This window comes from Alphaproteobacteria bacterium, from assembly GCA_040216735.1.
In the GTDB taxonomy this organism is placed as follows: Bacteria; Pseudomonadota; Alphaproteobacteria; order SHVP01; family SHVP01; genus CALJDF01.
Genome location: JAVJOO010000001.1, coordinates 1 through 230,686 on the forward strand (window position 1 = coordinate 1; position 230,686 = coordinate 230,686).

At 63.7% G+C, this 230,686-nt stretch carries 218 protein-coding genes, 2 tRNA genes and 1 pseudogene (1 of these 221 cut by a window edge); 90 read left to right on the plus strand and 131 right to left on the minus strand.

Annotated features, from left to right (window positions below; genetic code table 11):
* The 5 genes from RID42_00005 to RID42_00025 form a co-directional block, all read right to left on the minus strand.
* Window positions 1-1,595 (minus strand): PHP domain-containing protein (locus RID42_00005; protein ID MEQ8246039.1); only part of this gene is annotated, 1,595 nt, incomplete at its 3' end.
* On the minus strand, window positions 1,592-2,014 hold the full coding sequence (locus RID42_00010) for a type II toxin-antitoxin system VapC family toxin (protein MEQ8246040.1): 423 nt from the start codon (window positions 2,012-2,014) through the stop codon (window positions 1,592-1,594). The genes RID42_00010 and RID42_00005, both read right to left, overlap by 4 nt.
* Window positions 2,011-2,232, minus strand: a complete 222-nt coding sequence (locus RID42_00015; protein ID MEQ8246041.1) for a DNA-binding protein — start codon at window positions 2,230-2,232, stop codon at window positions 2,011-2,013. Before RID42_00015 ends, RID42_00010 begins: the two co-directional genes overlap by 4 nt.
* Before the next feature lie 9 nt (window positions 2,233-2,241).
* Window positions 2,242-3,876, minus strand: coding sequence for a DNA polymerase Y family protein (locus RID42_00020; protein MEQ8246042.1), 1,635 nt, complete (start codon window positions 3,874-3,876; stop codon window positions 2,242-2,244).
* Complete coding sequence (locus RID42_00025) at window positions 3,767-4,603, minus strand: hypothetical protein (protein ID MEQ8246043.1); 837 nt, start codon at window positions 4,601-4,603, stop codon at window positions 3,767-3,769. The genes RID42_00020 and RID42_00025 overlap by 110 nt, the downstream gene beginning before the upstream one ends.
* Window positions 4,604-4,745: 142 nt before the next feature.
* Between RID42_00025 and cysQ the strand changes: the two genes are divergently transcribed.
* The gene (gene cysQ, locus RID42_00030) at window positions 4,746-5,525 is read left to right on the plus strand and encodes a 3'(2'),5'-bisphosphate nucleotidase CysQ (GenBank protein ID MEQ8246044.1); all 780 of its coding nucleotides are present in this window, start codon (window positions 4,746-4,748) and stop codon (window positions 5,523-5,525) included.
* On the opposite strand, the gene RID42_00035 is transcribed toward cysQ, so the two are convergent.
* From RID42_00035 to RID42_00065, 7 genes are all read right to left on the minus strand, one after another.
* Window positions 5,515-6,510 carry an MDR family oxidoreductase gene (locus RID42_00035; protein MEQ8246045.1) on the minus strand — a complete coding sequence of 332 codons (996 nt, stop codon included), beginning with the start codon at window positions 6,508-6,510 and terminating at the stop codon, window positions 5,515-5,517. The genes cysQ and RID42_00035 overlap by 11 nt on opposite strands.
* 135 nt (window positions 6,511-6,645) lie before the next feature.
* Window positions 6,646-7,356, minus strand: coding sequence for an alpha/beta fold hydrolase (locus RID42_00040; protein ID MEQ8246046.1), 711 nt, complete (start codon window positions 7,354-7,356; stop codon window positions 6,646-6,648).
* Between the two features lie 27 nt (window positions 7,357-7,383).
* Window positions 7,384-9,141, minus strand: coding sequence for an asparagine synthase (glutamine-hydrolyzing) (asnB, locus tag RID42_00045; GenBank protein MEQ8246047.1), 1,758 nt, complete (start codon window positions 9,139-9,141; stop codon window positions 7,384-7,386).
* Complete coding sequence (locus tag RID42_00050) at window positions 9,141-10,178, minus strand: glycosyltransferase (protein ID MEQ8246048.1); 1,038 nt, start codon at window positions 10,176-10,178, stop codon at window positions 9,141-9,143. The genes asnB and RID42_00050 overlap by 1 nt, the downstream gene beginning before the upstream one ends.
* Before the next feature lie 3 nt (window positions 10,179-10,181).
* Window positions 10,182-10,934 (minus strand): glycosyltransferase family 2 protein, encoded by a 753-nt coding sequence (locus tag RID42_00055; protein MEQ8246049.1) that lies wholly within the window; start codon window positions 10,932-10,934, stop codon window positions 10,182-10,184.
* Window positions 10,931-11,875, minus strand: coding sequence for a glycosyltransferase family 9 protein (locus RID42_00060; GenBank protein MEQ8246050.1), 945 nt, complete (start codon window positions 11,873-11,875; stop codon window positions 10,931-10,933). The genes RID42_00055 and RID42_00060 overlap by 4 nt, the downstream gene beginning before the upstream one ends.
* A gap of 11 nt (window positions 11,876-11,886) precedes the next feature.
* Window positions 11,887-12,390 carry a DUF1499 domain-containing protein gene (locus RID42_00065; GenBank protein ID MEQ8246051.1) on the minus strand — a complete coding sequence of 168 codons (504 nt, stop codon included), beginning with the start codon at window positions 12,388-12,390 and terminating at the stop codon, window positions 11,887-11,889.
* Between the two features lie 77 nt (window positions 12,391-12,467).
* Between RID42_00065 and RID42_00070 the strand changes: the two genes are divergently transcribed.
* The 3 genes from RID42_00070 (at window position 12,468) to RID42_00080 (ending at window position 15,839) form a co-directional block, all read left to right on the plus strand.
* Window positions 12,468-13,337 (plus strand): folate-binding protein, encoded by an 870-nt coding sequence (locus RID42_00070; GenBank protein ID MEQ8246052.1) that lies wholly within the window; start codon window positions 12,468-12,470, stop codon window positions 13,335-13,337.
* 47 nt (window positions 13,338-13,384) lie between these two features.
* Complete coding sequence (locus RID42_00075) at window positions 13,385-13,915, plus strand: DNA-3-methyladenine glycosylase I (GenBank protein ID MEQ8246053.1); 531 nt, start codon at window positions 13,385-13,387, stop codon at window positions 13,913-13,915.
* 304 nt (window positions 13,916-14,219) lie between these two features.
* Window positions 14,220-15,839 (plus strand): DUF5939 domain-containing protein, encoded by a 1,620-nt coding sequence (locus RID42_00080; protein MEQ8246054.1) that lies wholly within the window; start codon window positions 14,220-14,222, stop codon window positions 15,837-15,839.
* Here the strand turns inward: RID42_00080 and ppdK are convergent.
* From ppdK to RID42_00115, 7 genes are all read right to left on the minus strand, one after another.
* Entirely contained in the window at window positions 15,818-18,478 is a 2,661-nt protein-coding gene (gene ppdK, locus RID42_00085) for a pyruvate, phosphate dikinase (GenBank protein MEQ8246055.1), read from the minus strand. The two genes, RID42_00080 and ppdK, sit on opposite strands and share 22 nt — an antisense overlap.
* Window positions 18,479-18,487: 9 nt before the next feature.
* Window positions 18,488-20,551 carry a glycine--tRNA ligase subunit beta gene (gene glyS / locus RID42_00090; GenBank protein MEQ8246056.1) on the minus strand — a complete coding sequence of 688 codons (2,064 nt, stop codon included), beginning with the start codon at window positions 20,549-20,551 and terminating at the stop codon, window positions 18,488-18,490.
* On the minus strand, window positions 20,544-21,413 hold the full coding sequence (locus RID42_00095; GenBank protein ID MEQ8246057.1) for a glycine--tRNA ligase subunit alpha: 870 nt from the start codon (window positions 21,411-21,413) through the stop codon (window positions 20,544-20,546). The genes glyS and RID42_00095 overlap by 8 nt, the downstream gene beginning before the upstream one ends.
* An 81-nt stretch (window positions 21,414-21,494) precedes the next feature.
* The gene (locus tag RID42_00100; GenBank protein ID MEQ8246058.1) at window positions 21,495-21,704 is read right to left on the minus strand and encodes a hypothetical protein; all 210 of its coding nucleotides are present in this window, start codon (window positions 21,702-21,704) and stop codon (window positions 21,495-21,497) included.
* Window positions 21,704-22,534, minus strand: coding sequence for a S49 family peptidase (locus RID42_00105; GenBank protein ID MEQ8246059.1), 831 nt, complete (start codon window positions 22,532-22,534; stop codon window positions 21,704-21,706). Before RID42_00105 ends, RID42_00100 begins: the two co-directional genes overlap by 1 nt.
* 25 nt (window positions 22,535-22,559) lie before the next feature.
* Window positions 22,560-23,258 (minus strand): methyltransferase, encoded by a 699-nt coding sequence (locus RID42_00110; protein MEQ8246060.1) that lies wholly within the window; start codon window positions 23,256-23,258, stop codon window positions 22,560-22,562.
* 38 nt (window positions 23,259-23,296) lie between these two features.
* Entirely contained in the window at window positions 23,297-23,521 is a 225-nt protein-coding gene (locus RID42_00115) for a DUF2007 domain-containing protein (protein ID MEQ8246061.1), read from the minus strand.
* A gap of 105 nt (window positions 23,522-23,626) precedes the next feature.
* Between RID42_00115 and RID42_00120 the strand changes: the two genes are divergently transcribed.
* Window positions 23,627-24,646 carry a polyprenyl synthetase family protein gene (locus RID42_00120; GenBank protein ID MEQ8246062.1) on the plus strand — a complete coding sequence of 340 codons (1,020 nt, stop codon included), beginning with the start codon at window positions 23,627-23,629 and terminating at the stop codon, window positions 24,644-24,646.
* A gap of 146 nt (window positions 24,647-24,792) precedes the next feature.
* Window positions 24,793-24,869: transfer RNA gene (locus RID42_00125), tRNA-Pro, on the plus strand.
* A gap of 81 nt (window positions 24,870-24,950) precedes the next feature.
* On the opposite strand, the gene RID42_00130 is transcribed toward RID42_00125, so the two are convergent.
* The gene (locus RID42_00130) at window positions 24,951-26,015 is read right to left on the minus strand and encodes a tartrate dehydrogenase (GenBank protein ID MEQ8246063.1); all 1,065 of its coding nucleotides are present in this window, start codon (window positions 26,013-26,015) and stop codon (window positions 24,951-24,953) included.
* Window positions 26,016-26,130: 115 nt separating this feature from the next.
* Here RID42_00130 and RID42_00135 point away from each other — a divergent pair, with 115 nt between their 5' ends.
* Window positions 26,131-26,646 (plus strand): thermonuclease family protein, encoded by a 516-nt coding sequence (locus tag RID42_00135; protein ID MEQ8246064.1) that lies wholly within the window; start codon window positions 26,131-26,133, stop codon window positions 26,644-26,646.
* 29 nt (window positions 26,647-26,675) lie between these two features.
* Complete coding sequence (locus RID42_00140; GenBank protein MEQ8246065.1) at window positions 26,676-27,866, plus strand: MFS transporter; 1,191 nt, start codon at window positions 26,676-26,678, stop codon at window positions 27,864-27,866.
* Here the strand turns inward: RID42_00140 and RID42_00145 are convergent.
* Window positions 27,858-28,703, minus strand: coding sequence for a mechanosensitive ion channel (locus RID42_00145; protein ID MEQ8246066.1), 846 nt, complete (start codon window positions 28,701-28,703; stop codon window positions 27,858-27,860). The genes RID42_00140 and RID42_00145 overlap by 9 nt on opposite strands.
* A gap of 75 nt (window positions 28,704-28,778) precedes the next feature.
* Here RID42_00145 and RID42_00150 point away from each other — a divergent pair, with 75 nt between their 5' ends.
* The gene (locus tag RID42_00150; protein MEQ8246067.1) at window positions 28,779-29,693 is read left to right on the plus strand and encodes a DNA-formamidopyrimidine glycosylase family protein; all 915 of its coding nucleotides are present in this window, start codon (window positions 28,779-28,781) and stop codon (window positions 29,691-29,693) included.
* Window positions 29,694-29,959: 266 nt separating this feature from the next.
* On the plus strand, window positions 29,960-30,799 hold the full coding sequence (locus tag RID42_00155; GenBank protein MEQ8246068.1) for a flagellin: 840 nt from the start codon (window positions 29,960-29,962) through the stop codon (window positions 30,797-30,799).
* Window positions 30,800-30,804: 5 nt separating this feature from the next.
* Here the strand turns inward: RID42_00155 and RID42_00160 are convergent, their stop codons facing one another.
* From RID42_00160 to RID42_00185, 6 genes are all read right to left on the minus strand, one after another.
* The gene (locus RID42_00160) at window positions 30,805-30,942 is read right to left on the minus strand and encodes a hypothetical protein (protein MEQ8246069.1); all 138 of its coding nucleotides are present in this window, start codon (window positions 30,940-30,942) and stop codon (window positions 30,805-30,807) included.
* An 82-nt stretch (window positions 30,943-31,024) separates the two neighbouring features.
* Entirely contained in the window at window positions 31,025-31,618 is a 594-nt protein-coding gene (locus RID42_00165; protein MEQ8246070.1) for a D-Ala-D-Ala carboxypeptidase family metallohydrolase, read from the minus strand.
* The gene (locus RID42_00170) at window positions 31,615-31,953 is read right to left on the minus strand and encodes a hypothetical protein (protein ID MEQ8246071.1); all 339 of its coding nucleotides are present in this window, start codon (window positions 31,951-31,953) and stop codon (window positions 31,615-31,617) included. The genes RID42_00165 and RID42_00170 overlap by 4 nt, the downstream gene beginning before the upstream one ends.
* A gap of 13 nt (window positions 31,954-31,966) precedes the next feature.
* The gene (locus RID42_00175; GenBank protein ID MEQ8246072.1) at window positions 31,967-32,290 is read right to left on the minus strand and encodes a hypothetical protein; all 324 of its coding nucleotides are present in this window, start codon (window positions 32,288-32,290) and stop codon (window positions 31,967-31,969) included.
* A gap of 95 nt (window positions 32,291-32,385) precedes the next feature.
* Window positions 32,386-34,017 (minus strand): hypothetical protein, encoded by a 1,632-nt coding sequence (locus RID42_00180; protein ID MEQ8246073.1) that lies wholly within the window; start codon window positions 34,015-34,017, stop codon window positions 32,386-32,388.
* A gap of 33 nt (window positions 34,018-34,050) precedes the next feature.
* Window positions 34,051-35,340, minus strand: a complete 1,290-nt coding sequence (locus RID42_00185) for a hypothetical protein (GenBank protein MEQ8246074.1) — start codon at window positions 35,338-35,340, stop codon at window positions 34,051-34,053.
* A 216-nt stretch (window positions 35,341-35,556) separates the two neighbouring features.
* On the opposite strand from RID42_00185, the gene RID42_00190 reads away from it, so the two are divergent.
* Entirely contained in the window at window positions 35,557-37,911 is a 2,355-nt protein-coding gene (locus RID42_00190; protein ID MEQ8246075.1) for a P-loop NTPase fold protein, read from the plus strand.
* Here the strand turns inward: RID42_00190 and RID42_00195 are convergent.
* The 6 genes from RID42_00195 to RID42_00220 form a co-directional block, all read right to left on the minus strand.
* The gene (locus tag RID42_00195; protein ID MEQ8246076.1) at window positions 37,908-38,618 is read right to left on the minus strand and encodes a hypothetical protein; all 711 of its coding nucleotides are present in this window, start codon (window positions 38,616-38,618) and stop codon (window positions 37,908-37,910) included. The two genes, RID42_00190 and RID42_00195, sit on opposite strands and share 4 nt — an antisense overlap.
* Window positions 38,619-38,705: 87 nt before the next feature.
* Window positions 38,706-40,802 carry a hypothetical protein gene (locus RID42_00200; protein MEQ8246077.1) on the minus strand — a complete coding sequence of 699 codons (2,097 nt, stop codon included), beginning with the start codon at window positions 40,800-40,802 and terminating at the stop codon, window positions 38,706-38,708.
* A gap of 1 nt (window position 40,803) precedes the next feature.
* A complete protein-coding gene (locus tag RID42_00205; GenBank protein MEQ8246078.1) occupies window positions 40,804-41,391 on the minus strand; it encodes a hypothetical protein in 588 nt (195 codons plus the stop codon).
* Between the two features lie 39 nt (window positions 41,392-41,430).
* Window positions 41,431-41,679, minus strand: coding sequence for a hypothetical protein (locus RID42_00210; protein ID MEQ8246079.1), 249 nt, complete (start codon window positions 41,677-41,679; stop codon window positions 41,431-41,433).
* 705 nt (window positions 41,680-42,384) lie between these two features.
* On the minus strand, window positions 42,385-45,414 hold the full coding sequence (locus RID42_00215; GenBank protein ID MEQ8246080.1) for a hypothetical protein: 3,030 nt from the start codon (window positions 45,412-45,414) through the stop codon (window positions 42,385-42,387).
* 352 nt (window positions 45,415-45,766) lie between these two features.
* Entirely contained in the window at window positions 45,767-46,276 is a 510-nt protein-coding gene (locus tag RID42_00220; GenBank protein ID MEQ8246081.1) for a hypothetical protein, read from the minus strand.
* A gap of 45 nt (window positions 46,277-46,321) precedes the next feature.
* On the opposite strand from RID42_00220, the gene RID42_00225 reads away from it, so the two are divergent.
* A complete protein-coding gene (locus tag RID42_00225; GenBank protein MEQ8246082.1) occupies window positions 46,322-46,978 on the plus strand; it encodes a DUF2927 domain-containing protein in 657 nt (218 codons plus the stop codon).
* 369 nt (window positions 46,979-47,347) lie between these two features.
* Here the strand turns inward: RID42_00225 and RID42_00230 are convergent, their stop codons facing one another.
* From RID42_00230 to RID42_00250, 5 genes are all read right to left on the minus strand, one after another.
* Entirely contained in the window at window positions 47,348-48,715 is a 1,368-nt protein-coding gene (locus RID42_00230) for a hypothetical protein (GenBank protein MEQ8246083.1), read from the minus strand.
* Window positions 48,712-49,200, minus strand: a complete 489-nt coding sequence (locus RID42_00235; protein ID MEQ8246084.1) for a hypothetical protein — start codon at window positions 49,198-49,200, stop codon at window positions 48,712-48,714. The genes RID42_00230 and RID42_00235 overlap by 4 nt, the downstream gene beginning before the upstream one ends.
* Window positions 49,197-50,078, minus strand: coding sequence for a M23 family metallopeptidase (locus tag RID42_00240; protein MEQ8246085.1), 882 nt, complete (start codon window positions 50,076-50,078; stop codon window positions 49,197-49,199). Before RID42_00240 ends, RID42_00235 begins: the two co-directional genes overlap by 4 nt.
* A gap of 193 nt (window positions 50,079-50,271) precedes the next feature.
* Window positions 50,272-50,751, minus strand: coding sequence for a hypothetical protein (locus RID42_00245; protein MEQ8246086.1), 480 nt, complete (start codon window positions 50,749-50,751; stop codon window positions 50,272-50,274).
* A gap of 93 nt (window positions 50,752-50,844) precedes the next feature.
* Window positions 50,845-51,702, minus strand: a complete 858-nt coding sequence (locus tag RID42_00250; GenBank protein ID MEQ8246087.1) for a phage capsid protein — start codon at window positions 51,700-51,702, stop codon at window positions 50,845-50,847.
* Window positions 51,703-51,992: 290 nt separating this feature from the next.
* Here RID42_00250 and RID42_00255 point away from each other — a divergent pair, with 290 nt between their 5' ends.
* Window positions 51,993-52,787 carry a DUF2927 domain-containing protein gene (locus RID42_00255; GenBank protein MEQ8246088.1) on the plus strand — a complete coding sequence of 265 codons (795 nt, stop codon included), beginning with the start codon at window positions 51,993-51,995 and terminating at the stop codon, window positions 52,785-52,787.
* On the opposite strand, the gene RID42_00260 is transcribed toward RID42_00255, so the two are convergent.
* Window positions 52,784-53,491, minus strand: coding sequence for a hypothetical protein (locus RID42_00260; GenBank protein MEQ8246089.1), 708 nt, complete (start codon window positions 53,489-53,491; stop codon window positions 52,784-52,786). The genes RID42_00255 and RID42_00260 overlap by 4 nt on opposite strands.
* Before the next feature lie 107 nt (window positions 53,492-53,598).
* Between RID42_00260 and RID42_00265 the strand changes: the two genes are divergently transcribed.
* Window positions 53,599-53,763, plus strand: coding sequence for a hypothetical protein (locus tag RID42_00265; protein ID MEQ8246090.1), 165 nt, complete (start codon window positions 53,599-53,601; stop codon window positions 53,761-53,763).
* Between the two features lie 139 nt (window positions 53,764-53,902).
* On the opposite strand, the gene RID42_00270 is transcribed toward RID42_00265, so the two are convergent.
* Both RID42_00270 and RID42_00275 read right to left on the minus strand, forming a co-directional pair.
* Window positions 53,903-54,460, minus strand: a complete 558-nt coding sequence (locus RID42_00270) for a hypothetical protein (GenBank protein MEQ8246091.1) — start codon at window positions 54,458-54,460, stop codon at window positions 53,903-53,905.
* Between the two features lie 289 nt (window positions 54,461-54,749).
* Window positions 54,750-55,262: a hypothetical protein gene (locus RID42_00275; protein MEQ8246092.1), complete on the minus strand. Its 513-nt coding sequence runs from the start codon at window positions 55,260-55,262 to the stop codon at window positions 54,750-54,752.
* A gap of 46 nt (window positions 55,263-55,308) precedes the next feature.
* Here RID42_00275 and RID42_00280 point away from each other — a divergent pair, with 46 nt between their 5' ends.
* Entirely contained in the window at window positions 55,309-55,971 is a 663-nt protein-coding gene (locus tag RID42_00280) for a DUF2927 domain-containing protein (protein ID MEQ8246093.1), read from the plus strand.
* On the plus strand, window positions 55,952-56,650 hold the full coding sequence (locus RID42_00285) for a DUF2927 domain-containing protein (GenBank protein MEQ8246094.1): 699 nt from the start codon (window positions 55,952-55,954) through the stop codon (window positions 56,648-56,650). The genes RID42_00280 and RID42_00285 overlap by 20 nt, the downstream gene beginning before the upstream one ends.
* Window positions 56,651-56,673: 23 nt before the next feature.
* Here the strand turns inward: RID42_00285 and RID42_00290 are convergent, their stop codons facing one another.
* Window positions 56,674-56,967: a hypothetical protein gene (locus tag RID42_00290; GenBank protein MEQ8246095.1), complete on the minus strand. Its 294-nt coding sequence runs from the start codon at window positions 56,965-56,967 to the stop codon at window positions 56,674-56,676.
* Complete coding sequence (locus RID42_00295) at window positions 56,964-58,643, minus strand: portal protein (GenBank protein ID MEQ8246096.1); 1,680 nt, start codon at window positions 58,641-58,643, stop codon at window positions 56,964-56,966. Before RID42_00295 ends, RID42_00290 begins: the two co-directional genes overlap by 4 nt.
* A gap of 417 nt (window positions 58,644-59,060) precedes the next feature.
* Here RID42_00295 and RID42_00300 point away from each other — a divergent pair, with 417 nt between their 5' ends.
* From RID42_00300 to RID42_00310, 3 genes are all read left to right on the plus strand, one after another.
* A complete protein-coding gene (locus RID42_00300; protein MEQ8246097.1) occupies window positions 59,061-59,219 on the plus strand; it encodes a hypothetical protein in 159 nt (52 codons plus the stop codon).
* Between the two features lie 63 nt (window positions 59,220-59,282).
* Window positions 59,283-59,453 (plus strand): hypothetical protein, encoded by a 171-nt coding sequence (locus tag RID42_00305; protein ID MEQ8246098.1) that lies wholly within the window; start codon window positions 59,283-59,285, stop codon window positions 59,451-59,453.
* Between the two features lie 157 nt (window positions 59,454-59,610).
* The gene (locus RID42_00310; protein MEQ8246099.1) at window positions 59,611-59,772 is read left to right on the plus strand and encodes a hypothetical protein; all 162 of its coding nucleotides are present in this window, start codon (window positions 59,611-59,613) and stop codon (window positions 59,770-59,772) included.
* A 189-nt stretch (window positions 59,773-59,961) separates the two neighbouring features.
* Here the strand turns inward: RID42_00310 and RID42_00315 are convergent, their stop codons facing one another.
* From RID42_00315 to RID42_00335, 5 genes and pseudogenes are all read right to left on the minus strand, one after another.
* Window positions 59,962-60,897, minus strand: coding sequence for a hypothetical protein (locus RID42_00315; GenBank protein ID MEQ8246100.1), 936 nt, complete (start codon window positions 60,895-60,897; stop codon window positions 59,962-59,964).
* Entirely contained in the window at window positions 60,894-61,091 is a 198-nt protein-coding gene (locus RID42_00320) for a hypothetical protein (protein ID MEQ8246101.1), read from the minus strand. The genes RID42_00315 and RID42_00320 overlap by 4 nt, the downstream gene beginning before the upstream one ends.
* An 83-nt stretch (window positions 61,092-61,174) precedes the next feature.
* Window positions 61,175-61,939 (minus strand): annotated as a pseudogene (locus RID42_00325) (terminase family protein).
* A 172-nt stretch (window positions 61,940-62,111) separates the two neighbouring features.
* Complete coding sequence (locus RID42_00330; GenBank protein MEQ8246102.1) at window positions 62,112-62,810, minus strand: terminase family protein; 699 nt, start codon at window positions 62,808-62,810, stop codon at window positions 62,112-62,114.
* On the minus strand, window positions 62,722-63,363 hold the full coding sequence (locus RID42_00335; protein MEQ8246103.1) for a hypothetical protein: 642 nt from the start codon (window positions 63,361-63,363) through the stop codon (window positions 62,722-62,724). The genes RID42_00330 and RID42_00335 overlap by 89 nt, the downstream gene beginning before the upstream one ends.
* Window positions 63,364-63,379: 16 nt before the next feature.
* Between RID42_00335 and RID42_00340 the strand changes: the two genes are divergently transcribed.
* Both RID42_00340 and RID42_00345 read left to right on the plus strand, forming a co-directional pair.
* Entirely contained in the window at window positions 63,380-65,035 is a 1,656-nt protein-coding gene (locus RID42_00340; GenBank protein MEQ8246104.1) for a DUF2927 domain-containing protein, read from the plus strand.
* Between the two features lie 144 nt (window positions 65,036-65,179).
* Window positions 65,180-66,826 carry a DUF2927 domain-containing protein gene (locus RID42_00345; GenBank protein ID MEQ8246105.1) on the plus strand — a complete coding sequence of 549 codons (1,647 nt, stop codon included), beginning with the start codon at window positions 65,180-65,182 and terminating at the stop codon, window positions 66,824-66,826.
* Between the two features lie 6 nt (window positions 66,827-66,832).
* On the opposite strand, the gene RID42_00350 is transcribed toward RID42_00345, so the two are convergent.
* From RID42_00350 to RID42_00365, 4 genes are all read right to left on the minus strand, one after another.
* Window positions 66,833-67,246, minus strand: coding sequence for a GNAT family N-acetyltransferase (locus RID42_00350; protein MEQ8246106.1), 414 nt, complete (start codon window positions 67,244-67,246; stop codon window positions 66,833-66,835).
* Between the two features lie 60 nt (window positions 67,247-67,306).
* On the minus strand, window positions 67,307-68,008 hold the full coding sequence (locus RID42_00355; protein MEQ8246107.1) for a hypothetical protein: 702 nt from the start codon (window positions 68,006-68,008) through the stop codon (window positions 67,307-67,309).
* Between the two features lie 9 nt (window positions 68,009-68,017).
* Entirely contained in the window at window positions 68,018-68,830 is an 813-nt protein-coding gene (locus RID42_00360) for a hypothetical protein (GenBank protein MEQ8246108.1), read from the minus strand.
* A 122-nt stretch (window positions 68,831-68,952) separates the two neighbouring features.
* On the minus strand, window positions 68,953-69,603 hold the full coding sequence (locus RID42_00365; protein MEQ8246109.1) for a hypothetical protein: 651 nt from the start codon (window positions 69,601-69,603) through the stop codon (window positions 68,953-68,955).
* A 360-nt stretch (window positions 69,604-69,963) separates the two neighbouring features.
* Between RID42_00365 and RID42_00370 the strand changes: the two genes are divergently transcribed.
* Window positions 69,964-70,629, plus strand: a complete 666-nt coding sequence (locus RID42_00370; GenBank protein MEQ8246110.1) for a S24 family peptidase — start codon at window positions 69,964-69,966, stop codon at window positions 70,627-70,629.
* Between the two features lie 24 nt (window positions 70,630-70,653).
* The gene (locus RID42_00375; GenBank protein MEQ8246111.1) at window positions 70,654-70,956 is read left to right on the plus strand and encodes a cupin domain-containing protein; all 303 of its coding nucleotides are present in this window, start codon (window positions 70,654-70,656) and stop codon (window positions 70,954-70,956) included.
* Between the two features lie 16 nt (window positions 70,957-70,972).
* Here the strand turns inward: RID42_00375 and RID42_00380 are convergent, their stop codons facing one another.
* The gene (locus RID42_00380; protein MEQ8246112.1) at window positions 70,973-71,881 is read right to left on the minus strand and encodes a DMT family transporter; all 909 of its coding nucleotides are present in this window, start codon (window positions 71,879-71,881) and stop codon (window positions 70,973-70,975) included.
* A gap of 120 nt (window positions 71,882-72,001) precedes the next feature.
* Here RID42_00380 and RID42_00385 point away from each other — a divergent pair, with 120 nt between their 5' ends.
* Together RID42_00385 and RID42_00390 are read left to right on the plus strand one after the other, a co-directional pair.
* Window positions 72,002-73,363, plus strand: a complete 1,362-nt coding sequence (locus tag RID42_00385; protein ID MEQ8246113.1) for an adenylate/guanylate cyclase domain-containing protein — start codon at window positions 72,002-72,004, stop codon at window positions 73,361-73,363.
* A 101-nt stretch (window positions 73,364-73,464) separates the two neighbouring features.
* The gene (locus RID42_00390) at window positions 73,465-73,794 is read left to right on the plus strand and encodes an HPF/RaiA family ribosome-associated protein (protein ID MEQ8246114.1); all 330 of its coding nucleotides are present in this window, start codon (window positions 73,465-73,467) and stop codon (window positions 73,792-73,794) included.
* Window positions 73,795-73,863: 69 nt separating this feature from the next.
* On the opposite strand, the gene RID42_00395 is transcribed toward RID42_00390, so the two are convergent.
* Both RID42_00395 and RID42_00400 read right to left on the minus strand, forming a co-directional pair.
* On the minus strand, window positions 73,864-75,570 hold the full coding sequence (locus tag RID42_00395) for an alpha/beta hydrolase (GenBank protein MEQ8246115.1): 1,707 nt from the start codon (window positions 75,568-75,570) through the stop codon (window positions 73,864-73,866).
* Between the two features lie 195 nt (window positions 75,571-75,765).
* On the minus strand, window positions 75,766-77,499 hold the full coding sequence (locus RID42_00400) for an alpha/beta hydrolase (protein MEQ8246116.1): 1,734 nt from the start codon (window positions 77,497-77,499) through the stop codon (window positions 75,766-75,768).
* A gap of 104 nt (window positions 77,500-77,603) precedes the next feature.
* Here RID42_00400 and RID42_00405 point away from each other — a divergent pair, with 104 nt between their 5' ends.
* Genes RID42_00405 through RID42_00420 form a run of 4 tightly spaced genes read left to right on the plus strand, consistent with a single transcriptional unit; the run spans window position 77,604 to window position 80,975 of the window.
* On the plus strand, window positions 77,604-78,527 hold the full coding sequence (locus RID42_00405; GenBank protein MEQ8246117.1) for a PfkB family carbohydrate kinase: 924 nt from the start codon (window positions 77,604-77,606) through the stop codon (window positions 78,525-78,527).
* 1 nt (window position 78,528) lies between these two features.
* Complete coding sequence (locus RID42_00410) at window positions 78,529-79,440, plus strand: pseudouridine-5'-phosphate glycosidase (protein MEQ8246118.1); 912 nt, start codon at window positions 78,529-78,531, stop codon at window positions 79,438-79,440.
* On the plus strand, window positions 79,440-80,210 hold the full coding sequence (locus RID42_00415) for a TIM barrel protein (GenBank protein MEQ8246119.1): 771 nt from the start codon (window positions 79,440-79,442) through the stop codon (window positions 80,208-80,210). Before RID42_00410 ends, RID42_00415 begins: the two co-directional genes overlap by 1 nt.
* Window positions 80,211-80,219: 9 nt before the next feature.
* Entirely contained in the window at window positions 80,220-80,975 is a 756-nt protein-coding gene (locus tag RID42_00420; GenBank protein MEQ8246120.1) for a 3-oxoacyl-ACP reductase family protein, read from the plus strand.
* A gap of 18 nt (window positions 80,976-80,993) precedes the next feature.
* On the opposite strand, the gene RID42_00425 is transcribed toward RID42_00420, so the two are convergent.
* The 3 genes from RID42_00425 to RID42_00435 all read right to left on the minus strand — a co-directional run bounded on the left by RID42_00425 (window position 80,994) and on the right by RID42_00435 (window position 84,363).
* Complete coding sequence (locus RID42_00425; GenBank protein MEQ8246121.1) at window positions 80,994-83,006, minus strand: tetratricopeptide repeat protein; 2,013 nt, start codon at window positions 83,004-83,006, stop codon at window positions 80,994-80,996.
* A 234-nt stretch (window positions 83,007-83,240) separates the two neighbouring features.
* Window positions 83,241-83,888 (minus strand): protocatechuate 3,4-dioxygenase, encoded by a 648-nt coding sequence (locus tag RID42_00430; GenBank protein MEQ8246122.1) that lies wholly within the window; start codon window positions 83,886-83,888, stop codon window positions 83,241-83,243.
* A gap of 37 nt (window positions 83,889-83,925) precedes the next feature.
* A complete protein-coding gene (locus RID42_00435; GenBank protein MEQ8246123.1) occupies window positions 83,926-84,363 on the minus strand; it encodes a heme-binding protein in 438 nt (145 codons plus the stop codon).
* 65 nt (window positions 84,364-84,428) lie between these two features.
* Between RID42_00435 and RID42_00440 the strand changes: the two genes are divergently transcribed.
* A complete protein-coding gene (locus RID42_00440; GenBank protein ID MEQ8246124.1) occupies window positions 84,429-85,328 on the plus strand; it encodes an MBL fold metallo-hydrolase in 900 nt (299 codons plus the stop codon).
* A 48-nt stretch (window positions 85,329-85,376) separates the two neighbouring features.
* Here RID42_00440 and RID42_00445 read toward each other — a convergent pair whose 3' ends face one another.
* The 3 genes from RID42_00445 to pdxH form a co-directional block, all read right to left on the minus strand.
* A complete protein-coding gene (locus RID42_00445) occupies window positions 85,377-86,243 on the minus strand; it encodes a universal stress protein (protein ID MEQ8246125.1) in 867 nt (288 codons plus the stop codon).
* 66 nt (window positions 86,244-86,309) lie between these two features.
* On the minus strand, window positions 86,310-87,236 hold the full coding sequence (locus RID42_00450) for a cation diffusion facilitator family transporter (GenBank protein MEQ8246126.1): 927 nt from the start codon (window positions 87,234-87,236) through the stop codon (window positions 86,310-86,312).
* A gap of 3 nt (window positions 87,237-87,239) precedes the next feature.
* On the minus strand, window positions 87,240-87,833 hold the full coding sequence (gene pdxH, locus RID42_00455) for a pyridoxamine 5'-phosphate oxidase (GenBank protein ID MEQ8246127.1): 594 nt from the start codon (window positions 87,831-87,833) through the stop codon (window positions 87,240-87,242).
* 220 nt (window positions 87,834-88,053) lie between these two features.
* Here pdxH and RID42_00460 point away from each other — a divergent pair, with 220 nt between their 5' ends.
* From RID42_00460 to RID42_00490, 7 genes are all read left to right on the plus strand, one after another.
* Window positions 88,054-88,527, plus strand: a complete 474-nt coding sequence (locus tag RID42_00460) for an RT0821/Lpp0805 family surface protein (GenBank protein ID MEQ8246128.1) — start codon at window positions 88,054-88,056, stop codon at window positions 88,525-88,527.
* A gap of 17 nt (window positions 88,528-88,544) precedes the next feature.
* Window positions 88,545-90,068 carry a hypothetical protein gene (locus RID42_00465; GenBank protein ID MEQ8246129.1) on the plus strand — a complete coding sequence of 508 codons (1,524 nt, stop codon included), beginning with the start codon at window positions 88,545-88,547 and terminating at the stop codon, window positions 90,066-90,068.
* Window positions 90,069-90,136: 68 nt separating this feature from the next.
* Complete coding sequence (locus RID42_00470; GenBank protein MEQ8246130.1) at window positions 90,137-91,225, plus strand: DnaJ C-terminal domain-containing protein; 1,089 nt, start codon at window positions 90,137-90,139, stop codon at window positions 91,223-91,225.
* A 96-nt stretch (window positions 91,226-91,321) separates the two neighbouring features.
* Window positions 91,322-92,149, plus strand: coding sequence for an enoyl-ACP reductase FabI (fabI, locus tag RID42_00475; GenBank protein ID MEQ8246131.1), 828 nt, complete (start codon window positions 91,322-91,324; stop codon window positions 92,147-92,149).
* A 24-nt stretch (window positions 92,150-92,173) separates the two neighbouring features.
* A complete protein-coding gene (aroC, locus tag RID42_00480; GenBank protein MEQ8246132.1) occupies window positions 92,174-93,250 on the plus strand; it encodes a chorismate synthase in 1,077 nt (358 codons plus the stop codon).
* A gap of 14 nt (window positions 93,251-93,264) precedes the next feature.
* Window positions 93,265-94,146, plus strand: coding sequence for a serine protease (locus RID42_00485; GenBank protein MEQ8246133.1), 882 nt, complete (start codon window positions 93,265-93,267; stop codon window positions 94,144-94,146).
* 78 nt (window positions 94,147-94,224) lie between these two features.
* Complete coding sequence (locus RID42_00490) at window positions 94,225-94,803, plus strand: peroxidase-related enzyme (protein MEQ8246134.1); 579 nt, start codon at window positions 94,225-94,227, stop codon at window positions 94,801-94,803.
* Between the two features lie 71 nt (window positions 94,804-94,874).
* Here the strand turns inward: RID42_00490 and RID42_00495 are convergent, their stop codons facing one another.
* Together RID42_00495 and RID42_00500 are read right to left on the minus strand one after the other, a co-directional pair.
* A complete protein-coding gene (locus tag RID42_00495; protein ID MEQ8246135.1) occupies window positions 94,875-96,131 on the minus strand; it encodes a methyltransferase in 1,257 nt (418 codons plus the stop codon).
* On the minus strand, window positions 96,124-96,867 hold the full coding sequence (locus RID42_00500) for a TlyA family RNA methyltransferase (protein ID MEQ8246136.1): 744 nt from the start codon (window positions 96,865-96,867) through the stop codon (window positions 96,124-96,126). Before RID42_00500 ends, RID42_00495 begins: the two co-directional genes overlap by 8 nt.
* A 182-nt stretch (window positions 96,868-97,049) precedes the next feature.
* On the opposite strand from RID42_00500, the gene RID42_00505 reads away from it, so the two are divergent.
* Entirely contained in the window at window positions 97,050-97,949 is a 900-nt protein-coding gene (locus RID42_00505) for a class I SAM-dependent methyltransferase (protein MEQ8246137.1), read from the plus strand.
* A 46-nt stretch (window positions 97,950-97,995) separates the two neighbouring features.
* The gene (locus RID42_00510; GenBank protein MEQ8246138.1) at window positions 97,996-98,604 is read left to right on the plus strand and encodes a hypothetical protein; all 609 of its coding nucleotides are present in this window, start codon (window positions 97,996-97,998) and stop codon (window positions 98,602-98,604) included.
* A gap of 13 nt (window positions 98,605-98,617) precedes the next feature.
* On the opposite strand, the gene RID42_00515 is transcribed toward RID42_00510, so the two are convergent.
* The 8 genes from RID42_00515 to RID42_00550 all read right to left on the minus strand — a co-directional run bounded on the left by RID42_00515 (window position 98,618) and on the right by RID42_00550 (window position 106,491).
* Entirely contained in the window at window positions 98,618-99,502 is an 885-nt protein-coding gene (locus RID42_00515; protein MEQ8246139.1) for a polyprenyl synthetase family protein, read from the minus strand.
* 9 nt (window positions 99,503-99,511) lie between these two features.
* A complete protein-coding gene (locus tag RID42_00520) occupies window positions 99,512-99,775 on the minus strand; it encodes an exodeoxyribonuclease VII small subunit (GenBank protein MEQ8246140.1) in 264 nt (87 codons plus the stop codon).
* Between the two features lie 58 nt (window positions 99,776-99,833).
* On the minus strand, window positions 99,834-100,757 hold the full coding sequence (locus tag RID42_00525) for a histone deacetylase family protein (GenBank protein MEQ8246141.1): 924 nt from the start codon (window positions 100,755-100,757) through the stop codon (window positions 99,834-99,836).
* On the minus strand, window positions 100,754-101,791 hold the full coding sequence (locus tag RID42_00530; protein ID MEQ8246142.1) for an alkane 1-monooxygenase: 1,038 nt from the start codon (window positions 101,789-101,791) through the stop codon (window positions 100,754-100,756). Before RID42_00530 ends, RID42_00525 begins: the two co-directional genes overlap by 4 nt.
* A 16-nt stretch (window positions 101,792-101,807) precedes the next feature.
* On the minus strand, window positions 101,808-102,104 hold the full coding sequence (locus tag RID42_00535) for a hypothetical protein (GenBank protein ID MEQ8246143.1): 297 nt from the start codon (window positions 102,102-102,104) through the stop codon (window positions 101,808-101,810).
* A gap of 2 nt (window positions 102,105-102,106) precedes the next feature.
* On the minus strand, window positions 102,107-103,789 hold the full coding sequence (locus RID42_00540; GenBank protein ID MEQ8246144.1) for a long-chain fatty acid--CoA ligase: 1,683 nt from the start codon (window positions 103,787-103,789) through the stop codon (window positions 102,107-102,109).
* A gap of 93 nt (window positions 103,790-103,882) precedes the next feature.
* Window positions 103,883-104,680 carry an enoyl-CoA hydratase-related protein gene (locus tag RID42_00545; GenBank protein MEQ8246145.1) on the minus strand — a complete coding sequence of 266 codons (798 nt, stop codon included), beginning with the start codon at window positions 104,678-104,680 and terminating at the stop codon, window positions 103,883-103,885.
* 2 nt (window positions 104,681-104,682) lie between these two features.
* Window positions 104,683-106,491 (minus strand): acyl-CoA dehydrogenase C-terminal domain-containing protein, encoded by a 1,809-nt coding sequence (locus RID42_00550; protein ID MEQ8246146.1) that lies wholly within the window; start codon window positions 106,489-106,491, stop codon window positions 104,683-104,685.
* Between the two features lie 187 nt (window positions 106,492-106,678).
* Here RID42_00550 and RID42_00555 point away from each other — a divergent pair, with 187 nt between their 5' ends.
* Genes RID42_00555 through RID42_00565 form a run of 3 tightly spaced genes read left to right on the plus strand, consistent with a single transcriptional unit; the run spans window position 106,679 to window position 109,362 of the window.
* Window positions 106,679-107,626, plus strand: coding sequence for an L-threonylcarbamoyladenylate synthase (locus tag RID42_00555; GenBank protein MEQ8246147.1), 948 nt, complete (start codon window positions 106,679-106,681; stop codon window positions 107,624-107,626).
* A gap of 37 nt (window positions 107,627-107,663) precedes the next feature.
* Window positions 107,664-109,190: an FAD-binding oxidoreductase gene (locus tag RID42_00560; protein MEQ8246148.1), complete on the plus strand. Its 1,527-nt coding sequence runs from the start codon at window positions 107,664-107,666 to the stop codon at window positions 109,188-109,190.
* Window positions 109,191-109,209: 19 nt separating this feature from the next.
* Complete coding sequence (locus RID42_00565) at window positions 109,210-109,362, plus strand: hypothetical protein (protein ID MEQ8246149.1); 153 nt, start codon at window positions 109,210-109,212, stop codon at window positions 109,360-109,362.
* 31 nt (window positions 109,363-109,393) lie between these two features.
* Here RID42_00565 and ald read toward each other — a convergent pair whose 3' ends face one another.
* From ald to RID42_00615, 10 genes are all read right to left on the minus strand, one after another.
* The gene (gene ald / locus RID42_00570) at window positions 109,394-110,512 is read right to left on the minus strand and encodes an alanine dehydrogenase (GenBank protein ID MEQ8246150.1); all 1,119 of its coding nucleotides are present in this window, start codon (window positions 110,510-110,512) and stop codon (window positions 109,394-109,396) included.
* Window positions 110,513-110,517: 5 nt separating this feature from the next.
* Window positions 110,518-111,852 (minus strand): aspartate aminotransferase family protein, encoded by a 1,335-nt coding sequence (locus RID42_00575; protein ID MEQ8246151.1) that lies wholly within the window; start codon window positions 111,850-111,852, stop codon window positions 110,518-110,520.
* Window positions 111,853-111,938: 86 nt separating this feature from the next.
* Entirely contained in the window at window positions 111,939-113,105 is a 1,167-nt protein-coding gene (locus RID42_00580; protein MEQ8246152.1) for an adenylate/guanylate cyclase domain-containing protein, read from the minus strand.
* Window positions 113,106-113,142: 37 nt separating this feature from the next.
* Window positions 113,143-113,691, minus strand: a complete 549-nt coding sequence (locus tag RID42_00585; GenBank protein ID MEQ8246153.1) for a hypothetical protein — start codon at window positions 113,689-113,691, stop codon at window positions 113,143-113,145.
* Between the two features lie 77 nt (window positions 113,692-113,768).
* Window positions 113,769-115,463 carry an alpha/beta hydrolase gene (locus tag RID42_00590; protein MEQ8246154.1) on the minus strand — a complete coding sequence of 565 codons (1,695 nt, stop codon included), beginning with the start codon at window positions 115,461-115,463 and terminating at the stop codon, window positions 113,769-113,771.
* Window positions 115,463-116,695, minus strand: coding sequence for an acyl-CoA dehydrogenase family protein (locus RID42_00595; protein MEQ8246155.1), 1,233 nt, complete (start codon window positions 116,693-116,695; stop codon window positions 115,463-115,465). Before RID42_00595 ends, RID42_00590 begins: the two co-directional genes overlap by 1 nt.
* Before the next feature lie 11 nt (window positions 116,696-116,706).
* On the minus strand, window positions 116,707-117,927 hold the full coding sequence (locus RID42_00600; GenBank protein ID MEQ8246156.1) for an acyl-CoA dehydrogenase family protein: 1,221 nt from the start codon (window positions 117,925-117,927) through the stop codon (window positions 116,707-116,709).
* 86 nt (window positions 117,928-118,013) lie between these two features.
* Window positions 118,014-118,895 (minus strand): haloalkane dehalogenase, encoded by an 882-nt coding sequence (locus RID42_00605; GenBank protein ID MEQ8246157.1) that lies wholly within the window; start codon window positions 118,893-118,895, stop codon window positions 118,014-118,016.
* Window positions 118,896-118,932: 37 nt separating this feature from the next.
* Window positions 118,933-120,129, minus strand: a complete 1,197-nt coding sequence (locus RID42_00610) for a CaiB/BaiF CoA-transferase family protein (GenBank protein MEQ8246158.1) — start codon at window positions 120,127-120,129, stop codon at window positions 118,933-118,935.
* On the minus strand, window positions 120,126-120,950 hold the full coding sequence (locus tag RID42_00615) for an amidohydrolase family protein (protein ID MEQ8246159.1): 825 nt from the start codon (window positions 120,948-120,950) through the stop codon (window positions 120,126-120,128). The genes RID42_00610 and RID42_00615 overlap by 4 nt, the downstream gene beginning before the upstream one ends.
* A 286-nt stretch (window positions 120,951-121,236) precedes the next feature.
* Between RID42_00615 and RID42_00620 the strand changes: the two genes are divergently transcribed.
* Entirely contained in the window at window positions 121,237-122,172 is a 936-nt protein-coding gene (locus tag RID42_00620; GenBank protein MEQ8246160.1) for a rhodanese-like domain-containing protein, read from the plus strand.
* A gap of 24 nt (window positions 122,173-122,196) precedes the next feature.
* Here the strand turns inward: RID42_00620 and RID42_00625 are convergent, their stop codons facing one another.
* From RID42_00625 to RID42_00635, 3 genes are all read right to left on the minus strand, one after another.
* Complete coding sequence (locus tag RID42_00625; protein ID MEQ8246161.1) at window positions 122,197-123,501, minus strand: TRAP transporter large permease subunit; 1,305 nt, start codon at window positions 123,499-123,501, stop codon at window positions 122,197-122,199.
* A complete protein-coding gene (locus RID42_00630) occupies window positions 123,498-124,031 on the minus strand; it encodes a TRAP transporter small permease (protein MEQ8246162.1) in 534 nt (177 codons plus the stop codon). Before RID42_00630 ends, RID42_00625 begins: the two co-directional genes overlap by 4 nt.
* Window positions 124,032-124,097: 66 nt before the next feature.
* Window positions 124,098-125,108 carry a TRAP transporter substrate-binding protein gene (locus RID42_00635; GenBank protein ID MEQ8246163.1) on the minus strand — a complete coding sequence of 337 codons (1,011 nt, stop codon included), beginning with the start codon at window positions 125,106-125,108 and terminating at the stop codon, window positions 124,098-124,100.
* A 154-nt stretch (window positions 125,109-125,262) separates the two neighbouring features.
* Between RID42_00635 and RID42_00640 the strand changes: the two genes are divergently transcribed.
* The gene (locus RID42_00640; protein MEQ8246164.1) at window positions 125,263-126,078 is read left to right on the plus strand and encodes a DUF1445 domain-containing protein; all 816 of its coding nucleotides are present in this window, start codon (window positions 125,263-125,265) and stop codon (window positions 126,076-126,078) included.
* 25 nt (window positions 126,079-126,103) lie between these two features.
* Here RID42_00640 and RID42_00645 read toward each other — a convergent pair whose 3' ends face one another.
* The 6 genes from RID42_00645 to RID42_00670 are packed head-to-tail and all read right to left on the minus strand — an operon-like array spanning window position 126,104 to window position 133,475.
* Window positions 126,104-126,907 carry an alpha/beta fold hydrolase gene (locus RID42_00645; GenBank protein ID MEQ8246165.1) on the minus strand — a complete coding sequence of 268 codons (804 nt, stop codon included), beginning with the start codon at window positions 126,905-126,907 and terminating at the stop codon, window positions 126,104-126,106.
* Complete coding sequence (locus RID42_00650; protein ID MEQ8246166.1) at window positions 126,908-128,437, minus strand: hypothetical protein; 1,530 nt, start codon at window positions 128,435-128,437, stop codon at window positions 126,908-126,910.
* On the minus strand, window positions 128,434-129,429 hold the full coding sequence (locus tag RID42_00655) for a VOC family protein (protein MEQ8246167.1): 996 nt from the start codon (window positions 129,427-129,429) through the stop codon (window positions 128,434-128,436). The genes RID42_00650 and RID42_00655 overlap by 4 nt, the downstream gene beginning before the upstream one ends.
* Before the next feature lie 46 nt (window positions 129,430-129,475).
* Window positions 129,476-130,915, minus strand: coding sequence for an NADH:flavin oxidoreductase (locus RID42_00660; protein ID MEQ8246168.1), 1,440 nt, complete (start codon window positions 130,913-130,915; stop codon window positions 129,476-129,478).
* Window positions 130,916-130,974: 59 nt separating this feature from the next.
* Window positions 130,975-132,201: a multidrug effflux MFS transporter gene (locus RID42_00665; protein MEQ8246169.1), complete on the minus strand. Its 1,227-nt coding sequence runs from the start codon at window positions 132,199-132,201 to the stop codon at window positions 130,975-130,977.
* Window positions 132,202-132,257: 56 nt separating this feature from the next.
* A complete protein-coding gene (locus RID42_00670) occupies window positions 132,258-133,475 on the minus strand; it encodes a CaiB/BaiF CoA-transferase family protein (protein ID MEQ8246170.1) in 1,218 nt (405 codons plus the stop codon).
* Window positions 133,476-133,573: 98 nt separating this feature from the next.
* On the opposite strand from RID42_00670, the gene RID42_00675 reads away from it, so the two are divergent.
* Together RID42_00675 and RID42_00680 are read left to right on the plus strand one after the other, a co-directional pair.
* On the plus strand, window positions 133,574-134,002 hold the full coding sequence (locus RID42_00675; GenBank protein ID MEQ8246171.1) for a VOC family protein: 429 nt from the start codon (window positions 133,574-133,576) through the stop codon (window positions 134,000-134,002).
* A gap of 70 nt (window positions 134,003-134,072) precedes the next feature.
* On the plus strand, window positions 134,073-135,365 hold the full coding sequence (locus RID42_00680; protein MEQ8246172.1) for a PAS domain-containing sensor histidine kinase: 1,293 nt from the start codon (window positions 134,073-134,075) through the stop codon (window positions 135,363-135,365).
* Here the strand turns inward: RID42_00680 and RID42_00685 are convergent.
* Genes RID42_00685 through RID42_00700 form a run of 4 tightly spaced genes read right to left on the minus strand, consistent with a single transcriptional unit; the run spans window position 135,362 to window position 137,457 of the window.
* Window positions 135,362-135,691, minus strand: a complete 330-nt coding sequence (locus tag RID42_00685) for an AzlD domain-containing protein (protein MEQ8246173.1) — start codon at window positions 135,689-135,691, stop codon at window positions 135,362-135,364. The two genes, RID42_00680 and RID42_00685, sit on opposite strands and share 4 nt — an antisense overlap.
* Window positions 135,679-136,389: an AzlC family ABC transporter permease gene (locus RID42_00690; GenBank protein MEQ8246174.1), complete on the minus strand. Its 711-nt coding sequence runs from the start codon at window positions 136,387-136,389 to the stop codon at window positions 135,679-135,681. The genes RID42_00685 and RID42_00690 overlap by 13 nt, the downstream gene beginning before the upstream one ends.
* Window positions 136,390-136,432: 43 nt before the next feature.
* On the minus strand, window positions 136,433-136,759 hold the full coding sequence (locus RID42_00695) for an AzlD domain-containing protein (protein ID MEQ8246175.1): 327 nt from the start codon (window positions 136,757-136,759) through the stop codon (window positions 136,433-136,435).
* On the minus strand, window positions 136,735-137,457 hold the full coding sequence (locus RID42_00700; protein ID MEQ8246176.1) for an AzlC family ABC transporter permease: 723 nt from the start codon (window positions 137,455-137,457) through the stop codon (window positions 136,735-136,737). Before RID42_00700 ends, RID42_00695 begins: the two co-directional genes overlap by 25 nt.
* Before the next feature lie 88 nt (window positions 137,458-137,545).
* On the opposite strand from RID42_00700, the gene RID42_00705 reads away from it, so the two are divergent.
* Window positions 137,546-138,577, plus strand: coding sequence for an adenylate/guanylate cyclase domain-containing protein (locus tag RID42_00705; protein ID MEQ8246177.1), 1,032 nt, complete (start codon window positions 137,546-137,548; stop codon window positions 138,575-138,577).
* A 58-nt stretch (window positions 138,578-138,635) separates the two neighbouring features.
* On the opposite strand, the gene RID42_00710 is transcribed toward RID42_00705, so the two are convergent.
* From RID42_00710 to RID42_00720, 3 genes are all read right to left on the minus strand, one after another.
* The gene (locus RID42_00710) at window positions 138,636-138,851 is read right to left on the minus strand and encodes a hypothetical protein (protein ID MEQ8246178.1); all 216 of its coding nucleotides are present in this window, start codon (window positions 138,849-138,851) and stop codon (window positions 138,636-138,638) included.
* A gap of 125 nt (window positions 138,852-138,976) precedes the next feature.
* The gene (locus tag RID42_00715; protein ID MEQ8246179.1) at window positions 138,977-139,438 is read right to left on the minus strand and encodes an SRPBCC domain-containing protein; all 462 of its coding nucleotides are present in this window, start codon (window positions 139,436-139,438) and stop codon (window positions 138,977-138,979) included.
* A complete protein-coding gene (locus tag RID42_00720) occupies window positions 139,435-139,851 on the minus strand; it encodes a metalloregulator ArsR/SmtB family transcription factor (protein MEQ8246180.1) in 417 nt (138 codons plus the stop codon). Before RID42_00720 ends, RID42_00715 begins: the two co-directional genes overlap by 4 nt.
* 68 nt (window positions 139,852-139,919) lie before the next feature.
* Here RID42_00720 and RID42_00725 point away from each other — a divergent pair, with 68 nt between their 5' ends.
* The 5 genes from RID42_00725 to RID42_00745 all read left to right on the plus strand — a co-directional run bounded on the left by RID42_00725 (window position 139,920) and on the right by RID42_00745 (window position 143,313).
* Window positions 139,920-140,306: an SRPBCC family protein gene (locus RID42_00725; GenBank protein MEQ8246181.1), complete on the plus strand. Its 387-nt coding sequence runs from the start codon at window positions 139,920-139,922 to the stop codon at window positions 140,304-140,306.
* Between the two features lie 130 nt (window positions 140,307-140,436).
* Window positions 140,437-141,690, plus strand: coding sequence for a Xaa-Pro peptidase family protein (locus tag RID42_00730; protein ID MEQ8246182.1), 1,254 nt, complete (start codon window positions 140,437-140,439; stop codon window positions 141,688-141,690).
* 4 nt (window positions 141,691-141,694) lie between these two features.
* Complete coding sequence (locus tag RID42_00735) at window positions 141,695-142,444, plus strand: methyltransferase domain-containing protein (protein MEQ8246183.1); 750 nt, start codon at window positions 141,695-141,697, stop codon at window positions 142,442-142,444.
* 4 nt (window positions 142,445-142,448) lie between these two features.
* Window positions 142,449-142,814, plus strand: coding sequence for a VOC family protein (locus RID42_00740; GenBank protein ID MEQ8246184.1), 366 nt, complete (start codon window positions 142,449-142,451; stop codon window positions 142,812-142,814).
* A 37-nt stretch (window positions 142,815-142,851) separates the two neighbouring features.
* Window positions 142,852-143,313, plus strand: coding sequence for a RidA family protein (locus RID42_00745; protein ID MEQ8246185.1), 462 nt, complete (start codon window positions 142,852-142,854; stop codon window positions 143,311-143,313).
* 13 nt (window positions 143,314-143,326) lie between these two features.
* On the opposite strand, the gene RID42_00750 is transcribed toward RID42_00745, so the two are convergent.
* Window positions 143,327-144,517 carry an MFS transporter gene (locus RID42_00750; protein ID MEQ8246186.1) on the minus strand — a complete coding sequence of 397 codons (1,191 nt, stop codon included), beginning with the start codon at window positions 144,515-144,517 and terminating at the stop codon, window positions 143,327-143,329.
* Window positions 144,518-144,600: 83 nt separating this feature from the next.
* Between RID42_00750 and RID42_00755 the strand changes: the two genes are divergently transcribed.
* Window positions 144,601-145,482, plus strand: a complete 882-nt coding sequence (locus tag RID42_00755) for a hypothetical protein (protein MEQ8246187.1) — start codon at window positions 144,601-144,603, stop codon at window positions 145,480-145,482.
* 100 nt (window positions 145,483-145,582) lie between these two features.
* Here RID42_00755 and RID42_00760 read toward each other — a convergent pair whose 3' ends face one another.
* The 6 genes from RID42_00760 to RID42_00785 all read right to left on the minus strand — a co-directional run bounded on the left by RID42_00760 (window position 145,583) and on the right by RID42_00785 (window position 152,389).
* Window positions 145,583-146,668, minus strand: a complete 1,086-nt coding sequence (locus RID42_00760) for an LLM class flavin-dependent oxidoreductase (protein MEQ8246188.1) — start codon at window positions 146,666-146,668, stop codon at window positions 145,583-145,585.
* A 64-nt stretch (window positions 146,669-146,732) separates the two neighbouring features.
* Window positions 146,733-148,229, minus strand: coding sequence for a polyphosphate:AMP phosphotransferase (pap, locus tag RID42_00765; GenBank protein ID MEQ8246189.1), 1,497 nt, complete (start codon window positions 148,227-148,229; stop codon window positions 146,733-146,735).
* A gap of 47 nt (window positions 148,230-148,276) precedes the next feature.
* Window positions 148,277-148,540: a hypothetical protein gene (locus RID42_00770; GenBank protein MEQ8246190.1), complete on the minus strand. Its 264-nt coding sequence runs from the start codon at window positions 148,538-148,540 to the stop codon at window positions 148,277-148,279.
* Window positions 148,541-148,752: 212 nt separating this feature from the next.
* A complete protein-coding gene (locus RID42_00775; GenBank protein MEQ8246191.1) occupies window positions 148,753-149,847 on the minus strand; it encodes a TauD/TfdA family dioxygenase in 1,095 nt (364 codons plus the stop codon).
* Window positions 149,848-149,944: 97 nt separating this feature from the next.
* Window positions 149,945-151,480, minus strand: coding sequence for an ABC transporter substrate-binding protein (locus tag RID42_00780; GenBank protein ID MEQ8246192.1), 1,536 nt, complete (start codon window positions 151,478-151,480; stop codon window positions 149,945-149,947).
* A gap of 93 nt (window positions 151,481-151,573) precedes the next feature.
* On the minus strand, window positions 151,574-152,389 hold the full coding sequence (locus RID42_00785) for a GntR family transcriptional regulator (GenBank protein MEQ8246193.1): 816 nt from the start codon (window positions 152,387-152,389) through the stop codon (window positions 151,574-151,576).
* 423 nt (window positions 152,390-152,812) lie between these two features.
* On the opposite strand from RID42_00785, the gene RID42_00790 reads away from it, so the two are divergent.
* The 4 genes from RID42_00790 (at window position 152,813) to RID42_00805 (ending at window position 156,367) form a co-directional block, all read left to right on the plus strand.
* Window positions 152,813-153,985, plus strand: a complete 1,173-nt coding sequence (locus RID42_00790) for a site-specific integrase (GenBank protein ID MEQ8246194.1) — start codon at window positions 152,813-152,815, stop codon at window positions 153,983-153,985.
* A gap of 862 nt (window positions 153,986-154,847) precedes the next feature.
* Window positions 154,848-155,051: a helix-turn-helix domain-containing protein gene (locus RID42_00795; GenBank protein ID MEQ8246195.1), complete on the plus strand. Its 204-nt coding sequence runs from the start codon at window positions 154,848-154,850 to the stop codon at window positions 155,049-155,051.
* 919 nt (window positions 155,052-155,970) lie between these two features.
* Entirely contained in the window at window positions 155,971-156,177 is a 207-nt protein-coding gene (locus tag RID42_00800) for a hypothetical protein (GenBank protein MEQ8246196.1), read from the plus strand.
* 31 nt (window positions 156,178-156,208) lie between these two features.
* Window positions 156,209-156,367: a hypothetical protein gene (locus RID42_00805; GenBank protein MEQ8246197.1), complete on the plus strand. Its 159-nt coding sequence runs from the start codon at window positions 156,209-156,211 to the stop codon at window positions 156,365-156,367.
* A gap of 12 nt (window positions 156,368-156,379) precedes the next feature.
* On the opposite strand, the gene RID42_00810 is transcribed toward RID42_00805, so the two are convergent.
* The 5 genes from RID42_00810 to RID42_00830 all read right to left on the minus strand — a co-directional run bounded on the left by RID42_00810 (window position 156,380) and on the right by RID42_00830 (window position 163,446).
* On the minus strand, window positions 156,380-156,589 hold the full coding sequence (locus RID42_00810) for an HGGxSTG domain-containing protein (protein ID MEQ8246198.1): 210 nt from the start codon (window positions 156,587-156,589) through the stop codon (window positions 156,380-156,382).
* A gap of 583 nt (window positions 156,590-157,172) precedes the next feature.
* Complete coding sequence (locus RID42_00815) at window positions 157,173-157,364, minus strand: hypothetical protein (protein ID MEQ8246199.1); 192 nt, start codon at window positions 157,362-157,364, stop codon at window positions 157,173-157,175.
* A gap of 191 nt (window positions 157,365-157,555) precedes the next feature.
* Window positions 157,556-159,415, minus strand: coding sequence for a response regulator receiver domain (locus tag RID42_00820; GenBank protein ID MEQ8246200.1), 1,860 nt, complete (start codon window positions 159,413-159,415; stop codon window positions 157,556-157,558).
* Window positions 159,381-162,362, minus strand: coding sequence for an ATP-binding protein (locus tag RID42_00825; GenBank protein ID MEQ8246201.1), 2,982 nt, complete (start codon window positions 162,360-162,362; stop codon window positions 159,381-159,383). Before RID42_00825 ends, RID42_00820 begins: the two co-directional genes overlap by 35 nt.
* Window positions 162,363-162,369: 7 nt before the next feature.
* Complete coding sequence (locus RID42_00830) at window positions 162,370-163,446, minus strand: DNA cytosine methyltransferase (protein MEQ8246202.1); 1,077 nt, start codon at window positions 163,444-163,446, stop codon at window positions 162,370-162,372.
* 308 nt (window positions 163,447-163,754) lie between these two features.
* Between RID42_00830 and RID42_00835 the strand changes: the two genes are divergently transcribed.
* The 5 genes from RID42_00835 to RID42_00855 are packed head-to-tail and all read left to right on the plus strand — an operon-like array spanning window position 163,755 to window position 174,654.
* Complete coding sequence (locus RID42_00835; GenBank protein MEQ8246203.1) at window positions 163,755-167,084, plus strand: DUF1232 domain-containing protein; 3,330 nt, start codon at window positions 163,755-163,757, stop codon at window positions 167,082-167,084.
* Complete coding sequence (locus RID42_00840) at window positions 167,081-168,805, plus strand: NERD domain-containing protein (GenBank protein MEQ8246204.1); 1,725 nt, start codon at window positions 167,081-167,083, stop codon at window positions 168,803-168,805. The genes RID42_00835 and RID42_00840 overlap by 4 nt, the downstream gene beginning before the upstream one ends.
* 9 nt (window positions 168,806-168,814) lie before the next feature.
* Entirely contained in the window at window positions 168,815-172,189 is a 3,375-nt protein-coding gene (locus RID42_00845; protein ID MEQ8246205.1) for a helicase-related protein, read from the plus strand.
* Window positions 172,190-174,103 carry a DUF1998 domain-containing protein gene (locus RID42_00850; GenBank protein MEQ8246206.1) on the plus strand — a complete coding sequence of 638 codons (1,914 nt, stop codon included), beginning with the start codon at window positions 172,190-172,192 and terminating at the stop codon, window positions 174,101-174,103.
* An 8-nt stretch (window positions 174,104-174,111) separates the two neighbouring features.
* On the plus strand, window positions 174,112-174,654 hold the full coding sequence (locus RID42_00855; protein ID MEQ8246207.1) for a GIY-YIG nuclease family protein: 543 nt from the start codon (window positions 174,112-174,114) through the stop codon (window positions 174,652-174,654).
* 132 nt (window positions 174,655-174,786) lie between these two features.
* On the opposite strand, the gene RID42_00860 is transcribed toward RID42_00855, so the two are convergent.
* The 8 genes from RID42_00860 to RID42_00895 all read right to left on the minus strand — a co-directional run bounded on the left by RID42_00860 (window position 174,787) and on the right by RID42_00895 (window position 180,341).
* Window positions 174,787-174,862: transfer RNA gene (locus tag RID42_00860), tRNA-Phe, on the minus strand.
* Window positions 174,863-175,016: 154 nt separating this feature from the next.
* A complete protein-coding gene (gene yacG, locus RID42_00865; protein ID MEQ8246208.1) occupies window positions 175,017-175,217 on the minus strand; it encodes a DNA gyrase inhibitor YacG in 201 nt (66 codons plus the stop codon).
* Window positions 175,218-175,298: 81 nt separating this feature from the next.
* A complete protein-coding gene (locus RID42_00870) occupies window positions 175,299-175,688 on the minus strand; it encodes a DUF983 domain-containing protein (GenBank protein MEQ8246209.1) in 390 nt (129 codons plus the stop codon).
* A 122-nt stretch (window positions 175,689-175,810) separates the two neighbouring features.
* A complete protein-coding gene (rsgA, locus tag RID42_00875) occupies window positions 175,811-176,857 on the minus strand; it encodes a ribosome small subunit-dependent GTPase A (GenBank protein ID MEQ8246210.1) in 1,047 nt (348 codons plus the stop codon).
* 113 nt (window positions 176,858-176,970) lie between these two features.
* Window positions 176,971-178,452: an Rne/Rng family ribonuclease gene (locus RID42_00880; protein MEQ8246211.1), complete on the minus strand. Its 1,482-nt coding sequence runs from the start codon at window positions 178,450-178,452 to the stop codon at window positions 176,971-176,973.
* Complete coding sequence (locus RID42_00885) at window positions 178,445-179,062, minus strand: Maf family nucleotide pyrophosphatase (GenBank protein MEQ8246212.1); 618 nt, start codon at window positions 179,060-179,062, stop codon at window positions 178,445-178,447. The genes RID42_00880 and RID42_00885 overlap by 8 nt, the downstream gene beginning before the upstream one ends.
* Before the next feature lie 12 nt (window positions 179,063-179,074).
* Complete coding sequence (infA, locus tag RID42_00890; protein MEQ8246213.1) at window positions 179,075-179,293, minus strand: translation initiation factor IF-1; 219 nt, start codon at window positions 179,291-179,293, stop codon at window positions 179,075-179,077.
* Between the two features lie 166 nt (window positions 179,294-179,459).
* On the minus strand, window positions 179,460-180,341 hold the full coding sequence (locus RID42_00895; protein MEQ8246214.1) for a LysR family transcriptional regulator: 882 nt from the start codon (window positions 180,339-180,341) through the stop codon (window positions 179,460-179,462).
* Between the two features lie 101 nt (window positions 180,342-180,442).
* Here RID42_00895 and RID42_00900 point away from each other — a divergent pair, with 101 nt between their 5' ends.
* Both RID42_00900 and RID42_00905 read left to right on the plus strand, forming a co-directional pair.
* Complete coding sequence (locus RID42_00900) at window positions 180,443-181,435, plus strand: NAD(P)H-binding protein (GenBank protein ID MEQ8246215.1); 993 nt, start codon at window positions 180,443-180,445, stop codon at window positions 181,433-181,435.
* Window positions 181,436-181,630: 195 nt separating this feature from the next.
* A complete protein-coding gene (locus RID42_00905; protein ID MEQ8246216.1) occupies window positions 181,631-182,302 on the plus strand; it encodes a hypothetical protein in 672 nt (223 codons plus the stop codon).
* 59 nt (window positions 182,303-182,361) lie between these two features.
* On the opposite strand, the gene RID42_00910 is transcribed toward RID42_00905, so the two are convergent.
* The 4 genes from RID42_00910 to RID42_00925 are packed head-to-tail and all read right to left on the minus strand — an operon-like array spanning window position 182,362 to window position 184,942.
* Complete coding sequence (locus tag RID42_00910; protein ID MEQ8246217.1) at window positions 182,362-182,808, minus strand: arsenate reductase ArsC; 447 nt, start codon at window positions 182,806-182,808, stop codon at window positions 182,362-182,364.
* Between the two features lie 5 nt (window positions 182,809-182,813).
* Window positions 182,814-183,287, minus strand: a complete 474-nt coding sequence (locus RID42_00915; GenBank protein MEQ8246218.1) for a UPF0262 family protein — start codon at window positions 183,285-183,287, stop codon at window positions 182,814-182,816.
* Between the two features lie 10 nt (window positions 183,288-183,297).
* Window positions 183,298-183,504: a hypothetical protein gene (locus RID42_00920; protein ID MEQ8246219.1), complete on the minus strand. Its 207-nt coding sequence runs from the start codon at window positions 183,502-183,504 to the stop codon at window positions 183,298-183,300.
* A gap of 22 nt (window positions 183,505-183,526) precedes the next feature.
* Window positions 183,527-184,942 carry a UbiD family decarboxylase gene (locus RID42_00925; GenBank protein MEQ8246220.1) on the minus strand — a complete coding sequence of 472 codons (1,416 nt, stop codon included), beginning with the start codon at window positions 184,940-184,942 and terminating at the stop codon, window positions 183,527-183,529.
* A gap of 169 nt (window positions 184,943-185,111) precedes the next feature.
* Here RID42_00925 and RID42_00930 point away from each other — a divergent pair, with 169 nt between their 5' ends.
* The 12 genes from RID42_00930 to RID42_00985 all read left to right on the plus strand — a co-directional run bounded on the left by RID42_00930 (window position 185,112) and on the right by RID42_00985 (window position 198,951).
* Window positions 185,112-186,101 carry an amidohydrolase family protein gene (locus RID42_00930; protein ID MEQ8246221.1) on the plus strand — a complete coding sequence of 330 codons (990 nt, stop codon included), beginning with the start codon at window positions 185,112-185,114 and terminating at the stop codon, window positions 186,099-186,101.
* 25 nt (window positions 186,102-186,126) lie between these two features.
* Window positions 186,127-186,756 (plus strand): isochorismatase family cysteine hydrolase, encoded by a 630-nt coding sequence (locus RID42_00935; protein ID MEQ8246222.1) that lies wholly within the window; start codon window positions 186,127-186,129, stop codon window positions 186,754-186,756.
* Between the two features lie 12 nt (window positions 186,757-186,768).
* Complete coding sequence (locus tag RID42_00940; GenBank protein MEQ8246223.1) at window positions 186,769-187,398, plus strand: isochorismatase family cysteine hydrolase; 630 nt, start codon at window positions 186,769-186,771, stop codon at window positions 187,396-187,398.
* Window positions 187,388-188,941, plus strand: coding sequence for a class I adenylate-forming enzyme family protein (locus RID42_00945; GenBank protein MEQ8246224.1), 1,554 nt, complete (start codon window positions 187,388-187,390; stop codon window positions 188,939-188,941). Before RID42_00940 ends, RID42_00945 begins: the two co-directional genes overlap by 11 nt.
* A 33-nt stretch (window positions 188,942-188,974) precedes the next feature.
* Complete coding sequence (locus RID42_00950; GenBank protein MEQ8246225.1) at window positions 188,975-190,714, plus strand: alpha/beta fold hydrolase; 1,740 nt, start codon at window positions 188,975-188,977, stop codon at window positions 190,712-190,714.
* A gap of 57 nt (window positions 190,715-190,771) precedes the next feature.
* Window positions 190,772-192,370 carry an FAD-binding oxidoreductase gene (locus tag RID42_00955; GenBank protein ID MEQ8246226.1) on the plus strand — a complete coding sequence of 533 codons (1,599 nt, stop codon included), beginning with the start codon at window positions 190,772-190,774 and terminating at the stop codon, window positions 192,368-192,370.
* 50 nt (window positions 192,371-192,420) lie between these two features.
* Window positions 192,421-193,695 carry an MFS transporter gene (locus RID42_00960; GenBank protein MEQ8246227.1) on the plus strand — a complete coding sequence of 425 codons (1,275 nt, stop codon included), beginning with the start codon at window positions 192,421-192,423 and terminating at the stop codon, window positions 193,693-193,695.
* 122 nt (window positions 193,696-193,817) lie between these two features.
* A complete protein-coding gene (locus RID42_00965) occupies window positions 193,818-194,063 on the plus strand; it encodes a hypothetical protein (protein ID MEQ8246228.1) in 246 nt (81 codons plus the stop codon).
* Between the two features lie 140 nt (window positions 194,064-194,203).
* Entirely contained in the window at window positions 194,204-195,838 is a 1,635-nt protein-coding gene (locus RID42_00970; GenBank protein ID MEQ8246229.1) for an HD domain-containing phosphohydrolase, read from the plus strand.
* Window positions 195,839-195,921: 83 nt separating this feature from the next.
* Complete coding sequence (locus RID42_00975) at window positions 195,922-198,099, plus strand: protein-disulfide reductase DsbD family protein (GenBank protein MEQ8246230.1); 2,178 nt, start codon at window positions 195,922-195,924, stop codon at window positions 198,097-198,099.
* A gap of 11 nt (window positions 198,100-198,110) precedes the next feature.
* A complete protein-coding gene (locus RID42_00980; protein MEQ8246231.1) occupies window positions 198,111-198,686 on the plus strand; it encodes a TlpA disulfide reductase family protein in 576 nt (191 codons plus the stop codon).
* Window positions 198,687-198,726: 40 nt separating this feature from the next.
* Window positions 198,727-198,951: a sulfurtransferase TusA family protein gene (locus RID42_00985; GenBank protein MEQ8246232.1), complete on the plus strand. Its 225-nt coding sequence runs from the start codon at window positions 198,727-198,729 to the stop codon at window positions 198,949-198,951.
* 1 nt (window position 198,952) lies between these two features.
* On the opposite strand, the gene RID42_00990 is transcribed toward RID42_00985, so the two are convergent.
* Window positions 198,953-199,705: a TIGR02186 family protein gene (locus RID42_00990; GenBank protein ID MEQ8246233.1), complete on the minus strand. Its 753-nt coding sequence runs from the start codon at window positions 199,703-199,705 to the stop codon at window positions 198,953-198,955.
* Window positions 199,702-200,619, minus strand: coding sequence for a sulfite exporter TauE/SafE family protein (locus RID42_00995; GenBank protein ID MEQ8246234.1), 918 nt, complete (start codon window positions 200,617-200,619; stop codon window positions 199,702-199,704). The genes RID42_00990 and RID42_00995 overlap by 4 nt, the downstream gene beginning before the upstream one ends.
* Before the next feature lie 167 nt (window positions 200,620-200,786).
* On the opposite strand from RID42_00995, the gene RID42_01000 reads away from it, so the two are divergent.
* Genes RID42_01000 through RID42_01010 form a run of 3 tightly spaced genes read left to right on the plus strand, consistent with a single transcriptional unit; the run spans window position 200,787 to window position 205,326 of the window.
* A complete protein-coding gene (locus RID42_01000; protein ID MEQ8246235.1) occupies window positions 200,787-203,627 on the plus strand; it encodes a molybdopterin oxidoreductase family protein in 2,841 nt (946 codons plus the stop codon).
* Entirely contained in the window at window positions 203,624-204,349 is a 726-nt protein-coding gene (locus RID42_01005; GenBank protein ID MEQ8246236.1) for a 4Fe-4S dicluster domain-containing protein, read from the plus strand. Before RID42_01000 ends, RID42_01005 begins: the two co-directional genes overlap by 4 nt.
* A gap of 17 nt (window positions 204,350-204,366) precedes the next feature.
* Entirely contained in the window at window positions 204,367-205,326 is a 960-nt protein-coding gene (locus tag RID42_01010; GenBank protein MEQ8246237.1) for a DmsC/YnfH family molybdoenzyme membrane anchor subunit, read from the plus strand.
* A 24-nt stretch (window positions 205,327-205,350) separates the two neighbouring features.
* Here the strand turns inward: RID42_01010 and RID42_01015 are convergent, their stop codons facing one another.
* Both RID42_01015 and RID42_01020 read right to left on the minus strand, forming a co-directional pair.
* On the minus strand, window positions 205,351-206,715 hold the full coding sequence (locus RID42_01015; GenBank protein ID MEQ8246238.1) for a tetratricopeptide repeat protein: 1,365 nt from the start codon (window positions 206,713-206,715) through the stop codon (window positions 205,351-205,353).
* Window positions 206,716-206,792: 77 nt separating this feature from the next.
* The gene (locus RID42_01020; GenBank protein MEQ8246239.1) at window positions 206,793-207,143 is read right to left on the minus strand and encodes a DUF962 domain-containing protein; all 351 of its coding nucleotides are present in this window, start codon (window positions 207,141-207,143) and stop codon (window positions 206,793-206,795) included.
* A 50-nt stretch (window positions 207,144-207,193) separates the two neighbouring features.
* Here RID42_01020 and RID42_01025 point away from each other — a divergent pair, with 50 nt between their 5' ends.
* The 5 genes from RID42_01025 (at window position 207,194) to RID42_01045 (ending at window position 214,739) form a co-directional block, all read left to right on the plus strand.
* Window positions 207,194-207,598, plus strand: coding sequence for a MerR family DNA-binding transcriptional regulator (locus tag RID42_01025; protein ID MEQ8246240.1), 405 nt, complete (start codon window positions 207,194-207,196; stop codon window positions 207,596-207,598).
* The gene (locus RID42_01030) at window positions 207,595-209,313 is read left to right on the plus strand and encodes an acyl-CoA dehydrogenase family protein (GenBank protein ID MEQ8246241.1); all 1,719 of its coding nucleotides are present in this window, start codon (window positions 207,595-207,597) and stop codon (window positions 209,311-209,313) included. Before RID42_01025 ends, RID42_01030 begins: the two co-directional genes overlap by 4 nt.
* 28 nt (window positions 209,314-209,341) lie before the next feature.
* The gene (locus tag RID42_01035; GenBank protein ID MEQ8246242.1) at window positions 209,342-210,478 is read left to right on the plus strand and encodes a thiolase family protein; all 1,137 of its coding nucleotides are present in this window, start codon (window positions 209,342-209,344) and stop codon (window positions 210,476-210,478) included.
* Window positions 210,479-210,584: 106 nt separating this feature from the next.
* A complete protein-coding gene (locus tag RID42_01040) occupies window positions 210,585-212,924 on the plus strand; it encodes a 3-hydroxyacyl-CoA dehydrogenase/enoyl-CoA hydratase family protein (GenBank protein MEQ8246243.1) in 2,340 nt (779 codons plus the stop codon).
* Between the two features lie 24 nt (window positions 212,925-212,948).
* Entirely contained in the window at window positions 212,949-214,739 is a 1,791-nt protein-coding gene (locus tag RID42_01045) for an acyl-CoA dehydrogenase C-terminal domain-containing protein (GenBank protein MEQ8246244.1), read from the plus strand.
* An 87-nt stretch (window positions 214,740-214,826) separates the two neighbouring features.
* Here the strand turns inward: RID42_01045 and RID42_01050 are convergent, their stop codons facing one another.
* Entirely contained in the window at window positions 214,827-215,648 is an 822-nt protein-coding gene (locus RID42_01050) for an enoyl-CoA hydratase/isomerase family protein (GenBank protein ID MEQ8246245.1), read from the minus strand.
* An 85-nt stretch (window positions 215,649-215,733) separates the two neighbouring features.
* On the opposite strand from RID42_01050, the gene RID42_01055 reads away from it, so the two are divergent.
* Window positions 215,734-216,033 carry an SCP2 sterol-binding domain-containing protein gene (locus tag RID42_01055; protein MEQ8246246.1) on the plus strand — a complete coding sequence of 100 codons (300 nt, stop codon included), beginning with the start codon at window positions 215,734-215,736 and terminating at the stop codon, window positions 216,031-216,033.
* On the opposite strand, the gene RID42_01060 is transcribed toward RID42_01055, so the two are convergent.
* Window positions 216,030-216,461 (minus strand): PaaI family thioesterase, encoded by a 432-nt coding sequence (locus tag RID42_01060; protein MEQ8246247.1) that lies wholly within the window; start codon window positions 216,459-216,461, stop codon window positions 216,030-216,032. The genes RID42_01055 and RID42_01060 overlap by 4 nt on opposite strands.
* Window positions 216,462-216,495: 34 nt before the next feature.
* The gene (locus RID42_01065; protein ID MEQ8246248.1) at window positions 216,496-217,398 is read right to left on the minus strand and encodes a haloalkane dehalogenase; all 903 of its coding nucleotides are present in this window, start codon (window positions 217,396-217,398) and stop codon (window positions 216,496-216,498) included.
* 166 nt (window positions 217,399-217,564) lie between these two features.
* Here RID42_01065 and RID42_01070 point away from each other — a divergent pair, with 166 nt between their 5' ends.
* Window positions 217,565-219,904, plus strand: a complete 2,340-nt coding sequence (locus tag RID42_01070; protein MEQ8246249.1) for an ATP-binding cassette domain-containing protein — start codon at window positions 217,565-217,567, stop codon at window positions 219,902-219,904.
* Complete coding sequence (locus RID42_01075) at window positions 219,901-221,190, plus strand: HlyD family type I secretion periplasmic adaptor subunit (GenBank protein MEQ8246250.1); 1,290 nt, start codon at window positions 219,901-219,903, stop codon at window positions 221,188-221,190. The genes RID42_01070 and RID42_01075 overlap by 4 nt, the downstream gene beginning before the upstream one ends.
* Window positions 221,191-221,193: 3 nt before the next feature.
* Here RID42_01075 and RID42_01080 read toward each other — a convergent pair whose 3' ends face one another.
* Entirely contained in the window at window positions 221,194-223,629 is a 2,436-nt protein-coding gene (locus RID42_01080) for an adenylate/guanylate cyclase domain-containing protein (protein ID MEQ8246251.1), read from the minus strand.
* 181 nt (window positions 223,630-223,810) lie between these two features.
* On the opposite strand from RID42_01080, the gene RID42_01085 reads away from it, so the two are divergent.
* Complete coding sequence (locus tag RID42_01085; protein MEQ8246252.1) at window positions 223,811-225,691, plus strand: TolC family protein; 1,881 nt, start codon at window positions 223,811-223,813, stop codon at window positions 225,689-225,691.
* The gene (locus RID42_01090) at window positions 225,657-226,553 is read left to right on the plus strand and encodes a formylglycine-generating enzyme family protein (GenBank protein MEQ8246253.1); all 897 of its coding nucleotides are present in this window, start codon (window positions 225,657-225,659) and stop codon (window positions 226,551-226,553) included. The genes RID42_01085 and RID42_01090 overlap by 35 nt, the downstream gene beginning before the upstream one ends.
* 30 nt (window positions 226,554-226,583) lie before the next feature.
* Here the strand turns inward: RID42_01090 and RID42_01095 are convergent, their stop codons facing one another.
* Window positions 226,584-228,758, minus strand: coding sequence for an HD domain-containing phosphohydrolase (locus RID42_01095; protein ID MEQ8246254.1), 2,175 nt, complete (start codon window positions 228,756-228,758; stop codon window positions 226,584-226,586).
* Window positions 228,759-228,945: 187 nt separating this feature from the next.
* Here RID42_01095 and RID42_01100 point away from each other — a divergent pair, with 187 nt between their 5' ends.
* Window positions 228,946-229,620, plus strand: coding sequence for a transglutaminase-like cysteine peptidase (locus RID42_01100; GenBank protein MEQ8246255.1), 675 nt, complete (start codon window positions 228,946-228,948; stop codon window positions 229,618-229,620).
* Window positions 229,621-229,769: 149 nt separating this feature from the next.
* Here RID42_01100 and RID42_01105 read toward each other — a convergent pair.
* Window positions 229,770-230,686 carry part of the coding region annotated (locus RID42_01105; GenBank protein MEQ8246256.1) for a VCBS domain-containing protein on the minus strand (this coding region is incomplete at its 5' end). 5,291 nt of the annotated region lie beyond the right edge of the window, so 917 of the 6,208 annotated nt are shown.

The window sequence follows — 230,686 nt, forward strand, 5'->3', positions numbered from 1 at the left end:
AGCGCGTCGATGTCGTCCTTGTCCCACTCGATCATCGTGCGATCTTCCATCGCGGCGTTGGCGATCGGCACGACCTCCGACAACGACCCGCGGGTGATGACAAATCCGCCGGGGTGTTGCGACAGATGGCGCGGGAACCCCAGGAGCGCCCGAGCCAGGATCAACGCCTGGTGGAGGCGGCGATCGGTCGGATCGAGGCCGAGCTCGCGCACCTGGTCGTCGTTGACCCCGGTGTGGCCCGACCCCCAGGTATAACCCGCCAGGGCGGCGCCCACGTCTTCGGATAGCCCGAGGGCTTTGGTTACTTCACGGATCGCGCTGCGCCACCGGTAACTGATGTAGGTCGCGGTCATCCCAGCCCGATGGCGGCCATATTTCTGGTAGATGTATTGAATGACCTCTTCACGACGTTCGTGTTCGAAATCGACGTCGATGTCAGGCGGCTCGTTACGCTCGGCCGAAATAAAGCGCTCGAACAACAGTGATACTTTTTCGGGGTCGACAGCCGTGATCCCCAGGCAATAGCACACGATGGAATTGGCCGCCGACCCGCGTCCCTGGCAGAGGATTTTTCGGCTATTGGCGAACCGGACGATGTCGTGGACCGTCAAAAAATACGGCGCAAACCCTAATCGACCGATGAGGTCGAGCTCATGCTCCAGCGCCGCGCGGACCGACGGCGGCACTCCGTTCGGGTAACTCCGCTTGGCACCGAGCCATGTCAGCCGCGCGAGTTCGGCTTGGGCCGTCCCACCGCCCGGCACCGTCTCGGTGGGATACTCGTAACGCAACGCATCCAGGCTGAACGTGCACCGCGCGGCAATTTCCTGGGTACGATGTACGGCCTCCGGATAATCGCCAAACAACCGCAGCATCTCTTCGGGAGACTTCACGTGCCGTTCAGCGTTGCCGAATACGCGGTAGCCGGCATCGTCGATGGTGCAATGCTCTCGAATGCACGTCAGCACGTCTTGGAGCGGGCGACGCGACGGTTCGTGATAGTGGACGTCGTTCGTCGCGACAAGCGGCGTCCCACACGATTGGGCTAGGGACGCGAGCAAGCGCAGGCGCACCTTGTCGTCGCCGCGGTAAAGAAAACTCGCCGCCAGATAGGTTCGCCCCGGCAGGTTTTTTTTGATTCGGCGTACGTTCTCGGCAAACGGCGAATCGAGCGCCAACGACGCCTCAGCCATCGGCTTTCCGGGATCATCGAGGGGGGCAAACGGCAAGACGACCGCGATCATCCCTTCGGCATAGGCAAAGAAATCCTCTTGGGTAATCCAGCATTCGCCCTTCGGCGCCCGCCGCTTGCCCAGCGTCAAAAGCCGCGTGAGGCGGCCATAGGCGGCCCGGTTCGTCGGGTAACACAGCACGCTCGTCTCATCTTGAAAGTCGAGCCGCACCCCGACCACGAACTGGATACCGACCTCCTTTGCCGCGCGGTGGGCGCGCACAATTCCAGCGACGGTATTTCGATCCGTGATCGCGATCGCGCAAACTCCGAGTTCCGCCGCCCGGGCGACAAGTTCTTCCGCCCGCGATGCGCCGCGCAAAAAACTGAAATTGCTGGTTACCTGGAGTTCGGCATAACTCACGACGACAACCCGGACAGCAGCGTGACTCGCTCCGCGCCGAGCTTCTCGCGGGCCATCAGCGCCGCGTCTGCGTCGGCCGTTACAAAACCGCCTTCGAGCCTCTCTACGCAGGCAAAATACATCGCCAAATGGGCTAGCCGGTCCATCCCCATAGCGGTTTGCAAGGCTTCTTCGGCAAAGTCGGACACCGACACCAAGGTCGGCACTCCCGACGTCACCGCCGCCACAATCGCGCTACCTTGGTCGTTGCCGATTTGACCGGCAATGATCCTGGCCCACACGCCGTCGATCACATCCGAAACGATCACATCGGGCGCAAACAGTTCGTCCTGTCGGTCGAGCAAAGCGAGCGCCTGGTCGTGCCCGTGTTCGCGCACGAACCATTTGATCGCCACGCTTGAATCGACAACTGCGATCATGGCGCGATCCGAGCAGGTCCTTGTCTGAGCGAGGCAGGGGCGCGTTCCGGCGTCATCGATGCAATCCGTTCGGCCAAGAACTTCATCTGGGGTTTGCGCGACATCACCGTCAGCATGTCGCGCAGCTCGGCCTCCAACGACCTGTGATTCCGTTGTGCGCGTTTCTTAAGCGCGAACACCACATCGTCGTCGATGTTCCTGATCGTCAAATTCGCCATATCATTCTCCTAGGAAAAAAGTCCGTGCAGATACCATTTCGGTGTCGGGGCAGAAGGATCCGCCGCTTGGTAGAGCCCACTGCGGTAAAGCCAAAAGCAGTCGCCCTCTTCGTCTTCGACTTGGTAGTAATCGCGCGGCAATGGATCTTCCTTCCCTGCCGCGCTTGCGGTCTCCCACCACTCGGGGCCGATTCTCTCCGGACCGCCCGACACAACGACCCGGTGCAGCACACGGCGCCAACGGAACAAAACCGGAGGGTCGTCTGGAATAGGCGCTACTACTTCGATCAACTGCGGCCTCTCGAAGAGCGACACCGGCCGAGACCGGTTCTTGAACCATTGCGCCGGGACCTCGCCCGCCCGTGGCCTAGCCTGTACGGCACAGGGCATACGGCGAACCGACCGTTCCGGCACATAGCTGTCGCGGGGCACGAGGCGATGAACGTTTCTGTGCCCAACCCGATTGGCCACACGGTCAACCAACGACGCCATGCTTTCCGCCGCTGTGCGCGACCGGTGCGGACTCCGAGGCACGTCGGCAAGACTCAGTTGGTCGGCAACCAACCGCTCCGTCTGCAGCGCGCCCACAACGATCGTCTCGATGCCAAATCCGGCATCGACCGTGTCGAAATGTTCTCTCAGAAGACGAAGGAGGTGCGGCGCATTGCGGGTCTCTTTGCTGGTGCCGATTGCAATGCGCGCCAGCGAACCGTCGACCCGGTAGCAGACGGTTTCGAGCCGTCGCGCCCCACGACCGGCGCGCTCCAACTGATCGCATAGGGTCTTGAGCAATTGCCGACAAGCCTCCTCGATGTCCTCGCGCTTGCCGATAGGTTCGGCAAAGGCCATCCGCGCGCGGTACCGCAACGGCGCGTTTCTGGGGGAAATCGGTTCCGACTGTCGGCCTAACGCTTGGTCGACCCGGCGGATCAGAATATCGCCGAAACGAGAGACCAACGGACCGCGCGGCAAATCGAATAGGTCGCCGACCTGCCGTAATCCGAGGCGATTAAGACCCGAACAAATTTCGGGTGAGAACCGCAGTGCCGCCACCGGCAACCGCCTGAGAATATCGCGCACCCTGCCAGGCTTGGTTACGAGAACCCGCTCGCCCTGCAGCAAACCGTAATGTACGGCGGCCCAAGCGGCCCCCGGCGTATCGGCAACGGCCGCGCGGGCGGCAAAACCCAAGCCATTGATTCGGGCGACGATGATGTTCAACAACGCCTCTTCGCCCCCGAACAGATGGTCGCATCCGGTGACGTCGAGCCAGAGGCCGTAGCCGTTTTCACCTGCTTCGCCGGTGACATCGGGCGCCGTCCACGGGCTGTACTGGCCGCACCATTCAGCCAGACGGGCGAGATACGCCAGGTCGGCCGCATGATCGGCTTCATAAATTTGAAGCGCGGGCTCTAGAGCGCGGGCATCGGTTAACGGCATCCCGGGGAAAATTCCCGCTCCTTGGGCGCGCGGGTCGGCCGAAGCGATGCGGAGCGCGCTTTGCTCCTTAAGGACCGTGACCTGGGGAACGTTTTCAAGACGCTTGGCGGAGCCCTGTCCGAGACGCGCTCTGTCGATCGAAAAGTTCGGCAACCACAGAGAAACGACCCTGCGTTGTTTCTTTGCCTGCGCTTGATCCTTCATCACTCCACTCCACCAACCAGGAACGCCGGACGCCCGCCCGGCAATGCGCAAGGTCCAGCCGCCACTGCCGCCGGACCGGCGCGTTTTTTTGAGATCGATCCGTTCTTCGTGCCGAGGAAACAACCCAGCGGGTCAACGCCACGCTCGAGGCTGAGGTCGCCGCGGCGCTATCGCAAAGACGTTTGCTCACCGCCGTATTGAGCAAGAAGGCCGTGACCCCGCCTGCTTCCGCAGCCAACTGCAGCCGCCTGCTGGCAACCAGACCGACGGTATCGATCTCGCCGATCACCAGCGCCGGCTGCCCGCTGCGCAGGCCCTCTTCCATGGCCCAAAGCAAGTCTTGTTTTTTTCGCGTTTCGACAAAGACGACCTGACCAGGATCCACGCCAAAGGAGATAAGACCGGGCCCATAGACGCCGCCTGTTTCATGACTCGCGCCGCGGCACCACAGAATCGGCTTCGCACCCGCAAGACGGCCGGCCAGCGCCGTCGCAAATCCCACCGCCGCAGCCGTCCCGTTTATTTCGTGCAAGGCAGCCTGCGGCAGACCGCCCCAGGGCAAGGCCGAATCCAGCAGGGCGTCGCCAAAGCGAAGCGGCGTCCTGCCGTGGTGCGTACCGTGGCGCGCCTCGATTGCGCCAATCTCAGTCCGCAAACTCCCCAGCATGGCCGCGCGATCCGGGAGGTATGCCGGATTGCTGGATGGAAAAACGAGACACTGACCCATGGGATCCTCCCAACTCGGACCCTTATAGTTCCTAGTATGTTCTTCTTTTGTTCTATATTACCTCTGTCCTCGAGTGAGTCAAGCGATCTAAAAACAGGGCATTTTCCTTTGCAAACCAACGGCTTGTGCTAGTTTCCCCACCGTGACGCGCGACCTCCCCCCAAGACCGGCGGAAAAACTGTGCGCCATCGCCCGGCAAGCCGGCGAGGCGATCATGGCGATCGCCCAATCCCCTTTGAAAGTGGACCACAAGACCGATCAGTCCCCGGTGACCGCGGCGGACCAAGCTGCCAACGACCTCATCGTCGCAGCGCTGGCCCAACTGACCCCAAAAATCCCCATCGTTTCGGAAGAGGGCGACACCAACCTGGACCAGCCCGATCGACCCTTCTGGCTGGTCGATCCACTCGACGGCACAAAAGAGTTCATCGCGGGCAACGGCGAATTCACCGTCAACATCGCGCTCATCGAGAACCGCGCGCCGGTCCTGGGCGTGGTCTACGCCCCGGCCCTCGACAGGCTCTTTTTCTCTGTCGGGCCGGATCAGGCTTTTCAGTACCGCGACGGCCGACCGGTACGCCTTCGCACCCGCGACGCCGACCCCACCGCGCTGGTCGCCCTCGCCAGCCGCTCACACCTTGACGATCGCACGCAGGCCTACCTCAAAGAGCACGCCATCGCGGAAATTAAGCAAATTGGCAGTTCGCTGAAATTCTGTTTGATCGCCGCCGGTGAAGCGGACATTTATCCGCGCTTCGGACCGACCATGGAATGGGATACCGCGGCGGGGCACGCCATTCTGGCGGCCGCCGGCGGATCGGTGACGACGGTCGACGGCGGGCCATTTCTTTACGCCAAACGAAGCCTTAGAAACCCCGACTTCGTGGCCCGAGGCGGGCGCTCCGTCGAGCCTAGGCTCTGAGGTCGACCACCGTCCGGCCCCGAACCTGTCCCTTGAGGATCAACTTCGAGCGCTCCATCAGCGCTCCAAACGGGATCACCTCGGTCAGGGCATCGAGTTTGTCCGCCGGCAATTCCGCTGCCAAGCGCTGCCAGGCGCGCAGACGCGGTTCAGCGGGACAAAACACCGAATCGATCCCCAGCAAATTCACCCCGCGCAGGATGAACGGCAGAACCGTCGTCGGCAGGTCGCTGCCGCCGGCAAGCCCACACGCCGCGACCGACCCATGGCGCGCAACCTGGGCAATCGCCGTCGCCAAGGTCTGACTGCCCACGGTATCGACCACGCCGGCCCAGCGCTCTTTATCGAGCGGTCGGCCCGCCTCCGCGAGTTCGGCCCGGTCGAGAATCTCTCCAGCGCCGAGGGACTTGAGATAATCGTGCGTTTCCTTGCGACCGGTGGACGCCGCAACGTTGTAGCCGTTGGCCGCCAGAACCGCGACGGCAACGCTGCCGACACCGCCCGCAGCGCCGGTCACCAAGACCGGCAATCCGTCTTTGGCAATGTGGTGATCGTCCAACGCCATGACACACAACATCGCGGTGAAGCCCGCGGTGCCGATGGCCATCGCGCGCTTCGCATCCAGGCCCGCCGGCAATTTGACGAGGAAATCCGCTTTGACGCGGGCGCGCTGGGTGAACCCGCCCCAGGCAGTCTCACTAAGCCCCCAACCGGTAACCAGAACTTCATCGCCCACTTGAAACCGGGGATCGGGCGACTCGAGCACGGTGCCCGCCAAGTCGATCCCAGGAATCATGGGCAATGCGCGCATGACCTTGCCCTTGTTGCCATTCAGCGCAAGACCGTCCTTGTAGTTCAACGCCGAATACGCGACATCGATGAGAACCCCTTCGCCTGGCAAGTCACCGACGGTTAGGTCGGTCATCCGGGCAACGGCCTTCCCATCCTCTTCCGTCGCGAGAATGGCTTTGAATGTATCGGACATGGCGCTCTCCCCTTTATCTGGTCGGCGGTTTAGCAGGGTACGCCCGCGGCGTCACCTCATCGCTGGGCTCGGACCCACATTTGCCGCGCGCGCCAAGCGCGACGTCGCCCGCTCCAACCCAATGATCGGGCGGCGTTAGGCGACCTCGAGCAGCAAATCGGTAAGTTCTTCCGGTGCGGTGACCATAGCATCGTGCCCGGTCGCAAGTTCGCGGTAACGCCATGACGGATCTTCGCGCGCGGCGATCGCATACTGCGAAAACGACTTGCCCTGGCGCTCGGTGCAATAAATGAACGTCCGCGGTAAATCGGCTGCGCGATCCGCAGGGAGGTTCGAAGGCGCCAACAGCGTGCCCATCGGGTGCGGCACTAAATGCGTGCGCAGCCACGCGACCTTCTCGGGATCGGTCACCCCGAGAAACTCCATCGACCCAACCGGCAGCGCGCTAACTTCGACGCCGGCCTTATTGATCTGTTCGAACGACCCACCCGGACGCGCCGGCACCAGGTCTATGTGACGCTTGCCGTGAACCGGGACGATGGCGTCGAGATAAACCAAATGCCCAATTCGCTCGGCTACCTGCTCGGCGACGCCGGAAATGACGATGCCGCCATACGAATGGCCGATCAGGCGAACCTCCGATAGATCCTCAAACAGCAGGACGTTTTCGATATCGGTGACGTGTGTCGATAGATCGATGGGTCCTCCCGCGAGGTGCACGCGCTCGCCAAGACCGGTTAACGTCGGCGTGAAGACATCGTGCCCAGCGGCACGGAGCCGGCCCGCGACCGCGCGCCAGCACCAACCGCCGTGCCAGGCCCCGTGGACGAGAACGAAAGCGGTCATCGCCGCGGTCCCGTTTTTGTGTTGCGATCAATCGGCATCGAGTACCTCGAACAAGTTGCCTTCCGCGGCAATCCCCCGGAAATGAATCTGGTGCCACAAAGCATAGAACAGCAAGACCCACGCCGCCTGCCCGTTGCGTTTTCCCTCGGCCTCGAAAAGGGCCGCGACCCGGTCGGGTTTGCAGGCGTCCAACACCCCGGGCTGTCGCGCCACCAACGCACCGATACGACTGCCCTGGTCGTGAATCCAGCGCGCAACCGGGACGGTGAACCCGCGTTTCTTGGAGAACGGTTGCGCTTCGGGGAGGCGCTTTTCGAGCCAACGCCGAAAGATGTACTTGCCGAATCCGCGCCGCACCTTGAGCCGGTCGTCGAAACGGAACACCGCACCCGCAACAACCGGGTCGAGGAACGGCGTTCGCCCTTCAAGGCTGTGTGCCATCAGGCAGCGGTCTACCTTGGCCAGCAAATCGTTCGGCAACCAATCGGCGCAGTCGACCGCCTGGGCGACTTGAAGGCGGCTGCGCCCGCCGGTCGCGGCCAAACTTTGGGCCGCGACAAGTCCGTCCCGCCACCCCGGAATGTCGTTCCGGAGAATGTCCAAACCACTAAAGACCCCCCGCGTACGCATCTCTCGGCCACCCAGCCAGAACGGTCGCAGGGCGCTTCGGTAACGGCCATAACCCGCCAGCAACTCGTCGCCGCCCTCGCCGGTCAAGACAACTTTGACGTCCTTCGCTGCGGCAGCCGCTAGAAGGTATGTCGGCAGGATGGCGTAGTCGGCGGCTGGATCGTCCATCGCAGCCGCGACCCGCGGCAGCGTCTCCACGAAATCGTGCGCGGTAACCTCGATCGGCACGTGATGGGCCCCGACACGCCGCGCTAACGACGCGGCAAGGAGCCGCTCGTCGGCCACATCTTCTTGGAAACCGACGGTATACGCCACGACGGGTTGCTCGTTGAGTTCCGCCATCAACGAGAGTAGTGCCGCGCTGTCGACGCCGCCGGAGAGGAACATCCCGTAGGGCACGTCGGCACGCTGGTGAACCCGCACCGAGTCGGTCAGGGTCGCATCCAGGACACCCAGCGCTCTTTGTTCGTTGACGACGATCGGCGCACCGTGGGGGAGGGCTTCGGTACGGTGACGGGCGATGATACGTCCCTGACGCACGACAACGGTCTCGCCCGGGAGGACACGATCGATGCCACCGAAGGGGGTGTTGCGCCCGGTGGTGAATTGCAATTGGAGCAATTCGTCGCGGCGTTCCTCGCTCTGTCTCGTCTCGACCAATCCCGACGCCCGAATGGCCGTTGGCTCTGAGGCAAAAATAAATCCGGCCTCCACTTCGGCATAGTACAGCGGCTTGATCCCGAACGGATCGCGGGCGAGCACCAGTTCGCCACTGGCGGGATTGTAGAGCGCCACAGCGTACATGCCGCGCAAGCGTTCGACGAAGCCGACGCCGTGACGGCGGTAGAGCGGCAGGATCGGTTCGCAATCGGAGCCGGTCCTGAAGACGACATCGGGCAGCGCCGCACGGAGTTCGACATGATTGTAGATCTCGGCATTGGCGACCAAGACCACGCCGTCGCCGTCTTCAAGGGGCTGTGCACCAGTCGCAAGATCGATGATCGCGAGGCGTCGGTGCACCAACCCGACACCCGCCGATTGATACCGCCCCTCCCCATCGGGGCCGCGGTGAACGAGCGCACGACTCATGGCCTCTAGCGCTACAGCCGGCGGCGGCGATCCATCGGCGCTCATGATTCCCGCGATACCGCACATTAGCGCACAATCTCCCCGAAGAACGCCAAGTAACGTTCAACCACCGCCTCCCGGGTGAACGCGTCGAGGTAACGACGACGACCCGCTTCGCTCAGGGTTTGAGCGAGATCGTCCTGCGTAATAACCGTTGCGATCGCGCCGGCAAGGCCTTCGTGATCTTCAAGCGGCGCCAGCACCCCGCTAACGCCGTCCTCGATCAATTCGGATGGTCCCTGGGCGGCGACGGCCACAACCGGGCACCCGGCCGCCCACGCTTCGACGACGACATTGCCGAGCGGCTCGTGCCGGGAGGAACAGACGAAAACGTCGGCGGTCCGATAGTACGCCGCCAACCCGTCGACCCAGCCAAGCCAAGTAATCCGCGCGCCGACGCCAACCTCGTCGGCAAGCCGACGCAAGTCGCGGTCGAGCGGGCCCGACCCGGCAATACATAGATGCGCGCTCGGGACCAGGGCCAGCGCCCGGATCAGGATGTCGAATCCCTTATTCCGGTGCAGACGACCGGCGGCGAAAATCAACGGGCGGTCTGACGGGAGGCCGAGATCGCTACGCGATCGAACCGGCGCGTCGCTTTCGTCGACGAAATTTGGCAAATAATGCACGCGCGCTGGATCCCATCCCGCCGCGATCACGTAATCCCGGATGCCGTTGGTATTGGCGACCAGATGATCGCAGTGGCGATAGTATTTCAAATTGTAAAAGCCACCGAGGCGCGCGGCAAAAACGAAGCGCTGCCCACCGTTGCGGCGGGGAACCGCCGCAGTCGCACGGTTCATCCACGAGAGAACGATCTGCGGGCGACGGGCGGCGATCAACCGCCGCAGTTTGAACCGGGTAACGACGTCCATCCGCCCGCCGAACCGCAGGGTTACCGGATCGATCCCGGCGCGCCGGAGGCGCGCCACTCGGTCTGGATGGTTGCGAAGAACTACTGTCTGATCGACCGAACGGGCGCCCATCGCCACAACCAAGCGCTCGAAAAACGCCTCCGCGCCGCCGACCGCGGCACCAGCCATAACCTGCATGACAGCCACCACCGGCTAGTCCGTCTCCAAACGCGCTTTTAGGTGGGAGAGGAGAGGATAAAGACCGGCAAAAAGGGCTATTAGAAAACCGTACCCGCCCTCCCGGTAACCCTTTCGCCCGACATAGCATTTGAAGAACCGCGAGAAGAACCGGCGAATATTGTTGGCCAGTGAACCGACATTGCCGCTCTCTCGCAAATCCGCCGCGCGGGCTGTCGTGTAGCTGTCGAGCCGGCGAATCATATCCGAGATGTTGCGATCGACCCGGTGCTCGATCGGATGGATGAGGGCGCGTTTTGGGCCGTGCAATTCCAGGGCCGGATGGATGCGCTGGCGCCCCCACCGCTTGGTACCCTTGCGCGACAACCGCGGCGCGGCCGAAACGCCCCAGGACGCCCCCCAACCGTAACGCACGCACCGATCCCCGACATAGTTGAGGAACGGGATTAGGAAATAACCCGTATCGACCAACGCTATCTGCGCCCGGATTTCCGCTGCCAGTTCGGGCGTCACGCGTTCGTCGGCATCGACCTCCAGGATCCAGTCACCGGTGCAGGCATCCAGACCGGCGTTGCGGCGATCCCCTTCGATCGGCCACGCCCCTTCGACAACGACATCCGCGATACGCTTTGCAATATCGGTGGAGCCGTCGGTGCAACGATCTAGGACGACAACGCGTTCGTCCGCAAATGCCAGCGGTTCGAGACAGGCGGCAAGCCGCTCTTCCTCATTGCGCGCGACGACAAGGGCCGACAAACGTGGGCTCACGTCGATGCGCTTTCGACGCGCGTCAGCAGCTCGTCAACAGCGCCCACCACTCGGTCGACGGTGAGCGATGTCATGCGGCTCTTTTGGCTGCGATAGTCATAATCTGGCGCGTTGACGATTTCTTTAAAGGACTCCGGCGTACGGACCCACGCAGAATGCCGACCCCATGGCGCATAGTGGACCTCCGGGCTCGGGCCAAACAGGCCCAATGTCGGAACGCCGGCAGCGGCAGCGAGATGCATCAAACCTGAATCGTTCCCGATATACAGCACACTGCGCTCCAGGCAAGCAGCCGCCAAGGGCAGGTCCGTACGGCCGATCAAATCGATCAATCGTTCGGCCGGAAGCCCCTGCAGCAATGGGGTGACGCTGTCGCGCTCTCCGTCCGCGCCAAATACGGCTATCTGCGCGCCGGGCAGTCGGCCGGTCGGACCGGTCAACCGCAACGCCAGGTCAAGGAATTGCGCCGCTGGCCATTGTTTGCCGCCCCAGTTGGCGGTGGGACCGAGCGCCAGGACGGGGCCCGCCGGAATCAACGCCGCAGCGGCGGTTCGGTGGTGTTCGTTGAGCCAGACGCGCGGCGCAGGCGGCGTGTCCAGGCCTAGCACACGGCCGAGCAACGCGACGCGGTGTATCGGTTCGTCTGTCGAACGAAGAACGAAGTGGCGGCGGTGAGGCAACAACCAAGCCAAGACCGACGCCCGAAGGTCCACAACGACGCCCCAGAACCCACCGACCGTCGCCGCCCACAGCGACAACCAATGGGTGGAATACCGGCGCTTGCGCAGCGCGATGACGCGCTCCACACGCGGGCACGATTCGAACAGCGAGACGGCGGCCGGCCCGCACGCAACAGTGAACGTCGCAGTGGGGTACCGTGCCTGGAGCCAATCCAATAGTCCCGTAGACAAAATCGCATCGCCCACACGATTCGACGTCACAAACAAGATTCTCAACGGGCCGCTCGCCGATCGACCTCGCCGGCGAGCGCTGCGAGCCACGCGGCGACGCGCCTTTCGTTCACGCCGAAATCCGAGCTGCCGTAAACCGACCGACTGTAGATCGCGAGGGTAGACCGGCCCGCGTCTACACCAATGAATTGCACCGAAACGATGTCGGGGAATTTTAGAACGGCCGTTCGCTGAACATAGGCCACTTGCGTACCGCCGCCGAACAGCCGCACCCGCTCGGTCCTGGGCGACGCCGCCACGACCGTGTCCCAGGCCATGCGCAAGCCGTCGATGCCGATCGCATAGGTGTCGCTTTCGCGGCTGGGCGCAGCCGCGCAATAGCCCGCCGGGCAAACTAGGTATTGGTTCGGTGAGTCGGCCAAGCCGAAGGTTGGGAAGTCGATGGCGTCGATATTGCCCACCGGGAAAACGGCGCTGCAACCGGCAATCGCCAGAATGGCGACGAAAAAAAGGAGGCGGCGGGCAACGCGCAGGCTGTGCGTCATAGGCAGTGCTTATACGTCGCGCCTTGAGGTCTTGCAAAGAACAGTTACGCTGGCCATCTCAGTCCAGGATGCCTCCAATGACCCCAACACCGCTTCAAGCCACCCACCTCAACGCGCGCGGCCTTATCCAAATTGACGGTACTGAGTCCCGACCCTTTTTACAGGGCCTCATCACCAACGACGTCGATTTGGTCAGGCCCGAACGTCCGCTCTACGCGGGCCTCCTGACCCCCCAAGGCAAATTTCTGCACGACTTCATTCTCGTCCAGATCGGCGACACGCTGCTACTCGATACCGAGCGGGCCGGTCTCGCGGACCTGCTGCGGCGCCTGACGATGTACCGCCTGCGGGCGAAGGTCGACCTTGCCGACGTCACCGAGACCTACCGAATCTATGCCGTGTTCGGCCCAGGATCGGACGGGATAGCCGGTAAAGAACTAGGGACGTTCGTTGCCGACCCGAGGATGCCTGCGTTGGGATTCCGTCTTTACTGTAAGGACAGCCCGGTTGCGCAGCTCGAAGCCATGGGCGTTTCCATAACGTCGCTCGCCACCTACGACACGCACCGCATCGCACTCGGGGTCCCGGACGGCAGTCGGGACATCCCCGCTGAAAAGGCCTTTCCACTGGAGTACGGCTTCGATTCCCTTGGCGCGGTTAGTTACGACAAGGGCTGCTATGTCGGCCAGGAACTCACCGCGCGCACGCACAATCGCGGCAAGGTCAAGAAGGCGCTATACCGGATCGCGTTCAACGACGGCTTGCCCGCCCCCGGCACCGAGATCCACCAGGGCGAAACCGTGGTGGGCGAAGTCCTCAGCGCCGGCGGCAGCTACGCGCTAGCTCACCTCCGAATCGATGCGGCGGCATCGACGGCGCGGATGCGCGCCGGCACCCACGAGATCGCCGGGTGGGACCCTGCTCCTGTAGTCCCGGGGCAATCGTGACGGCGGCGGACCGATCGGACCGCTGCACATGGTGCGGAACCGACCCGATGTATATCGCCTATCACGACGAAGAATGGGGCGTTCCCGAGCACGACGACCGGGCCCTCTTCGAGAAGCTTATTTTGGATGGTTTCCAGGCTGGGCTCAGTTGGATCACGATCCTCCGCAAAAGAGAGAACTTTCGCCGCGCGTTCGACGGGTTCTCGCCGGAAAAGATCGTCACGTACAAACCCCGGAAGGTCGAAGCGCTGATGGCCGACGCAGGCATCGTGCGGAACCGCGCAAAGATTGAGGGGACGATCGCCGGTGCGCGCCTGTGGCTCGATATCATGGAAGCCGGACCGGGAAGTTTCGATCGCGTGATTTGGCAGTTCACCGATGGCCGAACGGTGACCAATCGGTGGCGCACGATGGCCGACGTCCCGGCGACGACCCCCGAATCCGAGGCCATGAGCAAGGAATTGAAGTCGTTGGGCTTTCGGTTTTGCGGCCCCACGATCTGTTATGCCTTCATGCAGGCCGTCGGCATCGTTAACGACCACACGGTCGATTGCTTTCGCCACGCCGAAGTAAATTGAGGGGCAAATGGCGCATCCAAAGGAAGGACGACCGGGTAAATAATATGCCCGGTGCGAGACCGTCTGGGGGGACGGGGCATATCATGGTTCTCGTGGAGCTAAGATCCTGTCACACCCTATCCGACGACACTTCGAATGGACGATCGCCGCCCCGCCGGAACGAGTCTGGTCTGCGCTAAACAGCGTCGGTCGCCTCGCCGAAGCGATTGGCCTGCCCGAGGCCCGTTACAGCGAGACCAAGCAGAGCGACGGCACGACCTGTTTCACCGGGACGGCGCTAGGCGGCGTCTTCGCGCCACGGGTCATGCGCCATTGGTACGAAGAACCCGTCGAATGGATTGAGGGACGCTGGCTGCACTTTCGCCGCGTCGCCGACCAGGGGCTGCTGGAGAGCCTCGACTGGACGATCTCAATTGATCGGCAGGATCGATCCTGCATCGTCCGCCATGATTTGATTTTTCGGCCACGCGGTGCGATTGCGGCTGTGCTCTTGGCCCTCTTCGGTCGCCCCAAACTCGATAGAGCGATGAACGAGGCGGGCCGGACCGTCGGGCTATGGGCCGCTGGACAATCGGACAGTCCATTTCCGATGCAGCGGCGCCTGCCGCAAGCCACGCGCGGCTTTCTCACCGACGGAGCGATGCGGGCAGACGGTTCGGACTACGGCCAAGGCCAGGTGTCGCGCCTCGTGCGCTGGATCGCCGGCGCGCAGACCCATGACATCGCACCGATTCGCCCCCTTGCCCTTGCGCGGATGTGGAATACCTCCGCCGCTGACATCGTCGAGATTCTTCTGGCGGCAAGTGCCGCCGGCATTGTCATCAAACAGTGGCTCTTGAGTTGTCCGCAGTGCACCCACGACGTCTCGCTGCATGGCCATCTCAAGAATGTACCCGCGTCCGGCCAGTGCGCCCATTGCGGGGCAACGGTCGCGGCCGATCTCGCCCGGAACGTCGAAATCGTGTTCACGATGGCGCCCGATCTCAAGGGCTTCCCCGCTGGGCGCTTTGCCGGCGACGAACCGGCAAACCAGTCCGGGGTTCATGCGCGCGTCACCGTCGGGGCAAGAAAGCGCCTCATCACCAAGTGGCAGGGCGTGATGGGCACTGTGCGGGTTCGCGTCGCCGGTTCGGGATTCGAAACCGTCGCGGTCACGTTAGATGGCAGCGCCCCGAATCTTGTGATCAAGGACGGCTGTGTTGCCACCGCAAAGGCACGGCAGGAAAGCGGCGCCCTGGAAATCGTCAACCAGGACGCCCAGCCGCGTCGCGTCGATCTCGGCGCAATGGAGCAGAAAGCAACTGGGTACCCCGCCCGGCAGACCCTGATGCTCCAAGCCCACCGAGACATCGGCGGCGCGGAGCTACCGCCGCACGGCGATGCCTTCGTTCTCGAGGACGTTGCAGTCCTCGCCACAGATCTCGCCGGTCTCGCCACGCGCTACAGGAAGAGCGGCGATGCCCAGACTTTCAAAGAGGCCAGCGACCTCCTCAAAGAGACGACGGAAATCGTTCGCGGTTGTGGCGGGTCGATCGCGAGCCGGCTCGGCGAAGCGATCGTCGCCCTCTTCGCAAACCCTGGGCAGGCCTTGGACGCGGCGCGACAACTCGCGGCGCACGATCGCATCGCGGGTCGCTCCGCCTTCAGAGCATCGCTCGATGTGGGCACCGTGGAGATGGCGACCCACCGCGACCGTCAGGTGCTTCGCGGCGCGGTCGTCGAGCGGGCGATCAGCATCATGCGTGGGTTGACGGCCGGCGAACTCGGTCTCGGTGCCGCGGCGGCGGATTCAACTGCCGTGATTAAATCGCTGCAACGGCTTGCGCTTGAACCGGTTTCGGACGGCACCGCCGGGCAAACGGTTCGCCTGAGCGACAGAGCGCCTGAAGACGGGACCGCCGGTCAGTCCGCCAGCGCGGCCTGAGCGGCTGCCAGCCGCGCAATCGGCACACGGTAGGGCGACGCCGACACGTAATCCAGACCCACGGTATGAAAAAAGTGAACGGACGCGGGGTCGCCGCCGTGTTCCCCGCAAATCCCCAGCTTCAAGTCGGCGCGCGCTGCTCGTCCGCGTTCGGTCGCGATCTGCACCAGTTCCCCGACGCCCTCCTGGTCGATGGAGACAAAGGGATCGATCTCGAAAATACCGTTGGTCCGATAGTCTTCCAGGAAATTGCCGGAATCGTCGCGGCTGATACCCAAGGCGGTCTGGGTAAGATCGTTGGTGCCGAAGCTAAAGAACTCCGCACTCTCCGCGATGTCACCAGCGCGAAGCGCTGCCCGCGGCAATTCGATCATCGTTCCGACCAAGTAGTCGAGCGTCTTGCCGCGCTCTTCCCGGACCGCCTGTGCGACCCCATCGATGCGATCTTTTATGAGATCGAGTTCGCGTTTGGTCGCGACGAGGGGCACCATGACTTCGGGAATCACAGCCTCGCCCGTCTCAGCACCGGCATCCAACGCCGCCTCAAAAATGGCGCGCGCCTGCATCTCGTAGATTTCCGGATAGGAGATCCCAAGCCGGCACCCGCGGTGGCCCAACATCGGGTTGACCTCGTGCAAACTCGCCGCGCGCCGGCGGAGTTTTTCCGGATCCGCGCCTGCAGCAGCCGCGACTTCTTCGATCTCCTCCTCCGAATGCGGCAGGAACTCGTGGAGCGGCGGATCGAGGAGCCGAACGGTGACCGGCAGGCCATGCATGATCTGAAACAGCTCGGTGAAGTCCCGCCGCTGCATCGGCAGAAGCTTGGCCAACGCGGCGCGCCGACCGGCTTCGTCGTCGGCAAGAATCATCTCTCGCACGGCGACGATCCGATCCGCGTCGAAGAACATATGTTCGGTGCGGCAAAGACCGATTCCCTCGGCCCCGAACTCCCGAGCCGTCTGTGCGTCGGTCGGCGTCTCGGCGTTCGCCCTAACCTTCAACCTGCGCGCGGCATCCGCCCAAACCATAAGACGGGAAAAATCGCCCGATAGCTCAGGCTGGATCATCGACACCTCGCCCATCATGACCTCGCCCTTGGCGCCGTCGATGGTAATGATGTCGCCCTTCTTCACGACCCGGTCCATGACCGTGAACTGCTGCTTCTTATAGTCGATGCGCACCGAACTCGCGCCGGACACGCAAGGCGTTCCCATGCCGCGCGCGACGACCGCGGCATGGCTGGTCATCCCGCCGCGGCTCGTCAGAATACCCTGCGCGGCGTGCATCCCGTGGATGTCCTCCGGACTGGTTTCTTCGCGAACGAGCACGACCTTTTCACCGGCATTTGCCATCGACTCGGCTTCGTCCGAATTGAAAACCACACGTCCGCATGCCGCGCCGGGCGATGCCGGCAAACCGCGCGCGAGAATGTCTTTGTGGGCGTCGGGGTCCAGTGTCGGATGGAGCAGTTGATCGAGCGACGCCGGATCGATCCGCTTTATCGCCTCGACTTCGCTGATCAGACCTTCCTCGACCATCCCGACGGCGATTTTCAGTGCCGCCCGGGCGGTCCGTTTCCCACTTCGGGTTTGCAGCATCCAAAGCTTGCCCTCTTGAACGGTAAACTCGATGTCCTGCATGTCCCGGTAGTGCGCCTCGAGCGACTTATAGATGCCCACCAACTGGCCGAAGACATCCGGCATCAGCTCTTCCATCGACAACAGTGTAGAGCCGTCCTGGGCCCGCGCTTCTTTCGTCAGGTGCTGCGGCGTGCGGATTCCGGCCACGACGTCCTCGCCCTGGGCGTTGACGAGGAACTCACCGAAAAACTCGCGCGCGCCGGTCGAGGGGTTCCGCGTGAAGGCAACGCCGGTCGCCGAGGTGTCGCCCATGTTGCCGAACACCATCGCTTGCACGTTGACCGCCGTTCCCCACGCCGCCGGGATGTTGTTAAGCCGCCGGTAAGTCACCGCCCGCTGATTCATCCACGAGCCGAAGACCGCGCCCATCGCGCCCCAAAGCTGGTCGTGCACGTCCTGCGGAAAGGGTTTGCCAAGCTCGCGCTCGACCAGCGCCGCATACATTCCAACGAGCCTTCGCAAATCGTCCGCATCGAGGTCGGTATCGCCGGCCACGCCCTTTTCGGACTTCATTTGGTCGAGAAGTTCTTCAAAATTGTGGTGCTCGACACCCAGCACCACGTCGGAATACATCTGGATGAACCGGCGGTAACTGTCCCAGGCAAACCGGTCGTTGCCGCTGTTGCGCGCGATCCCTTTGACCGTCTCGTTGTTGAGGCCAAGGTTCAAGACCGTGTCCATCATACCCGGCATCGAGGCGCGCCCGCCGGATCGTACGGAGACCAGCAACGGTCGGTCGGCGTCGCCGAATTTGGCACCGACCGTCTCCTCTACACGAGCCAGCGCCTCGTCGACTTGGCCCTTCAGTTCGGCGGGGTACTGACGGTCGTTGTCGTAATACGCGGTACACACTTCGGTCGTGACCGTGAATCCTGGCGGGACGGGCAGAGCCAGATTGCTCATTTCGGCCAGGTTGGCGCCCTTGCCGCCCAGCAATGGGCGCATTTCGGCACGCCCTTCCGCACTGCCGTCGCCAAAACTATAGACCCACTTCGTCATACGTCCTCGCTATCCCTCGATCTGTGAGAAATCCGCAACCTGATTGAGCGTGCCACAGATCTGCGACAGCAACCGAAGCCGGTTCTCCCGAAGCTCGGCGTTCTCAACGTTCACTTTGACCCGTTCAAAAAAGATGTCGATCGGGTCGCGCAATGCCGCAAGGTGCGCCATGGCGTCAACGAAATCCTGTTGCGCCACAGCTTCCCCGCTCGCCCGGGCTGTTTCCGAAAGGCGTTGCGCCAGCACGCGCTCCGCATCGTCGGTCAAGCCAGCGGGATCGGCCGGCCCGGGATAGGCACGGCCATCGTTCTTTACCTCGATACGCACAATGTTACTGGCGCGCTTGTGCGCGATTAGCAAGTTGGCGCCGTCGTCCGTCGCGAGGAAGGCGGTCAAGGCCGACAGCCGCGCTTGGGCGCGCAGCAGATTGTCTTCGCCGTCCAGCGCAAAGACCGCGGAAATCAGGTCGTGGCGGACGCCGCGATCACGCAGGTACACCTTCAAGCGATCGGCAAAGAACGCCATCAACGCGTCGGCATCGAACCCTTTGGCGATCACCGGATCGTAGGATCGCGCGGCCACCGCAAAGACCTCGCGCAGGCCGATCGACAGCCGGTTTTCGAGAATGAGGCGGATCGCGCCCAATGCGGCGCGGCGCAACGCAAAGGGATCCTTCGATCCGGTTGGGGTCTCTCCGATGGAGAAAAATCCGACAAGTGTATCGATCTTATCGGCAAGGGCGACCGCGACCGAAATCGGTCGTTGCGGGCAGGCGTCGGCCGGACCCTTCGGGCTGTAGTGTTCGGCAATCGCGAGCGCCACGTCTTCGGGCTCGCCGTCGTTCAGGGCGTAGTAGCGCCCCATCACGCCCTGAAGTTCCGGAAACTCGCCGACCGCTTGGGTCACCAGGTCGGCCTTAGCCAGTCGCGCCGCCGCGCGTACCTTGTCGCGGTCGGCACCGGGCACACGATCGGCAAGTTGCAAAGCGAGCGCTTCGATGCGATCGGTTTTTTCGTCCAATCCACCCAGCTTGGCGTGAAAAAAGATATCGCCGAGTTGCGGCACCCGGCTCGCGAGACTGTGGCGCCGGTCCTGATCCCAGAAAAATTTGGCGTCCGAGAGCCGTGCCCGCAAGACCCGCTCGTTGCCGGTAATGATCGACTTACCCGAATCCGCGGCATCCACATTGGCAACGCAGATAAACCGGGGCGCCAGGCTGCCGTCGCGGCGGCGAAGCGCAAAATACTTCTGATGTCCCCGCATCGTCGCCAGCAACATTTCCTCGGGAACCGACAGGAACGACTCATCGAACCGTCCCGTCAGTACCACCGGCCACTCGACCAAACCGGCGACTTCTTCTAGCAGCGCCTCGTCCTCGACAACCGTCAGCGCCTCGCGAGCGGCATCGAGGCCGTCGCCCGCCGCGATAAAGGATTCCCGCTCGCCTGCGTTGAGCATCACGCGCGCGTCGCGCAGCTTTACCCGGTAGTCGGCGTAGCTCGCGACGGAAAAAACTTCCGGGTAATGAAACCGGTGGCCCGACGTCACATTTCCGGATTCCACCGGGCCAAACGAGAAGCGCACCGGCGCGCCGTCAAATAGGCAGAGGATCGACTGGATCGGCCGTACCCAACGGACCGTGTGCGCGCCCCAGCGCATCGATTTCGGCCACGCCACCTTGGACATCACCTCCGGCAAACAGCCCGCAAGGTATTCCGCCGTGGGAAGGCCCTTGTTCGCCAAGACCGCGAACAAGAAATCGCCCTTCTTGGTTTGCCGGACTTCCAGTTGATCGCGGCGGAGATTCACCGATGCGAGAAAGCCTTCGATCGCCTTTTCCGGCGCATCGGCACGGGGCCCGCGCCGTTCTTCGTTGGTGTCGGGCTGTCTCTCCGGCAAACCGTCGACCAGCAGGGTCAGTCGCCGCGGTGTCCAGAACACGTCTGCGCGGCTCCAGGTAAAGCCCCCCGCTTTGAGGTGGTCGAGTGCCGCCGCGCGCAAGCTTCCCGCGCCGGGTGCCTGCATGCGCGAGGGAATCTCCTCGCTGAGGATTTCAAGGAGGAACTCAGCCATTGCCGGGCGACCCGCTCAACCAGGTTTCGCAACAGCTCCGCGCGAGTGCCCGCACACGCCCGATAAACGCGGCGCGTTCGGTCACGCTGATCACGCCCCGCGCATCCAGCAGATTAAAAAGGTGGCTTGCCTTCAAGCATTGATCGTAGGCGGGCAGCGCAAGACCTTGGGCGATGATCGCGGCGCATTCCTTCTCGGCGTCCGCGAAATGGGCGCGCAGGACCGCGGTATCGGCGTGTTCGAAGTTGTAGGCCGAGAATTCGCGTTCGGAGCGCAGGAAAACGTCGCCGTAGGTCACGCCGGCGCCGTTCCAGTCGAGATCGTAAACGTTCTCCACACCCTGCACGTACATCGCCAGGCGTTCCAATCCGTAGGTCAGTTCACCCGACACGGGATTGCATTCGATCCCGCCGACTTGTTGGAAGTAGGTGAACTGGCTGACTTCCATGCCGTCGCACCAAACCTCCCAGCCCAAGCCCCAGGCGCCCAGCGTGGGGCTCTCCCAATCGTCCTCGACAAAGCGGACGTCGTGATTGGCAAAATCGATCCCGATCGCAGCAAGGCTGTCGAGATAGAGCTGTTGGAAATTCGGCGGTGAGGGCTTCAGGATGACCTGAAACTGGTAGTAGTGCTGGAGCCGATTGGGGTTCTCGCCATAGCGCCCGTCCGTGGGCCGTCGCGAGGGCTGGACGTAGGCGGCCTTCCACGGATCGGGCCCGAGCGCGCGCAGCGCCGTTGCCGGGTGAAAGGTACCCGCGCCGACCTCTAGATCGTAAGGTTGAAGTATCACGCACCCCTGCCGGGCCCAATATCCTTGCAAGGTAAGGATGAGGTCCTGAAAGGAGGGCGCTGGCCCGTCCATCATGGCAAATTGCGGTTCCGGAGGCTGAAATGCGCGGGCAAAGTAGCGACGCGTTCGGGATCGGTCAACCCAGACAACCGCTCAACCTCGGCCATAGGGACAGCCTGCTTTGCCGCAGTTTTCCGGGGCTTCAGTTGCGACATAGTCGCCACACTCGGCGCAGCGCTCGGTGTCGCCAATCGCTTGGCGCGGGCGCGGGCTCTGGCGACCGCTGAGCAGCTTGAACCCGTACCAGGCCGCTGCAATCAGGACCGCGGTTAGAATTAGCTTGGGCAGGCTAAAGCCGAGCATCAGAGTCCGTAGCGCGACCAGAGGGCCCGGGCATCCAACGCGGTAATTACCTCTTCGGCCCAGTCGGACGCGACGCGATCGGTCGCCGCCGCGCCGAGCCTGCGCCGCAGCCAGCCGGCCTGGACCCCAAAGGTCCGCATTTTGACTTTCTCGCCAAAGCGTTGCCGCAATACTGAGCGCAGGTCGCCAAGGCCGTCGATGAGGCCAAGATCCAGCGCTTTGCGACCCGTCCAAAACTCGCCGGAGAACAGCTGGTCGTCCGCCCCCTTGAGCCTAGCACCCCGTCGTTCGCGTACGAGCTCCCGGAACGATTGGTGGATCTCGCCCTGAAGAGCTTCCAGTCGACGAACATCTTCCGGGTCTTCGGGCAGGAACGGATCGAGAAACCCCTTACGAGCGCCCGACGTATGGACCCTACGCTCGACCCCGACCCGTTCAAGCAGCCCCTGAAGGCCAAATCCGCTGGAGATCACACCAATGCTGCCCAGGATCGAACTCTCGTCGGCGAAGATCTCATCGGCGGCGCAGGCAAGCCAATAGCCGCCGGATGCCGCGACATCCTGGGTAAAGGCGAGTACCGGGAGCTCTTTTTCTTCGGCAAGTGCCCGAATCCGTTTGTAGACCAGCGCCGATTGCACCGGCGACCCGCCGGGAGAGTTCACATCAAGGGCAACCGCGCACGCGCCACGCACGCTGAACGCACGGTCCAAGATGCCGGCCATGTTCTCGACATTGATTGTGCCGCGCCCACGGCCGCCGGCGGCAATGATCCCGGTCAGACGGATGACAGGCACAACGGGAGTGCGGGAGTGGAAGAAGGGAATGCGCATCGGCGCCAACTTATGGACGGCCCGTTCATCCGGCAAGGCTAAGCGGCGCGCCCGCGCGCAGAATGCGATCGGCGGCCGGACTGAAGCGCCCGTCTGGCGTATGAATAATGAAAGGCTGAAGCCGCGTAACGCCGCGGGCGTCGCGATCGCTCCAGGATTGGACGATCACGCGGTTGGGCGGTTTTCCGGCGTGCGCAGCCAACGGACAAACCGTTGTGGCGGAAAATTCTGTTGGTAGCGCCCCCAGGGCCTCGGCCTCGCGGTCGGCTGGGAGCACGAAGGTCACGCTCCTAGATGCCCTAGCGGCGCAAAGTTCGACCCACGTCGCTAACGGCACAAGTCCTTCGTGACGCGCCCGCGTGCGGGCCGCCCCGGACGGCAATCGGCCTGAGCCGGCCGAATAGTAAGGGGGATTGCTGAAAACATGGTGGCTGTCGCTGACCGGGACGGTCGCGAGATCGCCGATGTCCGCGTGGCGAAGCGCGATTCGCTCCGCCCATCCGTTCGCCGTGACGTTATGGCGCGCGTAGCCGAGTGCCTCGGCATCGGTGTCGACCCCAAGAAACCGGCAGGCGGGCAGTCGTGCTGCGGCGGCAAGAAGGGCCGCCCCTGCACCGACGCCGACATCGAGCAGTTTTTCTCCGGTTTGGGCCGTCAAGGCCGCCGCGAGAAAGACAGCGTCGCCGGTCGCGCGGAATCCGTCTTTGGGCTGGCGCAGTTTCACGCGCCCGCCCAGCAACGTGTCCTCGGTAAAGGAGTCGGTCAGTTGTTGCGCGGGTCGTACTCCATACCCGCCGCGTGCAAGATCGCAACGGCGCGCGGTCCCTGCTCGTTGACCACCATCAGACGGCGCGGGATCGCCCCGATGCTGCCCTCAAGCACGCTGGTATGGGTATCCATCACGAAGGATTCGATCCCCTCGCCGAGAAGCAGCGCTTCGAGCCACGAGATTAGAACCGGATCGTTGGTGCGAAAGACTTCGAGCATGGACCCTCATAGACCCAAAAGGCCCCCGTCGGTTGCTTGACCGCTCCGCAACGGGACTCATATGCTCGCGCGAGCCTTGTAAGGCGTCAAGATAGGGGTCGCAATTTGACGAATGTCGTCCAACTCGACGAAGAACGCGCGCATTCGGCGGAAGCGCTGACCCGCCTGAAGTCGCTCGTTGCCGGCGACCTTGAGCGGGTCAATCAGGTCATCCTGCATCACATGCAGAGCCGAGTGCCGCTCATCCCGCAGCTCGCGGGGCACCTCGTGGCCTCCGGCGGCAAGCGAATCCGGCCCATGTTGACGCTCGCCGCGGCAAAGCTCTGCGCCTATGAGGGCCAACGTCACATCAATTTGGCGGCTTGCGTGGAATTCATCCATACCGCGACTCTATTGCACGACGACGTGGTCGACGACAGCGCGCTGCGCCGCGGCGTCGAAACGGCGAACGCCCTGTGGGGTAATGAAGCCAGCGTCCTGGTCGGCGATTTCCTCTTCAGCCGCGCGTTCCAGGTCATGGTCGCCGATGGGTCGCTGCGGGTGCTGGAGATCTTGTCAGGCGCGTCCGCGGTAATTGCCGAAGGCGAGGTGCATCAACTGCTCACCACCAACGACACCACAACCAGCGAAGATACCTACCTCGACGTCATCGCCGCCAAGACCGCGGCCCTCTTCGCCGCAGCCTGCCGGATCGGCGCCGTGGTCGCGGACCGATCGCGCCAGGAGGAAGAGGCGCTCGACGGATACGGCCGCAATCTCGGGATCGCGTTTCAGTTGGTCGACGACGCGCTCGACTACTCGTCGCACTCGATCACGCTGGGCAAGACCGTCGGCGACGATTTCCGCGAGGGCAAGATCACGCTCCCCGTCATCCTGGCCTATCGCCGCGGCAACGACGAGGAACGGCGGTTCTGGCGCCGCACGATGGAAGACACCGACCAAAGCGAGTCCGATATCCAGCGCGCCATCGGTCTGATGGAAAAATACCACGCCCTGCGCGACACCGTGGAGCGTGCCCGCCATTACGGTGCCAAGGCCAAGGACGCCCTCGGCATATTCCCCAACACGAGCGAGAAACAAACCCTGCTGGACCTGGTCGACTTCTGCATCGACCGCAGCCATTAAGCGCGCCTTGCCCCGCGCGCACTGGCACGCACACCAAAACCAGGGTCGGCGGAGTGGCACAGGGTCGCAGGTGTTGCCCCGTCCCTGACCAGCCCGAACCGCGACGCCTTGCGGCCCCCCGACGCCAGCGCTATAAGCGCCCTCATCGGAGTGTAGCTCAGCCTGGTAGAGCACTACGTTCGGGACGTAGGGGCCGGAGGTTCAAATCCTCTCACTCCGACCACATCTCGCCATCTCCCACGATAGTCGTGCCCTAGCATGGAATCATGTTGATTCCGGCCGCTTCCTATCCTTCGAACCGAAGCTATAGCGCCCCCAATATCGCATCGCCCAAGTCGTGCGTCGTTGCCGTGCCGCCCATGTCAGGCGTGCGCACGCCGCCGTCGGCCAGCACGGCCTCAATCGCCCGCACGACCGCGGCGCCGGCCTCCGGGCAGCCCAGGTGATCCAGCATCATCGCACCGGACCAAATTTGTCCGATCGGATTGGCGATCCCTTTGCCCGCAATATCCGGCGCCGACCCGTGTACCGGCTCGAACATCGACGGCGCGGTGCGTTCGGGATTGATGTTACCCGACGGGGCGATCCCGATCGTTCCGGTGGTCGCCGGGCCTAGGTCGGACAGGATGTCGCCAAATAGATTGCTGCCGACCACGACGTCGAACCAATCGGGATTGCGCACGAAATGCGCCGTCAGGATATCGATGTGGAACCGGTCGGTCGTGATCGCCGGATACGCGCCCGCCATCGCCGCGAACCGCTCATCCCAAAAGGGCATGGTGTGGATAATGCCGTTGGATTTGGTCGCGGAGGTCACATGCTTGCGCGGGCGCGTCGCGGCGAGCTCGAAGGCGTAGCGCAAGATTCGATCGACGCCGCGCCGGGTGAAGACGCTTTCCTGCACCGCCATCTCGGCCTCGGTGCCGCCGTAAAGTCTGCCGCCGATCTCGGAATATTCGCCTTCTACGTTCTCGCGCACGATCCAATAATCGATCGACCCCGGCAGACGTCCGGCCAGCGGCGAGGGCACCCCCTCGAACAGGCGCACCGGGCGGAGGTTCACATACTGGTCGAAATGCCGGCGGATCGGGATCAGCAATCCCCACAACGACACATGGTCGGGCACGCCGGGAAACCCCACCGCACCCAAAAAGATCGCATCGAACGGGCGTAATTGATCGATCCCGTCGGCGGGCATCATCGATCCGGTCTTGTGAAAGCGCGCGCAACTCCAGTCGAAGGTCTGCCACTGGAAGTCGATCCCGTGGGCCCGCGCTAAGCCCTCAAGCACTTTGACACCCTCGGGCACGACCTCGGTACCGATGCCGTCACCGGGTATCAGTGCAATGCGAAATGTCTTGGATGCCATGCGCCCCCCAACCAGCGATTTCGTGACGGCCCGACCGATTCAGTGGCCGGGCGCCGCAACCTTGGGCTACTCTCGCATGGAGCCAAGGAGCGCGAAAGCGCGGAGGGAGTTGGCAATGCGGTTGCGGGTTATAGCAGCGGCCTGCGCAGTCTGGTTGATACACAGCAACGCCGCCCGCGCCCAAGAATGGTTCTTCGGCAGCCCCCGCGTGATCGACGGCGACACGCTGGCATTCCCGTCGACCGACACCGGCCCGATCACGGCGCATCTCGATGGCATCGATGCAGTCGAAGACAAGCAGCGTTGTGGTGCAGGCGATCGCGAAAGCGCCCCATGGAGTTGTGGCTTGACCGCGCGCCTGTATCTGATCCGCACGCTCGAACAGCGCGGGTTCTTGCGCTGCCGGATCGCCGGCGAACGTGACACCGGCGTGCCGACGGTCTATTGCCTGATGCGCGGCGGCGGCAGCTTGAGTTATGAAATGGTGAAGGAGGGGTTGGCCCTCGCCCTGCCCGACGCGGACCGCGCCCTCCAGCAAGTGGAATCGGAAGCCCGCGCCGCCCGGCGGGGGATTTGGCAGGGGCCGTTCGACGCGCCATGGGACTGGCGCCGCGACAACCCGGGATCGTGATATCCGGCGGCAATGACCGAGGAACCGACATGTTGAGAAGCGTTGCCATCGTCGTCATCGCGGGGTGTTTGATCTCCGCCATTTCGTTCGGCGTTCGCGCGGGGTTCGGCCTCTTCTTGGAGCCGATGTCGGCGGACCTCGGTTGGGGCCGCGAGGTTTTCGCCCTGTCGATCGCCGTTCAGAATCTTCTGTGGGGATTGGGCCAACCCTTCGCGGGCGCCATAGCCGATCGCTATGGCTCGGGTCGCGTTCTCGCAGGCGGCGCGGTTCTCTATGCCGCCGGCGTCATGCTGATGTCGGTCTCGGCCTCGCCGGCCCACATGCATCTCACAGCGGGGGTCATGGTCGGATTGGGGATTTCGGGCGCGTCGTTCGCGGTGGTCCTCGCGGCGATCACCCGTTTGGTCCCGCCGGACAAAATCGGTTGGGCGATGGGCATCGGCACCGCCGCGGGGTCGCTCGGGCAGTTTCTTTTTGTCCCGCTAGGCCAGGCTTTTCTCGCCGCCTATGGCTGGTCGACCGCGCTGCTGCTGCTCGGTGTCGTTGCGGCCTTTATGATCCCCTTGGCGGGTGCCCTCACCGGCAAGCCGGGCCAAATTGGCCGCGAGCAAACGCTCGGCCAAGCCCTGCGCGAAGCCGGCGGGCATCGCGGCTACTGGTTACTGCTGTCGGGGTTCTTCGTTTGCGGCTTTCACGTCGCGTTCATTCAGGTCCACTTGCCGGCCTACATCACCGGCAGCGGTCTCGCCGCCTCCACGGCAGGCTATGGGCTTGCCGTGATCGGCTTGTTCAACATCGCCGGCGCCTATGCCGCCGGCACCTTCGCCGGACGCTTTCGCGACAAGAAGATCCTCAGCGGTATTTACCTCGCCCGCGCACTCACCATCGCCGCGTACATCCTCCTGCCGATATCGGCAGGGAGCACCTTCGTCTTCTGCGCAGTCATGGGACTTCTGTGGCTATCGACGGTCCCGCTGACCTCGTCGATCGTCGTCCACGTCTTTGGCCGCCGCTATGTAGGCACGCTGTTCGGAATCGTTTTCTTCAGCCACCAGATCGGGGCCTTCATCGGGGTTTGGCTTGGCGGACGCGTGTTCGACGCGACCGGCAGCTACATGCCGGTATGGTGGGCGGCGGTCGCGCTCGGGGCATTCGCCGCCCTGGTCAACCTCCCGATCGACGATCGCAAGCTCGGCGCCGAGGAGCCCGCCTCAGTTTAGGTCTGCCTCCGCCGTCAAGGCATCGCCGGCCAACGCCAACCCGCTCGCCGGCAGGAGCGCCACGCCGGCGGTGCGGAGCGCGCGCTGGGCCGCCTGGTTCGCGGCGTAACGCACCTCGAAGTAGCGCATGCTGGGAACCCAGAACCGCAAGCCAATCACGAATCCACCGTAGGTGAAATCGTGCAGACCGACCCGAGGCGCCGGATCGGCAGCGACACCATCGACGGCGGCGATTGCCGTAACCAACGCCTCGATCGCACGGTCGAGATCGGCACCGTCCGAGACGGCAATGCGCGTTTCGACAACGCGAACCGCTTGCGAATTGACAAGAACCTGGCCGATTACATCCTTGTTGGGAATCGTGATCCGCTCGCCGTCTTCGCCGTCTAGTAGCGTTGCGGTCAGCGAAATTTCGCGCACCACTCCGCTCACGCCTTGGACACGGATCGTGTTCCCAACCACGAAGGGCCGCGTCAGGATCAGCGCCAAACCGGCGGCATAGTTGGAGAGGACCCCTTGCAGGGCAAAGGTCGCCCCCAATGCACCTGCACCGACAAAGGCAACGATCGGCGCGAGCTCGACGCCAAGGTTCCCCATCGCAATGATGAGAACGAAAACGACGACGATAAATCGGACGATATTGCCGATGAACCGCGACAGCGTCGGATCGATTCCACGGCCCTCGGCCAATCGGGTCACGCGTCCGCCGCCCCACCGGGCGAGACGGAGGCCGAGAACGAGGATGAGGAGCGCTCCCGCGATCTGGAAACCGTACGAAACGGCAAAATCGATGATGGTGTCGACGAAGCTGGCGACCGCCTGGACCTGTTCTTCCACCCTGACCCTCCTAAAGCTAATCCCGGACAGGTATCATACCGTTGCCTGGGTTGGCTAAGCGAAAGCGATGCGTAAATGCCGGAATGCCCGGATATCGCCGTCTACGTCGAGTGCATCGCGCAAAAGGCAGCGCGTCAAAAACTGGCACGCGCCAGGATTGCGAACCCGTTTCTCCTACGCAGCGTCGACCCGCCGCTGAGTTCGATCGAGGGACAACGGCTAGAGATGGTAACGCACGTCGGAAAAAGACTCGTCCTCGTCTTCGCGAACGGCTCCTGCCTGATCGTTCATTTAATGATCGCCGGTCGGCTCCATTGGAAGGAACCGAACGCCCCGTTGAAGGGGAAACACAACCTTGCCGCACTCGATTTCGAAACCGGCAGCTTGGTGATGACCGAAGCAGGCTCGAAACGGCGCGCGTCGTTCAATCTGGTCGCGGAACGGGCCGACGTCGCCGCCTTCGATCCGGGTGGCCTCGACGTAATGACCTGCACCGCCGACGCCTTTAGGGCTCGGCTTACGGCGGAAAACCATACCGTCAAACGCGCGCTAACCGACCCGCGGATCTGCAGCGGCATCGGCAACGCCTACTCGGATGAAATCCTGCACCGCGCCCAACTATCACCGTTGTACTGGACATCGCGCCTCGACGATGCGGCGGTCCAGCGCCTGCACCGGGCGGTCCAGTCGGTCCTGAACGAATGGACGGAACGGTTGAGGGCCGAAGCGGCGAACAACAACGGTTGGCCGCGAAAGGTGACGGCATTCCACGAGGAAATGGCGGTCCACGGACGCCACGGTGCGCCCTGCCCGGTATGCGCCGCGCCGGTTCAACGCATTGCCTATGCCGACAACGAAACCAACTACTGCCCGACCTGCCAAACCGGCGGAAAGCTCCTCGCCGACCGTTCACTGTCCAGGCTTCTCAAGGACGATTGGCCCCGAACCCTCGAGGAATTCGAGGAACTCAAGCGCGCAGCCCGGGGTTAATCTCGCAATTGCATAAAATTTGAAGAAAATCAGGCCGTTCAGCGCCGTTGCTCTCGCGCCGAAGTTCTGCTTTCATGGTCCCACGGTCCGTCACAGCCGTGACACACAGGGTTAGCAGAAGCCGCTGACCGACCGTCCATCAGCGAAGAATTTGTCTGACTGTAGCAACGCGCGGTTTGCCGTGACGTTGGCGAGCGTCAGTTTGGATCAGAAGGATCCCCCGCTTCCCGTGGGGAGACCGGGCGCTTCGAACAAAAGGCTACGCTATGGTTGACGGTCTGTCGGTCAATACCAATTCCAGCGCCAACATCGCGCTGCAACAGTTGACGATCCTGAACACGAAGATTCAGTCGACTCAACTGCGCATCACCACGGGCTTGAAAGTCAGCGGCCCCAAGGACGACGCGGCGACGTTTCAGATCGCCACGCGCTTGCGCGGCGACGTGGCTGGCCTCGGTGCGGTGAAAACCGCCCTCGCCAACGGGGATTCGATCGTCTCGGTGGCGATCTCTGCGGGCAACGCCATCGCCGACCTTCTTACCGAAATTAAAGCGAAGGCCGTGCAAGCGAATCAGTCCGGCCTCGACACCGCCTCGCGCAGCGCGCTCGACAACGATTTCCAGCAACTGCGCACCCAGATCGAGACCATTGTGTCGACGGCGGACTTCAACAACGTCAACCTGATCGACCAGAGCGCCAGTAATTTGGATGTGTTGAGCAGTGTCGACGGCAGTGTGATCAACGTTAGCGCCCAGAAACTCGACACCACGACTCTCGGGATCAACACCGCCAGTCTATCGACCAGTTCGGCGGCATCGAGCGCACTGACGGCCATTGAAACCGCGATCGACCTCGCGGCAGACAAACTAGCAGCGTTGGGAAGCTCCGCCACAGGCCTGGAAATTCAAAGCCAATTCACGACGTCTTTGATCAACCTCGTCGAAGAAGGGATCGGCAATCTCGTCGATGCCGATCTCGCCGAGGAGAGCGCCAAGCTGCAGGCACTTCAGGTGCAACAGCAGCTCAGCGTCCAGGCCCTGGCCATCGCCAACTCGGCACCGTCCCTCGTTCTGGGCCTATTTCCCATCCCCGGCGGTAGCAGCTAGCGCCCTTAGCCGATTCTTTTCTCGGCCTTGAACCGCCCATAGACCGTGGTCACCGTTCCGAGCACGGCACCAACGGTGGCAACCGACTCGACCACCACATTCCTCTCAGCTTCGCTGACGTCGACGCCGAAAATGGCCAGCATCGCCGACCCAGTCCGGTCAGCATCGCGCCCCAAAAGGTCTTCGACAAAAATAGCGTCTTGCGTTCGTCCATATCAATTCTCCTTAGTTGTACAGAAAACTGGTCTGGGGAAGACCCAAGACCAGGGTCCGTGCATCGAGATGCACGAAGGTTCGCGCCACGCCGACCGAAAAACCGTGGCGCCATGCCGCGGCGATTAGCGCACCGCGGAACGGACCGTCCGGAACGGCGATATCGATTGCACAGGTCGCAACCGGTAGGCCGGCCTGGGCATGTCCGGATGGATAGGTCCAATGCGGGTTGTGCAGGAGATGGAGCGAGCGCGGATGCCCGCCAATCGCCCGGTTGTGCGCGGGTGAGCGGCAACAGGAGTTGACCCGCATGGGACGGCCGAAATCGCGGCGGACCTTCTCTAGGGCAGGACCGAATCCCGGCGCGAGAACGACGTCCAGAGTTTTGGGACACTGAAGCTCCGATGGATCGAAAAACCTCATGTCCCGAACGCCAAGCTTTGCGAGCAGGGCGATTGTTGCTGCCTGGCCCGTCAGGAACGCGCCGAGCAGCCAGAAAATCAGCTTGCCATTCCGCTCAATCCCGTCGGTGAGGGCACGATATCGCGCTGCGCAAGCAACGACGTGCGTCGGCAGATTATCCATTTCGCGTTCGTTGATCGTCATCTGACGTCGACCTCCTTGCTATGGAACAATGGTCTCTGCGGCGCTTTGGGGACGTCGACGTTCTGCCAGTCGACACCCTCGAAGACGACGCATGCAGCGCCCCCTCCCCTAACGACGACTATCGTCCACGTGGCGCCGTTGCCGGTGGCGTAGAGAATCAGTCGCCTCCCCTTCCCGTCGACACCGGCTGCGACCGCACGCTCGCCGTAGCGTGCGTCCAGGGTCTCCGCGATGGCGGCAAGCGGCGCGCACACCGCAGGTCCTGCGGTGGCTCCACTAGGCAAAAAAAATGCCGCCGAAACGGCGGCAACAAAGACCAACTTGCGCGGCCTCATTGGTTTGCCCCAGTCATAGCGGCGCCTGGCCGCGAAGAGCACGACGCCGATTGATCTTCGCAACGCCTTCGCCGCCGACAATTGCCTTGGCTTCGCCGGGGAACTTTTTCTCTATGAGTTCGAAAAGCCCTTCCACAATCCGGGCCATTTCGCTGTCGGAAGTGGCCAGCTTGACCGCCCGGTCAGTCGCGCGATCAGTCCGCGATTTTTGGAACAGCCACTCCCGCACCCCGTCGATCCCACCGATGGCGTACTTGCGCTGGGCGGTCGGGCTGGGGTTGAAGGCCGTCGCGTTGTTGCGCCGCGCAATTTCGGTCTGTTCGGCGGTCAGCGTCACGACACCGTCCTCGACGGTCACTGACTTGAGCCACGTCGGTGCGCCATTTGAGTCCAAGCTGTCAATGTCAGGGTGTGCTTCTAGGTGTTCCATGATTATCCTACCAAGTGCGCCGCTAGAGATGTTTGCCGGTTTGCGCCTGATCCCCCAGTGGTAACGTCTGCTACCTTTGCTCCACCAGATGCGTAAGCTTTGAGCAGGATCATATCGCCAGCGTCGAGCCAGCGACGCTCGGCTGCGCCCCCCATGATCCGCTCGCCTCCGGCAAAGTTCGACGTGTGGTCCCATGCGGGTAACAGCAGCGTCGTGCTGTTGACGTAGACCCATCCGGCGACGCGGGTCGTCGAGGCGTCCCACCCTTCCATGTCGAGGGACCCGCTAACGATGTACCAACCGGAAACCAGGGCGGTGATGACGCCGGTCGCAGTGTTGAGAATCAAACCGTTCTGCAAAACCACGTTGTCGAAGGGGATGGTGTAGTTCGTACTGTCGCCCGTGACATTGGCCTTCGACGCCGCCATGTAACAGTCGACACCAACCGTACCGACACCGTCTAGCCATCGCGGCCCACCCGCCCGGGCCGGAGGCCCGCGCCCAACGTCCTGGGCGGCAGTGTTCTGATAGACCTCGCCAATCGACGACAGAAGGCCGTACACACCCCGGCTGATGTAGCCGCCAACCGTGCTGGCGTTGATGCCTGCCGCGCCGTCGAGCGCAGTTTGGTCGATGTTGGTCACGGCCATGCCGTCACCGATCTTGAAGACCTTCGTAGCGCCGCCGACGATGCCCCGAATGCCGGTGCCGACGTAGGAACGATCAAGCGCACCCCACACCGGGGTTTCACTTGCTGGCATGACGCACGATACGTCTGCGTAACCGGCGATGCGATTGTGCGCCCACCACTGAATTGCATCTGGGTTGAGGTTCTTGGAGCTCGTGAAACGGCTGACTTCACCAATTGCCCCGCCAAACGGAAGTGAGCCGCTAAAGCCGTATGAGGCGTTCACGACGCTCTCGCCGATACGGAAGGTGTTTGTCCCCGACGCCGGGTTCATCGAGCCTGTGAACGCCGCCGGGCCGTCAAAGTACCACTTGCCGCCGTCGAACGAACCGAAGATGCCAAGATCAGGGACGATCAGCATGGTGACGTTATGCCAACCATCAGGGTCGTCGTTGAGCATCGCGACGGTGACGGGAATTGTGATTGTAGCCGTCGCCGTGCTGCCACCCGTTGCCGTAGCCGACACAACAATCCCTGACGTATGACACGAAATGTAAATGCGACTGGTATTCGAGGTCGTGTGGTGCCAGTTCAGGATGACATTGTGCGTCGCGTTGAGCGCCCCGAGCGAACAGAAGTCCACGGAAAAGCCCATGGGGTTGACGCCATTGGCAAAGTTCACCGCTACGTCTGCGTAGTTAGAAGCATCAAAGCCCGAAACCTTTTGTCTGGTTCCAGACCCTGCGGCTGATGCAATGGCCAGCCCGCCCCCGGTATGCGTGAGTGTTACGCCCGACCCACCACGGTCTGCTGTGATGCTGTCGACGAAATGAGACGAATTACCAGCTCCGATGCGAGAAATAATTCGGTCACTGTCGATGTCGAAGCCAACGAGTTCCTGAACCTTCTGGCGGGCAGGCGTGTACCAAACACCAACACCCTCCGCCGCCCCCTCGAGAAAGAGCCCGCGCCCGTCTGTTTCTAAGACGGTTTCGGCCCCAAACATAAGCGGCCACGAATTGTTGACTGGGCCGGAGTTCTAACTCCAACCGTCGCCGGTAAGTTCCTCGATGAAGGAAGTCTGCGGCGTGGTGCGAACTTCATTGGTCGTAGCATGCCGGCTATAGAAGCCTCGACCGTTGCTGATCGCTACAACTCCAGCCCCAGCCGATCCGGTAGTTGCGTCATACCACGTCTGCCAATCGTTCATCAGGAACGATGCGGCGCTCGCGCCGCTGGGATAATGGATGCCCAAGATAGGCCGGACGCCGTTGCCTATGACGGGGGCTTTCGGACCGGACAATCCGATATCGACATCATCAACGGAGAGTTGCGTCAGCGCCGTTGCATCCCAATCCCGATAGACCAGCGATCCATTGCGTAGGTCGACTGCCCCCACGCCAGCATCGCTGGTGATGATTGCGACCACGCCAAACTTAAACTTGATCCCCGTCGCCGTTGCGCTTCCCAGCCAGGGCCAATCGGCGCTCGTGAGTGTTTTAACCGTCGTTCCGCTGCGCCGGTCGATAAACAGCACGTCGATGTTGACGCCGTTCTGACTCGCGATGACGGCCACGTTCGCGTCGGTCGGGAACCACGACAGGCCCGCGTTGACGATCTTGGGATCGTAGGCGGGCTTGTCGAAGAACGCGGCCCCGACCGCGTCGCCCGCATAGTCGCTGTCGGCGCGGAAGGCGTAGCTCGTGCTTTCGGCCAGCACCGACTCCACCCCCGCCACCGACAGATCCTTGACGTGAAGCGCCGCCGAACCGTCCTTGAGCGCCAGCGTCGTCTGGGCCGTGGCCGCATCGCCGTAGTCGAGCAGCGTCGCCATGAAGGCCGAGGGCACGATCGCCGCCAACGCCCCTTGGGCGTAGTTCTGCAAGTTCGTTGCGCCGGAATCCCAGCCCAGCAGATTGCCCGCTGTGGGCGTCGGCAGCGCCAACCCACTCACGTCCGAGGACACCGGCAGCACCACCGAGCGCCCGATCCTCTCGTCGAGCTGCTGCACCTGCATCACCGTCTGATCGAGTTGTTGCTCCAGCGCCGCGGAGTTGAGCGGCCCCTGCGTCGGGATATCGGTCGGCTGGGTCAGCGGCAGCGCGCGCAGCAGGGTCACGACGGCGCCGCTCGCCGGCGCGCTCGAAAACGTGACGTTGCCGCCATTGTCGTTACCCACGTTGGAAACGACATAGCCCGATCCCTGCAGCGCGCCACCGAGATAAACCTGAAGATGCGCGTCATCGTCGACGCGAAACTGATAGGCAAACGCCACCTGCGCGCCGTCGCCGACATAGTTGTTGCGGTTGAGAGAAGACGAAAGCGTCATTCGGACCTCCTTGTGGCTACAGCAAAATCGAAAAAGCCCCTCGCCCCCTGGAAAGGTTGCCGCCGCCCGTGGCGGCGGTTAGGGACCCGGTTCGGACAAAGAACCGCCGGTTGTTACAGGGTTCACGCTCCCGCAATGCGCGACTAAGATGACGGCCGGGGAGACACCGAGCATGGGTCGATACGCAACGGCGCCGGCGACGCGGGGCACACAGGGATGAACGACCAAACGGACGGCCCGTGGCTCACGCCGCCCCAGCTTGCCGCCTACGGCGATGCGCCAATCGAGGCCATCGGCAAGGACGCCTTCGACCTCGCCCGCAAGATCGGGCCGCTCTACGACATGATCCGCCACCCCGCCACACAAATGCCGCTGACGATCGCGATCTACGGCGACTGGGGCAGCGGAAAAACGTCGGCGATGAAGGTGCTGCAAGAGCGACTCGCGCACTGGACAACGCAAGGCAAAGACGCCAAAACGCAAGGCAAAGACGCCAAAAAAGTTTCTCTACTCCCGGTCTGGTTCGATCCGTGGAAGTACCATGACCGCGATGACGTCCGCCGCGGCCTGATCGCCGAGGTCATTCGGGCCTGCCTTTCGAAACAAGAGCCGGACGACGTCAAAGGGAAAATCCTCGAAGCGGCATCGTTTGTCGGGCGGCCCATCATGCGCTTGGTCCGTGGACTCAAGATTAAAGCGGCCTACAAAGACGTGGAGCTTGAGCTTCCAACGTTAGATGAAGTTTTCGCCAAAACGCCGCCCCCCGATACCGAGTACCTCAACGACTTCGAAGAAAGCCTCAAGACCTGGGTGAAAGAGACGCTGGGGCAAAACGAGCGCCTCGTCGTCTTCATCGACGACCTCGACCGCTGCCTCCCCGACGTCGCCTTGCAGGTCCTCGAAGCCTTGAAGCTTTACCTCGGCTTGCCGCAATTGATTTTCGTCGTCGGCTTAGACCGCGGCGTCGTCTCGGACGTCGTGCGCAAATACTACGAAGACCAAGGCGTTACCGAGGAAAAAGCGTCGAAATACCTCGACAAGATGTTCCAGGTCGAAGCGAGCCTTGCCCCCTCCGACCGGCAGGTAAACGACTACCTCGCGACCCGGCTGAAATCGCCGATCTGGGACGGTTTGCCGGAACAGGATCGCGGCATCTTCCTGCCGGTCTTCGAACACCTGGGGCGTGGCTCGCCGCGCGAAATCGGCCGCCTGGTCGACAGCGCAATGATCGAAGCGCGGGGCGCCACCTTCATGCTCCAGGAGGAACAAGACCCACCGTGGACGGCCGGCGATGCCATTCATCTTTACTTGGTTCAACGCCTGATCCGCCCGAGCGAAAGCGATGCCGTGCGCGACGACGGGATTTCCTTTTTCTCGGCGTGGTCCGAAGCCCGCCGCGCCCATCCTGACGCCCCGAACACCTACGCCATAAACGAAGAAGACATCGCCGCCATCCGGGCTTTCTTGGAGAAGACGGCGCAGTCCGATCCAGGTCGGACTGGCCTATTGAAAGGTGGGCCGGAAAACGACGACCGCCTCCCCGAACGCATCAGCGCCATGCCCGAAACCTATCGCCGGGTGGTGATGAACCCGAGACACCTCCGTTTGCTGCGCTATTTGGGGAATACTCACCTCGGGGGCCTGATGGCCCGGGCGTTCCCCACAACCCTTGCCCGTGCCGTCGCACCCTTAAAGGGCGGCGCCCCGACCATCATCCTCGAAGCAATCGCCCGCGCGATGAACCTCGAATCAACCGATGACGTGACCTCCGATCACTGGCGGACCGTGACCGACCTCGACCTCTCCGATAACGACCTATCGGAAATTACATTGCTGCAAGAGTGTGTCGCCCTGCAAACGCTGGAGCTCAACAACACCCAGGTCGCAGACCTCGCCCCGCTCAAGGGCCTCACCGCACTGCAATCGCTCTGGCTCGACAACACCCAGGTCGCGGACCTCGCCCCGCTCAAGGGCCTCACCGCGCTGGAAACGCTGTGGCTCAACTACACCCAGGTCGCGGACCTCGCCCCGCTCAAGGGCCTCACCGCACTGGAAACACTGTGGCTCAACAACACCCCGGTCGCGGACCTCGCCCCGCTCAAGGGCCTCACCGCGCTGCAAACGCTGGAGCTCGACAACACCCCGGTCGCGGATCTCGCCCCGCTCAAGGGCCTCACCGCACTGCAATCGCTGCAGCTCTACAACACCCCGGTCGCGGACCTCGCCCCGCTCAATGGCCTCACCGCGCTGCAAATGCTGTGGCTCAATGATACCCAGGTCGCGGACCTCGCCCCGCTCAAGGGCCTCACCGCGCTGCAAATGCTGTACCTCAACAACACCCAGGTCGCGGACCTCGCCCCGCTCAACGGCCTCACCGCGCTGCAAACGCTGACCCTCAACAACACCCAGGTCGCGGACCTCACCCCGCTCAAGGGCCTTATCCGGTTGAAAAGGCTTTCCCTCAACAGCACCCCGGTAAATCGACAACAGATCGAAGCCCTACAGGCCGTCTTGCCGGACCTGACAATAGAAATCGACAACGCGTCCAAGCCGGCATCTCGAAAGCCCTAACGCCCAAATAGCGTCCCCATCACATCCGCATCGTTCGTCACCTGTGACAGAACGCGCGTCCCGGCGCCGATCAACGTCGTCGTCGCGCCCTTGTTCGACGCGTTGGCGGCGATTGTCGATGCCCGGGCCGAAGCCTCGCCGGTCAGGCGTGTCGTCTCCGCATCGATCTCGCCGCCGCGGCGGATCGCCGCGACCTGGCGCGCCGCCACATCGAGGGCCCGCGTGCCTTCGCGGCCGAACAGCGCCGCCTGGGCCTGTTGACGGGCGACTTGGTTCTCGGTCGTCCGGCGAAGGTTGAGGTAATCCTTTTGCGCCTCGGCCGCTTGCTCGGCCAGCACGGCGCTCGCGGTTTCGTCCACCCGAAAACCGGACGTCGCCAGCGCGTTGGTGACCGTGCCGAGCTGCGCCGTCCACTTCTTGCGCGCTTGGCTCAGCGCCACCGCGCCGGCCTCGGCCTCCCACGCCGCGTTGTCGCGCGCCACCGCCTGGTTGAACAGCGCCGCCTGATAGGCGTCCTCCCCCTCTTCCTGGGTCAACCGCGCTTCGATCTCCGCCATCTCCAGCGCGAACGCCGCTTGCTTCTCGGCGTTCTCCCGGGCGATTGCCGCCTGTTGTTCCTGCGCCTGGGCCTGCTTCTTTTGATCCTTAGACGACAAAAGACCGCCCACCACCGTCGAGGCAATAGAGCCGATAATTCCAAGTCCCATAAATGCTCTCCTAGATGCGTTGGGCCGACAGCGACGTCGTGGCCGCCAAGCCCTCACCGATTGGCGGCAAACGAAACGCCCGCGCCGCTAGCTCTCGATGTCCTGCTGCGCGACGAACGCGAGGATCGTGCACGGCATCGGCACGTCCTGGGTAATCGTAAACCGCCCGGTACGCGACCAACCTTCGGTCATGGCCAGCTTGTAGCCCGAGAAATTCGGGATCGGCGTGTCGGTCGGATCGATCACTTCGCGGAAGGTCACCTCGCGGCCGTCGATTTTGATTCCCACCGTGTTGTCGAGCAGCAACGCGATTTGCCAGGTCGACTTGTCGCGCGACAGCGCCGCGCTCTCGCCAAACCCGTCGACCGAATCGTTGGGCTCCAACTTCGATTGGTAGAACAATCCCGCCTCAACGGCGCGGGCGGCATTGGCCAGCGTGAACTGTCCCGCGGTCACCGGGAATGTCCCTACCGGCGCGCCGTCCGCCACCACCGCCACAGTCTTACCTTCGAGATGCGCAAGGCCCGACCACGTGAGCGTGGGCGAACCGGCGGTCCCGGTTAGTCCCGCGTCGGTGTTCAAGACGGGGTCCAGCAACTCGATATAGCGCGCCGTCACCCCGTCGATGGTGCGCCGCACGGCAAGCCACACTTCGTCGCGGTCGCCGCCGGGCACCACCGTCAGCGACTCGATCGCCCCATCGGTCGGATGCCGCGCCCACCCTGCCACCGACTCTTGCGCGTCATAGGTGAACGACAGCAACGTGCCGTCGGCACGGGCCAGCCACAGCACCCGGTCCGGCTCCTGCTGCCAGCCCATCGCGGCAATCCCTGCCGGACCCAGCGCACTCGACGGCCCGGTGATATGCCGCGACAGAATCGTCAGTTCCAGCGGCACCAACCCGTCGGATTCGAATTCGTACTGAAGCGCGCCCAGCACGCGCCCCCGGTTCACCGGATCGCCGAAGCGCCGGGGATAAAAGATCCGCCCGCTCGCCGCGACCGGCTGCAACCGCGCCACGCCGTTTTGCGCCCGTTGACGAATGGTACGCCCCGACGGTGTGAACGCAGCCCCGCGCCGCGTCGCCCATTCCGCGCCCGCGGTCCCGACGATCAAGTCCTCCGCGCCGATCACCCACCGAATGATGTTGTTTTGCGGTCCCGCCAGCGTCGCTTGAAAGCCGTCATCATCGTTGGTGCCGACCGTCATGTCGGCCAGGTCGCCCTGCCTGGAGACATAGATCCGGTTGGGGTTGTTGTTGGTGCCGGCCCAAACGATCCGCTCTTCGAACAGCGTCACCGCCGCCGGGTAATCGTCGGCACCGGTGAACGGATCGGCCGTCGGCGCGTAACTCGCCAAGGTCCAATTGGCGTGTCCGCTGCGGGTAATCTTGCGCGGCTTGTGCCCGGTATGGGCCAGGTACAGCACGTCCTCCTGCTGGGCGAACTGCACATCGGCCAAGTCGCCCGGGGCAAAGGGATGATCGATCTCGTAGACCGGTTCGTCCAACGCAACGTTGTCGACCTGGTGGGTTGCCGCGGCGGCGTTCTCAAAGGAAATGAAAACCGTCCCGTTCGCCGCGGGGGTAAAGCTGAGGCTTTGCCCGGCGCCCACGCCCAGCACGCTGCTGGCGATGTCCGATGCCCCCGAACTCGTCCCCACCTTGGCGCTCACCGCGCCGCCGAACACGTCGAGCGACAGCACGTAGGTCGCGGTCCCGAGGTTGGCGATCGATTGCTCGGCCCGCGCCGCATTGCCGGCCCCGCCGCCGGCGAGGTTAAGACGTCCATTTGCTGCATCATGGGTAATCGTGCCGGTCCCCGAAGATGTATTGCTCCACCCTGCGATATCGCTGGCGAAGCCGCCGTTGACGATCTCGCGGTCGAACACGACCTGCCCCTGATCGGCAAAGAATCGAATGCGCCCGCCGCCGGAGAATTCCAGAACGTAAGCCTGCTCCACACTGAACTGGAACGGGATCAGCCGGGGCGGGTTGCCCTGGTTGGCGGCTTCCGCAATGAAGCGCATCCCCGGCCGCCGCCGCGCCGGACCGGCGCGCAGCGGCACGAAATTCTCCATCGTGCGCACCGATTCCCGGTATTGACCAAGGTCGGTGCGGCCATACATCTCAGGCGACAGCTCGCCCGAATTGAACTGCGTCTGAATACGAACCGTGCGCGGCATCTCAATACCGCTCCGTCACGAACGGGCTCACGCGCACGTCGTCGGCGAAATCCTCGGCGCCGTCGATCGACCGCGCTTTGCGCATCAATTCGTTGAACACTTGGCGCGAGGTTTCTTCGACCGAGCGCGACGCCGTCAGCGCATAGGCCATTTGCCAGCGCAAATAGGCGGCGAAGGATTGGACGAACCCCGGGTTCCACGTCACCACGTCGCTCACGCGGGCGATGTACAGCAGGTTGGCGCCGCCCACGTCGCTGAGCAATTTGCGCCCTTCGATCTTGAATCGGTCGCCGTCGGCGCGGAACGCATCGGCGGTACCGTTCAGCTTCCACGCGCGCAGGCAATAGGGGTCGGTCGGAAGCGCATAGGCTGCCGAGAACCCGAACGCCGGCGCGGTCGCCTCGCGGTTGAGCGCCGCACGCGCGAGCGCGAAGTTCCACGGATGCGCGCTCATCACCCAGTCGCGTGCGTCTGCGAACAGTTCCTTGCACAACTGCCCCTCGCGCGAGGGATCGTCGAGCGATGAAATCCGCTCCGCCCGCAACTGGCGCAGCGCAATATTGCAAACCTTGGCTTCCGATGTCGCCATGCGAATCTCCGTTGCACATTCGTTGAATTGAAAATTGCGTCATCCCGCATCGCGGGCGTCGCGCCACCGGTGCGAGGGCCGCGCGTGCTGACGCACGCGACCGCGAATTCCCGCCCTAGCCCCGCCATAGAACGACCCGTCGGCATCACCGACCGTTCCGGTTCGAACGCGCCAGCCATCACGTACGCCGCGCAACGCGCGCGCCGACCGCACAACCGAGTCGACCAACACCGGGAACGCCGCACCGCCAACCGCGCCTTCCAGCGCGCCCGCCAGTGAGGAACTCACGCGTCGTCTTTCGCGCGCACGAGGTCGACCAGTTTGACAATTGAGTCTTGAACGAACTGATGAATCGTCCTATGTGCCGAATCCGGTGATTCGACCCCCGAATGGGTGAGATCGAAGCCCTTTGGGCGGTATCCCCATCAAGGGCCAAAACTTTGGTGGGGGACTCGGGTCACCGGGCTTTGTTCCGCAACGGAGAGAAGGGTACACCTTCGGCGGGCTTGCCTCTTACATGTATTGTCACGGCGTGATTTCGCCGGTCACTCAACGAAAACGCCTTCACGACATACAGAACGAACTTTCCGTCGCCACCTTCCTATTCAATCGGTAGCCAACCGGGGCAGGCTGCGAGCTCCCTGCCGACGTTTCCGTCTCCCTTATTAGGCGCTAGGACCGGATGGTTCTCTGGTTCAGTTTCGGGGGTCTGCGCTTCGACCTAGGCAAACGACAAGTCGATGCCATTGTGACCTGAATCTCTGCGCCGTTCTGAACAAGCCTCGGAACAGGGCGCGCTCACTCTGTTGGCTTCCCTTTTTGAGCGCTAGGACCGCAGATAAGATCTGCTCGCTCATCCCGCTGGCGTAGTCAACCTCCTCGGGACCACAGGGAACGTCGCTGCCTTGAAATCGTCGCCGACGCACCCTATTCTATTTCTAATCGAGGCTCCGAGCCTAATTCACCCTTCTCCGGTCTTGTACGAAGGAATGATTAAAAGGAGTCCAAGTCACCGGTTCTTGGGTCGGGGGTGGGCGTCCTGACTTCGATTATTTCCAAAGAATCGAACTCGTCTCGGCGGCGCAGCCCCGACGTAGTGATATCGTAGTACTCTGCGTTGGCAGCTTTTCTCACCTCCACGACAATGATTTTGTCGTCACCATTGCGCTTTGCGAGAAGATAGGTCGCTGCCCCACGCGGGGACTTCGCTCGGTGCGTCCAGTTTTTCGCGACATCTACGGTCAAATGCAAACCATCTCTGTAGTTGGCCGACGCCGCATGCTGGCGATGTGGAGGATCGTCCACGTGCTTCAATGTGGCCCGTCGCAAACGAATTGGCGCCTCCACCCCTGATGAATCCAGCGTCGCTCTTCCGAGGTCCGAAGATCCTTGGAGACGCACAAATCGATAGCCGCCAATTTCGTCAAAGAACTTCGAGGTGCGAAAATCTTCCGACAACAAACCGTCAGTAGTGATCGACGGCGGAGGTTCGGTTAGCCCCTTGCTTCCCGTTCGAACGCGCCAGCCATCACGTACGCCGCGCAACGCGCGCGCCGACCGCACAACCGAGTCGACCAACACCGGGAACGCCGCACCGCCAACCGCGCCTTCCAGCGCGCCCGCCAGTGCGTTCTTCATCCGGTCTTCAACTTCGCTACCGCCTTTAGCGGTCAGATAGTCCGACAACACATTCCGCGGCAGGCCGAGGTCGTGCCACAGGTCGAACAGATTTTCTTCTTGCCCGTCGAATACCGTGAGGTTGGTGACGATGTCCGCCGCCGCGCCCTCGGCGACGAGCCCTGCGCTGCCCAGCTTTGCGCCGCCCGAGACGGCCCGCACCGCCTTCAATGCCGGCAAGAACCCGGCCAGAAATTGCGAGGTCTTGCGAACCGCCGCTTCGCCGGCGTTGCGCGGCTCGCCCGCGAAATCGGGGACGACCAGATCGTCGGCACCGCCGCGCGCGCGTAGTTCCTCGGCGCTCAGAACGCGGACGCCGTTCTCGTCGATAACAATGCCGCCAAGCGGCAACGTCTCTTCCAGGAACGTGGCCAGTTCGTTGATCGGCGTAACGATGCCGTTCTGCACCGCATCGCGCACGCCGCCTGCGATACCACGGACAACCGATGCCCCCGCATCGGCCTGCGCCTCCATACCCTTGGCGTAGCTGTCGAGCGCGCCCTTACCCGCGGCTAACACGTCACCGACGAGTCCGCCGGTCACCGTCGCGTCTTCGTCCCCACCGGCAACCATCCCGCCGTCGCGCAACGCCTCCAGCGCCTCGTCGGCGGCGAGGTTGGCCGCCAGCGTGCGGGCCGCACCGGCATCGCCGGTCATCATGAAGGCGCGCGCGAAGTGCGTTTTGAAGCTGTCCTGCAGCGCCGCGGCCTCCAGCGGTGCCGTCGCGCCGTCGCGCCCCGCGCGCGCGGCATTGCGCCGGGCGATGACACCGTCGCCGGCCCCCTGTTGGGCGAACCAGCGCCGGTTGGCCTTGTCATAGTCGCCCGCGTCCAGCGCCGCCTGCCGGGCCGCCTTGGTCGCGGCATCCGGCGCCAGCGCCTGGGCGGTGTGGGCGACCGCGTCGGCCGAGCTCATCCCGGCCTTGGCCGCGTTCGCCATCACATAGGCCCGCGCTGCATCCGGTGGCGCTAGGCGCGACGTCACACCCTCGCCGACAACCCCCAGCTCGATCATCGCCTTGGCCGCCAGGACCTGAAATTCCGGTTGGCCGCTGGCGAAGGTCTCGACGATCTGGTCGGTAACGAAATCGGGCACGTTCCCGTCGAAGCGCCGCGCGGTATCGGCGATAATCTGCGGCGTCGCGTCCGTCGGCTTCTCAAAGGCCTCCCGGGTATAAAGCGCAAACCATGCCTCCAGCGCCCGCTGACCGTTCTCGCTATCCCGCGCGGGGCCCTTGCCGTCGCGCATCAAGTCCATGTCGGCCAACAGTTCCTGCTGGCGCCGCGCCTCGGCGTCCTTCTCCTCGATCCGTTTGGTCAGCCAGTCGATGTCGCTCTTGCGCAGCCAGTCCATTTCCTCGAGCCCTGCAAGCGACAGCGCCCCGCTGTCGACTTGCGCGCGCACCTGCCCATAGTCCGCGGCGTAGCCGCTCAGGTCTTCGAGCTTGGCCGCACTTTCCTGGCGGTCGAGGACGCGCGCGCCCTCGTCGCGCCAGCGCGCCCGCGCACCTTCTTCCTTCCCCAGCAGCGCATCGAAGCGGCCCTCGTCGAGGCCCGCCAGGAAGGCTTGCGGATCGCGCGCCATCGCCGCGCGGCCGAACTGGTTGGCGTAGGTCGTGCGCGCGGCGGCCTGGCGCCGTCCCGCCTCGGGCGCGCCGAACACGCCGGCGCGCCGCCCGTCGTCGATCAACCCGTAGATTTCCTGAATGTTGTTGAAGTGTTCCGAAACCTCGCCCGGCGCGCTCGCCTTCGCGCCGAGCGCATTGATGGCTTTGTCGATGACGGCGCCTGTATCGCGCATCGTGCGCTGGTGCGAGACCTTCGTCGCCTCGCCCACCGCCGCCGCCAGCTTGCGGTCGAGCCGCGGCGCCAACTGCGCGCGGTCGTCCTCGTCGCGGATCCGGCCCAACGCGTGGTCTCGGGCTTGGCGCAGCGCGGTTACCTGCGCGTTTTCACCGCTGACGCCGGTTGCGGCCATCAACCCAGGAATGTCGCGGACGTTGGCGTCGAAACCGGTTTCCGCCTCGACTAAATCGATCTTGCGGCGCGCCGACGCCTCGTTCTCGCGCAAGGCGCGCGTCACCTCCCGGCCCGCCTCGATGAACTTCGTCCCGACGCCGATCACCCCGAGGATCGACTGATCGAAAGCGCTATCCGCTACGGCCGCCCGCGACCGTGCGTCCGCGACCATGTCCTCGCCCGCCGCCATCGCGCGAAACCGCGCATCGCCCTTTTGCCGCAAACGCCGCGCCATTTCCGGCAATCCCGTCGCCGAGGAATGGGTGTCGTAGACCCCAGGCCCCGTCCCACCCAACGATGTCGAAGAAAACATCCGGTCGACGCGCATGGCGGCCCCTCCGTCCTAAGCAAGCGGTTAGTGATTGATCGAAGTGAAAGCGGAAGCAAAAAGTTCCCCACGCCCGCGATACCCAACGGACGCCGGAGAAGGGGGGAAGAGAGAGAGAGAGAGAGAGAGAGAGAGGGAGCAGTGTATGTGTGTGCGAGTGTAGGTCTGCACGCGTGTGTGTGAGGCCGGGAAAACCCAAGACAAAACCAGCTCATCCTGAGGAGGGCCGCGCAAAGCGCGGCCCGTCCCGAAGGACGCGCCCGAGAGCCATCGCCCTTTAAGAAGACCCCGCCCGGCAAGACCGCGAGGCAGACCTCACACCCGCGAACGGGCGAGGCTCACCCGCGCCGCGTTACTGCCCCAACAGCCGCGGCCGCTGCACCAAGGGCCGGGTCAACAACCCACGCGGCCCGGTCGGATTCTGCCGGTCGCGAATGACCGCCGCCCGCCGCCGCCGGTCATTCGCCGCATCGCCCTCGGCCTGCGCATCCTGCGCCGCACGGTCGGCGACCGCTGTGTCGACAACCGGCGCCGGCATCCGCTCCTCGGGTGGCAACGGCACCACCGGCAGGGGCGCTAAGACCGGCTGATTCACCCGCGGCGGCCGCTCCTCCGGCGGCAACGGCACCACCCGAAGCGGCGGCGGGGTTTCGCCGATCTCGTTGAAACCTGGGTCGGGCGAGGCATCAATATCAGTATTTGAGAATTGTGCCCCCGGGGATGCCGATGAATCTAGCCCAAAATCCGCAGCACCCCCATGGTACCCAAGACTAGCGAGTGACGGTTGGCCGAAACCAAAATCCACTCCGAAGTCCGTAGCGCTATCGCTGAAACCAAAACCTTCAAAGCTCGGCAATGCCATGTCGAATCCTTTCTAATCGTTGCTTGAGTCAGCTAAGTTGGCGTGATGAGGCGTCGGTTCATCTTTGTCTTGGTCGCACTTCTTTGGCCAACCGTCGGCCATACCGCCTCGTACGACGAAATTGTTCGTCAGTTCGATGCAATTGCGTTTTCCGACGAAGGCGGCAACTACGCCGACAGTTTCAGACGGTGGCCCAGCGGGCGACACATCCGAATCCGGATTGACGGGGGCGGGGAACCCTCAGCGTTGTTACTAGGGGTGCTCGATGAACTCACCGCGCTCTCGGGCATCAGAATGACCGTTGCCGAACCTGCGAATGTTGTCGTCTCATACGTACCGCGCGGATGTTCGGGTCAAACCAACAACTTCAGGGGCACCGTACGCATCAGCACAAATAGCCTGCGGGCCACCCGCCGTTGCACCCACGAGGAACTCGCCCAACTGATCGGCCCCGCCAACGACGCGTGCCACTACCGCCCGTCGATTTATTGCGGTCGCGACGTCATCGAAAGATTCACGGACGCCGACAAGATCATCCTCCGCACGACATTCGACCCGCGCCTACGGAGCGGCATGACCCGCGCGGAAGGCATGCCCATCGCCCGGCAACTCATCCGCGAACTCTATGAAGAGGCCTACGGTCCGATCGACAAAACCCGACGACCGGACGACGAAGCCCAAGAGCCCCTGTCGCTGCCTTGAACCTCAGGGCAGCGCCCCGGCGCACCCCAGAAACGACAACGCCGCCCGGTAGGGGGCGGCGGCAAGCACTTCAATCGCGATGTTACCGGGAGTCTAACCCGGCGTGTCCCCGATGGCCAATCACGATCCCTGTCCCGGCCATCACGATTGCCGTCCCCACCGTCGGGGCGGCAACGGCTAGCCGGCCGTCTATCGCGAATAGTTGAAAGACAGGCACCGTGAGGAACGCCAGGGCGAATGGCGCAAGGGCCCAATCGCTCAAGTATCGAAGAATGCAACGCTCGCCCCTCCCCAGGCGAACGCGAGTAGAGTGGATCGCGCTTTTAGAGCCGGGCTCACCGGCGCATCTCGGTCGGCTGCCGTCAAGCACTACGGGGCAGGCGGCATCCAGACAAACGGTATCAAACGCGCCGGGTCGACGTCGAGCGTCACGGTACGCTGCGCGCCGTTCCCTTCGGCTTTCCCACGTAAGCCCCACCACAAGACGCCCTGTTCGTCGTGCCACCGCCACGACGCACACAAGCCGTAATCCGGCGGGAGATGCTGGCAAGCGATGTCGTCCGCCGACGCCCCAGCATGGAGCCAACCGCCGACCGTCGGCCGCAAAATCATGTAGTCCGGCGAAAAGTCGGGATTACTCGTGCAGCGCCACCGCGCGCGCGCCGTTTCGCAGAACGCAGCAACGTAGGACACAAACACCCAACCGGGCTGGGCCTGCGGCGGCCCGGCAAGGCGGGCGGCGTCCGTGGCTTCGATCGCAACCAGGGACTCCAGAACATAGGCCACCGGCCGCTGGCCCGGGGTAAGGTCGCCGTGGCCCGGCAAGGCAGGATACCGGCGCAACCCGGTAGCCGCGCACACGTCCCGCCGCTCGAGATAGAGACACGCCAACACGGTTTGCGCCGCACAGAGCGGGGAATCGCGCAGGCCGATGCAGTGGCCCGCGTTCACCCGGTCGCCCTCCGCTACAAGCAACGGTTGCCCCGCCATCCCAGGTACCGCCGGCAATGCAAGGGAAATGGATTGTGGCGCGATATCCAGAATAACCAGATCGTCGCGTGTTAGGTGCACCGCCTCCGCGGGCACCGGGGGCCGATCCCGCGTCAACGCGGCAAATGCCGGCCCGAATACGTCGTGTTCGCGGTTCGACGGGCAGTCGCCGCTCCACAACCGCAGAAAACAGATGTCGTCGAAACCGTCGCGCCAGCCGGCGAATCGCCATCCCGCCGCCGTCGGTCGCAGCACGAAATAGACGCTACCCGTGCCGAGCGCCGGATCGCATTGCCAAGTGCCGCGTGTCGTCAAACACGTCACGTAGACATATTCGACATAGCGCCATCCGGGTTCAGCCGGCGGCGGCCCGACAAACGCTGCAGCGGTTTCCGTATCCAGCGTCGCGGTGACGCGCAACCGAAACAGCCGCGCGGCCCCGGCCTCGGCCTCATCTTGACCCGAGTCCATGACTTTTCCAGCAGCCGGTAACTCGTCATAGAAACCAACCCGGTCGCAAGCCCCTCTCATGCGCAACGTGAGGCAGGCTAGAATTGTTTGGCCTGCGCATTCGGGTGTGTCGATCCGCCCGGCGCAGTGTTCGCGGTTCGCCCAACTGGCGCCAGCCACATTTGGACCGGCCAAAAAGACGTCGCCGCGCGTCGGCACCGGCTCGGCGTCCATTGGCACGTTGGCGAAACACAGCGCCATAAACAGGCCCGCCAAGGCCGCGGTCCGCTTCGTCACTGTCGTACCCGGATGGTCACACCCAACGCCTCGAACACGGGCGTGGGGTTCTGCACACTGCATCCTTGCCACGGTAGCGGCAGGCCAGGCGAGGGCGTGCCCGCGCACAACCACAGTTCGAGGTGAACGTGATTTTCGATATCGACATAGCGCCGACCCAATTCTTGAACCCGCCCAATTGCCATTCCAGCATCGACGCGGGCGCCGATCCTTAGACTCGGGTGCGGCTGGAGGTAACGCCAGCGAAAGACGTATGGCGCGCCGTCCACGGCGATTTCAACGTCGCGAAACCCATATTCCAGCGCGGCCGCGCGGTCGAATCCGATGCCGAGATTGGTCACCGTCCCCGAGATGGGGGAGCGGACAACCCTTCCTGGCGCGGACAGGTCGTCGACGCCCTCGTGACGTACCTCGTGGGCCAGGGCCGGCGTCGTGAGCAGCAACAACGCGCCAAACGCCATGGAGCGACGCACGGGAGACGTCACTTCTGACCGCGCCTGAGCCATGGTTCCGGATCGACGGCCACACAACCCCGATTGGGCGGCGTTCGCCCTTCGTCAAAGGGTATGCCCTTGCAATCCCAAAGCTCGATATGAAGGTGGTCCTTCATCTTCGGTCCATGTTTCCGGGACGGTCCAAGAAGCCGCCCCACAACCTGCCCCGCTTCAACGCGTGCGCCGGCGCGTAAATCCGGCGTCGCGTCGACATAGTGTAGCCGCACGGTATAGCGCCCGTCTTCGCTTTCTATGTCGACGATGCGATGCGGCGGGCCTGTGTAGGCGTCATCGGGATTATAAGCCAACCGCTCGGTCCCTCGCACAACGCCAGTGAACGGCGTGCGTATTTCCTCTCCGTCCGAAGCAAGAATATCGAAACCCTTGTGCGGCCCGTGGGTCCGTTTTGCACCAAAGTGCCCCAACCCTTCTTCGTCATCTCGTTTGATGATTTTCGGAACCGGCGCGGCGGGTGCCACGAGATCGGACGACCCTGTTGCCAAATGCTCGATAGTCGGTGTTGTCAGCTGACCACTCCGCTGTTCAATTGTATTCAATGGGGAGATCGATTGATCGGCGTGGCGCACTTGCGTGGCGCTCTTTCGATCAGGATTTATTCCGCCTTCGATCTGATTTGGCGCAATGGGTTCATCTCTGCCATGGTGCTGTAGTCGATTTTCTTCGCTGGCAAATGGGATTTGGCGGGCAGGTTCGGCAAACCCCAACGCCGCATCAAAATCGGATCGTTGAACCGCCGAACCTTGGGCTTTAAGCCCTCGGCCTAGGGTAAGGTTCCCCAATTTCGACGGCGGCGTACTTTCCGCCTTACGAAACAGCTCGCGTCCGAAGCGCCAGGCAAGATCGGGCACGGTGCCCGTTTGATACGGACTCTCGCGACCGTCGCGCCAATCGCGCCGCCAATCTTCCGGCGTATCCGGATTTCGAAATCCAGCCATCGTTACTCTCCCTTCCGACTCCTATGCACCGGCCAAATCGGTTTTCTAGCAATGGTCGAATCGCCGCCGAGGCGCCCTCCCCGCCAACGCGGGGAGGGCATTCCCCTTACGAATGCGCGATCACCACATACCCATCGAGGGTCGCGGCGTCGGGGATCGTGCCGTCGTTGACCTGGGCGGTCAGCGTCACCCCGGCTTGGCTTTCGAAGGTGTAGGTCTCGGCGCCGCCCACGGTGCCGCCCGGGACCACGGCGCCGGCGGCCGAGACATCGACCCCGTCGTCGAGCCCATTCGGATCGGCCGCCACCGCCGTACCGTCGGGCGCGGTGTAGGCGAGCCAGCCCAAGTCCATCGTGCGCGCCGCACCCAACGCCGAAAAGGCGATACGCGACAGCGGCAGGACCACCGTGACTTTGCCCGCGGGCAGCGCCACGAGAGACGCAAGCGAGCCCGCATCGCCCGCCCCGCTTTGCGCAAAGTCGAACTCGAGCTTGCGCAAGCTCGCACCGTACTTATTGAGGTCGAGCGCGCCCGAACCGGCATCGATCGCCGTCACCTGCGCGCTCTTCTGAGTCGTTACAGCCATGGAAAAAATCTCCTTAGGTTTGAATTGATTGAAGGGCCCTCATCCTGAGCCTGCTGTCCTGCGCCGACGGCGCAGGACAGCAGAGCCGAAGGGCTATTCGGCGCAGGCGATTTCCACCACGCGGGCTTCCTCCATGCGCACGGCGCCCAGCGTCATGCACAGATAGACCTGCATGGCGTAGGACTTGTCCGACCGCTCGGTGATCTTGGTCACCACGTCTTCGCCGAACGCGAGTTTCATCCCGCGTTTTTGCCAGGCAAAGCACAGCCGGTCGCCGTTGCCGTCCACCGGGAGGCGTTCCGAATGGAGGAAGCGGAAGCCGAGGAACGAATCGATCTCGCCGTGCTTCAACGCCTTGACGGTGTTGTAGTCCGACGAGGTCACCTGGGTGTCGCCCAGCAGATCGTCGATCTGCTCGGCCGAGGTGACGATAAAACGATCCTCCTTCTCGACCTCGCCCTGATCCAACAGCTTGGCCGCGGCCCGCAGTTTGGTCAGGGTCAGGCCCGCCGCGCCCACACCGACCTGTTGGCCGGCGGGAAACGCTTGGGACCCGGTACCGTCCTTGCCGGTGATCGCGGTCGCGTTGAACGCGGCGATGATCACGTCGTCGATCGCCCGGCCCATCGCCATACCGCCGGCCTGGACATATTCGGACTGCATCGAGGACAGCATCCGCACCTGGTCCTGCCGGTCGATCAAGTCGGCCCACTCATAGTCGGTGAGCACGGCCTTGCGCCGGGTGTGCGGGGTTTCCACCAGCGGCGTGTCGCCGTGGCGGGTGGTACGTTTTTGCGCGGCCGAAGCGCCGATCAAATCGAAGTAGGCGGCCTCGCCCGTCACTTTCTCTTCCGAAACAGCGGCGCGCAGCCGTGACGTTTTTTGCTGCGCAAGCTGGATGACGTTCTCGCGGTAGTGCTGCACGAACGCCTGGGTAATTTGCGTCGACATCGGTTTCCTTTCCGTCTTGCAAGGGTTGAGACGCCGTTGAAAACGGCGCCAAGCGCGACCCAAAGGGGTGCCCGCACGGGGTGCGGACCCTGACCGGATCGCCATGTTCAAAAAGACCGGGCCGGCGGCGTCGCGCAGCGGCGACGACCGCCGGGTCCCCGGCAGAAGGGTTCCCGCAAAGCGCACCTTGCGGGGAAAATGTGGGCAACGCCGCCCGCCTCGGATCGGGCGTCGGATTTCCCGCCACTTCCGTGCATACTTGAGGCGAACAACGTTGAAGGAGGCTAAACGTGAGCCGTGCCGTCCTTATCGGCCTTGCCGTTCTTGCCGGAACGTTTGCCATCGCGGCCGTCCTCGCCCGGCCCAACTTGCCGACCGAACCGGCCCCCGAAACGGCGGCGCCGCCGACGGTGGACGCGATGGTCGCCCACTTCGATCAGCTCGCCTTCCGCGGCCATGGGCGCAACCGACTCTCGCGGTGGTTTGGCCCGATCTATCTCGTCCTGGACACATCGAGCGACCGCGAGCGCATTCCGGAGTTCAAAATCGACGTGCTGGCCATGGAGTTGCGCCGGTCGACCGGCTATTTCGCAGTCCCGGTCCTGAATCGGGATACCCAGTCGGCCGAAAATGCCATTCGCTTGTATGTTGGCGGCCCCAACGCCGCACCGCTGATCGAGCGGCGTTTTGACGCGGAAGGCTCAGACAATTGCGCCATGGTGCGGGTGCGCAGGCCGGAGGACGGGCGGCCCCATAGCGGAACGGTGGCGTTGACCGGAGAGTTCGCGGAAGAACTCCTGTCGCCCTGCCTCCTCTGGGGTGTTGCGAGCATTCTCGGACTCCAAGCGCCCGCGTGCGTGGTTCGCCCCTCGCTTTTTTGCGACGCGGACCCGAAGGATCAGGTCTACCCCCTCGATCTCCTCATGCTAGAGGCGCTCTTCCATCCGAAGGTCGAACAAGGGATGACCCGCGCCGACGCACTCCCCATTGTTCGGCGCTTCTTTATGGAAAAGATTCAGGCGCTCCAGACCGCGCCCAACCGGCCCGAAGACAGCGACCCGCACGATCGCCCAAGCCCCGCCTAGCGGGGTTCCCAGTTGCGATAGCCACCGACCTTTTCTTGGACCGCCCGGCGTTGCCGATCGTTCTCGGCAGCGTCCTCGCGTGCCTTTTGGGCCAACTTCCCCTCCAGCCACTCTTTAGGCCCAAGTCGTTTCGGTGCCACATCGACAATCATGCCCGCCTGTTCGGTTATGAAGTCCGATCTCTTACGGGGGAACAAATCCAAAGCGGCCGTCGGCCCGGTCGCGAGGTTCATAATACTCTTCGCGACATCGCCGCCCATGCCCAGGCGGGCACCCCACTTCTCCGAACTATCGACCTTGATGCCGGCCTGCTCGGCACGCTCAAACGCGGCGTCCCAATTGGAGAGCTGGATGTGAGCAAGGAAAGGCGGAAACAGGCCCCAGAGAAATTTTTCTGTTGGGCTCAGAGATTTGGGATCGCGAGGGTTCCTACGGGAGAGAACTTCGTGCTTGTAGGCGTTATTGTACAAGCTATTCGGCCTACCGGCAGTGTTCTGCTGCGCGCCCGTCAACGCACCGCTAAGGGCCGGGCCGTACTCTTCGGGAATGGCCTGCTCTTCGGGAATTACCTGCTCTTCAGGATAGGCACGCGCGTATAGATCCTCCATGTCGCGGGTGGCGGTGGGATCTCCCGCATGGAAAGGGTGCGCCCCATTGGCGCGGATTTCGGCGATCCAACGTTTGGCGACATCCGGTGTCATCATGGTTCTCTCTCCTTGGAATAATGTTTTGAAAAGTTTTGGACCGGCATGGACGCCCCCACACGCGGCAAGCCTTGAGCCTCCCGGCCGGGCCCCCTAGAGTCGGCGCTATGCGCTGGACCCCTGTCGTCATCCTGTTGATCGCCCTGGCGGTCGCCGTCGTCGTCGCCCGGGGTTTGCCCGAGGACACCGCGAACGTGCGCGACCCAAACGCCAAGCCGACGCCGGTCGACGCCGCCGCCGAAGCCGCCGCGCCGCCCGCCCGGACCGACTAACCCGCGCCCGCCCCGCCGCCGGCGCGGGGCCACACCGGCGACACCGGCCCCATCGGCAATCCCGCCGACAACGCCGACCCAGGCGACCCAGGCGACTCCGCCGACAATGTCGATATCGGCGGCCCCGCCGACCACGCCGCTACCCCGGATAGGCGATCCGGTACAGCCCTTCCATGTCCGCCACCGCCAACCTGTGCGCCGGGTGCGCCCCGTCGTGGTAGGGATGCGCGGCATCGCTCCGGATCGCCCGGATCGCCGCCAACGCTTCGTGCTGCACCGCCGCGTCGGGCGCGACGGCCGCCTCGTCCTTGCCGGCGAGCCGGCTCGCGATCAAATGAAACGAATACAACAACCGCGGATCGCCGATCAGCCGCGGCCCAAACCCCAGCTCCGCCATCAACCCCGCCGCCGTCGCCACATTGGCATCGAAACAGTCGCCCCACTCGGCCACCAGTTGCTCCATGCCGAGGGCATGTTCGTAGGTGGCGCGCGCATCGACCTCCTGGCGTTCATGCAACATGTCGCTGACGAACCCGGCGAACGCACGCGGCGCAATCTCGCGCCGCTTCGCATGCCGCGCCGCGCGCGCCACGGCCACCTCGTCGACCCCAACTCCCTCGGGCGGCGCATAGATGAAATAGTCGGTCGTTCCGTCGCCATCGACGTCCACCGGTTGCAAAGTTCCTGCTGCGTTCATCGCCAACTCCTATTTGCGATCAAGTTGAAAAGACCGGACGCACCCGCGTCCGCAACACCCAACCCATGGGTGAAGAGAAAAAGTGAGAAGTGAGAAGTGAGAAGTGAGAAGACGGCACCGAACGGGCAAACCCCTGACAAGACCACGTCATCCTGAGGAGGGCCGCGCAAAGCGCGGCCCGTCCCGAAGGACCCGCCCTAGGCCACCGCCGTCCAAGAAGGACTAGCCCAGCAAAACCGTCTGACGGATATCAGGGCCACAAAGCGGTGCAATGCGCGCCCGCGCCGCGTTACTGCCCCAGCAGCCGCGGCCGCTGCACCAGGGGCCGGGTCAACAACCCGCGCGGTCCTGTCGGGTTCTGCCGGTCGCGAATGACCGCCGCCCGCCGCCGCCGCTCATTCGCCGCATCGCCCTCAACCTGCGCATCCTGCGCCGCGCGGTCGGCGACCGCCGTATCGACAACCGGTGCCGGCATCCGCTCCTCGGCCGGCAACGGCACCACCGGCAACGGCGCCAAGGCCGGCTGGTTCACCCGCGGCGGCGACCGCTCCTCCGGCGGCAACGGCACCACCCGAAGCGGCGAGGGTGGCGTTTCGCCAACCTCGTTGAAACCTGGGTCGGGAGCACCAACCGCTTCCGAACTACCGCTGTCTCGGCCGAAATTCGGCGAGTCCAGGCCGAAGTCCATGCCGCTGCCACTTAATCCCAGTCCATCGAATGTGGGCTGGCTAAACCCAAAATCTAGCCCAAAATCATCTGCGACGCCGTCGAAGCCAAGACCGCTAAAACTTGGAATAGACATGTCAGTTCCTTTCCTGTGATTGCCTGTGATCGGTTAGGATGCCCATATGCGATGGGTTGCCTTGATCGCCCTCATCACGATGGTTTCCGCGGCAAGCGAAGCTGCGTCATACCGTCAGATTATGCGCCAGTTCGAAGCGATTGCTTTCTCCGACGAGGGCGAAACATATTCGGATCGCTTCGAACGCTGGGAAGGGCCACCGGTGAAAATTCGGGTGCGCGGCCAGGCACCCTCGGATCTTCTTCTCGCGGTGATCTCGCAGCTATCGACCCTTTCGGGGATCAGCATTGAGGTCCGTGAACCAGCGAACGTCATCATTGAATACGTCCCTCAGGGTTGCAGCATCCATGCCTCAGGATACCGAGGCAGAATTCGTATCAGCACGAGGAACCCTCTATCCACTGTCCACTGTACCTACGAAGAACTCGCCCAACTGATCGGCCCGGCCAACGACGCTTGCCACTACCGCCCGTCGATCTTCTGCGATTCCGACTTCCCGGAAGCTTACACCGACGCTGACAAGATCATCCTCCGAACGACTTTCGATCCGCGCCTACGCAAAGGCATGACACGCGAAGAAGGCATGCCCATCGCCCGCCAAATCATCCGCGAGCTTTACGAAGAACAGTACGGCCCGATCCGCGACGAAGACGGTGAACGCAACTCCCAGACCGACTCCGAGAGTACCGATGCCCTTTCGCTGCCTTAGACGCAGCGCCGTTTCTCCGGGACTCATCTTTGTCCTAGCCGCACTTCTTTGGCCAACCGTCGGCCATCCCGCCTCGTACGACGAGATCGTTCGGCAATTCGCCGCGATCGCGTTTTCCAGCGAAGACGCAATGCCAGGTACGATCCGCCGCACGAATGCGTTCGAACGTTGGTCGGGACCACCCGTTCTAGTGCGTAGGTTCGGTCGCATCGATCCGGTCATTCACGACGTTCTCGCACAGCTTCGTGTGCTGTCCGGACTGGACATCAGAATTGCCGAACCGGCCAACGTTTTTGTTCATTTTGGGCGTTCGCAATGCCGAGGACTAGGGTACACAGACCGTGTTGACGTGACGATCGGAACGATTTCGACCGTCCACTGCGTCTATGAAGAACTCGCGCAAACCATCGGCCCTACCGACGACGCCTGCGAGTATCGCCCCTCAATCTTTTGCGACCTCGACTTCCCCGTGACCTACAACGAAGCCGACAAAATCATCCTCCGCACGACATTCGACCCGCGCCTGCGCAACGGCATGACGCGCGAAGAAGGGATGCCCATCGCCCGGCAAATCATCCGCGAACTCTACGAAGAACAATACGGCCCGATCCGCGAGGACGACGGCGAACGCGATGCCAAGACCGACGCCGAGAGTACCGACACCCTCTCGCTGCCTTAGCCGCCGCCCTTCCCCCCCAGCCCCTACCCCGCGCCGCCCGGTGCGTCGGCCCGTGTCGCGGCGGCGGTCATCTGCCGGATCCGCAACACCACACCGCGTTGGGCCGAGCGGGCATGGCTCTCGGTCGGGTCGCCCACCACGTAGGTCGCGCCGCCGAACAGTCGATCGAGGTCGGCCAGCACGCGCTCGCCGGCGGGGCCGCTGAACACCGCGCGGTAGTCACGCAGCAAGCGGGCGAATGCAGCCTCGCCCATGTCGCCGCGCGCGCCCTGCGCATCGATCGCGGCGTGGGCCGCAGCCCAGGGATCGCCGCTCATGCGCCCACCCCTTGGCGCAGCGCGGCCAACCCATCGTCCGCGCCGGCCCCCGCCGCCACGGGTACGCCCTCGCCGCCGCCACCATCGGCCCCCGCGCCTTGGACTTGCGCCACCGCCGCCTGCTGTTGCTGGCGCGCTTGCGCTTGCGCCGCGCGGCGTTGCGCCACCGCTTGGGGCGAGCGCACGTAGGCCGGTGGCAAGCCCAAAATCTCCGCCGCGTCGCGCGCCGCGGCCTCGGCATCGATGATGTCGAGAATCTGCGGGTTGGTCTGGATCGCCGCTTGGTTCGACGCATACCAATCCTGCAACGCCCGCAAGCGGTGCATCTTGGAGGCCTGCGCCAGCGGCGAGGCATACTCGATGTCCATCCGTTTGGCGGCCCGGAACGCCTGCGGCACCTCGCCCAGCGCGCCGGCCCGCAGCATCAGCATGAAACACCGTTCGACCAACGGATTGAGCAATTCCGATTCGAGCCGCGCCACCGTCGGACCGACGATGCGCAGCATTTCCTCGCGCCGCTCCAGCACTTCGGTCGCGGTCATTTGCGGCGAGTCCTTCATCCGCAATTTGTCGGCATGCATCCCGCGCATGATGCGCGCGCGGTAGTCGGCCTCCTTGGTTTGCTCGATCGCGACGTTGCCGCGCCAGTCGATTTGCGTCGGTTTGTCGTCGAGCTGCCCGTCCCAGTGGTTCTGCGCGCCGGGCGTGAGCTGCAACTGCCCCGACGCCAACGTTCCCTCCTTGATCAAGAACGGCGGGTACAACGCCAGCGGCAACGCCTCCAACCCATAGCGCACGATCAAGTTCAGCGTCTTGATATCGGGCAACGCCAGCATCGCCGGCGAACGCCCGTAAATTTCGCGTGCGGCCTTGGACCAGCGCGGCACATGGAACGGCATTTCCTCATAGCGGCCGGCCCGGACGACATGCCGTCCCTCGACCGCGATATAGGCGCTAGCCCACTCAAGGTCCTTGCCCAGCCGGCTGCGCTCCCGCCGCACCGTGCGGGGAAAAACCCCGTGCACAAAGTCGAACGAGCGCTCGCCTTTGAGGGTTTCCCGCGCCGCCGCGCGGATCGGGTCGGGCAGGTCGGCCAAGCCGAAATGCTGCGCGGCCTGGCGTGCGGTCAACGCGAACCGGCGAAACACGGTATCGACCGCGCCCTGCGCGTCCTCGTCGATCACGTATTCGGCGATCGGGATCGTCTGAAACGCAAACCCGTTGAACCCGACCTGACGCACCGGTTTTTCCTCGGTCAGCAGATTGGCGGTCCCCACCGTCACCAAGTCGAGCAACGTTTCGTGGATGACCGAATAGAAATTGCTGGCGCCCAGCTCCTCCAACAATTCCTCGCGCGCGCCATAGAGCCAGTCGCGCACGACCGCATCCTGCTCCAACCCGCGGGCGCGAAACGCGAACCACGGCCGGTCGCGCGGCGTCAGCGCGCTTTGCAACGACGACGCAAGGTCGCCCGCCGCCTGGGCCGCGGTGGAGTCGAACATCTTTTCGCTCCGCTTGGCGCCGGGGCTGCGCGCCACCGTCACGTCGGCCTTGCGCGGCAGCGTGACGTCGAGCACGTCCTGCCAATGCGCCTCCCACGTCCCGCGCCGCGACTTAAGGTCCTCGTAGCGCTGAATAATATCGTCGCCCGAGGGCGCGGTCGTCGGTTCGCTCATGAAATGCCTCCTGGGCTGGGCATAGGGATGGGTCGGAATGGATTGGAACAGCGAGTGATTGAGTGGAAACTGGGCGGCACGAACCGGACTACCGAAAACAAGCGAGGACGAAACGCTCAAACGGTGGACCGGATGGTGGTTGTCCTGGCCCTGGTGGGCATTCGGCATCTATTCGTTGATAGACTTCGTCTCCGGGGCAATAAGGAATTTCTAACGGCCGGGTTTCGACCGGTCTGCATCACCCCGGTGCGGTGCGTCTCGCCCGACGCAGGCCGATCGGAAACTGCCGACCCGTCCTATGGACGCTTCTTGTGGTAAGCGTCGCCTTCGGCTTGCCGGTGTTCGCGATGGGCGTCGGCAATATCGTCACGGTCCTTTATTTCGTGATGTCAACACCGTCGCCGTGATGTTAGCCCCATGACCGATCCCAACGCCGATCCCGCGGCCCCGCGCTACTGGACCAACAAACGCCTGGGGGCGTGGATCCGGTGGTGGCTGTTCTGGCCGATTTGGTTCTACGCCCTCGCAAGTCTCGCGGCGGCTGAAATATCTTTACGGCACATCGCGGGTTGGTAGCCCGAAGTGGGGTCGAAAACTGTCCATAAATGTCGTCAGTCAACTAGAATGACCGCGCACGTTATGACGAATACAAATCCAGATGCGGGCGCCGCGACACCTCTAAACAGCGCGAAAGGCCGCAGGTTCGTTCTTTGGACCGTCCTCGTCGCCGCTGTTGCGTTCGGCACATTGCTATTTGTGCTCAGCGCTGCAGCGTTGGGCGGTGTCTTTCTCATCATGATGCAGCTCTAGCCATGACCGAACCCAACGCCCTGCCAACGAGAACGCGCTATTGGACCGAGAGGCGACTTTGGGCGTGGATCAGGTGGTGGCTGTTTTGGCCGATTTGGTTGTACGGGCTGGCAAGTTTCGCAACGCTGAAGCTCACCCTCCACTTATAGGAGGTGGAATGACACACCCAGAACACGAAAGACTCGGCTTCGTATCCTGGAACCTTCACTGGCTCGCCTTATTGGCCAGCATCGCGTTCGGCATCTACATCCTTTGGATACCTCTCAAGATCGTGTTCTTGATCCTCAAGTTCGTCCTGAGTGGAGGTCTGTCGCAGTGACCAATCATCCCCGGTCGGTCTATTGGACCCGTCGCCGCCTGCGACGTTGGATTCGGTGGTGGTTGATGTGGCCCGCATGGATTCTCGGCGTGATGTTCTTACTGCGAGGGTGCCTCGTCCCGTTCTAACAATGCGCCCGGTGCATCACCTGAATACGGGCGCCCCAGTTGCTCGTTGTAGCTCTTGAACCTATGCCACGCCGTTTTCCTTCGGAAAGGGAATTGAACGGGCGTACTTTCGGGAACCGAACCCTTCAGCCCCATCGCTGACCGATAGCATCGCGAGGGCCAGATCTTCCGGCAACCATTCGACGATCGAACGCCACTCTGGCGATGCATGCTTTAGGTACATTTGAATCCTGGCTTGCCGGTGCCCAATATCTTGGAACCGAGTTGGATCGGTCGCCTTCATCCTGGCAACAGCGATCGCTGCCCGAAATGAACGAACGCCGGACCTCAAACCACCCGCCGCATAGCGCCCGCTCTTTAGGCTTAAGCGGACTTGCCGAATTTTCGCTCGCGTTTTCTGGTTGACCCGCGAATCTGTCTCAAACCGCTCAAACATGTCCTCAAGCTGCCTCACGGACTGCTCGGCTTTATCGACTGAATCGGCAAACCAGTCTGGAGTTACATCTGGAGAAACCTCTGCATTCGCATACACAAACTTGCGCCACTCTTCCTCCCTGGCTTGTTTTTCTTCTTGCTCAAGCGCCGTCCTTTCTAACTCTGCCATCTCGCCTATAGCCCTTGCTGAATCAACCGCTGCATTACTGCTGATAGGAGTCTCCTCGGGCAACCGCCGATCAGGGGTCTTGGGCATCGGCAGATTCCCCTGCTCATAGCCAATAGTACCGTCTCGGTCGATTTTCACGCCCGCGCTTTTCAGGCCGAGAGCATCATTGCGGCGGGAGAACGGAATTCGCGCGTCCTCGGGCACCGGCATACCTTCGGCTCTAAGCAGATCTCCGGCGTCGCCGCTATACTCAGGTGCCGGCTCCGGTTTCAAAGTCCGGAAATACCCAGAAACTTCATCGGTCGCCCCAGGATCGCCCTGCCAATAGGGGTGGGTTTGATCGGCATAGATTGCGTCGATGCGACGACGCGCCTCCATTTGCATCGGTGTCATATCCGACCCCCTTTCGTGGATGCGCTGCGTTCGCCGTCGGCCCCCGCCAAAAGACCGCGCCGCCTTACCTTGGGCCGCGCGGCGTCACGTGTGGGCGCACGCGGCGGGTCGATCAGTTCCGTGAGGGCCCGTTTGGCCTCGGCCTCGCTCATCGCCTCCACGGCGCGGCCGCGGAACGTCGGTGCTTTGGACATGGGGTCTCCCTTCGTTGAAAAACAATCCCCGCCCCACGGGCGGCACGGCGGCAGTGCGGGTTAACCCCGGCAGGCGGCCCGCGCTATTGGTTGTAGATCTCAAAGCGCGTCTGCGCCTGCCCGAGAACCGGCGCGCGCGCAGGCATTCCGGCGTGGCGGCGCATCATCGCGGCATAGCGGGTCGCGTCCAAAAGGTCGTCGCGTTCCTTTACCAGGCGCCCTTCCTTGCGGTGATAAAGACGGAACTCCTCGAACCAATCGCCCAGGTGATCGAACACCTTGAACCGCTCGGTTTCCATGAACCCGATCAGTTCGGTCAGCCCCGCCTCTACGCTGTCGCCGCCGCCGCTGGCTTCGTCGAACTGGGCGTGCACCTTCAACATCCGCAAGCCCTGGGTGCGATAGGCCTCGGCCAAGGTTTGGCCGGTCCCCTTCTCGTGCTGATAGCCATCCTTGGGCCACGCCCACGGCAGCCATTGCTTGCCCGCGCGATCGGCACCCCACGGCTTGATCGCCGCGGCATGAATCACCGGGGTCGCCGCGCGCAACCGATGCGCATGGGTGACGTAGAGCGCGTCGCCGTCGCGGTCCCACGCCACCTTGACCGCGGCAGTGGGATGATCCCATCCGAAATCGAGCCCGCCGATCTGCGGCCAATGCGCCGGTATCGCAAAGGCCGCCACCCGCAGCGCATCCTCGGCGATCGGAAACACGCGCCCCGACCCCAACTGCGGCACGCCCTTGGCGCGGGCATCGCGCTCGTGCGGCAAATATCCGGCCAGCACCGCCTCGCGTTCTTCGGGCGTGTAGTGCCCCGCATCGAAGATCGTCATCTGCGTCACATGCCGTGTCATTGCCTCTCCCCTGAACGTTCGCCCAGCGTCCCGCCAAGGGCGTCATCCTGAGCCGCGATCCAACGGATCGCGTGACGAAGCGTCATCCTGAGCCGCGATCCAAAGGATCGCGTGACGAAGGGCGTCATCCTGAGCCGCGATCCGAAGGAGCGCGTGACGAAGGGTGTCATCCTGAGCCGCGATCCAACGGATCGCGTGACGAAGGGGCCGCCAGGAACAACCGCACCACCTCGCTCATGCCGAGCAGCGGTGTAAACGTAATCAACGTGATACCGCCCGTCGCCTGGGTGCGCGTGCGCCCTTCACTATAGATGTCGAGCGGCGGTTCTTCGTCGAACCACACGCCGTCGAGCGACTCGCCCTGCCACTTGCTGCGCCCTTGGTCGTAGGACTTGAACGCCACCACCGATTCGGCGCCCGAGGCATGCCGCACTACAATGGCGCTCAGCGCACCGGGCGCATTACGCCCCTTCACCGTGCGCACGAGCGCCGTCTTCGGGATCGCGCCAGTACCCCACGCCGCCTCGTGGTGCGCCGGCCCCAGCAAGTGACGCTGGACGTTGTCGCGAGTCGTTTCGGCGGTATCGCTCGCGCTCCAAAATTTCACGGCATGGCCGAAACGCCGCCCGGTCCACCACGGCGGGTAATGCCCGGTCAGGTGAAACGACACCTCCATCGCCCCCGCCAAGCTCTTGCCAAGCTGATTGCCGGCCATGAAGAGGCGCTCGCGGTGCGCCGCCCCCGCCGCATGGAAAGCGACCTGGCGCGGATAGGGCCTATAGTGCTGGTTCCGGGTCGTCCGCGCCGTCGCCACCGCTTGCGCGGCTTGGGAAAAGATCCACGCCGGTAATCTGTCGGTATTCATCGAGGAGCGGGCCGATCCGACGCTGGAATTCGGCATGGTCCATTCCCTCGCTGTCGTTCGGCGTCTCGGTGCTGTTGGTCGGCGTTTCTTTGCTTGGCTTGGTGCCTATACCGTTTAGGGCGGCGCGCACCTCAAAGGCGTGCATCGCCACGCCCATCGCGCCCTTCTCCATCGACGCGAGCCGGATATCCTCCGCCATTGCATCCGCCGTCGCCCGGTCGAGCGGTCCCGCATACCGCCGGATCAATGACTCCGCGACGGCGTCGGGTATCGCGGCTGCAGCCTCCGCGGCCGCCTTGGCGGCGAGACGCGCCGCCTTCTTCTCCTCGCGCCGCGCCACGTTCGCCAACTCGCCGGGGTGCCCCCGTTCGGCGAGATACGCAGCGATCCGTTGCCGCACCGGCGCGATTTTTCGGCTGGTCGCCGCGTCGAGCCGCCCCATCGGCAGTCCATGGGCGGCAAGGTAAGCCGCTTTCGCTTCCATGCCCTGCTCCAGCATGAAGTCGGCCATCCGCCGTTCGACATCGTTCAGTGGTTGCTTTTGTTTGCTCACGATTCCTCTCCTTTGGATGACGCGGGCCGCGCCCTCGCCTAAGCTTGTCGCGCTCATGGGGTTGTTGCTCGGTTTGTTGACGCTCACCGCCGTCGTGTTCGGCGCCGCGCTGGTGTTTTGGGGCCTGTCCTTCTCCGCCCTCTACGGCGTGTGGATTTTTGCGATCCTCATCGTCCCGCCGCTGCTCGTCGCCCAGGGCCTCGGCGCGTTGACGATCCTCACCGGCAAACGCCTGCCGCGGTTCGGCCCGGCGTTGCAAAGCTATGTGGCGGGCCAAACCACGCCGTTCGGCGCACCGGCCCTCGCGACCGCGCTCGCAGGCCGGCTCCTCGGTCCGCCTGGACGGATTCTGCCGCCTTGGCCCACGACCTTCGCCCTCTACGCCGTCACCACGATCGCCCTAACCGTGGTCTGGGCGCTCGTGCAACCGGGCGAGGCCGCCCGTTTCTATTTCGGTTTGGACGGGACCGTCGCCTTTCCCCGCGCGCCCGAGCCCGCGGTGGCGCTCGCGATCAGATTGTGGTTGCTGACCGCCGCCGCGTTCTTCCCCGCGTTTGTCGCGGCACTGTCCTTGACCAAACACCTGCTGCCCAGCCTCGCATCGGGACCGGGGCGCGACCAGATATTGGCCGCCGTCGAACTCGCCACCGGCATCGCCGTCGCCGTTGTCGCCAGCGAAGCGCTCTACGTTGCCGCCGAGAACTGGGCCACCGGCCGCGAGGCATACGAACTCGGGAGCGTCGAGGCGTTGGCCGAATTCTGGCGGACAGGTTTCTTCCTGCGCGCCTATGTCGGCTACCCCTCTTCGGGCATCTTCTTCTACGCGGCCTTGGCCGTCCCGCTGTGGGTCGCCCTCATCGCCGCGGCCTCCAGCTTGCTGCGCGGCCTGACCCAACGCGGCATCGCCGTGCGCGGGATGGCGCGCTTCCACGACAGGCCGATCGAGGCCGTTGCCGCCATGGCCTTCCGCCTCGTCCTGCTCGTCAATATCGGGTTGGTCTTCCTGCGCGGCTACGGCACCGACCTTCGCGACCCCACGACCTACGACGCGGCGGCGGCGGGCGCCCGCCCGAGCATTGCCGCGTTGACCGCGCAATTCGACCGCCTCGCCTTCGGCGAAGACGACCGCGCCGTCATCGACAAGCGCACGACCTCCGTCGGCGTATCGGTGGTCGGCGACATCCCGTTGACGCCCCGCCACAGCGCCACGCTCGACACAACGCTCGCCGACCTTACCAGTCTCACGGGCCTAACGTTCGAGCGTACTGCGCGCGATGGCGCGCTGCGCATCGCGTATATGCCGCTCCAGGACATGAACCCGGTCCACTTCAATTTCGAACGCGGCCTCGCCGCCGGACCGCTCCTCACCGCCGTCTGCAGCGCCAGTCCAGACGGCGAAATTCTCCTCGGCCTCGAAAACGACGCCGACCTCAACGATAACTGCCTGCCCCACGAATTGATGCATGCCATCGGCTTCCCCGGCCACGCCTGCGCGGTCCGTCCCTCGGCCCTGTGCAACCGCGACCTCATCGCCCGCTTCAGCGACGCCGACCGCATCCTGATCCAAACCCTCTACGACCCCCGGCTCGTCAACGGCATGACCCGGCGCCAAGCACTGCCGCTCGTGCAGGAAGCGATCCAGGAACGCCTGTCGCCAGAGCCAGCGCCCTAGTCCGGCGCGGGAGGCACCCCAATCGGTACGAGTCGGCTCTAATCTCGGGCCTGACCAAGCGGCGGCGCTTCGCGGCCACCGCCCGATTCCCGCCCTCTCCCCTCCATAACCCCCACCGAACCCGATGGTTGGGAGGGGAATATCATGGTCGATCTCACGCTTTCGCAGGCGAAGCGCACGGCACGCCGGGGCCATCTGTGGCAAATGCCCGTGGCGGTCGTGGCCGTCTTCGCGGCCCTGGCGGTCTGGTACTTCTGGACTTGGTCGCTCAGCGCCGGCGAGGCGGGATGGATCGCGGCTTTGTTTGTCGTACCGCCCCTGCTGGTCGGCGGTCTCTTTGCCGGTCTCATCCGCCTCGCCGTTGCCGGCCTCGGTCACGACGAATTGCGCGACCTGCGCACCGTTCTCTATGGCGTGCGGCGGGCGCGCTGGCCTGCCTTCGCCCGGTTGTTCAACGCGATGCTCGATGTCCTTTTCGGCCCGAGGTTGATTTCCATCCGCGGCACCGTGGCCGGCGTGGCAATAGCCGCGCTCGCGTTCGTCGTCGGCGTGACGATCTGGGTATTGGTCGTACCGGGCGAGGCGTTGGCGCTGCTCGTCGAACACGGTCCGGCCAGCCGAACCGGCACTGATATCCGCGCCCGAACCGCCTGGTGGATCGCGACGCTCTTTCTCGCCGCCGTCCCGGCGATGCTTGCCGCCATTGTGGGCGTCCGCGTCGCGGCGCGGTTGCTCGGCGGGTGGATCGGCTTGCCCCTCGTCCCGGCGCTCGGCGTGGCGCTCCCGCTCGCCCTCTTGGTGTTGCTCCTCGGCGCCGCCGCCGCTCTTTGGGACGGCGAGATAGCCCCGCCTAGCTGGATCCTCGGCGTGGGGCTTCTCGAATTTCTGCATCCCCACTCCTGGACCCTGCGTAGTCCTGTTGCGGCCGCGCTTTACTCGGTGTTCCTACCCGGCGCGCTCCTACTCGCCTTGGCCTTTGGGATCGGCACCGTACGCGTCCTTGCACAAGGGGCTGGACCGGTGACATTTGCCACGCGCCGCCACCCCCTGCGCGCCGCCCTGCTGGTCGTTTTAGGCATCTGCTTCCTCGCCAATGCCGCTATTGTCTTCGCCCGGGCCGAGGCCGCGCGCGAACACCGCCACGACGACCGCCGCCTCTCACCGGCCGCCTTGGCCGAACCGAGTTCGCTCCTCGCCCAGGCCGCCCAACTGATCTTCGTCGGTGGGGCGCCCACCTTTCACAGACTGCCACCTGGCCCGGTCCAGGTGAAAATCGTGGGCGACGACTGGGTCCACCGCCGCTACCGCGAGTCTCTCGCCGCGAACCTTGCCGACTTCAGCCGCTTGACCGGGCGTCGATTCACGTTGGAACCCGACGCGCGTACCGCCCAAACGCTGACCATCGCCTTCGCGCCGCTGCGCCAGATCAATTCCTGGGGTTGGCGTCGCGGCCCAGGCCTCGCGGCCGGCCTCAGGCGCCCCGGTACCGTGCGCTGCGCCGCGCTCCCAAGATTAGGGCGCATCGTCATCGGCAGCGACCTGCCGCCGGCAATCATCCGTCGCTGCATTGCCCACGAGCTCGCCCACTATGTCGGCCTCTTGGGGCACGGGTGTTTCGCTCGCCCATCGGTTCTTTGCTGGCTCGACGATGTCGAAACCCTCACCGAGTCCGATTCGCGGATCATCGCCGCCCTCTACAGCCCGACGCTCGAAGCAGGCATGACGCGCGACCGAACGATGTGGATCCTGCACCGGATGCCAGACATGACTGCCGAACCAGGCGTCCGTTAACGCCTGTCACTGAAGCGTGCCTGGAGCTGCCCGCAGCCGCTGCTTGTACACGCCGCCGCACGGGGCGAATCCGGTCCGGGTCAGGAACCGGCCCACCGTCTCCGGATTGATCCCGGACGAGGTCGCGATCGTCGCCTCGATGCACCCGTTCGCCGCTGCCCAGTCGAGAAAATCGCGCACCAGCAGCAGTGCTGCGCGCGACCCCCGGAGTGCCGGCAACACGTACAGCGCGACGTCGTTCGCTTGTTTCCCACCGTGGAAATACCAGGTGCCGATCACCCCCACCATGGCACCCGCAAGGCGTCCGCCGGTTTCGGCCACAGCAACCCGGTTGGCGTCCGCCGCGATCCACCGGTGCAGATTGAATCCAGCCCGCAACGCGTCGAAGGGGAGGTCATGGTAGCGACTCTCGCGATGCATTTGACTCCCCAACGCAACAAGCGCCGATACATCGCGAGCAGTCGCGGTCCGTACCTGCATCTATTCCCCCAGCAGGCGCGGCTGGCGCGCCGTCGGTCGAACCCGCAACCCCATCGGCCCGGTCGGATTGCTGGAGCGCCGCAGCACGTGATTCAGACGCTTTTCGTGATCGGCCGTGTGCACCGCCAACGACGAATCGTTTTGACCCAGCAAGTGCGCATGGATGTCTTCCTCTGAATCCGCCTCGCGCGCACCGGTACCCGTAGCCCGTCGCGGCCACGGCTGAGTGTAGAGAAAGTCGTCCGGCCCTGCCGGCACGGCGGGCAGCCTAGGACCGTGCCGCTTGTCGGTCGCTGGCTCCGGAGCGGGGGGACTTGGTAGGCCGCCCGTTTCCGGCGCCTCGACCGGTCCGCCGAGCGAGCCCCCGCCGGAGGACGGACCGCCGCGTCCACTCATGTAGCCGTGTGCTGCATCGGCCCCGCGCCCAACCGCCATGGCAAGGGCCGCCGTCGACCCACCGCTGGCAACGAATCCGACGGTCTCCGCCGCACCACGCAGACTGAACCCGTAGTCCGTATCTTGGTACTGCACGCTTCCGTCGGCACCCCGCGCAAACCCACTCGTCGTGATTGCGACCGGACCGACGTAGCCTTGCTGCGACACGGGAACGTGACCAACGGGCGGGACTCCGAGCAACGATGCTTCATAGTCCATGACTTCCTGCTCGCTTCCGCTCGGCGCATCGAATCCGCCAAAACACATATCCGCCCCCTACGCCACCGGCGGCGCGTCGCCGCCGTAGACCAGCGCGTACAGCGCCTCCATGTCCTGCACCGCCGCCGCGTGTTCCGGTGCATCGCCTTTGTTGAAGGCATGGTCCGGATCGCCGCGAATCGCATCGATGCGTCGCCGCGCTTCCTGGGCCGAAGGCGAAAATCCGTCGTGGCTCGCACCGATGATCGAGGTGTCCTCTCCCAAAGCCTGTCCGACGGAAAAGAAGTGAGCGAGTGCCGCCGGGTCGCGCGCGGTCGTTTCGGGGAACCCAAGGGCCCGCATCGCCCGGCGCGCAACCTCAGCGTTCCCGTCGAATCGCGCCCCCCATGCCTGCTTCAGGGCGACCGCGGCGTCGCGGCGCTGTCCGTCCTGCGCGCTGCGTGCCGCTGCCGCCCGTTCGCTCTGAAACCCCAGAACGTCCTCGACGAAACCCCGATACTGGCGATTGTTCAATCCGTGCTTGTGTGCCGCTTCAGCCGCGCGCGCCAGGATCTCCCCGTCGACATCCACACCGTCGGGGATCGCGGGCGCATCGTACCCGGCGGCTTCCTTGGGCCGCCCCAACCGGTCGTATAACCGGGACCAGGCGGCCTCGCCGTCGCGGGCGCGGGGTACCGCAACCGAGCGCCCCTGATAGCGTTCCAAATCCTTGTAAGCGTGCGCCAATGCATCCAGCGAGTCATAGCGCGCCAACGTCGCATCCTCCCGCAGGTCTTCGCCCAGCGACTCCCGCCAATCGGACGGCGGCGGCGCTGCGGTGCCGGACTCGATCTTCGCATCGGGACGCGTGTCGCTCTCTCCGTCGATCATCGTGGTCTCCTTGTCGGGTTGGAAAAGAAGAACCCCGCCACACGCGGGCGGGGTTCAAGTCTGGGAGGGACAGCGAATGAACACCCGGCACAAAAAAGCCCGCCGGGGAAATTCGCGGCGAGCTAGGTTTTGTTCGAGTGTGACCGGAGTCTAGCGTTCGCCGTCCCCAAAGGAAAATCACAATCGCTGTCCCCGCGATCACGTTCCCGGTCCCCAGGAATTTTTTTGTCCCCGGCAACGTCGCTGCGCCCGCGCCGTGGCGGGCGCTTGGCGGCGATGTAAAGATCGAGGCCGCACTCGAGAATCTCTGTGGACCATCCGTTGCGCCGGCCACGCGTGCGATCGACGCTACGACACGCTTGCCCCTCGACGACGATGTCGATGATCGGCCCGACCGGGACCGCCAAGCGTTTCATGACCGCGACCCACGCGTTAAACCGTTGTTGCAACAAGATCGCGCGGTCGCTGTCGCTATTGCCGGTGCGCCCTCGGCTGCCCCGGGTCAAGTCGTACACCGCACCATCGACGGTCGAAACCGCGCGCATCGTGCGCAACCTTACCGGCCCGGTAATAATTTCGAACGCGGTACGAATATCGTGCGCCGCATCGACCTGTTCCTGCGTCAGGCGACCGCGTTGCAGCAACGTCCACAGCGGATCGGGCAGCAACCGCGCGACGGTTTGCGGCGTCGGCGCGATCTCGGGACGAAGATCGCGGTTTTTTCGACGGGCCCGGCGGGCACGGGCGAGACGCGAGCGGGCATGCGAGGCCATGAGCGAAGTCTCCTTATTCTGGGGTGGGGTGGGTTAGTCGAGAGAGCCGCTGCGCCGCGGCCCGACGTGCTCGGCCCGCAACCAGCCCTCGATAAAATCGCGCCCGTCGCCGTCGAACGCCGCATCCAACGGTTGGATACAGGCGCTCGGGTCATGGGTTGCCCGGCGCGGACGGGGCCGTCGTCCCCCGGCAGTCCTATGTCTTCCGCGAATTTTTTGGCGGCGACGAGCGTTTGAATGTCGGTATATATGCATAATACGTATTTCTCCCACATGATCGTCCCGTTGTCAACGTGTTTTGCGTGAGCATTCTTGCCGTCTCCCCAAAAACGCCGTAGGGTGCGTAAATCTGGGGGCGACATGACACACGACGACGATGACGCGCACATCACGGCGCGCTTGCGTGCCCTGCGGAAGCGCGCGGGCTTTTCCATGGAGGCCCTCGCCCAGCGCGTGGGCTACCGCGCCGCATCGAGCTACCAGCGCTACGAATCGGCCGAGCACTACCACAAGCCCTATCTTCCGACCGACCTCGTGCACAGTTTGTTGCAGGTCCTGGTTGGGCGCGGCACCCCGCCGATCACCCACACCGAGGTGCTGGACCTCGCCGGCCTCGCCAACATGGCGGGGGTCGCCGAACCCGTGTTCGAAGTGCCGTTGATTTCATGGGTCCAGGCCGGGCGCCTGACCGAAACCGTCGACCCTTCGGACTTCGGCGACGTGCGCGACCGCGTGGTCGTGCCCTATCGCCGTGAATCCCTGTTCGCCCTCGAAGTGCGCGGTAGCAGCATGAACCGCATCGCCCCGGCCGGCAGCATGATTGTGATCGACTACTACGACCGCGAGCTCGCCGACGGGAAGTGTTACATCTTCCGGGTGGGCGGCGAGACGACGTTCAAACGCTACCGCGTCAACCCGGCACGGCTCGAACCCGATAGCAGCGAACAAGGCCACGACACCATCTTTCCGCAAGACGGCATCGAGGTCGTCGGGCGGGTCGTTCGGGTAATCATTTCCAATCCCTAGGGAGGCCGCGCCGCGGCGCAACACATGAGCGAAAAACGCACTTGGTCGCAGGCGGTCCAAACGAAAAAGCACGAAGACGACCGCGTCCGCGTTTCGGAATGGCGGTTTGCGCCGGGCGCCGCGACAGGTTGGCACCGCCACGCGTTCGACTATATCGTGGTGCCGATGACGACGGGCCGCCTCCTGATCGAAACCAAACCGGGCGAAGAAGATTTCTACCGCGACCTCAGCGCCGGCGACCCTTACACCGGCCCGATCGGCGTCGAACACGACGTAATCAACGACAGCGACCAAGAAGTCGTCTTCATCGAAATAGAATTGAAGTAACGCGCCTTTTCGGCGCTCAGTCCTCCGCGGGCCGCACCGCCGTCCCCTCCGGTTTGATCCGGGTTTCGCGGAACGCGATATAGGTCGTCGAGGTGAAGATCACCGCACCGCCCAGCCACGTCCACACATCGGGAATCTCGGCGAACACCAAATACCCAAGCGCCGACGCCCAGATCAATCGCAGGAAATCGAACGGCAGCACCGCCGTCGTGTCGGCCTCTTTGAAGGCTTGGGCCAGCGCTAGATGGCCAACCCCGCCAAATCCCCCGACCAACAGCAAGAAGCCCAGTGCCTCCAGGGTCGGCCATTCCCACACAAAGAGCGCCGGGATCAGCGACAGCGGCGCCATGAACAGACCCATGTAGAGCGTGATCGTCAGACTCGATTCGGTCCGCGACAGGATCTTGATGATGATCATCGACCCGGCCCAGATGACCGAGGATGCGATGACGAACAACGCGCCGGTATTGACGACCGCAAGACCGGGTCGAATGACGATCCAGGCACCGACAAACCCGGCGATCAACGCCGCCCAGCGCCGCCACCCGGCCCGCTCCCGCAGGAACAGGATCGCCATCACCGTCGTGAACAGGGGCGCCATAAAACTCAAGGCAATGTTCTGGGCCAGTGGCGCCAGGGTCAGCGCCGTAAAAAAGAACATCATCCCGGTGGTTTGCAACGCCCCGCGCAACGCGTGCAGCTTCAACCGAGGCGTCCGCAGCACACCCAAGCCATAGCGGAACAACAACGGCGAAACGACCAAGAGGCCAAAGAAGTTCCGGAAGAACGCGACTTCGAACGGATGCAGTTCCTCAGCGACATGGCGCACCGTCACCTGCATGCCGGTAAACAGCAGGGTCGCGATCAACATAAAAAAGATGCCGCGAAAACGCGGCGAAATCGCGGTGAACTGACCAAACGCCATGATCGCCCAACCTATCACAGGGCCACCGGCAAACAATCGCCCGACCAACTGCAACGACACGCGCGTGGACCAAGCATTGCTTACCGCTTCGGTCTATGGTTCGGGCAGGAGACGTCATTCATGAAGCTACCCAGCCCCGCACGATCGTCACCCATGCCGCCCGCGGTGGCGGCCGCGTTGCGCGCCGAGGAGGTTGCCGGAGGCCGGCTCCTCAGCTACGCGCGATTCGCCGTCCTAGCTGGGCTCACGGTAGTGACCCTCGCCCTGCAGCCGGCGCCCTATGCCTATTACAATCTTGCCCCCATCGCACTGATCGCTTTAGTCGGCTTGATCCCGCTTGTCCTCCCAGGCGCCGGTGAACGGCGGCGCTTGCCTTACATGACCTTCGCGCTCGACGTCCTGCTGGTGACGCTCTGGATGTGGGCGTTCAATCCCATTGTCTGGGTCGGCTTGGTGCCGGAAATGCTCTTCGCGTGGGGCGTCGTCACATTCTATTTCCTCCTGATCGCCCTCGCGGCACTTTCGTACGATCCGAAACTGCCGTTATGGACCGGTGCACTCTCCGCCCTTGCCGTGCTGGTGATCTTTAGCGTCATTGCCACCCGCGACGGCGCGATCGACGCAATGATGGTGATGCTGAACGCCGGCGACCTACCGCCGAACTACCTGCAGTTCCCCAAGGCGGATCTCTTCTTCTTTGCGGCAATCCCGCGCATCCTCGAAGCCGCTGTCTTGCTCCTCGCCGCCAGCGTGATCGCAGTGGCCGTGCAGCGCTCCCGCCGACTCGTCGTACGCGAAGCCGAGGCGGCCCGCGGCCGCGCCAACCTCGCCCGCTATTTCTCACCGACCATTGTCGACGATCTTCTCACCACCGACGCGCCCCTGGGTCCGGTGCGCACCCAGCCTGTCGCCGTTCTGTTCGCCGACCTTGTCGGCTTTACGCGGGTCGCGGAATCCCGCAGCCCCGACGCGGTGATCGCCCTCCTGCGCGGATTTCATCGGCGCATGGAGGATGCTGTCTTCGGCCATGGCGGCACCCTCGACAAGTTCCTCGGCGACGGCCTGATGGCGACGTTCGGCACCCCGCGGGCCGGACTGAAAGACACCATCAATGCGCTGGCCTGCCTACGCGCGATGCTCGCGGCCGTCGACCTGTGGAACGCCGAACGCGCCGCGGCCGGCGACGATACGCCCCTCCGACTTTCCATAGGCGTCCATTTCGGCAACGTGGTCCTCGGCGACATCGGTTCCGAGCGCCAGCTCGAATTTGCGGTCATCGGCGATGTCGTCAACGTCGCCAGCCGCCTCGAGGAACTCACGCGCGCGATGAACGTTCGCGCGGTTGTCAGCGAACCCTTCGTCGACGCCCTCTACCAACAGGCCGGCGCCGAAACCGACGCCCTCTTGGTCGGCTTCGCCACCCACCCGCCGCAAACGCTGCGCGGGCGCAACGAACCTTTAGCGGTTCGTACCCTTGCCTAAGACCTCGGCCATCACCAGAATCAAGAATACCCGCACCGCGTATCGCAGGATCGCGGGCGGCAAGATCCATTTGAGTAGTTGCGATCGTAAAGGAGTTGCCCATGGAGACCCCGCTTAAGATCACCTTCCACAATATGGATTCGTCGCCAGCCCTAGAAACCGTAATGCGCGAGCGCGTCGCCAAGCTGGAACAGTTCTACGATCGCATGACCAGTTGCCGCGTTACCTTCGACGCGCCGCACCAGCACAAGACCCACGGCAAGCGTTATCAGGTGCGCATCGACATCGCCCTTCCCGGCGGTGCCGAGGTCGTCGTCGATCGCAATCACGAAAAGGACGGCGGCCACGAGGATCCCCAAGTCGCGATCCGCGATGCCTTCGGCGCAGCGGAACGCCAGCTCAAGGCCTTCGCAGACAAGCACCGCCGCTAGGGAACGTCCCGCCCCTCATCGGAATCGAGGAAGCGCCGCAAGACCGAGGCGACCGCCGACCGCCACCGCTCAGGCGTCGTAGAAATCGCGCAAGTAGCCGGCGATCTCGTCGGCATGGGTTTCCATGAACCCATAGCCGTACTGCAGTAAATCGATCACCTCGGCATTCTTCAGTAGAGGCTTGGCCCGTAGCGTGTTCTCCTCCAGCCCGTCCTTTGGCCGGAAGATCAACATCGGTTGGGCAATCTTCGGCAACACCGGATCCATGTCGTAGGAAAAGACCGCCGAATGCCCCCAATGCCCAAACGGGCCGCCGCGCAGCGCTTCGACGAAATTGCGTTCGACCTCGCGCATATCCATGTAGGGAGCGTATAGGCGCACCATCGAGTCCCAGCGTTTGCGCAAGTGCGACGCATCGTCAGCCGGCCCCTCATACGCCGAATGGGCGAGCCGTTCGGCACGTTCCTTGGCATTGAAATAGGGCACGGTGTTGAGCGCGACTTTGCGGATCAGTTTGGGATAGCGCACCGCCAAATCGACCGCGATCACCGCACCGGTGTGATCTCCCATCAGATCGATCGGGCCCGCACCCGCGACGTCCTTAACCACGTCCGTCATGATGTCGGCGAGATCGGCGATCGACGGCATCTCTTGCGGCGCTTCCGATTCGCCGAAGCCCGGAATGTCGGCAGCGAACGCGGGGCGGTCCTTGCCCAACCGCGCCAGCAACGGCTCGAAATTTCGGCTCGATACCGGGCTCATGTGCAAACAGAGCACCGGCGTCTTGCCCGCACCGGCCGGCACGACCGAGCGCACGTGAACCTGCTTGGCCCGCGTATCGACAAACCGCCGCCGCACGGGCTTGGGCTTGAGTGCCGGCGCCGGCGGGGCCTGGCGCGGCGCTTCGCGCCCCATCGAATCGTCCGCCGGGCCATCGAGGAAGTCGCGCAGAATTTTCGCCAGCTCGACCGAATGCTGCGAAATCGCGCCCATGCCGTACTGCGGCAATTCGAGAATGCGACCGTTCTTCAGATAAGGTTTGGATGCCATCGTGGCATCCCACAACCCATCGTCGGGGCACAACACAAGAATGGGTTGGGCGACATGGGGCAGATTGTCCGAATGCTTCACTGCGAAGGCCGCGTTATGGCCGTACCAGGCCAAATCGAGACCGCGTAGGCTTTCGACGAAGTCCCGGTTGTACAGCTCTGCCGGCGCATCGCCCTTGTACCAGCCCTTCGTTCCCTTCCAGCGGTGGAGAATATGACTGCCGTCCTTCGGTACCACCTCCTTGGGGCGTTCAGCCTCAAGGTGCGTCATCATCTCGGCCATCTTTTCAGGCGAATAGACCGGGCAGGCATTGAACACCAACCGGCGCACCCGGTCGGGGGCCTGAAGTGCAAGCTCGACACCGATCTTGGCACCGGTGTGATCGCCCATCACGTCGACCTTGTCGAGCTTCAACCCATCCAAGAAACTCAGCATAGCCGCCGCATAATCGGCAATCGTCGGCGGTGCCGGGGGCGCATCCGAATCGCCGAAACCCGGCGTGTCGACGGCGATCGCCATACGATCGCGGCCCATCTCCGCGACCAATCCCTCGAAGGGCCGCCCGGTCGACGGACTTTGGTGAAAAAAGACGATCGGCGGCGACGATGTCGCATCTGCGTGCGGCGGCACCGCCACGCGGTAATGCATTTGACCGTAGCGCCCGTCGACGTACGCGCGTTTGACGTTTGCCGGTTTGCGCCAATAGAGCGCCGCGTCTCCGATCATCCGATCCTCCCCTGTCGTCGTTTTGGCCCACACGGGCCCGGCGAGGATAAGCGGGGAGCGCGCGCTGCGCGAGTCCCCCGATTCGACTATCGGCACACACTATCCCGAGGTTAGGCGGAGTCTACCGGGGCGCGTCCCCGGTCCAAAATCACATTCTCGGTCCCCGGCTCTGTCCCCGGCCCCGTCGTGGACGCGTCACCGGCGCAAAAAGGCGTCGATGTCCCCCGCGACGTCGGCAACGCGGTGTTCCATCATCGAGTTACCGAGCCCGGCATATTCTTTGTAGTGCCCGTTGCGCAGCAATTTCGCACCGCGCCGGCTCGGCTCGATCAGGCTGTCTTCATCCGAACAGATTAAGAATATCTCCTGCGCGACGCCAGGCAACACCTCGCCCAGCAAATACATGTTGGCGGCCCGCGGCCCCCACCACATGCACGGCCCGGCACGGATCGTCTCATAGAAGCGAAAGGCAATCTGGTCGGGGGTCAACTTACCCCGGTTCAAGTTCTGATAGCGGTCCCACAGCGCGGCGTAGTGGCTGCCGTCGGCCTGGACCTCAATCGTACCCATCTTGCCCTGCCACGCGCGCTGCTCTTCAGCCGAGTAGACCCCGGCGGTATTCATCACCACCCGCCGGACTAGGTCGGGACGCTGCCGCGCCAGTTCGATCGCGACCTTGGTGCCGGTATGATCGCCCAGCAGATCGACCGTCTCGAACGCCATCCCGTCGATCATCGACGCCATCGCCCGGGCATAGCCCGGCACGTCGAGGCGCTCGGCGGGTTTGTAGGATTCGCCGTAACCCGGCGTATCGGGCGCAAAGACCTGTCGGTCCCCGGCCAGCGCGGTCAGCAGCGCCTCGTAGTAGTGGCCGGACCGCGGGCTCATGTGGAAACAAAACAGCGGCGGCTGCGCCCCGCCGGACCCAGCGACCCGCCCATGTATTTGTCCCTCCGCCGCATCGGCGAACCAGCGACGCACGCCGGCACCGCCCTGCCCCGGGGCTGGCGCCAATACCGGCGCCGCCGCAACGGGCTCGGTATCCAAGAACGACTGCAAGAGCTTCGTCAGCTCGTCGGCGTGTTGGGAGATCGCACCCACCCGCCAGTCCGCCCAATGACTCAAAACGGCATGCGGCACGAGTGCCGCGGCGCGCTGGGTTTCCTCCGCCAACCCGTCGTTGGCAGATATCACCAAAAGCGGTTGCGTTAGTCCCGGCAGCACGTCGGCATGGGAATAGTCGTAGGCGGCGCGATAGCCCCACCACGCACGGGATTGCGCCCGCAACGATTCGGCGAAGTCACGATCGATCAAGCCAAGCGGCGCGTCGTCGGCGTAATGCGGCCGCAAGCTTTGCCACTTTTCGGTCAGAAAGGCCCCGGTTTCTGGCAGCGAGGCCGCCGCCTCGCGCGCCTTGCGCGCCAGAATCTCACGTTGCCCCTCGCGCTGGGCCGCGCTGTAGACCGGCGCCCCGTAGAGAACCAATTTACGCACCAACGCCGGTTCCTGCCGCGCGATCTCTGCGGCGATTTTGGCACCGGTGTGATCGCCGACGAAATCCACCGGCCCGACTCCGAGGACCTTGATCGTCTCGGCCAACGCGGCGGCATAGTCTCTTATCGCCACCGGTTCGTCCGGGCCGTCCGAATCGCCAAAACCCGGCGTGTCGGGGGCGATCGCAACCCGGGTACGGCCCAATCGGGCCAGTACGCCCTCCCAAGGGCGCCCGGACGACGGCGTTTGGTGCAGCAACACGACGGCGGGCCGCTCGGGTGCCTCGGGCTGGGCGTAGCGAAAATGGGTCTGCCCGTAGGGCCCCGCCGCGTAGGCCCGCCGCACACCGGCCGGTGCGCACCAATAGGCCAGCAGAGGTGCCAGCGCTGCCGCATCGTCTGGCCAGCCCGATTTCTCGACGGATCCGCCGTTCATTCACTCCTCCCTCGACGCATGCAACCCGATCGCCGCCGGGCTTGCCTCGCGCCCGCCGCTACTCTAGTCACGAACGACGGATGCCAACAGTTCCAGGACAGCTCATGCCCTCGATTGCCTGTTTCGGTGCGGTCAACCTCGATCGCACCGCACGTTGCCTGGGCGAGTTGGTCCTGCGCACCTCCAATCCGGTCACGGTGCGCCAGGCGGCAGGCGGGGTCGCCCGCAACGTCGCCACTAACCTCGCCCATCTCGGACAACGCGTCGCCTTGACGTCGGCGATTGGCGCCGATGCCGGAGGCGAGGAATTGATCCGCCTCCTCAATGCCGACGGCATCGATACGTCAAAGACCATCCGGCGCAACGACGCGGCAACCGCAAGCTATACCGCGGTCCTCGACCGCGACGGCGAACTCCTGATCGGACTAGCGGATATGGCGATTTACGACGGCCTCTCCCCCGACGCCTTCGCCGCCGACGACACGCGGCCCGTCGAAGACGCATGGTTCATCGATGCCAACCTGCCCGACGCGTGCATCGACGGACTGACAGCGCGCGCCCACGGCCAAACCTTAGTCGCCGCGAGCACGGTGTCGACGCCCAAGGCCGCGCGGTTGGCTGGCTATCTCGACCGGATCGATATCCTCTTTGCCAATCGCTCGGAAGCATCGGTCTTGAGCGGCATGAACATCCAATCGAGCGACGATGCGCTGGCGGCTGCCGACCGGCTGCGCGCCGCCGGCGTCGGCGCGGTCTTTGTGACCCTGGGCCCGCGCGGTGCCGCGGCGGTCGATGCAACATCGCGCCTTGCCTTGCCGGCAATCCCCGGCGCAGCGCGCGATGTGATCGGCGCAGGCGACGCCTTTGCCGCGGGCGCCCTCGCGGCTTTGCTCGACACCAAACCGTTGCACGAAACCCTGCTGGCAGGTCTCGCTACCGCGAGCCTCACCGTGGAAGTCGATGGGCCGACGGACCCGACCCTCAGCCCCGCCCGCGTCGCCGAACGCGCGCGCCATACGGTCGCCTAACATGTCGCTGCCGCTGTTCGTTGCCCCCGACGTGGCGCAAGCGCTCGCCGCCGGTGCTCCGGTTGTCGCACTCGAGTCCACCGTCATCGCCCATGGCTTGCCCGCGCCGCGCAATCTCGACCTCGCCCGGTCCTGCGAGGCCGCGGTCCGCGCCCGCGGGGCAACGCCGGCCACCGTCGCCGTCATCGACGGCCAAATCGTCGTCGGGTGTACCGACAACCAAATTCAACGCCTCGCCGCCGGCGGCGATATCGCCAAAGTCAGCCGCCGCGACATTGCGGCGGTGATCGCGCGCGGCGACACCGGGGCAACAACCGTCGCCGGCACGATGATGTGCGCCGCCGCCGCCGGGATCGCGATCATGGCAACCGGCGGCATCGGCGGCGTCCACCGGGGCGGCGAAACCTCGCTCGATGTCTCCGCTGATCTTTACGAATTGGCCCGTGCGCCGGTCGCTGTCGTCTGTTCCGGCGCCAAGTCGATCCTCGATCTGCCGCGCACACTCGAAGTCCTCGAAACCAACGGCGTGCCGGTTGCGGGCTACGGCACCTCGACCTTCCCTGCCTTCTTCGCCTCCTCAAGCGGCCTCGCGCTCGACATCCGGGTGGACGGCGCGCGCGCCGCCGCCGATCTCGTCCGTGCCCACCGCGCGCTCCCCGGTGCGGGCGGCCTCGTGATCGCCAATCCGGTTCCCGCCGCCGCCGCGATCCCGGCGGCGACCGTCGATCGCTGGATCGACGCGGCGCTCGCCGCCGCCCACCGCGACGGCGTCGCGGGTAAAGCCGTCACGCCCTATTTGCTGAAAGCACTAGTCGACCTTAGCGCCGGCGCCACCCTAAAGGCGAACGTCGCCCTTCTCGTAGACAATGCCGCTGTCGCCGCCGAGATCGCAGTAGCGCTCGCGGAGGGATGATGCCCCGCTTTTCCGCCAACATCACGACCCTGTTCACCGAACGTGCGCCACTCGACCGGATCACGGCAGCCGCCGATTGCGGCTTCAGAGGTTTCGAGGTGCAGTTTCCCTACGATATCCCGATCGACGATTGGGTGGCCGCCAAAGAACGGGCGGGCCTCGACGTCTCGGTCATTAACTTGCCGGCCGGAGACTTCGCCCAAGGCGGACCCGGTCTTGCCGCGGTGCCCGGCCGAGAGGGACAGTTCCGCGCTGCCGTCGCCGAAGCACGGCTTTACGCCGAAGCCCTCGAACCACGGTGCGTCAATCTTTTGGCGGGCATCGCCCCGGAAAAACTCGGCCTGGATGCGTGTCGGGCCACGTTGATCGAGAACGCGCGATATGCCGCCGAAGCCTTTACCCCGCTCGGCATCCGCGTCGTGATTGAGGCCATCAATACCCGCGACCGGCCGGGCTTCTTCATTGCCACGTCCGCAGACGCGCTCGACCTGATCGACACCGTCGGCCATCCCAACCTCGGGCTTCAATACGACCTCTACCACATGCACATCATGGAGAGCGCGCTGGTCGAAACGCTGACCCGCCTCATCGGCCGCATCGGCCATATTCAGTTCGCCGACGCGCCGGGCCGGCACGAACCAGGTACCGGAGACATCGACTTCGCCGCGGCCTTCGCTGCCATCGACGCGCTCGGTTACGACGGATGGGTCGCCGCCGAATACATCCCGTCCAAACGAACAGAAGAAACGCTACACTGGTTGAAAGCCTAAGGAGCAACCATGGGAAAATTGACCGGCAAGTACGCCCTGATCACCGGCGCATCGCGCGGCATCGGCGCGGGGATCGCTCGCGCCTTTGCCGCTGAAGGCGCCCATGTCGCCGTCAACTATCCCGACGACGCCGAACGCGCCAATGCCGAGGCCGTATGCGCCGAACTTAGCGCGCAGGGCCTCCAAGCCCTCGCCGTTCAGGCCGACATTTCCGACGAAGCCCAGATCGACGCTATGGTCGAGCGCACGCTCGCCGCATTCGGGCGGATCGACATCCTCGTCAACAATGCCGGGATCGCGCCGGGCATGTTGATCGAAGAGACTCCCACCGCCGTCTTCGATCGCATTTTTGCGGTCAACGTTCGGGGGCCGTTTCTCGTCACCCGTCGGGTCTTGCCGCTGATGTATGCGCAAGACTACGGCAAGATCATCAACACCGCGTCACAGCACGCCTATTCCGGCTGGCCCGGCCTAACCGCCTATACTGCGTCGAAGGGCGCGATCGTGTCGTTCACCCGCAGCCTCGCCCGTGAGGTCGGTGCCCGTAACATCAATGTCAATTGCGTGGCGCCGGGCGGAACCCGGACGCCGATTCTCGCCGATGTCCCCGACGAACTTGTCGAAGAAGTGCGGCTTGGCATACCCAAGCAGCGCATCGCCGAAGTAGAAGACATTGTACCGGCATACGTCTTTCTCGCGTCCGACGAGACCCGCCATTTCCATGGCCAATGCCTCAGCCCCAACGGCGGCGACGTGATGCTCTAGACGTGATGCTCTAAATGCCTAGCGGACACCCGCCTTGCGGAGCGCGCCGACAAACCGGTCGAGGTCGTCGGGGTTGCGGTACGGCGTGAGGTCGCCCGCCAGAACCGAGGGCATTACCGAGCGCACCGCGCCCTGGCCCAACTCGAACTCGGCCTTAGCAGGATCGCCCGCTTCGGCGTAACTTGCGGCCAGGAAATAGCGGTTGGCCAGCCAGCCCGGATTGCTGGCCACGCCCTGCCGGAAGGCGACGATCGCACCCTGATAATCCTCCATCCCGAAACGGGCATGGCCGAGGGCGAACAGATACCAAAACGGCGGTTGCGGATTGCGCCGTAGCGCTTTTTCTACTTCCTCCGCACCGCGCTCGGGCGACCCTGCCCAGGTCAGTATCTTGCCCAGCATGGCATACCCGTCGGCATAATTGGGATTGACGGCAACGGCCTTCTCGGCCGCCGCCAACGCCCGTTCGTAGTCGCGTTGCGCCAAATAGGCCGCGGCCAGCGCACTGTGTGCGGCAGGCAGGTCGTCGTCGAGCGCGACGGCTCGCTGCGCGGCTTCGAACGACTTTCCATCCAGCGGACGGTCGCTCCATTGTTGGGCCAACAAATACGCGTTGGCCGCGCCTTCGTAGGCCCGCGCGAATCCGCTGTCAGCACTCACCGACGCCTGGAACAGGCGAATCGCCTCGTCCGTTGCTGCCCGGTTTTCTTGCCGCAGCGCATGTCGGGCGCGCAGCAACAGGTCGAACGCTTCCGGGTCCGCTGCTTCCTGTCGCTTCAAACGATCGACATCGGCGACGGTGAGGGCGGATCCGACCGCCGACGCCACCAACTGGGCGACCCGGCGACCGGCACCGGCAACGTCGTCCGGCCCGAGATCGAACGAACGCACCAAGAGCGGCGCGGCGGCCCCGTTCTCCATGAGTTGCACCGACAATCGAATACGGTCGCCGCTGCGGACGACCTTGCCAAGCAATGCAAAGCGTACGCCGAGCGCCCGCGCCGCCGCCGGTACGGCATCGGGACTGGAGCCGAACGCCAATGCGGACCGGGGCGAGGCAATGAACAAACTGCGGCTCCGCGACAGCGCGATGGACACTTCCTCGGCCAGCCCAGTGGCAAGATAGTCTTGGGCGCGGTCGGACGATGCATTCGCGAACGGCAGCACCGCGATCGAAGGTTCGCTCGGCAGGGTCATCGGTACCGACAGTGCGCCGCTGTTCGCTGTATCTTGGGTCGGGTCGGCGCCGCTGGCGCTGCCACGCGCTTCGCCTTTGTTTTCGCCCTCCGCGTTGCCACGACCGAACCCCTTCTTCATCGCCCCTTGAATCGACCCCTCGAACGGCGACGACCCCCCGCCGGCACCCGCTTCATCGACGTTCCCCACCATCGGACCCTGCTGGATGAAGAACACGACGGCGACGACGGTCATGATCGCCCCAAGGGCAATTCCGGCGATGCCGCGGCGGCCGAGCCCAACCGAAAGCCGCCGGCCGCCGCCGCCGGAGGCATAGGCGTCGATGTTCTCGACACCGCGAAAGACCCTGGCGTTGTTGCCGCCGACGGCCTGTTTCCCAAGGTCTTCCCACTCAAGATCGACGCGCTCCACGACCTGTTTGTGGGTTGCGGCGGTGACTGCAGTGGCTCCAGGCCCGGCGAAATCCCGCAACGCCTTGGCGACCACGACCGCTTCGCCCTTGATGTCGCGCCCGGTCCCGCCGATCCCGCCGACATGAACGGCACCGCGGAACCACATCCGCTGGGCTTCCTTCTGCTCTTCGTTGTATCCGGCGATTTCTTCGTGGATCGCATTGACGGCGTGAATCGCGGCGACCGGACTTGGGAATTCGGCCAGGAACGTGTCGCGTTCCGCCGAAAATAGCGTTCCCCGGTTCTCGGCCACCGCATCGCGCACGATCTCGAGGAATTTGCGAAGATGAGACAGCGTCGCCTTCTTGTTGGACGCTTGAATAGACGCAAATTCGTCGATGTCGAGCGCAAGGATCGCCGCCAATCGCTGCCGATCAGCCACAGCTACTCCGTCCTATTGCCTGGGGTCATGGTACGGTCCTCTCCCATTGCGACAAGACCGCACGGCGCGCGCCCCATGAATTCTTGTGGATAACTCGCGTGGCCGATGTCCCGACACCGAACACGCGCACGCGGATTCATACGACTTCGTCCCAAACTGGTTCACAGTCCGAGACGAATCGCGCACTTCTGGCCCTTGTTCGTCATATGTAGCAAATGCCGGACCAACCGGCGGTCAACGCAAAACGATTTCGAACGCGCCGCGCCGCGCGCCAGCCTCGATATCGGTCGCGGATGTCAGCACGACGACGAGGCGTTCTTGGTCCACCGCGCTCAGTCGCCTGAACAAAACATCGCGCGGATTCGCCGGATGACCGCGAAGGTACATCTGAGTCACAAACGGATCGCGCGCCGGTGCTGCGACCCTGAAATGGATATGCGGTGCGCGGCCGGGATAGGGCACCGGCACGATCGTGCGAAATCGGTAAAGGCCCTCGCCGTCGGTTTGGGTATGGCCGAAGCCTTGGAAGTACGAATCAGCAGCGCTGCCACCGCGCCGATCACCCGTATGGTGGTAGCGGCCTTGCGCATCGCATTGCCAGATCTCCACCCGCGCCGACTCGATCGCCCGGCCCGCCACATCGCGAACGCGGCCTGTCAGATGAAGTACATCGCCCGCCCCGCGCCTGTCGCGGCCCACCACCTGCAAAAGGTCGTTGTCGGCGTCGAGCGGCAGCGATTCGGGATAGAACGGCCCGGTCGACTGGCGCGGCGTCGGGGCGAGAACCGCCGCCCGGAGCGGCGCGGCAAACGCCACTAGGAGCGCCCCGCCCAGCACACTGCGCCGAGAAACGGCGCCTACAGTCCGCGATTTTTTGCTCATGGAACAGACACGGTAGCGCGACCGATAATCCGTCGCATCACGCCGGCGCTTCGGCGTAGTCCAGACCGGCGGCGCGGATACCGGCGAGCGCGCAGGCCTCGTCGCGGTCCGACCGATCGCCGCTTATACCGACAGCGCCGATAACCCCGCCGTCGCCGCGGCGCACCAGAACGCCCCCGGCCGCCGGCACCACACGGCCTTGTGACATGGCCGCCAGCGCATTGAGAAAGGGCGCGTTGCCCGCCAGCCGTTCGGCCAAGGCGCCGGACGAGGTCCCCATGCCGAGCGCCCCCCAGGCCTTGCCGACGGCAATGTCGGGTCGCAGAATTCCCGAACGGTCCTCCCGTTGGAAGGCGACAAGGTGCCCACCCGGATCGAGCACGGCGACCGTCAACGGCGCGCAGCCGATTTCACGGCCGTGACGCAACGCGCCTTCGATCATGCGATTGGCGAGGTCCAAGGTCAGCGCGGTCATCTCGACACTCCTGTCGTCGGTAGGGGCATGCCCTATAGTGACGCCGGGCAAAGGAAGGGACCAGGATGAATATCCCGTTCGTGCGAGAGCTGGAATTCGAGTACGGCGTGGCGGATCGTCTGTCGCCGCTAGTGCGCCGCGTCGTTGCGAAGAACCCCTCGCCATTCACCTATTACGGCACCGGCACCTACGTGATCGGCAACGGCGAGGTGGCGGTGATCGACCCCGGCCCCGATCTCGCCAGTCATGTCGACGCATTGGAAGACGCGTTAGCGGGCGAGACCCTCACCCACATCCTGGTAACCCATACCCACCGCGATCACTCGCCGGCCGCGCGCCTTCTCCAACACCGACTCGGCGGGCTAATTCACGCCTTCGGTCCCCATGGATCGGGGCGCCCGGAAGCCGCCGGCGCGGTCGAGGAAGGCGCCGACCACGATTTCGCGCCGGACATTAAACTCCGCGACGGCGATACTGTCGGGGGGGCGGATTGGACGCTCGAAGCGGTTCACACCCCCGGCCATTGCTCCAACCATTTGTGCTATCGGCTCGGCGAGGAACGTACGCTCTTTACCGGCGACCACGTCATGGGCTGGTCGACCACCGTTGTCGCCCCGCCCGACGGCGACATGCAGGCCTACATGCACTCGCTCCGCCGCCTCCTAGAAGCGGACGACGCGATCTATTGGCCCACCCATGGCCCCGCGATCCGCAATCCCCGAGCCTTCGTGCACGCCTATATCGCCCACCGGGAAGCGCGCGAGGCGCAAATCCTGGACTGCCTTAGGGCGGGCCAACATACGATCGAACAGATGGTCGAGCGAATGTACGCAGAGGTCGATCCGCGCCTCCACCCCGCCGCGGCGCGCTCGGTCCTCTCGCATTTGATCCATTTGGTCGAAACCGGTCGTGCCGTCAGCACAGGCGTACCGTCGTTGGGCACGACCTACGGCCTATCGGCCTAGCGCTCAGCGACGCCCAGGCCGCCCGTCGGCCGTACGACCGGCAGGCGCTTAGTGCGCCATCAGCACCGGAATGTCGGCATTCTCCAAGACCACACTCGTTGGGCCGCCGATCATCAGGTGCCGCAACCGGCTGTGGGTATAGGCCCCCATCACCATCATGTCGGCGCCGACTTCGGCTGATTTTTCCAACAGCACATGCCCGATGGGCCGACCAGAATCTTCGATCTGTGCGACGTCGGCTTTGATGTTGTGACACGCGAGATAGGTCACCAGATCGTCGACATGCGCGTTGGTCCGGAACGCCTCGGGCACGACCATGACGACCACGCGGTCGGCCTGCCCAAGGAAGTGTAAGCCCGCACCGGCGCCGATCGCCCGGACCGCCTCGATGCTGCCGTTCCAGGCAATACTCAGCGTCTTGCCAAATGCTTTGCTGGCTGTTGGCGGGGTCAATAGGAGCGGCCTACCGGTTTCCAGCAGCGCGATCTCGACCGTCGTGCGCTGCGTGTCCCCTTTGCCGCCCGAGCGCGCAGCCACGATCAAATCGGACAGCCGGCCCCGGGTCGCCAGCAAGTCGTCCTCCCGGCCTACCGCGGTGGCAAAACTCGCGGAAAACCCGGCGCCCGACCGACCTTCGGTAATCGGTGCGTTGGCTTCCTTGGACAAGCGGGCGAACTGTTCGTGGGCGCGTTCGCGCCGCTCCTCGCCCTCTTTTTCGACGGCGGACATGATGTCTTGAATCATGTTGCTGGTCATTCCCTCGGCCATGTATGCAACGCTGTCGCGCGGGTCCAAGGAAACATGGAACGCTTCAACATGGGCGTTGAGGTGGCGACCGACATGGAGCGCGCTCGCGAGCGTTGCCTCGGTGCTTTCGGCGCCGCTCATCGGCGCGAGAATGATTTTTATTGCCACGACCCTGGAACTCCCCGTTTTGTTGTTGTGGCATCATAGCGCGATGCCAACGCCGAACCTAGGCGGCTAACGAAAGACCGCATGGTCCTCATCGACCCCTTCGGGATCTTGATGGATCATCACCTCAGCTTCCGGAAAAGCCTGCCGCAGCTTGTCTTCGACGATGTCGGCGACCCGGTGCGCCTCGATCAGCGAAATCGTCGCAGGCAGTTCGAGATGGAGTTGAATGAACGAATCGCGTCCGGAACTGCGCGTGCGCAGATCGTGCATGTCGAGGACTTCCTTCGGGGAGGTCGCGATCTCCTTGATTTGGCGGCGCATTTCCTCTGGAAACTCCCGGTCCATTAGTTCGTCGTAGGACTTCCGGAAGATCCGCCACGCGCTGTAGAACACGAAAATCGCGATCCCGATGGCAAAGAGCGGGTCCGCGACCGTGACCCCAAAGCTCCCTGAAAGAATCAGGGCCACGATCACCGACGCGTTGAGCGCAAGGTCGGATTTGTAGTGGAGCGAATCGGCGGCGATGGCGAGCGATTGGGTCCGGCGCACGACATGGGTTTGGTAGAGCACGAGCCCGATCGTCGCGACAATGGCATAGATCGACACTGCAATACCGATCTCGCCGTTCTCGACCGCGACGGGCCGCGCCAACCGCTGTGCCGCCTCGAACACCAGGAAGACCGCGGAACCGCTGATAAACGCCGCCTGGCCAAGCCCCGCCAACGCCTCGGCCTTGCCGTGCCCGAAACGGTGCTCGCGGTCGGCCGGCTGCAGGGCGTGGCGCACCGCAAAAAGATTGATCAGCGAGGCCGCTGCATCCAACAGCGAATCGATTAGGGCGCTCAGCATCGCCACCGAATCGGTAACCGCCCACGCGCCCAATTTGGCGACAATCAACGTGCCGGCAACGACAACCGAGGCGTAGGTCGCCCGCCGCATCAACCGCCCGGCATGGGCGGGGTCGACTGCCGGTCTGTTCGGTGCTTCGCTCATCGCCTAGGGATACATGAGTTGGTGGTCCCAGTCGCCAGCCGGGCGACGCGTAAAGGCGACCCGCTCATGGAGCCGGGACGGCAGTTCCCACCACAGCTCGATCATCGCCGGAACCAGCAGAAAACCCGACCAAAACGCAGGACGGGGCACCTCATGGTCGCCAAAACGCTGGGCGGTATCGGCGACCGCCGCTTCAAGCGCGGCACGGGAGTCGAGCGGCGCCGACTGGCGCGAGGCCCAGGCGCCGATCTGACTGCCCCGGTCGCGGCTCGCGAAATAGGCGTCCGCCTCCGCCTCCGCAACCGCCAGGACAGCACCCTCGATCCGCACCTGACGCCGCAGGCTCTTCCAATACAAACATAACGCGGCACGCGGATCGGCCGCGAGATCCCGGCCCTTGGCGCTCTCAAGGTTGGTGTAGAAAACCACGCCGCGCGCATCGATACCTTTCAACAGAACCATTCGGACTTTAGGAGCGCCGCTGGCATCAACCGTCGCCAACGCGGCCGCCGTCGGATTGAAGGTCTCGCTCGCCGCAGCTGCATCCAACCACGCTGCGACAGTGGTAATAGGGTCTTGATCGGTCGGAATATTCACGGCTGCGCCACCCTCAACTCCCCTGGTGTTAGGCCAAGACGCGCCCCCACAACATGTCGTTGCCTCAATCGCCGGATTTGCCGACGGGCCAACGTGAGAGTTTCGCCAGATTGGTGTCGCTTCTATATAATGGTGACGCCTCGACCGGCAAGGGCCGTTCGGTCGAGAGGGGGCAGCGTAACCGTCCGGTTACATTCACAGTTGATGGAGAAATAAAGAGATGTCCCTTTCTAAATTCGCTCTCGCTGCCGCTCTGGGCCTCACCCTCGCGGCGTGCCAGGATACCGGCCAAAAACAAGGGGCCGGCACCATCATTGGCGCCGTCGGCGGTGCCATTGCTGGGGCTCAGTTCGGAAAAGGCGACGGTCAGCTCGCAGCAACGGCAGTCGGCACGCTGTTGGGCGCCTTCGTCGGCAGCGAGGTTGGCAAGTCCCTCGACCGCGCCGACCGCGCGGCCATGGGGCAGGTAACCCAGCAGACCCTCGAAAAAGGACCTGTCGGCGGCACCAATTCGTGGAGCAATCCCGATTCGGGAAATTCGGGTACCATTACCCCAACACGCACCTACACAAAGAACGACGGGCAGCCATGCCGCGAGTTTCAGCAGACTGTCACGATCGGCGGCAAGGTCGAAGAAGCCTATGGCACCGCCTGCCGCCAGGCCGACGGCACCTGGAAGATCGTGACCGGATAGCAACCGTTGCGTGGGCAGTGACCATACCGACAGCGGAACGCTGCCCAACCCACGATTGGCTTAGGCGCCTTCGCGGCGCCTTTGCTGCCATCGTCGTCACCCTGATCCTGGTGACAGGGGCGGTCGCCCCCGCTCGGGCTGACTTCGAGAGCGGCGTGAAGGCCTACGACGCCGGCGATTTCACGACCGCTTACAACGATTGGCTACCGATTGCGGCGGGTGGCGATCCCTTCGCCCAGCGCAATATCGGCCACCTCTACCGCCTCGGCCTCGGTGTGCCGCAGGATTTCAAGGTCGCCTTCAACTGGTATCAACGCGCGGCCGAACAGGGGCTCGTGCGAGCCCAGGCCAACCTCGCCAACATGCTGCTGCGCGGCCAGGGCGTTGATCAAAACCCCGAGGAAGCAGCCGCGTGGTTCCACCGTGCCGCGGCGGCGGGACACGCCATATCTCAGTTCAATATCGGGCAAATGTACCGAAAGGGACTGGCCGTTCCGCAGGACAACGCCAAAGCGTTGGGATGGTTCCAGTTGGCCGCGGACGCCGGCCACGAACGCTCGATCGAACTCGTCGCGATCATGACGGCCGAGGGCATTGTCGCCGCGGGCGACGAAGCGTTGCTCGAGCCGCCCTTCGGCGCGGCGGCGACGGCACAACAGCAACCAAGCGAGCGCACCGATGCGCCGGACCAGGGCGACGAACTGCTCGATGAGGAGGACGACGACGACGACAATCCGTTCGCGTCGATTCTCTCTGAGGACGAAGAAGCCACCACCGAACCGCCCGCGCGCCCAGCAACATCCGATAATGGCGCAACACCGCGCCGAACCGTCGTTCCCGCAACCCGACCCAGCAATTCGCGCGACCAAGCTGGCGACGATACCCTTGGCGGAAGCGACGAAGACACCGATTCCAGCCAGGTCGCGGCTTTGCCGGCAACCGACCCCGCGACCCCAGCCGCGAATGGCGGCGCGATCGTCGGTGGCGAGGTCGATACATCGGGACCGGCCGAGGATACAGCCGGCGGCGAAAACCATACCAACCCTGGCGAAGACGACCTCCTCGGCGACGACGATCCCCTCGGCGACGACGACAGCGCGGGCGACGTAGACGGGGCCGACGAGACACCCGTCCAAAGCGAGACCGACTCCGCACCTGCCGCGCCCGCCCCCCAGGTCGCAGCTCGCACCCCCGAACCGTTGACCCGCCAACCCCGGATATCGGACGAAGCGATGGCGGCCGCCGTCAGCGAGGGGCTCCGCGCCTATCAAGACAAAGACTACACGACGGCCCTGCGCACCTGGCTCCCCCTTGCCCAAGCCGGCAACCGCGACGCGCAGTTCTTCGTCGGCGGCCTCTACATGGACGGCGCCGGCGTCGCTGAGGACCGTGTCCGCGCCCATGCCTGGTGGCGGCTCGCGGCGGACCAGGGTCACACCCGCGCCACGGAATTTCTTGAGTTGATCGTCGCCGTCATGTCCCCCGACCAACTCACCCAGGCCGCCGACCTCGCCGAGGAGTTTCGGGCCGCCATTCGCTAGGGGCGGTTAACCCGCCCTTAACCCTGTTTGCGTTAACCTTTGGACCGGTTGGCAGAATATCGGTCCCCATGAACGACCCCTACAAAACCCTCGGAATTCCGCGCAAAGCGACGCAGGACGCCGTGAAGCAGGCCTATCGCCGGTTGGCGATGGAACTGCACCCCGATCGCAATCCCGAAAACCCGCGGATCGCCGAAAAGTTCAAGGACGTCAGCGCGGCCTACGCCATCGTTGGCGACCCCGACAAACGTGCCCGGTTCGATCGCGGCGACATCGATGCCTGGGGTCGGCGGCGGCCCCGCCGCCCAACGCCGCAAGCCTCGGCGACCGCCGAATCGAGCGATACCCGGAGCAACCGGACATCGACGGGCAATCCTGCGGAAGGCCCCGCGCCCAACGGCACCAAACAGCAACAGACGACCGGCTCGAAGGCCGCACCCAACGCCCAACCCAAGACCGCTTCGGCGGACCCAAACGCCAAGACCGCCCCGCCGCCCGGCCGCGAGAAGAAACCGCGCGCAACGGGCAAACCCGGCTGGCTCGCCGGCGGGATCAAGGCCGAAGATATTTTCGGCCCACTCTTTCCCAGCAAGACCGCGCGCGCCCAACCGAACGCGGCCCCGCCCGTCGACCCGACCCACCGGCTCCGCGTCAGTTTCGTCGAAGCGGCCACCGGTACCGCGAAGCGCCTCACGACCGGCCGCGGTCGCGCCCTGGAGGTCGCCGTGCCGCCAGGCATTCGCGACGGTCAAATCGTTCGCCTCAAAGGTCAGGGCGAAACCGGCCCGCTGGGTCGCCGCGGCGATGCGCTCGTGAAGATCGACGTGACGCCCCACAAACTGTTTCGCGCCGAGGGCGACGACGTTCACCTCGAAGTGCCGATCTCGCTCGAAGAGGCCGTCCTCGGCGCGCGCATTCGCGTCCCCACCGTAACGGGTTCGGTCGACGTGGCCGTGCCGCGCGGTGCCAACTCAGGCGCCCAATTGCGCCTCCGCGGCAAAGGACTGCGTCGCCCCGGCGGCAAGACCTCGGGCGATCAAGTCATCCGCCTTGTAATCACCCTGCCGCAGGGCACCGACCCCGACCTTGAGGCATTCGTCCGGCAACGACAGGGACGCTCGACCTTCGACCCGCGCGAGAACATCGCCGCCGCCTGACGGCGAAATTTGACGCCGAATCCGGTTGGTGTAGGATGCCGTAAATCCCGCCATCGGGCAGTTTTTCGCCCCCGAACACCACGGAGACCTGTGCCAATGAGTGCTCCAGCGAGCCTTATGGAGGGCAAACGCGGATTGATCATGGGCGTCGCCAATGATCGCTCGCTAGCCTGGGGTATTGCACGCAAAGTCGCCGAACACGGCGCCGAGGTTGCGTTCACCTATCAGGGCGACGCCTTGGAAAAACGCGTCCGCCCGCTCGCCGACTCGATCGGCTCCAAAATCGTACTCCCCTGCGACGTCACCGACGACGCCAGTATGGACGCGGTCTTCGACACCCTCGCCAAAACCTGGGGCAAACTAGACTTCCTCGTCCACGCCATTTCGTTTTCCGACAAGAACCAGCTCCGCGGCCGCTACGTCGATACCACGGCCGACAACTTCCGCATGACGATGGACATTTCCTGCTTTTCGCTGACCGCGCTGTCCAAGCGGGTCGAACCGCTAATGACCGACGGCGGTTCCATCGTCACGTTGACCTACTACGGCGCCGAAAAGGTCATGCCGCATTACAACGTCATGGGCGTGGCCAAGGCAGCGCTCGAAGCCAGCGTCCGCTACCTTGCGATGGATCTCGGCAAGAACAGGATCCGGGTCAACGCGATCTCGGCCGGCCCGGTCAAGACGCTGGCGGCCAGCGGCATCGGCGACTTCCGCTACATCCTAAAATGGAACGAATACAATTCGCCGCTCCGCCGGACGACCACCATCGAGGATGTCGGCGGCGCGGCGCTTTACCTCATGAGCGACCTCGGCCAGGGCGTCACCGGCGAAGTCCATCACGTCGATAGCGGCTACCACGTCGTCGGCATGAAGGCCGCCGACGCCCCCGACATATCGGTTGCCCCCGCCGAGAAGGACTGACCGGCCCCCGGGCTGGCCGCGGCCATGTCGCACAACACCTACGGCCATCTTTTTCGCGTCACCACCTGGGGCGAGAGCCACGGTCCGGCGATCGGCGGCGTGGTCGACGGCGTCCCGCCGCTGATCGACCTCGGCGAATCGGACATTCAACCGTGGCTCGACCGGCGCCGCCCGGGCCAAAGTCGTTTCACCACACAACGCAAGGAACCCGACACCGTCGAGATTCTCTCCGGCGTATTCGAGGGCAAAACGACCGGCACGCCGATCTCGCTGCTGATCCGCAATCAGGATGCGCGCTCCAAGGACTATGGGGAGATCAAGGACACCTACCGTCCCGGCCATGCCGACTACACCTACGACGCCAAGTACGGGATCCGCGACTACCGCGGCGGTGGCCGCCAGTCCGCCCGCGAAACTGCGGTGCGCGTGGCGGCCGGCGCCATCGCCCGCAAGATTCTCGGCGGCACCGTCGGGGTGCGCGGCGCCCTCATACAAGTCGGCAACGACAAAATCGACCGCGCCAACTGGGACTGGGCGGCGGTCGATGCCAACCCGTTCTTCGCCCCCGATGCGCGGGCCGCGGAACGCTGGACCGCTCTATTGGATAAAGTGCGTAAGGACGGCTCGTCCGTCGGTGCCGTGATCGAAGTCGTGGCCAGCGGCGTACCGGCTGGCTGGGGCGCGCCGCTCTACGGCAAGCTCGACGCCGACTTGGCGGCCGCGATGATGAGTATCAACGCCGTCAAAGGGGTCGAGATCGGCGCGGGCTTCGGCGCCGCCGCCCTCACCGGCGCCGAGAACGCCGATGAAATGCGCATGGACGGAAAACGCATCGTGTTCCAATCCAACCACGCGGGCGGCATCCTGGGCGGCATATCGACCGGACAGGACATTGTCGTGCGCTTTGCCGTCAAACCGACGTCGTCCATTCTGCGACCCCGCGCGACGGTCACCCGAACCGGCGAAAACACCGAGATCGTCACCAAGGGCCGCCACGATCCGTGCGTCGGCATCCGTGCCGTACCGGTCGGCGAAGCGATGATGGCCTGCGTCCTGGCCGACCACCTCCTGCGCCACCGCGCGCAAGCCGGCACGCCTTAGCGGGCTACAAGAGCTTGGAAGGTTACAAACAACAGACAAAAAACATGCCTTGGGCGAGCATGGGCCGGACGACACCGGTTAGCCGTGCCGGGTTGAGTTTGGTTGCTGTTGGAACATCGTCGTTCGATGCGCCAATTCGAGAACCAGGCGACCCCCCGATCCAATTCAGCAACGAAGACTCAAATTTTGAACAGTACCTCGCCGAAATTGTAGGGACCGCGATTCAAGTCGGGGAGGGAAAGCTAGCAACCTGCGCTCATGTCATCGAAGCCGTTGCGGAAAAAAAACGCCAAGGCTACTTGTTGACAAGGTCACGGACTGAAAATGATTACGAATGCACCTCTTGGCCTTTCAGAAACACCCTCCGGTACGTTGACCCAAGAAACGGAAAAGCAAACGTCTCCGTAGATCTGGCGATAATACTGGCATTTTATCCGGGTATTCCGCCTCGCTACGATGTACCGATCGCGCGCTGGGGCGATTCAACAAAGCTTGGTGTTGGAGATCCGATTGTTATCGGCGGCTACCCCTACGGTACTGACTTGTTCCGAAGCACTCAGACGAACAGGGGGATTATTCAACCAACATTCTACCCTGGTATAGTGAGTGCAATCCTACCTGCCACCGGTCCCACCGAGACGCGTTTGCTACAAATCAGCGCTTTAGCCGCTGGTGGTATCAGTGGGGGAGCAGTACTCGATCCGATTTCGGGGAAGGTGCTTGGTATGGTGACGTCTGGCTTGGAGGAAAACGGCGCGATGCAGCCCGTCACCTACGCCATCCCCAGCGAAGTCATCGCTCCATTCTCAAGCAACATCAATTTTGAAGCTGCAGGACGCCGGATAGGAAAAGAGGCACCGCTTGGTGTGAATGGTCGCCCAGCAAAAGAAAAGTAACTTAGTAGCTACATCGCAACCGCGAGCTTTGATCGCAATTTCAGAACGGACTTGAAAAACGCCGGCCGGAGGATTCCGATGACCCAACCCGACCATGTCCATGCGCTCGACCTCAACGAACCCGCGCGCACCGACCTCGACGAAGACCTGCAGAAATATTACGCGCTGTGCGACGACAAGATCGGGTTCATCCCCAACGTGCTGCGCGCCTATTCGTGGAATCAGAAAAAACTGCGCTGGTTCACGCGCTTCTACAACGAGATCATGCTGGGCGAATCCGGCCTGTCGCTGCTCGAGCGCGAGATGATCGCCGTCGTCGTGTCCTCGGCTAACCGCTGCCTCTACTGCCAGGTCGCCCACGGGGCCGCCGTGCGCGACTACGCGAAAGACCCGGTGCTGGGCGAGTTTATGGTGATGAACTACCGCAACGCCGTCCTGACGCCGCGTCACCGCGCCATGCTCGACTTTGCCTACAAGCTGACCACGGAATCGCACACCGTCGTCGAACACGACCGCCAAACGTTACGCGACGCCGGTTTCGCCGACGCCGATATCTGGGACATCTGCGACGTCGTCGGCCTGTTCAATATGACCAACCGGGTTGCCGCGGGCGTCGACATGATGCCCAACCCCGAATACCACGCCACCGCGCGCTAGCGCGCAACGTCTGAACACTCGGTAGCGCGCAATCTTTAAACGCGCGTAAGCGCGCAACATCAAAACCCGCGTTAGCGGCTGAACAGCGCCACGACTTCGACGTGCTGGGACCACACGAACTGATCGATCGGCACCGCCCGGCGCAACGTAAAGCCGCCGTCGGCCAACAGACGCGCGTCGCGCGCAAAGGTCGCCGGATTGCACGACACCGCGACCACGGTCTTGACCTTGCTCTGCGCCAGCGCCGCGGCTTGTGCGGCCGCACCGGCGCGCGGCGGATCGAACACCACCGCATCGAACCCATCGAGTTCCGCGCCCTGGAGCGGCCGGCGAAACAGATCGCGCACCTCCGCCCGTAGCGCAATCGAGAGACCCCGCCCAGCCGCCGCGCCCGCCGCTGCACGCAACGCGGCGATCGCGGACGCATCGGAATCGACCGCCGCCACCGCACCGCGCTGCGCCAATGCAAGCGCCAGCGTCCCGCAGCCGCAAAACAAGTCCGCGACACGCCGTGCCCGGCCGACCATCTCCACGACCAGGCTCTGCAACACCGCTTCGCCGGGCACACTCGGTTGCAAGAACGCCGCCGCCGGCAGAGCCACCGCGACGCCCGCGACCGTGACGACCGGTGCGCCGCGCTGAATCACGGTTTCGGCGGGCCCGCCCTGCCCGGCCCGCCAAGACAAGCGCACGACGCCCGCGGCCTCAGCGAACGCCCCTAGGGCTTCGCGCATGGCCAGCGTCGGTTCGCGTTTCTGTTCCACGGTGATGTCGAGCCCGTTGTCGCAATGTGTCACGTCGAGCCTGCCCGCGGTGTCGAGATGCGTCGCGAGCCCACGCAAATCGCCCAGCCGGGCGACGATATCGGGATGCAACGCCGGACACATCGCCATCGGTACAATCCGGTGCGCGCCGCGTTCGCGAAAACCCAGGTCGACCCCGCCCGGGCGCGCCCGCCAGGCCAACGTCGCGCGCCGCCGCGTCCCCGACCCGACCGCGACGACGGGCTCGACCGGCGGCTCGGTGAACCCGCGTTGCGACAACGGCGCGGCGACTTGTTCGTGGCGCCATGCTTGATAGGTCGATGAATCAAAGTGCTGGGCGACACAGCCACCACACTCGCCAAAGTGTCGACACACGGGCGGTATTCGCCGTGACGATTCCGCGACCACCTCGACCAAGTTGAGCCCGGAGGGCCCCGACGCGCGGACCCGCACTCGGTCACCGCTCACCGTCCACGGTAGATGATGCGTCTGCCCCTCGACCCGCACTACGCCGTCGCCGGCATGTCCGATCGCCACAACCTCGGTCTCGAACGCGTCAGTCACGGCGCGCCGCAATCAAGAACTCTTTGTTGCCGGCCGGTCCGGTGACCGGGCTCTCGGTCACGCCAAGAACCGTCCAGCCGCAGTCGCGCGCGAGCCAGTCGCGAATCGTATCGCAGACCTCCACGTGGACCGCAGGGTCGCGCACGACGCCGCCCTTGCCGACCCTCTCCCTGCCTGCCTCGAACTGCGGTTTAATCAATGCCACAAGCCGTGCACCTGGTGCCGCCAGCGCGAGCGCTGCGGGCAGAACGGTGCGCAAGCCGATGAAGCTCGCATCGCACACGATCACATCGACTTGCTCCGGTATTTGCTGCGGACCCAGGTTCCGGGCATTGGTCCGTTCCAGCACCACGACCCGCGCGTCGTTACGCAGCGCCCAGGCGAGTTGTCCATGGCCCACATCGACCGCGTATACCCGTGCCGCGCCATGGTGCAGCAGAACATCGGTAAACCCGCCGGTCGAGGCACCGACATCCAAAGCAAGCGTACCACTCACGTCCAGCGCAAACGCCTCCAGTGCGTGGGCGAGCTTCAAACCACCCCGCGATACCCATGGATGATCGTTGCCGCGCACCTCGACCTCGGCGTCACATGGAATCGCCGTCCCCGGCTTATCGACGCGGTGACCGGCGACGAACACCGCCCCCGCCATCACCAGCGCGCGCGCGCGGTCGCGACTCGGCGCGAGGGCGCGCGCCACCAACAGCACATCCAATCGTTGTCTCGAAGCCGTCATCGGTCTGACACACCGTTCACCTTGACCCAGCATACTGGGTCGTTATGTTCTTACCAGCGTCGCCCCTAATCCCTGTATCAGGTCGAGCGTGGTGGGCGACCGGCGCGCGAGCATCAAGCTCGCACGGTGCGCCGCTCGAAATTTGATGCCTGATCACAGCAACCGCGAGGGAGGCGGTTTGTATGTCTATGAGCGCCGACAACCAAGAGCCCAATCCGAAATCCAAGAAGATCGATTTCGCCGAGGTCAACGAAGGAAAGTCCGACTTCGACACGATATACAACGCCCCCGATCCGCGCGGCTATTGCCGCACATTGAGCAAGCTCGACTACCGCATCCCAGCGGAAGCCAAACCGATTTTCCGCTCACTGATCCATGCGCTCAAAGCCGACGGCCACGATCCCGTGCGCCTCGTCGACATCGGTTGTTCCTACGGCATCAATGCCGCTTTGCTGAAATACGGAATGAACCTCGGTGCGTTCTTCGATCGCTATACCGAGGCCGGCGATCGCGCTGCCCCGGCGAGCGATATGCTCCGCCGTGAGTCGGCCTTTTTCGACAACCGCTCCGATGACGGGAATGTTGAAATCGTCGGCATCGACGTTGCCGAACGCGCGCTCGACTTCGCTGGCACCGTTGGATTGCTCGACGAAACAATCAGCCACAACCTCGAAGACACACCGCTCGACGAGGGCGACCGCGATTTGATCGCCGGCGCCCACCTGGTCATATCCACCGGATGCGTCGGCTATGTCACCGAAAAGACATTCCGCCGCGTGATAGATGCCGCCGCGCGCGGAGGACCGGCGCCATACGTTGCCTCCTTCGTGTTGCGTATGTTCCCCTATACGCCAATCGCCAACGCCCTCGCTGGCTACGGCCTGGTGACCGAGAAACTGCAAGACATCACCTTTCGCCAGCGCCGCTTCGAGAACGCCGACGAACGTGACCACGTGCTCGATCAGCTTCGCGCGCGCGGCATCGCGTCCGACTTAGAAGAAGACGGCTACTACCATGCCGAATTTTTTCTGAGTCGCCCCGCGGCCGAAGCCAAGAAGCGCCCGCTTGGGTATCTGATATGATGTAGCTCCCTGCCCCGGCCTATCGGGGCGCAAGACGACCCGATCGATGCAATACTTTGCCTTCGCCTTTCTCCTGTCCCTGTTCACCGCGGGCTTCGGAATGCTTTCGACACCGGCGGCCGCGCAAAGCGTCCCCATGGGCGCCGCGCTCGACTGGTGGAAGCTCGAACCTGAAATGGTCGTCTTTCTCTGCCTGCCCGAACGCAAACCTGCATGGTGCGCGGATGCTGCCGCTGGGATTCGCCCGCCGGAACCGCTACCTCCGCCCCCACCGCCCGAGCCTAGGGGACGACGCAGCCGCAGCGACCCGCCACCACCACCGCCCCCGCCGCCTAAAAGCGTCGACGACGAAAGTTGGCAGCGCCTCCTGGGCGACCTGGAGCGCCGCAGACCGCTACCCGAAGACATCGTCACCCTGGAGCGCCGGGGGTTCGAGGACCGAGACGCCGCCGCCCTCGAAATTCTGGGCCTGACCTACGCCACCGGCCGGGGCCGCCCGGCGGATCTTGCCCTGGCCTACCAGTATTACGGTCTGGCGGCGATTAAGGGCGCCGCCGATGCCCGCGCCAAGCTAGACGATCTATGGCGCGGCCTCGGCCCCGACCATCAGCAATACATCCGCTTTCGCTTCGAGCGCGCGTTCCCCCGCCCCTAGGCGGCCATTTGGTTCAGGAGTGCCGCGCGACGACGAAGCGCGCAACCTCGCGCAGTTTTTCGGCGTCGGCACCGAAGTCCTGGAGGTGTGCGATCGCCTGATCGGCCAACATCTTTGCCTGTTGACGCGCCCGCTCGACGCCCAGGATCGAGACGAATGTCGCTTTACCGCGGGCCGCGTCCTTGCCGACCCGCTTGCCGAGCGTCGCGGCGTCGCCTTCGACATCCAACAAATCGTCCTTGATCTGAAACGCGAGCCCAAGATCGTGGGCATAGCCGTGTAGCGCCAGCCGCTGCGCCTCGGTCGCCCGCCCGAGGATTGCCCCCGCCTCGCACGAAAAGGCGAGCAGGGCGCCGGTTTTCATCGCCTGCAGCCGGGTAATTTGCGGCATGTCGAACGCAGTATGTTCGGCCAGCACGTCGATCATTTGACCGCCCGCCATCCCGTGCCCGCCCGCCGCCTTGGCCAGCGCAAAGACCAGCTCGGCGCGAACCTCGGCCAGCTCGTGCGTCCCCTGCGCCGCCAAAATCTCGAACGCCGTGGTCAGCAGCGTGTCGCCGGTCAGGACCGCCGTAGCCTCGTCGAATTTCCGGTGGGTGGCTGGGTGGCCGCGGCGCATATCGTCGTCGTCCATACACGGGAGGTCGTCGTGGACCAGCGAATAGGCGTGGACCATCTCCACAGCGGCGGCGACCCGCATAGAACAATCCCGCCGCACCAGGAACATGTCGGCGCTCGCCACCACCAGGAACGGTCGTAACCGCTTGCCGCCCAGCAACAGCGCATAGCGCATCGCCTCGAACAGGCGCGCCTCCGGCCCATCCGGGCTTTCGACGAAGGCGCCGAGCATGTCGTCGATTTCGGCTGTAAACGCGTCCAGCGCCGCGGAAAGGTTCATGCGGGCCGCTTAGGCGATATCGGCGGGTTCGCTCGCCACGCCCCCGTCGGGGCCGGGCACGATCTTGTCAATCCGCTCTTGGGCGAGCCGCAGTTTTTCCTCGCAGTGGCGCCGCAAATGGGTGCCGCGCGTATAGATATCGATCGATTCTTCGAGCGACACCGCGCCCTCCTCCAGTTGGGACACGATCTCCTCAAGCGCCGCCAGCGCCTCTTCAAACGACAATTTGGCAATGTCGCCCGGAATTTTCTCGGCCTTCGCCGTCTCGCTCATACGCCCTCCGCTACGCGATCATAGGAAGCGCACGGGGCGCGGGCAAGGAAGCCCGGCGCTACGCCTCCATCAACGCCGCCACGTGCGCCGCCGCACTCGACGCCAGGGCCTGCAAGTCGTAGCCGCCTTCTAGGCAGGACACGACGCGGCCCTGCGCGTGGTCGTCTGCCACCGCCATCAACTCGCGCGTCGCCCAGGCGAAATCGTCCTCGACTAGGTTCAAATTGGCCAACGGGTCGCGGGCATGGGCATCGAAGCCTGCCGAAATGAACACGATCTCGGGCGCGAACCGGCGCAGCACCGGCAGCACGGTGTCGGTCATGGCCGCGCGGAATGCATCGCCGTCGGCGCCGGGTTCGAGCGGGGCGTTGACGATATTGCCGACACCCCGTTCGCTCGCCCGCCCGCTGCCGGGGTAAAGGGGCATTTGGTGGGTCGAGGCATAGAAGAAGTCCCGGTTCTCCCAGGCGAAGACCTGCGTCCCATTGCCATGATGGACATCGAAATCGACCACCGCGACGCGCGCCAACCCATGGACCGCGCGGGCTTGCATCGCCCCGATGGCCACGCTGTTGAACAAACAAAATCCCATGGCGCGGCTCGGCTCGGCATGGTGACCCGGCGGCCGTACCGCGCAAAAGGCATTGGTCGCCGCACCGCTCACCACTGCGTCCACCGCCGCGCATAGCGCGCCTGCGGCATGGAACGCGGCATCGCCGCTTTGCGGGGATACCACCGTGTCGCCGTCGATATGCGCAAGCCCCTTGCCTGGAATGGACGCCAACACGCCGTCGACCTGCGCTGGCGGATGCACCCGTTCGATCTGATCGCGGGTCGCTGCCGGCGCCTCGATCCGCGTCAACGCGGCAAAGGCCGGTGCCTCCAGCGCCTTGAGCACGGCGCGCAAGCGATCCGGTCGCTCGGGATGGTGCGGCCCGGTATCGTGGGCGAGAAAGACGTCATGGGTCACAAGGTGCGTCACGCCGTTTCCTCCATCGCCGCATCGACGCGACGGTCCATCACCCGGCGCCACAACGGCGGCACGAAGGCCAGGAGAAACATCGCGGCGTAGCCTGCCGGCATTTGTGGCGCCGCAGCCTCGTGGCGCAGGATCTGATAGCGGCGGCCGGCATGGTTGTGATGATCGGTGTGGCGCCCCAGATTGAACAGGGCGCGGTTGGTGAGCCGCCGGTTAGTGTTCCACGAATGACGCGAATCGGCGAGCTCGAAAGTGCCGGGCCCAAGCTCCCGGCGGCGCAAGCCGTAGTGCTCGATGTAATTGATGACCTCCAGCTGAAAAATCGCGATCGCGCTTTGCGCGCCAAAATAGGCGAACCCCCACCAACCCCAGAGCGCGATGGCGGACGCAGCGAACCCACCGCTCAATACGGCATCCTGGATCATTCGGTTGGTCGGATGCAGCACACGACGGCCCTTGCGCGCCAGCCGCGCGGCCTCGATCCGCCAAGCCGACCGCCAACTGCCCGCGGTGGTCCGCAGCAAGAATCGATACAGCCCCTGGCCGCGTGGCGCGCTGGCCGGATCGTGTGGAGTCGCGACATGGACATGGTGGCCCTGGACGTGTTCGACGCAGAAATGCGCGTAGCCCACACTCGCCATCAGAATCCGGGCCACGGTTCGCTCGGCGCGGCGCTGGTGCATCAACTCGTGCGCCGCGACAATGCCGAACGCACCGGCCGAAATCCCCACGGCCAAAGTCGCACCGACGATCTCGACGACGGTCGCCCCTGGCGCGAAGACGACATATCCCCCCGCAAGGAGAACGACGAGTTGAAGCGGCAACGCGCTCATGGTCAGCACCCGGTACGCGCGGCGCGACGACAGGGCGCCTTCATCGCCGGGCGAAGGGTTCTTAGCGTCGCCCGGCACCAGCGCGTCCATGACCGGAAACAGCACATAGCTTTGCACGAACGCGAGCCACGTCCACCACCCGCCCAGGGCGAGGCCCACCAGCGCGGCGCCGGGGATCACGTAAGCCAGGGTATAACGCAGCATGATCGGCGACCGGTGCTTACTTGTCTTTTATCCAGCGTTTCAGCACCGCGGCGGCCTCGTCGGGATGCTTGTCGATCAACGCACCCACCCACCGGGTCGAGGACGTATCGTTCGGTACCGCGACCGAGGGGGCGACGGCGGCCGGGGTCTTGGCCGCGGTCTTCTTCGGGGCGGCAATCGCCTTCGCCGCCGGTGGCGGCGAGACGGCCTTAACGGGCTTGGTTGGTTTGCTTGGGCGCAAGAGCACCCAGGCGAGCAACGCCGCGACCGCGATCGCCGCAACCACCCCCGCTATCAAGACCGCTGCGCTCATCTCTATTGCGCCGCCGCCCTAGCTTCGGCCTTGGCTTTTTCTTCCTGCACGAGTTCCTTCTTGGACAGCTTGCCGACCATCGTCTTCGGCAACTCGGTACGGAATTCGATATGGCGCGGGATTTCATGCTTGCCGATATGCTCGCGCAGGAACGACGCAAGCTGATCGGCGCCGAGGGTCTGCCCCTTCTTCAACTTGACGAAGGCTTTGACGCTCTGCCCTTGGTATTCGTCGGGCACCCCGATCACGGTCACCTCTTCGACCGCCGGATGCTTGTAGATGCCTTCCTCGACGTTGCGCGGATAGACATTGAACCCGCCCACCAGAATCAGATCCTTGATCCGGTCGATGATGAAGGTGTAGCCGTCCTCGTCGATGTAGCCGACATCGCCGGTGTGCAACCGCCCGTCGATAATCGTATCGGCCGTCGCGTCGGGCCGGTTCCAGTACCCGGGCATTACCTGGGGACCTTCGATGCAAATCTCGCCGATTTCGCCTTGCGCCATCACCTTATGGGGATCCTCGCGGTCGGTAATGACCACGCTGGTGCCAGGCACCGGCAGGCCAACCGAATTTTCCTTGTTCTCCCCCTCCAGCGGATTGCAGCACACCACCGGCGAGGCTTCGGTCAAACCGTACCCTTCAACCAACGAACAACCGGTTAACGCCTCGAAACGCTGGCGCACCTCGAGCGGCATCGGCGCCGCCCCCGAAATACAGCCCTTGATTGAAGTCAGATCGTACTTCGCTAGGTCGGGATAGTTGTTGATCGCCGTATACATGGTCGGCACGCCCGGCAGCATGGTCGGCTTCTTCTTGCTGATGACCTTGAGCACCGGCACCAACTCGAAACGCGGCAACATGATGACTTCCGCGCCGATATAGAAACTCATGTTCATGCAGACCGTCATCGCAAAAACATGGAAGAACGGCAGCACGCTCAACATCTTTTCCTGGCCGGGTTCGACCATGGTGAACCACATCGCCGCCTGCACCGCGTTGGCATAAAGGTTGGCATGGGTCAGCATCGCGCCCTTGGCAACGCCCGTCGTCCCGCCGGTGTATTGCAGCACCGCAATATCGTGCAGCGGGTCGATCGTCGGCGGATCGAAGGTGCCATCGTTGTTCAGCAGTTCCTTGAACGATACATGGCGCGCATCGTCGGGCACCTTGGCGACGTCCTTCGCCTTGAACAGCGGAAACAGCAAGCTTTGTGGGAACGGTAAGACCTCGGGCAGCGTCCCCACCACCAGCTTCTTGAGCCGGCTCTTCTCCAGCATCGATTGCATTTTGGGATAGAGCGCCGTCAGATTCAGCGTCACCATGATGTCGGTGTGCGAATCTTCGATCTGATGCAGCAGTTCGGGCTCGGAATAGAGCGGCGAGAAATTCACCACGGTGCCGCCGGCCTTGAGAATGCCGTAGTAGCACACGACGTGCTGCGGGCAGTTGGGTAGGAACAACCCGACCTTGACACCCTTCTTGACGCCGAGGTTTTGAAACCCGGCCGCCGCGTGGTCGATCATCTGGCCGACGTCGCGGTAGGTGTATTTGCGATTAAGGAAATCGAGGCAGGGCCGGTCGCCGTAGCGGCTCAGCGAATCGTCAAAAATCTCGAACAGCGGTTTTGCCGGCAGATCGGCATCCCATTTAACGGATGCGGGGTATTTTTTGGCCCACTGCATGGCGCGACTCCTCGGCGTGTGGTGCGTATCGGACTGTAAATCCTACACTTTTCGCCCCAATGCCGCGAGTCGGCCAGGCGCGCGCGGAACGGCCTACCTGCCGCTAAACACCGGTGCCCGCTTCTCGAGGAACGCCGTTACGCCCTCAACGAAGTCGGCGGTCGCGGTACTGGCGGCGAAGTGTTCGGTCTCAGCATCGAGCTGCTCGACCGCCGAGGCATCGAACGAACCGTTCATCAGCAGTTTGGTGCGCCCGATCGCCTGGGTCGCGCCGCCCGCGAGCCGGCCCACCAGCGCATCGACCGTCGCATCCAGATCGGCGCGGGGCACCATCCGGTTGACGATTCCCAGATCCAGGGCCGTCGGCGCATCGAAGCGCTCGCCGAGAAACGCCAGTTCCTTGGCTTTCTTCAACCCCACGGTGCGGGGCAGGAAGAAGGACGAAGAGCCGTCGGGCGAGACGCCTAACTGGTTGTAGGCCATCGTGAACTTGGCATCGTCGGCGGCGATGGCGAGATCGGCGGCCAGCACGAAACTGAGCCCGATTCCGGCCGCCGCACCTTGCACCCGCGCCACCACCGGCTTCGGCATCCGCATCATCGTCAGCAGCCCGACATGGACCTGGTTGAGGAACGTGCGGTAGTGGCGAAAACGCCGCTCGGCCGTCCACGTAATCATGTCCTTGAACATCTTGATGTCGCCGCCGGCGCAGAAGTGATCCCCGGCACCCTCCAGGACAACGCAGCGCACCGCATCGTCGGCCTCGATTGCATTCATATGGGCAATAAAGTCCAGCGCTACCGCATCGTTGAACGCATTCAGGACCTCGGGCCGGTTAAAGGTGACCCGGGCGATTCCATTCGCAATGGTCAACTGGACGGCATCGGTCATGGTTAGGCTCCCATCAGTTCGGGTTCGATCGCGTAGAGGGTCGCCGCGCCCTGGGTAATCGGCCCGAGCAAAGCCGCGGCCTGCGGCAGCAGTTGTTCGGCAAAAAAGCGGGCGGTAAGGACCTTGTTGCGATAGAAGCCGGTATTGTCGCCGCCTCCTTCCAGGGCGCGGTGGGCGGCTAGGGCGCTTTGCGCCAGCATGTAGCCGCCCGCAACGAGGCCGAACATCCGCAAATAGCTTGTCGCGCCTGCCGCCGCGTCGTCGTAGCTCCGCCCCATCGCCTCGCGCAACCACGCCGAGGCGCTTTCCAAGGCATCGACCCCGGCACCCAACGCCGTTTCGATGGTGCCGAGATGACCGGCGTCGTCTGCCGTGCCGCCGAGCTCCTTACACGTTTGGCGGATTGCCGCGATATAGGCATCGACCGGCTTGCCGCCCATATGGGTCAGCTTCCGCCCCACCAAATCCAACGCTTGAATGCCGTTGGTCCCTTCGTAGATCGGCGCGATTCGCGCGTCGCGGTAATGCTGGGCCGCGCCGGTTTCCTCGATGAACCCCATGCCGCCGTGAATTTGAACCCCGAGCGACGCCATCTCGACACCCATATCGGTGCACCAGCCCTTGACCACGGGTGTCAGCAAATCGACCAGACCTTGGTTGACCGCGCGCGTTTCTTTATCGGGATGGTGTTTGGCCATGTCGTAGGCAATACCAGCCGATAGCGTGACGCCGCGCATCGCCTCGACGGTCGCCTTCATCGTCATCAACATCCGGCGCACATCGGGGTGATCGATGATCGGCGCACTCTCCTCGGCATCCTGTCCCGGCCGCCGCCCTTGCTTGCGATCCCGCGCATAACCCAAAGCCTGTTGAAAGGCCCGGTCCGCGATCGCCAGTCCTTCGAGGCCGACCATCAATCGCGCATGGTTCATCATCGTGAACATGCAACGCATACCCTGGTTTTCGTCGCCGACCAGCCAGCCCAACGCGCCGTCGTTGTCGCCGTAGGACATCACCGCCGTCGGGCTCGCGTGGATGCCAAGCTTGTGTTCGAGCGACACGCACCGCAGATCGTTGCGGGCACCCAAACTGCCGTCCGCATTGACCAGGAACTTCGGCACCAGGAACAACGAAATGCCTTTGGTGCCCGGTGGGCTGCCGGGGGTCCGCGCCAACACCAGATGAATAATGTTGTCGGTCAGGTCGTGATCGCCGTAGGTAATGAAAATCTTGGTGCCGGTGATCCGGTAACTGCCGTCGTCCTGCGGAACCGCGCGGCTGCGTAGGGCACCGACGTCCGACCCGGCGTGGGGTTCGGTCAGGTTCATGGTCCCTGTCCACTCACCGCTCACCAACTTGGCGAGGTAGGTATCGCGCAAGGCCGGTGTCGCATGCTTCATCAACGCCTCGACCGCGCCGGTCGTCAGCAACGGGCACAGACTGAAGGCGAGGTTCGACGACGTAATCATTTCGTTGACCGCAAGGCCGAGCGTGAACGGCAAACCCTGGCCGCCGACGTCCTCGCCGAATGACAGGCCGTTCCAGCCGCCCTCGACGAACATGCGGTAGGCTTCCTTGAACCCGTCGGGGGTGACGACGTTGCCGTCGACCAAGCGGCTGCCGGTTTGATCGCCCGCGGCGTTCAACGGCCCGATCGCGCCGGCCGCCAATTTGCCGGCCTCTTCGAGAACCGCGTCGACGACATCGGGAGTTGCCGCCGCGAGCCCCGGCAGATCGCTCAACCGGCCCGCATCCAAAACTTCATTCAGCACAAAGCGCATATCGCGCAAGGGCGCTTGATAGTCCGCCATTTTGGCCATCCTCGTGCGCAAGAAGGCGGCGCGCCATGGCGCCGCATCGGGGGTTTCCGCAACGTAGCTAGAAGGGCCACGGCGCGCAATCTTGCCGCCTTGACGTTGCGGCATTCATCCGCGCGTTCGCTTGACGGGCGGCAATTCCACGGTCCAACGTGCCAGGCCAGGAACGAACCGCATCGATATGCCGATCTACGCGCCCATCAAAAGCAATCTTGACGCAGCCGTGGCGGAACTGCGCGCGGGCGGGCTCGTCGCGTTTCCGACCGAAACCGTTTACGGCCTTGGCGCCGACGCCACCAACGACCGCGCCGTTGCCGGCGTCTTTGCCGCCAAGCGCCGGCCTGAGTTCAATCCCTTGATCGTGCATCTAGCCAACCCCGACGACGCCGAGACCCTCGCGGTTCTGGACGACCGCGCCGAACTGCTCGCCGCCGCCCTGTGGCCGGGCCCGCTGACGCTGGTGCTGCCGCGCCGCGACGATTGCCCAGTCTCCCGCCTTGCCTCGGCCGGCCTCGGGACGATCGCCCTGCGCGCGCCCGATCACCGCGTCGCCCGCGCCCTATTGACGGCCTTCGGCGGGCCGCTGGTCGCCCCCAGCGCGAACATGTCGGGACAACTCAGCCCGACCACCGCCAAGCACGTCGAACAGAGCTTCGGCAATACGCTCCGCATGATCCTCGACGGCGGACCGTGCCGCGTGGGCATCGAGTCGACCGTCGTCGGATGCTTCGACGACACCGTCTGGCTATTGCGCCCCGGCGGCATCGAAGCCGAAGCGATCGAGGATTTGATCGGGGTGCGCCTGCGGCGCCCCGCGCCGGACGACACGGTACGCGCGCCGGGTATGCTGCAAAGCCACTACGCGCCGCAATTGCCGCTGCGGCTCAACGCGACCTCCGTCGCCGCGGGCGAAGCGCTCCTCGCCTTCGGCGCCAAACCGCTGAGCGGCGCCGCGACGCTTCTGAACCTGAGCGAGCAGGGTAACCTCCAGCATGCCGCGGCGCGTCTCTTTGCCATGCTGCATGAACTCGACCGCCCCGACTATGACGGGATCGCGGTCATGCCGGTCCCCGACGAGGGCCTCGGCGCGGCGATCAACGACCGCCTACGCCGCGCGGCCGGGCCATAATGCCTATCTACGACGGTCTCTCCATGACGGTCGGCCCATGACGGCCCGCCCGACCGCCCAGACTCTCGATCGGCTTAAGAACATCGTCGGTGACGGCGGCTGGCGCGCGGCGCCCGACGACCTCGCACATTATCTCGACGACCAGCGTGGCCTATTCCACGGTGCGGCGCCGCTCGTCCTGCTGCCGTGCGACACCGATCAAGTCGCCCGGATCGTCGCGGTCTGTCATGCCACCGGCACCGCGCTCGTTCCCCAGGGCGGCAACACCGGATTGGTCGGCGGGAGCGTGCCGGACGAAAGCGGCCACGAGATTGTGGTCTCCCTGTCGCGACTGAACCGTATCCGTGGCCTCTCCACCGCCAACGATACCATCGCCGTGGAAGCCGGCTGTATCTTGGCCGACATCCAGGCCGCCGCCCGCGACGCCGACCGATTGTTTCCGCTTAGCCTCGGCGCCGAGGGCTCGTGTCAGATCGGCGGCAACCTCGCGACCAACGCCGGCGGCGTCAACGTACTGCGCTACGGCAACGCGCGCGACCTCGTCCTCGGACTCGAAGTGGTGCTGCCCGACGGCCGCATCTGGGACGGGATGCGTGCGCTGCGCAAGGACAACACCGGCTACGCGCTCAAGCATCTGTTCGTCGGCGCTGAAGGTACCCTCGGCATCATCACCGCCGCCGTGCTCAAACTATTTCCGTTGCCCAAGGACACAACGACGGCCTTCGTCGCGGTGCCCGATATCGCAGCGGGCATTGCGTTGCTCCGCCGTCTACAAGGCGCCACCGGCGAACAGGTTTCCGCCTTCGAACTCCTGTCGCGCTTTGCCCTCGACCTCCTGCTCAAACACGTCGCCGGCAGCCGCGACCCGCTCGCCGAGCGGCACACGTGGTATGTCCTGTTCGATGTCGCGGCGCCCGACCGGGCCCAGGGCGCCCGCGCCGCCGTCGAAGAAACCCTGGCCGCCGCGATCGCCGATGGGATCGCCATCGACGCGACGATCGCTCAATCCCAAGCCCAGGCCGCCGCGTTCTGGCGCCTGCGCGAAACCATCCCCGAGGCCCAGACCCGCGAGGGGGCCAGCATCAAGCACGATGTCGCGGTCCCCATCGACGCCTTCGCCGCGCTGGTCGAACGCGGCACCGCGGCGGCGCTGGCGGCAGTCCCCGGTGCCCGCCCGTGCATCTTCGGCCATCTCGGCGACGGCAACGCCCATTTCAACATCACCCAACCCGAAGGCATGGCGCCCGCGGACTTCCTCGCCCGCTGGGACGACGTCAACGCCCGCATCCACGACATCGCCCACGACCTCGGCGGCTCGATCAGCGCCGAGCACGGCTTGGGCCGCCTCAAGCGCGACACCGTCCTACGCTATAAATCCGACGTCGAAATCGACCTCATGCGCACCCTGAAACGCGCCTTGGATCCGCAAGGTATTTTGAACCCCGGCAAGGTTGTCGACCTGCAACCCAGCCTCAAGGAACTTCAATTGGCCGACGAGGCGCGCGGCGATCTTCCGGTGCCCCCGCGCGGCACCCGCCGCCGTAGGCCAAGTCCAGCGGACTAGGGGCACCTTCTCGATACCAATGAGGTCTCGGAGCTGCATCGCGGCCCACCGGCTTCTCGAAGACGCGATGATTACCGCCACCGCGCAAGCCCACGGACTGACCGTAGTCACGCGAAACGTGCGCGACTTCATCCCCTTTGACGTCCGCACGCTCGATACGTTCAACCCCTAGACGGCGGCTATTCCGTTTTATCTGTGGCGGTTTAGCCCGCCAATACGTCGGCGACCGGCGTGTGCGGCAACTTCAACGCCGTGGCGACCGGCCCATTCGTGACCGCGCCGCCGCACACGTTGAGCCCGTTGGCGAGGTGCGGGTTTGCCCGTAGCGCACCGCGCCACCCCCGGTCGGCGAGGTCCAACACAAACGGTAGCGTTGCGTTGTTGAGTGCAAACGTCGAGGTGCGCGCCATCGCGCCCGGCATATTGGTGACGCAGTAATGCACGATGTCGTCGACGATATAGGTCGGTTCGGCGTGGGACGTCGGGCGGCTGGTTTCGAAACACCCGCCCTGGTCGATCGACACATCGACCATCACCGCGCCGCGCCGCATCCGCTTGACCATCTCAGCCGATACCAGCTTGGGCGCTTCGGCGCCCGCCACCAAAACCGCGCCGATCACGAGGTCGGCCTCCAGGACATGTTCCTCGATCGCGTCCATCGTCGAAAACACGGTGTGAATGGTCGATCCGAATTGCAGGTCGAGCTCGTAGAGCCGCTGCGGATTCTTGTCGATCACCCAGACGCTCGCCCCTAGACCCACCGCCATGGTGGTCGCGTGGGTGCCGACGATGCCGCCGCCCAAGATGACGACCTTGGCCGCCGGCACGCCCGGCACACCGCCGAGAAGCTGGCCGCGGCCGCCCATTTCGATTTCCAAACAATGGGCGCCGACCTGGACCGACATGCGCCCCGCCACCGCGCTCATCGGTGTCAGCAGCGGCAATCCGCCGCGCGCATCGGTCACCGTTTCGTAAGCGATCGCGACGCACTGGGCGGCCATCAATGCCTTGGTCTGGGCCGGATCGGGCGCCAGGTGTAAATAGGTGAACAAGACTTGATCCTTGCGGATCAACGGGTATTCGCTCGCCTGCGGCTCCTTCACCTTCACGATCATGTCCGCCGCCGCCCACACCTCTGCGGCGCTGTCGACCAGCGTTGCCCCGGCCTGAGCGTAGTGCGCGTCCTCCAGGCCGATGACATGCGCCGCGTTCTTCTCGACGACGACCCGGTGCCCGCGGTGCACCGCTTCGCGGACGCTGCCCGGGGTCAGCCCGACGCGGTATTCGTGGTTCTTGACCTCCTTTGGAACGCCAATCGTCATCACCATTAGTCGACCTCGCGCAATACGCGGCCCAGCGTTTCGAAGAGTTGATCGATCTCGCGCTTTTCGATGATGAAGGGCGGCGACGCCGCGACGATGTCGCCGGTGACCCGCACAAGCACGTTCTCGGCATAGCACTTGGCAAAGACGTCATAGCCCCGGGCGCCGGGCGCGCCCGGGCGCGGCGACAACTCGATTCCTGCCACTAGGCCGATGTTGCGGATATCGATGACGTTCGGTGCGTCCTTCAGGCTGTGCGCCGCGTCCTCCCAGTAGGGCGCCAGCAACGCCGCGCGCTCGAACAACCCCTCATCTTTGTAGACGTCCAACGTGGCCAACCCGGCGGCACACGCCAGCGGGTGCCCGGAATAGGTATAGCCGTGGAACAGCTCGATCGCGCCCTCGGGGGTATTGTCCATGAACGCCTCGTAGACATGCTTGCGCACGAATACCGCGCTCATCGGCACGGTGCCGTTGGTCAGCCCCTTCGCCGTCGTCATGATGTCCGGCAACACGTCGAAATAGTCCGCGCCGAAATTGGTGCCGAGCCGGCCGAAGCCGGTGATGACCTCGTCGAAAATCAACAGGATGCCGTGTTTGTCGCAAATCTCGCGCAGCCGCTTGAGGTAGCCCTTGGGCGGGATGATGACCCCGGCCGACCCCGACACGGGCTCGACGATAACGGCCGCGATGGTCGAGGCGTCGTGCAGCGCGACGATGCGCTCCAGATCCTCGGCGAGGTGCGCGCCCCACGTCGGCTCGCCGCGGGTGAAGGCTTGATGCTCGCGGCTGTAGGTCGCGGGCAAATGGTCAACACCCGACAGCATCGGCCCGAAGAACTTCCGGTTGTTGACCATGCCGCCCACGGAAATACCGCCGAAGCCAACGCCGTGGTAGCCCTTTTCCCGCCCGATCAACCGGGTGCGCCCGCCCTCGCCGCGAAGGCGGTGATAGGCGATCGCCATCTTCAGCGCCGTATCGACCGCCTCGGAACCGGAGTTGCCGAAGAACACATGGTCGAGGTCGCCGGGCGTCGTCGCCACCAACCTTGCCGCGAGCTCGAATTCCGCCGGGTGCCCCATCTGGAAGGCAGTGGAATAGTCCAGCCGCGCCACCTGGGCCTGAACCGCTGACACGATATGGTCGTGACAGTGCCCGGCATTGACGCACCAAAGACCGGCAGTGCTATCCAAAACCTGACGACCGTCATGGCTCGTGTAATACATCCCCTTGGCACCGACCAACATGCGGGGATTGGATTTGAACTGCCGGTTTGCCGTAAACGGCATCCACAGGGCGTCCAGGTTATTGGGGCTGAAGTCGGCGGCGGGAGAAGACATCGAAGCGGCCTTTTCGTTTGTGGACTACGCCAAACAATCAGCCTAGCAGGGCCGGGCCGCCCCGCAAACGGCGCGCAAGGTTGTCCCTACTTCCCCTGCGGAACGTACAGCGTTACCGGGCCCTCGATTCCCTTCATGCCGTACTTGCCGCCCTCTTTGAATTTCAGCGACTTCCCCGTGCATAGCTCGCGCACGATGTTGGTCACCAGGATGCCGTCGGTTTCCGCCGCATCGCACACCCGCGCCGCCATCTGGACGGTCGACCCGAACAGGTCGTTATCTTCGACGATCGGTTCGCCCGCGTTGATCCCGATCCGCATATGTAAGGGGAGTGCGGGGAATTCCTTGTTGTGAGCGATCACGCCCTTCAGCATGATCAACGACGCCTCGACCGACTGCGCCGCATGGCTAAAGCGCGCCATGATCCCGTCGCCGGTGTGCTTCACCTCGGTCCCGCCATGGTCCTTCAGCGCCACCCGCACGATCGCGTTATGCGCCCGCACGATCTTTTGAGCGCCCTCGTCGCCGAGTTCCTGGGTGATCTTGGTGGAGCCGACGATATCGGTGAACAACACGGTAATCGGCCCGTCGTTCTTGGCCGTTTCGGTGTCCTTCGGGTTGCGCCATTTCACGATCGCCTTGGCCATGGCGCCGACCGATTTTTCGTCGCCCTTGGCATACTTGCGCAACGCCTTCGATCCGGCCTGGAAGGTGCCGATGTATTGCGGCTCGAGCAAATATTCCTCGTACTTGTCGGCCAGTTTTTGCGCGGCATCGGGTTTGTTGCCGATCAATGCTAACGCCTGTTGCAAAAGTTCGACGAACTGTTTGTCGTTGAGCTTGTTCTCGTCCTTGATCACCTCGGCCGCACCGGCCAGGAACAGATTCGCCCCGAACTTATCGGCGCCCGAAATTTGGATCTTTTCCTTGATCAGCGCTGCGATCGAGCCCTCGAGAAACTTCATCAAGGTCTGAGTCGCGCTGCTGGAATCGCCTTCGGGTTGGGGCGACTCCTCCTCGTCTTCTTCGTCGCCGTCGCTGTCTTCCGCGTCGGACGCCGCCTCGGCAATCGCCTGCTCGACCGCCGCCGGCGAGTTGCCGATACTCCTGCCACCCGATGCGCGGGCCGGCATCCCCGACATCCGGCGCAGAATCTGGAAATCGTCGCCGGTAAAAAAGATCATGCTCAGCAGTGCGCCGCAGACCACGAACGCCCCGACGAAAACGATGAAACTTTGCGGATCGAGAAACATCGTTACCTAAACGCCCACCATATCCCCGCCAACGCGCTCAAAACCCACCGCGCTGGACCATCCAGGTGACAATGGCTGCAAATGCCAAACTTGCCGCCACGATAACCGCAATCTTGGTCAAAACAACCGCTTCCGGCCCGGATACCGCGTTTTGGACGGTACGCGCGGCGCCGCGTGCACCGCGGCGGGGCGTCTCTTCGCCCTCGTCGTAGCCCGAGTCGTAGCCGCCGCCGAGTTCGACCTCGAAGTCGTCCCAACTCCCGCCGCCGCCAAAGCCGTCGTCATCGTCGCCGTAGTCATCACCAAAATCGCCGCCGTCGTCGAAACCGCCGAAGTCGTCGTCGTGGTCGTTCTTTCGCCCGGTCTTCTGGCCCTTCTTGATTTCACTCGAATAAATCGTCGATTCACGGTTCAGCCCGGTGGCCGGGTTGCGTTGTTCGCGCACGACCTTGACCGCCTGGATATGGCCCTGTTTGGCCATCTGTTTGGCGTCGTCGACAGCTTCTTCGCGCTGGTGCGACTGGAAGTGCGCTTCCAGGATCCAGCGGTTGTTCTGTTTGACGTAGAGTTCGTAGTTGATTTCCACAGGCGGCGAGTCGCTCTCTTCCGGCGGTCCGGCAGTGTCTCCGGGCCGAACAGCGTTGGCAAGTCTCCAGTCTTACCTTATGTGTCGAGAAATTGCCGCAGGATCTGCCCGATTTCCGCTGTATGGGCGTCCAGCATCCCATGCGAATAGGGAAGATTGTGGATCCTGCCATTGGCCAAAAGCGGCGCGGCGCGCGGGGTTTGCTCGGCCAAATCGTCGTCGGGGTTCAATAAAAGGATCGGCTGGCGCACCCCGGGCAGATTATCCGCCATTGCATAGGTGAAGGCCGCCCGGTGGCCCCACCACGCTACCGGCCCGCCGCGCAGGGATTCGCAGAAATTGCGCGCGACTACCGTGTCGGGCACGTCCGCCCCGTAGAACCTCCATAGCCCGGCAAATCGGTCGATTAGGTGCGAGCCGTCCTCGGCCACCGCGAGCGGGGTATTGCGGGTATGGCGCAGCGCCCGCTCCTCCTCGGTATAGAGCGGTGCTGACACCATCACGACCTTGCCGACGAGGTCGGGGCGCTGGCGCGCCAGTTCCATCGCGGTCTGGGATCCTGTGTGGTAGCCCATGACATCGACCCGGCCGAGGCCAAGCCGGTCGATCAGACCACCCATGCAGGCGGCATAGTCCTCGATCGTCGGCGCCGCCGCCGGGGCATCGGACTCGCCGAACCCCGGTGTATCTGGCGCTAGGGCCAATCGGTCGCGGCCCATCTCGGCCACCAGCGCATCGTAAATCCGGCCCGAGTTCGGGCTCATGTGAAACATCACGAACGGCGTGCGCGGCGCATCGGCGACCCCCACTTGGCGCACGTGTAAGAAGCCGTAGGGACCGTCGTGAAACGATCGGCGGACAGCCCCCGCTTGCACCGACGGGCGGCCCGGCGGCGGCTTCGCCGGCACCCCGGCCTCCGACGGCGCAGCGTCGGCGTCGAAAAAAGATCGCAACATCCCCGCAAAGGTCGCCGCATGGACATCGATCGACCCGTGCGAGAAATCCGGTACATCGACCACCTGGCCGTTGGCCACATAATCCGCGGCCCGTGCCGTCGGCGCCGTCAGGTCGTCGCCGAAATTGAAGATCAACACCGGCTGGCGCACCTTCGGCAAGTTCTCGGCGTGATGGTAGTTGAACGCCGCCCGGTGACCCCACGGCGACTTCTCTCCGCCCTTGAGCGATTCGGCGAGGCTGCGATGGGCGACGATCAACGGCACGTCGGGTTTGCGGAAGGTCTTGGAAAAATTCCACCGCCAGGCCAGATGCGAACCGTCGCGCGCGATCGTCTCCGGCGCGTAATCGTGCTTTTGCTTGGCGAGTTCGGCGTCCGAATAGATCGGTGCCGACACCAAAGCCAACTTACGCACTAGCTCGGGCCGCTGCAGGGCCAGTTCGACGCAGGTCTTCGATCCAGTGTGATAGCCCACGACATCGACCTGCTTGACCCCTAGCGCGTCGAGGAAGTCACCCATCGTCGCGGCGTAATCGGGGATCTCCGGCGGCACGGGCGGCGCATCGGAATCGCCGAACCCCGGCGTATCGGGTGCCAGTGCCAAGCGATCCCGGCCCAGTTCGGCCAAAGCTGCTTCCCACATCCGCCCCGAGGCCGGGCTCGCATGGATGAACAACACCGGCACGCCCGTGTCGGTGCCGGGGCCGGCGCTGCGGTAATGCAATTGACCGAAACGCCCGTCGAGATAGGCGCGCCCGACGCCCGCCGGGCGGCGCCAATGTTTCATGTCGTCGAGGGTGACGCCCGCCGCGGTCATCAGGCGGTCTTCGGCCGGTGAAACCCGAGGGTCTCGGCGTCCAACCCCAACTCGCTCTTGCCGAAGGGCGTTACGTTGCGATCCCAGTTGACCGCGATTTGCGTGCCCATCGCGGAAATGTCGCGGTAGTGGCGCTGGACCGGATTGTCGTCGTACAGCCCCATCGCGCCCATCTGCCGCACCAGCCGCGTGACCGCGCCGATCAAAAGCTTGGCGACGAACGCGCGGTCGCGGTTCATTTCCAGCATTTCCTCGTGGTTGAGTCCTTTTCCCGCCGAACCGCGCTCGTGCAGCAGACGGTTGTTGCTCTCATAGACCAGCCGCGCTGCCTTGATCTCGGCCGCCGACTCGGCGAGGCGCTGCTGCACCTGCACCATTGCGGCGACCTTGCCGCCGAACAACGCCCCTTCGCGTACCGCGGTCATATCGCGGTAGTCGGCATAGGCGCCCTCCGCCGCCCCCAGCATCGGCCCCAGCAGGCTCGACCCGAAGTAGGGGCCGAATTCCAACCGGTAGAGATAGTGCTCGGGATTGACTGCGGCGCCCGGCGGATCGGGCGCGAACGTCGCGCGCGAATCCATTACCCGGTAATCGGGCACAAAGACCTCGTCGCAGTGGACGTCCTTGCTGCCGCTCGCCTTCACCCCGGAAACGAACCACGTGTCCTGTATCTCGTAATCGCCCTTGGGCATCAACACCCGCAGGAATCCGGGCGCGTCGTGCAAGCCGCGCTCGCTGGCCTCGACCGGTGCCGGCACCATGCACCAATCGGCATGGTCGACGCCCGACGCAAAGCGCCACGTGCCAGTCACAATATAGCCGCCGTCGACCTGGCGCGCGGTGCCGTCCTTGCGGGCCGAAGCCGTGGCGATGATCTGGTCCTGATTGGGCCCCCACACCTCGTCTTGGCATTGCTTGGGCATCCGCGCCAGGATCGCCGCATGGGCCCCGACGACCGCGACAACCCAGGCGGTGGACGAACACGCCCGCGCGATCACCCGCGCCGCTTCGGCATGCGCCGCCCAGTCCATCTCGTAGCCGCCGTAGCGCTTGGGTTGCAGCAGCCGCATCATCCCCGTGGCGTAGAGATCCTTGACCGTCGCATCCGGCAGGCGGCGTAGCTTCTCGGCCTCCGCCGCGCGTTCGCGCAACGCCGGTAACAGGCCCTCGGCCCGTTGCAAGATCTCGTCGAGGGTCGGTGGGGTCGCGCTATCCTGTCGTGCAATCGCCATGGTTCGTTTCCTTAGGATGCCGTGCGGCCGAGTTCTTGATCGATATGGACGTCGCCCGTCGGCAGGCCTAACGCCCATTTCCCGTAGGGCATCATGTTGCGATCCCAATTGATGCCGATTTGTGTCGCGATTCCCATCACGTCGCGGTGGTGCCGTTGGACCGGGTTGCCATCGAAAATTCCCATCGCCCCCATCATCCCGACCAACCGTTCGGTCGAACTGACGCAGAGGTTGGCGACAAAGGCGCGGTCGCGGTTGATCTCCAACCGCTTCTCGGCCGGAATATGTGTGCCGCTGCGGCCGGACTCGCGCAAGTAGGCGATCTGCTCGGTCATGACGACCTCGGCCGCATGAAGTTCCGCAGCGCTTTCGGCGACCCGCAGTTGCACCGGCGCGTTATCGGCGACCGCCTCGCCCGTCATCGTCCCGGTCCGCTTGGCGGTAATCGCGCAATAATCGTTGTAGGCGCCCTCGGCTGCACCGAGGATCGGCCCCAGCAAGCTCATGCCGACATAGGGCATGAACGGCACTTTGTAGAGATATCCGCCGTTGACCTTGCTCCCGGGCGGATTGGCTCCGACCCACTCGGCCGCCGGCAGCGTGCGGTGGGCGGGGACGAACACATCCTCCAACACCAAATCCTTGGTTCCCGTGCCGCGCATCCCCGACACGTGCCAGGTATCGGCAATCGACCAATCGGCGCGCGGGACCACGATTTGCGTCGGGGTCTTATCGTCGTCGATATAGACGCCGAACATCGCCCACTCGGCGTGGTCGCAGCCCGAGGCGAATCCCCACTGGCCGCTGACCCGCAGGCCACCTTTCTCGCGCGTCGCGCCGCCGCGGCGCTTCACCGAGGCGGTCGTGATCAGTTGATTTTGGTTGGGCCCCCACACCTCGTCCTGAACCGCGCCCGGCATGCGCCCGAGGAAGGCGGCATGGGCACCGACGACCGCGACGATCCATGCGGTCGAGGGACAATGCTTGGCAACTTCGCGCCCGATCGCAAATTGTGCGCCCCATTCCAGCTCCAAGCCGCCGTGGCGTTTGGGCTGAAAAAATCGCACCAATTCGTTGTCGAACAGGGCCTGCATGTTCTTCTTGAGGACCGCGCGATTGGCCTCGGTCTCCGCCGCCGTGGCGCGCAGTTGCGGCCCCAACGCGCGGGCCCGCTCGACCAGCACCGCTTCCATTTCCAACGGTTCCGACGCGTCGACGTCCCGAACAGCCATGGGTCATCTCCCTTTATCGTTGCTGCCTTTGTCGCATGCGGACACGGCAAACTAAACGCCGCCCCCCAGAGCGGTTCGTCTGGCGGTCAGGCCGGGCGCATTAGGCCGGCGGCGAAGGCATCGATCGCGGTGGCCATCTCCGCCGGGCTGTCCTCTGGCACGAAATGATATCCCGAGAGCGTCATCGTTTGTTGGTTCGGCCAGCCTTCGCACTGGGCGCGCTGGCGCGCCGTCAGTCCGGTCGCGCCGCTCACCAGCAGCAACAACTTGGGAAGGGGCGAGGCCGCCATGAAGGCCGCGTCGGCTGCCGTCATCGCCACCACATCGGCGGGCGCTCCGTCGATCGGCAGTTCGCGCGGGAACATCAGTGTCGGCAACCGTCCGGTTCCCGGCGTCGCGAACGGCGCGCGGTAGTTTGCCATTTCGGCGTCCAACAGGGTGCGCTGGACGCTGCGCGGGATTGCCTCGACAAAGACATTGTCCTCGAACACCAAGCGTTCGCCTTCTACCTCGCGCAAGCTCTGGAAGAACGGTCGGCGGCTCTCGGGAAAATCCGACCACGTGCGCTCGCCCACGACCGGCTCGCAATAGGCGACGCCGCGAACCGTCTCACCGTGGCGCCGCACGCGGTGAAACGCCAGCGCCGCCCCCCAACCGTGCCCGACCAGGACGTGGGGTCCAAGATCGAGCCGGTCGAACCACGCATCGAGATAGGCGACATGGTCAGCGACCCGGTAGGCGCACCCCGCCGGCCGGCCCGACGCGCCCATCCCGATCAGGTCCGGCGCGAGACACCGATAGGATCCGCGCAACGGCGCGATCACGTTGCGCCATAAATAGGACGATGTCGGATTGCCGTGCAGGAACACGAGCACCGGCCCCGAGCCCTCGTCGACGAAAGCGATGTGCGAGCCGCGCGTCGGCACCCGCCGCCGCGCAAACGGATCGTGCGCGGCAATCGCGCTCATCGGCGCGCAGGGTCGTGGCTGGAATATTGGCGGTGCGTCACCCGACCGCGCCCGATGCTTGCAACGCAGCGATACGGGCATCGTCATACCCCAGACGTGCGCGCAGGATGGCCGGGCCGTCGGCCCCCAGAACCGGTGCCGGCGCGTAGCGCGTCGTATCGCCCGCGACCTTCACCGGATTGCCCGCCAGCGCGATTTGCGTGCCGTCGAGCTCGACCCGGGGCACCATCGCGCGCGCCGCGGTTTGCGGGGAAGCGGCGGCCTCGGCGACGCTCTGGATCGGTGCCGCGGGCACATCGGCGGCGGTCAATATCTCAAGCCAGTCGGCCTGGCCCTTGGTGCGCAGAACCGCGGCAATCGCGGGTTCGAGGTCGTCGCGGTGGGCCACCCGCGCGGCATTGCTGGAAAAGCGCGGATCGGCGGCGAGATCGGCCCGGCCGATCGCGGCGCAAAACGCGACCCAATACTTCTCGACCCCGACGGCAGCGACCACGATGGGTTCGTCGGCCGTCGCAAAGGCTTGATATGGAAAAAAGTTCGGATGACCGGCGCCGTGCGGCGGCGACGCCACCCCGCTCGTAAAATAGTTGGTGATCTCGTCACCGAGCAACGCGATCTGCGCATCAAACATCGCGATGTCGACCCGCCGCCCCTTACCCGTGGCACGGCTCTCGACCAGCGCGGCCAAGAGACCCAGCGCGCCGAACAACCCGCCCGCGGTATCGCCCAAATGAAACGGTATGTGGGCCGGTCCGCTCGAAGCGTGTCCCGTGAGGCTCATCCCGCCACCGAGCGCCTGGACCGTCAAATCGTAACCCGCTCGCTTCGCCCACGGGCCGTCCTGGCCGAAAGCGCTGACCGAACACGACACGATGGCCGGATTGATCTGCACCAGACGGTCGTGATCGACCTTGAGGCGGGCGAGCACGCCGGGCCGAAAGTTGTCGAAGACGACATCGGCACCGCGCACCAAATCGTCGAACACCGCGAGCCCATCGTCGTGCTTGAGGTCCAGCACCAGGCTGCGCTTGTTGCGGTTGTAGCTGTGGAACTGCGCGTTCTCGCCGCGCACCTGGGCGCCGATCTTGTTGCTGCGCACTGGATCGCCGCCGGGCGGCTCGATCTTAATGACATCGGCGCCGAGGTCGGCCAGCAGCATCGTCCCGAAGGGGCCGGCGATAAACATCGACAGATCGAGGATCGTCACCCCGTTCAGGACGCCCGCTTGGGTCACGACCAGCCCCAAATGCGCGCCGCGTTATCCCACAGAAACGCCGCGCGCGACTCGGGCCGCAGGTCCATCTCCACCACGTCGGCGACGGGTTTGGCGTAATCCATGAACGGATAGCCCGTCCCGAAGAGAACCTTGTCGCGTCCATAGGAATTCAGGAAATGCTTCAACGCGGGCGGCAAATATTTGGGCCGGTGCCCCGAGGTATCGATAAAGACACGTTCATGCTTCCACGCCAGACCGATCAATTCGTCGGTCCAGGGAAACCCGGCATGGCCGGCGACGATCGTCAGGTCGCGGAAGTAAAGCGCGACATCGTCGATATAGAGCGGCCGCCCCACGTCCGAACGCTCCATCACCGCGGTATGGCCGGTCAGAATCAGGGCCGGGATGCCAAGATCGACGCAGGCCGCATAGAACGGGTAGTAGATCGCGTCGTTGGGCGGCACCCCATAGAGAAACGGCAGCACCTTGTAGCCGCGCAAACCGTCCTCGGTGACCGCGCGGCGCAGTTCGGCCACGCCCTCCATACCGCGCCGGGGATCGACGCTGGCGCAGCCGACAAGGCGATCGGGCGCACCCGAAACGACTTCCGCGATCTTCCGATTGTCGCTGGGCGAGCCCGGAAAGTCGGTCGCCGACACAACGATCTTCGCCACCCCACCCGCGTCGGCCTCGCGCAGTAGCCCTTCGGGCGTCACGTCAGCGCGGCCCGGCATCCCGAGCCGGTCGTACAACGCTTGCATGGGCGGATAGGCGGCGAAATACGCGGCATCCCAGTAATTCGCCCAGACGTCGGCGACGCGCAGGTGTGGTGCATCCATGGGCGCATTCGCCCTATTCGAACGCCCGCTGTCAAGACAACCCGGCAATCGCGCAGCGGAGTGACGGCGACCACACGCGAAACCGATTGGCGTTGTACGGCCGGCGGCCCCTTCCTACCTTCAAAGATGCCGCTGGCATGGACCTTGCGGCCAAGGAACCGACACCCGCGAAAAGACGGGTTCCCGGACGACAGTCTGGGCGAAACTGGGACAACTCTTGGGGCCAGAGGCACCGATTCGTACCAAATCTGGACGAACGGTCAGTTTTGGGGAGGACAGTCGGACGATGGCATTGCGGTATCTCGTACTTTTTCTATCTGCATTCACACTCGCGGCATTCACCTGGTCGGTGACGGCGCGCGCCGCAGACCCTTTGGTCGATGGCGCCTGGGCCGTCCAAAACCTCAACGCCCCCAACGTCGTGTTCCTCGACGTCCAATCCGCGCGCAACTACCAGCGCCGCCAGATCCCCGGATCGATTCACACCGAATACCCCGACGACGGCTGGCGCTTCTTCAGCACCCAATTAGGCATCGCCGTTCCCTCGCAAACCGAATTCGCTCGGCTCGCCGGCGGCCTCGGGATCGCCAACAGCAATCACGTTGTCGTCGTCGCTACCGGCGGCACCGAACGCGACATGTCGATCGCGACCGATGTCTACTGGACCTTCCGCTACTTCGGGCACGCCGAAGTCTCGGTGCTGGACGGCGGCATGCGCAGCTACCGCAGCGCCCGCGGCAAGGTTGCGAACGGAGCCGGCACAAAGCGCCCAGCCACCGAATATACGCCGCGCCAGCGTAGCCGGATTCTGGCCGACTACGACGACGTCTTCGGTGCGCTCGGGGTCAGCACGCTGGTCGATAACCGGCCCTACGCAAACTTCCTCGGGATCAACAAGACCGACCTCGCGGCACGCTATGGCGCCATCCCCGGCACCAAACATTTGCCGATCGACTGGTTAATGAAGGATGGCGGTGGCCAGTTTCGCAGTAGAGACGAACTGATCCGTCTCTTCACTCATGCCGATGTCCCGATCACGGGCGCCGTCATCGCCATCGGCGATTCCTCGCTCGAGGGCTCGCTTGGCTGGTTCGTGATGTCCGAAATTCTCGGCAACCGCCTAGCGAAACTTTACGCCGGCGGCATGGCCCAATGGACCCGGCGCGGTGACAACCCCCTCGTCCGCCGCGTCGACATCAGTGCCCCGGCGCCGGCCAACTAACACGGCAAAACGCAGGGTTGTTCGCTAATCCAAATTGCCGGCGGTACCGGGCAGGAAGGTGACAATTTCGGGGAAGATCGCGATCAGCACGACGAAAGCCGCCATGATCAAAAAGAACGGGATCGACGCCCGGGTGATCTTACCGATCGAATCACCGGTCAACCCCTGGACGACGAACAGGTTGAACCCGACCGGCGGGGTAATCTGCGACATCTCCACCACCACGACCAGGAAGATGCCGAACCAGATCGGATCGAAACCTGCCGCCACGACCAGCGGAAAGGTGATCGGCAGGGTCATCACGATCGCCGACAAGCCGTCCAGCACCATGCCCAGGATGCCGTAGAACACCAGCAGCACAGCGATCAGACCGAAGGGGCCGAGTTCCATCGCCGAAATAATGTCGGCGACCTGGCGCGGCACGCCAAGGAACGCCATGCCCTTGGACAAAAACAGCGCACCCGCCAAGATCAGCGCGATCATACTCGTGGTCTTGATCGTACCCATCAGCGAAAGCTGGAGCGTGCGCCAGTTCAGCGAGCGCTGGAGCGCCGCGACCACCAACGCGCCGAAGACCCCGACGGTGGCCGCTTCCGACGGCCCGGCAATTCCGGAATACATCGACCCCAGGACGAGCCCTATCAAGAAGACCACGGGAATCAGGTCGAGGACGCCCCGCCACCGATCGGCCCATGTAAATGCCTCTTCGGTCGCTGGCGTCAGCGCCGGGTTCATCGCCGCCCGCACCCCGATATAGGTCATGTACGACAGCGCGAGGATCAGCCCCGGCACGATCCCGGCGATAAACAGTTGCAGGATCGACGCCTTGGTTAGAACGCCGTAGATAATCAAAATGATCGACGGCGGAATCAGCAGACCGAGCGTCCCGGCACCCGCCAGCGAACCCAGCGCAAGTTCGCGGTTGTAACCGCGCTTGAACAGTTCGGTCAGGGTGATCCGCCCAACCGTCGCCGCCGTCGCCGCCGACGACCCCGAGGCCGCGGCGAACAACGTGCAGCCCAAGACATTGACGTGCATCAGGCGGCCCGGCAAACGCGTTGTCCACGGCGACAAGCCGCGGAACAGCAGTTCCGAAAGGCGGGTATGGAACAAGAGCTCGCCCATCAAGATGAATAGCGGCAGCGCGATGAGCTCGGGGCTGGTCATGCTGCCCCAGACGTCCTGCGCTAGGAACTTGGCCACCGGCATGTTGGGCCGGAACAATTCGAGCCCGACGATGCCGACTGACATCAAGGCAAAGCCGACCCACACCGCGGCACCGAGCATGGCGATCAAGAGGACGACGACCGTCAAAGCCGGTGCGGTCACAGGACATTCTCCTCAAGGGTCTCTTGTACTTTGCCGCGCTCCGGCGCTTCACGCAGGAACAGTCTGACGAGTCGCGCCAGCAACGCCAGCGACAGCAGCGCCACGCTGATCGCAAGGCCGCTTTGCGGAATGCCAAGGGGCGTTTCGCTGGGAAAAAAGGAATTCGACCCCAACGCAAAGGTGCGGGCGGTGAAGTCAACGACCGAAACCGTCAGGTAGACCGAGACGGCGAGCGCGATACACGTCGCTAGTATATCGACGGCGCGCCGCGCGCCCTCTCCCAACGGCGCCAAGATCAGGCTCACCCGGATGTGCCCGCCTTCGCGCAGCGCCCAAGCGCTGCCGCCGAACATGATGTAGGCCAACATGTAGCTGGAATACTCGAACGCAATCGGAATTGAATAGTTGAACAGCGCGCGCGAAAGGATCTCGGCCATGCCCAGGAGCGCCAGAATGGCGAGCAGTGCCGCCGCAATCCACGCGGATAGACGCGTCAGCCCGTCGACTGCCTTCAGAAATATTTGAATCATTGGGGCCCTGCGTGACCGGCGTCCGGCGCTGAGCGCCGGACGCCGGTCAATGCCGGTGGGCGTCGCCTAGGACGACTTGCCCGCTTCTTTCAGGAAGTTCTCAAGGATCGGGCCGGTGCCCTCAACCTTGCCGGTGAAGTCCTTCCACATCGGACGACCGTTCGCGCGCATCGCATCGATGACCTCCTTCGTCATCGGCGCAACCGTCATGCCGTTGTCGGAAAGCGCCTTCAGCTTGACCGAATCTTCGGCTCTGCTGACGTCCCAGAACTTCGGCTCGAGATCCTTCGCCAGCGCTTCGATCTTTTGCTGGTTCTCGGGCGAGAGCTTGTTCCACGCATCTAGGTTCACCGTCATGTGGTTCAACGCCCACAGGTGATTGGTACGATAGGTGAACTTGAGGAACTCCCAGTACTTCTGTGCAACCGCCGTGGTGCCTGAAGTCATCACCGCATCCAAACCACCGGCGGCCAGCGAGGGGACGATATCGGCATTGTTGACCAAGAGCGGCGACATCTTCAACGCCCGCATCAGGTCGGTCGAATTCTTGTCATAGACGCGAATCTTCTTTCCCTCGAGGTCCCCCAGCGAGTTGACGACCGTCTTGGTAAAGATGTTCTGGCTCGGCCATGGCACCGAGTAGAGCAGCTTCTGATTGTGCTTCTCGAACGCCTTGACGTAGAGCGGGCGGATTGTGTTCCAGAACGTGGCCAACTCGTCATAGTCGTTGATCAAGAAGGGCAGCGCCTCGAACCCGAGCATCGGCTCGTCGCCGACCTGCTGGAAGCCCGCCATCTCGCCCATGGGGACGATCCCGTCGCCCACCGAACGGAGCGACTCGGGCCCCTTGATGCCAAGCGCGGCACCGGGATGGGTAATCATCTCGACCGCGCCGTTGGTCGCCTTCTTGACTTCTTCGGCGAATTTTTGGGCGTTCACCGTGTGGAACTCGGTCGGTCCCCAAGGGATCGAGACATCCCATTTGGTTTGCGCCAGCGCAGGCGACGCCGCCAGCGCACCAAGCGCCGCAGCACCGGTCACAGCGGCGGCAGTCTTCAAAAATGTCCGTCTCAGCATCGAAATATCCTCCCTGTTATTATCTGGACCGCACAGTACGCGCCTGCGGCGGCCCGGTCCAAGGGCGAACCGCCCTCGGAGTAGGAAATATTACCACATTTTTACGACGTCACCCCATCGCCTCCGATCCCGCGTCCGCCCTATCATCGCCGCCATGACCGCTCGCCCCACCGCCTCCAACGGCCACGCTTTGGACCTTGATCCAGCGGCGCTTCGGCGGCGATTTCGGGCGGACGGCGATCGCGGCCCCACCACCGGGCGGGCACCGGGCTACCTTCAGTGCAACCTCGTGATCCTGCCCCACCGGGACGCCCAAGCCTTTGCCGCCTATTGCGCGGCCAACCCGGCGCCCTGCCCCTTGCTCTACACCGGCGCGCCGGGCAATCCGATGTTGGACCCGCTGGGTGCCGACATCGACATCCGCACCGACCTGCCGGCCTACCACCTCCATCGGCCCGGTCAGGCGCCCGAGGTCGTGCCCGATATCCGCGACCAGTGGCGCGCGGAGTCGGTCGCCCTGGTGCTGGGCTGCTCGCTGTCGTTCGAGGCGGCCTTGGTCGCGGCCGGGATTCGCCTGCGACACCTCGAGCGCGGCGGCGACATTGCCGCTTTTCGCACCGCGACGCCGACCACCCCCGCAGGCCCCTTCGCCGGACCGCTCGTCGTTTCGATGCGCGCGGTGGCCGCCGCCGATGCCGACCGCGCCGCCGCCATCACCGCGCGCTTTCCCCATGCCCACGGCGCACCGGTGCATGTCGGCGAGCCCGGCACCCTTGGCATCGCCGATGTCGAACGACCCGACTGGGGCGAGCCGCCGCAGTTGCTACCTGAAGAAATAGCAATGTTCTGGGCCTGCGGCGTCACCTCGCACCTGGCCCTCGTCAACGCGGGCCTGCCGCTGGCCATCACCCACGCGCCGGGGTCGATGCTGATCACCGACCTCCCCGCCGACACGCCGCCCGATCTCTAGCGGTCGGCCTAGGCGCCTCGCGGCCTCACGCCGCGCAGTGCGCCCGCACCAGTGCGACAATCTCGTCGGTGCGGGTCTCCAGCGGCCATAGCCCCGTCGGCGACAGGTCGACGACACGACCGTTTTGCATGACCTCGGCTGCACGCGCCGTCGCGGCATAGATATCGTCGCGCACGTTGAACACCAAAATGGGTTGGGCGAGGTCGCCCAGCGCCGCGCGCATGTTGTGGGAAAACACCGCCTTCATCGCGTAGGCCGCATTGCCGCGGTTGCGCAGGCTGTCGGAAATATAGCGTTCGATCATCGCGTCGGTGACCCCCGGCCCGCGAAATTGCGCCCAGTTGTTCCACAGCCCGACGAGGTGCGTCCCGTCGCTGTTCTCGGTCGGCTGCAATGCCGCGCCCGTCCAGGCGCGCTGCTTGGCGCGCTCCTCTTCGGTGTAGACCGCTGCGCCGACCAGCACGACATGCTTCACCCGATCGCGGTGCTGGCGGGTGAACTCGACCGCGATCCGCGCTCCGGTATGGACCCCCATCACGTCGATCTCGCCCAGGTCCATCGCATCGATCACTGCCCCATGCGCCCTGGCATAGCCGTCGATCGACAACGCCTCGGGCGGCGCGTCCGAATGGCCGTAGCCCGGCGTATCGGGCGCCACCATGTAGCGATCGCCCGCGAACCCGCGCATCAAGGCATCGAACGTCCGCCCCGACAGCGGGCTTTGGTGAAAGCACACCAAGGGCCGCGCGCCCGCGCCCTTCTCGCCGATTTCGTAAAGATGCACCTGGCCGTAGGGGCCCGCGACGTAGCGCCGCCGCACCGCCACCATTTATTGCACCCCGCCAAGCGGCCGCCCGTTGAGCAAGAAGCCCCCGTTCGGCCCGTTGCCGAATTCATAGACATGCACGGTTTCGTCGTCCCGCACCTCGGGCCGCGCCATCGCCATGGCAAAGGACAGCATTGCGATGAGTTGCGCGTTTTCCCCGGCGTTGGCCGATAGCGCCGCCACCGCCGCCCCGAGCCCGCGCACCGCGATCCGGTTTTCCTCCGTCGTGAAGCGCAACGACGCAATGTCGTAGCCCACCGGCGACTCGAGCCGGGCGGTGATGCCGCCGTCGCGCAGGTCCAACCGGTCGAGGGAAATGGTCGTGCCCGATTGCGCCAGCACTCCGAGGAACGCCGTCATCGCAGTCGCCGCGGTGTCGCCCGCCGCCGGCGAAAGCCGGGCAACCTCGTCGATCAACGCTGCCAGCGGAATGTTGCGGGCACTGACATCAATGTTCGCGGTGCCGGGAACGAGGCCGACGAAGGGGCCGGACAGCACGAAATCGCCGATTGAAATCCGTTGGTCGGTGTCGACCGCCATGTCCCGTTTCGACGATGCGGTAGCGCGCGTTTCAAACCTGCCCAGCGAGATAAAAGGAGTCCCGGAGCCATCGGTCATCGCGAGATCGTCCATCTCGAATCTATAGGTGAGGCCGCCGTCAAGCGCCTGGACGCTGGCCATGCGACCGACCCGCATGACGCCTGCGCCCGTCCGAATGTCGATGCGCCTGACATCGACGCTGAACCGCTCCCGCGGTCCGTCCGCCTGGAGCCCGGCGAGAAACCGCGCCCCTCGGTTCTCGGTCGAACCGGAGAGAACGCCTTCCAGCCCGACGATCGGATGGCCCGCCACGCTTGGCAATGGCAGACCTTCGACCTCGCTATCGATCGCGCCCCCTTCCGCCGTTGCCGTCGCGCCCTCGCCGTCGTCGAAGGCCAACCCCCGCCAGTCGATCCGCGCCGTGCGGTCGATCGATGTCCCGTCGGCGGACAACGCTGTTGTCTCGCGGGCATCGACGTCGGCGATTCGCGCTGAAAACCGGTGGCCGTTCTGCCCTTCCAGTCGGATATCACCGAACATCGCCGTCGCTTCGGTCGGCGCGCTCACGCGGGTATCCCAGATCCCGCGGTAGGTCTGCGCGCCAACGACGATCGTCGCGGCAAGCTTGCCGTCGAACCAGACGTCGATCGGCGACAGTCGTTTGACGTCGAAGTCGTAAAGGTGCGGGCCGCGCGGGGTGACGTCGACTTGGCTGACCGCAAAGTCGAGCCTGAGCCCCTCCGGCGTGTCGACCGTGATGGGCGGCAGAACGAGTTCATAGGCCCCGTCCGCGCCCCGCCGCACCAGGGCAGGACCGGTGATAGCAATCGGCAAATCGAGCGCCTCAAGGGCGTTCAGGTAGCCTTCGACCCCGCGGGCAATGGTCCGGGCGTCGGCGTCGGCAGTCCCCTCAAGGCGCACCTCCGCCCCCAGCGCCGATCCCCACGCCATAACCGCCGCAGCAGCGGCGAACGCGGCGGCAACGCCCCTCACGCCTGGACCAACTGCTGCAACGCGCCCGATCCCGGATTGCGCACGATGGCCGTGTCGACCGCGCCCAGCCCCGGCACCTCCAGCGTCATCCGCGGCGTATAGGTCTCGACGCCCAGCGCCGCGCACTCGGCCAGCGCCACACTCAAGTCGGGCACCAGGAAGCTTTGCATCAAATAGCCGATGTTGGGCGCCACCGAATCGGGCACCAAATCGGGCACCGGGTAGTTCAGCGGTTGCGACGTCGCGATTTTGCCGAACATGTGATTGCCCTGCATGAACGTCACCTGGGTGCGGCCGCCGTCGGGCACCTTTTGGAACTTGCGATAGTTGTCGCTGTCCAGAACTTGATTGATGTGCACCCCCATCTTGAGTACCCGCACATAGAACTCTTTGGACTTCTCGATATCGCGCATGCACGACGCGGTCGTCACCACCGGGGTGAAACCGGTCGACGTTCGTCCAAACGATTCGACATAAGCGCGCATCTTGCCGATCCGCGTCGCCGGGTCCTTGGTCGCAAGCTCGACCCAGTTGATCAACACCCCGTCGGGCCCTTCGAACACCACCTCGATCGGTGTCCCGACATCGGCGGTGAAATCGTGCGCCACCGGATCGGACCAAAACGCGTAGCCCAATTTGCGGAACTTCTCGGTCTCGCCGAAAATATCGGCGGTATAGAAGTTAAGGTTGATCAAGCCATAGGCTCGCGCGGGCTTGGCCGCCCGCACCACCTTGCGGCCTTCGGCCTCGAACTGGACCAACAGCACACGCCCCACCGGATCGGGGCCGGCATGCAGGAACACCGCCTGCGCCCGCGACCCCTTGGGCAAATGCCAAAACGTCTCAAAGTCCTTGCCTGCCCAGGTCACCGCCGCACTCGCCGTCATCCCGGTGAGGTCGCGGTAGAAGTGCAACGAGCGCGCCATGTCGGCCACCCCAATCGTGGCAACGCTCATCGCCGATCCGTCGGGCGCAACGATATCCGTGGTCATAGTCGGTCCTCCCCTAGCGCCATCATACAGCGCCCTAAACGCGATCCTACGGCGCGCTCAACCGCCGTTTGCCGTCCGCGCTCTTCAAGATACCCGGCGCGTCCAGATCCAGCCGGTCCCACAGTTTGCACGTCACCTGCTTATGCTTTTGATCCAGCGCTTCGCAGTAATTGGTGTATTCACACACGCGGACATCCGTACCGCGCCCCGATAGCACCTTCATGAACCAATCGGGATCGGCGAGCGACTGGCGGGCAAACGCCACGATGTCCGCAGCGCCTGACGCCAAAACGTCCTCCGCCTGATCAAAGCCGTGCATTCCCCCCGACACCACCACCGGGGTGTCGAACCCGGCGGCGCGCACCGCTGCGCGCACCGCCAGCGCCGCATCGACATTGCGCCCGAAGGGTCCGCGCTCGTCCGACAGATATTGCGGCATGCACTCGTAGCCCGACGGCCCGGTATAGGGATAGGCCGACCAACCCACCGACGGCTGCAGCGCATCGTCGAACTTGCCGCCGCGCGACAGCGATAGAAAGTCCATGCCCGCGCGCGCGAACACCGTCGCGAACCACGCCGCGTCGTCCACCCCGCTGCCGCCCGCGATACATTCGTCGGCGAGGAAGCGCGCCCCCAACGCAAAGTCGGTCCCCACCGCAGCCCGCGCCGCAGCGTAAACGTCGAGCGGCAAACGCACCCGGTTCTCCCGCGTCCCGCCATAGCCATCGGTGCGCGTATTCGTCGCCGATAGGAACGACGCCATCGTATAGGCGTGGGCATAGTGCAGTTCGACGCCGTCGAACCCGGCCGCGCGCGCGCGCCGTGCCGCATCCGCGAACGCGCCCGGCAGCATATGCGGCAAGTCCGCGATCTGCGGCAGGTGGGTGTCGGTCACCCGTTCGCGGGTGCCATAGCGCAGCGCCTCCACCTCGCGGGCATCGAGCGCCGCGTCCAGGTCCGCGTCGTTGAGCGCCGCCAGACCGGCGCGCACCGCCGCGTCGGGTGCATCGCGCAGGTCCAGCGCGTCGCGGTGCCGCGCGGTGATCTTCAGGAACCGTTCGAAATACTTGGTGCGGTCGGGCCGCCGCCGTATGCCGAGAAAATCGATGATCTGAATAAAGAGCTTGGTCTCGCCGCCGCTGGCCTCGCGCACCGCCGCGACGAGATCGCGCAGGCCCGGCACGAAGCGGTCGTCGTTGATCCGCAACAGCGGGCCTGAGGCCACGTCGCGTACCCCCGTCGCCTCGACCACCAAGACGCCGGGCTTGCCGCGGGCGAAACGTGCGTACCAGTCGAGCACTTCGGGCGTGACGAATCCGTCCTCCGTCGCTCGCCATGGCACCATCGCCGGCACCCAGGTGCGGTGCCGTGCCGCCACCGGCCCCAACTCGACCGCCGAAAACAGCCGCGCCGCCGCCGCTTCGTCGGCCGTTGGCCAACGACCCGGATCGGGGTGCCATTTGATGCGCTGTTGCGGCCGCCACATGGGGCCAGTGTGCCATCTTCGCCGCCGGTCCGCATGGCCGGGATGTCGCCCGGTCGCGCTTAGGCGTCCTCGCGCCCCTTGCCGACCCAGCGCACCAGCAGCAATGCCAGCACGCCAAGCACCCCGTAGCCGGCGACCAGCGGCAACACGGTCCCGTCGTAGCTTTGACCGATCAGCGAACCCAAGGCGAGCGAGATGAACCCAGTCAACGATGCGACCACCGCCGAGCCGACGCCCGCGATATGCCCCAAGGGTTCCATCGCCATTGCATTGAGGTTGCCGAACAGAATCCCCATGCAAAAGAATGTCGGGATGCCGTAGACCATGAACGCCCACAGCGGCGGCACGCCGGCCATCGACGCCGCGACCGCAAAAAACACCGCCGCCAACACGATGATTGCGACCAACGCGCGTACCGTCAGCCGCCGCATTCCAAGCCGCATAACCAACCGCGCGTTGGTGATCGACGCGCCGCCGATCCCGATGGCCAGCCCGGCAAAATACAGCGGAAACAAATCGCCGACGCCGTAGGTGTCTTGGAATATCTGTTGCGAAGACGTGAGGTACCCGATCATCGCCGAGAAAATCAGCCCCGCCGCCGCCGCGCTGCCGATCGCCGCGCGTGTCCGGCACACCTCCCACGCCGCCTTACCGATTCGGGCCAGCGAGAACGCCCGACGCTTTTCCCGCGGCAGCGTTTCAGGCTGGCGCGCCGTCAACCAAATCGATGCGCCGATGGCCAGGGCAAGGAACAACCAAAAAATGCCGTGCCAATCCGCGAACACCATGATGCCCTGGCCCAGCGCCGGCGCCGCCACCGGCACCAGGATGAACACCGCCATTACGAACGACATGATCCGCGCCATTGCGCGCCCGGCATATTGATCGCGAATCAAGGCGACCGCGACGGTGCGCGGCCCGGCAGCACCGATCCCCTGCAACACCCGCCCGGCCAGCATCATGGTCATGTCGGTCGCGGTCAGTGACAGCACGCAGCCGACCGCGAAAATCGCAAACCCCAGATTGATGGCGGGCTTACGCCCGATGCTGTCGGACAGTGGCCCGAAGAAGAGCTGGCCGAACGCGAGACCGAGAAAGAACGCCGTCACCACCAATTGATTGCTGTTGGCTTCGGTCACGCCCAAATCGCGCCCGATGACCGCGAGCGCCGGCAACATCGCGTCGGTCGAGAGCGCGACGATCGATATCATCAGCGCCATCAGGGCAATAAATTCAGGCCGCAGCCGCGTCGAAGCCGCGGGCGGCGCCTCTTTCCCCATATCCATGATCGTTCACCCAGTAGGGGCCGCGCACCGGCGGGCCCAGGACATTAAGAAGAAGGCTATACCACGCCCTTGGCGCGCAGGGCGGTAAGGGCCTCGGCATCGATCCCCAGCAACCCGCCCAACACCTCGTCGTTGTGGGCGCCAAGCGCCGGCCCCGGCCAATCGGTGCGCCCCGGTGTGTCGCCCAATCTCGGCGCGATCGCCGGAATCTTGAGCGGCTTGCCGTCGATCTCGACAGTTTCGATCATTCCTCGGGCCGCGTATTGCGGATCTTCGACGATGTCCTTGACGCTATAGATCGGCCCGACCGGCACCCGAACTTCTTCGAGCACCCGAATCACCTCAGGACCCGGCAGGGTCGCCGTCCACGCCGCCAGCGCCGCATCGATTTCTGCCTCGTGCTCGACCCGCCCCGCGTTATCCGCAAGGCGCGGGTCGTCCGCCATGTCGGCACGGCCGGCAGCAGTCATCAGGCGTTTGAAAATCGAATCGCCGTTGCCGCCGATGATGACCTGCTGGCCGTCATGGCAGCGGTAGACGTTGGTCGGCACGATCCCAGTGACGGTCGAGCCCGACGGTTCGCGTACTATCCCGGCGCCGTCGTATTCCGGCACGATGCTTTCCATCGCGGCGAATACCGCTTCGTAGATTGCCACGTCGACCACTTGTCCCTCGCCGCCGACTTTGCCGCGATCCACCAGCGCCAGCAAAATCCCGATCACCGCATGGAACGACGCCAGCGTATCGCCCAGCGACAGGTTGGGCCGCACCGGCGGTCGGTCCGGAAATCCATTGACGTAGCGAAATCCGCCGAACCCTTCACACACCGAGGCGTAACCCGGCTTTTGGGCATTCGGTCCGGTCTGGCCATAGCCCGAAATACGCGTAAAGACGAGTTTGGGGTTATCGGCCTTCAGGTCGCCCGGCCCCAGCCCCCATTCCTCCATCCGTCCGGGCAGGAAGTTCTCCACCAGCACATCGGCCTTCAATGCGAGGCGTTTGGCGATGGCCCGGCCCTCGTCGGTGCGTAAATCGAGCGTCACCGACTTCTTATTACGCGCCATCGCCCGCCACCAAAACGACGTGCCGTCGTCGGCCAGGGCACGCCAAATGCGCAGCGGATCGCCCCCTTTGGGCGGCTCGATCTTGATGATCTCGGCACCGAAATAGCCCAGGACCGAGGTCGCGAACGGCCCGGCAATCAATTGCCCCATCTCTAGGACCCTCACCCCGTCGAGGGGGCGGCGGCCTGCGTTCTGTCTCCGATCGGTCATCGGCAGGCCCCTCCTGGTGCATGCGGCTCCGCACTTAATGGAATGGGGTGTACGAGTCCACCTGACCCGGTGCCAAAGTTGTGCGATAGAAGAGCATCATGCCCGACCTTGCCCCGTTCCACCTCGCCTTCCCGGTCACCGACCTCGCCGCCGCCCGCGCCTTCTACGGCGGCCTGCTGGGCTGCCCGGAGGGCCGTTCGTCGCCGGAGTGGATCGATTTTGATTTCTTTGGCCATCAGATCGTCGCCCATCTGGCCCAAGCCGAAACCGCGACCGTGACCAACCTTGTCGACGGTAAGGACGTCCCGGTACGCCACTTCGGCATCGTCTTGCCGTGGGACGATTGGCACGACCTCGCCGCGCGGCTACGCAACGCCGGGGTCGACTTCGTGATTGCCCCTGGCATCCGCTTTGCCGGTAAGGTCGGCGAGCAGGCGACGATGTTCTTCCTCGACCCGTCGGGCAACGCCCTCGAATTCAAGGCCTTCCGCGACCCCGCGCAATTGTTCGCCAAGGCGCTTCCTTGATCGCCGTTGCAAGCCTCGACACGGTATCGCCCCCCGATCGCGCGACTTCTTCGCCGTGGCGGAGGCTGCAATGACCGGTAGGTCGAACCGGCGCACCGCCAATCGCTCGGCAATCGACATCTTCCTCAGCTGGCCTCTATGGCTGAGCGTAGTGGTTCTAACGCTGCTTGCCATCGGCCTTTCCGGCACTGCGGGGGTCGCCGTTATCGCCGTCGTCGTCGGCGAGGTCGTTCCCATCTCCGTCGTCCTGGCCTTCACCATCCCCGCCCTGATCGTGCCGCCGGCGGCGTTCGCCCAGCTGTGGGCGATGCGACGGGCATGGCGCAGCGAGCGCGAACTCGCCCGCTTCTTCGAAAGCACCGAAGCGCTCCTGGCGATCGGCGACTGGTCCGGCCGCCTGTTCCGCACCAGCCCGTCGTGGCACGACTTGATCGGTTTCACCGCCGAGGAACTCGCCGAAGGTCACTTCATCGCCTTCGTCCATCCCGACGACGTCGCGGAAACCATCCGCGAGGCCAAGAAGCTCGGCACCGGCGAGCACCGGTCGGTCGGCTTCGTCAATCGTTTGCGCCGCAAGGGCGGCGGCTACGTCTGGCTGCAATGGAACGCGACCAGCGATCCGCGCCGGAAACTGATCTATGCCACCGCCGTGGACGTCACCAGCCGCGTCGAGTCCGAGGCGCTCAAGGATGCGCTGATCTCCACCGTCAACCACGAGATCAGAACGCCGCTGGCGGCGATCTATGCCGCGCTGAAAATCGTCCAGGGGATGCAAACCGACTGCGCCTCCGATCAGTCCCAACGAATGCTCAAGATCGCCGAGACCAATGCCGACCGCCTCGTGCGCATGATCGACGACATGCTCGATGTCCAACGGATCGAAGCCGGCACCGCAAACTACCAAATCGCCCCATGCGACGTGGCCGAGTTGCTGGCGGCGGTCGCGGATCAAGCGCGGCTCCTCCATGCGGGAAGTACCGTCGCCTTGAGGGTCGTCGACGAAGCGCCGGGCGCCTGGGCGCTCGCCGACCCGGACCGCCTACACCAGGTGCTGAGCAACCTGCTGTCGAACGCCTACAAGTTCGCGCCGCCGGTATCCGACGTGACGCTCGCGGTCCGCCCCGCCGGTCTCGGCCTGCGCTTCACCGTGCTCGACGAAGGACCGGGTGTGCCGGAGGCGGACCGGGAACGCGTTTTCGAGCGCTTCTACCAGTCCGGCCGCCACAACAAGGGCGGCTCCGGGCTCGGCCTCGCGATTTGCCGCACGTTGATGCGCGACATGGGCGGCGCCATCGGGATGGAACCGGCGCCACCGCCCGGCGCAGCCTTTTTCGTCGAGATTCCCGCCGCGCCGCCCGCTTAGGCCCCGGCGATCAACCGGAAGATCGCAACGAAGCCCATCCCCGCACCGATTGCCGCGAACAAGTTGCGGGTTAGGATCGCCGCCGCCAGCGTCGGCAGCGCCGCCCACACCGTCGCGTCGTCCAGCCGCAGCGCCAACGTGCCGTCTTTGACCAGCAATAGTTGCACCACCATCGCTGACAACACCGCGACGGGCAGATGCTTTAGCAAATCTTCAACGCCCTGCGGCAGCTTGCGTCCGCCCAGCAGCACCAGCGGGGTGATCTTGATCAGCAGCGTCACCGCGCTCATCCCCAAGATCGTGACCAGGATCGCTACTTCGCCCATCGGTCCGCCCCCCACCCGACCGCGAGCCCCGTCAGCGTCGCCAACAAAATCGCCCAAAACGACAACCCGAGCGCATGAAACCCGATCGTGGCAACGACCGCGGCCAGCGCCACCAGCACTTGACTGCGGCCCCGCATCAGCGGCACCAGCAACCCGATAAACATCGCCGGCATCGCGAAATCGATTGCGAAGGCGTCCAGGTTGTTGGCCGTCCGGCCCAGTACGACACCGGCGGTCGTCGCGCCGATCCACACCAGGTGGCCGGCCACGTTGGTCGCGAAGATCTCGGTCTTGCTCGCGTTGACCTTGGGCAAGCGGGTGATGTGCAGAGCGAACGTCGCGTCGGTCATTTGCACGCCGTATAGCATCCGCTGCCAGCCGTTGAGCCGCCGCAAGTGGGGTACCAACGCCGAGGCCATCACGAAGAACCGCGCATTGATCACTGCCGCGGTAATCACGATCGACAGGATCGGCGAGCCCAGCGCGATCATCTGCACCCCTGCCAGTTGCGCCGTCCCGGCATAGACCAGGGCCGACATCAGGACGGCAAGCCAAGGCGGCATGCCACTTTCGACAGCCAGAACGCCATAGGCCATGCCGACCGCGACGTAGACCGCCAGAATCGGCAGGATGACACCGATACCGAGCAGGGTTTCGCGCCACCACGGGCGCGATGGGGAGGGGTCTTGGGTACGCATTGCCGGCGACTGAACACGCTGGGTTCGGCAAAGGCAAGCAGTCTCAGCCGGCGATGAACCGCACCCCGGCGACAGCGCCCATCCCGGCCGCCACCGTCAAGAACGTACTGCGGGTCAGCACCGCGACCGCCGCCGTCGGCAGCAACGCCCACACCGTCGCGTCGTCGAGCGAGAACCGCAACGCGCCGTCGCGCACGGCTACCATATGCACCGTCAACGCGCACATCGCCGCCGCGGGCAAAAAGCGCAAGCCGTCCTCGATCGTGCGCGGCAGTTTGCGCCCGCCCAGCAACAACAGCGGCCCGGTCCGGATCGCCACAACGGCGACGCCGATCGCGAGCGCGGTCAGGAGGGTCGTCGTTGGGTCCACGCGAACACGCTCCATCCGACGGCGGCCCCGGCACAGGCCGCAATGAGAATGGCCAGGTGCGACGCACCGGCCGCCACCAAAACGACGGTCGCGACGCCGCCCGCCGCCGCGGCCACCGCGTGGCAACGGTCGCGAATCATCGTGACCGTGATCGCCAGGAACATCGCCGGCATCGCGAAGTCGATACCGAAGCGATCCAAGTCGCCGGCGCGCTCGCCGAGCACGGCACCGAACGCTGCCGAACCGACCCACACCGTGTAGCCGGTCAGGTTGGCCGCGAACAACTCGGCCCGCGACACCGCGCGTAACGGCAGGATCGTGACATGCAATGCAAAGGTCGTGCTGGTGAGATGGGCGCCGTACAAGAGCCGCTCCCACCAGGCGAAGTGCCGCAGGTAGGGCGCCAGCGCCGCGGCGAAGGCAAGAAAGCGCGCGCACACGATCGCCGCTGTCGCCACGATCGCGGCCGGCGGCAGACCGGCAGCGATCATCGGCAACGCCGCGAACTGCGCGGTGCCCGCGAACACGACCGCGGAGAAAACGATCGCCAGCCACGGCGCCATCCCACCATCCACCGCGAGCACGCCGAACCCCATCGACACCGCGACATAGGCCGGCACAGCCGGCAGGCTCTGCACCACACCGCGCGCAGCATCGCGCCACAGGTTCGGTGGCAAGGGGATCGTCGCGTCGTTCATCGCGGGCGAGGGAACACCGCCCGACCGGCAATGGCAAGCGCCCCACCCCGCCGCTGGCCCCGCCCCGGCCAACGCGTTAGAAGAGACGATGACCCGCTCCGAACAGTGGCGCGCCGTTCTCTTCTATGCCGCGATCATAGCGCCGGTCGCCGCGCTGATCGGCCTGATCCCGGGCTATTTCGTCGGCGACGGCAGCGCGAAGGAAACGCTGACCGGCGGTGCGATCGGCCTTCTGATCGGCACCGGCATGGCTTCCTTCCAGGTGAGCTGGGGCGTCGGCCTGATCGCCCGCCGCCTGCGCGAGGCGCCTTTCCTCGTGGTCCTCGGCGCGCGCACGTTTTGCTGGTTGGCGATCATCGCCGTTGGCTTGTCGCTACCGCTTTTGGTCCTCGGTCCAGTGCCGCTGGCCGACCTGTTCGCCCCGTCGTTCGTTGTTTCGATGGCGATCAGTTTCGCGGTCGCCGCCGCGATCAATTTCGTGACGCAGATCAACCTGCTGATGGGCCGAGGCGTCTTGCTGCACCTCGTATTGGGCCGCTATCACCGGCCGCGTGAAGAAGACCGGGTGTTTCTGTTCGTCGATCTGCGCGGCTCGACCGCGATCGCCGAACGCCTCGGCAACCTGCGCTATCACGCGCTGCTACGCCGCTTCATTGCCGATATCACGCCGCCGATCGTGCGCTCGGGCGGCGAAATTCACCGTTACGTCGGCGACCAAGTTATCGTTACGTGGCCCCAGGCTAACGGATTGAAGAACGCCGCGTGCGTCCGAAGTTACTTTGCCATGGTCGATGCGCTAGACGCCGCCCGCGCCACCTATCTGGCAGACTTCGGTGTCGTCCCGGCGTTCTGGGCCGGCCTCCACCGTGGTCCGGTTGTGAGCGGCGAAATCGGCACGGCCAAGCACGAAATTGTTTTTCTCGGCGACGCGATGAACGCCACCGCAAGGATCGAACAGGCATGCCGAACGTTCGCGCGCCCGTGCATCGCCTCCGCCGACCTTCTGGATGCCCTGACTTTGCCTGATGGCGTCCAAGCGACACCCCTCGGACGAACCGACCTGCGAGGCCTCGCCGCGCCGCTCGCGTTGTTTGCGCTGGAGCGCGCCGCGCCGGACTAAGGGTGCCCGACGACTTAAGGATGACACGGCGCGGCACACACCGCGCCGTGATTCGCCGCTATTGCGGGCAGTTCTCCGCGTTGATGTTCTTCGGCGCAGGAAACGTACCGTCGGCGCTAGCCTTTTGCCACGCGACCGGCGAGCCATCCTCGGCGCACAGCCCCGTGGGCAGCTTTTTGTAGTCCACCCCGCGCCACGTTGTAACGGTACCCGTCGAACACGCCGCGACAACAACGGCCAAAACACCAAGCCCCAAAACCGCGCTACGTTTCATCTCTTCTCTCCCGATAGTCGTCGCGCGCTGAAATCGCGTCATCGCGTTCCGTCCGCCGACGACACCGGACAATCTACACCCGCGCGGCCGCCCCTAATAGGTCTACACGGCGAGGGAAGTGCGAATCACGTGGCCAAAAACGCCACCAACCCGTCGAGGCAGCCGATCCAACCGGCCTCGTGGTCGGCGCGGGTTGCTTCGTCGGCCATCCGTTCGTGGAAGACGACGACCTCGGTGGACGAGCCGCGGGCATCGAAGCGTACGGTTACACGCTCGGGCGGCGTGTCGGTGTGGGCCAAACGCCAACTGAAGACGAGCTCGTCCGGCGGGGCGATCCGTTCGAAGGTGCCGGCGATCCAGATTTCGCTGCCGTCGGGCAACCGGTTACCGATGCGATAGGCGCCGCCGACCCGCAGGTCCATCTCGACGCCGGGGCACGTTACCCCCGGCGGACCCCACCACTGCACGAACTGTACGGGATCGGTCCACGCCTCGAACAACCGTGCCGGCGTCGCCTTGATGGTCCGGCGCACCAACAGGGTCAGCCCGCCCGCCGGTTGCTTCTGGCTCTGCGGCTCGATGCTCATCGGCCCGGCCTTCCTTTCTTGCTCGCCGGCCCGGGCGGCGGCGCCGGGTCGTCGTCTTCGACATAGCGCGCGAGCGACTCCAGCGTGCCGCCCCAAAAGCCACGGTAGAAATCCAGCCATGCGTCGGCGTCGCGCAGGGCGTCCGGATCCAGCGCGCAGCGATGTACCCGCCCGCTGACCGCGCGTTCGACCAACCCGGCCGCTTCCAGGACCTTCAGGTTCTTCGAGGCCGAGGGCAGCGACATCGCGAACGGCGCCGCCAGTTCGGTCACCATCGCCGGCCCCTGGGCCAGCCGGCGCAGCATCGCCCGGCGCGTGCGGTTGGCCAGCGCTTGGAAAATCCGGTCGAGCCGTTCTTCCGCGTCGCCGCCGGGGGGCGCCTCGCGGCGCTGTGCATTTTGCGTTCTTGCCATCTGCCCAAAATAATATTAAGCCATTTGTGCAACTATTATACCGATCACACCGGAAAAGGAAACACCCCATGGCCAAAACCATCCACCAGGAAGTGACGTTCAACGCGAGCCCCGACAAGGTTTACGCCGCTCTCACCGACGGCGACACCTTCGGCGACATCACCGGCGCACCGGCCAAAATCGCCAACAAAGCCGGTGGCGAGGCCTCGCTGTTCGGCGGCCAGATCGCCGCCCGCAATGTCGAGCTGGTCCCCGGCAAACGCGTGGTCCAGGCCTGGCGCGCCGGCAATTGGGAAGACGGTCTCTATTCCCTTGCCCGCTTCGAACTCAAGGCCGACGGCAAGAAAACCAAACTCGTCTTCGACCACACCGGCTATCCCGACGAGGGCCACGACATGCTCGAAGGCGGCTGGCACAAGATGTACTGGGAGCCGATGACCAAAAAGTTCGGCTGACGCCACCTCCATCGAGGGCGCGGGGTGCCGCCGCGCGGCCCCTCCCGCTCCCGATCGGTGCCGCAGCGTGCAGCGATGACGCCCGCCATTCCCCGGTGCTAGGCTCACCCCCCATTGCAAGGGGACCGCCATGCTGCTCAACCGCGACCGCGCCAATGCCGTCATGGACCGCCACGGCCTCAAGGGCCTCGTGGTGCGTGAGAAACACAACGTCTATTACCTCACCGACTATTGGGAGAGCTTGAGCGAGGGCGGCTGGCCGTTCGCCGCCTTCGCCGTCCTGCCGCGCGATCCCGCCGCGCCGCCCACGCTCGTCATCCCGGCGATCTCGTTGCAGCGGCTCGACCTCGCCTCACCGACCTGGGTCGAGAACATCGTCGCCTTCTCGGACTATTCGGGCCGTCAGGCCGGCGAGAACGGCGTGCAAACCGCCCCCGACGAGCCGCCCGCCGCGCCCTATGTCGGGTGGCCGACGCGCGCCGGCGCAGCTCTGTCGCCGCTGGCCGCCACGTGGTCGGCCAGGCGCGACGAATACGGCACCAAGGTCGCGGCCTCGCCCGCCTGGGCGTTGCGCCGCGCCCTCAAGGAAGCGGGATTGAGCAAGGGCCGCATCGGCACCGACGACCTTCGCCTCACCGGCTGGATGGCCGCGATGGGCCTGGAGGCGCTCGAACCGGTCGACGCCGTCAACGTCCTGCGCGAAATCCGCATCGTCAAAACCGAGGCAGAAATCGACATCATGCGCACCGGCGCCCAGGCCAACGAGGCCGCCTGCCTGGCCGCGATCGACGCAATGTCTGAAGGTGCGACCTGGCCCGACCTCACCACCGTCTATGCCACCGAGATGGCCAAGCGCGGCGCGCGCATGCGCTACCTCAACACATACCTCGGCGGCCTGCCGCACGGAAAAGTCGTGCGCGACGAGCCGCTATATTTCGATGCCCTGGGCGAATACCAACTCTACCTCGCCGACTTCGGTCGCTCGGCCGTCTATGGCACGCCCTCAGCCGAGCTTGAAACCCGCGTTGCCGCCCTCGAGGCGGGCTTTCGCGCCGCGCTCGACATTCTCAAACCCGGCGTGCGCAAAAGCCGCATCGCCGAGACCGTGACCCACGCGGTCCACGCGGCGGGCTTCCCCGCCTACTTCAACGTTTCGCCCCACAGCCTCGGCCTCGAACACACCGACAACCCGATGCCGATGGGCCCCGACACCTTCGGCGAGAACGACGACTTCGCGCTTGAAGAAAACATGGTCATCAACATCGACATGCCCCACGTCGAATACGGCTGGGGCGCGGTCCACATCGAAGACACCCTGCGCATCACCAAAGACGGCTACGAACCCCTCACCAGCCTCGACACCAAATTGATCGTGCGAGGGTAGCGGGTTGGATTACGACAAAACGGAAATCGCAACCACGTATGACCGCGGTCGTGCGCTCGACGCCGATATGGCCAAGATATGGCTGCAAACCGTTGCCGGATATGTCGACCACACAACTGTGCGCAACATCCTCGACCTTGGCTGCGGCACCGGTCGTTTCAGCAAGCTGCTGTCCACGTTCTTCAATGCCGAAGTCGTAGGAGTCGATCCCTCGCACAAAATGCTCTCCATTGCGGAGGAAAAAGCGTCGCCCCGGGTTCGGTTCGAACGCGGCGCGGCGGAATCGATCCCCGCGGCCGATGCCGCTTTCGATCTCGTCACGCTCTCCATGGTCTTCCACCATATCGTGGATCATGCGAGTGGCGCACGCGAATGCGCACGCGTTCTCCGCCCCGGGGGCCACATCGTCATCCGAAATTCCACGGTCGACCGGCTCACCGACTTTCCTTACCGACCGTTCTTTCCAACCTTCGACGAAATCGCATCGGCACGCCTACCGCATAGGCGCGACATCGAAATGACCTTCCTTGACGTCGGCTTTACCCTCGTGCACCACGACGCGATCGCCCATCGCCTCGCTGTGGATTGGCCCGAATATGCCGAGAAGATTGCGCTCCGGGCCGATAGCCTCTTAGCGGCGATGCCGGACGATGCCTTCGAAGCGGGCGTGGCCGCCCTGCGCCACCACGCTAAATCGAGCGAAGGACAAGTCACAATGCCCGTCGACATTTTCGTCTTCCAGAAGCCCCGCTAGCCCCATGACCCGCGCGCCCGTCACACCGAGCCTCTACGTCCCCGACCTCGCCGCGACACTGCGCTACTACACCGACACCCTCGGCTTCACCCAGTCGGCCGCCTTTGAAGAAGACGGCCAAATCTTCTGGGCCGAAGTGGCGCGCGGCGCCGCCCGCCTGTGGTTCTTCACTACCCCGCTCGACGGCCACCCCAAGCCGGCCTTGAGCGGCCTCATCTATGTCTTCGTCGACGATGTCGATGCCCTGGCGGCGCGCCTCAAGGGCCACGTCCCGTTCGAATGGGGCCCGGAGACTCAGCCCTACGGCCTGCGCGAACTGGGCATCAAGGACCTCAACGGCTACTACTTGGTCTTCGCTGCCGACGTTTAGCGTCCGTGCACCACGCCCACCAAAACGGAGCACCGCCATGACCGCCGAACAACGCCTCAAGGAACTCGGTCTCGACCTGCCGCCGCCGTTCCGCGACGAAGCCAACCGCGTGCGCGCGCTGCGCTCGGGCAACCACATCTATATGAGCGGCCATGGCCCCTTAGGCGAAGGCAACGTCCCGCTGGTCGCCGGCAAACTCGGGCGTGAACTCACCATCGCCCAGGGCTATGACGCGGCGCGTCTGACCGGCCTGTGTTGCCTGTCCACGCTGCGCAACCACCTCGGCACGCTCGACCCGGTGACGCGCGTGGTCCGCGTCGTCGGGTTCATCTATTGCGCACCTGGGTTCAACACCCCATCCGACGTATTGCACGGTTTTTCCGACCTGATGGTCGACATCTTCGGCGACCAAGGCCGCCACGTCCGCTCCGCCATCGGCGTCGCCGAGCTCTACGCCGACATTCCCATCGAAGTCGAAGCCCTGTTCGAAGTCGCCTGACGGCGGCAAATTTTCATCCGGCAATCCCGCGCCGCGACTGCACCAGGAGGTACGCCCCTGTCACCGCGAACACGACCGCGCCGACACCGGCAATCACCGCAAACGGCGCGTTCGGCGACAGCGTCACGAACAGCCACCCCGCCAACAACGGCCCGCCCGCCGTCGCCGCCGAAGACAACGTACCCTGCACGCCCAACGCTTCGCCGCGCCGGTCGGCGCCGGCGTTGATCGAGGTCATCGTCTGCGCCGCCGTCCGGCCCAGCCCATTGCCGAACGCCGCAACGACAAGCAGCAGATAGAGCGGCACAACGCCATCCACGAAGACCAACCCGCCAAACGCCACAACCACGGCGCCCTGGGTCAGAGTCAGCAAGCCGACGGTACCGAACGTGCGCGCCAACCAACCCGAGGCAAGCTTCCAAGCCATGACGAGCGCCGCCATGGCCGTAATCGCGTAGGAGGTTTCGGCCACGCCCCAACCGAATCTCGCCAGCGCCCACAGCGCGAAGATCGCGCTCGTGCTGTTGGAAGCGAACGACACCATGGTTGCGCCCAACATCGGCACCGACAGACGCGGATGAAGGTACGCCCGCGCGCGCTGACCGAAACTTTGCCGGTCATGCGCCTTGGCCGCGTCGCGGGCCTGGCGGCTACGGCTTTCAGGCAAAACAAAAATCACCGCAACCGCCAGCACAACGAATACAGAAGACGTAAAAAAGAACGGCGGGAAGAAACTTGGTGCGTCGGTAAAGGCGGTGGTCAGGATACCGCCCAGGACCGGCCCCACGATGAACCCGGCGGTGGTCCCGACCCCCAATCGTCCCATCGCCCCGGCGCGCTGTTCTTCGCTCGTTACGTCGGCCATCGCGGCGAACAACGCCGGTACGCTGCCGACGAAAAACCCCTCAAGGGCCCGCGCCGCGTACACCTCGGTCAACGAGCCCGCGAACGCCAGCCACAGAAACGCCGCGCTTTGCCCCAGCAACGACACGACGATAATCGGTTTGCGTCCGACAAGGTCGCTCAGGCGTCCCCACAGGATGCTCGAAAACATCGCCACACCGGCGGCAATCGCAAACGCCAATGTTGCTCCGAACGCGCTGGCGCCATAGGCCGCTGCGTAATGCGGCAGCACCGGGATCACGATCGACAGGCCGACGAAGCCGGAAAACCCGATCAGGACGATGACGGCTTGTGCGTACATGCGGTCCTTCCGTTTGCGGCGCAGCGACCGACGCCACGCGCGCACCCTAGCCGGGGCTCGCCGGGCGCGCTAGAACCGCGGCCATGCTGCGGTGCGCGTTTCTCTCGATGGACAGTCTTGCGGGGTACGAGACCTCGGACCCGCTCCTGGTCGCGCCGATGGCGGCCGCCGGCTGGCAGGTCGAGACCGTGTCCTGGCGCGATCCAAGCGCCGATTGGAACCGGTTCGACGCCGTCGTCGTGCGCACGCCGTGGGATTACCAGGACGATCTCGCCGGGTTCGCCGCCACGCTCGACGTCATCGCGGCTTCGCGCGCCCGCCTTGCCAACGACCGCGCGCTAATGGGCTGGAACCTCGACAAGCGCTACCTGCGCGACCTTGCCGCCCGCGGCGTCGCGACGGTGCCGACGCACTGGGCCGACACCTTCGATGCGGCGAACGTCGCGGACACCTACGCCGCCTTCAACACCGGCGAGATCGTGATCAAACCCACCGTCGCGGCCGGCGCGCGCGACACCTTCCGCCTCACCCCTGCCGCGCTGGAAGCTGCGCTGCCAACGCTGATGCGCCTCTTCGCGGACCGGCCCCACATGATCCAACCCTTCGCCCCCGACATCCTCACCGAGGGCGAGTTTTCCTTGTTCTATTTCGGCGGCCGCTACAGCCACGCCATCCGTAAAATCCCCAAACCGGGCGACTTCCGCGTCCAAGAAGAACACGGCGGCATCCTCAGCGCCCTCACGCCGGACCCCGCCCTACGCGCCGCCGCCGACACCGCGATGAACGCGCTCGACGCGCCGCCGCTCTACGCCCGCGTCGATCTCGTCCGCTGGCGCACCAATCCGGTCCTGATCGAATTCGAACTGGTCGAACCCTCGCTCTACCTCGACCACGACCCGCGCGCCCCGCAACGCTTCGTCGACGCGTTCCTCGACTGGTACAAAACCCAACCCCCGTCATCCTGAGCCACGGGCAACGCCCGCGAGTCGAAGGGCCTCGTCATCCTGAGCCGCGCGCCACGCTCATCCTGAGGAGGGCCAAAGGCCCGTCCCGAAGGACGAAGGGCTAGAAAGGCTCGAAATCCTTCAACGCCGGCATCACCTGTTCGCCGAACAGGCGGATCGAGCGCATCAGGTCGTCCTCCGGCAGATCGGCGAAATTGAACTCGCCCATGAAGCAGTTGAACACGCCCTCGCGCGCCGCGCGCATCAGCTTTTCCGTCACCGTTTGCGGCGAACCGATGAACACCAGGTCGTTGTCATGGAGATAGGCGGGATTGAACAGGTTGGCGCGGATCTCGGCGCCGCGGCCCTCGGCGCGCTCGACCGCTTGGGCCACGAACGCGGCCTTACGTTCCTCGAGCGTCGCCGCTGTCTCGGAAAACGACAAGAACCCCTCGTAGGCGCGGCCCGAGCGCTCGAAGGCCACCTCCATCGCCTTGTCGTCGCTTTCGTCGACATAGACCACGGTCGAATAGGCGATTTGCGGCTTGCGCCCCCAGTCGTACTTGGCCCACTCGGCAATGAAGTCGCGGTAGCGCGGCGCCGCGTCTTCGCGCGGATAGACCAAGAAATAACCGGTGTTGAGCCCGTTGGCGGCACAGAAGTTCAGCGTCTCGGGATCGCGGCTTTGCATCCACAGCGGCGGGTGCGGCCGTTGCGCCGGCATCACCGCAAGGCGCGCCTTGGTCGTCTGGTGATGCACGCCGTCGAACGAGAACGGCTGATCGCCGAACGCCGCCCGCAGGTAATCGACATATTCCAGGGTCGGCGCCTTGCGCGCGTCGTACGCAAGCCCGAACGGCTCGAAATAGATCGGGTTGATCCCCGGCACCAACCCGACCTCGAGCCGCCCGCCCAGCATTTGGTCGAGCGTCGCGATCTCTTCGGCCAGCCGGAGCGAGCCGTACAGCGGCACGATATAGCCCATCGGCCCGAGCCGGATATTCTTGGTCCGCACGCCGGCACCCGCCGTGAACAGGCTCGGCGCCGACATCCAGCTTTCGTCGGGCCGAAAGTGATGCTCGACGCAAAACGCATAGTCGTAACCCAGCGCGTCGCACAACTCGATCTCGCGCCACAGTTGTTCGTAGCGCGCATGCGGGCCCATCCCGGGCTTCCCCCAGACGTGCGAGAAGTGGGCAAGTTTCATGGTCTGGCTCCGCGCATGGGGGATCGATCATCCGTCTTAACCGCCACCGCACGGCGCGGCAACCTCACGCCTGCACGTCCAACCGCGCCTCGATCGCCTTGACCAGGGTCTTGAGCACCTTGACCCTGGCGAAACGTTTGTCGTTGGCTTCGACCAGCGTCCAGGGTGCCGCCGCGGTCGAGGTCCGCGCCACCATGTCGTTCACCGCCGTTTCGTAGGCGTCCCATTTTTCGCGGTTGCGCCAATCTTCCTCGGTGATCTTGAAGCGTTTGTGCGGGGTGGCTTCGCGGGCGCGGAAGCGTTTGAGCTGTTCGTCCCGGTCGATGGCCAGCCAGAACTTGGCCACCACCAAACCGTGGTCCGCCAGCGCCGCTTCGAAGTCGTTGATCTCGCCGTAAGCACGCTGCCAATCGGGCGGCGCGGCGAAGCCCTCGACCCGTTCGACCAGAACGCGGCCGTACCACGAGCGATCGAAGATCGTCACGAAGCCGTGGCGCGGTACGTGCCGCCAGAACCGCCACAAATAGGGTTGCGCCCGTTCGTCCTCGCTGGGCGAGGCGATCGAAACGGTGCGGTAGTAACGCGCATCGAGTGCGCCCGTGACCCGGCGGATCGCGCCGCCCTTGCCCGCGGCATCGTTGCCCTCGAAGACGCATACCGCCGCCGAGCGTTTGAAGCGCGGATCGCGCGACAGCACGTTGAGGCGCCCCTGCCATTTCTCCAGGTCGTGCGCGTAGGTTTTCTTGGCCAAGGATTGATCGAGATCGAGACTGCCCAGGACATCGGCGGTGTCGGGCCACACGGTCGCTTTCCGGGGCACCTTCGACCGAGTCGGTGGCCGGTCGAGCCGGGCGCGCAGCGCCTCCAGAATCTGATCGCCGCCGCACAGCGCCCGCAGGTTTGCATCCGCGCCCGGCACGACCCGCCACGGTGCCACGCCCGAGGTCTGGCGCAGGAACGGTTCGGCCACCGCGACGAAATCGTCGTAGGCGCGAAAATGCGCGGCGTCCTCGGCACTCACCCGCCAGCGCGTCTTCGGGTCTTTCTTCAACGCCGCCATCCGCGCCTTTTGCTGCGCCTTGGACAGATGAAACCAGAACTTGAGCAGCAACAGACCTTCGTCGGCCAGCATCGACTCGAAGCGTTGGATCTCGTCGGTCTTCTTGGCGAAGGCATCGGCGCCCACAGTCCCGGCGACGCGGCCCAGAATCGGATCGGTGTGCCAGGCACCGAAGAACACGCCGATCGTGCCCTTGGCGGGCAGCGCGCGCCAGAACCGCCACATCGGCGGGTGCGCGCGTTCCTCCTCGCCGGGCGGCGGAAACCCCGACACGGCGATATGCCGGGGGTCCATCCACTCGTTGAGCAAATTGACCGTTTCGCCCTTGCCCGCACCGTCGACCCCGGCAATTAGGATCAACGCGGCAAATCGCTTTTCGCGCAGCAAATCGTGTTGCGCCTCAAGCAAGGCCTCGCGCAGTTCGGCGGCCCGGCGCTTGTAAACAGCCTTGGTCACCGCGCCAGCATTCTCGGCCGCCGCGAAGAGCGTTTCGCCTGTCATGGGGCAACTCTAACAGGGTTTGCGGCGCCCGCCGCTGGGCCGCGCCTCTACACCGGATATTCGGCCGGATCGATGCCGCAGTCGGTGAGGAACTTCTTGATCTGGATTACTTCTTCCTTGGGCAGGTCGTGATTGACATGGCTGAACGCCACCGAATGCCCATTCAACGCTACGCCGATCCGGTTGCCCTTCTTGTTGTCGATTTCCGCGCCCAATTCCTCAAGCACATGGACGACCGCCTGGTAGTTGATATTGGCGCTAATGGGGTGCGCGAACAGCGCATGCAGCGTCTTGCGATGTTTATGGTTCATGCAGGCTCCTCTGGGTTACCGAACCCCCAAGATCGCACGCCCCAGCCCAAAGCGTGTTGCGCTGCGTCAACGCGGCAGACCCCGCGTCGAAAGAAATCCCTTTTCGGCGAGCCGCGCAACCGATCATTCCAAAACGGGGCCGTCGATCCCGCGCGCCGGCGGCGCGGGGCGGCCTAGGTGGAAAACCGGCGCCGCCCACGCGCCTTAGGCCGTTAGCCGGGCACCAAATTCACGTTCATCCGGGTGCCCGGGACCACCACACCGCCGCGATCCCCCACCTCGATACTCTCCTGACGGTCCAGGTAGATGGGATGGAGTTCGCGGCCGCGCGGCGCGCAGAGCCACAGCCGAAGGAGGTGACGCTTGCGCTCCGGTTCGTCCGGCCAATCGGTGAACGCGGTCCGGTCGTGCAGCACTTGATAGTTCTGGATGAACTGCATGTCACCAGGTTCAAAATCCATATTCAGATGGATATCGGGGTCTTCACAAAGTTCCTGAAACAAATCGAGGGCCTCGATTTGTTTCTCGGTAAGACGCGGCACGTCTTCGAAGCGCTGGGCGGAATCCAAATACGGTCGCGTAAAATGGGTTGTCAGCAGGCCCCGATGCCACGTGAATACCGGCATCCTGTACCAAGGCGGCTTGCCGTCCGGCACCTCGCCGCGGCGATCGATAAAGAATGGAAAAAAGAGTTCGCCGGCCAAATCCGGCCGCCGTTTGAGCATTTCGTTGTAGATCGTCACCGAACTCAGAATGCTGCTGGCGCCACCCTCCTTCGCCTTTTGCAGGCACAGCAGGGAAACAATATCCGTCGAATCGGCATGGTAATTCTGGCGCGCCGAGGTCTGATAGATCCGCGCGGTGGGATCGTCGACGGAACGGGAAAGATCAATGACGTGCCCCAGAAGGTCGCCGCGGGCATTCTGGGAACGCGCCGTGCCGAAGTAACTCCCGATACCCCAATACGCGCGCGCCGCGCGGTCGATGTCGTAGCGCTCCCGTGGCAATCCCCGCAGCAGAAAGAACCCCCGCCCGTCGAGCAACTCGTCGAGAAGACCCGCGAACTTCGGCGCCAAGGTCGGGAGCGGGAAGGTCCGTTGTGAAATATCCTTTATTTCCAGACGCGCGCTGGCATCGATGGCGGCATCGATTTCAGCGATGTCGGCGGCGGAGAGTTTGAAAATCCACCGATCCGATTTCTTGAGGTCGCGCCCGTACCACGCGGAGGGCCCCTCGATGCGCCCTTTGGGAATCTCCATTGAGTCGACAAGCGTGTCGGTAACCGAGTCGATAAGCGTGTCAGCCATTCGCCACTAACCTTTTATTCTTGTTGTGCCCAAATTGATCTCGAACGGGGCCGCAGGCGGTCCGGCCAACGCCGGACGCGCGATGCGGCCCCTTCGATCACTGAGCGATGGAAATCTGATCGTAGTTGTACGATTTGCCGAGGTTCTTGAAGTCCCGGAGTCGCTTATTGACCCCGGTAATCTCGATTTGCTCGACGAGGTAGATGCTCGGCGCAAGATCGCGGATTTCGCCGGCGAGATCCCGGAGATACGCGCGGCGTTCGTTGGAATCGAAGATGGCATCGGCCGCTGCGATCTTGGGCACGATCTCTTCGACACAGAAGTAGGGCTTCGATTTGCAAAACTCGAAACCCATGAACCGGGTTATGTCGTTGAACGGCGCCGAATTGTAGGGAATGCCCGCTGCCTGGCCGCCCCAAGTCCCGGTGATGAACTTCTGGATCCAATCGGCCTTAGTGATTTGGCGAACTTCCATTTCGATGCCGACCCCGGCGAGATCCTGTGCCGCCTTGAGGTAGACCTCTTGATCGGCCGCCGCCTCGTTGACGACAACTTCGGCAACGAACTTAAAGCCGTTGGGATACCCGGCCTCGGTCAGGAGCGAGCGAGCCTTGGCCGGATCGAACGGATACGGTTTCAGGTTTGGATCGTACCCAAAGGTATTGGGCGTCGCGCCTTGGCTTGCCGCCTGGGTCCGTCCCTCCAAAAGCCCCTCGGCCATCGCCTCTTTGTCGACGGCGTAGTTCAGGGCTTGCCGCACTCTTTTGTCCTTAAAGGGCTCGAACGCCGAGGCGCCTGCGTTAAAGAGCGGGATTGCCATCGCGTTGGTGGACGGAACGACGTCAATCGTGTGCCCGCCGCCTTCGATCGCCGCGAAGTTGTCGATCGAGACCGCAACGGCGATATCGATCTGATCGGAGAGCAGCGCCTGCACGCGGGTTGCACGTTCCGGCAGCGGTTGAACTTCCAGGCGCGAGACCTTGGGCGGACGCCACGAATCGGATCGTGCCTCGAAGACCACCAGTTCGGGCGTCCAACGGGCAACCTTGAAGGAACCGGTACCGATCGGCTGGCGCGCATAGGCTTGAACCCCCATTTCCTTCCAAGCCTTCGGCGCCACGAGCAGCATGCCGGAAATTCGCGAGGGCAGAATGGCGTCCGGCCGCGCGCTAACGATATCGACCGTCATCGCATCGACCGCGCGCGCTTCGGTGACAGTCGGGATTTGCCGGGCAAACGTCATCGTCTTGCCCGCTTCGTCGTTCTTGAGAAAGTCGATGGCGGCGACAACCGTTTGCGCGTTCAGCGGCTCGCCGTTGTCGAAGGTGACGCCCGCGCGCAGCTTGAAGCGCCACGTGTTTTGATCCAGCGACTGCCATTCCGTCGCCAACGCGGGCTGAGAACTGCCGTCCTCTTCGTCGACGACAGTGAGGGCGTCGTACATGGCCGTCCAGGTGTGCCAACTTGGAAACACACCCGCGGCGTAAGGATTACCATCGGGTGGCGGCAGGGCGACCGCGCCAACGCGCAACGTGCCCTCGGCATGGGCCACCCCGACAAGCGCCGTTGACACGGCAACGCCCACTACGATGCGTGCACAGCAACGCACGACTGGACCGACAATATTCTTCACGTTCTATTCCTCCCTTGTTTGATCGGACCGACGGTCCGACGCTCGATGAACAACGACACGAAAAGCGTCTCCTAACCACACGTCGGCATGCAGCTACTCGCCGGCCCGCCGATCCTCTCGAACTGAGACCGATCGGCGCAGCGTGCTGCGGAACTCAAAGCGATTTTCGGGGAAGCAGGCGATCATGTGTTCTACCCCTCGGCCGGACACATCGAAAATCGTACGAACGACGCGAAGCGTCGGGCTACCTGGTTCGACACCCAGTGCCGCTGCAACGCTCGGCGACGCCCCCACGGCCGACAGCACCTGCTCGGCCCGGTCCGGTACAACCTGCCCAGGACCGGTCAAGAGAAGGATACGCGGCGTCGTTTTGAGTTGGTCCAGCGTGAAATGTCGGCCGATGTCTTCGGGCACATACATGGTCACCAGGCCGATCGCTTCGCCCCCGCGACACGCGATATGGGTCGCCCTCTGAAGGGTCGCCCCGCCGGGTTCGCCCAAGATCTCCAGAACATCGGGCGGACCAACCTCATATAGGAAGTCGACAAAATCTATCTCGTTATTCCAAGACTGCACTAGGATGCTCTCGATCAGCGCATCCATGGTGCCGTCCAGGGCAACACCCGGCACGGCCCTCTGCCGTTTTCCGCGAACCCGCGGCCGACGCCCGCGCGCCTTGGTGATCAAGCCGACTTGGGCCAATTCATCCAGCGCCCGCTTCGTCGTAATGCTCGAAACCGACAGTAAAAGGCTCAGCTCCCGCTCACTCGGAAGCTCGGCACCGGGCAAAACGACACCCCGCTCGATGGAACGTTTCAACTGGTCGACAACCTGCCGGTATAGCGGGGTATCGGCATCTCGGCGGACGGCGTCGAGGGTTGACGCAAGCAGATCGACTGTGTCGCTCATATAGGCTCCTTCTTAATATAAGAAGCATATGAGGTGGAGCACCACATGGCAATTTGACCGCAGCGATACATAGCGGTTGCTCGCCGAAAATCGGTGCTGCCGAAGCTGCCACTTCCGTCGTCGCTCGTTCGATTGCTCCGGCGTCCGGTAGACTCGCGGCAACGCCGCCCGCCACCGTCGGTCGACGTTCGGCTACGCTCTCAAAACCGGAAGGGCTTCACGACTAGCGCGAAATAATGGTGCCCAGGGCCGGGATCGAACCAGCGACACGCGGATTTTCAGAGGATTCAGAGCCATATCTATGGTCGTCGATGGTGGTAGATAGACGTATATAATACGTTGATTTTCAATGATATTTCTTGACGACAACGGTGTATGGCCGTAGTCGTGAGTTGATGCTGAGTGCTTACCCCGGGCTTACCCATGCGCGTCAAACTCAGTCAACGATTCGTTGACAGCCTTGATGGAAGAAATGGCGACCGCGTCTATTTCGATGTGGCCATCCCTGGATTTGGCGTACGGACCAAATCCACCGGCAAGAAGGCCTACATCATTCAGTACCGGAATCGCGGAAGGTCGCGGCGGTTCACGCTAGGCTCCTGTGCGACCCTTCGCCTCGAGCAGGCACGAGCAAGTGCTAGAAAACATCTTGTCGAGGTCTACGATGGAAAGGATCCCGCCGACCAAAAAAAGCTGGCGTTGCAGGACCCGACAGTTTCGGAACTCGCAAAGCGATACATAGAGGCCCACGCAATTCCAAAGAAGAAGCCCTCGAGCGTTCGGACGGATCGCGGACATATCAGGAACCACATTGTTCCCGCATTCGGTTCGATGAAGGTGGTCGACGTTTCGAGAACCGATATAGCAGAGCTTCACTACCGCCTGCGAAACACTCCTGGCGCGGCCAACAGGGCCGTGGCGTTGCTGTCCAAAATGTTCAATCTCGCAGAGAAGTGGGGTCTTAGGCCTGATGGATCGAACCCATGCCGACACATAGAGCGGTATCCGGAACGCAAACTGAACCGCTTCTTGAGCCCTGAAGAAATGGCTCGTCTTGGCAATGAGCTCTCATTGGCCGAACAGCGCCAGACCGAAATGCCTTCCGCGGTCGCAGCAATCCGTCTGCTCCTACTTACTGGCGCAAGGCTTGGAGAAATCCTGGGACTTCGCTGGGATTACATCCGATTCGATCAGTCCCTAGCTCTGCTCCCCGACTCCAAGACCGGACCGCGGCCGCTCTATTTCAACCTAGCCGCGGTACGGCTGCTGCGGGACCTAAAGGAGCGATCGATGTGCGACTGGGTAGTTGAAGGAGAGGTGCCTGGTGCGCCGCTCGTCAACCTCCGGAAACCGTGGCATCGCATCAGGAAAAGGGCGAACCTCGAAGATGTGAGACTGCATGATTTGAGACACACATTCGCCAGTTTCGCTGCTGCAGGAGGAATGTCTCTGCCGATGATCGGCAAGCTTCTCAATCACACGCAGCCAGTCACGACACAACGTTACTCACACTTGGCTCACGACCCCGTAAGGCAGGCAAACGAACTTCTGGGTACCCAACTCCGGCAACTTCTAGATAGCGGGAGAGAAAATTGACCGGTGATCCCGTCGGTCTAGACGAGCTAGCAACCGAACTGGGAGAGATCTGTCGAAAGCATAAATTTCCCGACACTGACGTTGATGACGCAGTGCGGAAAATCCTCGTTTTCGCTCAAGAGTATCACCGCGATGCTTTGGCACGACGGCTTCGTCCCGTTCGGCGCCAATTGGACGAGATCTATGACCTGTTTGCGGAACTTAAGAGTGCGGAGAAGAGGCAATTTGAGGAGGTCGCCGCTTCTACTGCCGCCCAGACTGATAGCGTTTTGTCGACAGAGCGTGTTGCTACGATCTTCTCCAAGTTACGTTCGATAGCTGCAAAACCAGCAAAGAGACAAAAGCGAGGTCGCCCACACGAGCTGCGACGGGACGACCTGATTTTGCGACTCGCCGAGCTCTTCGATAACGAAGTCGGGACAAACGATCGGCCCGACAACCCGCCGCTGCGCGATACACCGAACGATACGCCCCTCACACGCTTTGTCAGCGACGCTGCCCTTGCAATAGCGCCGGACCTCGGACCGCGGGGCATTATACGTGGTCTGCGGTCCGCCGCCAGGAGACCCCATCCCGACGAGGATAAGGTTGCCTTGCCTGAACCTAGGTTGTGGAGGGTTTTCCGTATCATCGGGAGAAGACCGCACCCCGCGAGGCCACAGGGCGCGCCTCCGCTGTCCTCAGGTTCTGCTTGGTGGGAATCGGGCGAATAGCTTCTGAAAGGAAGATTGTCTGCCGAACGGGCGCCTTAGAGCTTCCACGAAAAATCGGCAAACGGAGTATTTTTCGTGGAGATTCTGAGTGGAAGATAGAAGTCCTTCAGTAAACACTGTGGTCGTCGCTCATGCATTGAGAGAGAACGATGGCGATAGTGGACCGCTACCTCACGGAACGAGAGGCAGCTCAATTTCTGGGTCTTGAACCTTCGACCCTGAAGGCCTGGCGCTGGCGGGGAGAGGGTCCCTCCTATGCCAAGTTTGGGCGTGCGGTTCGCTACTCGCAATCCACGCTCTTCAAATATGCGGAACGATCAGTGAAATCTCCCGGCAGCCAGCATGCTGCCTAGTCCTCTGTGGACGGTTGAAATGACACCAGCGCAGTCGATGAAACGCCGCACTGGGGGGCGCGACCAAACGGCAACCGCAGTCCGAAAGGTGGAAGCGGGGTCGCCTGGGGCCTGATCCGGCCACAGACACGATAGCCACCAATTCCCGGGCTGGATCCAGTGAGACCCCGGGGAGCCCTGACCGACAGGCCGGCTCCGACGAGCGGACCTGAACTCGCGACGGGCCGGGACCTCCTGGCTGGTTCAGGGCTAGGGGGTCCTATGCCCAGGCCTCTGGCCCCACCAACGAGCGGATGAAATAAAATGGAAGACATCAAGGCGAAACGCAGGAAAAGAGCCAGCGCAGCTTTGGAAGACATGGAACGACATCAGAAGAGGGCTTTGTGGGCCGCTATCTCCGAGGGCGCGCCTATCCCAGAAGTCGCCAAGGCGTCCGTCCTGTATGCTGCTGAGTTCGCGGCAAGCCACCTCGAGCGCGACGAGGCCCTAAAGATTCTGGACAAATGTAGAAATCTACTAATGGAACGCCTCATCGGGCCAACGAGCGAACCCATTTCTGCTCGCCGCCCGGGACGCAGGCAGTAAACCTCAAGTTGACAGGCTTTCCATCCACATTCGGCGGTCAGTTCAGTTACTCAAGCACACTTTACTGCCAAAACCACGACGCCCTACATTCACCCTAGGCTGGCCTGTATCGGTCCAAATAGGCAGTTCCTCTTTCGCGTCTAGAGGTCTTACTCGGGTGGTTCAAACAGAAAATGACGCCATAGTTGTGCCGCGAGACGGGAGGCAAAACGATGGGAGGCTCCACCCCAAGGTGGCCGCGTAGTAACCCAGAATTGAACATTGGGACTGGAAATCGGCGAAACAGAGCATTCCAATTGGCGCCGGTTCTCGAGAAAGATCTGGGAGGCACGCAGTGACAAAGTCCGGAAACGAGATTTCGGCGATCGACATGGCCAGGCAGGCCAATGTCGAACCGAAAAGCTTCCGCCGAGCCCTGCGTGCCGAAGGACTCACCTGGCACCGGCACGCCGAGCGCTGGACCGTAGATCGAGGCGGCCCCGAGCATCGGGACATGACGCGCGTGCTGAACCGCCTGGTCCGGGACCGCCAATCAAGCTGACCTCGCGACCCCTAGGAAGTATGATCAGGACATGCGCTGGACACCAGTCGTTCTTATGCTTGTGGCGACTGCCGTTGCGGTTATTGTCGCCCGTGGCCTGCCCGAGGACCGAGGCAGCGATGAAGCCGGACCGGGCATCGAGACTCCAGTGGACGGCGCGATACGCGCAGTGTCGCCGAGTCGGGATTAGCCGGCTAGAGCCTCAGATGGCCGCTTCTGCCGCTTTCAGTCTGAATCTGGCCCAGCGAGCTTTCTGAGCTTCCGAAATGCGCCGACGGCCTTCCTCGGTAGCCGGACCGGTGCTCAGACCACCATGCAGCTTGCAGCGGCCGTTGGCGCGTGCTGGCGCTTGGCAGGGCTGCCCGTCATACTTGCGGCGAGCGCCGCATTTCCCGAAATTGAGCTTCGACATGGCTGTCTTTGGATACGTTATCCGCGCTTCGATGCCGAATTCTACTATGAAAACAGATAGTTAAGGGACCCGGATCCGGTCCGGTAAGCCGGAGGAAAGCAACGAGGCCTAGAGGTGTCCGGAAACCCTCCTCCTCCCGCTGTGCAGAGGTATTGACCTACTACCTGCCTCGCATCAGGCGCTATGGCAGTCTGTCCAAATCCCCGAGACCAAGGTCTTACTGGCGGGCCGAAAGATTTGGTTCCTGGCACAGGATCCCAACGGCGAAAAGGCTCCGACCCCCGGCCGGTACCCCAACATCGACGACAGGGGGTACCCCCCTTATGGGTGTCAGGACGCCCCTAGACATTTTTGTCAGACGGCCAATGAGCCCCCACGACCGAGCCCAAGACGTATTCAGGTTTTGTGCCTTCCCCAGGTTTTCGCCGCTCGGCTAACCTTTGATCATCACCGAGGATGGAGACCGCGGTGTAGGAAGGAGTCGGGTTTGACAAAGGAAGATAGTCACATTGACGAACGCCGGCGGTCGATGATGTCTCGCGTCCGCACGCGGAACACAGAACCAGAGATGTTCCTAAGACGTCTACTTCATCAGCGAGGATTTCGCTTCACGCTTCACAAGCGGATAGCGGGCGTTGTGGTCGATATTTGCCTTCCAAAATGGCACGTCGTTATTTTCGTGCATGGCTGCTTTTGGCATCGCCACCTGTGCAAACGGTTTTCTTGGCCGAAGTCGAGAGAGCTTTTCTGGAAGGAGAAGCTGAACAAGAACCACATCCGCGACCAGAAAGCGATTTCTGATCTAAATGCGCAAGGCTGGAGAGTCGCTGTCGTTTGGGAGTGCTGGGCCCGCGGGCGAAAGACCGATCTTATGCACCATGACATCTCCAAATTAGAAAACTGGATCAAAGAAAGTCGGTCTCTGAAGATAGAGATTCCGCAAGGCTGACTTGACGTTTGCGTCTTTCAGGGAGACAGAAAATCGAGCCCAACTCTGGAAAGGTTTGCCCCCAACCGATCCATCAGGTTAAGGGCATACTCATATCGAAGTTGCGCAATGATGACCGCCTCACAGTCAAATAGATGCAGCCCTCTGCCTCCACTTTCACGTATTCGCTGCACCTTGAGGCTGCTGACTCCATCGGCAACCACTAACCTCCCTTGATCTCGAGCATATATGTGCTCATACCTTGGGTTTGGCTCTCCAGTCTTACCAACTGGAACAAACTCAAAGGCTCTAGGTCCCTCTCCGAGATCCAAGAATACGTGGCGGCCGGACGTCGCCCCTTTTACCGCAGGTCCAATCTTCTCCTCTTTTTTCAGACGCACCCCAATGAAGGGGAGCGAGGTACCAAGCTCATTGCGCCAACCCTTCTTGTCCCGATCGGGAACCAAATCACACGCAGGCGAGAGACAAACCACGATGTCGCCCTCAATTCGTAGAACATGGCCTGTCGTCAGATGGTAACCAGACACCGCCTCTGAACACTCAAAAACATTGAGATGGGAATAGATGCTCTCCTGAGAGTTAGGCGCTTCAATGATCTGTCTATAGTGATGCTTCACTCGCTCGCCTGCTGATCCCAAGCTTAGTTCATAGTCATAAACGGACTGCATTGTCTTGAGCGAGGAATCCTGGATGGACGGGAAAAGACTCATCCACAGGCGCTCTAAGGTCCGACCAATCGTTGCATTGCGGACACCCGCGTCCTCCTGAGAAAGCGCCCGAAGCAACCATCCGGCCTGAACGCTGCGATTGCGAAGCGCTTTGTCCTCCAAACTCCCGCCTTCCTCTTCGGCCAATGCTCGCATAGCTGAAACCAGGACCCGGTGAGGCGTCGGCCCCCAAGCGCAAAGCGCATCGGTGAGCGCACTGACCACTTCGCCACCTGAGTGCCCCTTCTTGACGACGGTGACAAAAAGATTCTCTAGTCGAATCCAATTTTGGCCCCTTCCGTCACCCCAACGAAGAAATCGAGCGCCACTAACTCCGGGTCCAAGACCCAACTTGTCTTCGGAACGCTGAATAAACCAGGCGATCAGGTCATTCCAGCTTGGCAGCTCGACTGCTAGGTCGTCACTAGGATCTTTTTTTCTTTCGCCGAAGAACCGACCCAGGTCTCCCAGGAAGTTTGGTTCTTCTAGAGCACGACGAGCGGCGCTTGCCCGGTTACCGTCAAAATCGGGGTCATTGATCTCGCGTCGCACAGCAAGGTACCAACTTTCATCGGCCTGACTCTCAAACCGACGAATATCCTCCTTGTGAGCGATCGCCCAGTCGTCCCAGATGTCTTCAACGGCCGCAGTCTTCGCTGGATCAATTCTGGGCAAGGGCGGCAGGAACGACAGCAGTATCCGGCGAAAAGCTTGGTGGATATCATGGCTCGTATAGACGACTACGAGATTGAAACGTGGATTCAGCGCTAGTAGCCCCAGCGTTTCAAGAGATCTGTCCGGACCGCCTCCTTCTCCATCAAGGAAATAGTCGAGAATAAGAAGATCGGTTTGGTGGAGACGACGGAGATCTATGTCGCCCTTGTCGTCTTTGTCGTGGATGCCGTCATGAACATCAAATATCCACTTCCTCTCACGCGCGATCGTGAGCAGACCAAGAAGACTTTTGACCTCGTCGCCTGCATTGTTCCAACGAAACTCCGAAGAACGACGATCTCTTGCAGGCTTGTGCGCCTCCAGCAACTTGTCCAGAGTGGGAAACTGGTCATCAACCGCAATTACCGTTCGAATAGGTTTGATGTAGGTCGTCTCTATTAGAGGCTTTAGAGACGGGACATCAGTCCCCGGAATTCTCTGGCTTGTAGCCGACATACTCCCCCCCACGGAACAAGATGCCGAAGTTGGCCCCCGGCAGAATGCGTCGCTCGTCAGTAACGTATTCGATTGTGTGCCCACCGGCCCTCAAGTTCGCCCTACAGAGGTACAGCCCTACGCCCCTACCTCCGTGTGACTTCCTTGAAAAGAAGAGCGTAAACAGAAATCTCTCGTCCTCTTCGTCCACTCCCGGCCCATTGTCTCCAACCAGAACGAGGCCATCCCTCACGTCGAGGCAAACCAGCTTTCGCTCGACGTCACCGGGGGTTTTTGTAAGCCAGTACCGAGCATTGTTGATGAGATTGATGAATACCGGATATATGCGAGATGGCAGCTCACGAACTCTGAAAGATTTGAATGCTTCGGTGGCTTCAAGAACAATTTCGGCTCTAGCAAGAGAGTCCTGAAAGAACGACTCAATATATGAAAGGATCGCTTCTCCCGTGATGACCTCAAATTGGGGATTGCCCGAAAGCTTGAGGGGCGTCAAAAACCTCAGACGCTCTGTAAGCTGTCGATGAGCGTGCAATGCCGTTTGAATTGGAGAGAGGTCGGCTACCGACTTTGGAAGGCCGTCGAGATTTCTGGTGATTGTGAGATCCAGCCCTTCGATCTCATGACCGATTATCTCGACCGTAATGCCCAATTGCGCGAGCGCGTTGAGGCGATCAATTTCTTCGCTAAGTTCGGAGACCTGATCGCCCTGGAATGCGGTTAGTCCCACCAAGTCGATGCGCTCTTTGATGGCCTCCATAGCAAAGATATAAGACTCAAAGAATTCTTCGTTCTCCTGGTCAAACCTTCTGTAAATGCGGTCTAGCTCCTGATGCACCTCCAGAACGCTCATGCGCTTGTGGCGTTCGTCACCAATAAGCTCGGTGGCCGCTTTTCTGAATAGCCGCTTCCGTTCCTCAACTTGCTCGCCAAATCCCTCGAGTTCGGCTTGGAGCAGACTGATGGCCTTCTCGGACCATCTGCTGAGACGTCGATTCAGTGCGGAGGCATTGTGATTAATTGCGCTGACAACGATTTGCCTTCTGTTGTCTTCCGACAGTCCGCTGGCGGCGTTAGAGATGCTGGCCTCCAGTGAGCTCACCGCTTCGGATACCGACTTCCAACGACTGACATAGTTGCGGTATTCCCCTTCCAATGAGCGAAGATCCCTTGGGCGCGTAGGTGGCGCAAGAACCTCGAGGTCCTTCTTCACTCGCATCAGACGCTCGTGAACGTCCATCAATTTTGGGAACGAAGCGACTGCATCAACCTTCGCAGTAGACTGAAGACCCTCGAGGTCTTGTTCTAGTTCACCAAGATCTTCCGATTTTTCATTGAGGTCATCCTTAAGCACTCGCCGCCGCCGGCGTTCTAACGCAGCCGCATCCTTTCTCGCCTTACTCTCAGCCCGCTCAAGCTTCTTTGCCGAGAGCTCCTCATCTCGTAGATCTGATGCCGAACCGAAATAGCGCCGTGATGTGGTCTGCAGCAGGCTAATGACGAGATCGCGGAAGACCTTTGTCGCGTGCCCTTCGATTAAGCCTTCGCGCCCCGCCTTGTCTCTGAGATTTGGGTTCTCGTCCGTACCTATCGCAATGCGGCCGAACATTCGGCGGTGGTTCCAGAACTCTCTGCCCGCGTGTCGGCTCCGCCGTTCTTCGATAAGGAAGAAGTCCGTATCTGGCCTTCCATACGGCATCACCCGCAGACCGTCCCGGAACACCATTAAGCCAGAATGATTTTCCGCCCATTTCTGGGCTTGAGCATGCAGATCAGCTGCCAAACTAGAGTTGGCGGCAACCCTCTCGTAGGTCGCGAGAACGAGATCGAACCTACCGACTCTGGCAGCCCCGCGGCTGGACAGATTCGGAGCCAATGTTATCTGAACGTCACCCTCTTGCCACTCACCGAAGGCCTTGATGCGTCCTCGAAAAACGCCGTTCTCATCGACGGTTCCTCGAACGAAATGCTCGAGTTGTTCGATGCTCGAGAGACCGAATTCCCTCTCCCGCGCCACAACCATTCTGCTCTTGGAGCCATGCCACGCGATAACTGATGTCTCAAATTCCAGCTTTGAAAGTAGTTCTTCATCGTATGGGTCAACAAAGCTCGACAATGTCGACACAAATATGTCTTTGGCGCGAGAAGCCTCATCGGCGTGCTTACTGGTTGCCGTTTCTTCAAGCTGGCTGAGGAGGTCAAACTCAAGGTCGGCAACAAAGAGTGCCGTTCCGCAGTCCGAGTCTCCGGTCCAAACGGGCCACTGCGTGAAGTGGCGTTCGTCGAAGCTCGTTTCGATGATGGTTTCTTCCATTCGCCGCTGTGTTGTCAGCGAGTCTTTCGCTTCCTCTTGGAGCGAAAACCGATTCCAGGCATCGACAATGCGGTCGTGACGTTCGTCGTGGGTGTCTCCGCCCCATACATTCTCCATGAGTTCATCGAAGAGCCTCCTGGTGAGCGCAGGAAGCTCGGAAAGGCAGTCGAACTCTGCGAATGGAATTCGAATGTCGTCGAGCAGAAGATAGGGGTTACGGAAAAGGCGCCAATCAACGAGCGAGGCTATGAAAGGTTCATCTTTTCGCTTTGACACGAGCAGCAGAAGAGACCCCAGCGCAGCAGCTGATAACCGACCTATCCCCTTCTGCCCTTGACGCGTCCGAAGCGGCAGGCCCAACCTATCGGCTTTGCGAACCTCCGAATTCGAAAGCTTGTCCTCTGTTCCGATAATCAGCCACTTTTCCTGAAACTCGGCTGAGTTCATCCCATGCCCGTCGTCCACGACCGCAGCGACCGGAACATGACTGTCAAACAAATGCAGCGTCACTCGCCTCGCATAGGCATCGAATGAGTTTTTCCAAAGCTCCGATACCGCCGTCGGGCAATCCGCAATCTGCTCGCGGCCTAGATGATCAACTGTCCTTGCGCGAGACCTAAAGGATAGGGCGGTCATCGCTCACCTAAGAAAGGTGCCTGGACACGGCCCGAAGAACTGCCTTTCCGAGCAGTACGGGGACAGCGTTGCCCACCTGCTTCGCCGCGGCCATTAGCCCTCCTTCAAAGACATAGCTATCGGGAAATGACTGAAGACGAGCCGCTTGCCGGACGGTAATACCGTGGTTTTGTGTGGGGTGGACGAAGCGGCCCTTCGAAGGGTTCACACAAGCTGTTGTCATAGTAGGTCCCGGCTTCCGCGGGTCTATCCGACCATAGACGTCTTTGTGGCCATCATGTTCTTCGTGGCAGGGCAAACGCCTGCCAGATTGACTACGGCTCCCGCCATTCTTTGGAGTCGCCTCAAAAATCGCCACCAAATCAGCCGAGTGCTGCATGTGTTTGTTGTTGGAATCCCCCTTTGGTGCTCGGCAGAACGCTACTGACGCACATGACCAAGCCTTTAGGCCCTTCCCGGCGGCTTTGGAGTGGGTGGCAGGGGGACTCCATGCTAGCGGAAACGAAACTCCCTCCCTAACTCCTACAATAAAGACGCGCTTCCTTTTCTGGGGAACGCCGTAGTCTCGCGCATCCAACACCGCAGCATCTAATACCGCGTAATCTGCGAGAAGCGCCTCGCGTTTGAATGCGTCCAAGTATTCCGAGTGTCGCGGCCAAAGTATCCCTGGGACGTTTTCCATCACAAAAACTTTGGGACGGAGAACACGTACGTAGTCGAAATACCGGTGGATCAGACCGTTCCGCTCATCATCTTTGCCCGCATCGTTAATACGATGAACGGAGAAGCCTTGGCACGGAGGACCACCAAGGACGAGATCGCACTCCGCTCCGTCAGAGAATACTTCTTCTAAAATATTTTTCGGATCGAGCTCCTGGATGTCTTCCTCATACAGCTTCGGAACAAGGTTTCGTCGCCCTTTGATGAGATTGCGATGGTAGGTTTTGCAGGCCCACGGATCGCTCTCGACAGCAGCCCTTACGTGCAAACCTAGTTGCCGAGCAGCGAGGGAGAATCCGCCAGCACCCGAGAACAAGTCGACGCAAGTAAGGGGCTTCCCATCCTCATCCGGCAGATCATTCATGCGTGCGACCGGCTCAGCTGCCCGCGCGCTTTCCCGGTATGCCATTTAGAAACCGCCCCCTACGCGCAAAAAAAGCCCCCGATTCTCACCCGGAACGAAGATTGTCGCAACCTCAAGTCGCGACCCCCGAAAATTGATCGGTACGCTACCGCAGTATTACACAGCCTCGGCTCGTAGTACTCACGCCTTGCGCGAGTTTCGAAGTCTGTGTCAGACTTGGTACTGGAGAGACGCTTCTTTTACAAACTCGGCAACCGCAGGTTTCGCGAAACGACGCTGCGGTATGACGTTGACCCCCAAGGTGCGGCATGGGGACACCATATCGATATCCGTCGTCTGTTCGGATCGAGAAGCTCGAAGCAGAATTGATGGAGATGGGTCGCGTCGCAGCTGCCGCCGGCGAAGCCCGGCGCGACGTCTTGGCGCTCATCTCTGACTGCGTCGAGAAGACAGCAGCCGACGAGCGCTTGCAGGGCAAGCAGATCCGCCGGTGGCTGTGGGTTGCATCCCAATATCGCATGTACGCCGATTACTCGGCCGAAGTTGCGGCTGTTGCAGGCGGCGCCCTCCTCTTCTTGTCCAAATGTCTCGAAACGAGGGCTGACTTCCCAGCTGACGAGGTCAACTGGGTATTGGCTCAAGCGACTGAACGCTTGTCCGCGGAGATTGGCGCTGTTTCCGACCTCAATTTCCTATCCGAGTCGGAGATTGATCGAATCGAAGAGGCGTTGAGCCGGCACCTCGATGCGTCAGTATATGATCTCGATCATCTACGAACTCAAATCCAAGACCAGATGAGTCATCTGTCTAGAGCCCGGGACGACAGCTTCTTGAGGTCCATCGAACAAAAAATAGACTACCTTTTTGAGACCGCTCAAACACCTGATGCCAGCAAGCGGCGGACTGCCCTGGCCGCCCTACTTTATTTGGCCGAGGAACAGGATGTCGTCCCCGACGATCTAGGGATACTCGGACTTCTCGATGACCTCTACGTGGTCGAATGGGCTTACGCCACCGTTCGCGGGGAAACCGGATGGCTCTCAATCCTCGAAAGCAAGCTTGCACAATGGCCGTTCGTAGAGACTATTTTTTTCAGGGATGAGGCTGGCGACTTCGATATCGGTCGATACGGCCAGCACGTCATAAGCGCCGGGCTCTCGAGCCTTTTTGAAAAAGGAAATGAGCCGGTTCTGGTGCTGAGAGAGGCTGGACCACTGCCTATTCTTCTGGCTTTTTATGCTGCAATTCACTTGCTTCGTGAAGCAAGCTCAACTCAGCCACCGGAATATGCTGCCGGGCAATCTATTTTCGTCGGCGACGAAGTCGATCGCTTCAAGGCGATCTATCTGCAGCCTGCGGAACTGGGACGACGCCGTCGCCACCGCGTCCAAGTAGCGCAAAGAGGAAGCATTCATCTTCACGACGACACGCTTCGATACAACTCAACGGCAGCCAACACACCGCATAAGTCCCTCTCGAAGGGAAATGAGATTCAGTCATGGGAAAAGAACAGACGACCGTCTGTGTTGGCTCATGAACTTGGTCGCTCGCGATACGTCAGACCAAACTCCGCGATCTTTCTACTCACCCAACGCAATCGTCTCGACCACTTCATCCGCGAGATGGAGCCGCTGGGTCACAAAGCGACAGCCCTTATCAACTTTGTTCGTGTAGACGACGTCGGAAAGGTCTCGCCTATGGGGACAAGCACCAGTGCTCCGCTTATCTATTGCTGCGCCGACAGCTCTGCAGTTGTGGATCTGGTGCGGAACCCACCAGACGGCATTGCAAGCTGGAGCATCGTGTGTGATGGGGCCCGGACATCGTTTGATTTAGTGTCAGCGCTGACAAGCGAGAACCTGGTCGCGCCATTCTGCGTCGTCGCTGAGTTGAAAGACCGAGAAGCAATCCAGCAACTGCAAAGGGAAGCGAACCTAGACATTCGGTTCCTCGAAGAAACCGATGTAGACGTTCCGTTTCCGCCCGCATCAAGCGCTGCCGCCTCAACGAAGTTTTCAACAATTCGACGGTTTTTCGAACGTCAGGGCCTCTTCACCCTTGCAAAAGAAGAGGTGCACCTCGTCCCAAATCGCTCTCTCGAGAAACTCTTCAATCGCATGGAGGAATTTCGACAAGAAGGAAAATTTGCCCCTGAGGTTCAAAGTCTCTTAGCTGAAGTATGGGCTTTGGCTAAGAAGATGCTGTCCTCACCGGTGGCGGCCGACGGACACATCGACGGTGCCGAAGAAGACGTCGCGCGGATACGGTCCTTCTGCAAATCCCTTGCACCGTACACACCCCTGGCCAAGGAATTTGATGAGATTCTCGGCGAGAACGACCTGCTTCATCGGGGCAAAGATGGGATCATTCGCAGACTGATCGAAAACGCGCCCGCTCGGGGCGTAAGCGCCGTGTTGTGTTCAACACATCGGGCCGCTCGGACCTACCAAAAGCTTGCCGAGGTAGGCGACGCACCATCTAACACGAAATGGCTCTCGCTTGACGAAGTCAGACTGAACGCTCCGCTCGAACGACTGATTGTGCCGGGCTGGATCGACCGGAACACAGCCCGTGACCTGTACTACAACCGTTATGCGAGCCACCTAGACTTTGTTTTCTTTCCATTTGAACAACGTTGGAACGAGAGAGCCATTGGCGCAGCCGAGCGTTGGGCACACAGGCTGTTGGAACAAACCGAGAGGCAGTTGAGCAAAGCCGCCTCTGCAGCTGCCCACACAAGAAGAGGGAAGAAGACCCTTTGGCAGAAGAAGCCGCCCCGTCGAAGGGAGCGAGGGCAAACGATTGCCGAAGGAGTGAGCGAAAATGACGTGCCGATACTGGATGTACTTGAGGCGCGAACGATTGAGGCCGTGAGAGAACACGCAGCCCGCTCTGGTGGCGTAGAAAGACAGAACGTCGAGGCGGAACTAGTCATATTGGAGCGCGGCTGCTTTACGTTCCTCTTCCCTAATGGAGAAGTGATCGACCTTTCAGGCTTCGACGAAGCCGAGAACGGGTTGGGCAGCGCCAGCCTTCGGAAAGTACGAGACCTCGCTCAGGGAGCACGCCTCGCTTTTCCCAAGTCCGGCACCAGGGATCTGATCGACCTCAAGGCCGATGCGTTCTTACCGGATCCTGTGGGCACACGAGCCCTCAGCTCTCTTTGGAAGAGGGCTTTGAACAGGTGTCTCGAACGCGATTCTTCGTTGCCGAAGCAGCTATCGATCCATCTTGCCGAGAATGGTGAAGGACGTACCGAAGGAACGATTCGGTTATGGGCGCAAGACAACACCGGAACCATCGCACCAAGGAACTGGAAACGCGTTATTCCGCTGTTGTCAGATTTTCTGAACGACGCGGAGCTAAAGGACAACCACGAGAACGTGCTGTCGGCAGTGGACCTAATGTATCGGGCCCGTAGCGACGCCGCGCGGTCACTAATTCAGGACTTCGCTACGGGCGAATTTGATCTTTTCGGCGACAGTATTGCCCTGCGGATAGGAGAAGCTACCGCCGTCTACGGCCTTCACCGAGTAGTTGCCATGGGCGGCATCCACCGCGTTTCACTTGATCGCGTAGGACTGGTGCAGCGCTTGTCGGACACGCCTCCAACTCAAGAAGATCACCCGCTCCAATGACCGTGATGCTCCCCCGCTCTTGCCGACCCGGCACAACAAAGAGCGAGGAGAGAGTCTTTCAGCTTGTCGCGAATTCGCCTGGGCTGGACGATTACTACTGCCTCCATTCGCTGGGCCTGGCCCGGCATGAGAGGAAAGCGTACTCGGAGGCAGATTTTGTACTGGTCGGCCCCGCGGGCCTCTTTTGCCTCGAGGTAAAAGGAGGTCACGTCAGTCGTTACCAGGGGAAGTGGACGATCGGATGGCCAGGCAAGCAGTACGAGTCCCTTGAAGGTCCATTCAAGCAGTCGGAATCGGCGATATGGCCGTTGGCGGATGAGATCACGAGCCGAACGGGCATAGCGGCTCGCCGCGAATGTCTCCTAGGCTGGGGGGTGGTTTTTCCTGACATCGTCTTCGACGAGAAGGATCCAGAGTGGTCCACCAACGTGATCTTTGACCAGCGCGACGTGCCAAAGCCGTTTGCGGAGTACGTAGGGCGACTTGAGGACCACTACCGCAAACGACTAGGGGAACTCGGGCGCAAACAACCCAGCCGATTGGGCCCGGCGAAGGTACAGCAGATCGTCGAGTGTCTCCGAGGAGACTTTGACCTTGTCCCATCACTTCGTGGGGCCGTTCACGACAGCCGCCAAGAACTTATCTCCCTCAGCACCGAGCAATATCGAATTCTCGATTTCGCCCTGAACAGCAATAGCCGCATCATGTGCGAAGGAGCAGCTGGTACAGGAAAGACACTAATTGCCCTAGAGGCCGCGCGACGCGCAGCGAACGACGGACGCAAGGTTCTCTTCACATGCTTTAACAAGAACCTGGCGAGGCGTGTTCGGGCCCAACTTAAAGGATCTGGAGTGGAGGTTGAATCAGCCTACCGACTTATCACCGATCTCATCAAGAAGGCTGGCCTCGCAGGACAATTAGGTGCGGCTCATTCACAAGAGAACTCCGAGAAACTTCGGGACACCTACCAATACCTAGTTGAAGACGCTGCCACGATCCTCATGGAAGAGGACGAGTGGCCACAGTTTGATTTCTTGATCATCGATGAGGGGCAAGACGTCCTCGACGTACCGACGATGAACGCACTTGATTTGCTGTTGGCTGGCGGACTGGAGAATGGGAGGTGGTTACTCACCTATGACCCCGGCCTCCAGGCCAAGATTTACAACAATTTCAACGATGCGGTCAGAAAGCACCTTTCAGGCACGACTCCTGCAATCTTTTCCCTGACGGAGAACTTTCGGAATCCTCGCCCCCTTATCGCCGAACTCTACCGCATCTTGGACAGCGATCCGCCGCAATGCCGCCGAGTCACGGGCGACCGAGTGGAGTACGTGAGTTATCGCACTCCAGAGGAACAGCTTCGGAAACTCCGGGCGCTTCTAGCTGAGATCTTGAGGTCAGGAATTGAGCCTGATCGGGTCGCGATCCTAACAGGCTGCCGCGTGGAGGACTCTTCCCTTGCGAATCTTTCGAGTTTCTCAAGCATGCCTATTGCGAGGGTTGAAGATCAGGTATCGGAAAAAATTGGACTTTCCAGTGTTGCATCGTTCAAGGGTTTGGAAGCCGACATAATCATCCTAACCGACGTGCCCTGGCTTGGAAGCGATGCAACGTGGGCTCACGCGACGATATATGTGGGCATGACAAGAGCGACCACAAAGCTGTTCGCTGTACTCAGCAACGATGTGCTGGAAAAAATTGGACTAGCCGCCGACTAAGGGGACGCTATGGGACGCTTTGAAAACCACGAGAGCTTTCGGCAGGCTATGCTCGAAGACCTTCGGAATGAAGTCTTCGGCCCCCAACCTCACGATGCCGATGACCGCAAAACGGAATTGCTACAGATTTCACCTCTGCAGCAGTATTCCACCGGCATCCTTTTCCCCCAAAAGACTATTCAGAATGAAATCGAAGGGTCGGACATTGCTGAGGGCGAGGAAGAAGCGGATGATTCAAGTGAGTTCGGCGACCTCAACGAAAGCGAGGTACAGACATCCCAACGGGGGACTCAAACCGATCCTGACACGACCGAGCAAGAAGCTCTGAACCTGTCGAATGAGTTCAGCCCATCCGCCGTCGGCGTCTCGTTTCGGATCAAGGAAGCCGCTCATCTTGAGGTGAGAGCTTCATTCGGCACCTATGTCGCCGAGTCATACGAGGAACCAAACCCTCGAGCTGGGCTAACCAGCAGCGACGGAAGCCAACAGCCAACGAGCCGAACCAAGACAGGTTTTCGCCGAATTCATCACGACATTCCGCTGGCCGTCAAAATACCAGATGCGGCAAGGACATTGTCGTTGGATCCGATTGTAGTTCCCGGCTTAGGGGGCGACTTGACCGTACGGGTAACCGTGCGCCCCAGAGTCGACGGAGTCATGCTGATATCTGTCATGGCAGTGAACGAAAAAAGAGGAGACGCCCCGACCCCGAGATTTGACGACGCCTTCTACCAGGTCCAACTGTCGATAACAGATGCTGACAACAAATCGATCTTTCTGCCTATCGATTTGGAAGTTGGAAACACGTCGGACGATGAGCTTTCTTCAATGGAATTGCTGTATCGACACCGCCGAGCCTTCGCATTGGGTCACGGCTGCGCCGGCGACTGGACAAGGGATGATGCTTTGTCCGAAAGCGGAAGAACAAACAAGATTCTCACCGCTGCACTTCCGAGCTACGAGATCAAACCGATCGTCCCCAGAGAAGAGAGCGTCTCCACCACAGCATTGCTCCTTTCCATGTCGAAACTTTCGGGCCACGACTGCGACCGACAAGAGATTTTTGGTGGGCTTAGAGCCCTGTCCGATGATTATCGGGCTTGGATTCACCTCCGAGAGCAGGATGCTGAGCGATTGCCCAATCGTCTACGCGTCACGGCGGAAAAGCATCTCACAGAATGTCGAAATTGCCTCTCACGGGTCGAGAGAGGTATCGAAGTTCTTAGTCAAAATGAATCTGCCTTCCTGGCATTTCGCTTGATGAATCGCGCAATGCTCATGCAGCAATATCACACCTCAATTAGTGGCAGGCCCAACAACTCTGAATTCCCCGAACTTTCGCCCTCGTACGATTCATTGCCGGATCGGGATCCAAAGTGGCGACCCTTTCAGCTTGCGTTTGTTCTTATGAACGTGGCCGGCATGACGGACGCGAATGATCCTGATCGCAAGCTGGTCGACCTCATTTGGTTCCCTACGGGCGGCGGTAAGACAGAAGCTTATCTGGGCCTCGCAGCCTTTACGATTTGTTTTGAGCGACTGGAGGGACGAGGCAAAGGTGTCGTCGCACTTATGCGCTACACCTTGAGGTTATTGACGGCGCAACAATTTCAGCGTGCTACAGCCTTGATCCTTTGCCTTGATGTCCTACGCCGAGAACGAGCGCTGGATGCCGAACTTGGCTCTGAGGAAATCTCCATCGGGCTTTGGGTCGGACAAAGCCTGTCTCCGAATCGAAGGGCTGACGCCCGAGCCAAGCTGAAAGCGTTGCAAAGAGATCGCAACGCCGAGAACCCATTCCAAGTACTTAAGTGTCCGTGGTGCGGAACGCCCTATGTGGGTCAACAAGGACTTGGCTACTATGACTTTCGGATGCCTGGAGGCGAAAAATCAGTCGGCTTCAAATGTCCCGATCATCGTTGCCGCTTTTCGGCGGAGGAACACAGGCTTCCTGTCTACGTCATAGACGACGATATCTATGAGAAAATGCCGACCCTTGTTATCGGCACCGTCGACAAATTTGCACAGATCGCTTGGGAACCACGAACGGGTCGCCTCTTCGGCGCCTTCGATGGAGCGCGACCACCCGTACTGGTTATCCAGGATGAACTACATCTTATTTCTGGCCCACTAGGAACCATTGTCGGTCTGTATGAGACGGCTATCGACCGACTGTGTTCGCGGGACGGCTACACACACAAAGTCGTTGCTTCGACTGCAACCATTAGGCGCGCAAGAGAGCAGTGCGAAAGTCTCTACGATCGAGAGACATTCGAATTCCCCCCTCAAGGAATTCGCGCCGGAGACTCCTACTTCGCTCTTGAAGACACGACGGCTCCAGGCCGCCTCTACGTCGGCTTTATGGGGACCGGCGTAAAGTCACACCAAACTGCGCTCGTCCGGGCGTGCTCCCCCCTTCTGCAGAGTGCCTGCGAGCAACCAGAAACGGGCAGCACTGAGCTTTCCGACCCTTACGGCACCCTTGTTTGGTATTTCAGCTCACTTCGTGAACTGGGGCACGCCGCAACGTTATGCACGGGTGACATCCCCGAGCACCTGAAAGGGCTGTGCCATCGCCGAAGGATTTCCGCGGACAAGCGAAGGAAGCGGCTCGAGGTGGTTGAAATGACCAGCCGGCGAACGGCAGACGAAATTCCGGCAATCCTCGATCAACTAAGCCAGCCATGGAATGCTGACCTGAAGGGGCAGCGGCCGGTCGATGTCTTGCTGGCCACGAACATGATCGCCGTGGGTGTAGACGTACCTCGCCTTGGGCTTATCTGCATGTCCGGGCAGCCCAAGAGCAGTTCTGAGTACATTCAGGCCACTAGTCGCGTCGGCCGCAGATATCCGGGCCTTGTCCTCACTGTCTATACCCAAACCAAGAGCCGCGATCGAAGTCACTACGAAAGGTTCGTGGCCTATCACCAGAGCATCTACAAGTACGTCGAACCAACCAGCGTGACGCCGTTCTCGCCCCAAGCAAGGGATAGGGGCATGAGGGGCGTCCTTATCGCGCTTTCCCGACTAATGGCCGATGTAGAAAAACCGGACCTGATAGACAGACAGGCGGAAAAGGTTGCGCGCGAGATCGACTACATCATTAAGAGAGTCGAAGACATCGACGAAGGGGAGGCAAGCGACGCTGAGGCCGAACTGCTTGGGTGGCTAAACGAGTGGAAGCAGTTCCAGCCGAACGAATTCGGCGCCATGGCCGGAACAGTATCGACAACTACACTCGCCTTCCCATTTGGGGAAGACCGCGATCCAGTTTTCCAACGCGCTTCATGGCCTCTAATGACATCGATGAGAAACGTCGATGGTACCTGCGAGGGACGAGTGCTCAACACGTACCCAGAACCCAGCCAAGAAGGAGAAGCGTAGATGGCTGGTAGAGATCAATTTCGACAGTCTCAGGGTGTGGTCCCTTTTGGCGTTGGGGCCATCGTCGACTTTTCCGATGAGTCGCTCATGACGGCTGGCTTGGACGCATGGCCCTATGAGATACACGATGGAGAATCTCGCGCGGCAATCGCTACATCCACCCAAATTGTTGATGGGCGTCTCGCTAGAAGGCTGTCTGGGGAGCTCGGCCGTCGTATCGAATTCTTTTTGTCGCCTGCTGAAGCGCCTGAATTTGGGATCGGCAAACCACGGAAGCCAGGAACGGACTTCATGCCATTTGTCCGCTTCCCCAATTGGCATTTCTGCCCGCGCTGTCGGGTAATGGCCCGCATTCCTTGGAACGCCCCGACTAGGGACAAGACTCTTCGATGTTCGAATCCGCATCGACGGATTGAAGGTGACGGCAAGACCTGCGCCGAACTGTATCCAAGCCGAAGACCGCATCTTGCCCCAGTGCGGTTCGTAGCCGCATGCGAGAATGGGCACATCATGGATTTTCCCTGGCACGCCTGGGCACACCTCAATGGCGACCAGACGTGTGGAGCAGCGCCGAACGAACTCTACATCTATTCCACGCCAGCCGCTGGTTTAGCGGGGGTTGTTATCCAGTGTCGCAAATGCAAATCGCGAAACTCCATGGCGCGAGCATTTAGCCGCGATGTCTTAAGGGAGTGCTTCGGCTCAGAGTGTCCCGGAGAACGCCCTTGGCTCGGACCAAATGCTGGCGTCAACGGATGCCAACATGTGCCACAAACCATTCAGCGCGGCGCCTCAAACGCGTACTTTGCCGACGTTTCCAGCTCGATACTAATCCCTCCATACTCCAGCTATGTACAGCAGGTACTCGATCGCCCTGACGTATGGTCAGAGATAGAGGCCCTCCCAATCGTAAATGGGCGTGTCCATGTGAACAGCCTTCAGGCAAAAGCACGTAATTTTGGGATTGACCCGGACGTTTTCGTTCGGGCCGTTGAAGAGCGTATTCAAGGAAAGTCAGCGGAGAACGAAGAAACTGGTCTAGTAGATGAGAACCGCTATCGACATGACGAGTACGCGGCTTACCTGGGGTCCCGGCCGCCGAGACAAGAGCGCCGGGATTTTGACAAGGAAATCTTTGAGGTCGATCTCTACGCGGACTGGTTCAAGAACTACTTCGACCGTGTCGTTCAGGTAACTAAACTTCGTGAGACCCGAGTGCTTACAGGCTTTACGCGGTTAGTGCCGCCTGAAGCCAACGACTGCAGCCCAGCCGCTCTTTCGCGTGAGCCCAAAAACTGGCTACCGGCATTCGAAGTACGCGGGGAGGGCATCTTCTTGGTTTTTAGTGATGCTTCTGTTGAGGCTTGGAAAAAAAACGACGCGATCCAGACGCGGGTTCGCGAGCTAAACAAGAGGCTTGCGCGGGTGAGGCAAAATCGAAACCTCGAGCCGCGGATCATAGACCCTAAACTGCTCCTGATTCACACCTTCTCACACTTGTTGATCAGGCAACTCGCCTTCGAATCGGGCTACGACGCAAGTAGTCTCCGCGAGCGACTGTACGTATCTTCCGACGAAGCGACTCCGATGCACGGGGTCCTGATTTACACCGCCAGCGGCGATTCGGAGGGCTCGTTGGGTGGCCTCGTACGAGAAGCTGAGCCTGGACGACTTGAGCAAACGGTACGCGCGGCCTTGATCAACGCAAGCATCTGTTCGTCTGATCCACTATGCATCGATAGTAACGGCCAAGGCGTGTCGAGCCTCAATCTTGCGGCATGTCACGCATGCGGATTGCTACCCGAGACCAGCTGTGAAGAAGGGAACCTGCTCCTGGACCGAGGCGCAGTCGTTGGAACTCCAAGTTATCCCGAGATGGGATACTTCCATGAGCTTTCCGCAGGGAAACAATAGGGGATGCCATGCTTGTCCAAAACTATGGACTGTTTTGGCGACGAGATCGGATTTTTTGGGGTAGAGGCAAGCGGCGCGGCCACCTAAAGGGCCTTTACACCTCAGAACAAACCGGAGATGTCGTTGACTTTCGCGATCAGCAGGGAATCTACGTTCTCTATGACTCGTCTTTTGAGCTCGTATATGTCGGTCAAGCTGGCTCAGGCGAACGGCAACGCCTTTTCTTGCGCTTGAAGCAACATAGATCTGATCAACTTGCCGACCGTTGGGAACGCTTCTCGTGGTTCGGGATCCGCAAGGTGAATCAAGACTGCACCTTGAAAGTTGAGAAGAAGACGGTGAAGCCAGCGATCAACGAGGTTTTGAATCATATTGAAGCAATACTCATCGCTTCAGCCGAGCCCCCTCACAACCGGCAAGGCGGTCGTTTTGGAGAGAACGTGGAACAATATCTGCAGTACCACGATGTCGAAAACATTGGGCCCGGCGTTGACGACATGGTGCGACAGCTGTGGAAAGCGAATAGAGCAACCTCCAGCAAGCCCTCGTGAACCAACCTGAAGCCCGCCAGCTACCGATCGCGATCCATCCGTCAAACGTCGCGAAACTAGGCCTGCGCTGCTTACCCCACGCTTACCTGGAGAAGAGCCTCGAATCGAGTTTCCTCTAACCCATTGAAATAATGGTGCCCAGGGCCGGGATCGAACCAGCGACACGCGGATTTTCAGTCCGCTGCTCTACCAACTGAGCTACCTGGGCCCATGGGGCCGGCCACCTAAGACGATGGGGGCCGGTCCGTCGCGCGTCGTCGCGGTGCGCGGCGGGGCTGCCGCCTTATAAAAGATGCCTATGGGGGTGTCCAGCGGGCCGCGCCCCACGGCGCTGCGATCCCAGGGCGCTATCGCCGGGCCCGTCAGTCGGGCGCGTTGTCGTTGGAAACGACCGCCTCGAGGTCGGCCTCGCTCAGCGGCTCTTCCGCCGGGATCGCGTAGCGCCCGCCGAGCCAGCGCCCCAGGTCCACATCGGCGCAGCGTTTCGAGCAAAACGGGCGGTAGGCTTGCGCTACCGGTTTGCGACAAATCGGACAGGCGCTGTGGGAGGTCGTTCGTGCCATCGTGCGCTCATGGTCGTGACGCTGGGACGCACACCTTATCCGTGGTGCGCGCGACGGCGCAAACCCGGCTCGGGCCGCGCGCTAGGTCAGTTCCGAGCCCGGTGCCCCGGTCGACCAGATGATCCCGATAAAAAGAGTCTTGGCGCGCGGCAACACCAGCAGCGACAGCGCGAGCGCGGCGAGCGGCCACACCGTCATCGCCAGCCAGGCCGGCCACTGCGTGTTCTGTTCGACCAGCAGCGCCGCCGGCACCACCAGGTGCCCGACCAGCAGGATCGTCAGCCACGGCCCGGCGTCGTCCGCACGGATATGGCCGAAGCGTTCGGCGCACACCGCGCAGCGCTCCACCGGTTTCAAATAGGCGCGCATCAAACGCCCCTCGCCACAATTGGGGCAGCGCCCGCGCAGCGCCCGGCGTACCGCCGCACCAAAGCGGGGGCGCAGGGCCGCGTCGTCATGATCGTTGGTCATGGCCGCCAACCTGCGCCCAGGTGCACCGGGCGATCAAGCCCGAAACGCGCGGTTGCGCCAGTATGCCGCAACCGCGCCGTAACGATTCAGGCGCAAGCGCGCCGCGGTAACACCGTCCCGCCCTACTCGCGCCGCTGTTTCTTGCCCCGGACCGCCGCGCGCACCTGCTTGCCGAAGGTCCGGTCATGGGCCCGGCGCTGGGCCATGGTCGCGCTGTTATGGGCGTCCTCGTCGGCAAGCTTGCGCCAGCGCGCGACCTGCGCCGCCGCCAGGGTTCCATCTGCCAGCGCCGCCGCCACCGCGCAACCGGGCTCGCCGTCATGGGCGCAGTCGCCGAACTTGCAACGCGCCGCGACATCGGCGATTTCGGCAAACAACTCGTCGATCCCTGCCCGCGCGTCGCCCAATTGCAGTTCGCGCATTCCCGGCGTGTCGAGCAGCCAGCCGCCGCCCGGCAGGCGGTACAGCATCCGCGCGGTCGTAGTGTGGCGGCCTTTCGCGTCGCCTTCGCGGATTCCCTTGGTGGCAATCTCGGCGCCGCTCAACGTCGCGACCAACGTCGATTTGCCGACGCCCGACGAGCCGACCAGCGCCACCGTCTGGCCATGCGCGCACCAGGCAGCGAGCGCGCCCACGGCGCCGGGGTCCCGCGCATCCACCGTCTCCACCATCAGCCCCGCCTGCAACCGCGCCGCGGTCCGCACATAGTCCTCCGGCGTCTCGGTCAGATCGGCCTTGGTCAGAACGATCACCGGCGTCACCCCGGCATCGGCGGCAAGTGCCAGATAGCGTTCCAGCCGGGCCGGGTTGAAGTCCTGGTTGCACGACGTGACGATGAACAGCACATCGATATTCGCCGCGATCAGTTGCACCTTGTGCTCGGTCCCCGCGGCAAGGCGTTTGAACAGGCTCTTGCGCGCGAGCAACCGCACCGCCTCGCCGCTTGCCCGGTCGAGCAACAACCAGTCGCCCACCGTCGCCTGCGCCGTGGCGTCGGCCGCATCGGCGCTGAACGGCAGGATGGAGCGCTCGTCGAACCCCACACCGGCGACGACCAGCGCCCCGCGGTGCACCGCCATCACGCGCGCCGGTACCGCTGCGGTATCCGTGCCGGGTTCAAGTTGCGATTGGAAAAAAGTGTTCCAGCCGAGATCGGCGAGGTCGGCCATCGGTTCTGTCATCGGTCCAGCTCGCGCCTCCGCGCACCGCGCTGTACAGCGGGCGCCGTTCGCGCGGCCGCTCGCTCGAGGATACACCAATCCATCGTGCGGCGGCTGGGCAGCTAAACCCGCACGACCTCGTAGTCGCCCCGGGCCAAATCGTCGGCACCGACCAGTTCCACGGTGCAGCCGGTGCGTTGCTCTAGCGCCAGCAGCAGCGGTTCGGCCTCTTCGAGATAGTCGATGACCTCTTCGGCCGCATGCAGTTCGAGGCGCTTGCCGACGTCGCCGCGCACCGCCCGGCCCTCGCGCTCGGCCCGCCACAGCAGCGCGTGCGCCACCGTCTCGACCGTCGGCACCCGCGCTAGGCCGTCGCACACCAGGCACGTCTCGGTGAACCGCTTGTGCACCGAATCGCGGGTCCGCTTGCGGGTCATTTCCAAGAGGCCGAACTCGGAGATCGCGCCCAACCGGACCGGCGCCTTATCGCCCACCAGGTTTTCCTCCAGCGCCGCGATCACCTTGGCTTGGTCGTCCGCCTCGTCCATATGAATAAAGTCGATCACGATCAGCCCGCCGATGTCGCGCACCCGCAACTGGCGGGCAATCGCGGCCGCCGCTTCGAGGTTTGTCGCGAGCGCGGTTTCGCGGTGCGTTCCGGCCTGGGTGAAGCGCCCGGAATTGACGTCGACCGAGGTCAGCGCCTCGGTCCCCTCGATCACGACATGGCCGCCCGAGGGCAGCGCGACCTTGGGCTCAAGCAGCGCGTCGAGTTGCTCGGCGATACCGTGCGCCTCGAAGATGTCCGCCGCGTCCTTATAGCGCTCGACCGCGCCGGCAAAGTCCGGCAAATGGTCGGTGACGAAGGCGCGCGCCGCTTGGCAGGCGGCCTCATCGTCGATCAGCACCGCGCGGGTCGCGGCGTTGACATGATCGCGCAGGAAACGTTCGACCGGCCCGAGATCGGTATAGAGCGTGGCCGGCGCGTCGGCGTGCTTGGCTTCCTCGGCAACCTCAGTCCACAGATCCCAAAGACCGGCAATGTCCGCGCCGAGATCCTCGGCGTCGGCGCCGCGCGCCGCGGTGCGCACGATAAAGCTAGCCTTGAGGTTACGCGCAGCGGCGATCCCGGCGACCGCGTCGCTCAGGCGGGCGCGCTCGGTCTCGTCTTCGATCCGGCGTGAAATGAAAACGCCCTCCGCGCCTGGCACCAGCACGAGATAGCGGCCCGGCAGCGACACTCGGGTCGACAGCCGTGCCCCTTTGTCAGCCAACGGCTCCTTGGTCGCCTGGACCAGGATCGCTTGCCCCTCGTGCAGCAGTTCGGCGATCGGCGGGGCGCGGCGCTGGCCGTCTTCCTCGCGCCAATCGTGCGGGCGCGCGTCCCAGGCCGACAGGAACCCGGCGCGTTCGGTGCCGATGTCGACGAAGGCCGCTTCCATCCCCGGCACCACCGACGTCACCCGCCCCAAATAGATCGCACCGACGCCGGTATCGTCGCCGCCCTGGCGGCGGTCGACGACCAGATGCGACAGGCCGCGGTCGTCGGCGGTAGCGATACGCACCTCGCCGATGCCGACATTCACAAGAATCGTTTCAGCCATGATTGTTCGGCCGGTACCCCAGCCCCTCCAGCAAACTTGCGGTTTCATAAAGCGGTAGGCCGACCACTGCGGAATAGCTCCCGTGGAGGGCAACGACGAAACGCCCGGCCAGGCCCTGCACAGCATAGCCGCCGGCCTTGCCGCGCCACTCGTTTGAGGCGAGATAGCCGGCGATATCCTGGGCGCTCAAACGTTTAAAACGGATGCGGGTTTCCACCAGCCGGGCCGCGCGGCGGCCATCGGGCGCGATCGCGACAACGGCGGTGAAGACCCGGTGCGCGGCACCCGACAGCAACGTCAGGCAAGCGCGGGCCTCGGCCTCGGTTTCGGTTTTCGGCAAAATGCGCCGCCCGCGCGCCACCACCGTATCGGCAGCAAGCACGAAGTCCCCGCGCGCGCCCGGGGCCACCGCCAGCGCCTTGGCGTTGGCCAAGCGCTGCGCGAGGTCGCGCGGCAGTTCGTTCTTGAGCGGGGTTTCGTCGACCTCGGCGGCCCGGACCACGTCCGGGACCAAGCCGATTTGCGCCAATAGATCGCGCCGGCGCGGCGAGGCAGAGGCAAGAACCAGCGCGGGCGCCGGGTCTTGCTGGGGTGCCGCGGCCGCGGTCACGGACGGGCGATCCTACTTGTAACGGAACGTGATGCGGCCCTTGGTCAAATCGTAGGGGGTCATCTCGACCAGGACCTTGTCGCCGGCAAGCACGCGAATTCGATTCTTCCGCATTTTCCCCGAGGTGTGCGCGAGAACTTCGTGCTCGTTCTCCAGCTTCACACGGAACATGGCGTTGGGGAGGATTTCCTCCACGGTGCCGTTCAACTCGAGCATTTCTTCCTTAGCCATTAAGTCTCCATTCCAGGGCTTGGGTGCCCCATAAAGTCGTGCCGGACCCTGGAAATCAAGCGAATTTCCGCGCAAATCCCGGAATCCCGGACACGGCAGGCAATGCGCCGCGAATCGCGCGCGTTTCGCATCCCACGGCGCGGCACTGCGCGACACGCGGCGGCGCTCATCCGCGCAATGCGGCGCCCAAGCGTTCGGCGAGGAAGTCGTAAACCCGGCGCACCCGCGGATTGGTACGCAGACCCGCATGCGCGGTCAGCCAGACCGGCAGCGGCGGGATCGCGAAGTCCGGCAACACGCGCATGACCTTGGGCTCGGCGTCACCGACCCGCGCCTGGCTGAACCCGATCCCGGCCCCCGCCACCACGAGCCGCCAATAGGCGACTTGGTCGTCACACCGCACGGCAAAGAAATGTCGATCGACGGGCGCACCGGCGGCGCGGAACCCGCGCAGGATTTGATCGGACCGGTCGTAGCCGACGATATCGTGGGTCAGCAACTCGTCCATCGTGCGCGGTTCGCCCCGGCGCGCGACATAGGCCGTGGCGGCGTAAAGCCCGAGCGCCATATCGCCAACCTTACGGGTGATGACGTCGGCCTGTTCGGGCCGGTACATCCGCACCGCGATATCGGCCTCGCGTTGCAGCAAGTTCTCGGTCGCGTCCGAGGCGACCAGTTCAATCTCGATTTCGGGATGGACAACACGCAGCGCGGCAATCATCTCGGGCAAGGTGAAGTTGGCGACAAAGACGCTCGCGGTCACCCGCACGGTGCCGGCCAGTGCATCGGCCCGCCCCGCCGCCGACAGGGCAAAGCGGTCCGCCGCCGCCGCCATCGCCCGGCCATGCTCCAACAGTTCCGCGCCGGTCTCGGTCGGGTCCAACCCGCGCGCGCCGCGCTGGAACAGCCGCACCCCCAGATCGTCCTCCAGCGCCCGGATATAGCGACCCACCGTGGGCTGGCTCATCCCCAGGGTGCGCCCGGCCGCCGACAACGAGCCCTGGGCGGCAACCTCGACAAAAACCCGCATTTGCGCCCAATCCGGCATCCTGGTTCGCTCATTTTTGAATATCTATTCTTCAATAATAGGGAATATTCATTCATCAGTGAATGACCAGATTACCGGGGAGCCACCCATAGGAGGACACCATGGTTACCCAGACACCGCACCAAACAACCCGCACCGTTTTGATTCTTGGCGCCACCGGCCGGTTGGGCCGCGCGGCGGTGAGCGCGTTCCATGACGCGGGCTGGCAGGTCCGCGCCTTCGTCCGCCCGGGCCGGCCGCTCGACATCCCGCCAGCGGTGCGCCGGATCGAGGGCGACGCCTTCGATGCCGCCGCCGTCACCGCCGCGGCGCGCGGCAGCCAAATCATCGTCCATGCCCTCAACCCGCCCTACCCGGCGTGGCGCACAGACCTGCCCAAACAAACCGCAAGCGTGCTCGCCGCCGCCAAGGCGTCGGGGGCGACCGTGATGATCCCCGGCAACGTCTACAACTACGGTGCGGCGATGCCCGCGGTGCTGCGCGAAGACACCCCCCACCGCCCGACCACGCGCAAAGGTGCCCTGCGCGAAGACATGGAAAACGCCTTCCGCGCCGCCGCCGCCGAGGGCGTCGCGACCGTGATCCTGCGCGCGGGCGACTTCATCGAGGCGGCACAGACCGGCAACTGGTTCGACCGTTTCATCGCCGCCAATGTCGCGCGCGGCGTCACGGTCTACCCCGGTCCGCGCGACCGCGCCCATGCCTGGGCCTACCTGCCCGACCTGGCCCGCGCGATGGTGGCCTTGGCCGAGCGCTCGACCCCAGCGGGCGGGTTCGAAACCTTCAACTTCGAAGGCTACACGATGAGCGGCAACGAACTGGTCGCCGCCCTTGAGGCCGCGAGCGGTCGATCGCTTAAAGTGCGCGGCGTCCCCTGGGCCGTCATGCGCCTGATCGCCCCATTCGCCCCGATGATCCGCGAGGTCCTGGAAATGCGCTACCTGTGGCAGGTGCCCCACGCCCTCGACAGCACCAAACTCCGCGCGGCGATCCCGGATTTCAAGCCGACCCCGCTGGCCGCGTGTCTGCGGGACGTTCTGCCCGCGACGGGCGGGCAACCGGCGCCTGCGCAGGGCGCCGCCGCAACGGCCTAAGCCTTACAGCGCCCCTCCCCTGGGCCGCCATCGCGCCGCGGCGGCCCGGCGGTTGGGCCAACGATTTGATCCATCGCATCGATTCCCGGCGCGGGCCGCGTGCATGCTCGGTCTCGAACAGACCGGCATGGCACCGCCCGCGACCGCTCAAAGCCCGCTCGGCGCCGAACCGCCCTGGCAAGGAAAGGCCGCGATATGGAAATCGGACTGCAAGGTGTTCTGATCTTTTTTCACGTCCTGCTATTCGGCTACTGGCTCGGTGCCGACCTCGGCGTGTTCTTCTGCGACAGCCAGCTCACGCGCGCCGATCTGTCGCTCGACGAGCGGCTGCGCGTGCGCAAGATCCGCCGCAAGATCGACATCGCGCCGCGCACCTGCGTCGCCCTAATCTTACCGCTCGGCTTTACGATGGCGGTGCAGTGGGGCTCGCCGGTCGATGGCTGGTGGCTCGTCCTGATCTGGGCGGTGTGCATCGCATGGCTAGCGATGTTGGTGGCCGACCGGCTTACCGCCGACAAACCGATTGGGCCGCTGGTTCACAAGATCGACCGCTGGCTGTGGTACACGGCCGCCGCCACGACCCTGGCGCTCGGCGCCTATTCGCTCGCTACTGGCGCGCCTTTCGCCGAAGCCTGGATCTCGACCAAGGTGCTGCTCTACGGATTCATGATCCTCAGCGCAATCTGGATTACCCGGGCCGCCGACCGCTGGCCGCCGATCTTCGCGATGGTCCGCGCCGGCGGCGAAGAAGCCGTGCGCGGCGAGATCCTGATGAAGAAGAACCGCCTCAACTGCGGTAGCGCGGCGGGCACTCTGTGGGTGATCGTCCTGCTGATCGCTTTCGTCGGCGCGACCAAGCCGTTCTAGTCAGATCGACGTTGTAACTGTTCTTGCCTAAGCAAGCTTTCGCCGCCGAATAGTCGCCCCTAACTCCCCCCGCCGGCGGTGGGGGCGCCGAAGCGTTCCAGTATCTTGGCCTGCAGGAAGTCCCGCACGTCGCGGTAGGCGGCGATCATCTGGTCGCGTTTGCCCTGGACGAAGGTCGCATCGAAGGTGTGCCAGAACTCCAGCTCGCAGGCCATCGTCCGGGTCATCTCGACCGCCGAATGCTGGGCCTCGGGCGATAGCGAGACGACGATGTCGAAGGACGAATCCTCCAGCTCGTCGAACGCCTTGGGCTTGTGCTTGGCGATGTCGATGCCGATTTCGGCCATCACCGTCACCGCGAAGGGATCGACCTCGGCCGGGCGCACGCCCACCGAATCGACATACACGCGATTGCCGAAATAATGCTTCATCAAACCCTCGGCCATCGGCGAGCGCACCGCGTTCATGGTGCAGGCAAACAGGATCGAACCCGGCAAATCGCTCATCGGGTCTAGCGCAGGTGAAGGACGCAAAGCAGCGTGAACAGGCGCCGCGCCGTGTTGTCGTCGAGCGCGACCTTGCCGGTCAGGCGTTCGCGCAACAGGTCCGAACCCTCGTTGTGCAAGCCCCGCCGCGCCATGTCGATCGATTCGATGCGCGAGGGCATCGCGTGTTTGATCGCGTCGTAATAGCTTTCGCAAATCTGCCAATAGTCTTTGACGATCTTGCGGAACGGCGACAGCGACAAACCGATCGCCACCACCGGGCTAGCGTCCTCGGTGCGCACATCGAAGACCAAGCGGTTGTCCTCGATCGACAACTGCAGCGCGTAGGGCCCCTGCGGCGCGCGCCCCTCCAGTTCGAACGTGTTGTCCTCGATCAAGTCGAAGATCGCCACCTTGCGTTCGCGCTCGATCTCGGGGCCACGGCGCGCCACGGTGCGGTCGTCCAGCGTCACCGATACGATCCGGTCGGCGTCGCTCATGGCGCGGCGCTCACGCCAGCACGATCTTCTTCGCTTGGGCGGGCAGGAATTCGGTATGGCAATGGTTACAGTGCAACTGGACCGTACCGCGGCTGACGATGTCCTCGGTGGCGTGGAACCAGCCCTCGCAGGCCGCGCACTGCACCCACGACGTATTGCCGCGTTTCTCGCCGGCCGGCGAATGCGCCCGCAAGCGGGTGATGTTGTCCTCGTTCATCGCGCTCCCCTTGGCCCCAAGCCTAAAGCCCGGGCCAGCCTTTTGTGTCCAATCCGATCAGCCGCGCCAGCGCCGCATCCAAAGCAGCCGCACCGACGGAATTGCGCGGGGCCACCGGGCGCGGCGCGCCCGGCACCTCGGAGGGCGCCAGGGTTGCATCGATCCCCGCCTTTTGCACCGTCTTGGCGCCGCGCGCCAGCGACGGGTCCATCAACGAGCCCTGCAGCCCCGAAGCGGTAATCACGTCGCGCTCCCATTGCACCCGGGTGGCCAGCGCAAACATGATGTCGCTGTCCGAGAACAGATCGATATCGTCGTCCACCGCGATGATCGCTTTGGTGCGCCGGTAGGCCAGCGCTGCCATCAACGCATCGCGCACCTCGCCGATCCCAGGATTGGCGAACGATACATAGGCATGGAAGCGGCGGCCCGAAACCGGCACGTGGACCCGGCGCACCGACGGCGCGATCGGCTTCATCATGCCGTAGATCTTGCCCTCCATGACCATGTTGTCGGGCACCAGCATGTCGGCGTGACCCGAACCATAATCGTGATAGATCGCGTTCTCGCGCCGGGTGATGCAGGTCACCTCGCACACCGGCGCGGCGACCTGCGCGCCCATATAGCCGGTGTATTCGCCGAACGGCCCGTCGGCCTCCCACACATTGGCGGGCGCCCAGCCCTCGATCACGATCTCGGCGTCGGCCGGGACCATGATCTTGTCGCCGTGCGTGATGCTGGGCACCAGCCGCAGGGGCTCGCCCAACAAACCGCCGCAGGCCGACCAGTGGCTCTCGGGATAGGACAGCTTGGCCTGGGTGCCGAGCAGGACCTTGGGGTGATGGCCGATCCAGAACGCCACCGGGCAGGCCTCGCCCTTGCCCCAGAACTTTCGCAGGTTCCGCGTGTTGTGCGACGCGGGGTAGGGGTAATAAGACATCCGCCGCGGCGCCTTGACCCAACAGCGCTGGATCGCCGTGTTGTCGACCCCGGTATCGGGATCGTAGGTCGTCGCATGGGCCGACGTCAGATACGGACCGGGGTCGAGCGCGTGCTGGGTCAGCACCGGCAGGTCGAGCAGGTTGGCGTCCGTGCCCTCAAGCACGACCTGTTGCACCGGCGCGGCGTCGCGCCCGACGCTCACCGGCGCGATCGGGTTGGCGGTGCGCTGGGCATAGGTCGCGGCGAAGTCGCGGTGATCCTGGACGCCCAGCGCACGCGCCGTCAGCTCGCGGCTGGCCGTCAGGTTACATACGACCGGCATGGGATTGATCTTGCCGTCGGCACCGCGGGGTTCGCGGATTTCGATCACCGGATACTGCTGGCGGGCATCCAACGCCTGTTGCAGCGCGGTAATCTCCTGCACCAGCGACACCGGTCCCTCGGGCCGCCACACATGGGCCGATTCGTCGTTCAAAAAAGTGCGCAGATCGCTCATCGGCCCAACCGTCGGTAAAACAGGCCGCATTCTGTCATACGGGCCCGCCAGGGCAAGCCGCCGGTTACGTTGCTTGACCCCAGGTCAGTCGATAGATTGTTCCCCGAGAATTTTAGAAAAGCGTCCGGCGTCCGGCCCAAATCCGGCGCCCACCGGAGAAGGGGAGCACATGTCCGGCCATATCGATATCGTCTGCAATCTCTACACGCCGCTCGAAGTCCGCAACGATCAAACCGGGATCGACAACCACTTCAAGAAACAGGTCCGGATGAGCCCCAAGATGCGCAAGGGCATCGGCGTTCCGGAATACCTGCGGATGATGGATGAAGCCGGTATCGAACACGCCCTCCTCATCGCCACCCGCGCCGGCGACATGAACGTCAAAGGCTCGTTCCATATTTCCTACGAGCGGGTCCACAAGGTCTGCCAGCAATACCCCGATCGCTTCTCCGGGCTGGCCGGGGTCGACCCGACCCTGGGCATGAAACAGCTCGCCGAACTTGAATATGCCGTCAAGGAACTTGGCTTCGTCGGCGCCCACTACTACCCCCATTGGTTCGACCTGCCGCCCGATCACGGCTACGTCTTTCCGATCTACGCCAAGTGCATCGAACTCGACATCCCGATCATGATGCAGGTCGGCCACAACCTGGTGTACCAACGCGACCGGCGGCTGCCCTCGGTGGGCCGCCCGATCACGCTGGACCGGGTGTCCATTCTTTACCCGGAACTGCGCTTGCTCGGCATTCACCTCGGCGTGCCATGGACCGACGAGATGATCTCGATGGCCTGGAAGCACGAGAACATCTTCATCGGCGGCGACGCCTATGCGCCCAAGCACTGGCCCAAGCAAATGGTCCACTACGCCAACTCCTACGGTTCCCACAAATTCCTGTTCGGGACCGACTGGCCGGTGATCGACCCGATCCGTGCGGTGCGCGAGGTCGGCGATCTGAACTTCCGGCCCGACTCCTACCAAAAGATTATGCGCGACAATGCGATCCGCATTTTCAAACTCGACGAACGCTCCAAGATGAAATCGCTTCGCCGCCTCAGCGCGACGGTGCGCAAAGCAAAAGCGAAGCCGGCCAGCAAGGCGAAGCCTGCCACCACTAAGGCGAAGCCGGCCAAAAAGAGAGCGGCCGCCAAAAAGAGATAACCGAAACCTCACAGGGGAGGACACGATGACGATCGAACTGGCCAAAGAGAACTGCGCGCTCATCGTCGTAGACATGCAGAACGGCTTTCTCGACCCCAAGGGTTCGATGGCCCAACTCGGCTTTGCGTCGGACAAACTGGCCGCGGCCTCGCCCGGCGTGCAGCGGTTGGTCGCCGGCGCCCGCAAGGCCGACGTGCCAGTGTTCTGGACCCGCTACGTCTACGAACCCGACTTCCGCGACGGCGGCGTGCAGCTCGAAGAGATCATGCCAATGCTCAAGGACGTCAACCTGTGCGTCAACGGCACCTGGGACGCCGAGATCCACCCCGACATGAAACCCGAACCGGGCGACGTCATCATCGACAAGAACCGGCCCAGTTCGTTCTACGCCACCCGGCTCGAGTCCTATTTGCGGGCGCAGGGGATCGAGAACATCGTCGTGTGCGGCGTGACCACCAACATCTGCGTCGAAACCACTGTGCGCGACGCCGCCCAACGCGACTTCCGTACCTTCGTGGTGCGCGACGCGGTGGGCGAGGTCGACGACTTCCGCGGCCAGACCGCGCTAAAGGCGATGGAATATCTGTTCGCGCGGGTGATGAACGTCAACGACGTGCTCGACGAATGGGGTGTCGAGCTGAGCAACGCGGCCTAGGGGAGAAATACAATGACAATGGAATTGGGCCGCGACAAAACCGCCCTGATCGTCGTCGACATGCAAAACAGCTACTGCCGCGCCGGCGGCCGGATGGAAAAGCTGGGCTTCCCCTATGAACGCCTTGCCGCCGCCGAACCCGGCTGCAAGGACATGGTCGCCGCGGCGCGCCAAGCCGGCGTGCCGGTGATCTACACCCAGTACGTCTATCAGCCCGACTTCAAGGACGGCGGTTTCGTGGTCAACGAAATCATGCCCAGTCTCAAGGATGTGGGCCTGTGCGCGCTCGGTACTTGGGATGCCGAGATCCTCGAAACGCTGAAGCCCCAACCGGGCGAGATGGTGATTCAGAAAAACCGCCCCAGCGCCTTTTATTCGACCCAACTCGAATCGGTGCTGGCGGCGATGAAGATCAAAAGCCTCGTGTTTTGCGGCGTCACCACCAACATGTGCGTCGAAACCACGGTGCGCGACGCCTCGCAGCGCGACTTCCGCTGCTTCGTGGTCAGCGATGCCGTCGGCGAGGTCGAGGACGACCGCGCCGAGGTGGCGCTCATGACGATGGGCTTTTTCTTCGCCCGCGTCCTGACCAAGCAAGAGGTTTTCGATTCCTGGAAGGTCGAACTCAGCAATGTCGCCTGAACCCTGGATCGCCGGCCTACCGGCGACCTACCGCCCGACCTTGATCTCGACCGGCGTGCGCTCCTCGGCGCGCCGCACGCCGGACAAGATCGCCCTGGCGCAAGGCGAGCGGCAGTTCAGTTACACCACCCTGATCGAACGCTTCAACCGCGTCGCGACCGCGACGATCCACGACCTTGGCCTTAAAAAGGGCGACCACGCCGCGCTGTTCGCGCCCAACTGCCTCGAATTCATCGAGATCGTCGCCGGCCTCTCGGACGCCGGCGTCGCGCCCGCGATGGTACCGCCGTCGGTCACCCCGCCCGAGGTTGCCCACATTTGCAACGATTCCGGCGCCAAGGTTCTATTCGTCCACGAAAGCGTCGAAGCCGTCGCCCGCGCCGCAAAACTCGACACGGTCGAACGCATCATCGTGATCGGCAAGGACTACGACGACTGGATCGCCGCGGCCAAACCGCAAACCCCGGCGCTACCGATCGACGAGTGGGACGTCTTTTGCATCCCCTATACTTCGGGCACCACAGGCAAGCCCAAGGGCTGCTTGCTGTCGCACCGCTCACGTACGCTCGCCTTCTACACGATGGGGGTCGAATTCGGCTGCTACGGGCCGGACGACCGCGCGCTCGCGCTGGCGCCTCTGTTCCACGGCGCCGGCTTCGCTTTTGCGATGGCGCCAATCTTCTTCGGCGGCTTCTGCGAGATCCTGCCCAAGTACGATCCCGAGATCGTGCTGCGCAAGATATCCGACATGCATCTGTCCAACACGTTCTTCGTGCCGACCCACTTCCACCGCATGTTCGCGCTCGACAAGAAGACCCTCGACAAGCATCGCCCGACCACACTCAAGGCGATCATCTCCAACGCCGCGCCGCTGTTGCAGGCGACCAAGGAAAAGATCGTCGACTATTTCGGCGAAGGCTTGCTGCACGAAACCTACGGCTCGACCGAAGGCGGCTTCGTCACCAGCCTGCGGCCGCCCGATCAACTGCGCAAACAACAATGCGTCGGCTTGCCCTACGCCACCGTCGAAGTGTCGCTGCGCGATAACGACGGCAACGAGGTCAAACAGGGCGAGGTCGGCGAACTGTTCTGCCGTTCGCCGCTGTTGTTCAACGGCTATTGGCAAAACCCCGAGGCCACAGACGAGGCGGTGACCGCCGACGGCTGGTGCACCGTGGGCGACCTCGGGCGTCACGACGAAGAAGGCTATCTCTATTTGGTCGATCGCAAGAAGGACATGATCATTTCGGGCGGCGTCAACGTCTTCCCGCGTGAGATCGAAGAAGTCCTGGTCGCCCACCCGGCCGTGGCCGAGGCCAGCGTCATTGGCGTCCCCGACGAGGAATGGGGCGAAGCGGTCAAAGCCGTCATCGTCAAGCGCGGCGACGTCACCGACGCCGAACTCACCGCCCACTGCCGCGCCAGCCTCGCCAAATACAAAATCCCCAAGACCTTCGCTTACCTCGACGCCCTGCCACGCAACGCCGGCGGCAAGATCCTCAAAACCGACCTCCGCGACCGCGCCCGCGACGGCAGCCTTTAGGCGCGCCACCGCGCCGCGGGGGCGGAGAACCGTATGGCACGACCCCTCATTCGCCGCCGCTTTGTCCACGTCGGCGATCGCGTGGTTCACTACCGGCGGAGTGGCAAGGGGCCGCCGGTCGTCCTGATCCACCAATCCCCCCAATCGTCCGCGGGCCTTATCCCGCTCATCAGCGCCCTATCGACGACGTGCACGGTGTTTGCCTTCGACACACCCGGGTGCGGCGATTCCGACGCCCTTCCCCGACGCAAACCGGGAATCCGCCACTACGCCGATGCCCTGGCCGCGACGATGGACGCCCTGGACATACCCAAGGCCGCCGTCTTCGGGACCAAGACGGGATCGTGCATCGCGCTCGAACTAGCCAACCGATATCCGCAGCGGGTTTCGGGCGTGGTCCTCGACAGTTTGCCGATCTTCACCCGGGCCGAGGTTGCCGACATGACGCGCATCGTGCGCACGGACGAGGGCGACGAGGCCTACTACCTGATGCCTTTCGCGGCCAAGTGGGATGGCAGCCATTTGATTTCGACATGGTCCCACGTCCGCGATCACGTCTTCTGGTTTCCCTGGTACAACCGCAAGGCCGCCGCGCGACGCGACATCAACATGCCGCCGCCGACCGCGATGCATGCCGGGATCATCGACAACTTTCGCGCCGGCGACGACTTGCGCGTCGTGGTCGAGGCTGCATTCCGCTACCGCGCCCGCGCGGCGGTCGAGACTCTCACCGTACCGGCCACCTTCAGCGCGCGCGAAGACAGCATGCTGTTTCACTGCCTCGACATGCTGCCCCCTTTGCGCCGTCGCCAGCGAATTGTGCGTTTGGATCGCGACATGAAGCGGTACTGGAAGGCGTTGTCGTCGGCGCTGCACGGGTATGCCAAAGGCCGACCGCCCGCGGACTGCTTGCCGACACCAATCCCTGGCCGAACAACCCGATTCTTTGCCGACCGGTCCGGCGGTCGCCAAATTCTGGTGCGGCGACGAGGGGCTGAGGGCGACACCCCGCTCGTCATGCTGCACGACGGACCAGGGTCGTCGCGAAACTTGGCGCCGCTTGTCGCGGCCTTTGCGCCCGGTCGTATCGTCCTGGCGCCCGACCTTCCCGGCAACGGCGACTCCACACCGCTCCCCATGGCGGCGCCCGAGATAAACGACTACGCCGCCGAAATGGCCCGGTTCCTCCGCGCCCGCGGGCCGGCCCGGATCGACCTCTATGGGCGGGGCAGCGGCGCCGCAGTGGCATTGAGTATGACCGCGCACTATCCCAAGCTGGTTCGACGGCTTGTTCTCCATGACGTCATGCTCCTGCCTGCGGCGGAACGGCGGGCGATCGCGACCGACATGACCCCGTCCATCGCTCCGACATGGGACGGGGCGCATCTCTACCGGACGTGGTTGATGCTCCGCGATGCGTCGATCTATTGGCCGTGGTATCGGCGCGACCGGCAGGCCATCCGGCGAATCGATTTCGACCTATCGGCGGCGGAACTGCAGGATCGCGTTCTCGACGTATTGAAGGCGTGGCCGACCTACGGCCTTACTACGCAAGCGATGCTCCGCTATCAGCCGCAAACGGACTTGGCGAAGATTCGCACGCCGGTTCTCGTCGTCTCGCAAACGGGCGACGTCTTCGCCGCGACAGCCGCGCAGGTTGCACGACTATGCCACGGAGAGAGCGCCAACTGTGCACCGGACCTGTCGGCCCTCGCCGCACAGCTTACCCAGTTCCTGACGCGGCCCGCCTTGCCGCCGTCGCGCCGCGCGTGACATGATCGGACCAACGAGACGGGCGGCGCTACGGCCCCCGCGCAGAGGGAGCCAGACATGAGCGACACCGCCACCGCCACACCGACCGCCAGCGCCCTCGAAGCCCGGCTGCGCCAGGTTCTGGGCAACAACCATGTCCTTACCGACCCCAAGGACCGCCAGTTCTTTTCCAGCGACGTCTTCCGCGAGGCCGACCCGGCGGCTTTCGTCATCCAGCCCGCTACGCCGGAGGAGTTATCCGCAGCGGCCGCAGCGGCGAGCGCCGAGGGCTATGCCGTCATCGCGCGCGGCGGCGGGCTCTCCTATACCGACGCCTATTTGCCGGCCAGCACAAAGTCCGTCGTGGTCGACTTGCAGCGTCTCAACCGGATCGTCGAAATCAATGCCGAGGACATGTACGCCGTCGTCGAGGCTGGCTGCACCTGGCTCCAGGTATTCGACGCGCTCAAGGCGAAGGGACTGCGCGCGCCCTATTTCGGCGCGCTGTCGGGCATGTATTCGACGGTCGGCGGCGCGATGTCGCAAAACAGCATCTTTTTCGGCTCCGGGCTGCACGGCACCGCCGCCGACAGTTGCCTCGGCCTCGAAGTGGTCCTCTCGGACGGTCGTATCCTCAAGACCGGCTCGTGGGCCACGCCGTTTAACCCCTCGCCTTTCTTCCGCAGCTACGGCCCCGACCTCACCGGCCTCTTCCTCGCCGACGCAGGCGCGCTCGGCTTCAAGACCAAGGTCGTGTTGCGCTTGATTCCCTTCCCGACCGAAACCCGCTTTCTATCCTTCGCCTTCGACGAGGCCGCCGACGTCACCGCGGCGATGGGCGAAGTCTCGCGCCGCAGCCTCGCCGCCGAATGTTTTGCCTTCGACCCCTATCTGCAAGGCCAGCGCCTCAAGCGCGAAGGCCTGCTCACCGACGTCAAACGCCTCGCCAACGTCGCCCGTTCGGGCAAGTCGCTGCTCGACGGCGTCAAGGGCGCGGCCAAGGTCGCCGCCGGCGGCAGGCGCATGTTCGAGGGCGTCGAATACTCGCTGCACCTGGTGATCGACGGCTATGACAAAAAGACCGTCGAGACCATGGTCGCCGAGGCCAAGAAGGTCTGCGGCGACCGCAAGGGAAAGGAGATCCAGGCGAGCTTGCCGCAAATCATGCGCGCCACGCCCTTCGTCCCGCCCAACAGCATGCTCGGACCCGAGGGCCAGCGTTGGGTGCCGATCCATGCCCTGGTGCCCCATTCGCGCGCGGCCACGCTGGTCAAATCCGTGCACGACTATTTCGAGGCCCGCCAGGAACTGGTCGATCGCCACGGCATCGAATGGGGCTACCTGATGTGCGCGGTCGCCCAGCAGACCTTCCTCATGGAACCGGTGTTCTTCTGGGAGGACGCCCGGCACGCCTATCACGACCGCTATCTCGGCAAGGACTACATCGGCAAGCTCAAGACCTTCCCCGCCGACGAAGCGGCCCGCGCCGCCGTGACCGAGTTGCGTAGCGGCCTCGCCGACCTGTTCAAGGAATTCGGCGCGGTGCATTTCCAGATCGGCAAGGCCTATCGCTACCGCGAAGGCCGCAACCCCGACACCTATGCTTTGCTCGAAGCGATCAAAAACTACGTCGATCCGGCGCGCATGATGAACCCAGGCGCGCTCGGGCTCGACTAGGGACACCGCCACCGACACGGGCCCCGCGCGCCGCCCTAGGACCAGCCTTGATGACGCCTCCCGCACCGCCGTCCCATTTGCGCCGCGCGGTCCCGATCATCGCCGGGCTGTGCGCGGTCTATATCCTGGCGCACTTCTACCGCGTATCGACCGGCGTCATCGCGCCCGACATCATGGCCGAAACCGGCATCGGTGCCGAGGCGATGGGCGCGCTGTCGGGTGCCTTCTTCTTCGCCTTCGCGCTGTTTCAGATTCCGGTCGGCATCCTGCTCGACCGCTACGGCCCGCGCCTGGTGGTGCCCTTGCTGCTGATCCTCGCGGTCGCCGGGGCGCTCGTCTTCGCACTGTCCGACACGGCCTTCGGCCTCACCCTGGGGCGCACGCTAATGGGCATGGGCACGGCCAGCATCCTGATGGGCTCGCTGGTCGTCGCCACCCGCTGGTTCCCGCCCGACCGCTTCGCCGCCGTCGCCTCGTTCTTCGTCGCGATGGGCACGCTGGGCGCGTTGCTGGCGACCACGCCGCTCGCGGCGGTGTCCGAAATCGCGGGCTGGCGCGGGGCGTTCATCATCATGGCCGCCGTCACCCTGGTCTTCGGAATCGTCGCCCTGATCGTGGTGCGCGACGCGCCGCCCGGCCACCCCTACTACCGTCGCAGCCCCGAAAGCCTGCGCCAAGTCGCGCGCGGCCTGGGAGAAGTGCTGCGCAATCCGCAACTCAAGTTCATCGTCTCGATCAATTCGGTCGGCTACGCCGCCGTGCTCGCGATCACCGCTCTATGGGGCGGCCCCTACCTCGCGCAGGTCTACGGGTTGGAGCCGGTGGCGCGCGGCAATGTGTTGTTGCTGATGACGCTCGGCCAGGTCCTCGGTCACTTGACCTACGGGCGGCTCGACCGAATCCTCGACACCCGCAAAGGCCTGATCGTGTTCGGCGCCGGCGCATCGATCACCATCCTGCTGATCCTAGCCCTATCACCGGCACTCCCGCTGTGGGGTGTCGCGGCGATCTTCGTCGCCTTCGGCTTCATCAGCGGCTACACCGTCATCATCACCACCCACGGCCGCGCAATCTTCCCCGAACGCCTGGTCGGGCGCGGCATGACCACCAACAACACCTCGGTGTTCCTCGGTGCAGCCGTGGTGCAGTGGGCAACCGGGATCATCATCGGCCTTTTCGTCACCGAAGCCGGCGAAACGCCCGAGGTTGCCTATCGGGTGATGTTCGGCTTCCTCGCCGCCCTGCAAATCGTCGCCCTCGCGGTCTACAGCCGCGCCCAAGACGTCAAACCCAGCGAAGACGCAGCCCGCCAAGCCAAGGATTGAAGCCAGGCCGGGCCGCCGTTAACCCGTTTACCATTCCTTAAGGGCCCCAGGCCTACCCTCATCCTCGCTAGAACGGGTTTGCGGAATTCTTCCGTGTCCTGCTCACAACGAGGTTGGTTTCGATGGAAAGCATACCTGCCCTTGAGTTGGCCGCTGCGATGCTGAAGCAGGCATCGCAACCTGGCGGTTTCGAGGCCGCTTCCAAGGCGGGTACGCATCTTCGTGAAACGGCCGACCATTTGGCGTCGCAAAATCTTCACCGGACCGCCCGGACCGCAGAGCAAAATGCCGAGCGATCCTTCGGCGGTTCCAGCGAAGAACGACATGTGCCGCTGGGTTTAGGCCGTTACGTCGACCTGACCGTTTGAACCTCTCTTCTACTCATCCCCTCCTCGGGCGTCGCTCTTACTCAGAGCGGCGCCTTTTTTCTTCCCCATCGCCGTCTGCTAGAGGGTAGATTCCTTCTGGGTCAGCGGATGTGCGGTATCCGAAGGGGAATGACTGCCTTATGGACGAACAGGTCCGGCGGGCCACGGTCGAACTTGGCCGGGCGGAACTTTTAGAAAAACTGATCGACATCGGCACGGCGCTGTCTGCGGAGCGCAACCGCGACCGGCTGTTCGAACGCATCCTGATCGAAGCCATGCGGTTTTGCGGCGCCGACGGCGGTACGCTCTACCTGCGCAACAAGGCCGACGAACTCGACTTCGCGATCGTCCGCACCACCTCGCTCGGCACCGCCATCGGCGGGTCGACCGGGATCAAGGCGCCCTTTGCAGCGATCCCTCTGAAGGACGCCGCGGGCCGCGAGAACCACGCGACGGTCGTCAGCCACGTCGCGTTGACCGGACGGACGATGAACATTCCCGATATCGCCCGGGCGACAACCTTCGACTTTAGCGGCACCCGCGCCTTCGACGAGGCCAACGGCTACCGCTCGACCTCGTTCCTGACACTGCCCCTGAAGGACAGCCGGGCCGACGTGATCGGCGTCCTCCAACTGATCAACGCGCAGGACGCGCGCGGCGACGTCGTGGCTTTCCCGGCCTCCATCGAACCCTTGGCCGAGGCGCTTGCCTCCCAGGCCGCGGTCGCGCTCGAAAACCGTTTGCTGCTCGAAGCCCAGCGCCGTCTCCTGGATTCCTTCATTCGTCTGATCGCCGCCGCGATCGACGCGAAATCGCCGTTCACCGGCGAGCACTGCCAGCGGGTCCCGGCGATCATGAATATGTTCGCCGACGCCGCCTGCGCCGCCAACGACGGCCCCTTCGCCGACTTCGCCCTCGACGAAGACGAGCGCTACGAGTTGCACATCGCCGCGTGGCTCCACGATTGCGGCAAGGTCGCGGTGCCCGAATACGTCGTCGACAAGGCGACCAAGCTGCACACCCTTTACGACCGGATCGAGACGGTCCGCCTGCGCTTCGAAATCCTCAAACGCGACGCCGAAATCGCCTTCCTCAAACGCGTCACCCCGGGCGAAGACGAGGCCACCCAACGCGCCGCGTTCGAACGCGAGATCGACAGCATCGAAGACGACTTCCGTGTCGTCCTCCAATCCAATCTCGGCGTCGAGGACATGCCCGACGAGGACGTCGCGCGCATTCACGCCATCGCCGAAAACCGAGTGTGGACCGATGCCAACGGTGAACGTCGCTCGGTGCTGACCGAAAACGAGGTGCGCAACCTCACCATCCGACGGGGAAACCTGCTCCCCGAAGAACGCGACATGATCAACAACCATATCGTCGTCACCATCGATATGCTGCAGCACCTGCCGTTCCCGGCGGAACTGGCGCGGGTGCCCGAATACGCCGGTGGCCACCACGAACGCATGGACGGCAAGGGCTACCCGCGCGGGCTCACCCGCGACGACATGTCGGTGCCCGCCCGGATGATGGCTATCGCCGATATCTTCGAAGCCCTGACCTCGCCCGACCGGCCCTACAAGCAGGCCAAGAAACTCAGCGAGACGATGGAAATCATGGTGGGCATGGTCAACAACAACCATATCGACCCCGATCTTTTCCGCCTGTTCGTCGACTCAGGCGTACACCGCCGGTTTGCCGAGTCCTTCCTTGAACCCTGGCAGGCCGATTTGCCCGCGGTCGACGCCGTTCTGGCGCGCTTCACCAGCCCCTGAATCCGCCTTCCGGCACAACAATGTGACGGGACGTGAGGTGGGTGAACGGGACGAACCCCCCTCACCTCCCATATAAATAAGTCATGCTTTTCCGCCTTTGCGCCTGCGCCCGCCCCCTCGCCGCCGCCCTCGCGGTTGCCGGCCTTGCCGCCGTGCTTTCCCCGCCCGCGGCCTTAGCCCAAAGCCAAAGCCAAGCCCAACCCCAAGACCAGACAGCGGCCTCCCCATGGATCGACTACGGGCAGGGCCGCGCCCGCTTGGTGTCGGCCACCGAAAATGCGGCGGGCGACCTCGTTCTCGGACTCCAATACGCAATCGCACCAGGCTGGGAGATCTACTGGCGCTCGCCCGGCGAGGCCGGGTTCCCGACGACGATCGTGTGGGCCGGTTCGGATAACCTCACCGATGCAGCCCTGCAGTGGCCCCGGCCCGAGCGCTTCGAAATCTTCGAACTGGAAACCTTCGGCTACAAAAACGAAGTCGTGTTGCCGATCGCCGCGCGTCAGGTACAGCCCGGTGCGCCGGTCGCGGTTCGGGCCGAGGTCAACTTCCTGACCTGCGAAGAGATTTGCGTCCCCCACACCCTGAACATGGCGCTCGACCTGCCCGCGATGGGCGGCGACGGGCCGGTCATTTCGGCCCATGCGCCGCTGATCAACACCTACCGCTCGCGCATCCCGCCGCGCGACGGCGGCCTTGGCCTCACCGTCGAACGGGCCGAGATCGTCGGCGTTGGCGAGCGCCAGTTCCTCCAGGTCGTCGCCCGTTCCGAAACGCCCTTCGCCGCGCCGGATGTCTATGTCGAGGCGCACCCCGCCTATGTCTTCGCCAAACCGAACGTGCGCTTGACCGACGACGGCCGGCGCGCGGTACTACAAACCGGGATTTCGCAAACCGCCCTGGCGCGCGACGGCGCACCGCCGCTGCTGGGCAGTGCTCTCACCCTCACCCTTGTCGACGGCCCCCAGGCTGTCGAACGCACCCTGACCGCGACGCTGGGCCAGGGCGAAACCACAACCTTCCTGCCGCTTATCGCCGTCCTCGGCCTCGCACTGCTGGGCGGCCTGATACTCAACGTGATGCCCTGCGTTCTGCCTGTCCTCTCAATCAAGCTGCTCGGCGCGGTCAGCCACGGCGGCGGCGATCCGGGCCCGGTCCGGCGCAGTTTCCTCGCCTCGGCTGCGGGGATCGTGTTCGCCTTCCTCGTCCTCGCCGGCGTCCTCGTCGGCCTGCGCCTCGGCGGCGCTGCAATCGGCTGGGGTATTCAGTTCCAGCAACCGCTGTTCATCGTCGTGATGACCGTCGTCGTCACGCTCTTTGCCGCCAACATGTGGGGCCTGTTCACCCTGCGCCTGCCGGCTTGGATCGGCGGCGCGGTCGGGCGGCCCCCGGCCAACCCCCATGGGATCGGCAGCTCGTTCGCCAGCGGGATGTTCGCGACCGTCCTGGCAACGCCCTGCTCGGCGCCCTTCCTCGGCACCGCCGTCGGCTTCGCCCTGGCCCGCGGCCCAGCCGAGATCGCCGCGATCTTCCTCGCCCTGGGCGTCGGTATGGCCGCGCCCTTCCTGCTGGTCGCCGCCCTCCCGCGGCTCGCGACCAAATTGCCCCGTCCGGGCCGCTGGATGACGATCGTCAAGACTATCCTCGGGCTCGCCCTCATCGGCACGGCGCTGTGGTTGCTCTCGATCCTCGCCTTCCAGGTCAATCCGGCCAGCGCCTATTTCCTCGCCGCCCTGATGGCGCTCGCCGTCGCTATTTTATTTGTGCGCGCCAGGTTGCCCGCCGCGCTCCGCCCCGCCGCCGTGGCCGCGGTCGTGGTCCTGTCGCTACTGTCTGTCGCGGCACCGCAGGTCGGCAACGCGGTGGCGCAGGCCGACCAAGACAACGACGAAGTTTGGCAGGCCTTCGATCCGGCGGCGATCCCAACGCTCGTGGCCGACGGCAAGACCGTTTTCGTCGATGTCACCGCCGAGTGGTGTATCACCTGCCTCGTCAACAAGCGCCTCGTCCTCGACCGGGGCACCGCCCGCGACCTCCTCAACGATCCCGACGTCGTGGCGATGCGCGCGGACTGGACTAACCCGGACGACGGCATCGCGCGCTACCTCGCCAGCTTCAATCGCTTCGGTATTCCCTTCAACGTGGTCTACGGCCCGGTCGCCCCGAACGGCCTGACCCTGCCCGAGGTCTTGCAAGAAAGCGTCGTCATTGAGACATTCCTCCAGGCCTCGGGGCGCAACGTTCTGGCCGGCGGCTCGTAGGAGGACCGACGATGGCACTCAAGAAACTCGCCTTTCCCGCGGGCGGCATCCTCGCCGCCGCCGTAGCGATCGTTCTCTACCTCGGGCTCCAGCCCGGCCCCAAGACCGGCGCCGGCCCCCGCGTCGAAGGCCAGGTGCAACACTTCGTCCTCGCGCCGCGCCCCACGCCGCAAACCGAGTGGCGCGACGCCACGGGCGGCAAGGTCTCGCTCGCCGACTTCAACGGCAAAGTGGTGATGGTGAATTTCTGGGCAACCTGGTGCGCGCCGTGCGTGCGCGAACTGCCTTCGATCGACCGCCTGCAAGCCGAACTCGGCGGCGACGATTTCACCGTCGTCGCGATCAACATCGATACCGGCGGCGAGGCCATCGCCGCACCCTTCGCCAAGCGTCTCGCGCTGGACAACCTCGCGCTCTATTTGGACCCGCGCGGCGCCGCCAGTCGGGCGATGGGCGTCAACGTTATGCCGACCACGGTCGTTTTCGACCGCAGGGGCAAGGAAGTCGGCCGCCTCGAAGGCGGTGCGGAATGGGATTCGCCCGAGGCCCTCGCCCTCCTACGCTGGTTCATCGACAACCGCGGCTGACCGCTTCCGGCCCACGCCAGGTGCCGCTAGGATCGCCACCATGACCCAAAGCCTCGACCTCAAGGGCCTCAAATGCCCGCTCCCTGTCCTGCGCGCCAAGAAGACGCTCAAGTCGATGGCCCCCGGCGAAACCCTCGAGGTGCTCGCGACCGACCCCGGCGCGGTTAAGGACTTCCCCGCCTTTTGCCAGACCACCGGCAACACCCTCGAATCCTGGTCCGAGACCGACGGCGTCTTTCGCTTCGTCCTTAGGAAAAAAGCCTGATCTAGCTCCGGCGGAACGCCGTCGCCGCCACCCAGCCGCTGGCCAGCGCGATCACGATCGCGATGATCCCATAGAGCGCAGGATGATCGTGGGCGAGGTCGAAAATCGTGCGTTCGAGACCGGCCTTGCGGATCGCGAGCGGGCTCGACTGCTGATCGACAATGGCGCCGCCGCGCAGCAAATAGGTGTGCACGGTATAGTCGCCCTCCGGCGCGTTGGCCGGAAACACGATGGACGTCCGAAACAACCGCTCGCGGAACCGCACGCTGCCCTCGGCCTCGAAATAAAGGTCGTCGCGCCGTTTGTTGCGCAGGATCGCCTCGCGGAATTGCGCCAGTTCCTCGGGCGCCATCGCCGGCCCATCGCCCTTGACGTCCAAATCGAGATAGGTACCGCCCATCCGGTGCCGTGCCCGCACGGCGCGCGCCGCGATATCTTGGATCGGGCCACTCGACGCGACCGCGTAATAGGCGGGCACGTCCCGGAAGGTTACCGACTGCCGGTTCATCCAGATCCCGCCGACCCTAGCCTTTCGGCGGATCACCAAGTCCTCGCGCGGCCCCTCGACCACGACCACGACGTCGCTCGGCCCATCGACTGCCCCAAACAGGAGAATGTCCTGCCCGGTAAAGTTCGAGGTGATCGAGATCGAATCAGACGACATGTCGGCAACCAGTCCCTGTGCCGTCGCGCCGCCCGCCGCCAGGGTGATCCCCAGGGTCATACAAAAACATGCGGCGAAGACCCGGGTCATTCGGCGATCATCTCGCCGATCGAGAACAAATCGCCGGGCTCGAACACCAAGTCGACGATCAACTTGGCGCAGACCGCCAACACGATCACGCCAAGCAATGCCCGCAATTGCTCGCCGCGAAGCTTGCTGCTGACCCGCGCGCCGAACTGGGCACCGATCACCGCGCCTGCCAGCAACAGCACCGCCAGGACGACATCGACCGTCTGAGTGTTGATCGAATGGAGGAACGTCACGTTCGCGGTGACGAAGATGATCTGGAACAGCGAGGTCCCAACGACCACCGAAGTCGGCATCCCCAGCAAATAGATCATCGCCGGAATCATGATGAAGCCCCCGCCCACGCCCATGATCGCGGCCAGCAAGCCGACGAAGAAACCGACCAGGATCGGCGGGATCACGCTGGTGTAGAGCTTGGACTTGTGGAACCGCATCTTGAACGGCAGGCCGTGCGCCCAGTAATGCTGGTGCGCCTTCTTGCGGTAGGTCCCTTTGCGCGAACGCAAGATCAAGCGCACGCTTTCGATCACCATCAAGGTGCCGACGACGCCGAGGACCACCACGAAGGACAGCGAAATCACCAGATCGATCTGGCCGATCTCGCGCAGCAACTTGAACAGGAACGAGCCCACTGTCGAACCGATGAAGCCACCGACGACCAGGATCAGCCCCATCTTGATGTCGACGTTGCCGCGCCGCCAATGGGCGAGTACGCCGGAGACCGAAGCCGCGACGATCTGATTGGCCTCGGTCGCCACCGCCACCGCGGGCGGTACGCCGATGAAAATCAGCAGCGGCGTCATCAAGAACCCGCCGCCGACACCGAACAACCCGGAGAGAAATCCGACGCCGCCGCCCATCGCCAACACGACGAAGACGTTCAACGATATCTCGGCGATCGGAAAATAGATCTGCATGCGACGGCAAGAACCTGCCGGGCGTCCCAGGCCGGACGCAGGGCTACGAAAAACTACAAGATGAATTTGGATTATGCGCTGGTGCGTCGCATAATAAAAGAGTTGGCGCACCGCCGACATTGTTTCATCTCAAATCGCACCGCCCCGTTCCCTAGTAAGAAGTATCCGTGCGCCCGACCCCCCTGGACACCTCCCCGCCGGTCTCCGACGAGATCAAAGACACCACCTGCTACATGTGCGCCTGCCGGTGCGGCATCCGGGTCCACCTGCGCGACGGCCAGTTGCGCTACATCGAGGGCAACCCCGACCACCCGGTCAACGGCGGGGTGCTGTGCGCTAAGGGCGCCGCGGGGATCATGAAACAGCACTCGCCAGCCAAGCTGCGCAAGCCGCTCAAGCGAGTCGGAGAACGCGGCGCCGGCGATTTCGTGGAGATCGAATGGGACGAGGCGCTGGACATCGCCGCCGGCTGGCTCGGCCAGATCCGCGAGACCGACCCCAGAAAACTCGCCTTTTTCACAGGGCGCGACCAAAGCCAGGCCCTCACCGGCTGGTGGGCGACCCAGTTCGGCACCCCCAACTACGCCGCCCACGGCGGGTTTTGTTCGGTCAACATGGCCGCCGCCGGGCTCTACACGATGGGCGGCTCGTTCTGGGAATTCGGCGAACCGGACTGGGACCGGACCCGCTATTTCATGATGTTCGGCGTGGCCGAAGACCATGCCTCCAACCCGATCAAGATCGGCCTCGGCAAGGTCAAGGCCAACGGCGCCAAATTCGTTTCGGTTAACCCAGTCCGCACCGGCTACTCGGCGATCGCCGACGAGTGGGTCGGCGTGCGCCCCGGCACCGACGGCCTGCTGGTGTTCTCCCTGATCCGGGAATTGCTGCGCGCCGACCAGGTCGATTTCGCCTACCTCGCGCGCTACACCAATGCCGGCTGGCTGGTGATCCAGGATCAGGGCGGTCCCGAGGACGGCCTGTTCGTCCGCGACGACGCCGGCGCGCCGCAGTGTTGGGATATCGCCAAGGACGCTCTGGGCGATGCGCTGGACCGCGATGCAAAGCCAGCGCTCATCGGCCCCCGCACCCTCAAGGACGGCCGCATAGCGGTACCCGCATTCGAATTGCTCGCCCGCCGCTTCCTCGATCCGGCCTACGCGCCCGAGGCCGTGGCCGAACGCACCGGCGTGGCACCCGACACGATCCGCCGCTTGGCCGCCGAAATGGCCCACGCCGCCTTTGCCGAAGAAATCCGCCTCGATATCCCGTGGACCGACTTTGCCGGCCGGCACCACGACCAGATGATCGGCCGCCCGGTCAGCTTTCACGCGATGCGCGGCATTTCCGCACACAGCAACGGCTTCCACACCTGCCGCGCGCTGCACGTCCTGCAAGCGCTGCTGGGCAGTATCGATTGCCCCGGCGGCTGGCGTTACCGCCCGCCCTACCCCAAGGCGGCCCCCCCGGCGCTAAAGCCGACCGGACCGGTGAAGGCTCCGGGCGAGCCGCTGGCCGGCCCGCCGCTCGGTTTCCCGCGCGGTCCCGAGGACCTCCTCCTCGATCCCGCCGGCGGACCGCAGCGAATCGACAAGGCGTTTTCGTGGGAAGCACCGCTCGCCGCCCACGGCATGATGCACATGGTTATCCGCAACGCCTGGGCGGGCGACCCCTATCCGATCGACACCCTGTTCATGTTCATGGCCAACATGAGCTGGAACTCGTCGATGAACACCACCGAAACCATGAAGATGCTGACGGACAAGGACCCCGCCACGGGGGACTACAAGATTCCGCACATCATCTACTCCGATGCCTTCGATTCGGAGATGGTCGCCTACAGCGATCTGGTGCTGCCCGACACCACCTACCTCGAACGCTGGGACTGCATTTCGCTGCTCGACCGCCCCATTTCCGAACCCGGCGGCCCCGCCGATTCGATCCGCCAACCGATCCTTAAACCCGACCGCGACGTTCGCCCGTTCCAGGACGTCTTAATCGACCTCGGTGCCCGCCTCGGACTGCCCGGGCTGGTCGACGACACCGGCGCGCCGCGTTATCCGGGCGGATTAAGCGATTACATGCTGAACCACGAACGCAAACCCGGCGTCGGCATGCTCGCAGGCTGGCGCGGCGCGGACGGCAACGAACACGGCACCGGCGCGCCCAACCCGGACCAACTCGACCGCTACATCGCGAACGGTTGTTTCTGGAAGGGTGAAATCCCCGAAGACGCTTCCTATTTCCGCAACGTGAACCGCGCCTACCGCGCCTACGGCGAGAAGATGGGTTTCCTCGATACGCCCGACCCGGTGATCGTGCAGCTCTATTCCGAGGTACTGCAAAAGTTCCGCCTCGCCGCCCAGGGCCACGGCGCCGTGGTGCCGCCACCGGCGGCGCGCAACCGCATCGCCACCTACTTCGATCCGTTGCCGATGTGGTACATGCCCTTCGAGGAAGCCGCCGTGGACCGCGAGACGTTTCCGTTGCACGCGCTGACCCAACGCCCGATGGCGATGTATCATTCGTGGGATTCGCAAAACGCCTGGCAGCGCCAAATCCTCGGCAGCAACCGCCTCTATCTCGCCCGCGCCCTCGGCGCCAAACTCGGCGTTGCCGACGACGACTGGGTCTGGGTCACCAGCCACCAGGGCCGCATCCGCGCCCAGGTACGCCTGATGGACGGGGTCAACCCCGATACGGTGTGGACCTGGAACGCGATCGGCAAACGCAAGGGCGCCTGGGGTCTCGACCCTGACGCCCACGAAGCGACCCGCGGTTTCCTGCTCAACCATTTGATCGGCGACACCCTGCCGAACGCCGCCCATTCGAACGCCGATCCGGTGACCGGCCAGGCGGCGTGGTTCGACCTACGGGTGCGCGTCGAGAAGGCGGCCCCCGGCGAGGCCGGCGAATCCTGGCCACAGTTCGACGTGCTGCCCGGCACCAAACGACCCAGTACCCCCGCCGTACTGAAATACGGCGCGTCCTTCCGGAGCGGCGCATGACCGACCTGCCCCGCACCGCCCCGGCCCGCAAACTCGGGCTCGTCATCGATCTCGACACCTGCGTCGGGTGCCATGCCTGCGCCGTCAGTTGTAAAGAGTGGAATACTGGCGGCATTGCCGCGCCTCTCACTGACACCGATCCCTACGGCGCCGACCCCGACGGCGTGTGGTTCAACCGCATCCATAGTTTCGAGACCGACTCCGGCGCCAGCGGTCGCACCGTACACTTCCCGCGCTCGTGCCTGCACTGCGACAACGCCCTTTGCGTCACCGTGTGCCCGACCGGCGCGTCCTACAAGCGCGAAGAGGACGGCATCGTCCTGGTCGACGAAGACCGCTGCATCGGCTGCAAGCTGTGTTCCTGGGCCTGCCCCTACGGCGCGCGCGAATACGACGTCAGCGAAGGCGTGATGAAAAAATGCACGCTCTGCGTCGACCGCATCTACAACGAAAACATCCCACAAGCGCGCCGGGTACCAGCCTGCGTGTCGGCCTGCCCCGTCAGCGCGCGCCACTATGGCGACCTCGCCGACCCGACGTCCGACGTCAGCCGCCTGGTCGCCGAGCGTGGCGGCCGCGACCTGATGCCCGACCTGGGCTACGCCCCGGTCAACAAATACCTTCCCCCGCGCGCCGCCCCGGCGCCGGTTCCGGCGCTGCAACCGACCGCCGATTCGGTGGAGAGCAAGTTTCTCCAGTGGGTCGACCGCCTCCTTTCCTGACGTAGCGCGCACCCGACATGCATCCCGCTTTTTCCGTCATCTTCTTCACCGTCGCTTCGGGCACCGGCTACGGCATGTTGTTCCTGATGGCCCTGCTCGCCCTGGCCGGGCGTCTGCCGCTCGACCCGTGGTTCGCCTGGCCCGCCTTCGTCATCGCCTTTGGTCTCGTTACCGCGGGGCTGCTGTCTTCGCTGCTCCACCTCGGTCACCCCGAACGCTTCCTGAAGGCGCTCACCCAGTGGCGCTCGTCGTGGCTGTCGCGCGAGGGCGTGCTGGCGATCGCGACCTACGCACCGGCCGGTCTGTTCGCGTTGGGCTGGTTGTTTATCACCGCCGACCCTGCGGCACTCGGCGGCGTGATGGCGGTGTTGGCCGTGCTGACCGCCGCGCTCGCACTCGCCACCGTATTCTCGACTTCCATGATCTACGCCAGCCTCAAGCCGATCCCGCAGTGGCATCGGCGCGACGTGCCGCGCGCCTACTTGGTCCTCGCGCTTGCCGGCGGTGCGCTCGCCGTCAACGCCCTGGGGGCGCTCACCGGCTCGGTCACGCATCTGGTCCCGGCCATCGCTCTGATCGGGTTACTCTTGGCGCTCCTCGTCAAACTCGGCTACTGGCGCGGCATCGCCAGTCGCAAGAAGATCGCGACGGCCGCAGCGGCGACCGGGTTGGACGACGGTGTGCGGGTCCGTCTGCTCGACCCGCCGCATACCGAGCCGAACTATCTGCAAAAGGAAATGGCCTACCGGATCGCGCGCAAGCACGCCGATAAGCTGCGGCGCATTGCTCTGCTCGCCGGCTTCGCCCTACCGATCGTTTTGGTACTCGCGAGCTTCGGTGTAGGCGGCGGCGCGGCGGCAGCCCTCGCCGTAATCGCCGCCGTATCGGCCCACATCGGATTCGCGGTCGAACGGTGGTTGTTCTTCGCCGAGGCGACCCACACCGTCACGCTCTACTACGGCGCCGAGTCGGTCTAGACCGGCACGGACGCCGGACGCCGCCTAGAAGCGGCGCGACGCGCCCAGCGTGATCGCCGACGAACGGTTCTCGAAGTTCGGGATGTTGCTGCTCACCGTCGAGCGTTGGAACGTGCTCACGATGGTCCAATCCGGTGTGATCGGCACCGCGCCGGTCAGCGACCAGCGCCACTCTTGATCGCGCCGCTTGCGCCCCGACACAACCGTCGTATTGGGCTGATTGTAGTGGCTGGAGCTGCGCGTCACGCTCGCGCTCACGCTGGCCGGCCCCTCCTCCAGCGCCGGGATCGCGAACAGTTGGGTAAAGCTGCCGCCGATTTGGAATTCCCGGAACGCGTTGAAGTTCTCCTTGGCTTCCTGGCTCGCCGCCGAAGTTCGCACGCCGACCTGCTGGGTCTCGGACAGCACATAGGTCGCATCGGCGCTCAGCGAGGCCTCGACGCCCGATTGCTGGGAGGCATTCAGCCGTTCCGAATCGTTGCGGAAATGCTCGGACTTGCTCTCAAGATTGATCGTCGTGCGCAGACGCTGGCTCAACGGCATCACGATATTGGCGCCGAAGCCGACTGTGAACTGGTACCAAGAGTCCTGTAGGTAAACCATGTTGCCCAGGATGTAGGGCTTCATCGTGCCGCCCGGCACGAGGTCCTGGAGAAACGGCCCACGGATGCCGGTTTGCGCTTCCAAGAACACGATGTCGAGCTGCTTCTGTTTGTCCTGTTCCGAGACGTACAGCGTCCCCGAACTTTCGACGATTTCGTTGCGCTGGGTCAGCAAGTCGTAACTGTGACTGAGCTGGGCGGAGACGAAATAGTTTCGGTCCGCCTTGTTGGTGAACTGGTCGTCGAGTTGGGACGCGACGCCATTGGCCAAAACGTTCGGGCTGTTCGGCCCGGCGTTGGCATTGTCGGAATAACGCGCGCCAAAGAAGACCGAGCCGCTGAGGCTGCCGCGCGTCAACCGGCTGTCGATTTCGTCCAGAAACACCTGCACCCGCTCGATGACCTCGGGCGGCGCATCGGGGTTTTGCGACACCCGCGTCAGATACGTGCGGGCGATCGCGTAGGAACCGATCCGGAAATACAACACACCCAGTTCCAGGCGGACCCGGGGCAGGTCGGGATTGATCAGCAACATGCGTTCCAGCGCGCTGATCGCCGCCTCGAAGTTGCCCTTCTCGACCGCCAGTTCGGCGAAGCGGAACGACTTGTCGAGGTTACCCGGATCCTTGAACAGCGCTTGAAAGGCGGCGTCGTACTCCTTCTCAAGCTCGACCGGGTCGCGCGGCGTTTGTTGCGCCGCCGCGCCCCACGCAAGCGACACGCTGAAAAGCGCCGCGGCAACCAGACGGGCGAGCGATGCACCGCCGCGTTTAGCCCCAACCGTCACAAAAAACTCCATACTCGGCGCGATACCCGGCGACCGTCCGTAAACCCGCGCTAACGTCGCCGCATTTCAAAGCAACTTCAACCCTCTTGTTGCACCCAACCGGGATCCGATGCGGCCCTGCGGTGCGGCCCTAATCGCCCAGACAGCCAAAGAAAATACATCCGAAAATCGCTCGCCAGCGACCACAACGGGTAGGTAAAGGTGGCCGGACGGTTTCGCTCGAACACGCCGTGCCCGGCCCACGCGAAGCCGTACCCGCCGACCGCCGCGCCCGCCAGGAACCACAGGTTGCCGCCGATCGCCAACCCGGCCAGGCAGATCAGGGCGACGCTCGACCCGATGTAATGCAACCCCCGGCAGACGGGATTTGCATGCTGGCGCAGGTAGTACGGCCAGAAATCGGCGTAGGTCTGGGGTTTATCGCTCATCCGCGCCTGCCTAGATTGACGTTTACGTAAACGATACCTAGATTTTTCCAATGGAAGACGAAATCTACACCATCCAGCGTCTCGCGAGGGAATTCGGGGTGACCTCGCGCACCCTTCGCTTCTACGAAGCCAAGGATCTGCTGCACCCCACGCGCCGCGGTTTGAATCGGGTCTTCGATCACCGCGACCGGGGGCGCCTCAAACTCATCCTCCGCGGCAAGCGTCTCGGCTTCAGCTTGGCCGAGATCAAGGAGATGCTCGATCTCTACAACCTGGGCGACGGCCAGGTCGCGCAGCTCCAAGTGACGCTCGCAAAGGCGCGCCGCCGCCTCAAGGAACTCGAAGCCCAGCGCGAAGATATCGACGCGGCCCTCGTTGAATTACAAGACGGCTGTCGCCAAATCGAATCCATGTTGGAGGACAAAGGCGTCGACGCCCGGGAGGCCGCTGAGTGAACGACAGCCCGACTGTGCGCGGGCAGAACCTCTACGCCCGCGATCGCAACCTGCAGCGTCTGTTGACCCGGTCCTTCGGGGACGACCTCAAGCAATGGGCCCCCACTCTCGACTCTTTTGGCGCTTGGGTCGGCGACGCCGTCGATATCCAGGCCGAACACACCCACCGTGCCGCGCCGCCGGTGCTTGAGCCCTACGACCGCCACGGCCGCCTGACCAATCACATTCGCCATAACCCTCTGTGGGACCAAGTCGCGCGCGAGGTCTACGAACGCGGCGCGATCGGCCTCAACTATGGCCCAACGCCGGCGCCCTACACCGTCACCTTTGCCATCGGCTATTTGCTGTCTCAGGCCGACGTGTCGCTGCATTGCCCCGTCACCATGACCGGTGCGGTCGCCTACGTGCTTGACCGCTTCGCACCGGCCGACATGCGCGCGCGCTATCTGCCCGAACTGGTGCGCACCGACGGCAAGGCCCTCACCGGCGGCACCTGGGCCACCGAACTGCACGGCGGCAGCGATGTCGGTGCGACCACCACGGTGGCCCGCACGGAAGGCGATCATGTCCGCCTCACCGGCCTCAAATGGTTCGTCAGCAACACCAACGGCGGCCTCGCCGTCGCCACCGCCCGCCCACCTGGTGCGCCCGAGGGCTCCAAGGGCCTCGGCCTCTACCTCGTACCGACCCATATCGACGGCGATCCCAATTCGTTCCGCATCCGGCGGCTCAAGGACAAACTCGGAACCACCGGCGTCCCCACCGGCGAGGTCGACCTGATGGACGCCTGGGCGCTCGAAATCGCGCCCCCGCCGGTCGGCTTCAAGTTGATGATGGAAGCGCTCGGCTTCAGCCGCATCCACAACGCCGTCGGCGCCGCCGGCCTCGCGCGCCGCGCCTTCCTCGAAGCCGTCACCTATCTCAGCCGCCGCGAGGCCTTCGGCCACAACGTCCTCAGCTATCCGATGATGCAGGACGAACTGCTGGCCATGCTGGTCCGCCTCGAATCGGGCACCGCAATGGCCTTCGCCGCCGCCAATGCGTTCGACGCGGCCCACGTTACCGATCTCGACGACGACACCGCCGCACGTGCGTGGCTGCGCTTGACCACCGCGCTCGCCAAGTACCAGACCGCCGACGACGCCAACGTGCTGGCCCGCGCCGCCATCGAACTGATCGGCGGCAATGCCTACACCTACGATTACGTGACCCCGCGTCTACTGCGCGACGCGCAGGTGCTGACCGTGTGGGAGGGCCCGGCCAACATCCAGGCGCTTGAAGTCCTGCGGATGATCGGCAACCGGGCGCCCGGTTTCGAGGCGTTGATCGAACGGGTCGAAGCGATCCGCGAAGCCGCCCCCGATGCACTTGGTTCCCTAACCCAGCGGCTCGGACGCGCGGTGCAGGATTGCCGCGACGCGGTCGCCTACGTCCGCGGCGATGCCGCCGAGGCCCAGCGCCATGCCCGCCGGTTGATGATCCTGCTCGGCGACACGCTCGGCGCCGCCTTGCTACTCGACGAGGCGACCCACGATCTCGCGGCGGGCGACGCCCGCAAGGCCCTCGTCTCGCGCCTCTATATGGATGCCCGTTTTCCTGAGACTATCGCCCGCGGGATCGGCCCGGGCGGGGATTGGGCCAATCGTCATTTCGACGCGTTGATCGGTTTCGAACCGATTGCCGCGGACAGCCAACTCATGCGCGCGGTCGGATGACCGCGGCAGGATCCACAGGAGAAGGTCTATGAAAAACGTTGTGATTGCCGGTTACGTGCGCTCGCCCTTCCACCTCGCGCGCAAGGGCGACCTCGCCAAGGTACGCCCCGACGAAATGGCCGGCCAAGTGGTCAAGGCCTTGATCGAGCGCACCGGCGTCAATCCCGCCGACATCGAAGACCTGATCATGGGCTGCGCCTTTCCCGAAGGCGAACAGGGCTTCAACGTCGCCCGCATCGTCGACTTCCTAGCCGACCTCCCGATCACCGTGGCGGGCACCACGGTCAATCGCTTCTGCGGCTCGTCGATGCAATCGATCCACATGGCGGCAGGGGCCATCCAAATGAACGCGGGCGAGGCCTTTGTCTGCGCTGGCATCGAATCGATGACCCGGGTGCCGATGGCCGGCTTCAATCCCTCGCCCAGCCCCAAGCTCTACCAAGAGCACCCCGAAGTTTACATGTCGATGGGCGAGACCGCCGAAAACGTCGCGCGCAAATACAAGATAGACCGCGCCCGCCAAGAAGAATTCGCCGTCCTCAGCCACAAGAAGGCCGCCGCCGCGCGCGACGCCGGTAAGTTGGTGGACGAAATCGTCGCCATCGAACAGGGCAACCTGCGGGTCGAGCAGGACGGCGCAATCCGCCCCGACACCACCGCCGAAATCCTCGCCGGTCTCAATCCGGCGTTTTCCGAAAAGGGCACCGTTACCGCCGGCACCTCGTCACCGCTGACCGACGGCGCCTCCGCCGTTCTGGTGTGCAGCGAGGACTACGCCAAGGCCAACGGCCTGGAGACCATCGCCCGCATCCGCAGCATCGCCGTCTACGGTTGCGCCCCTGAAACGATGGGCATGGGACCGGTCGGTGCAACAAAGAAGGCGCTCGACCGCGCTGGCGTCACCATCAAGGACATCGACGTCATCGAACTGAACGAAGCCTTTTCGGCCCAGGCGCTGGCGGTCATCGACGAAGCCAAGATGGACATGGACAAGGTCAACATCGACGGCGGCGCCATTGCGCTGGGCCACCCACTCGGGGCAACCGGCGCACGGATCACCGGCAAGGCCGCGAGCCTGATGAAGCGCGAGGGCAAGAACTTGGCCCTGGCGACCCAATGCATCGGCGGCGGCCAAGGCATCGCCACGGTACTCGAAGCGGCCTAGGCCGCAGCCTGCCCTACCCAACGCGCGGCTAGGGCGGACGACACCGCGACACACAGGCATCAGCGCACCGCGCACCGCGCAACGAAGGATCGGTCGAGAGGAACATATGAGTGAAATCAAGAAAGTTGCGGTACTCGGTGCCGGCGTCATGGGGGCCGGCATCGCCGCCCAGATCGCCAACGCCGGCGTTCCCGTCGTCCTCCTCGACATCGTCCCCGACGGCGCTAACGACCGAAGCGCGATCGCTAAGGGCGCGATCGAACGGATGCACAAGACCAATCCCGCGCCGCTCATGCACCGGCGCAATGCCAAACTGATCACCCCCGGCAACCTCGAGGACGACCTCGGCCTCCTCGCCGACTGCGATTGGATTTGCGAGGCCGTGCTCGAAAACGTCAAGGTCAAGCACGACGTCTACAAGAAGGTCGACGCCAACCGCAAGAAGGGCGCGATCGTCACCTCGAATACCTCGACCATCCCGCTCGCCAATCTTTTGGAGACGCTGCCCGACAGCTTCGCCGCCGATTTCGCGGTCACCCACTTCTTCAATCCGCCGCGCTATATGCGCTTGCTCGAAATCGTCGCCGGTCCCAAGACCAAGCCCGCCGTGATCGACACCCTGCGCGCCTTTGGCGACGTGCGCCTGGGCAAGGAAGTCATCGACTGCAACGACACGCCCGGTTTCATCGCCAACCGGCTCGGCATTTTTTGGAGCATGGTCGCGACCCAAAAAGCCTACGACCTCGGTCTCAGCGTGGAAGAGGCCGACGCCATCGTCGGTCGCCCGATGGGTATTCCCAAGACCGGCATATTCGGCCTGATGGATCTCACCGGCATCGACCTCAAAGACCACGTGTTGGGTTCCATGGCCTCCCTGCTGGCCAAGGGCGACGCCTTCCACAACCAGTTCGACAAAGCCCATCCGCTCAACGCGATCACCGACAAGATGGTCGCCGACGGCTACACCGGCCGCAAAGGCAAGGGCGGGTTCTACCGCCTCGTGCGCAACGGCGCCGATAAGACCAAGGAAGCGATCGACTTCAAGACCGGCGCCTACCGCGCCGTCGTCAAGCCGCGCCTGGGCAGCGTCGAGGCCGGTCGCCAGGGCTTGCAGGCTTTGGTCGAGTTCGACGACCGCGGCGGCGCCTACGCCTGGGCGGTGCTCTCCAACGTGCTGAAATACGCCGCCGACCTGATCCCCGAAATCGCCGAAGACATCGTCGCAGTCGATAACGCGATGAAGGCCGGCTACGCGTGGAAATACGGCCCGTTCGAACAGATCGACCAACTCGGCACCGGCTACTTCGCCGAGCGCCTCGAAAAGGAAGGCCTCGCCGTCCCCGCACTCCTCAAGACCGCCAAGGGCCGTCCGCTCTACCGCGAAGAGGGCACAAAGCGACAGTTCCTCGGCCTCGACGGCAATTACCACGACGTGGTGATTCCCGACGGCGCGTGGATGTTGGCCGACGTCAAACGCGGTAAGGAACGCCTCGACGGCAACGGCTCGGCCAGCCTGTGGGATCTGGGCGACGGCGTCGCCTGCCTCGAATTTCACAGCAAGATGAACTCGATCGATTCAGGCACGATCGAGATGGTCAAGAAGGCCGCCAAGATCGACAAGAAAGGCTTCAAGGCCCTCGTCGTCAACAACGACGCCGACAACTTCTCGGTCGGCGCCAACGTCGGCCTCGGCCTGTTCGCGGCCAACACCGCGATGTGGCCAGTGCTGGAAATGAGCATCAAGGAAGGCCAAGACGCCTACATGGCGCTCAAATACGCGCCTTTCCCGGTCGTCGCCGCACCGGCGGGCATGACGCTCGGCGGCGGGTGCGAGATTTGCCTCCATTCGGACGCCGTGCAGGCCCACGCCGAATTGTATATGGGCTTGGTCGAGGTCGGCGTCGGCTTGATCCCGGGCTGGGGCGGCTCCAAGGAAATGGTGCTGCGCCACGTCACCAACAAGAAGCGCCCGGGCGGCCCCATGCCGCCGGTCGGCGAAGCCTTCCAAACCATCGGGTTGGCCAAGGTCTCGAAGTCCGCCGCCGAAGCCCGCGACCTGTTGTTCCTGCGCGACGGCGACGGTGTCACCATGAACCGCCGACGGGTTCTCGCCGACGCCAAGCAAAAGGCCCTCGACCTCGCCAAGGATTATGCGCCGCCCGAAAAGGACATCGAAGTCAGCCTGCCCGGTCCGACCGCGCGGGTCGCGCTCGACATGGCTGTCGCCGACCTCGCCAAGGCCGGCAAGGCGACGCCGCACGACGTCACCGTCTCGCACGAGCTGGCGACGGTGCTGTCAGGCGGCGACACCGACGTTACCGAAACGGTCACCGAGAAAGACCTGCTCGCCCTCGAACGCGCGGCGATGGCGCGGCTGTTCCGCATGTCGCCGACGCTCGACCGAATCGAGCACATGCTGTCCACCGGCAAACCGCTCCGCAACTAGTTCAACGAAACGAGGACCGCCCTCATGCCGACCTATCAAGCGCCGCTCGCCGACATGCGCTATCTCCTGAACGACGTTCTCGAGATCGGCCGCTACGACAATCTGCCGGGCTTCTCCGATGCCAGCGCCGACATCGTCGACGCCATCCTCGAAGAGGGCGCGAAGCTCACCCAAGAAGTCCTCCAGCCACTCAACCAATCGGCCGATGAGGAGGGCTGCCACTGGTCTGCCGATGGCGTGACCACGCCCAAGGGCTACAAAGAGGCCTACAAAACCTTCGTCGAAGGGGGTTGGACGTCGCTGACTTGCGAACCCGAACACGGCGGCCAAGGTCTGCCGATGGTCCTCGGCATCGCTTTTTCGGAAATGATCATCTCGGCCAACATGTCCTTTGGCACCTACCCCGGTCTCGCCCGCGGCGCCTATGAAGCGATCAAGCGCTCGGGCTCGGACGACCAAAAGGCGCTCTACCTGCCCAAGCTCGCCAGCGGCGAATGGGGCGGCACGATGAACCTGACCGAACCGCATTGCGGCACCGATTTGGGCCTGCTGCGCACCAAGGCCGAACCGCAAGCCGACGGCAGCTACAAGATCACCGGCACCAAGATCTTTATCTCAGCCGGCGAACACGACCTCACCGACAACATCATCCATCTCGTCCTGGCCCGCCTGCCCGACGCGCCGGAAGGCATCCGCGGCATCAGCCTGTTCATCGTCCCCAAGTTCATGGTTGCGCCCGACGGATCGGTCGGCACCCGCAACGGCGTCACCTGCGGCTCGATCGAACACAAGATGGGGCTCAAGGGCTCGGCGACCTGCGTGATGAACTACGACAACGCCACCGGCTACCTGATCGGCGAACCCAACAAGGGCATGCGCGCGATGTTCGTGATGATGAACGAAGCGCGCCTCGGCGTCGGCGTCCAGGGCCTCGGCCTCTCCGAGGTCGCCTACCAGAACGCCGCGACCTACGCCAAGGAACGCATCCAGGGCCGCTCGCTGGCCGGCGCGCAACACCCCGACAAGGCCGCCGACCCGATCATCGTGCACCCCGACGTGCGCCGCATGCTGCTCAACGCCCGCGCCTTCAACGAAGGCGCCCGTGCGCTGGCAATGTGGACCGCGCTGCATATCGATCTGTCGGAAAAACACCCCGACGAAACCGTGCGCAAGGACGCCGACGACCTCGTCGGCCTGGTCATGCCGGTGGTCAAGGCGTTCCTCACCGACACCGGGTTCGAGAACATCAACCTCGCGCTGCAATGCTACGGCGGCCACGGCTACATCCGCGAACACGGCATGGAACAGTTCGTCCGCGACGCCCGCATCACCCAGCTCTACGAGGGCACCAGCGGCATCCAAGCGCTCGATCTGGTGGGCCGCAAACTCCCGCAAGGTACCGGCCGCCTGCTACGCCAGTTCTTCCACCCGGTCGATCAGTTCATCCAAGAAAACGCCGAGGACAAAACCATCGGCGACCTCACGATGAACCTCGCCAAATCCTTCGCCCGCCTGCAACAGGCCACCGCCTGGATCGCCGAAAACGGCCTCAAGGATCCCATGCAAGCCGGCGCCGCCAGCGCCGACTACCTCAAAATGTTCGGCCTCGTCGCCTTGGGCTTCATGTGGGCCCGCATGGCCAAGGTCAGCGCCGCCAAAATCGCCGGCGGCGAAGGCGACAAAGCCTTCCACGAAAACAAACTCAAACTCGCCCACTACTACATGACCAAAGTCATGCCCGACACCTCGTCGCTCCTGTCAAAAATCACTGCCGGCGCCGACCCCGTCATGGCGTTCGCGGAAGACGCGTTCTAAGCGCGCAAACAACCTTCGCCCCAACAAGACCCCGTCATCCTGAGCCGACTGGACCGCGCCTGGGCGCGGACCAGTCGTGTCGAAGGGCTACCCCTCCCGCGTCGTCCAGCGCGGTTTGCGCTTGGCGAAGAATGCGTCGAGCCCCTCGCGGCCGTCGCCGTCGCGCGATCCTTCGGCGACCAGCCGGGCGCCCTCGTCCAGCACCAGCGACAGCGGCGCCGTGCCGACCTTGGCGATCAACGCCTTGGACTGCGCCACCGCCGTGGGCGAGCGCCCCTTGATCTGATCCAACACCGTGCGCAACGCCGCCTCCGCTTCCGCGTCGTCGGCACATAGGTGGGTGACCAGCCCGGCGCGGTGCATCTCCACCCCGTCGACCGCATCGCCAGTAACGACCAAGCGGCGCGCATAATGCGCACCCAGCCGCATCGTCACGAACGGAATGATTTGCGCGCCGGGCAAGCCAAAACCGGTCTCGGGCATCGCGTAGGTCGAATCGCGTTGCGCAATCACCACGTCGGCGGCACAGATCAACCCGAACCCGCCGCCGCGCGCTGCACCGTGCACCACCGCGATCACCGCCTGCGGCGCCGCGTCGACCGCGGTCAGCAGATCGCCGAAGCGCCGGTTGACCTCATACAGAACGTCGGGTGCGCCCGGCGCCGGCGGGTCGAGCGCATCGGTCATGTCCTTCAAATCGCCGCCGGCGCAAAAATGCTTGCCCGCGCCGCGCAGGACGACCGCCGCGATATCGCGCCGGGTGCGCACGGCCTCGAACACGGCCGACAATTCCTGTGCCATGGCCGCACTCATGGCGTTGCGCGCCTCGGGCCGGTTCAGCGTCACCGTCAAATGAAAGCCCGCCTGCCGCAACGTCAACCACTCGCACGCCGGAAGATCGCCCGTCATGTCATTGCCTCGCCATAGTTTGACCGCCCCGGCTTTGCTACGCTCGTATCGCCGGGCAAGAAGAATACGCGGGAAGGAGACTACTATGGATTTAGATGGAATGACCGAAGCGTTGCGCACCAAGGCTGGCGACGCGGCTGGCATCGACGCGACGATCAAGTTCGACTTCGGCGACGACGGCATTATTTTTTTCGACGGCGAGGCGACGCCCAACACCGTCACCAACGACGACCGCGAGGCCGATTGCACGATCCGGCTGTCCTTCGAGAACTTCAAAAAACTCGTCGACGGCGACCTCAACCCCACCACCGCCTTCATGATGGGCAAGATCAAGATCGACGGCAGCATGGGCATCGCCATGAAGCTGCAAAAGCTGTTGGGCTAAGCCTTCACCGTCCGGCTTTCGACGAACTTCCAGATCCCGCTCGCCGTCGCGATCAACCGGCCACCCTCGCCCAATACTTGCGCCTTGGCGAACACCAGGCTGCGCGTCGCACGCACCGTTTCGGGGACCGCCTCGATCCATTCGCCCAGGCGACCGCCCGCGACGAAGTCGACGTTGAGGCTGATCGTCGCGAACGACGTGCCGCCTGCGACGCTTTGGAAAATATTGAATCCGATCGCGTGATCGGTCAGCGCCATAATCAAGCCGCCGTCCAGCATCCCGTGCGGGTTTTGGTGTTTGGGCGCGGCCCACACGCCGAGCCGCCACGGTGGCCCGTCGGTGCTGGCAAAGATCGGCCCCATCGTCGCGTTGAAACTCTCGCCGTCTTCGCGCGCAGCGAAGCCGGCGGGCGGTTCGCGCACGCTCATCGGCCCCGCCGGATCATCGCCGCCGCACAATCGCTCATGCAGCGAACGCGGCCAGCGCCTTCTGGGCGATATCCGCGCCCCATTCGGGGATCATGTGACCGCCGTCGGCGACCTCGTAGGGCGGCGGGCAGCGGCGGATCGTCGCCTGCAGTTTGGTCATGGTCGCCGGCCCCATCACCGGATCTTGCATACCCACGGCCATAAAGGTCTGGCCGGTCCAGTCGTTCTTCCAGAACGCCCGGGCTTGGCGCGAGATCGCGGCGCCGTCGTCGTCGGTCTTTTCCGGCACGATATTGGGAAAGCGGCGCAGCACGCCCTTATAGGTCTTGTCGGGGAACGGCGCGCCGTAGGCATCGTATTCCGCGGCGCTCAGATGGGGCGCCATCCGGGTGAACAGCTTGGGCACGTTGAGGTCTTCCTGCGTGTTCGACCAGTCGCGCCAGGCCACAAACCCTTTGCTGAGCGGCTCGTCGCCGGTGGCCAGCGCAGTGTTCATCACCAACAACCCGCCAAAGCGCTCGGGCATCTCCATCGGCAGGGTCAAGCCGAGCAGACCGCCCCAGTCTTGGCACACCAAGACGATGTTCCTAAGGTCGAGCCGCTTGATGAACGCGAGCAAGACATCGCGGTGATAGGAGAAGGTATGCACCGCGTCATCGACCGGCTTGTCGGACTTGCCGAAACCCGGCAGGTCGGGCGCCACCGCGCGGTGGCCAGCCTGGGTAAAGACCGGGATCATCTTGCGATACAGGTACGACCACGATGGATTGCCGTGTAGGCACAGGAAAACCCGGTCGGCCCCGGCCGGCCCTTCGTCGAGATAGTGCAGGCGGACGCCCTCGATTCCGGCCAGATCGTCGAGGTAATGCGGCGCAAAGGGATAACCCGGCAGGTCGGCAAATCGGGCATCGGGGGTCCGCAGGACGTCGGGGTTCATGGGCTCTCCACAGTGTGATGGGACGGCACTTTGCACCGCCGCGGGGACCGGCAGTATAGAGGGGACTGGTGGAATCGGCCCAGCCTCCGAGGCTGTCTGTTGTTTTGCCCTGAAATTGCCTAGAATTGCCTGAATAATCTGCGGTTTAGGACAATAAAGTAACACGATGTCTGAAGTAGGCGAGGAAGTCGACAAGCACGAGTGGCTCAAGGATCTCTTGAAGCCGCTGCGCTCGAGCTACCGCGAAGTCTTCCTGATGTCGCTGTTCATCAACCTGCTCGCGCTGGCAGTACCGATCTTCACGATGCAGACCTACGACCGGGTGATCAACTCGGAAGGGCTGGTAACCCTGCAAGGTTTCGTCATCGGCATGATTTGCGTCATCGCCTTCGACCTCATCCTCAAACAAACCCGCAGCCGCCTGATGCAGCGCACCGCGCTCCGCATCGACGTCTCGCTCGGCAACAAACTCTTCAACAAGATCCTCTCGGTGCCGCTGCCGGTCCTGGAGAACCGGGTGACCTCGTTCTGGACCGCGTTGTTCCGCGACGTCGAGGTTGTGCGCAACACCCGCTCAGGCCCCTCGGCGGTGCTGATTACCGACCTGCCCTTTGCGATCTTCTTCTTGGTCTTGGTCTCGATCGTCGCCACCCCGATCATGTGGGTACCGCTGATTATCCTGCCGACCTTCCTGGTGTTGGGCTGGCGCTCGGCGGCGACGCTTACCGCCGCCAACGCGGCCGAACGCAAAACCGGCTACGACCGCGACGCGATGGTCGCCGAAATGATCGCGGGCCGCACCACGGTCAAGGCGCTGGCCCTCGAGGAATCGATTCGCCCGCTATGGGAAGACAAGCACGCCGCCACCATCGAGGATTCGATGCACCGCGGCCGCAAGTCCGACACCTTCGGCAACTACGGCGCCTCACTCACCACCATCACCACCGTCGCGATGACCTCGGCCGGCGCCATCGCCATCATCAACCAAGACATGACGATGGGCTCGCTGATCGCGGCCAACATGCTGATGGGCCGCATCCTCGGCCCGTTCAATCAGCTCGTCGGGTCGTGGCGCAACTACGCCTCCTACCGCCAGGCGGTAAACCGGCTCAGCGAAATCTTCGTCGTGCGCGACGACCGCCAAGAGGTCGAAGTCGAACTGGGCCGCCCCGAAGGCCAGATCACGCTGGAAAACGTCACCTTCGGCTATAGCGAAGAAGCCCAGCCCACAATCAACGACGTCAAGCTCCAGATCCGCCCCAACTCGTTCATCGCCGTGATGGGGCCGAACGGCTCGGGCAAGACCACGCTGATCAAATTGATCCTCGGCCTTTACAAGCCGCAAAAGGGGCGCGTCCTGCTCGACGGCGCCGACATGTCGCAGTTCACCCGCCGGGAACTGGCGAAGTGGTTCGGCTACGTGCCGCAGGAAATTTTCCTCTTCAACGGCTCGATTCGCGAGAACATCGCCAAAGCCAATCCCGAGGCCAGCGACGACGACGTGATCCGCGCCGCCAAGATGGCCGGGGTCCATCCGTTCCTGATCGATCTGCCCGACGGCTACTCGACCGACATCGGCGAAGCCGGCCGGCTGCTCCCAGGCGGCCTGCGCCAGCGCCTCGCGATCGCCCGCGCGTTCCTGGCCGATCCGCCGATCCTGATCATGGACGAACCCTCCAGCAACCTCGACCGCGAGGGCGAGGCTGAACTGGTCCGTCTGCTGCAAACCCTGGCCCGCGACCACACCGTGCTGGTCATCACCCACAGTCAAAACCTGCTGCAATCGGCCGGACAAATCCTGGTCATGCAAAAGGGCAAGATCGTCAAAGCGGGTCCGCCCAAGGAAGTCTTGGCCGATCTGGTGCGCAAGCCCCAGGCGGAAAAACCCGCCACCGGCCGCACCGCCCCCGCACCGCGCCGCCCGCGCGAGGCCGGCGGCCCGCGCCGCGAGCCCGCCGCCGCCCCGCCGCCTGCCGAGAACGCCGCACCGGCCGAGCGCGAGCCCATCCCGCCGAAGCGCGCCGCCCCGTCGCGCCGCCCGCCGCCACCGTCGCCCGCACCGGCAGACGACGTCGATCTCGAGATCATCGGCGAAGAACCGCCCGCCGCCGCTCCGCCCCCAGCGGACGAACCGAAAGCGGCCCCACGCCCGGCCGTCGCGCGGAAACCCGCCACTGTCAGAAAGCCCGCCCCGGCCGCGCCCCCGGCGCCCGCCGCGGAGACCAGCAACGTGCGCGAACTGCGGCCCAACGCCAACCGGGTCCGCAAGGTCACCACCGCTGGCAAACGCCAGGACCAGGAGGTCCCCGCCGCCGCTAAACCTTCTCAAGCCAAACCGGCCCAAGCCAAGCCTGTTCAAGCCAAACCCGTTCAGGCCAAGCCCGCCCCGGCCGCTCAAAAATCCCAACGCCCCGCGGCGGCACCGGCCAAACCGGCCGCGCCGCTCGACGCCGCGGCGCGCCGCCGGCTGGCCCAGCGTAAGCAAGCCGAGAGGAACCGCGCATGAGCAAGCTCGACGACCTGCTGGAACGCAACCCGGTGCCGGGTTGGCGCGTCATCGCCTATCTGATCATCCTTCTGCTGACCGGCGGCATCGTGTGGTCCTACTTCACCCAACTCGAAGAAGTCGCCGTGGCCCAAGGCGTCGTCGTCCCGGCCGGCCAAATCAAAAACATCCAGCATCTCGAAGGCGGGATCATCCAGGCGATCAACGTCAGTTCCGGCGACCGGGTCACCGAGGGCCAGGAACTCCTGCAACTCGTGCTGGGCACGCAAAACCTCAACCGCGAAGAGGTCCAGGCCAGGATCGACGGCCTATTGCTGCAACGCGCCCGCTTCGAAGCCGAAGCCAACGGTACGGACCTGCGCCTACCGCTCGACATCGCCGCGCGCCAGCGCGACATCGCCAACTCCGAACGCCGGACCTACGCCGGCCGCCGCAGCGAGCTTGAAAGCACCCTGCGCGGTCTCGAAGGCCAGGTGAAGGAGCGCGACCTCGAAGTTCAGGAATTCCAAGCCCAGCAAGGGTCGCTCGAACGCGAGCTCGGCCGCCTCGGCGAGAAATTCAAGATTTCGCAAGGCCTGCTCAAGGACGGACTGACCACGCGGGTCGAACACCTCGAAATCGAACAGGAAATCGAAAAACTCAAGGGCCAGATCGAGGTGATCGAGGTCGCGGTTCCCCGCACCCGCGCCGCACTCGAAGGGGCGCGCGAACGGCTCAAGGAAGAACGCCTGAAATTCCAGAGCGGCGCCAACGCCGAACTCGGCCGTATCGACCAAGAACTCGCCCGGGCCCGCGAACAACTCCAACAGGCATCGCGCCAGGCCGACCGTACCGTCATCACCAGCCCGATCGACGGCGTCATCAAGAAGCTCAACGTCAATACGCTCGGCGGCGTGGTTCAGCCGGGTGAAATCATCATGGAGATCGTCCCTTCGGGCCAAGCGCTTCTGATCGAAGCCAAGCTCGACCCCAAGGAACGCGGTTTTATCGAAGAGGGCCTTACCGCCCTGGTCAAGGTGTCGACCTACGACTTCGTCCGCTACGGCGGTTTGGACGGCACGGTCACCCAGATCGCGCCCGACGCCACGGTCGACGACAAAGGCAACTCGTTTTACAAGGTGGTCGTCGAGACCGACAAAAACTACCTCGGCTCGTCGGAAAGCGAATTCCCGATTCTGCCGGGCATGGTCGCGTCGGTCGATATCAAGACCGGCACCCGGTCGGTCGCCGAATTTATCGTCCGGCCAGTCTTGAAGCTGCGCTCCGAGGGCTTCCGCGAACGCTAGACCTTACTTCGAGGTCGCGACGAACACGCCGTCCCAATCCGGCGGCGGCGGATCCCATTTGTACAGCGCCAGTCGCTCGCTATAGAGCTGGTACAACACGCTCAAATCGATGCCTGCCGCGTTGGCCAGTTCGTTGCACTGCGGCAACATCGCTTCGGCGTCATCCCACTTCTGCGACCGGTAGATCCGCAGCATTTCGTCGTGCTTGTCGATCAACGCGAGATAGGGCGCACTTTCCTTCATCGCCGCGTCGCCCAGGAGCGCGAAGATCCTCACCGCCTCGGCCTTCCCCTTCACCGCGATTAGATCGAGCTCGATTGTCGCGAAGGCCGGCGCCTCCTGGTGGGTGATCTCGCCGATGACGATGTTCACGCCATAATTCTTCGATTGCCCTTCAAGCCGAGACGCGAGGTTCACTGCATCGCCCAGCACCGAATAGTCGAAGCGCTTTTCGGACCCCATGTTGCCGACGACGCATTCGCCGGTATTGATCCCGGCCCCGATCTTGATCGGGTGGAACTGGCGCCCCTCGGCCACCGCCTCGGCTTCTATCGCCCTATTGAGTTCGGGTAGGAACGTAAACATCGCGAGCGCCGATTCGCAGGCGTGTGCGGCGTGTGCGGCATCGTCGAGCGGCGCGTTCCAAAACGCCATGATGCAATCGCCCATGTACTTATCGATGGTTCCCTGGCGGTCCATGATGATGTCGGTCATCGGCGTCAGGAACTTGTTGATCAGCTTGGTCAACCCCTGCGGATCGGTCTTGAACGTCTCCGAGATCGCGGTAAAGCCGCGAATGTCGCAAAACAGGAACGTCATGCTCTTCATCTCTCCGCCGAGCTGGAGCCGGTCGGGATCGTCGGCGAGTTGCTCGACCAGGGCGGGCGACAGGTATTGCGAAAACGCGCCGCGCACCTGGCGGCGTTCGGCAGCGGTGCGTGAATAACTCGAAAATGTCAGCACCGAATAGAGAATGAGAATCGTCACGGCAAAGAACGAAAAGTCGACCAGGGCCCTGCCCGGCAGGGTCAAGAAACCGGCGTCGAACCCGGCGAATGAGAACCACGAAAACGCCGCTAGCACGCCGACCACGGCCGCGACCAACCCCAACGACCAAACCGCGCCGATCATCGGCAGGAACACGATCAGCAGCAGCCCCGCAACGATCACCGCCGTCAGTTCACCGTCGAGCGCGTTGGCCGGCCGCACCAAGGGCGTGCGAAACCAGATGGTCTCGATCATGTTCGAATGGACCTCGACCCCGGGCAGGTTGTTCGAGATCGGCGTCGCCCGGATATCGCGCAATCCGGCGGCGGAAGTGCCAATCAGTACGAACTTGTTTTGAAACCGTTCCGGCGCCAGCGTTTCGTTCAAAACATCCTTGGCCGAGACGTAAAGGTCGCCGGTAATTTCGCCGGGCTTGGCGTAGTAGACCCAGATTTCGCCGTCGCGCGTCGTCGGAATCGAGAAATCCTTGGTCAACGACACCTCGGCGATCCCGAGCTCGTTCGAAACCACGAAGAACGGCCGCTTCGGATCGCCGGTCGCGACACGGTACATTTCGACCACCAGCGAGGGATAGATCTTCTGCTGGGTCTTGCCGTCCGGGCGTTCGACCTGGACCCGCAGGATCGCCGGCGCGCGCCGGACGATCCCGTCCGCGTCCGGTGCGACATTGATCATGCCCAAACCGGGGCTCGCGGTCTCAAGCGTTTCGTAATTGCGCACGGCATTACGAAAGGCGCCGCGGATGAACGTTTCAGGGCGTTCGCCGCGCCGCGCCATCGGCGGCCCCTTGGGCAAATCGCCCGTGGCGTTCTCGGCATTGTTGGCAACCTGCCCCAGCACCACGCGGCTGCGCTGCAATTCACCGGCGAAGACATCGTCGTTGCTGGGCAGCGCCTTGAGTTGCGCCAGGACCTCGTCGCTCAAGCCCCGGCTCGCGGCACGCAGCGCCACCAGATTCGGCGACAGGCGGTCCTGTTCGGCAAACACAACGTCGAAGCCTACCGCCAACGCCCCGGACTTCATCAAGAAGACCACCATCTTGGCCAGCTCGTCGCGCGGCCACGGCCACTGGCCGATTTCCCCGAGACTGGCCTCATCGATGTCGACGATGACCACGGGCCGCTCGTGGCCCTCGGGCGTCGTGCGCGGAATTTGCCGCTGGTAGAAATCGAAGACCGCATTGCGCAGCGGCAGCAGCGTGGCATTGCGGGTCCGGTCGAGGAAGGTCGCCGATCCCGGCACCAGTTCCGAGGCCTGGACCACGCCGATCGCGATCAGGATCACCAGCGAGACGAAGCGACCGCCGCCCCACCACGACAGGAAGCGCCGCCAAAAGGGCCGCCCGCGCCGCTTCGCCCTCGGCTTCTGGCCCGGGGCGGGCGCCGCCGGGCCGGGGGCCGCCGGGGCTTGGTCGACCGTCGTCTCGCTCATGGCACGTCACGCATGGACCCGAGCATAGGGCCGCACCCGGACCCCTGCAAAGTCCAATTTTGTAGATAGTTCAACCGGTTAGGGGAACGCCGGGGCGGCACCGCCGGCGCCGGGTCGACCGTCGAACCAAACTCGGGTTATCTTAAGGCAGTTCGTGATAAACAGGCCTTAAGGCCTGGGAATGAAACGGGTTTCGGTCGGAATGCTTGTGGGCCAGCACAACGCCGTACGGATGCTCGCCGCCGTCTTGACAGTGGCGGCGCTAGGCATGACTGCGCCGGCGCGGGCGGTGACGCTAGAAGAAGCCCTGAGCGATCTTGCGGGCACCCATCCCGCGATCCGCACCGACGAGGAGCGCGTCAATTCCGCCGATCAGCGGTTGCGCGGCACCAAGGCGTTCTTCCTGCCCACGGTCAGCCTGACCGGCGACTACGGCTACGAGCGGATCGATTCGCCGACCCGCCGCTCGACGCGCGGCAAGCCCGCGAAGGAACTGCGCGAATCGATGACGCTCAACCTGCGTCAAAATCTGTTCGACGGTTTCCAAAAGAATTTCGAACGGCGCGGCGCGGTCGAAGACAAGGCCGCCGCCGTCGACTTCTTGGAAAACACCGAACAAAGCACCCTGTTCCAGGGCGCCAGCGCGTTCATCGACGTCGTCCGCCAAAACGAACTGATCCAACTCGTCCGCCAGATCGAAGTCCGCGCCCAACGCCAAGTCGATCTCGAAAACGACCGCGTGCGCGCCGGGCAGGGTCTTGCCGCCGACGTCCTGCTCGCCCGCCAGCGCCTGCAGCGGGCGCGCGAACGACGGGTCGTGTTCAACGGCAGTTTGCAGGATTCCTTTACCCGGTATCGGCAGTTGTTCGGCGAATTCCCCGACCCGGTCAACATGGAAACCCCGGTGCCGCCGATCGACCTGCTGCCGACGTCGCTGGACGAGGCGTTGCGCATCGCGCGGCGCAGCCACCCGCTCATCGCCAACGCCAACAATTTGGTCGATGCCGCGCGAGCGCGCCAGCATTCGGCGCAGTCCAATCTGTTCCCCCGCGTCGACCTCGTCGGACGCGCCAATTTCGAAAGCGACCTCAACGACACGCCGGGTGTGCGACGCGACGCGTCGGTCTTGGTGCAAGCGACGTGGGATCTCTTCACCGGGTTTTCGGTCCAGTCCAACATCGCGGTTTCGGCCTTCGACCATGCCGCCAACCTGAGCAACCTCCATCTCACCGGCCTGCGCATCGACGAAGAGGTGCGCTTTTCCTGGCAAGCCCTCAAGACCGGGTGCGAGCGGCGCTTCTTGCTCGAAAACGCGCTGGAGATTTCGCTCTTGGTGCTCGATCAACGCCGTACCCTGCAAGCGGCCGGCCGCGAAACCGCTTTGCGCGTGCTCGACGCCGAAACCGAAGTCACCGACGCGCAAATCAACCTCGCGGCGGCGGTCTTCACCGAGATGACGACGGTCTACCGCGCGGTTCTGTCCATCGGCCGCCTCGACGTTGGCACGTTGAACGATGCCGCGGCCTTTGCCCGCTCCAGCGAAGCGACGCCGACGATGATCGATTGGTGCCGTCAGTATGCCAATCTGGAACTGCGCCAGGATGCGCCGCTGCCGACAGCGGCCGACGCGGCCCGCGCCGCCGACCCGTTCGCCTTCCGCGGCGACGACCTCGGAACCGACGCGACATCCGACAACCCCTTCGCCCAATCGGACACTGGCGCGACCGACACCGATCCCTTCGCCGGTTCGGACGACACCGACGAGAATCCCTTCGCCTCGATCATCGACAACGAGGATGCGCCCGAACCCGACGCCGGGGCTGGCCTCACCCCGCTGTTCGACGATGACACCGACGTGATCTTTGAGGACACCGACACCCTTGACGCGGGAACCGAGGATCGCGATGTATCCCCCGAGCCCCCGGCGGGGCTCGCGCTCGGCGACGACCGTACCCTGTCGGCGCCCGCCGAGTCGGCCCGGGATCCCACCCTCGGGGCCCAGGAGTTCTTCGATTTCGATGCGGACGATGACATCACCCGAAACCGCACCCCCGATCTTTAGGCGCCGCTTGGTGTGGCCCGCCGCGGTGCGCGCCGGTACTCTCCTCGGCGCCGCGGTCCTCGTCTTCGGGCTATTCGCCGCCACGCCCATCGCGGCGCAAACCCCGGGCGGCTCGCTCCTGGCCAAGGCCGCGCAGAAATCGGGCAAGCCGTTCAAGGAATGCGACGAATGCCCCGAGATGGTAGCGATCCCGTCCGGCAACTACTGGATGGGCCGCGACGACGGCAAAAGCGTGGAGACCCCGGCGGTGCCGGTCGCCGTCCTCAAACCCTTCGCGCTCAGCCGCTATGAGGTGACTTGGGACGAGTGGCTCGCCTGCGTCGAGGCCGGGCCGTGCACTCACATCCCGAGCGATCACCATTGGGGGCGCGGCCGCCAGCCGATCATGAACATCACCTGGCAGGACGCCCAGGACTATGTCGGCTTCCTACGCGCGCGCACCGGCCAGCCCTACCGTCTCCCGGTCGAGGCCGAATGGGAATACGCCGCGCGCGCCGGCACCGATACCTTCTTCCCCTGGGGCGACGAGGCCGGCACCTACAACGCCAACTGCCGCAAGTGCGGCACGCCGTGGGATGGCCAGGGCAACGCCCCGGTCGGCACCTTCAAGCCCAATGCGTTCGGGCTCTACGATATGCACGGCAACGTCTGGGAATGGACCGAGGATTGCTGGAACCCGACCCACGACGGCGCGCCGACGATCGCTCGCGCTCGCACCGACGGCGATTGCGAACGCCGCGTCATCCGCTCGGGCTCGTGGTACTACATCCCCCGACTGATGGCCTCGACCTACCGCGATCGCCACCCGGCCAAACTATTTTCCTACAATATCGGCATCCGCGTCGCGCGCGACCTGGACTAGCGCGCACGCCGCCACAGCCCTAAGCCGGGCTCAGTCGGTGGCCGCGCGGTCCCGGCCGGCGCCGCCGGCGTCGTCGGTTTCCCGCACCGGGGCCTTGGCGAAATCGGCCCATTTGTCGCGCCCGCCGCGGTTGTCGAGGACGTGGAGCAGCGCCGAGACCGCGCGCCGGTCGTAGCGTTTGTCGCGCTCTTGCATCAGTTCGCCCGTCGCGTCCTCGACGCTGCGGCCCTCCTTACGGTAGGACCGCGGACTGACCATTGCGACGAACGCATTGGCGACCGCGATGATCCGCGCCGCAAGGTTGATCTCCTCGCCCTTGAGGCCCCGGGGCCGGCCGCTCCCGTCCGCGTGCTCCTGCACCTGGCCGATGATCTCGACCACCGGCCCATCGAATTCGACGTGGGACAGCATATCGGCGCCCTTTTGGATTTGGGTCCGTACCAACTCGATCTCGTCCGGGGTCAACGGCCCTTCGCGGCGCAACCACTCTCCACGCACCCGGGTCTTGCCGATGTTCATCAACTGCGCGGCGATGTCGATGGTACGAATGGCCTTGCTGTCGAGATCCATCTCCTTGGCCATCGCCGTCGCCACCTCGCCGACGCGCGAGGCGTGGTGCGCGCAATAGGGATCGCGCTGGCCGACCACATCGACCAGCGTTTCTACCAGTTCGCGGAACACCCGTTCGCGCTGCTCGCGCTCCTCCATCAGCTCGGTGATGTCGTCCAACATCATCAGCACCGCCGCCGGATGGTCGCGGTCGCCGCGCAAGGGATAGTGCGTGGAGCGGATTAGGTGGTGACCCTTTTCGTCGTCGAACTCGTTGATGTGGGTGATGCGCTCCTGATTCGCGATGATCTCCTCGGCGCGGAGCAGGATTTCCTTGTTCAGCTTCTCGAACGACTTGGCGCGGACCGGCCCCATGACGTTAGCCATGGTCGTCTTCATCATCGCGTCGACGTCCATCCCGGCATTGTCGGCGGCAGTCTTGTTGGCAAACGTGTATTGGCCCTCCGCCGTCACCGCGATCATTTCGGTGGGTTGGCTGTCGGTGACCACACGCAGGAACTTACCCAGGTTCTGGAATCGTTCGGCAGCGAGCCGGAAACGCTCGGCCGCGGCGGCGGCGCGGATCGAGGTGCCGTGGCGCCAAACCGCGACGATCATCACCAGCGTCACGACGATGACCAAGATGAACACGATCAGCATCGTCGTCAGGCGGGATTCGGCGGCCGATAGGGCTTCGGCGGTGCTGACCTTGCGCACCACGACCCACGGTGCCGCCGACAGCGTGCGCCCGGTGACCAGAACCTCTTCGTTGTTGTAGTCGACTTTGCGGCCGAATCCGCCCGCGGTATCGATGACGTAGGCCGACGCAAGATCCGGTGTATCGCGCGCCATCACCCGGCGCAGCGGCGCGGTCCCGTCCTTCAACGGCGACAGGAACTCCACGTTCGGACCGCGCGTGCGCACGATATAGGTCTCGGCGGTTTCCTCGATCTCGCCGGGCTGGCGCAGCAAACGGTAGAGATCGTCGCCGACGATCCGAATGCCAATGATCGTGCCCAGCACCTCGCTGGTGCCGGCATCGGCCTGGATGCCGAAGACCGGCAGCGAAAAGCCCATCGTCGGCTGGTCGCTATTGCCAAGATACATGTCCAGCAGCCCGCGCTCACCGCGCGGCGTTTTTTGCAGGAACTCGCGGATCGGCCCGGCGATCGGCGGCATCGTCGGCGTCGCCACCAACACCTTGCCGTTAGGGTCGAGCAACGCCATCCCGGCCAAGCCGACGCGTTCGACATTGGCATTCAGGTCCGGGCCGGTCAGCGGCTCCGTGAATTTCGCCCGCTCTGCCGTCGCGATCAGCAAGTTGCGCAGGTAGCCGGCTTCGCCAAGTTCGTCGGAATCCGCGTCGTCGCCCAGCAACGACAGTTCGGTCACGTAAAGCTGCAACGAGGCGTTCTCGCCCAAGCCGCGGATCGCCGCGAACTGATCGTCGATCCAGTCGTTGATCGCCCCGGCGCGGCTGTCGGCGACGATCCCGAGGCGGATCTGCCAATCCTGCATTTCGCGCTGGCGTTCGGAATCGACGAATCGAAAGACGAAGAAAACGCCCAGAACCGCGATCACCGCGAGGGTGAGCGCGGCCAATACCACGGTTTTGTTGACGCCCCGCGGGACGTCGTCTTCGGGCATTTCGGCCATCGGTCGGGGTCCGCCGTTCCCTCGTCAATCAGCGCCTGACTCTAGTGGCCGCTCCCCGCCCGGACAATGGCCACCCCCCGAAAAACCGGGGCTCCCGGCGGCAATCGCTCACGCAAGCATGAATTCCCGCGCGCTACCGGGCGGCGTATGATGGAGGCCGTTGAAAGATCTTGGGGTGTCAGAACCGATGACACGGGTGTCGATAAGGCTTCGCAGTGGCGCCGCCGGTGCCGTCCTGGTCGCGGCCGCACTGGCGCTGACCCCAGCCGCCTTTGCGGCAGACGCCGGCGCCGGTAAGCCCAGCCTGTGGGGCACCGTGGCGGTCGAGAAAGACAGCCTCGCGCCCTTCCCCAAATGGACCGAAGCGCTGGCCCGCTTCAAGGAAGAGGCCAAAAAGAACAGCGGCGAGTGCAAGGTCACCGCCGAAGAAAAATGCGAATTCAAAACCTGGGTGGCCTTCCTCAACAAGGTCAAGAACGAGCCGACCGCGGTCAAGCTCGAACAGGTCAACGCCTTCATGAACCAAGCCAAATACATCGTCGATCCGATCAATTGGAGCGTGAAGGACTATTGGGCGACCCCCGCCCAATTCTTCAAACGCTTCGGCGATTGCGAGGATTTTGCGGTGGCCAAGTTCATGTCCCTGGCTGCCCTCGGCGTCGACCGCGATTCGATGCGCATCGTCGTTTTGCAAGACCTCAACCTCAAGGTCGCCCACGCCGTCCTCGCGGTCGAGCTCGACGGCAAGACCTGGATCCTCGACAACCAAATCAAACAAGTCATCGACGCCGACCGCATCCGCCACTACCGCCCGGTCTATTCGGTCAACGAAAAGGGCTGGTGGCTGCACAAGGGCGCGTAACCGCCCACCGTCGCTACACGAACAAAGAGAACGCCTCCCCCTGCGCGCAGAGGGGGGTCGCCTCACCCCACCCCCCCCGGCGCATCATTCCGGAACAAAAAAAGGCCCGCAAACTGAGGGCCTTTTTTTTCCTAGGTGCACGATCCCCGTTAGATGATCTCGATATTGTCCGCCGTGACGTCGTCGCCGCTGACGGTCGCAATCGTCTGGTAGCTGTCCTCAGGCGCACCAGCGCCCTGGTAGAACAGTGTGTTGCTGTCATCGTCGAAGCCAATCTTGGAACCGTCCTCGCCGATGATGGTGAAGTTCGAGCCCTGATGTTCGACCGTGTAGTTGCCGAACCCGCCGAAGTCCTCGCCGTCGAAGCGGAACATGTCCTTGTCATTGTCGAAGCCGACCACGGTATCGCCACCCTCGGACGCCGCGTTGTACAGGAAGATGTCGTTGCCCGAGCCGCCGTCGAGGATGTCCGCGCCGTCGCCACCGATGATGATGTCGTTGCCGGAGTCACCGTCGATTTCGTCATCGCCGGCGCCGCCGTAGAGCACGTCGTTGCCGTCGTCGCCCTCGAGTTCGTCGTCGCCCACGCCGCCGTACAGCGTGTCGTTGCCTCTGCCGCCTTCGAGTTCGTCGTCGCCTTCGTCGCCGTAGAGCGTGTCGTCGCCGTCATCGCCCTCGATTTCGTCGTCGCCGGCACCGCCGTAGACAATGTCATCGCCGGACCCAGCCTCGATTTCGTCGTCGCCGGCATCGCCGTAGATGGTGTCGTCGCCCGAGCCGCCGTCGATTTCGTCGTCGCCAGCACCGCCGTGGAGGACGTCCTCGCCCGAGCCGCCGTCGATTTCGTCGTCGCCGGCGCCGCCATAGACCGTGTCGTCGCCCGAGCCCGCGTCGATCTCGTCGTCGCCGCCCAGGGTATCCCAGCTTCCGGCCATGTAGGTGTCGGCGATGGCGTCATCGCTGAGTGCGCTGTCGAAGAAGGCCACCTCGTCCATGGCGCCTTCGAAATAATCGCGCAGGTAATTCGCGGTGCCGTCACTGCTGTAGGTTTGCGACGCGCCAAGCA

Coding starts and splice junctions, on each gene's coding strand:
- RID42_00915 (MEQ8246218.1), bottom strand. CDS start 183,287: ATGAGCGACGCCGACCGGATCGTATCGGTGACGCTGGACGACCGCACC.
- RID42_00750 (MEQ8246186.1), bottom strand. CDS start 144,517: ATGTACGCACAAGCCGTCATCGTCCTGATCGGGTTTTCCGGCTTCGTC.
- RID42_00755 (MEQ8246187.1), top strand. CDS start 144,601: ATGCTGCGGTGCGCGTTTCTCTCGATGGACAGTCTTGCGGGGTACGAG.
- RID42_00330 (MEQ8246102.1), bottom strand. CDS start 62,810: ATGAATACCGACAGATTACCGGCGTGGATCTTTTCCCAAGCCGCGCAA.
- RID42_01040 (MEQ8246243.1), top strand. CDS start 210,585: ATGAGTGAAATCAAGAAAGTTGCGGTACTCGGTGCCGGCGTCATGGGG.
- RID42_00295 (MEQ8246096.1), bottom strand. CDS start 58,643: ATGAGCGAACCGACGACCGCGCCCTCGGGCGACGATATTATTCAGCGC.
- RID42_00415 (MEQ8246119.1), top strand. CDS start 79,440: ATGCCCCGCTTTTCCGCCAACATCACGACCCTGTTCACCGAACGTGCG.
- RID42_00220 (MEQ8246081.1), bottom strand. CDS start 46,276: ATGGCATTGCCGAGCTTTGAAGGTTTTGGTTTCAGCGATAGCGCTACG.
- RID42_00805 (MEQ8246197.1), top strand. CDS start 156,209: ATGCGCTGGACACCAGTCGTTCTTATGCTTGTGGCGACTGCCGTTGCG.
- RID42_00430 (MEQ8246122.1), bottom strand. CDS start 83,888: ATGAGCAAAAAATCGCGGACTGTAGGCGCCGTTTCTCGGCGCAGTGTG.
- RID42_00410 (MEQ8246118.1), top strand. CDS start 78,529: ATGTCGCTGCCGCTGTTCGTTGCCCCCGACGTGGCGCAAGCGCTCGCC.
- RID42_01055 (MEQ8246246.1), top strand. CDS start 215,734: ATGGATTTAGATGGAATGACCGAAGCGTTGCGCACCAAGGCTGGCGAC.
- RID42_00925 (MEQ8246220.1), bottom strand. CDS start 184,942: ATGAGCGATCTGCGCACTTTTTTGAACGACGAATCGGCCCATGTGTGG.
- fabI (MEQ8246131.1), top strand. CDS start 91,322: ATGAGTGCTCCAGCGAGCCTTATGGAGGGCAAACGCGGATTGATCATG.
- RID42_00070 (MEQ8246052.1), top strand. CDS start 12,468: ATGACCCCAACACCGCTTCAAGCCACCCACCTCAACGCGCGCGGCCTT.
- RID42_00940 (MEQ8246223.1), top strand. CDS start 186,769: ATGACAATGGAATTGGGCCGCGACAAAACCGCCCTGATCGTCGTCGAC.
- RID42_00545 (MEQ8246145.1), bottom strand. CDS start 104,680: ATGACCGATGCCGTCCAGTTGACCATTGCGAATGGAATCGCCCGGGTC.
- RID42_01065 (MEQ8246248.1), bottom strand. CDS start 217,398: ATGAACCCCGACGTCCTGCGGACCCCCGATGCCCGATTTGCCGACCTG.
- RID42_00010 (MEQ8246040.1), bottom strand. CDS start 2,014: ATGATCGCAGTTGTCGATTCAAGCGTGGCGATCAAATGGTTCGTGCGC.
- RID42_01080 (MEQ8246251.1), bottom strand. CDS start 223,629: ATGAGCGAGACGACGGTCGACCAAGCCCCGGCGGCCCCCGGCCCGGCG.
- RID42_00685 (MEQ8246173.1), bottom strand. CDS start 135,691: ATGGGCGAAGTAGCGATCCTGGTCACGATCTTGGGGATGAGCGCGGTG.
- RID42_00340 (MEQ8246104.1), top strand. CDS start 63,380: ATGACGCGGGCCGCGCCCTCGCCTAAGCTTGTCGCGCTCATGGGGTTG.
- RID42_00420 (MEQ8246120.1), top strand. CDS start 80,220: ATGGGAAAATTGACCGGCAAGTACGCCCTGATCACCGGCGCATCGCGC.
- RID42_00855 (MEQ8246207.1), top strand. CDS start 174,112: ATGCTTGTCCAAAACTATGGACTGTTTTGGCGACGAGATCGGATTTTT.
- RID42_00770 (MEQ8246190.1), bottom strand. CDS start 148,540: ATGAACCATAAACATCGCAAGACGCTGCATGCGCTGTTCGCGCACCCC.
- RID42_00450 (MEQ8246126.1), bottom strand. CDS start 87,236: ATGAGCGAAGCACCGAACAGACCGGCAGTCGACCCCGCCCATGCCGGG.
- RID42_00180 (MEQ8246073.1), bottom strand. CDS start 34,017: ATGTTTGGGGCCGAAACCGTCTTAGAAACAGACGGGCGCGGGCTCTTT.
- glyS (MEQ8246056.1), bottom strand. CDS start 20,551: ATGGCTGAGTTCCTCCTTGAAATCCTCAGCGAGGAGATTCCCTCGCGC.
- RID42_00670 (MEQ8246170.1), bottom strand. CDS start 133,475: ATGACCGATCGGAGACAGAACGCAGGCCGCCGCCCCCTCGACGGGGTG.
- RID42_00845 (MEQ8246205.1), top strand. CDS start 168,815: ATGGGACGCTTTGAAAACCACGAGAGCTTTCGGCAGGCTATGCTCGAA.
- RID42_00065 (MEQ8246051.1), bottom strand. CDS start 12,390: ATGACGCACAGCCTGCGCGTTGCCCGCCGCCTCCTTTTTTTCGTCGCC.
- RID42_00900 (MEQ8246215.1), top strand. CDS start 180,443: ATGGTTACCCAGACACCGCACCAAACAACCCGCACCGTTTTGATTCTT.
- RID42_00280 (MEQ8246093.1), top strand. CDS start 55,309: ATGCGATGGGTTGCCTTGATCGCCCTCATCACGATGGTTTCCGCGGCA.
- RID42_00300 (MEQ8246097.1), top strand. CDS start 59,061: ATGACCGATCCCAACGCCGATCCCGCGGCCCCGCGCTACTGGACCAAC.
- RID42_00015 (MEQ8246041.1), bottom strand. CDS start 2,232: ATGGCGAATTTGACGATCAGGAACATCGACGACGATGTGGTGTTCGCG.
- RID42_00730 (MEQ8246182.1), top strand. CDS start 140,437: ATGCTGCTCAACCGCGACCGCGCCAATGCCGTCATGGACCGCCACGGC.
- RID42_00350 (MEQ8246106.1), bottom strand. CDS start 67,246: ATGCATCGCGAGAGTCGCTACCATGACCTCCCCTTCGACGCGTTGCGG.
- RID42_00315 (MEQ8246100.1), bottom strand. CDS start 60,897: ATGACACCGATGCAAATGGAGGCGCGTCGTCGCATCGACGCAATCTAT.
- RID42_00835 (MEQ8246203.1), top strand. CDS start 163,755: ATGGGGACACCATATCGATATCCGTCGTCTGTTCGGATCGAGAAGCTC.
- RID42_00470 (MEQ8246130.1), top strand. CDS start 90,137: ATGAACGACCCCTACAAAACCCTCGGAATTCCGCGCAAAGCGACGCAG.
- RID42_01045 (MEQ8246244.1), top strand. CDS start 212,949: ATGCCGACCTATCAAGCGCCGCTCGCCGACATGCGCTATCTCCTGAAC.
- RID42_01070 (MEQ8246249.1), top strand. CDS start 217,565: ATGTCTGAAGTAGGCGAGGAAGTCGACAAGCACGAGTGGCTCAAGGAT.
- RID42_00955 (MEQ8246226.1), top strand. CDS start 190,772: ATGAGCGACACCGCCACCGCCACACCGACCGCCAGCGCCCTCGAAGCC.
- RID42_00530 (MEQ8246142.1), bottom strand. CDS start 101,791: ATGCTGCGTTATACCCTGGCTTACGTGATCCCCGGCGCCGCGCTGGTG.
- RID42_00395 (MEQ8246115.1), bottom strand. CDS start 75,570: ATGATCGGAGACGCGGCGCTCTATTGGCGCAAACCGGCAAACGTCAAA.
- RID42_00675 (MEQ8246171.1), top strand. CDS start 133,574: ATGCCCGACCTTGCCCCGTTCCACCTCGCCTTCCCGGTCACCGACCTC.
- RID42_00665 (MEQ8246169.1), bottom strand. CDS start 132,201: ATGGATATGGGGAAAGAGGCGCCGCCCGCGGCTTCGACGCGGCTGCGG.
- RID42_00725 (MEQ8246181.1), top strand. CDS start 139,920: ATGGCCAAAACCATCCACCAGGAAGTGACGTTCAACGCGAGCCCCGAC.
- RID42_00115 (MEQ8246061.1), bottom strand. CDS start 23,521: ATGCTCGAAGTCTTTCGCACCAACGATCCGGTTCTAATCTCGTGGCTC.
- RID42_00540 (MEQ8246144.1), bottom strand. CDS start 103,789: ATGCAGTGGGCCAAAAAATACCCCGCATCCGTTAAATGGGATGCCGAT.
- RID42_00205 (MEQ8246078.1), bottom strand. CDS start 41,391: ATGGCGACATCGGAAGCCAAGGTTTGCAATATTGCGCTGCGCCAGTTG.
- RID42_00375 (MEQ8246111.1), top strand. CDS start 70,654: ATGAGCGAAAAACGCACTTGGTCGCAGGCGGTCCAAACGAAAAAGCAC.
- RID42_00640 (MEQ8246164.1), top strand. CDS start 125,263: ATGACCGCTCGCCCCACCGCCTCCAACGGCCACGCTTTGGACCTTGAT.
- RID42_00620 (MEQ8246160.1), top strand. CDS start 121,237: ATGGCATTGCGGTATCTCGTACTTTTTCTATCTGCATTCACACTCGCG.
- RID42_00140 (MEQ8246065.1), top strand. CDS start 26,676: ATGTTGAGAAGCGTTGCCATCGTCGTCATCGCGGGGTGTTTGATCTCC.
- RID42_00400 (MEQ8246116.1), bottom strand. CDS start 77,499: ATGAACGGCGGATCCGTCGAGAAATCGGGCTGGCCAGACGATGCGGCA.
- RID42_00810 (MEQ8246198.1), bottom strand. CDS start 156,589: ATGTCGAAGCTCAATTTCGGGAAATGCGGCGCTCGCCGCAAGTATGAC.
- RID42_01035 (MEQ8246242.1), top strand. CDS start 209,342: ATGAAAAACGTTGTGATTGCCGGTTACGTGCGCTCGCCCTTCCACCTC.
- RID42_00190 (MEQ8246075.1), top strand. CDS start 35,557: ATGAACGACCAAACGGACGGCCCGTGGCTCACGCCGCCCCAGCTTGCC.
- RID42_00310 (MEQ8246099.1), top strand. CDS start 59,611: ATGACACACCCAGAACACGAAAGACTCGGCTTCGTATCCTGGAACCTT.
- RID42_00655 (MEQ8246167.1), bottom strand. CDS start 129,429: ATGACCACGGATATCGTTGCGCCCGACGGATCGGCGATGAGCGTTGCC.
- RID42_00980 (MEQ8246231.1), top strand. CDS start 198,111: ATGGCACTCAAGAAACTCGCCTTTCCCGCGGGCGGCATCCTCGCCGCC.
- RID42_00245 (MEQ8246086.1), bottom strand. CDS start 50,751: ATGGCTGTAACGACTCAGAAGAGCGCGCAGGTGACGGCGATCGATGCC.
- RID42_00355 (MEQ8246107.1), bottom strand. CDS start 68,008: ATGTGTTTTGGCGGATTCGATGCGCCGAGCGGAAGCGAGCAGGAAGTC.
- RID42_01095 (MEQ8246254.1), bottom strand. CDS start 228,758: ATGGCCGAAATGCCCGAAGACGACGTCCCGCGGGGCGTCAACAAAACC.
- RID42_00080 (MEQ8246054.1), top strand. CDS start 14,220: ATGCGCCATTGGTACGAAGAACCCGTCGAATGGATTGAGGGACGCTGG.
- RID42_01025 (MEQ8246240.1), top strand. CDS start 207,194: ATGGAAGACGAAATCTACACCATCCAGCGTCTCGCGAGGGAATTCGGG.
- RID42_01085 (MEQ8246252.1), top strand. CDS start 223,811: ATGAAACGGGTTTCGGTCGGAATGCTTGTGGGCCAGCACAACGCCGTA.
- RID42_00100 (MEQ8246058.1), bottom strand. CDS start 21,704: ATGCTCGGCTTTAGCCTGCCCAAGCTAATTCTAACCGCGGTCCTGATT.
- RID42_00760 (MEQ8246188.1), bottom strand. CDS start 146,668: ATGAAACTTGCCCACTTCTCGCACGTCTGGGGGAAGCCCGGGATGGGC.
- rsgA (MEQ8246210.1), bottom strand. CDS start 176,857: ATGGCCGACCTCGCCGATCTCGGCTGGAACACTTTTTTCCAATCGCAA.
- RID42_00560 (MEQ8246148.1), top strand. CDS start 107,664: ATGACGGCCCGCCCGACCGCCCAGACTCTCGATCGGCTTAAGAACATC.
- RID42_00600 (MEQ8246156.1), bottom strand. CDS start 117,927: ATGGCTGTTCGGGACGTCGACGCGTCGGAACCGTTGGAAATGGAAGCG.
- RID42_00275 (MEQ8246092.1), bottom strand. CDS start 55,262: ATGTCTATTCCAAGTTTTAGCGGTCTTGGCTTCGACGGCGTCGCAGAT.
- RID42_00715 (MEQ8246179.1), bottom strand. CDS start 139,438: ATGAGCATCGAGCCGCAGAGCCAGAAGCAACCGGCGGGCGGGCTGACC.
- RID42_00555 (MEQ8246147.1), top strand. CDS start 106,679: ATGCCGATCTACGCGCCCATCAAAAGCAATCTTGACGCAGCCGTGGCG.
- RID42_00155 (MEQ8246068.1), top strand. CDS start 29,960: ATGGTTGACGGTCTGTCGGTCAATACCAATTCCAGCGCCAACATCGCG.
- RID42_00710 (MEQ8246178.1), bottom strand. CDS start 138,851: ATGAAACGTAGCGCGGTTTTGGGGCTTGGTGTTTTGGCCGTTGTTGTC.
- RID42_00285 (MEQ8246094.1), top strand. CDS start 55,952: ATGCCCTTTCGCTGCCTTAGACGCAGCGCCGTTTCTCCGGGACTCATC.
- RID42_00290 (MEQ8246095.1), bottom strand. CDS start 56,967: ATGAGCGGCGATCCCTGGGCTGCGGCCCACGCCGCGATCGATGCGCAG.
- RID42_00920 (MEQ8246219.1), bottom strand. CDS start 183,504: ATGAACGAGGACAACATCACCCGCTTGCGGGCGCATTCGCCGGCCGGC.
- RID42_00895 (MEQ8246214.1), bottom strand. CDS start 180,341: ATGCCGGATTGGGCGCAAATGCGGGTTTTTGTCGAGGTTGCCGCCCAG.
- RID42_01050 (MEQ8246245.1), bottom strand. CDS start 215,648: ATGACGGGCGATCTTCCGGCGTGCGAGTGGTTGACGTTGCGGCAGGCG.
- RID42_00385 (MEQ8246113.1), top strand. CDS start 72,002: ATGAAGCTACCCAGCCCCGCACGATCGTCACCCATGCCGCCCGCGGTG.
- ald (MEQ8246150.1), bottom strand. CDS start 110,512: ATGACGATTGGCGTTCCAAAGGAGGTCAAGAACCACGAATACCGCGTC.
- RID42_00700 (MEQ8246176.1), bottom strand. CDS start 137,457: ATGAACGACGCGACGATCCCCTTGCCACCGAACCTGTGGCGCGATGCT.
- RID42_00020 (MEQ8246042.1), bottom strand. CDS start 3,876: ATGAAGGATCAAGCGCAGGCAAAGAAACAACGCAGGGTCGTTTCTCTG.
- RID42_00130 (MEQ8246063.1), bottom strand. CDS start 26,015: ATGGCATCCAAGACATTTCGCATTGCACTGATACCCGGTGACGGCATC.
- RID42_00880 (MEQ8246211.1), bottom strand. CDS start 178,452: ATGGCTGAAACGATTCTTGTGAATGTCGGCATCGGCGAGGTGCGTATC.
- RID42_00490 (MEQ8246134.1), top strand. CDS start 94,225: ATGACCCAACCCGACCATGTCCATGCGCTCGACCTCAACGAACCCGCG.
- RID42_00580 (MEQ8246152.1), bottom strand. CDS start 113,105: ATGTTTCTCGATCCGCAAAGTTTCATCGTTTTCGTCGGGGCGTTCGTG.
- RID42_00850 (MEQ8246206.1), top strand. CDS start 172,190: ATGGCTGGTAGAGATCAATTTCGACAGTCTCAGGGTGTGGTCCCTTTT.
- RID42_00305 (MEQ8246098.1), top strand. CDS start 59,283: ATGACGAATACAAATCCAGATGCGGGCGCCGCGACACCTCTAAACAGC.
- RID42_00575 (MEQ8246151.1), bottom strand. CDS start 111,852: ATGTCTTCTCCCGCCGCCGACTTCAGCCCCAATAACCTGGACGCCCTG.
- RID42_00645 (MEQ8246165.1), bottom strand. CDS start 126,907: ATGGTGGCGGTGCGGCGGCGCTACGTCGCGGGCCCCTACGGCCAGGTG.
- RID42_00250 (MEQ8246087.1), bottom strand. CDS start 51,702: ATGTCGACGCAAATTACCCAGGCGTTCGTGCAGCACTACCGCGAGAAC.
- RID42_01010 (MEQ8246237.1), top strand. CDS start 204,367: ATGCATCCCGCTTTTTCCGTCATCTTCTTCACCGTCGCTTCGGGCACC.
- RID42_01075 (MEQ8246250.1), top strand. CDS start 219,901: ATGAGCAAGCTCGACGACCTGCTGGAACGCAACCCGGTGCCGGGTTGG.
- RID42_00225 (MEQ8246082.1), top strand. CDS start 46,322: ATGAGGCGTCGGTTCATCTTTGTCTTGGTCGCACTTCTTTGGCCAACC.
- RID42_00970 (MEQ8246229.1), top strand. CDS start 194,204: ATGGACGAACAGGTCCGGCGGGCCACGGTCGAACTTGGCCGGGCGGAA.
- RID42_00935 (MEQ8246222.1), top strand. CDS start 186,127: ATGACGATCGAACTGGCCAAAGAGAACTGCGCGCTCATCGTCGTAGAC.
- RID42_00985 (MEQ8246232.1), top strand. CDS start 198,727: ATGACCCAAAGCCTCGACCTCAAGGGCCTCAAATGCCCGCTCCCTGTC.
- yacG (MEQ8246208.1), bottom strand. CDS start 175,217: ATGGCACGAACGACCTCCCACAGCGCCTGTCCGATTTGTCGCAAACCG.
- RID42_00345 (MEQ8246105.1), top strand. CDS start 65,180: ATGGTCGATCTCACGCTTTCGCAGGCGAAGCGCACGGCACGCCGGGGC.
- RID42_00095 (MEQ8246057.1), bottom strand. CDS start 21,413: ATGGACGGGCCAGCGCCCTCCTTTCAGGACCTCATCCTTACCTTGCAA.
- RID42_00040 (MEQ8246046.1), bottom strand. CDS start 7,356: ATGACCGCTTTCGTTCTCGTCCACGGGGCCTGGCACGGCGGTTGGTGC.
- RID42_00870 (MEQ8246209.1), bottom strand. CDS start 175,688: ATGACCAACGATCATGACGACGCGGCCCTGCGCCCCCGCTTTGGTGCG.
- RID42_00260 (MEQ8246089.1), bottom strand. CDS start 53,491: ATGATGACACCGGATGTCGCCAAACGTTGGATCGCCGAAATCCGCGCC.
- RID42_00595 (MEQ8246155.1), bottom strand. CDS start 116,695: ATGGCGATTGCACGACAGGATAGCGCGACCCCACCGACCCTCGACGAG.
- RID42_01060 (MEQ8246247.1), bottom strand. CDS start 216,461: ATGAGCGTGCGCGAACCGCCCGCCGGCTTCGCTGCGCGCGAAGACGGC.
- RID42_00165 (MEQ8246070.1), bottom strand. CDS start 31,618: ATGACGATCAACGAACGCGAAATGGATAATCTGCCGACGCACGTCGTT.
- RID42_00405 (MEQ8246117.1), top strand. CDS start 77,604: ATGCCCTCGATTGCCTGTTTCGGTGCGGTCAACCTCGATCGCACCGCA.
- RID42_00460 (MEQ8246128.1), top strand. CDS start 88,054: ATGTCCCTTTCTAAATTCGCTCTCGCTGCCGCTCTGGGCCTCACCCTC.
- RID42_00975 (MEQ8246230.1), top strand. CDS start 195,922: ATGCTTTTCCGCCTTTGCGCCTGCGCCCGCCCCCTCGCCGCCGCCCTC.
- RID42_00905 (MEQ8246216.1), top strand. CDS start 181,631: ATGGAAATCGGACTGCAAGGTGTTCTGATCTTTTTTCACGTCCTGCTA.
- RID42_00740 (MEQ8246184.1), top strand. CDS start 142,449: ATGACCCGCGCGCCCGTCACACCGAGCCTCTACGTCCCCGACCTCGCC.
- RID42_00135 (MEQ8246064.1), top strand. CDS start 26,131: ATGCGGTTGCGGGTTATAGCAGCGGCCTGCGCAGTCTGGTTGATACAC.
- RID42_00195 (MEQ8246076.1), bottom strand. CDS start 38,618: ATGGGACTTGGAATTATCGGCTCTATTGCCTCGACGGTGGTGGGCGGT.
- RID42_00565 (MEQ8246149.1), top strand. CDS start 109,210: ATGAGGTCTCGGAGCTGCATCGCGGCCCACCGGCTTCTCGAAGACGCG.
- RID42_00185 (MEQ8246074.1), bottom strand. CDS start 35,340: ATGACGCTTTCGTCTTCTCTCAACCGCAACAACTATGTCGGCGACGGC.
- RID42_01005 (MEQ8246236.1), top strand. CDS start 203,624: ATGACCGACCTGCCCCGCACCGCCCCGGCCCGCAAACTCGGGCTCGTC.
- RID42_00265 (MEQ8246090.1), top strand. CDS start 53,599: ATGCGCTGGACCCCTGTCGTCATCCTGTTGATCGCCCTGGCGGTCGCC.
- RID42_00435 (MEQ8246123.1), bottom strand. CDS start 84,363: ATGACCGCGCTGACCTTGGACCTCGCCAATCGCATGATCGAAGGCGCG.
- RID42_00170 (MEQ8246071.1), bottom strand. CDS start 31,953: ATGAGGCCGCGCAAGTTGGTCTTTGTTGCCGCCGTTTCGGCGGCATTT.
- RID42_00510 (MEQ8246138.1), top strand. CDS start 97,996: ATGCAATACTTTGCCTTCGCCTTTCTCCTGTCCCTGTTCACCGCGGGC.
- RID42_00820 (MEQ8246200.1), bottom strand. CDS start 159,415: ATGTCGGCTACAAGCCAGAGAATTCCGGGGACTGATGTCCCGTCTCTA.
- RID42_00150 (MEQ8246067.1), top strand. CDS start 28,779: ATGCCGGAATGCCCGGATATCGCCGTCTACGTCGAGTGCATCGCGCAA.
- RID42_00605 (MEQ8246157.1), bottom strand. CDS start 118,895: ATGAGCGCGATTGCCGCGCACGATCCGTTTGCGCGGCGGCGGGTGCCG.
- RID42_01100 (MEQ8246255.1), top strand. CDS start 228,946: ATGACACGGGTGTCGATAAGGCTTCGCAGTGGCGCCGCCGGTGCCGTC.
- RID42_00160 (MEQ8246069.1), bottom strand. CDS start 30,942: ATGCTGGCCATTTTCGGCGTCGACGTCAGCGAAGCTGAGAGGAATGTG.
- RID42_00990 (MEQ8246233.1), bottom strand. CDS start 199,705: ATGACCCGGGTCTTCGCCGCATGTTTTTGTATGACCCTGGGGATCACC.
- RID42_00680 (MEQ8246172.1), top strand. CDS start 134,073: ATGACCGGTAGGTCGAACCGGCGCACCGCCAATCGCTCGGCAATCGAC.
- RID42_00520 (MEQ8246140.1), bottom strand. CDS start 99,775: ATGAGCGAGACGGCGAAGGCCGAGAAAATTCCGGGCGACATTGCCAAA.
- aroC (MEQ8246132.1), top strand. CDS start 92,174: ATGTCGCACAACACCTACGGCCATCTTTTTCGCGTCACCACCTGGGGC.
- RID42_00035 (MEQ8246045.1), bottom strand. CDS start 6,510: ATGTCCGATACATTCAAAGCCATTCTCGCGACGGAAGAGGATGGGAAG.
- RID42_00365 (MEQ8246109.1), bottom strand. CDS start 69,603: ATGGCCTCGCATGCCCGCTCGCGTCTCGCCCGTGCCCGCCGGGCCCGT.
- RID42_00500 (MEQ8246136.1), bottom strand. CDS start 96,867: ATGACGGCTTCGAGACAACGATTGGATGTGCTGTTGGTGGCGCGCGCC.
- RID42_00320 (MEQ8246101.1), bottom strand. CDS start 61,091: ATGTCCAAAGCACCGACGTTCCGCGGCCGCGCCGTGGAGGCGATGAGC.
- RID42_00660 (MEQ8246168.1), bottom strand. CDS start 130,915: ATGTGGCGGCCGCAACAGCGCATCAAATGGCACCCCGATCCGGGTCGT.
- RID42_00590 (MEQ8246154.1), bottom strand. CDS start 115,463: ATGACCGCGGCGGGCGTCACCCTCGACGACATGAAACATTGGCGCCGC.
- RID42_00775 (MEQ8246191.1), bottom strand. CDS start 149,847: ATGGCTGACACGCTTATCGACTCGGTTACCGACACGCTTGTCGACTCA.
- RID42_00960 (MEQ8246227.1), top strand. CDS start 192,421: ATGACGCCTCCCGCACCGCCGTCCCATTTGCGCCGCGCGGTCCCGATC.
- RID42_00360 (MEQ8246108.1), bottom strand. CDS start 68,830: ATGATCGACGGAGAGAGCGACACGCGTCCCGATGCGAAGATCGAGTCC.
- RID42_00785 (MEQ8246193.1), bottom strand. CDS start 152,389: ATGAGCGACACAGTCGATCTGCTTGCGTCAACCCTCGACGCCGTCCGC.
- RID42_00270 (MEQ8246091.1), bottom strand. CDS start 54,460: ATGAACGCAGCAGGAACTTTGCAACCGGTGGACGTCGATGGCGACGGA.
- RID42_00025 (MEQ8246043.1), bottom strand. CDS start 4,603: ATGGGTCAGTGTCTCGTTTTTCCATCCAGCAATCCGGCATACCTCCCG.
- pap (MEQ8246189.1), bottom strand. CDS start 148,229: ATGACAGGCGAAACGCTCTTCGCGGCGGCCGAGAATGCTGGCGCGGTG.
- RID42_00550 (MEQ8246146.1), bottom strand. CDS start 106,491: ATGGCGGACTATCAAGCGCCCTTGCGCGATATGCGCTTTGTGCTGAAT.
- RID42_00995 (MEQ8246234.1), bottom strand. CDS start 200,619: ATGCAGATCTATTTTCCGATCGCCGAGATATCGTTGAACGTCTTCGTC.
- RID42_00635 (MEQ8246163.1), bottom strand. CDS start 125,108: ATGCTGAGACGGACATTTTTGAAGACTGCCGCCGCTGTGACCGGTGCT.
- RID42_00380 (MEQ8246112.1), bottom strand. CDS start 71,881: ATGGCGTTTGGTCAGTTCACCGCGATTTCGCCGCGTTTTCGCGGCATC.
- RID42_00705 (MEQ8246177.1), top strand. CDS start 137,546: ATGACCCGCTCCGAACAGTGGCGCGCCGTTCTCTTCTATGCCGCGATC.
- RID42_00505 (MEQ8246137.1), top strand. CDS start 97,050: ATGTCTATGAGCGCCGACAACCAAGAGCCCAATCCGAAATCCAAGAAG.
- RID42_01090 (MEQ8246253.1), top strand. CDS start 225,657: ATGACATCACCCGAAACCGCACCCCCGATCTTTAGGCGCCGCTTGGTG.
- RID42_00690 (MEQ8246174.1), bottom strand. CDS start 136,389: ATGCGTACCCAAGACCCCTCCCCATCGCGCCCGTGGTGGCGCGAAACC.
- RID42_00825 (MEQ8246201.1), bottom strand. CDS start 162,362: ATGACCGCCCTATCCTTTAGGTCTCGCGCAAGGACAGTTGATCATCTA.
- RID42_00945 (MEQ8246224.1), top strand. CDS start 187,388: ATGTCGCCTGAACCCTGGATCGCCGGCCTACCGGCGACCTACCGCCCG.
- RID42_00440 (MEQ8246124.1), top strand. CDS start 84,429: ATGAATATCCCGTTCGTGCGAGAGCTGGAATTCGAGTACGGCGTGGCG.
- RID42_00390 (MEQ8246114.1), top strand. CDS start 73,465: ATGGAGACCCCGCTTAAGATCACCTTCCACAATATGGATTCGTCGCCA.
- RID42_00535 (MEQ8246143.1), bottom strand. CDS start 102,104: ATGAGCGCAGCGGTCTTGATAGCGGGGGTGGTTGCGGCGATCGCGGTC.
- RID42_00615 (MEQ8246159.1), bottom strand. CDS start 120,950: ATGGATGCACCACACCTGCGCGTCGCCGACGTCTGGGCGAATTACTGG.
- RID42_00790 (MEQ8246194.1), top strand. CDS start 152,813: ATGCGCGTCAAACTCAGTCAACGATTCGTTGACAGCCTTGATGGAAGA.
- RID42_00075 (MEQ8246053.1), top strand. CDS start 13,385: ATGTATATCGCCTATCACGACGAAGAATGGGGCGTTCCCGAGCACGAC.
- RID42_00965 (MEQ8246228.1), top strand. CDS start 193,818: ATGGAAAGCATACCTGCCCTTGAGTTGGCCGCTGCGATGCTGAAGCAG.
- RID42_00930 (MEQ8246221.1), top strand. CDS start 185,112: ATGTCCGGCCATATCGATATCGTCTGCAATCTCTACACGCCGCTCGAA.
- infA (MEQ8246213.1), bottom strand. CDS start 179,293: ATGGCTAAGGAAGAAATGCTCGAGTTGAACGGCACCGTGGAGGAAATC.
- RID42_00830 (MEQ8246202.1), bottom strand. CDS start 163,446: ATGAATGATCTGCCGGATGAGGATGGGAAGCCCCTTACTTGCGTCGAC.
- ppdK (MEQ8246055.1), bottom strand. CDS start 18,478: ATGACGAAGTGGGTCTATAGTTTTGGCGACGGCAGTGCGGAAGGGCGT.
- RID42_00720 (MEQ8246180.1), bottom strand. CDS start 139,851: ATGGCAAGAACGCAAAATGCACAGCGCCGCGAGGCGCCCCCCGGCGGC.
- RID42_00795 (MEQ8246195.1), top strand. CDS start 154,848: ATGGCGATAGTGGACCGCTACCTCACGGAACGAGAGGCAGCTCAATTT.
- RID42_00200 (MEQ8246077.1), bottom strand. CDS start 40,802: ATGCCGCGCACGGTTCGTATTCAGACGCAGTTCAATTCGGGCGAGCTG.
- RID42_00105 (MEQ8246059.1), bottom strand. CDS start 22,534: ATGCGCATTCCCTTCTTCCACTCCCGCACTCCCGTTGTGCCTGTCATC.
- asnB (MEQ8246047.1), bottom strand. CDS start 9,141: ATGTGCGGTATCGCGGGAATCATGAGCGCCGATGGATCGCCGCCGCCG.
- RID42_00840 (MEQ8246204.1), top strand. CDS start 167,081: ATGACCGTGATGCTCCCCCGCTCTTGCCGACCCGGCACAACAAAGAGC.
- RID42_00950 (MEQ8246225.1), top strand. CDS start 188,975: ATGGCACGACCCCTCATTCGCCGCCGCTTTGTCCACGTCGGCGATCGC.
- RID42_01020 (MEQ8246239.1), bottom strand. CDS start 207,143: ATGAGCGATAAACCCCAGACCTACGCCGATTTCTGGCCGTACTACCTG.
- RID42_00370 (MEQ8246110.1), top strand. CDS start 69,964: ATGACACACGACGACGATGACGCGCACATCACGGCGCGCTTGCGTGCC.
- RID42_00910 (MEQ8246217.1), bottom strand. CDS start 182,808: ATGAGCGATTTGCCGGGTTCGATCCTGTTTGCCTGCACCATGAACGCG.
- RID42_00630 (MEQ8246162.1), bottom strand. CDS start 124,031: ATGATTCAAATATTTCTGAAGGCAGTCGACGGGCTGACGCGTCTATCC.
- RID42_00745 (MEQ8246185.1), top strand. CDS start 142,852: ATGACCGCCGAACAACGCCTCAAGGAACTCGGTCTCGACCTGCCGCCG.
- RID42_00215 (MEQ8246080.1), bottom strand. CDS start 45,414: ATGCGCGTCGACCGGATGTTTTCTTCGACATCGTTGGGTGGGACGGGG.
- RID42_00515 (MEQ8246139.1), bottom strand. CDS start 99,502: ATGAACCTTTCCGCGGCGCTGGACGCGTTTACAGCCGAAATCGACGAC.